The organism is Streptomyces sp. HNM0645 (assembly GCF_030056615.1).
Taxonomy (GTDB): domain Bacteria; phylum Actinomycetota; class Actinomycetes; order Streptomycetales; family Streptomycetaceae; genus Streptomyces; species Streptomyces marianii.
Genome location: NZ_JASHLT010000015.1, coordinates 1 through 230,686, shown reverse-complemented (window position 1 = coordinate 230,686; position 230,686 = coordinate 1). Strand labels below are relative to the sequence as shown.

201 protein-coding genes, 5 tRNA genes, 5 pseudogenes and 1 riboswitch are annotated in these 230,686 nt (G+C 71.6%); of the genes and pseudogenes, 84 read left to right on the top strand and 127 right to left on the bottom strand.

What is annotated here, in order from left to right; all coding sequences use genetic code 11:
• Positions 1 to 121: 121 nt before the first annotated feature.
• The 28 genes from QMZ92_RS13210 (at position 122) to QMZ92_RS13075 (ending at position 23,235) form a co-directional block, all read left to right on the top strand.
• The gene (locus QMZ92_RS13210) at positions 122 to 679 is read left to right on the top strand and encodes a helix-turn-helix domain-containing protein (protein ID WP_283297557.1); all 558 of its coding nucleotides are present in this window, start codon (positions 122 to 124) and stop codon (positions 677 to 679) included.
• A complete protein-coding gene (locus QMZ92_RS13205) occupies positions 669 to 1,964 on the top strand; it encodes a PBSX family phage terminase large subunit (RefSeq protein ID WP_283297556.1) in 1,296 nt (431 codons plus the stop codon). The genes QMZ92_RS13210 and QMZ92_RS13205 overlap by 11 nt, the downstream gene beginning before the upstream one ends.
• Complete coding sequence (locus tag QMZ92_RS13200) at positions 1,951 to 3,513, top strand: phage portal protein (protein ID WP_283297555.1); 1,563 nt, start codon at positions 1,951 to 1,953, stop codon at positions 3,511 to 3,513. The genes QMZ92_RS13205 and QMZ92_RS13200 overlap by 14 nt, the downstream gene beginning before the upstream one ends.
• Before the next feature lie 3 nt (positions 3,514 to 3,516).
• Positions 3,517 to 4,656 (top strand): phage minor capsid protein, encoded by a 1,140-nt coding sequence (locus QMZ92_RS13195; protein WP_283297554.1) that lies wholly within the window; start codon positions 3,517 to 3,519, stop codon positions 4,654 to 4,656.
• Positions 4,657 to 4,673: 17 nt separating this feature from the next.
• Complete coding sequence (locus QMZ92_RS13190; protein ID WP_283297553.1) at positions 4,674 to 5,741, top strand: hypothetical protein; 1,068 nt, start codon at positions 4,674 to 4,676, stop codon at positions 5,739 to 5,741.
• A 13-nt stretch (positions 5,742 to 5,754) separates the two neighbouring features.
• Entirely contained in the window at positions 5,755 to 5,913 is a 159-nt protein-coding gene (locus tag QMZ92_RS13185) for an Rmf/CrpP fold protein (protein ID WP_283297552.1), read from the top strand.
• A gap of 71 nt (positions 5,914 to 5,984) precedes the next feature.
• Positions 5,985 to 6,695, top strand: a complete 711-nt coding sequence (locus tag QMZ92_RS13180; RefSeq protein ID WP_283297551.1) for a hypothetical protein — start codon at positions 5,985 to 5,987, stop codon at positions 6,693 to 6,695.
• Between the two features lie 65 nt (positions 6,696 to 6,760).
• Positions 6,761 to 7,558, top strand: coding sequence for a hypothetical protein (locus QMZ92_RS13175; protein WP_283297550.1), 798 nt, complete (start codon positions 6,761 to 6,763; stop codon positions 7,556 to 7,558).
• A 16-nt stretch (positions 7,559 to 7,574) separates the two neighbouring features.
• Complete coding sequence (locus QMZ92_RS13170) at positions 7,575 to 8,639, top strand: major capsid protein (RefSeq protein ID WP_283297549.1); 1,065 nt, start codon at positions 7,575 to 7,577, stop codon at positions 8,637 to 8,639.
• 2 nt (positions 8,640 to 8,641) lie between these two features.
• Positions 8,642 to 8,866: a hypothetical protein gene (locus QMZ92_RS13165; protein ID WP_283297548.1), complete on the top strand. Its 225-nt coding sequence runs from the start codon at positions 8,642 to 8,644 to the stop codon at positions 8,864 to 8,866.
• Entirely contained in the window at positions 8,863 to 9,450 is a 588-nt protein-coding gene (locus QMZ92_RS13160; protein WP_283297547.1) for a hypothetical protein, read from the top strand. The genes QMZ92_RS13165 and QMZ92_RS13160 overlap by 4 nt, the downstream gene beginning before the upstream one ends.
• Before the next feature lie 10 nt (positions 9,451 to 9,460).
• Positions 9,461 to 9,970 (top strand): hypothetical protein, encoded by a 510-nt coding sequence (locus QMZ92_RS13155; protein ID WP_283297546.1) that lies wholly within the window; start codon positions 9,461 to 9,463, stop codon positions 9,968 to 9,970.
• Positions 9,971 to 9,984: 14 nt separating this feature from the next.
• Positions 9,985 to 10,389 (top strand): hypothetical protein, encoded by a 405-nt coding sequence (locus tag QMZ92_RS13150; protein WP_138052903.1) that lies wholly within the window; start codon positions 9,985 to 9,987, stop codon positions 10,387 to 10,389.
• On the top strand, positions 10,386 to 10,700 hold the full coding sequence (locus QMZ92_RS13145) for a hypothetical protein (RefSeq protein WP_283297545.1): 315 nt from the start codon (positions 10,386 to 10,388) through the stop codon (positions 10,698 to 10,700). Before QMZ92_RS13150 ends, QMZ92_RS13145 begins: the two co-directional genes overlap by 4 nt.
• Positions 10,697 to 11,047 carry a hypothetical protein gene (locus QMZ92_RS13140; RefSeq protein WP_283297544.1) on the top strand — a complete coding sequence of 117 codons (351 nt, stop codon included), beginning with the start codon at positions 10,697 to 10,699 and terminating at the stop codon, positions 11,045 to 11,047. Before QMZ92_RS13145 ends, QMZ92_RS13140 begins: the two co-directional genes overlap by 4 nt.
• Before the next feature lie 29 nt (positions 11,048 to 11,076).
• A complete protein-coding gene (locus QMZ92_RS13135) occupies positions 11,077 to 11,511 on the top strand; it encodes a minor capsid protein (protein WP_283297543.1) in 435 nt (144 codons plus the stop codon).
• A gap of 9 nt (positions 11,512 to 11,520) precedes the next feature.
• On the top strand, positions 11,521 to 11,991 hold the full coding sequence (locus tag QMZ92_RS13130) for a phage tail tube protein (RefSeq protein WP_283297542.1): 471 nt from the start codon (positions 11,521 to 11,523) through the stop codon (positions 11,989 to 11,991).
• Positions 11,991 to 12,488 carry a DUF7426 family protein gene (locus QMZ92_RS13125; protein ID WP_283297541.1) on the top strand — a complete coding sequence of 166 codons (498 nt, stop codon included), beginning with the start codon at positions 11,991 to 11,993 and terminating at the stop codon, positions 12,486 to 12,488. The genes QMZ92_RS13130 and QMZ92_RS13125 overlap by 1 nt, the downstream gene beginning before the upstream one ends.
• 212 nt (positions 12,489 to 12,700) lie before the next feature.
• Positions 12,701 to 14,968 carry a phage tail protein gene (locus QMZ92_RS13120; RefSeq protein ID WP_283297540.1) on the top strand — a complete coding sequence of 756 codons (2,268 nt, stop codon included), beginning with the start codon at positions 12,701 to 12,703 and terminating at the stop codon, positions 14,966 to 14,968.
• Positions 14,969 to 14,971: 3 nt separating this feature from the next.
• Positions 14,972 to 18,334, top strand: coding sequence for a hypothetical protein (locus QMZ92_RS13115; RefSeq protein ID WP_283297539.1), 3,363 nt, complete (start codon positions 14,972 to 14,974; stop codon positions 18,332 to 18,334).
• Between the two features lie 12 nt (positions 18,335 to 18,346).
• Positions 18,347 to 18,796, top strand: coding sequence for a hypothetical protein (locus QMZ92_RS13110; RefSeq protein ID WP_283297538.1), 450 nt, complete (start codon positions 18,347 to 18,349; stop codon positions 18,794 to 18,796).
• On the top strand, positions 18,796 to 19,065 hold the full coding sequence (locus QMZ92_RS13105; protein WP_283297537.1) for a hypothetical protein: 270 nt from the start codon (positions 18,796 to 18,798) through the stop codon (positions 19,063 to 19,065). Before QMZ92_RS13110 ends, QMZ92_RS13105 begins: the two co-directional genes overlap by 1 nt.
• Positions 19,066 to 19,136: 71 nt before the next feature.
• A complete protein-coding gene (locus QMZ92_RS13100; protein WP_283297536.1) occupies positions 19,137 to 20,249 on the top strand; it encodes an N-acetylmuramoyl-L-alanine amidase in 1,113 nt (370 codons plus the stop codon).
• A gap of 12 nt (positions 20,250 to 20,261) precedes the next feature.
• On the top strand, positions 20,262 to 20,618 hold the full coding sequence (locus tag QMZ92_RS13095; protein WP_283297535.1) for a hypothetical protein: 357 nt from the start codon (positions 20,262 to 20,264) through the stop codon (positions 20,616 to 20,618).
• Positions 20,615 to 20,869, top strand: a complete 255-nt coding sequence (locus QMZ92_RS13090; RefSeq protein WP_502962043.1) for a hypothetical protein — start codon at positions 20,615 to 20,617, stop codon at positions 20,867 to 20,869. The genes QMZ92_RS13095 and QMZ92_RS13090 overlap by 4 nt, the downstream gene beginning before the upstream one ends.
• Positions 20,870 to 20,991: 122 nt before the next feature.
• Complete coding sequence (locus QMZ92_RS13085) at positions 20,992 to 22,224, top strand: helix-turn-helix domain-containing protein (RefSeq protein ID WP_283297534.1); 1,233 nt, start codon at positions 20,992 to 20,994, stop codon at positions 22,222 to 22,224.
• A gap of 174 nt (positions 22,225 to 22,398) precedes the next feature.
• The gene (locus QMZ92_RS13080; RefSeq protein WP_283297533.1) at positions 22,399 to 22,548 is read left to right on the top strand and encodes a hypothetical protein; all 150 of its coding nucleotides are present in this window, start codon (positions 22,399 to 22,401) and stop codon (positions 22,546 to 22,548) included.
• 348 nt (positions 22,549 to 22,896) lie between these two features.
• Positions 22,897 to 23,235 (top strand): DUF397 domain-containing protein, encoded by a 339-nt coding sequence (locus QMZ92_RS13075; protein ID WP_283297532.1) that lies wholly within the window; start codon positions 22,897 to 22,899, stop codon positions 23,233 to 23,235.
• A 403-nt stretch (positions 23,236 to 23,638) separates the two neighbouring features.
• On the opposite strand, the gene QMZ92_RS13070 is transcribed toward QMZ92_RS13075, so the two are convergent.
• The 16 genes and pseudogenes from QMZ92_RS13070 to QMZ92_RS12995 form a co-directional block, all read right to left on the bottom strand.
• Entirely contained in the window at positions 23,639 to 25,045 is a 1,407-nt protein-coding gene (locus tag QMZ92_RS13070) for a recombinase family protein (RefSeq protein WP_283297531.1), read from the bottom strand.
• 40 nt (positions 25,046 to 25,085) lie between these two features.
• Positions 25,086 to 25,337 (bottom strand): annotated as a pseudogene (locus QMZ92_RS13065) (magnesium chelatase domain-containing protein); the annotation flags it as partial.
• Complete coding sequence (locus QMZ92_RS13060; protein ID WP_283297530.1) at positions 25,337 to 25,717, bottom strand: YraN family protein; 381 nt, start codon at positions 25,715 to 25,717, stop codon at positions 25,337 to 25,339. The pseudogene QMZ92_RS13065 and the gene QMZ92_RS13060, both read right to left, overlap by 1 nt.
• 107 nt (positions 25,718 to 25,824) lie before the next feature.
• On the bottom strand, positions 25,825 to 26,133 hold the full coding sequence (locus QMZ92_RS13055; protein WP_017947641.1) for a DUF2469 domain-containing protein: 309 nt from the start codon (positions 26,131 to 26,133) through the stop codon (positions 25,825 to 25,827).
• Positions 26,134 to 26,188: 55 nt separating this feature from the next.
• Positions 26,189 to 26,755, bottom strand: coding sequence for an NUDIX hydrolase (locus QMZ92_RS13050; protein WP_283297529.1), 567 nt, complete (start codon positions 26,753 to 26,755; stop codon positions 26,189 to 26,191).
• Entirely contained in the window at positions 26,748 to 27,497 is a 750-nt protein-coding gene (lepB, locus tag QMZ92_RS13045) for a signal peptidase I (RefSeq protein WP_283297528.1), read from the bottom strand. Before lepB (QMZ92_RS13045) ends, QMZ92_RS13050 begins: the two co-directional genes overlap by 8 nt.
• A gap of 51 nt (positions 27,498 to 27,548) precedes the next feature.
• A complete protein-coding gene (gene lepB, locus QMZ92_RS13040) occupies positions 27,549 to 28,433 on the bottom strand; it encodes a signal peptidase I (RefSeq protein WP_283297527.1) in 885 nt (294 codons plus the stop codon).
• Positions 28,360 to 29,466 (bottom strand): signal peptidase I, encoded by a 1,107-nt coding sequence (gene lepB, locus QMZ92_RS13035; protein WP_283297526.1) that lies wholly within the window; start codon positions 29,464 to 29,466, stop codon positions 28,360 to 28,362. Before lepB (QMZ92_RS13035) ends, lepB (QMZ92_RS13040) begins: the two co-directional genes overlap by 74 nt.
• Positions 29,459 to 30,226: a signal peptidase I gene (gene lepB, locus QMZ92_RS13030; RefSeq protein ID WP_283297525.1), complete on the bottom strand. Its 768-nt coding sequence runs from the start codon at positions 30,224 to 30,226 to the stop codon at positions 29,459 to 29,461. The genes lepB (QMZ92_RS13035) and lepB (QMZ92_RS13030) overlap by 8 nt, the downstream gene beginning before the upstream one ends.
• A gap of 72 nt (positions 30,227 to 30,298) precedes the next feature.
• On the bottom strand, positions 30,299 to 30,649 hold the full coding sequence (rplS, locus tag QMZ92_RS13025) for a 50S ribosomal protein L19 (protein ID WP_017947635.1): 351 nt from the start codon (positions 30,647 to 30,649) through the stop codon (positions 30,299 to 30,301).
• 132 nt (positions 30,650 to 30,781) lie between these two features.
• Entirely contained in the window at positions 30,782 to 31,603 is an 822-nt protein-coding gene (gene trmD / locus QMZ92_RS13020) for a tRNA (guanosine(37)-N1)-methyltransferase TrmD (RefSeq protein WP_283297524.1), read from the bottom strand.
• Entirely contained in the window at positions 31,603 to 32,160 is a 558-nt protein-coding gene (gene rimM, locus QMZ92_RS13015) for a ribosome maturation factor RimM (RefSeq protein WP_283297523.1), read from the bottom strand. Before rimM ends, trmD begins: the two co-directional genes overlap by 1 nt.
• Before the next feature lie 78 nt (positions 32,161 to 32,238).
• Positions 32,239 to 32,478 carry an RNA-binding protein gene (locus QMZ92_RS13010; RefSeq protein WP_017947632.1) on the bottom strand — a complete coding sequence of 80 codons (240 nt, stop codon included), beginning with the start codon at positions 32,476 to 32,478 and terminating at the stop codon, positions 32,239 to 32,241.
• A 2-nt stretch (positions 32,479 to 32,480) separates the two neighbouring features.
• Positions 32,481 to 32,921, bottom strand: coding sequence for a 30S ribosomal protein S16 (gene rpsP / locus QMZ92_RS13005; RefSeq protein ID WP_018891857.1), 441 nt, complete (start codon positions 32,919 to 32,921; stop codon positions 32,481 to 32,483).
• A gap of 233 nt (positions 32,922 to 33,154) precedes the next feature.
• Complete coding sequence (locus QMZ92_RS13000; protein WP_138052927.1) at positions 33,155 to 33,748, bottom strand: hypothetical protein; 594 nt, start codon at positions 33,746 to 33,748, stop codon at positions 33,155 to 33,157.
• A gap of 329 nt (positions 33,749 to 34,077) precedes the next feature.
• Positions 34,078 to 34,314 carry a hypothetical protein gene (locus tag QMZ92_RS12995; protein WP_283297522.1) on the bottom strand — a complete coding sequence of 79 codons (237 nt, stop codon included), beginning with the start codon at positions 34,312 to 34,314 and terminating at the stop codon, positions 34,078 to 34,080.
• Positions 34,315 to 34,633: 319 nt separating this feature from the next.
• On the opposite strand from QMZ92_RS12995, the gene QMZ92_RS12990 reads away from it, so the two are divergent.
• Positions 34,634 to 35,491 (top strand): methyltransferase domain-containing protein, encoded by an 858-nt coding sequence (locus QMZ92_RS12990; protein ID WP_283297521.1) that lies wholly within the window; start codon positions 34,634 to 34,636, stop codon positions 35,489 to 35,491.
• Between the two features lie 219 nt (positions 35,492 to 35,710).
• Here the strand turns inward: QMZ92_RS12990 and ftsH are convergent, their stop codons facing one another.
• From ftsH to nsdA, 6 genes are all read right to left on the bottom strand, one after another.
• Positions 35,711 to 37,630 (bottom strand): ATP-dependent zinc metalloprotease FtsH, encoded by a 1,920-nt coding sequence (gene ftsH / locus QMZ92_RS12985; RefSeq protein ID WP_283297520.1) that lies wholly within the window; start codon positions 37,628 to 37,630, stop codon positions 35,711 to 35,713.
• Positions 37,631 to 37,836: 206 nt separating this feature from the next.
• Entirely contained in the window at positions 37,837 to 39,387 is a 1,551-nt protein-coding gene (gene ffh / locus QMZ92_RS12980) for a signal recognition particle protein (RefSeq protein WP_283297519.1), read from the bottom strand.
• A gap of 128 nt (positions 39,388 to 39,515) precedes the next feature.
• Entirely contained in the window at positions 39,516 to 41,972 is a 2,457-nt protein-coding gene (locus QMZ92_RS12975) for a [protein-PII] uridylyltransferase (RefSeq protein WP_283297518.1), read from the bottom strand.
• Between the two features lie 13 nt (positions 41,973 to 41,985).
• Positions 41,986 to 42,324, bottom strand: coding sequence for a P-II family nitrogen regulator (locus tag QMZ92_RS12970; protein WP_093653550.1), 339 nt, complete (start codon positions 42,322 to 42,324; stop codon positions 41,986 to 41,988).
• Entirely contained in the window at positions 42,321 to 43,676 is a 1,356-nt protein-coding gene (locus tag QMZ92_RS12965) for an ammonium transporter (RefSeq protein ID WP_283297517.1), read from the bottom strand. The genes QMZ92_RS12970 and QMZ92_RS12965 overlap by 4 nt, the downstream gene beginning before the upstream one ends.
• 337 nt (positions 43,677 to 44,013) lie before the next feature.
• Positions 44,014 to 45,498 carry a transcriptional repressor NsdA gene (nsdA, locus tag QMZ92_RS12960; RefSeq protein ID WP_283297516.1) on the bottom strand — a complete coding sequence of 495 codons (1,485 nt, stop codon included), beginning with the start codon at positions 45,496 to 45,498 and terminating at the stop codon, positions 44,014 to 44,016.
• A 461-nt stretch (positions 45,499 to 45,959) separates the two neighbouring features.
• Here nsdA and QMZ92_RS12955 point away from each other — a divergent pair, with 461 nt between their 5' ends.
• Positions 45,960 to 46,622, top strand: coding sequence for a bifunctional DNA primase/polymerase (locus QMZ92_RS12955; RefSeq protein WP_283297515.1), 663 nt, complete (start codon positions 45,960 to 45,962; stop codon positions 46,620 to 46,622).
• Between the two features lie 233 nt (positions 46,623 to 46,855).
• Here QMZ92_RS12955 and ftsY read toward each other — a convergent pair whose 3' ends face one another.
• Positions 46,856 to 48,079 (bottom strand): signal recognition particle-docking protein FtsY, encoded by a 1,224-nt coding sequence (gene ftsY, locus QMZ92_RS12950; RefSeq protein WP_283297514.1) that lies wholly within the window; start codon positions 48,077 to 48,079, stop codon positions 46,856 to 46,858.
• Between the two features lie 231 nt (positions 48,080 to 48,310).
• On the opposite strand from ftsY, the gene QMZ92_RS12945 reads away from it, so the two are divergent.
• Positions 48,311 to 48,559, top strand: a complete 249-nt coding sequence (locus tag QMZ92_RS12945) for a hypothetical protein (RefSeq protein WP_283297605.1) — start codon at positions 48,311 to 48,313, stop codon at positions 48,557 to 48,559.
• A 62-nt stretch (positions 48,560 to 48,621) separates the two neighbouring features.
• Entirely contained in the window at positions 48,622 to 49,593 is a 972-nt protein-coding gene (locus tag QMZ92_RS12940; protein ID WP_283297513.1) for an LLM class flavin-dependent oxidoreductase, read from the top strand.
• Positions 49,594 to 49,644: 51 nt separating this feature from the next.
• Here the strand turns inward: QMZ92_RS12940 and QMZ92_RS12935 are convergent, their stop codons facing one another.
• The 4 genes from QMZ92_RS12935 to QMZ92_RS12920 form a co-directional block, all read right to left on the bottom strand.
• Positions 49,645 to 51,072: a sugar porter family MFS transporter gene (locus QMZ92_RS12935; protein ID WP_283297512.1), complete on the bottom strand. Its 1,428-nt coding sequence runs from the start codon at positions 51,070 to 51,072 to the stop codon at positions 49,645 to 49,647.
• Positions 51,073 to 51,364: 292 nt separating this feature from the next.
• Positions 51,365 to 55,081, bottom strand: a complete 3,717-nt coding sequence (locus tag QMZ92_RS12930) for an SMC hinge domain-related protein (RefSeq protein WP_283297511.1) — start codon at positions 55,079 to 55,081, stop codon at positions 51,365 to 51,367.
• 229 nt (positions 55,082 to 55,310) lie between these two features.
• Positions 55,311 to 55,529, bottom strand: a complete 219-nt coding sequence (locus tag QMZ92_RS12925) for a hypothetical protein (RefSeq protein ID WP_138052936.1) — start codon at positions 55,527 to 55,529, stop codon at positions 55,311 to 55,313.
• A gap of 381 nt (positions 55,530 to 55,910) precedes the next feature.
• Positions 55,911 to 56,192, bottom strand: a complete 282-nt coding sequence (locus tag QMZ92_RS12920) for an acylphosphatase (RefSeq protein ID WP_283297510.1) — start codon at positions 56,190 to 56,192, stop codon at positions 55,911 to 55,913.
• A 153-nt stretch (positions 56,193 to 56,345) separates the two neighbouring features.
• Here QMZ92_RS12920 and QMZ92_RS12915 point away from each other — a divergent pair, with 153 nt between their 5' ends.
• A complete protein-coding gene (locus tag QMZ92_RS12915) occupies positions 56,346 to 57,197 on the top strand; it encodes a CAP domain-containing protein (protein WP_283297509.1) in 852 nt (283 codons plus the stop codon).
• 191 nt (positions 57,198 to 57,388) lie between these two features.
• Positions 57,389 to 57,787 carry a winged helix-turn-helix transcriptional regulator gene (locus tag QMZ92_RS12910; RefSeq protein WP_283297508.1) on the top strand — a complete coding sequence of 133 codons (399 nt, stop codon included), beginning with the start codon at positions 57,389 to 57,391 and terminating at the stop codon, positions 57,785 to 57,787.
• On the opposite strand, the gene mutM is transcribed toward QMZ92_RS12910, so the two are convergent.
• From mutM to QMZ92_RS12865, 9 genes are all read right to left on the bottom strand, one after another.
• Positions 57,739 to 58,620: a bifunctional DNA-formamidopyrimidine glycosylase/DNA-(apurinic or apyrimidinic site) lyase gene (gene mutM, locus QMZ92_RS12905; protein WP_283297507.1), complete on the bottom strand. Its 882-nt coding sequence runs from the start codon at positions 58,618 to 58,620 to the stop codon at positions 57,739 to 57,741. The genes QMZ92_RS12910 and mutM overlap by 49 nt on opposite strands.
• A 167-nt stretch (positions 58,621 to 58,787) precedes the next feature.
• Entirely contained in the window at positions 58,788 to 59,576 is a 789-nt protein-coding gene (gene rnc / locus QMZ92_RS12900; RefSeq protein ID WP_283297506.1) for a ribonuclease III, read from the bottom strand.
• 19 nt (positions 59,577 to 59,595) lie between these two features.
• Entirely contained in the window at positions 59,596 to 59,769 is a 174-nt protein-coding gene (gene rpmF, locus QMZ92_RS12895; RefSeq protein ID WP_026165248.1) for a 50S ribosomal protein L32, read from the bottom strand.
• A gap of 2 nt (positions 59,770 to 59,771) precedes the next feature.
• A complete protein-coding gene (locus QMZ92_RS12890; protein WP_283297505.1) occupies positions 59,772 to 60,395 on the bottom strand; it encodes a YceD family protein in 624 nt (207 codons plus the stop codon).
• A 160-nt stretch (positions 60,396 to 60,555) separates the two neighbouring features.
• On the bottom strand, positions 60,556 to 61,626 hold the full coding sequence (locus QMZ92_RS12885) for a F0F1 ATP synthase subunit B (RefSeq protein WP_283297603.1): 1,071 nt from the start codon (positions 61,624 to 61,626) through the stop codon (positions 60,556 to 60,558).
• 132 nt (positions 61,627 to 61,758) lie between these two features.
• On the bottom strand, positions 61,759 to 62,268 hold the full coding sequence (gene coaD, locus QMZ92_RS12880) for a pantetheine-phosphate adenylyltransferase (RefSeq protein WP_283297504.1): 510 nt from the start codon (positions 62,266 to 62,268) through the stop codon (positions 61,759 to 61,761).
• Entirely contained in the window at positions 62,265 to 62,849 is a 585-nt protein-coding gene (gene rsmD / locus QMZ92_RS12875) for a 16S rRNA (guanine(966)-N(2))-methyltransferase RsmD (RefSeq protein ID WP_283297503.1), read from the bottom strand. The genes coaD and rsmD overlap by 4 nt, the downstream gene beginning before the upstream one ends.
• A gap of 223 nt (positions 62,850 to 63,072) precedes the next feature.
• On the bottom strand, positions 63,073 to 65,259 hold the full coding sequence (gene recG, locus QMZ92_RS12870) for an ATP-dependent DNA helicase RecG (protein ID WP_283297502.1): 2,187 nt from the start codon (positions 65,257 to 65,259) through the stop codon (positions 63,073 to 63,075).
• Between the two features lie 168 nt (positions 65,260 to 65,427).
• Complete coding sequence (locus QMZ92_RS12865) at positions 65,428 to 67,020, bottom strand: DAK2 domain-containing protein (protein ID WP_283297501.1); 1,593 nt, start codon at positions 67,018 to 67,020, stop codon at positions 65,428 to 65,430.
• 269 nt (positions 67,021 to 67,289) lie between these two features.
• On the opposite strand from QMZ92_RS12865, the gene rpmB reads away from it, so the two are divergent.
• The gene (gene rpmB, locus QMZ92_RS12860; protein WP_003957616.1) at positions 67,290 to 67,475 is read left to right on the top strand and encodes a 50S ribosomal protein L28; all 186 of its coding nucleotides are present in this window, start codon (positions 67,290 to 67,292) and stop codon (positions 67,473 to 67,475) included.
• Between the two features lie 156 nt (positions 67,476 to 67,631).
• Here the strand turns inward: rpmB and thiD are convergent, their stop codons facing one another.
• Positions 67,632 to 68,438, bottom strand: a complete 807-nt coding sequence (gene thiD / locus QMZ92_RS12855) for a bifunctional hydroxymethylpyrimidine kinase/phosphomethylpyrimidine kinase (protein WP_283297491.1) — start codon at positions 68,436 to 68,438, stop codon at positions 67,632 to 67,634.
• Positions 68,435 to 69,397: a thiamine-phosphate kinase gene (locus QMZ92_RS12850; protein WP_283297489.1), complete on the bottom strand. Its 963-nt coding sequence runs from the start codon at positions 69,395 to 69,397 to the stop codon at positions 68,435 to 68,437. The genes thiD and QMZ92_RS12850 overlap by 4 nt, the downstream gene beginning before the upstream one ends.
• A 242-nt stretch (positions 69,398 to 69,639) precedes the next feature.
• Here QMZ92_RS12850 and QMZ92_RS12845 point away from each other — a divergent pair, with 242 nt between their 5' ends.
• Both QMZ92_RS12845 and QMZ92_RS12840 read left to right on the top strand, forming a co-directional pair.
• Positions 69,640 to 69,873 (top strand): Lrp/AsnC family transcriptional regulator, encoded by a 234-nt coding sequence (locus QMZ92_RS12845; RefSeq protein WP_017947604.1) that lies wholly within the window; start codon positions 69,640 to 69,642, stop codon positions 69,871 to 69,873.
• Positions 69,874 to 69,896: 23 nt separating this feature from the next.
• Positions 69,897 to 70,370, top strand: coding sequence for a DUF3515 domain-containing protein (locus QMZ92_RS12840; RefSeq protein ID WP_283297602.1), 474 nt, complete (start codon positions 69,897 to 69,899; stop codon positions 70,368 to 70,370).
• Positions 70,371 to 70,424: 54 nt separating this feature from the next.
• Here QMZ92_RS12840 and QMZ92_RS12835 read toward each other — a convergent pair whose 3' ends face one another.
• The 3 genes from QMZ92_RS12835 to QMZ92_RS12825 form a co-directional block, all read right to left on the bottom strand.
• Positions 70,425 to 71,597 carry a D-alanine--D-alanine ligase family protein gene (locus QMZ92_RS12835; RefSeq protein ID WP_283297486.1) on the bottom strand — a complete coding sequence of 391 codons (1,173 nt, stop codon included), beginning with the start codon at positions 71,595 to 71,597 and terminating at the stop codon, positions 70,425 to 70,427.
• An 85-nt stretch (positions 71,598 to 71,682) separates the two neighbouring features.
• A complete protein-coding gene (locus QMZ92_RS12830) occupies positions 71,683 to 72,720 on the bottom strand; it encodes an NAD(P)H-dependent glycerol-3-phosphate dehydrogenase (protein ID WP_283297484.1) in 1,038 nt (345 codons plus the stop codon).
• Entirely contained in the window at positions 72,717 to 73,469 is a 753-nt protein-coding gene (locus QMZ92_RS12825; protein ID WP_283297482.1) for a lysophospholipid acyltransferase family protein, read from the bottom strand. The genes QMZ92_RS12830 and QMZ92_RS12825 overlap by 4 nt, the downstream gene beginning before the upstream one ends.
• Positions 73,470 to 73,628: 159 nt before the next feature.
• Between QMZ92_RS12825 and cofC the strand changes: the two genes are divergently transcribed.
• Both cofC and QMZ92_RS12815 read left to right on the top strand, forming a co-directional pair.
• Positions 73,629 to 74,270, top strand: a complete 642-nt coding sequence (cofC, locus tag QMZ92_RS12820) for a 2-phospho-L-lactate guanylyltransferase (RefSeq protein ID WP_349307723.1) — start codon at positions 73,629 to 73,631, stop codon at positions 74,268 to 74,270.
• Between the two features lie 97 nt (positions 74,271 to 74,367).
• A complete protein-coding gene (locus tag QMZ92_RS12815) occupies positions 74,368 to 74,571 on the top strand; it encodes a hypothetical protein (RefSeq protein ID WP_283297478.1) in 204 nt (67 codons plus the stop codon).
• An 89-nt stretch (positions 74,572 to 74,660) separates the two neighbouring features.
• Here the strand turns inward: QMZ92_RS12815 and QMZ92_RS12810 are convergent, their stop codons facing one another.
• From QMZ92_RS12810 to leuC, 4 genes are all read right to left on the bottom strand, one after another.
• Entirely contained in the window at positions 74,661 to 75,272 is a 612-nt protein-coding gene (locus tag QMZ92_RS12810; RefSeq protein WP_283297476.1) for an HU family DNA-binding protein, read from the bottom strand.
• 171 nt (positions 75,273 to 75,443) lie between these two features.
• Positions 75,444 to 75,671: an SCO5555 family protein gene (locus tag QMZ92_RS12805; RefSeq protein ID WP_093653521.1), complete on the bottom strand. Its 228-nt coding sequence runs from the start codon at positions 75,669 to 75,671 to the stop codon at positions 75,444 to 75,446.
• 104 nt (positions 75,672 to 75,775) lie between these two features.
• A complete protein-coding gene (gene leuD / locus QMZ92_RS12800) occupies positions 75,776 to 76,369 on the bottom strand; it encodes a 3-isopropylmalate dehydratase small subunit (RefSeq protein ID WP_283297474.1) in 594 nt (197 codons plus the stop codon).
• A 5-nt stretch (positions 76,370 to 76,374) separates the two neighbouring features.
• A complete protein-coding gene (gene leuC, locus QMZ92_RS12795; protein WP_283297472.1) occupies positions 76,375 to 77,808 on the bottom strand; it encodes a 3-isopropylmalate dehydratase large subunit in 1,434 nt (477 codons plus the stop codon).
• 176 nt (positions 77,809 to 77,984) lie between these two features.
• On the opposite strand from leuC, the gene ndgR reads away from it, so the two are divergent.
• Complete coding sequence (ndgR, locus tag QMZ92_RS12790; RefSeq protein ID WP_138052959.1) at positions 77,985 to 78,698, top strand: IclR family transcriptional regulator NdgR; 714 nt, start codon at positions 77,985 to 77,987, stop codon at positions 78,696 to 78,698.
• A gap of 146 nt (positions 78,699 to 78,844) precedes the next feature.
• Here the strand turns inward: ndgR and QMZ92_RS12785 are convergent, their stop codons facing one another.
• Positions 78,845 to 79,330 carry a DUF4188 domain-containing protein gene (locus tag QMZ92_RS12785; protein WP_283297471.1) on the bottom strand — a complete coding sequence of 162 codons (486 nt, stop codon included), beginning with the start codon at positions 79,328 to 79,330 and terminating at the stop codon, positions 78,845 to 78,847.
• An 83-nt stretch (positions 79,331 to 79,413) separates the two neighbouring features.
• On the opposite strand from QMZ92_RS12785, the gene QMZ92_RS12780 reads away from it, so the two are divergent.
• Positions 79,414 to 80,052, top strand: coding sequence for a MerR family transcriptional regulator (locus QMZ92_RS12780; RefSeq protein WP_283297601.1), 639 nt, complete (start codon positions 79,414 to 79,416; stop codon positions 80,050 to 80,052).
• 70 nt (positions 80,053 to 80,122) lie between these two features.
• On the opposite strand, the gene QMZ92_RS12775 is transcribed toward QMZ92_RS12780, so the two are convergent.
• From QMZ92_RS12775 to QMZ92_RS12735, 9 genes are all read right to left on the bottom strand, one after another.
• Positions 80,123 to 80,195, bottom strand: a tRNA-Glu gene (locus QMZ92_RS12775).
• A 28-nt stretch (positions 80,196 to 80,223) separates the two neighbouring features.
• A tRNA-Gln gene (locus QMZ92_RS12770) sits at positions 80,224 to 80,295 on the bottom strand.
• An 18-nt stretch (positions 80,296 to 80,313) separates the two neighbouring features.
• A tRNA-Glu gene (locus tag QMZ92_RS12765) sits at positions 80,314 to 80,389 on the bottom strand.
• Positions 80,390 to 80,477: 88 nt separating this feature from the next.
• Positions 80,478 to 80,550: transfer RNA gene (locus QMZ92_RS12760), tRNA-Glu, on the bottom strand.
• A 21-nt stretch (positions 80,551 to 80,571) separates the two neighbouring features.
• Positions 80,572 to 80,643, bottom strand: a tRNA-Gln gene (locus QMZ92_RS12755).
• 90 nt (positions 80,644 to 80,733) lie between these two features.
• Positions 80,734 to 81,456, bottom strand: a complete 723-nt coding sequence (locus QMZ92_RS12750; RefSeq protein WP_283297469.1) for an HAD family hydrolase — start codon at positions 81,454 to 81,456, stop codon at positions 80,734 to 80,736.
• Between the two features lie 206 nt (positions 81,457 to 81,662).
• On the bottom strand, positions 81,663 to 83,177 hold the full coding sequence (gltX, locus tag QMZ92_RS12745; RefSeq protein ID WP_283297467.1) for a glutamate--tRNA ligase: 1,515 nt from the start codon (positions 83,175 to 83,177) through the stop codon (positions 81,663 to 81,665).
• On the bottom strand, positions 83,170 to 83,964 hold the full coding sequence (locus QMZ92_RS12740) for a fumarylacetoacetate hydrolase family protein (protein WP_283297465.1): 795 nt from the start codon (positions 83,962 to 83,964) through the stop codon (positions 83,170 to 83,172). The genes gltX and QMZ92_RS12740 overlap by 8 nt, the downstream gene beginning before the upstream one ends.
• A gap of 80 nt (positions 83,965 to 84,044) precedes the next feature.
• Positions 84,045 to 84,221 (bottom strand): hypothetical protein, encoded by a 177-nt coding sequence (locus QMZ92_RS12735; RefSeq protein ID WP_283297464.1) that lies wholly within the window; start codon positions 84,219 to 84,221, stop codon positions 84,045 to 84,047.
• Between the two features lie 562 nt (positions 84,222 to 84,783).
• Here QMZ92_RS12735 and QMZ92_RS12730 point away from each other — a divergent pair.
• The 9 genes and pseudogenes from QMZ92_RS12730 to QMZ92_RS12690 form a co-directional block, all read left to right on the top strand.
• Complete coding sequence (locus tag QMZ92_RS12730; protein ID WP_283297462.1) at positions 84,784 to 88,209, top strand: sensor histidine kinase; 3,426 nt, start codon at positions 84,784 to 84,786, stop codon at positions 88,207 to 88,209.
• A 9-nt stretch (positions 88,210 to 88,218) separates the two neighbouring features.
• Positions 88,219 to 88,632 carry a roadblock/LC7 domain-containing protein gene (locus QMZ92_RS12725; protein ID WP_138057401.1) on the top strand — a complete coding sequence of 138 codons (414 nt, stop codon included), beginning with the start codon at positions 88,219 to 88,221 and terminating at the stop codon, positions 88,630 to 88,632.
• A gap of 154 nt (positions 88,633 to 88,786) precedes the next feature.
• Entirely contained in the window at positions 88,787 to 89,194 is a 408-nt protein-coding gene (locus tag QMZ92_RS12720) for a DUF742 domain-containing protein (RefSeq protein WP_093653512.1), read from the top strand.
• Positions 89,175 to 89,756, top strand: coding sequence for a GTP-binding protein (locus QMZ92_RS12715; protein ID WP_283297459.1), 582 nt, complete (start codon positions 89,175 to 89,177; stop codon positions 89,754 to 89,756). Before QMZ92_RS12720 ends, QMZ92_RS12715 begins: the two co-directional genes overlap by 20 nt.
• A 338-nt stretch (positions 89,757 to 90,094) precedes the next feature.
• Positions 90,095 to 93,445, top strand: coding sequence for a nitrate- and nitrite sensing domain-containing protein (locus tag QMZ92_RS12710; RefSeq protein WP_283297457.1), 3,351 nt, complete (start codon positions 90,095 to 90,097; stop codon positions 93,443 to 93,445).
• Between the two features lie 10 nt (positions 93,446 to 93,455).
• Positions 93,456 to 93,869, top strand: a complete 414-nt coding sequence (locus QMZ92_RS12705) for a roadblock/LC7 domain-containing protein (protein WP_030980891.1) — start codon at positions 93,456 to 93,458, stop codon at positions 93,867 to 93,869.
• Positions 93,870 to 93,965: 96 nt separating this feature from the next.
• Positions 93,966 to 94,535, top strand: a complete 570-nt coding sequence (locus QMZ92_RS12700; RefSeq protein ID WP_283297456.1) for a DUF742 domain-containing protein — start codon at positions 93,966 to 93,968, stop codon at positions 94,533 to 94,535.
• Positions 94,516 to 95,007 (top strand): annotated as a pseudogene (locus QMZ92_RS12695) (GTP-binding protein); the annotation flags it as partial. The gene QMZ92_RS12700 and the pseudogene QMZ92_RS12695, both read left to right, overlap by 20 nt.
• A gap of 17 nt (positions 95,008 to 95,024) precedes the next feature.
• Positions 95,025 to 95,339, top strand: a pseudogene (locus QMZ92_RS12690) (GTP-binding protein); the annotation flags it as partial.
• 207 nt (positions 95,340 to 95,546) lie between these two features.
• On the opposite strand, the gene QMZ92_RS12685 reads toward QMZ92_RS12690, so the two are convergent.
• From QMZ92_RS12685 to QMZ92_RS12675, 3 genes are all read right to left on the bottom strand, one after another.
• Complete coding sequence (locus QMZ92_RS12685; RefSeq protein ID WP_138052968.1) at positions 95,547 to 95,750, bottom strand: acyl-CoA carboxylase subunit epsilon; 204 nt, start codon at positions 95,748 to 95,750, stop codon at positions 95,547 to 95,549.
• Between the two features lie 21 nt (positions 95,751 to 95,771).
• The gene (locus QMZ92_RS12680) at positions 95,772 to 97,355 is read right to left on the bottom strand and encodes an acyl-CoA carboxylase subunit beta (RefSeq protein WP_283297453.1); all 1,584 of its coding nucleotides are present in this window, start codon (positions 97,353 to 97,355) and stop codon (positions 95,772 to 95,774) included.
• Positions 97,356 to 97,509: 154 nt separating this feature from the next.
• On the bottom strand, positions 97,510 to 98,826 hold the full coding sequence (locus QMZ92_RS12675) for a polysaccharide lyase family 8 super-sandwich domain-containing protein (RefSeq protein WP_283297452.1): 1,317 nt from the start codon (positions 98,824 to 98,826) through the stop codon (positions 97,510 to 97,512).
• A gap of 351 nt (positions 98,827 to 99,177) precedes the next feature.
• Here QMZ92_RS12675 and QMZ92_RS12670 point away from each other — a divergent pair, with 351 nt between their 5' ends.
• The gene (locus tag QMZ92_RS12670) at positions 99,178 to 99,786 is read left to right on the top strand and encodes a YceI family protein (protein WP_283297450.1); all 609 of its coding nucleotides are present in this window, start codon (positions 99,178 to 99,180) and stop codon (positions 99,784 to 99,786) included.
• An 84-nt stretch (positions 99,787 to 99,870) separates the two neighbouring features.
• Here QMZ92_RS12670 and QMZ92_RS36340 read toward each other — a convergent pair whose 3' ends face one another.
• The 5 genes from QMZ92_RS36340 to cimA form a co-directional block, all read right to left on the bottom strand.
• Entirely contained in the window at positions 99,871 to 100,023 is a 153-nt protein-coding gene (locus QMZ92_RS36340) for a DUF2087 domain-containing protein (protein ID WP_502962045.1), read from the bottom strand.
• A gap of 180 nt (positions 100,024 to 100,203) precedes the next feature.
• Positions 100,204 to 100,719: a GNAT family N-acetyltransferase gene (locus QMZ92_RS12660; RefSeq protein ID WP_283297447.1), complete on the bottom strand. Its 516-nt coding sequence runs from the start codon at positions 100,717 to 100,719 to the stop codon at positions 100,204 to 100,206.
• 255 nt (positions 100,720 to 100,974) lie between these two features.
• Complete coding sequence (locus QMZ92_RS12655) at positions 100,975 to 101,247, bottom strand: DUF1876 domain-containing protein (protein ID WP_283297445.1); 273 nt, start codon at positions 101,245 to 101,247, stop codon at positions 100,975 to 100,977.
• Positions 101,247 to 102,575, bottom strand: coding sequence for a hypothetical protein (locus QMZ92_RS12650; protein WP_283297443.1), 1,329 nt, complete (start codon positions 102,573 to 102,575; stop codon positions 101,247 to 101,249). The genes QMZ92_RS12655 and QMZ92_RS12650 overlap by 1 nt, the downstream gene beginning before the upstream one ends.
• An 82-nt stretch (positions 102,576 to 102,657) precedes the next feature.
• A complete protein-coding gene (cimA, locus tag QMZ92_RS12645; RefSeq protein WP_283297441.1) occupies positions 102,658 to 104,283 on the bottom strand; it encodes a citramalate synthase in 1,626 nt (541 codons plus the stop codon).
• Positions 104,284 to 104,822: 539 nt separating this feature from the next.
• Here cimA and QMZ92_RS12640 point away from each other — a divergent pair.
• Positions 104,823 to 105,509 (top strand): hypothetical protein, encoded by a 687-nt coding sequence (locus QMZ92_RS12640; RefSeq protein ID WP_283297439.1) that lies wholly within the window; start codon positions 104,823 to 104,825, stop codon positions 105,507 to 105,509.
• An 84-nt stretch (positions 105,510 to 105,593) separates the two neighbouring features.
• On the opposite strand, the gene QMZ92_RS12635 is transcribed toward QMZ92_RS12640, so the two are convergent.
• From QMZ92_RS12635 to ureA, 4 genes are all read right to left on the bottom strand, one after another.
• On the bottom strand, positions 105,594 to 106,133 hold the full coding sequence (locus QMZ92_RS12635) for a TetR/AcrR family transcriptional regulator (protein ID WP_283297600.1): 540 nt from the start codon (positions 106,131 to 106,133) through the stop codon (positions 105,594 to 105,596).
• 156 nt (positions 106,134 to 106,289) lie between these two features.
• Positions 106,290 to 107,309 (bottom strand): agmatine deiminase family protein, encoded by a 1,020-nt coding sequence (locus QMZ92_RS12630; protein ID WP_283297437.1) that lies wholly within the window; start codon positions 107,307 to 107,309, stop codon positions 106,290 to 106,292.
• A gap of 58 nt (positions 107,310 to 107,367) precedes the next feature.
• Positions 107,368 to 109,059 carry an urease subunit alpha gene (locus QMZ92_RS12625; protein ID WP_283297435.1) on the bottom strand — a complete coding sequence of 564 codons (1,692 nt, stop codon included), beginning with the start codon at positions 109,057 to 109,059 and terminating at the stop codon, positions 107,368 to 107,370.
• Positions 109,056 to 109,796, bottom strand: coding sequence for an urease subunit gamma (gene ureA / locus QMZ92_RS12620; RefSeq protein ID WP_283297433.1), 741 nt, complete (start codon positions 109,794 to 109,796; stop codon positions 109,056 to 109,058). Before ureA ends, QMZ92_RS12625 begins: the two co-directional genes overlap by 4 nt.
• Positions 109,797 to 109,873: 77 nt before the next feature.
• Between ureA and QMZ92_RS36335 the strand changes: the two genes are divergently transcribed.
• A complete protein-coding gene (locus QMZ92_RS36335; protein WP_502962042.1) occupies positions 109,874 to 110,107 on the top strand; it encodes a hypothetical protein in 234 nt (77 codons plus the stop codon).
• Positions 110,108 to 110,750: 643 nt separating this feature from the next.
• On the opposite strand, the gene QMZ92_RS12610 is transcribed toward QMZ92_RS36335, so the two are convergent.
• From QMZ92_RS12610 to QMZ92_RS12580, 7 genes are all read right to left on the bottom strand, one after another.
• A complete protein-coding gene (locus QMZ92_RS12610) occupies positions 110,751 to 111,839 on the bottom strand; it encodes a branched-chain amino acid aminotransferase (RefSeq protein ID WP_283297432.1) in 1,089 nt (362 codons plus the stop codon).
• Positions 111,840 to 112,100: 261 nt separating this feature from the next.
• Positions 112,101 to 113,171 (bottom strand): 3-isopropylmalate dehydrogenase, encoded by a 1,071-nt coding sequence (locus tag QMZ92_RS12605; RefSeq protein WP_283297430.1) that lies wholly within the window; start codon positions 113,169 to 113,171, stop codon positions 112,101 to 112,103.
• A gap of 127 nt (positions 113,172 to 113,298) precedes the next feature.
• Positions 113,299 to 113,445: a hypothetical protein gene (locus QMZ92_RS12600; RefSeq protein WP_171052904.1), complete on the bottom strand. Its 147-nt coding sequence runs from the start codon at positions 113,443 to 113,445 to the stop codon at positions 113,299 to 113,301.
• A 304-nt stretch (positions 113,446 to 113,749) separates the two neighbouring features.
• Positions 113,750 to 114,307, bottom strand: a complete 558-nt coding sequence (locus tag QMZ92_RS12595; RefSeq protein WP_283297427.1) for a GNAT family N-acetyltransferase — start codon at positions 114,305 to 114,307, stop codon at positions 113,750 to 113,752.
• A gap of 287 nt (positions 114,308 to 114,594) precedes the next feature.
• On the bottom strand, positions 114,595 to 114,834 hold the full coding sequence (locus tag QMZ92_RS12590) for a hypothetical protein (protein WP_283297425.1): 240 nt from the start codon (positions 114,832 to 114,834) through the stop codon (positions 114,595 to 114,597).
• A gap of 149 nt (positions 114,835 to 114,983) precedes the next feature.
• Positions 114,984 to 116,615 carry an L-glutamate gamma-semialdehyde dehydrogenase gene (gene pruA, locus QMZ92_RS12585; RefSeq protein WP_283297423.1) on the bottom strand — a complete coding sequence of 544 codons (1,632 nt, stop codon included), beginning with the start codon at positions 116,613 to 116,615 and terminating at the stop codon, positions 114,984 to 114,986.
• A 250-nt stretch (positions 116,616 to 116,865) separates the two neighbouring features.
• Positions 116,866 to 117,792: a proline dehydrogenase family protein gene (locus tag QMZ92_RS12580; RefSeq protein ID WP_283297422.1), complete on the bottom strand. Its 927-nt coding sequence runs from the start codon at positions 117,790 to 117,792 to the stop codon at positions 116,866 to 116,868.
• A gap of 183 nt (positions 117,793 to 117,975) precedes the next feature.
• Between QMZ92_RS12580 and QMZ92_RS12575 the strand changes: the two genes are divergently transcribed.
• Positions 117,976 to 119,271 (top strand): PucR family transcriptional regulator, encoded by a 1,296-nt coding sequence (locus tag QMZ92_RS12575; protein WP_283297420.1) that lies wholly within the window; start codon positions 117,976 to 117,978, stop codon positions 119,269 to 119,271.
• A gap of 150 nt (positions 119,272 to 119,421) precedes the next feature.
• Here QMZ92_RS12575 and QMZ92_RS12570 read toward each other — a convergent pair whose 3' ends face one another.
• Positions 119,422 to 119,940 (bottom strand): hypothetical protein, encoded by a 519-nt coding sequence (locus tag QMZ92_RS12570; RefSeq protein ID WP_349307722.1) that lies wholly within the window; start codon positions 119,938 to 119,940, stop codon positions 119,422 to 119,424.
• A gap of 616 nt (positions 119,941 to 120,556) precedes the next feature.
• On the opposite strand from QMZ92_RS12570, the gene QMZ92_RS12565 reads away from it, so the two are divergent.
• The 4 genes from QMZ92_RS12565 (at position 120,557) to QMZ92_RS12550 (ending at position 123,705) form a co-directional block, all read left to right on the top strand.
• Entirely contained in the window at positions 120,557 to 122,083 is a 1,527-nt protein-coding gene (locus tag QMZ92_RS12565; RefSeq protein WP_283297417.1) for a PH domain-containing protein, read from the top strand.
• A 165-nt stretch (positions 122,084 to 122,248) separates the two neighbouring features.
• Complete coding sequence (locus QMZ92_RS12560; RefSeq protein WP_283297415.1) at positions 122,249 to 122,620, top strand: hypothetical protein; 372 nt, start codon at positions 122,249 to 122,251, stop codon at positions 122,618 to 122,620.
• Positions 122,621 to 122,623: 3 nt separating this feature from the next.
• Complete coding sequence (locus tag QMZ92_RS12555) at positions 122,624 to 123,328, top strand: hypothetical protein (protein WP_283297414.1); 705 nt, start codon at positions 122,624 to 122,626, stop codon at positions 123,326 to 123,328.
• Positions 123,325 to 123,705: a peptidase inhibitor family I36 protein gene (locus QMZ92_RS12550; protein ID WP_283297413.1), complete on the top strand. Its 381-nt coding sequence runs from the start codon at positions 123,325 to 123,327 to the stop codon at positions 123,703 to 123,705. The genes QMZ92_RS12555 and QMZ92_RS12550 overlap by 4 nt, the downstream gene beginning before the upstream one ends.
• A 146-nt stretch (positions 123,706 to 123,851) precedes the next feature.
• Here QMZ92_RS12550 and serA read toward each other — a convergent pair whose 3' ends face one another.
• The 6 genes from serA to QMZ92_RS12520 form a co-directional block, all read right to left on the bottom strand.
• A complete protein-coding gene (gene serA, locus QMZ92_RS12545; RefSeq protein ID WP_283297412.1) occupies positions 123,852 to 125,453 on the bottom strand; it encodes a phosphoglycerate dehydrogenase in 1,602 nt (533 codons plus the stop codon).
• Between the two features lie 289 nt (positions 125,454 to 125,742).
• On the bottom strand, positions 125,743 to 126,744 hold the full coding sequence (ilvC, locus tag QMZ92_RS12540; RefSeq protein ID WP_138052993.1) for a ketol-acid reductoisomerase: 1,002 nt from the start codon (positions 126,742 to 126,744) through the stop codon (positions 125,743 to 125,745).
• Positions 126,745 to 126,860: 116 nt separating this feature from the next.
• Positions 126,861 to 127,385 (bottom strand): acetolactate synthase small subunit, encoded by a 525-nt coding sequence (gene ilvN, locus QMZ92_RS12535; RefSeq protein ID WP_093653483.1) that lies wholly within the window; start codon positions 127,383 to 127,385, stop codon positions 126,861 to 126,863.
• Between the two features lie 23 nt (positions 127,386 to 127,408).
• On the bottom strand, positions 127,409 to 129,295 hold the full coding sequence (locus QMZ92_RS12530; RefSeq protein ID WP_283297409.1) for an acetolactate synthase large subunit: 1,887 nt from the start codon (positions 129,293 to 129,295) through the stop codon (positions 127,409 to 127,411).
• A 202-nt stretch (positions 129,296 to 129,497) separates the two neighbouring features.
• A complete protein-coding gene (locus tag QMZ92_RS12525; RefSeq protein ID WP_283297408.1) occupies positions 129,498 to 132,350 on the bottom strand; it encodes a putative bifunctional diguanylate cyclase/phosphodiesterase in 2,853 nt (950 codons plus the stop codon).
• A gap of 387 nt (positions 132,351 to 132,737) precedes the next feature.
• The gene (locus QMZ92_RS12520) at positions 132,738 to 133,688 is read right to left on the bottom strand and encodes a 2-hydroxyacid dehydrogenase (protein WP_283297407.1); all 951 of its coding nucleotides are present in this window, start codon (positions 133,686 to 133,688) and stop codon (positions 132,738 to 132,740) included.
• A gap of 90 nt (positions 133,689 to 133,778) precedes the next feature.
• Between QMZ92_RS12520 and QMZ92_RS12515 the strand changes: the two genes are divergently transcribed.
• Together QMZ92_RS12515 and QMZ92_RS12510 are read left to right on the top strand one after the other, a co-directional pair.
• Positions 133,779 to 134,780, top strand: coding sequence for an aldo/keto reductase (locus QMZ92_RS12515; RefSeq protein ID WP_138052997.1), 1,002 nt, complete (start codon positions 133,779 to 133,781; stop codon positions 134,778 to 134,780).
• Positions 134,781 to 134,903: 123 nt separating this feature from the next.
• Complete coding sequence (locus QMZ92_RS12510; protein ID WP_502962044.1) at positions 134,904 to 136,064, top strand: PQQ-dependent sugar dehydrogenase; 1,161 nt, start codon at positions 134,904 to 134,906, stop codon at positions 136,062 to 136,064.
• 73 nt (positions 136,065 to 136,137) lie between these two features.
• On the opposite strand, the pseudogene QMZ92_RS12505 reads toward QMZ92_RS12510, so the two are convergent.
• Positions 136,138 to 136,773: pseudogene (locus tag QMZ92_RS12505) on the bottom strand (helix-turn-helix transcriptional regulator); the annotation flags it as partial.
• A 76-nt stretch (positions 136,774 to 136,849) separates the two neighbouring features.
• Positions 136,850 to 137,035 (bottom strand): hypothetical protein, encoded by a 186-nt coding sequence (locus tag QMZ92_RS12500; RefSeq protein ID WP_283297405.1) that lies wholly within the window; start codon positions 137,033 to 137,035, stop codon positions 136,850 to 136,852.
• 458 nt (positions 137,036 to 137,493) lie between these two features.
• Between QMZ92_RS12500 and QMZ92_RS12495 the strand changes: the two are divergent.
• Positions 137,494 to 138,221, top strand: a pseudogene (locus tag QMZ92_RS12495) (phosphotransferase family protein).
• Positions 138,222 to 138,474: 253 nt separating this feature from the next.
• Here QMZ92_RS12495 and QMZ92_RS12490 read toward each other — a convergent pair.
• From QMZ92_RS12490 to QMZ92_RS12480, 3 genes are all read right to left on the bottom strand, one after another.
• The gene (locus QMZ92_RS12490; protein ID WP_283297404.1) at positions 138,475 to 139,038 is read right to left on the bottom strand and encodes a GNAT family N-acetyltransferase; all 564 of its coding nucleotides are present in this window, start codon (positions 139,036 to 139,038) and stop codon (positions 138,475 to 138,477) included.
• Between the two features lie 100 nt (positions 139,039 to 139,138).
• Entirely contained in the window at positions 139,139 to 141,658 is a 2,520-nt protein-coding gene (locus QMZ92_RS12485; RefSeq protein ID WP_283297403.1) for an MMPL family transporter, read from the bottom strand.
• A gap of 257 nt (positions 141,659 to 141,915) precedes the next feature.
• Positions 141,916 to 144,012 carry a phosphocholine-specific phospholipase C gene (locus QMZ92_RS12480; RefSeq protein WP_283297401.1) on the bottom strand — a complete coding sequence of 699 codons (2,097 nt, stop codon included), beginning with the start codon at positions 144,010 to 144,012 and terminating at the stop codon, positions 141,916 to 141,918.
• 192 nt (positions 144,013 to 144,204) lie between these two features.
• On the opposite strand from QMZ92_RS12480, the gene QMZ92_RS12475 reads away from it, so the two are divergent.
• Positions 144,205 to 145,140, top strand: a complete 936-nt coding sequence (locus tag QMZ92_RS12475; protein ID WP_283297400.1) for a hypothetical protein — start codon at positions 144,205 to 144,207, stop codon at positions 145,138 to 145,140.
• Positions 145,141 to 145,618: 478 nt separating this feature from the next.
• Here the strand turns inward: QMZ92_RS12475 and gatB are convergent, their stop codons facing one another.
• Genes gatB through gatC form a run of 4 tightly spaced genes read right to left on the bottom strand, consistent with a single transcriptional unit; the run spans position 145,619 to position 149,187 of the window.
• Complete coding sequence (gatB, locus tag QMZ92_RS12470) at positions 145,619 to 147,133, bottom strand: Asp-tRNA(Asn)/Glu-tRNA(Gln) amidotransferase subunit GatB (protein ID WP_283297399.1); 1,515 nt, start codon at positions 147,131 to 147,133, stop codon at positions 145,619 to 145,621.
• 15 nt (positions 147,134 to 147,148) lie between these two features.
• Entirely contained in the window at positions 147,149 to 147,388 is a 240-nt protein-coding gene (locus QMZ92_RS12465; protein WP_026165109.1) for a hypothetical protein, read from the bottom strand.
• Complete coding sequence (gene gatA / locus QMZ92_RS12460; RefSeq protein ID WP_283297398.1) at positions 147,385 to 148,884, bottom strand: Asp-tRNA(Asn)/Glu-tRNA(Gln) amidotransferase subunit GatA; 1,500 nt, start codon at positions 148,882 to 148,884, stop codon at positions 147,385 to 147,387. Before gatA ends, QMZ92_RS12465 begins: the two co-directional genes overlap by 4 nt.
• 6 nt (positions 148,885 to 148,890) lie before the next feature.
• Positions 148,891 to 149,187, bottom strand: a complete 297-nt coding sequence (gene gatC, locus QMZ92_RS12455; RefSeq protein ID WP_017946771.1) for an Asp-tRNA(Asn)/Glu-tRNA(Gln) amidotransferase subunit GatC — start codon at positions 149,185 to 149,187, stop codon at positions 148,891 to 148,893.
• A 598-nt stretch (positions 149,188 to 149,785) separates the two neighbouring features.
• On the opposite strand from gatC, the gene QMZ92_RS12450 reads away from it, so the two are divergent.
• Positions 149,786 to 151,030: an IS110 family RNA-guided transposase gene (locus tag QMZ92_RS12450; RefSeq protein WP_283297396.1), complete on the top strand. Its 1,245-nt coding sequence runs from the start codon at positions 149,786 to 149,788 to the stop codon at positions 151,028 to 151,030.
• A gap of 10 nt (positions 151,031 to 151,040) precedes the next feature.
• Here the strand turns inward: QMZ92_RS12450 and QMZ92_RS12445 are convergent, their stop codons facing one another.
• The 7 genes from QMZ92_RS12445 to mnmA all read right to left on the bottom strand — a co-directional run bounded on the left by QMZ92_RS12445 (position 151,041) and on the right by mnmA (position 159,946).
• Positions 151,041 to 151,499, bottom strand: a complete 459-nt coding sequence (locus QMZ92_RS12445) for a PH domain-containing protein (RefSeq protein ID WP_283297394.1) — start codon at positions 151,497 to 151,499, stop codon at positions 151,041 to 151,043.
• Positions 151,500 to 151,790: 291 nt separating this feature from the next.
• The gene (locus QMZ92_RS12440) at positions 151,791 to 153,920 is read right to left on the bottom strand and encodes a putative bifunctional diguanylate cyclase/phosphodiesterase (RefSeq protein ID WP_283297393.1); all 2,130 of its coding nucleotides are present in this window, start codon (positions 153,918 to 153,920) and stop codon (positions 151,791 to 151,793) included.
• 241 nt (positions 153,921 to 154,161) lie between these two features.
• Positions 154,162 to 156,345 carry an NAD-dependent DNA ligase LigA gene (ligA, locus tag QMZ92_RS12435; RefSeq protein WP_283297392.1) on the bottom strand — a complete coding sequence of 728 codons (2,184 nt, stop codon included), beginning with the start codon at positions 156,343 to 156,345 and terminating at the stop codon, positions 154,162 to 154,164.
• 35 nt (positions 156,346 to 156,380) lie between these two features.
• Entirely contained in the window at positions 156,381 to 157,376 is a 996-nt protein-coding gene (locus tag QMZ92_RS12430) for a methionine synthase (protein WP_283297391.1), read from the bottom strand.
• Complete coding sequence (locus QMZ92_RS12425) at positions 157,373 to 158,071, bottom strand: SDR family oxidoreductase (protein ID WP_283297598.1); 699 nt, start codon at positions 158,069 to 158,071, stop codon at positions 157,373 to 157,375. The genes QMZ92_RS12430 and QMZ92_RS12425 overlap by 4 nt, the downstream gene beginning before the upstream one ends.
• 7 nt (positions 158,072 to 158,078) lie before the next feature.
• Positions 158,079 to 158,618, bottom strand: coding sequence for an LOG family protein (locus QMZ92_RS12420; RefSeq protein ID WP_283297390.1), 540 nt, complete (start codon positions 158,616 to 158,618; stop codon positions 158,079 to 158,081).
• 200 nt (positions 158,619 to 158,818) lie between these two features.
• Entirely contained in the window at positions 158,819 to 159,946 is a 1,128-nt protein-coding gene (gene mnmA, locus QMZ92_RS12415; RefSeq protein WP_283297389.1) for a tRNA 2-thiouridine(34) synthase MnmA, read from the bottom strand.
• 83 nt (positions 159,947 to 160,029) lie between these two features.
• On the opposite strand from mnmA, the gene QMZ92_RS12410 reads away from it, so the two are divergent.
• Positions 160,030 to 160,749 (top strand): N-acetylmuramoyl-L-alanine amidase, encoded by a 720-nt coding sequence (locus QMZ92_RS12410; RefSeq protein ID WP_283297387.1) that lies wholly within the window; start codon positions 160,030 to 160,032, stop codon positions 160,747 to 160,749.
• A 7-nt stretch (positions 160,750 to 160,756) separates the two neighbouring features.
• Here QMZ92_RS12410 and QMZ92_RS12405 read toward each other — a convergent pair whose 3' ends face one another.
• From QMZ92_RS12405 to QMZ92_RS12395, 3 genes are read right to left on the bottom strand one after another with little or no spacing between them, the layout of a single operon-like run.
• On the bottom strand, positions 160,757 to 161,920 hold the full coding sequence (locus QMZ92_RS12405; RefSeq protein ID WP_283297386.1) for a cysteine desulfurase family protein: 1,164 nt from the start codon (positions 161,918 to 161,920) through the stop codon (positions 160,757 to 160,759).
• 60 nt (positions 161,921 to 161,980) lie between these two features.
• Positions 161,981 to 162,253 carry a DUF4190 domain-containing protein gene (locus tag QMZ92_RS12400; RefSeq protein WP_138053012.1) on the bottom strand — a complete coding sequence of 91 codons (273 nt, stop codon included), beginning with the start codon at positions 162,251 to 162,253 and terminating at the stop codon, positions 161,981 to 161,983.
• Between the two features lie 17 nt (positions 162,254 to 162,270).
• A complete protein-coding gene (locus QMZ92_RS12395) occupies positions 162,271 to 162,429 on the bottom strand; it encodes a hypothetical protein (RefSeq protein ID WP_283297385.1) in 159 nt (52 codons plus the stop codon).
• Between the two features lie 146 nt (positions 162,430 to 162,575).
• Between QMZ92_RS12395 and QMZ92_RS12390 the strand changes: the two genes are divergently transcribed.
• A complete protein-coding gene (locus QMZ92_RS12390) occupies positions 162,576 to 163,235 on the top strand; it encodes a TetR family transcriptional regulator (RefSeq protein ID WP_283297384.1) in 660 nt (219 codons plus the stop codon).
• Between the two features lie 89 nt (positions 163,236 to 163,324).
• Here QMZ92_RS12390 and QMZ92_RS12385 read toward each other — a convergent pair whose 3' ends face one another.
• From QMZ92_RS12385 to QMZ92_RS12335, 11 genes are all read right to left on the bottom strand, one after another.
• The gene (locus QMZ92_RS12385; protein WP_283297379.1) at positions 163,325 to 163,819 is read right to left on the bottom strand and encodes a hypothetical protein; all 495 of its coding nucleotides are present in this window, start codon (positions 163,817 to 163,819) and stop codon (positions 163,325 to 163,327) included.
• A 451-nt stretch (positions 163,820 to 164,270) separates the two neighbouring features.
• Positions 164,271 to 165,134 (bottom strand): thioesterase family protein, encoded by an 864-nt coding sequence (locus tag QMZ92_RS12380; protein ID WP_283297377.1) that lies wholly within the window; start codon positions 165,132 to 165,134, stop codon positions 164,271 to 164,273.
• A 25-nt stretch (positions 165,135 to 165,159) separates the two neighbouring features.
• Positions 165,160 to 165,846 (bottom strand): trimeric intracellular cation channel family protein, encoded by a 687-nt coding sequence (locus tag QMZ92_RS12375; RefSeq protein WP_283297375.1) that lies wholly within the window; start codon positions 165,844 to 165,846, stop codon positions 165,160 to 165,162.
• A gap of 111 nt (positions 165,847 to 165,957) precedes the next feature.
• A complete protein-coding gene (locus QMZ92_RS12370) occupies positions 165,958 to 167,322 on the bottom strand; it encodes an ABC transporter ATP-binding protein (RefSeq protein ID WP_283297373.1) in 1,365 nt (454 codons plus the stop codon).
• Entirely contained in the window at positions 167,319 to 168,311 is a 993-nt protein-coding gene (locus tag QMZ92_RS12365; protein ID WP_138053018.1) for an ABC transporter ATP-binding protein, read from the bottom strand. Before QMZ92_RS12365 ends, QMZ92_RS12370 begins: the two co-directional genes overlap by 4 nt.
• A 4-nt stretch (positions 168,312 to 168,315) precedes the next feature.
• Positions 168,316 to 169,278, bottom strand: coding sequence for an ABC transporter permease (locus QMZ92_RS12360; protein WP_138053019.1), 963 nt, complete (start codon positions 169,276 to 169,278; stop codon positions 168,316 to 168,318).
• A complete protein-coding gene (locus tag QMZ92_RS12355) occupies positions 169,278 to 170,282 on the bottom strand; it encodes an ABC transporter permease (RefSeq protein ID WP_138053020.1) in 1,005 nt (334 codons plus the stop codon). Before QMZ92_RS12355 ends, QMZ92_RS12360 begins: the two co-directional genes overlap by 1 nt.
• Positions 170,283 to 170,387: 105 nt before the next feature.
• Positions 170,388 to 172,058, bottom strand: coding sequence for an ABC transporter substrate-binding protein (locus QMZ92_RS12350; protein ID WP_283297371.1), 1,671 nt, complete (start codon positions 172,056 to 172,058; stop codon positions 170,388 to 170,390).
• Positions 172,059 to 172,270: 212 nt separating this feature from the next.
• Positions 172,271 to 173,053, bottom strand: a complete 783-nt coding sequence (locus tag QMZ92_RS12345; protein ID WP_283297369.1) for an enhanced serine sensitivity protein SseB C-terminal domain-containing protein — start codon at positions 173,051 to 173,053, stop codon at positions 172,271 to 172,273.
• A 114-nt stretch (positions 173,054 to 173,167) separates the two neighbouring features.
• Complete coding sequence (locus QMZ92_RS12340; protein WP_283297368.1) at positions 173,168 to 173,923, bottom strand: enhanced serine sensitivity protein SseB; 756 nt, start codon at positions 173,921 to 173,923, stop codon at positions 173,168 to 173,170.
• A gap of 247 nt (positions 173,924 to 174,170) precedes the next feature.
• Positions 174,171 to 174,872, bottom strand: a complete 702-nt coding sequence (locus QMZ92_RS12335; protein WP_283297366.1) for an AAA family ATPase — start codon at positions 174,870 to 174,872, stop codon at positions 174,171 to 174,173.
• A 132-nt stretch (positions 174,873 to 175,004) separates the two neighbouring features.
• Positions 175,005 to 175,102, top strand: a riboswitch (glycine riboswitch).
• Between the two features lie 159 nt (positions 175,103 to 175,261).
• Between QMZ92_RS12335 and gcvT the strand changes: the two genes are divergently transcribed.
• The 4 genes from gcvT to QMZ92_RS12315 all read left to right on the top strand — a co-directional run bounded on the left by gcvT (position 175,262) and on the right by QMZ92_RS12315 (position 179,650).
• Positions 175,262 to 176,377, top strand: a complete 1,116-nt coding sequence (gcvT, locus tag QMZ92_RS12330) for a glycine cleavage system aminomethyltransferase GcvT (RefSeq protein WP_283297364.1) — start codon at positions 175,262 to 175,264, stop codon at positions 176,375 to 176,377.
• A 54-nt stretch (positions 176,378 to 176,431) separates the two neighbouring features.
• Complete coding sequence (gene gcvH / locus QMZ92_RS12325) at positions 176,432 to 176,806, top strand: glycine cleavage system protein GcvH (protein ID WP_138053026.1); 375 nt, start codon at positions 176,432 to 176,434, stop codon at positions 176,804 to 176,806.
• Between the two features lie 27 nt (positions 176,807 to 176,833).
• Positions 176,834 to 178,093 carry a serine hydroxymethyltransferase gene (gene glyA, locus QMZ92_RS12320; protein WP_283297363.1) on the top strand — a complete coding sequence of 420 codons (1,260 nt, stop codon included), beginning with the start codon at positions 176,834 to 176,836 and terminating at the stop codon, positions 178,091 to 178,093.
• Between the two features lie 186 nt (positions 178,094 to 178,279).
• The gene (locus QMZ92_RS12315; RefSeq protein WP_283297362.1) at positions 178,280 to 179,650 is read left to right on the top strand and encodes an L-serine ammonia-lyase; all 1,371 of its coding nucleotides are present in this window, start codon (positions 178,280 to 178,282) and stop codon (positions 179,648 to 179,650) included.
• Positions 179,651 to 179,812: 162 nt separating this feature from the next.
• Here QMZ92_RS12315 and QMZ92_RS12310 read toward each other — a convergent pair whose 3' ends face one another.
• Positions 179,813 to 180,028 (bottom strand): EF-hand domain-containing protein, encoded by a 216-nt coding sequence (locus QMZ92_RS12310; RefSeq protein ID WP_138053029.1) that lies wholly within the window; start codon positions 180,026 to 180,028, stop codon positions 179,813 to 179,815.
• 94 nt (positions 180,029 to 180,122) lie between these two features.
• Between QMZ92_RS12310 and QMZ92_RS12305 the strand changes: the two genes are divergently transcribed.
• The gene (locus tag QMZ92_RS12305; RefSeq protein WP_283297360.1) at positions 180,123 to 180,761 is read left to right on the top strand and encodes a GNAT family protein; all 639 of its coding nucleotides are present in this window, start codon (positions 180,123 to 180,125) and stop codon (positions 180,759 to 180,761) included.
• Between the two features lie 97 nt (positions 180,762 to 180,858).
• Here QMZ92_RS12305 and QMZ92_RS12300 read toward each other — a convergent pair whose 3' ends face one another.
• The 5 genes from QMZ92_RS12300 to QMZ92_RS12280 all read right to left on the bottom strand — a co-directional run bounded on the left by QMZ92_RS12300 (position 180,859) and on the right by QMZ92_RS12280 (position 186,817).
• Positions 180,859 to 182,031 carry a YncE family protein gene (locus tag QMZ92_RS12300; protein ID WP_283297359.1) on the bottom strand — a complete coding sequence of 391 codons (1,173 nt, stop codon included), beginning with the start codon at positions 182,029 to 182,031 and terminating at the stop codon, positions 180,859 to 180,861.
• Between the two features lie 481 nt (positions 182,032 to 182,512).
• Positions 182,513 to 183,028 (bottom strand): ATP-binding protein, encoded by a 516-nt coding sequence (locus tag QMZ92_RS12295; RefSeq protein ID WP_283297358.1) that lies wholly within the window; start codon positions 183,026 to 183,028, stop codon positions 182,513 to 182,515.
• A gap of 262 nt (positions 183,029 to 183,290) precedes the next feature.
• Positions 183,291 to 184,058, bottom strand: a complete 768-nt coding sequence (locus tag QMZ92_RS12290) for an enoyl-CoA hydratase/isomerase family protein (protein WP_283297357.1) — start codon at positions 184,056 to 184,058, stop codon at positions 183,291 to 183,293.
• A gap of 83 nt (positions 184,059 to 184,141) precedes the next feature.
• Positions 184,142 to 185,389, bottom strand: a complete 1,248-nt coding sequence (locus tag QMZ92_RS12285; protein WP_283297356.1) for a L,D-transpeptidase — start codon at positions 185,387 to 185,389, stop codon at positions 184,142 to 184,144.
• 174 nt (positions 185,390 to 185,563) lie between these two features.
• Positions 185,564 to 186,817 (bottom strand): L,D-transpeptidase, encoded by a 1,254-nt coding sequence (locus QMZ92_RS12280; RefSeq protein WP_283297355.1) that lies wholly within the window; start codon positions 186,815 to 186,817, stop codon positions 185,564 to 185,566.
• 201 nt (positions 186,818 to 187,018) lie between these two features.
• On the opposite strand from QMZ92_RS12280, the gene glgX reads away from it, so the two are divergent.
• From glgX to QMZ92_RS12265, 3 genes are all read left to right on the top strand, one after another.
• Positions 187,019 to 189,289, top strand: a complete 2,271-nt coding sequence (glgX, locus tag QMZ92_RS12275; protein ID WP_283297353.1) for a glycogen debranching protein GlgX — start codon at positions 187,019 to 187,021, stop codon at positions 189,287 to 189,289.
• 263 nt (positions 189,290 to 189,552) lie between these two features.
• Positions 189,553 to 191,415, top strand: coding sequence for an ABC transporter ATP-binding protein (locus QMZ92_RS12270; protein WP_283297351.1), 1,863 nt, complete (start codon positions 189,553 to 189,555; stop codon positions 191,413 to 191,415).
• Positions 191,412 to 193,424: an ABC transporter ATP-binding protein gene (locus tag QMZ92_RS12265; RefSeq protein ID WP_283297350.1), complete on the top strand. Its 2,013-nt coding sequence runs from the start codon at positions 191,412 to 191,414 to the stop codon at positions 193,422 to 193,424. Before QMZ92_RS12270 ends, QMZ92_RS12265 begins: the two co-directional genes overlap by 4 nt.
• Positions 193,425 to 193,727: 303 nt before the next feature.
• Here QMZ92_RS12265 and QMZ92_RS12260 read toward each other — a convergent pair whose 3' ends face one another.
• On the bottom strand, positions 193,728 to 194,366 hold the full coding sequence (locus QMZ92_RS12260) for a TetR/AcrR family transcriptional regulator (protein WP_283297348.1): 639 nt from the start codon (positions 194,364 to 194,366) through the stop codon (positions 193,728 to 193,730).
• Positions 194,367 to 194,515: 149 nt separating this feature from the next.
• On the opposite strand from QMZ92_RS12260, the gene QMZ92_RS12255 reads away from it, so the two are divergent.
• From QMZ92_RS12255 to QMZ92_RS12240, 4 genes are all read left to right on the top strand, one after another.
• Positions 194,516 to 195,157 carry a DsbA family oxidoreductase gene (locus QMZ92_RS12255; protein ID WP_283297347.1) on the top strand — a complete coding sequence of 214 codons (642 nt, stop codon included), beginning with the start codon at positions 194,516 to 194,518 and terminating at the stop codon, positions 195,155 to 195,157.
• A 125-nt stretch (positions 195,158 to 195,282) separates the two neighbouring features.
• On the top strand, positions 195,283 to 196,218 hold the full coding sequence (locus QMZ92_RS12250) for an NADP-dependent oxidoreductase (RefSeq protein ID WP_283297346.1): 936 nt from the start codon (positions 195,283 to 195,285) through the stop codon (positions 196,216 to 196,218).
• A 359-nt stretch (positions 196,219 to 196,577) separates the two neighbouring features.
• Positions 196,578 to 197,849 (top strand): YVTN family beta-propeller repeat protein, encoded by a 1,272-nt coding sequence (locus QMZ92_RS12245; protein ID WP_283297344.1) that lies wholly within the window; start codon positions 196,578 to 196,580, stop codon positions 197,847 to 197,849.
• 566 nt (positions 197,850 to 198,415) lie between these two features.
• Complete coding sequence (locus tag QMZ92_RS12240; RefSeq protein ID WP_283297342.1) at positions 198,416 to 200,443, top strand: M4 family metallopeptidase; 2,028 nt, start codon at positions 198,416 to 198,418, stop codon at positions 200,441 to 200,443.
• Positions 200,444 to 200,592: 149 nt separating this feature from the next.
• Here the strand turns inward: QMZ92_RS12240 and glgP are convergent, their stop codons facing one another.
• The 6 genes from glgP to QMZ92_RS12210 form a co-directional block, all read right to left on the bottom strand.
• Entirely contained in the window at positions 200,593 to 203,169 is a 2,577-nt protein-coding gene (gene glgP / locus QMZ92_RS12235; protein WP_283297340.1) for an alpha-glucan family phosphorylase, read from the bottom strand.
• A gap of 249 nt (positions 203,170 to 203,418) precedes the next feature.
• A complete protein-coding gene (locus tag QMZ92_RS12230) occupies positions 203,419 to 205,389 on the bottom strand; it encodes a serine/threonine-protein kinase (RefSeq protein WP_283297338.1) in 1,971 nt (656 codons plus the stop codon).
• 98 nt (positions 205,390 to 205,487) lie between these two features.
• Positions 205,488 to 207,095, bottom strand: a complete 1,608-nt coding sequence (locus tag QMZ92_RS12225) for a vWA domain-containing protein (RefSeq protein ID WP_283297337.1) — start codon at positions 207,093 to 207,095, stop codon at positions 205,488 to 205,490.
• A 221-nt stretch (positions 207,096 to 207,316) separates the two neighbouring features.
• A complete protein-coding gene (locus QMZ92_RS12220) occupies positions 207,317 to 209,920 on the bottom strand; it encodes a hypothetical protein (RefSeq protein WP_283297336.1) in 2,604 nt (867 codons plus the stop codon).
• A 37-nt stretch (positions 209,921 to 209,957) separates the two neighbouring features.
• Complete coding sequence (locus QMZ92_RS12215) at positions 209,958 to 211,385, bottom strand: hypothetical protein (protein ID WP_283297335.1); 1,428 nt, start codon at positions 211,383 to 211,385, stop codon at positions 209,958 to 209,960.
• A gap of 98 nt (positions 211,386 to 211,483) precedes the next feature.
• Positions 211,484 to 213,361 (bottom strand): hypothetical protein, encoded by a 1,878-nt coding sequence (locus QMZ92_RS12210; protein WP_283297334.1) that lies wholly within the window; start codon positions 213,359 to 213,361, stop codon positions 211,484 to 211,486.
• Between the two features lie 678 nt (positions 213,362 to 214,039).
• Here QMZ92_RS12210 and QMZ92_RS12205 point away from each other — a divergent pair.
• From QMZ92_RS12205 to glgB, 4 genes are all read left to right on the top strand, one after another.
• The gene (locus tag QMZ92_RS12205; protein ID WP_283297597.1) at positions 214,040 to 216,025 is read left to right on the top strand and encodes an alpha-1,4-glucan--maltose-1-phosphate maltosyltransferase; all 1,986 of its coding nucleotides are present in this window, start codon (positions 214,040 to 214,042) and stop codon (positions 216,023 to 216,025) included.
• Positions 216,022 to 217,797, top strand: a complete 1,776-nt coding sequence (treS, locus tag QMZ92_RS12200) for a maltose alpha-D-glucosyltransferase (RefSeq protein WP_283297333.1) — start codon at positions 216,022 to 216,024, stop codon at positions 217,795 to 217,797. Before QMZ92_RS12205 ends, treS begins: the two co-directional genes overlap by 4 nt.
• Before the next feature lie 225 nt (positions 217,798 to 218,022).
• Complete coding sequence (locus QMZ92_RS12195) at positions 218,023 to 219,435, top strand: maltokinase N-terminal cap-like domain-containing protein (protein WP_283297332.1); 1,413 nt, start codon at positions 218,023 to 218,025, stop codon at positions 219,433 to 219,435.
• Between the two features lie 66 nt (positions 219,436 to 219,501).
• Positions 219,502 to 221,712, top strand: coding sequence for a 1,4-alpha-glucan branching enzyme (gene glgB / locus QMZ92_RS12190; protein WP_283297330.1), 2,211 nt, complete (start codon positions 219,502 to 219,504; stop codon positions 221,710 to 221,712).
• Here glgB and QMZ92_RS12185 read toward each other — a convergent pair.
• Positions 221,669 to 223,909 (bottom strand): HelD family protein, encoded by a 2,241-nt coding sequence (locus tag QMZ92_RS12185; protein ID WP_283297596.1) that lies wholly within the window; start codon positions 223,907 to 223,909, stop codon positions 221,669 to 221,671. The genes glgB and QMZ92_RS12185 overlap by 44 nt on opposite strands.
• 523 nt (positions 223,910 to 224,432) lie before the next feature.
• On the opposite strand from QMZ92_RS12185, the gene QMZ92_RS12180 reads away from it, so the two are divergent.
• Both QMZ92_RS12180 and QMZ92_RS12175 read left to right on the top strand, forming a co-directional pair.
• Positions 224,433 to 225,893, top strand: coding sequence for a glycoside hydrolase family 16 protein (locus QMZ92_RS12180; RefSeq protein ID WP_283297329.1), 1,461 nt, complete (start codon positions 224,433 to 224,435; stop codon positions 225,891 to 225,893).
• Positions 225,894 to 225,905: 12 nt separating this feature from the next.
• Positions 225,906 to 226,850, top strand: a complete 945-nt coding sequence (locus QMZ92_RS12175) for a DUF1996 domain-containing protein (RefSeq protein ID WP_283297328.1) — start codon at positions 225,906 to 225,908, stop codon at positions 226,848 to 226,850.
• 99 nt (positions 226,851 to 226,949) lie between these two features.
• On the opposite strand, the gene QMZ92_RS12170 is transcribed toward QMZ92_RS12175, so the two are convergent.
• The gene (locus QMZ92_RS12170) at positions 226,950 to 227,270 is read right to left on the bottom strand and encodes a GYD domain-containing protein (protein ID WP_283297326.1); all 321 of its coding nucleotides are present in this window, start codon (positions 227,268 to 227,270) and stop codon (positions 226,950 to 226,952) included.
• Positions 227,271 to 227,577: 307 nt separating this feature from the next.
• The gene (locus QMZ92_RS12165) at positions 227,578 to 228,954 is read right to left on the bottom strand and encodes a cation:dicarboxylate symporter family transporter (RefSeq protein ID WP_283297325.1); all 1,377 of its coding nucleotides are present in this window, start codon (positions 228,952 to 228,954) and stop codon (positions 227,578 to 227,580) included.
• Between the two features lie 128 nt (positions 228,955 to 229,082).
• Between QMZ92_RS12165 and QMZ92_RS12160 the strand changes: the two genes are divergently transcribed.
• Positions 229,083 to 230,686 (top strand): sensor histidine kinase (locus tag QMZ92_RS12160; protein WP_283297324.1); only part of this gene is annotated, 1,604 nt, incomplete at its 3' end.

Here is a 230,686-nt window from a genome sequence, read left to right as displayed (position 1 = left end):
CACTACGCCTGTAGTTGCATCCCGCGTGATCGTGCCCCATCATGGGCGGCAGATCCGGCATGCCCGGACACAAACTCAGGCCCCGCCCACGCGGGGCCTTTCGCATGCCCGGAGGTGACCCGTGGGCGGCAACCAGCACACCAACCCAGTCACCGACGAGACCCGCGCCGACGTTCGCCGGCTCCACGCCGAAGGACACGGCCGGAACGAGATCGCCCGCCGGCTGGTGCGCTCCCCGCGCACGATCAGCGTCCTCGCCGCCGAGATGGGTCTGACATTCGACCGCACCGCGACCGAGGAGGCCACCCGGGCACGGGTCGCCGACCTCGCCGAGAAGCGGGCCATCCTCGCCGACGCCCTCACCGACGACGCGTTGCGCCTGTCCGCTCAGGTGTGGGAGCCGGCCACGGTCTTCAACTTCGGAGGCAAGGACAACACCTACGAGCACCGGCAGGTGCCCGAGCCGCCCGCCCTGGATAAGAAGGCGCTCATGGCCGCAGCGACCGCCGCAGCCGCTCAGTCTCTCCGGCTCGTGCCGCCGCAGGACGACGCCGGCAACGAAGCCGCACAGTCCCTGGTCGGCCAGCTCATGACCGGACTCGCCGCCGTCTACCGGCAGCAGCAGGCCGCCGAGCAGGCGCCACCCGCCGACGACGAGGGGGACGGTGATGCTCCGTGACGTGCCCCTCCCCCTGTCGCCCCGGCAGGTAGCGAGCATCGTTGAGGCGCAGGACGCGCCGATCGCCCTCTGGTCCGGGGCCGTGTCGTCCGGCAAGACCATCGCGTCCCTGATCGCGTTCCTGATCCGGCTCACGCTCGCCCCCGACCACGGCCTGGTCGTGATCGTCGGCCGAACGCTCCAGACCATCGAGCGGAACATCCTCGACCCGCTGTCCAGCACGCACCTGTTCGGGCCCCTCGCGCGGCACGTGCAGCACACCAACGGCTCCACCACCGCCGTGATCCTCGGCCGGACCGTGCACCTGATCGGCGCGTCCGACGCCCGCGCGGAGGGCCGGATCCGCGGCTCCACGATCGCCCTCGCCTACGTGGACGAGGCCACCCTCGTACCGCACCCGTTCTGGATGATGCTCCTCTCGCGGCTCCGTGTGGGCAGCGAGTCACGGCTCCTCGCCACGACCAACCCCGACGGGCCATTCCACTGGCTCCGGAAGGAGTTCATCCTCCGCGCCGCCGAGGTCGGGCTGACGAACTGGCACTTCACCCTGGACGACAATCCCAGCTTGGACCCGGGGTTCGTCCGCCGGCTGAAAGCCCAGTACATCGGCCTGTGGTACCGGCGGTTCATCCTCGGTGAGTGGTGCCTCGCCTCCGGCGCGGTGTACGACATGTTCGATGAGGCCCGCAACGTCGTGGACCTCATGCCCTACATGCGCCGCTGGACGGCCGTCGGAGTCGACTACGGCACCGTCAACCCCTTCAGCGCGGTGCTCATCGGGCACGGCGAGGACGACCACCTGTACGCCGTCTCCGAGTACCGGCACGACTCGGTGGCCGCGCACAGGCAGTTGACCGACGCGGAGTACAGCCTGAACGTCCGGCGGTGGCTCGCGGACGTACGCCGCCCCGGGGAGCAGGGCGCAGCGCGCGGCGTCCGACCGGAATGGATCTTCGTGGACCCGTCGGCCGCGAGCTTCATGAACCAGCTGTGGACCGAACGCGTCCCCGGCATCGCGCCCGCGATCAACGACGTGCTCGACGGCATCCGGTCCGTCGGGGTCGCCCTCGGCTCGGGACTGCTCCGCATCCACCGCTCCTGCGAGGGCCTGCTTGGGGAGCTCCCCGGCTACGCGTGGGACGAGAAAGCGGCGGAGCGCGGCGAGGACAAGCCGTTGAAGGTGGACGACCACTCCGCGGACGCCCTCAGGTATGCGCTCCACTCCACGGCGCACGAGTGGCGCCCCCTGATCGACTACGAGGAGGTGTCCGGTGCCGCTGCCTGAGAACAACACGGCATGGCCGCCGCCCCAGTACGCCGCGGAACTCCAGGACATGCGCATCGATGACGCCTGGTACTCCGGCGACCGCACCAAGCTGCGCACCGTCTACGCCCTCCAGGGCTACGACCACGCCGCCGCGTCCAACGGCATCCGTGACGACCGCGGCCGGCCCTGGCGGTTCTGGGAGCGGCCCCGCCCGGTCGGCGCGCGGGACGGACGGCTCCATGTGCCCCTCGCGGAGGACATCGCCGCCACGTCCGCGGCGCTGCTGTTCTCCGAGCCACCCACGTTCACGTTCGACTCCACCGAGACGCAGGACCGGTGGCAGCAGATCACCGACGAGAGCGGGTTGAACAACATCCTCCGCGAGGCCGCGGAGGTGTCGGCCGCGCTCGGTGGCGTGTGCCTGCGCACGACGTGGAACAAGGACCTCGCGAAGCGGCCCCTGCCGACCGCCGTGCACGCCGACGGCGTCCTCCCGGAGTATGCCTTCGGGGTGCTGACGGGGATCACCCTGTGGCGTGAGGTGCAGCGCAACGGCGGCACCGTGCTGCGGCACCTGGAGCGCCACGAACCAGGCGTCGTCCTGCACGGCCTGTACGAGGGCACCCTCGACAACCTCGGGCGCAAGATCCCGCTCACCGAGGACGCAGCGACGGAGGCGATCGCCGCCGAGCTGGACCCGAACGGCCCCGGCGACACGATCACCACCGGCGTGAAGGGCCTCGCCTGCGTCTACATCCCGAACATCCGCCCCAACCGGAAGTACCGGGCCAGCGCGCTCGGGCGCTCCGACTGGCAGTCCGACGGCATCCGGGACCACTTCATGTCCCTGGACGAGGTCTATACGTCGTGGATGCGGGACATTCGTCTCGCGAAGTCCCGGATCATCGTCCCGGACGGGATGCTCCAGTCTGAAGGGCCCGGCAAGGGCGTCTCCTTCGATGAGGACCGCGAGGTGTGGACGGGGGTCAACGCATCGCCGACGTCCGGCGTGGGTATCACCGAGAACCAGTTCACGATCCGCGTGGAGGAGCACGAGCGGTCGTGGAACGCGCTCACCCGGCAGGCCGTCCAGGCCGCCGGCTACTCGGCTCAGTCCTTCGGGCTCGGGGATTCCACCGCGGTCACGGCCACTGAGGTGGTCGCCCGGGAGCGGAAGAGCATGATCCTGCGGGACCAGAAGGCCGGGTACTGGCTGCCGGAGCTGGGGACGTTCGCGGAGGCACTGCTCCAGATGGACACGGCTTTCAGGTTCTCGTCGGTGGCCGTGGAGCGCCCGCGGATCCAGTTCGGCGACTCGGTGTCGGAGGACCCGAAGAGCGTCGCGGAGACGATCGAGCTGTACGCCCGCGCGCAGGCGATCTCCACGGAGACGAAGGTCCGTATGCGGAACCCGGACCTGGACGACACCGCGGTCCGCGAGGAGACGGAGCGGATCCTCCGCGAGACGGGACAGCTGGTGAACGACCCGACCAACACGGGTGCCGAGGGGCCCGGCACGCCCGCCTTCGGCCGCCAGGCAGGCGGGGAGCAGCCGAAGGGGGCGTGACCGATGCCCGTCTCCCCCGCCATGGCGGAAGACCTCGCGCACGCGGTCGCGAAGCTCTACGAGGACGCGGAGCTCGCCATCCTCGAGAAGCTCCGCGCCGCGCTACTGGACGGGATCGACTCCCCGTTGTGGGCGGAGATCAAGCTCCGCTCCATCGGCGACCTACGGCAAGCGGTGGAGGAGGTCACCGACGCGCTCCAGCAGGACGCCAACGGCGCCGTCGGACGGGCCCTCGCGGAGGCATACGGGCGCGGCAGGCAGGCCGCCGTAGCCGAACTGGGGGCCCTGGACATCGGCCGCGAGCTCCAGGCCCGCCGGGTCCTCCCGAACGCCCCGGCCGTAGACCGACTCGCCGCCTCGTACGCGGAGGACACCCGCCCGCTGTACGTGCGCATCACCCGCGCCGTGCTGGACGTGTATCGGTCCATCGTCACCCGGGCGTCATCGTCGGTGCTGCTCGGCGGCCTCACCCGCCGACAGGCGTCGCAGCGCGCGCTCGACCAGTTCGCGCAGCGCGGCGTCACCGGGTTCGTGGACCGGGCGGGCCGGTCGTGGGAGCTCGCCGCCTATGCGGAGATGGCCGTCCGCTCGGTCACCGCGCGGGCCGCGATCGAGGGCCACGTTGACGCCCTCGCGGAGATCCGTGTGGGGCTCGTCATCGTCTCCGATGCGCCGCTGGAATGCCCGCTGTGCCGGCCGTGGGAGGGCGAGATCCTCACCCTCGGTGCGCAGGCGGGGCCTCACACGATCCGCGCGGAGCATGCGGTCCAGCCCACGGGCCTACTCGCCCGGCGCCGTACGGTCGCCGTGCACGTCGCCGGGAGCCTCGTGGAGGCCCGCGCGGCGGGCCTGTTCCACCCCAACTGCCGCCACTCCCTCGCGGCGTACCTGCCCGGGGTGACAACGCGGCCGCCGCACCACCCCACCCCGGGGACGACGTACGAGGACACGCAGCGGCAACGCGAGATCGAGCGGCACATCCGCCGCTGGAAACGCGTCCAGGCCGCCGCTATGGACAACGCCGCGCGCCGTCGCGCCGGGGCGTACGTCCGCAAGTGGCAGGCCGCCATGCGCGAGCACATCGACGCACACGAGCACCTGCGCCGCAAGCCAGCCCGGGAGCAGATCAACGCCGCACGCTGACCGGAGGGGAGACGGGCATGGGACGGGCGTTCGTGGCCAAACTCGCCCGGCAGGGCGCCCGCGATCCGCAGGCCCTCGCCGCGTGGATCGGCCGCCGCAAGCACGGGCGGGCAGCGTTCCAGCGGCTTGCCAAGGCAGGACGGGACGACGCCGATGCGCAGCGGGAGCTCATGGGCCGCGTGCGGCCGGGTGGCAGCCTGTCGCGGGACCTCACCGGGTTCTCCGACACCGAGTTGGGCCGCGCCCTGAGTGAGCTGACCCCGGGCCAAGCGCAGCGCGTCGCGGGCGAGATGGACCGCCGCGACACCGCCGCCCGCTTGCCCGGCGCCCGGCCCGACCTGATCGGCCTGTCTGATGCCGAGTTGGGACGCCGAGCCGGCACGGCCACGGGGCCGGAGCTCGCCGCCATCGCAGACGAGGCAGACCGGCGGCAGAAGGTCGCGCAGGTCTTCCCCGGCGGCAGCCTCGCCGAGGACCTGTCAAGGATGGACGAGAACACCCTCGGATGGTCCCTGGCCTACGCGCGGCCCGACGAGGCCGAGCGGATCGCCGCGGAGATGGACCGCCGACACCCGCCCGCACCCGTCCCGGCCGCATCCGGCGCGGACACCGTAGATGGGCAGCTCGCCGACCGGGCTACGGTCGATGAGTTGTTGGGATCCAGCCCGGACGGGTGGGCGCACCTTGCCGACGACCGGCCGGACCCGCGCGAGGGCATGTCGTCAACGGAACGATGGCTCGCTGACCGGGAGCAGGAGCAGGAGTCGGCGCGGGGTGCGTACTCGCGCGCGCAGGTGCAGGAGATGTACCGCGAGCACGTATACGCCCAGTACCTGGCCGCCGAGGACGAGCTCCGCGGCGTGCTGCTGTCCCGCGACGCGGACCGGCAGGGCATCGACCCCATGTCGCTCTTCACAGGCCCGTCACATGTCGCCTACGCCCGCGCATCGGAGGAGCTGAAGCGCTGGTGGCAGGCCAACCCGCGCACTACTCTCGCCGAGTATCAGGAGCAGGTGACCGGGCAGCGCACTGCGGCCGGCGACACGGCCCGCAAGTCGCGCGGCGACCAGCAGAACCGACTGTGAGCAGGGGGCCAGGATGGGACCGCGTGAGCAGGTGGTGAAGGCGCTCAACGAGGGAGCCGAGGCCGGTCGCCGCGGCGACCGGCCGAACGCCTGCCCCTACCCGGCAGGAGACCTCCGCCGCTCCGTATGGCTGCGCGGCTACGCGAAGAACAGGCCGCTCCCGGGCGAGTAGACCCCGACCGCGTCACCCCGTGGGCCCGCCATCGTGCGGGCCCTTTCGCATGCCCGACGGGAGGGAGACCCATGGGTAAGGCGTTCGTGGCCAAGCTCGCGAAGGAGGGGGCCCGCGACCCGGAGGCCCTCGCCGCGTGGATCGGCCGCAAGAAGCACGGCAAGGCGTTCGGGAAGCTCGCCGTGGCCGGCAGAAAAGCCAAGAGCGACAAACTCGCCCGCTCGAAGCGCGACCCGATGACACGCGCCGAGCGTGCGCAGGTCAACCGCATGGCCCGCGACATGTGGAGCGAGGAGGTATTCAACCGTGCCGACGCATCCACCCCGCAGGAGTCGGACGCGAAGACACGCGAGGACGTACTCAAACGCCGCGCGATCGAGCAGGCCAAGAGCCGCGGCGTGGTAAGGGGCGATGTTTCCAGCGTGGTGGCAGCAGAGATGGGCCGGCGCAAGCCGAGTTCCCGCTTTGATGCCCCGGTCGGGCAGCTAGTCCGCCCGACCACGCAGGACGAAAGGACGCGGAACAAGGCCGACATGCGGCGAATCGTTGACGACTTCCGCGCCAGCCAGGAACACGAACGTGCGGCGCTTGTCGCTCCGCCGACGGCGACCGAACAGAAGAACATCGACCGCGCCGCGGCGGGACTGGTCAGTCGACCGGAGTTGTTTCGGCAGATGGACACTCAGCTTCCCCAGGAAGCAGAAGCAGTGACCCGGCAGCAGGTGACCCAACGGCGCGCAGTAGACAAGGCGCGCCAACTACTCGCCTCGAAGCGCCGCTAAGCGACACCACGCCACCCATCACGGCCCGCCAGGAGCGGGCCTTTCTCATGCCCCAGGAGGGCACCATGCACCGCAGCACCCTCGCCCGCACGCGCCTGGACGGCGCCGGATGGGCCCACCCCTACTCGACTGGCCCTTTCGACCCGTGGCTGTACGCCGACGGAGGGGACGGCGCAGGCTCCGGATCCGGCAGCGGAGGCGCCGGTGACGGCACCGGCGACGGAGGCTCCGGCCAGGGCGGACAGGGATCCGGACCGTCCGGATCGCAGTCCGGACAGGGCGGAGCCGTCACGGACCCGTGGGCCGGATACCAGTGGGACGGGAAGGTCGACAGCCTGCCCGAGCCGGTCGCCAAGGCCATCCGGGACGCACGCGCGGAGGCTGGCAAGGAGCGCACGACCGCGAAGGCCAACGCCGCGAACGAGGCCCGCAACGAGCTCCTCGGCACGATCAGCAAGGCCCTCGGCCTGGAGGGCGACCAGCCGCCGACCGCGGAGCAGCTCACGCAGCAGCTCACTGAGTCACACGGGAAGCTGACCGCCGCGGAGGAGCGGGCCGCGTCCGCGGCCCTCGAACTCCACGTCTACAAAACGGCCGCGCGGCTCGGGGCGAACGCTGACGCGCTCCTCGACTCCCGCGCGTTCTGCGACACGATCGACAACATCGACCCCTCGGACATGACGCCCGAGGCGTTCAACACCGCGGTAGAGACGGCCATCAACGAGGCCCTCGGCCGCAATCCACAGCTCCGCGCTGGCCAGGCGCCGCGGCGGGGCGGGGGCGAGTTCCCCGGCGGGCCCGGGACCACAGGTCGCCCCACCTCCCTCGGACAAGCCGTTGCCGGCGCGCTGAACGCCGGCTGACCATCAAGGAGCCCTCATGCCTGTGACTCTGGCTCAGGCCCAGCTCAACACGGCGGTCGACGTCGACTACGCCGTGATCGACAACCTGCGCCGCTACTCGTGGCTGCTCGACCGGATCGTGTTCGATGACACCGTGACCCCGGGCACCGGCGGCGGCACTCTCACGTACGGCTACACGCGGCTGAAGACCGTGCGCACCGCGGCGTTCCGCGCGTACAACACCGAGTACAGCCCCAGCGAGGCGGAGCGCGAGCGGGTCACCGTCGAGCTCCACCCGCACGGTGGCGCGTTCAACGTGGACCGTGTCCTGTCCCGGCTCGGCCCGGGTACGTCGAACGAGATCACGTTCCAGATGCAGCAGCTCCTGACCGCCACGCAGCAGAAGTGGCAGGAGGAGCTCATCAATGGGGACACCGCCGTCGACAGCAACGGGTTCGACGGGCTCGACAAGTCCCTGACCGGGACGGCGACGGAGTACGACCCGCTCGACAACGGCACCACCGCCGGATACCTCGACTGGCGGGCGGCGACCGTCATCACCCAGCCGCTGGCCATGGCCGCGCTGGACCAGTTGGACGAGTTCCTGTCCCTGATCACCCCGTCGAAGACCGGCGGCGGTGACGCGGGCTCTCCGGGCGCGCTGCCCCCGGGTGAGCGGGCGATCCTCGGTAACCGCAAGAGCATCACTCGTATCCGCGCCCTGGCGCGGTGGGCCGGGCTGTTCACCGCGGACAAGGATTCCCTTGGCCGTCGGATCGAACGGTACGGAGACTGGGCCCTCGTGGACATCGGCGACGGGCAGGCCGGCGCCAACCCGATCATTCCGATCTACTCGGAGGACGCCGACGAGGGCGGCGGCGGCAGCACCATCACGGGCCTGACGGACATCTACGCCGTCACGTTCGGTCTGGACGCTCTCCACGGCGCGTCGGTGGCGGGTATCCCGCTGGTCCAGACGTGGATGCCGGATTTCATGCGCGCGGGTGCGGTCAAGTCCGGCGAGATCGAGATGGGCCCGTCCGCGATGGTGCTGAAGAACACCAAGGCGTGCGGCGTGCTGCGGAAGGTCAAGGTGCAGTGACCATGGCTGAGATCCGAGTGACCGCTCCGCAGCCCGTGACCGGCGACATCGCCGGGGTGTCGTTCCAGAAGGGGGAGGCGACCGCCGACAGCGTCCGCGACCGGCGGGCGCTGTCCTACTTCCGCCGCCACGGCTACACCGTGGAGGCCGCCGACGCCGACGAGCAGCAGGAGCCCAAGACCACGTCCAGGGGCCGCAAGCCCGCACAGAAGGGAGACGCGTCGTGACGCAGCTCGGCCGATACACCGGCAACGTGCGGGACGAGCTCTCGTACGCCTCGGACCACTACCGGCAGGCGTCGGCAGGCGGCTCGACCGCGACCCGCTCGAACATGCGCCGCCTCGATGCGGTCGCCGACACCGGGGCGCTGACCACGCAGGTCATGACCAGCGTGGCGCTGTACCTCCGGAAGGGCGACGTCGTCACCAGCCTGACGTTCCGGTCCGGGGCGACCGCCGCGGGCACGCCCACGAACTACTGGTTCGCGCTCTACTCGTCCGCGTCGACTCCGGCGCTACTGGCGCAGACCGCGGACCAGCTCACCGCAGCGTGGGCGGCGACCACGAACAAGACCCTCGCCCTGTCGTCCCCGGTGACGATCACCGAGGACGGCGTCTACTGGGCAGCGGTGATGGTGAAGGCCACCACCCCGCCCAGCCTGGTCGGCGTCTCCACGACCGCCTCCGCCGGGATCATCAGCGGGGAGAAGCCGCTGGCGCAGACGTCGGGCAGCTCGCTGACGACGACTGCCCCGGCGACCATCGCGAGCCCGACGACCGTGGCCACCGTGCCGCTGGTCGTCGCGACGTGAGGGGGCGGCTGTGGGGCTCGTCTCCTCTCTGTCGGTAGCCGCTACGGCGGACCTGACGAGCGCGCTGGACCTGGCGACCGGCACGGTGCCGCTCCAGGTCCGGCACGCCGTCAACCTCTCCTCCGGCACCGGCGCCGGGCAGGCCGACAAGGTGTTCTCCGACCGGCGCACCCTCGCTGCGTCGGCGACGGAGGATCTCGACCTCGCGGGCGTCCTCACCGACGCCTTCGGGGCCGCGATCACCTTCGCCCGCATCAAGGGCCTGATCATCAAGGCCGCCGTCGGGAACACGAACAACGTCGTCATCGGCGCCGCGGCCACGAACACGTGGGCCACGCTCCTCGGAGCCACCCACACGATCACGCTGCGCCCCGGCGCCGCCCTGTGCGTCATGGCCGACGCCACGGACGCCACCGGCTACGCCGTGACCGCCGGCTCCGGTGACCTGCTGAAGGTCGCCAACTCGGGTGCCGGCACGTCGGTGACGTACGACATCGTCCTCATCGGCGCGAGCGCGTAAGGGGGTGCTGCCTGGTGGGCAGGGTCTACGCCACCACAGAGCAGTACGAGGCGTTCACCGGGCAGCCCGCCCCCGCGAACATCGCCCGGCTACTCGCCCGCGCTTCGCGGCTCGTGGATCGGGAGATGATCGCCGCGATCTACGACACGGACTCGGCCGGGTTCCCGTCCGACACGGACGTCCGGGACGCGTTCCGGGACGCGGTGTCGGCGCAGGCGGGCGAGTGGGCGAAGCGGGACGCGGCGGCCGCCGGGGACAGTGACGACCCGACGGCCAGCCCGTGGACGTCGGTCAGCGCCGGGGGGCTGTCGTTCTCGCGGCAGTCCGCGCCGGTGGCGACCGCCGACGACACCGACCTGACCCCGGAGGCGAGGGAGATCCTCGAATCCCTCGCGCTGGAGGGGGTGATCCTGTCGTGACCCTCCCGGGGTTCCTGCGGCAGCACACGGTCACGGTGGAGCCGCTCCTCGGCACCGGCCCCACGGGCACCGTGTACGGGGCGCCGGTGGAGGTCCGCGGACTGCTGCGGCAGTCCACGCGCCTGGTACGGAACCCGGCGGGCGAAGAGGTCACGTCCTCCAGCACGTTCTACGCGCCGCTGGACACGGTGGCACCGGCCCGCTCACGGGTGACCCTGCCCGGGGGCCGGACTACCACAGTGATCGCGTCGGTGCCGCAGGACGGCGGGAAACTTCCCGTCCCGTCGCATCTGGAGGTGCAGCTCCAGTGACGCAGTACGCGCGCATGTCGTGGCAGGGGCAGCGGCTGTGGACCGGGCGGGGCCGGCGCGCGGCATCGCGCGGGCTTCAACGGGCGCTGGAGCACTGCCTGACCATTTCGAACCAGCGTGTGCCGCTCGATGAGGGCACCCTCGAACGCTCCGGCCGGGTCAACGTGGACGGCCTGAGCGGGGCGATCTCGTACGACACGGTGTACGCCGTCCGGCAACACGAAGAGCTGACGTGGAAGCACCTGCCGGGCCGGCAGGCGAAGTACCTGGAGAGCGCCGTCAACTCCGAGCGGGCCGTGATGCTCCGGCTCATGCACGTATCGCTACGGGACTGGCTCCGCGGCTGACCCCACCAAATGCCCGATTGGGGGTGACCGTGGCTCACACGCGCGCCCTTCTAGAGGGCCTGGCCGGACTCCTCGCGGACGCCGGGCTTGGGGTGTACCGGCCGGGCCCCGGAGAGGTATACGCGGCCGATGAGACCGCGCTCGGGTTCGGCGCGATGCCGGACTCCCCGGACCGGGTGATCTGGCTCAACCCGTACCCGGTGACCGACACGGACCTGACCGACGCCGTGACGGGCGTCCAGTTCCGCATGCGCGCCGCCGACCCGATGGCCCTGCTCGACCTCGCCGACGCCGTGTTCGGCGAGCTCCACAACAGGCAGGCCCTCACCTTCGGCGCGTTCCGTCTGGCGCTGATCTGGCGCCAGTCACAGGCCCTGCTCGGGCAGGACGCGACCGGCCGCGAGGAACTGACCGCGAACTACTACGCCCGGTCGACGCGGCCGGCGCCGTACCTGAACGAATAGGAGGACGTCATGTCGACGCCGACTGAGACCGCGCTGGCCCGCCGCTGGCGGATGGACGTCAACATGGGCACGTCCGGATCCCCGGACTGGCAACTGTGCCCGGCGATCACCGAGTTCCAGTGGACCGCCGACCCGAACCACGAAGACGACACCACGTACGACTCCGACGGGTGGAAAACGAACGTCAAGACGGCGCAGGAATGGGAGGTCGAAGCGACGTTCAACCGCAAGGCGTCGCCGGACTCCACCACCTACAGCCCGGTGCACGAGAAGCTGCGCGCGGCGTTCCTCGCCTACGGGGAGGACTCCCGCGTCGGGATCCGTTTCTACGACCGCAACGGCCTGCCGGAGGCGTACTCGGGTGACGTCCTCGTGACGTGGGAGCCGCAGGGCGGCGAGTACACCGACCTGGACCAGGTGCAGGTGACGCTCACCGGCACGGGTCCGCTCACGTCGATCACGAACCCGGTGACGCCCTGATGGCCGGTTTCAAGGTTCTGGACGAGTTCCTCGGGGACTCGCTGGACCTCCCCGTCCGATGCAAGGACGGCGAGGTCCGCGTCTTCCACATCCCCGCGCCTCCCGCCGAGGACGGGCTCCGCGTCCAGAACGTGATGGAGGCCGGGATCCGTATGGCCGCCGAGGGCGCCGAACCGGACACCGAAGTCCTGGACGACGCCCGGGAGATGGACCTGTACCGGACCGCGCTCGGCACCGCCTACGACGACGCCCTGAAGCACCTGGAGTGGCCACGGTTCCGGCACATGGCGCTGACCGCCGTTCTGTGGATCACGCAGGGCCTGGACACCGCCGAAGCGTTCTGGAACTCGGACGGCGTCCCTTCTCAGGCAGCCCCGAACCGGGAGCAGCGCCGCGCCTCATCCCGTGCGGCGAAATCGACCCGGTCACGGGGCTCGCAGAGTGGTACGAGTACCCCGCCGGCTACCGGCCGCGCCCGAAAGGCCGCACAGACCTGACGTGGGGGCTCCTCCTCGATGAGTGGGCGCTCATCGAGGCGGACCTCCACGAGGTGTACGGCATCGACCTGTCTACGCCGGGACTGCTCCAGACGCGGTCGTGGCGGTGGCTGCGGATCCGCATCCTCGGACTGCTGTCCACCGAGTGCCGCCTGTCGCGGCACTTCGCTCCCCCCGAACCGAAGCAACCACGGAAGGGGGGCCGGTAGCCCATGGCGCTCAACATCGGCGACCTGTTCGCCACCATCCGCGCGGACGACCGCGGGTTCCGGAGCGGCCTGAACGAGGCGCAGCTCCGGCTCGCGGGGTTCACGCGCATGGCAGACGGCCGACTCCGCGACATGCACGGCCGGTTCGTGTCGCAGTCGGACGCCATGGCCCGCACGATCGGCGCCCGGTTCGCTGCGGCGGCCCGGACGGCGGGCAGCGCGCTCCTCACCGCGGGGAAGGCCGCGGGCCAGTTCGGTGCCGCGCTCGGGGCCGGGGTGCCGGCTGCGGCGGCGATGCTGACGGCGCTCGGGGGACTGGCCGCGGGCGCGGTCGCCGCCGGGATCGCGTTCGGCGCGTTCAAGGCCGCAGTGCAGCCGCAACTCGAATCGGTCACGGAGGCGACTCAGGCCGCGGAGAAGGCCGACGACGCGCACGAAAAGGTGCTGCTGAAGAAGCAACTCGCCGCGAAGCTCGCGGCGAAGGGCGGCGACGAGTACAAACGCGCCCTCCAGGACGTGGAGTCGGCGCAGCGGGCGGCGACGGAGGCCGACGCCGCGGCGAAGGCGGCGATGGAGGGGCTCCCTCCCGCGACGCAACAGACGGCGAAGGCATTCGCGGGGCTGAAGTCGGATTACAAGTCCTGGTCCGACTCGCTGTCGTCCACGACGATGCCGGTCCTCACCAAGGGAATCGGCATCCTGCGGGACTTGCTGCCGCAGCTCACCCCGTTCGTGAGGGCGGCCGCGTCGGCGTTTTCCGACATGCTCGACAAGATCGCCGTAGGTGTGAAGTCCGCCGGGTTCAAGGAGTGGGCCGCGGACATGGCGGCTGCGGCCGGCCCGGCGCTCCGCAACTTCCTGACCACGATCGGCAACTTCGCCCGCGGCTTCGGCTCCCTGATGCAGGCGTTCCTGCCCCAGTCGGCGGCCGTCACCGGCGGGCTGGTGTCCATGTCGGCGGCGTTCGCGGACTGGGCCGGGTCGCTGAAGGGCTCGGAGGGGTTCGAGGAGTTCGTGGCACTCGCGCGCGAGGGCGGGTCGACGCTGGGTCTCCTCGGCTCCGCTGCGGTGGATCTGCTGGTGGCGCTGGCGCCGCTGATCGGTACCACGGCGATGATCGCGAAGGCCCTCGCGCAGGTCATCAACAACACCCCGACGCCCGTGCTTACCGTGCTCGCCACGGTCATCGCGAGCGTCGCCATCGGCATGAAGGCCTACGCGGCGGGCGCGGCGGTGGTGGCCGTGGCGAACCGGGTCATGGCCTCGTCGGCGTGGACGGCGGTGGCCGGGTGGATGCGGATGATGGCCGTCGGCCTCATGGCGTATGTGCGGATCGGCGCGGCTGCGGTCGCGTCGGCGGCGACGACGGCGGCGGCGTGGGTGGGGTCGGCGCTGGTGTCGATCGGTACGTGGGTCGCGGCCGTTGTCCGGGCTGCGGTCGTCGCGGTGGGGCAGTTCGCGCTCATGGCCGCGCGGGCGGTTGTGTGGGCGGCGACGATGGCCGCCCAGTGGCTGATCGCGATGGGCCCGATCGGCTGGATCATCGCTACGGTGATCGGCCTGACGGCGCTGATCATCGCTAACTGGGACAAGATCAAGGAGTGGACCGGTAAGGCGTGGGACTGGGTCTGGTCGAAGATCAAGTCCGTCGGTTCGATGATCCTCGGGTTCATCACGAACCTGCCGATCGTCAGGTTCTTCATCCAGCACTGGGACCGCATCAAAGCGGGCGTGGTCAGCCGCACGATGGGCCTGATCTCCTATGTTCGCTCTCTGCCAGGGAGGATCACCGGTGCGCTCGGCAACCTGGGCTCGCTGCTGGTGAGCAAGGGCCGCGACGTCATCCGCGGTCTGTGGAACGGCATCAAGTCCATGGGCGGCTGGCTGAAGTCGGCCCTGATCGGGTTCGCCAAGTCGATGATTCCGGGGCCGATCGCGTCCGCGCTCGGGATCAGCAGTCCCTCCAAGCTCATGGCGAAGGAAGTGGGCCGCTGGATCCCGCCCGGCATCGCGATGGGTGCCGAGGACAACGTCGGCGTGCTGGACCGCACCATGGCCAACCTCGTCACCCCGCCCCATGTCGGGGCGATGGCGGGCGGGGCCTCGCTCCGCGCGGGCATGACGGGCGGCGGCCGAGCCGCACGACAGCAGGTCATCGTCATCCGCGGCGACGGCAGCGCGCGTGCGGACTTCATCCTCGGTGAGCTCGCGCACGCCGTGAACAAGCGCGGCGGGGACGTACAGCTGGCCGTGACCGGCCGAAGGGGGTAACCGGTGGCGATTCCTGACAGCCCGCTCGGGACGCGGGTGGAGCTCCAGATCGGCGGCACGATGGAGAACGTCACCGCTGACGCTCTCACCCGCGACCCGATCACCATCAGCCGCGGCCGCCGCGACGGGAACTCCCGCTGCGACGCGTCGCGGGCGACGGCGTCGTTCAAGAACACCGACGGGAAATACTCGCCGCGGAACCCGCGCGGGCCGTGGTACGGGCGGTTCGGCCGCAACACCGAGATGCGCGTCTCGGTGCAGGGCCCGGAGTCCTACCTCGCGCTGACCGGCGCCGTCGCGGACATCGCCTCCACCCCGGACGCCGGGGCGTTGGACATCACCGGCGACATTGACGTCCGTGTGGAGGCCACCGCCGATTGGTGGGCCTCGACACCCCAAGTGCTGATCGGGAAATGGGCTGCGGACGGTGACCGCTCGTGGATGATGCGCGTGTTCAACGGGCAGTTGGGGTGGTTCCACACCCCGGACGGCACCACCGCGTCCCAGCGGTTCGCGACCTGGGCCCTGCCCGGCCTGCCGCGCCGTGCTGCTCTGCGGGTCACCGTGGACGTCAACAACGGCTCCGGAGGCTGGTCGCCGTCCCTGTACTGGGCGGAGAGCCTCGACGGGCCGTGGACGCTCGTCGCCGCCCTCGTCGGATCCGCGCCGACCACCTCGATCCACAACAGCACCGCGCCGCTGTCGCTGGCGCCGGAGGACCCGACGACCACCCCGCCGCGGGTGCCGCTGCGGGGCCGCGTACACCGCGCGGAGGTCCGCAACGGGATCAGCGGCACGATCGCCGCCAACCCCGACTTCCGCAACAAGGCCGAGGGCACCACGTCGTTCGCCGACGGCGCGGGCCGTACGTGGACCCTGGCAGGTGCGGCGGAGGTGTCCGACCGGGAGTACCGGCTGGTGGGCGAGGTCCCCACGTGGGAACCGAAGTGGGGCCCCTCCGGGCGGGACGTGTGGACGCCCGTGGAGGCGTCCGGGATCCAGCGCCGGTTGGGGCAGGGGCAGAAGCCCCTCGCCTCCACGCTGCGCCGCCGGGTACCGGCGGGCGAACCGCTCGCGTACTGGCCGATGGAAGAGGGCCGCGACGCCACGCAGGCGTACAGCGCCGTCCCCGACGTGCCCGCGCTGGTCCTGACCGGGTTCGACTTCGAGGGGGACGACTCCCTCGGCGGCTCCGCAGCGCTCCCGAAGCTCCGCAACTCCGCCTCCATGCGGGGCGCGGTGCCGAGGAGCAGCGCGGCCGGCTGGCACGCCGAAATGGTGTACTTCCTGCCGACGATGCCCGCCTCCCAGACCGAGATCCTGCGGGTGGACGTGGCCGGGTCCACGATGAGCACGGCCGTCGTCTACGCCTCCACTGCGGGCATCCGCATCGAAGCCCGCTCGGGCGGAGATGTTCTCGCGTTCTTCCTGCACACCAACCCGGGCGCGATCGCTGATTTCGCCGGGGTGTGGAACCGGCTGCAGCTGTACGTCAGCGACGCCGGGGGCGGACAAACCAACGTATGCGCGCGGTGGCTGGACACCAGCGCCGGGGGCGGGAGCTGGACCGCGGCGACGCTCATCACCGGCGCGCGGGGCGCGGCGGTCGGCGTCGCCGGGACGTGGGGCGCCGCAACGGAGGGCATGGCGCTCGGGCATCTGGCTGTGTTCGACGTGGGAGGCTCGGGCCTCACCCCAGGGGTGTCGATCTACGACGGCGCCGACGACGGGTTCAACGGGGAACTTGCCCTGGACCGCCTGAACAGGCTGTCCAACGAGGAGGCGTCCGCGCTCGACCTGACGTGGGTCGACGGCGACCCGGCGAGCCCGAGTGAGGCGATGGGCCCGCAGCGCCCGGTGGAGCTGCTGGATCTGCTGTACCAGTGCGCGGAGACCGACGGCGGGATCCTGTACGAGCGGCGGGACCGGATCGGCATGGCTTACCGGGACCGCACCAGCCTCTACAACCAGCCGGCTGCGCTCACCCTCGACTACGCGGCCGGGGAGGTCGCGCCGCCGCTGGAGCCGGTGGAGGACGACCAGGATCTCCGAAACGACGTCACCCGCACGCGTGAGGGCGGGAGCTCGGCGCGGGTGGTGCTGGAGTCCGGGCCGCTGTCGGTGCAGCCGCCGCCGGCCGGTGTCGGCGTGTACGACGATGCCCAGTCCCGTTCGCTGGCGCTGGACTCACAGGCCATTCAGATCGCCGGGTGGGATCTGCACGTGGGCACGTGGGACGAGGCCCGCTACCGGGCGGTGACGGTGCGCCTGCACAAGGCCCCGCATCTGATCCCGGACGTGTTGGCGTTGGACATCGGCGACAAGCTCGTGATCACCAACCCTCCGGAGTGGCTGCCGCCCGGGCCGATCGAACTCATCGTCCAGGGCACGACGGAGGTACTGGGGCTGCGGACGTGGACCATCACGTTCCTGTGCACCCCGGCCGGACCGTGGAACGTCGCGGTCCTTGAAGACCCGGTGTTGGGGCGACTGGACACGGACGGATCGGAGCTGACGGCCGCCGTCAGCTCGTCAGACACGGTGTGGACGGTGCTGGCGACAGATGGGCCGACGTGGACCCGAGACCCGGCCGAAACGCCGTTCGCCGTCGTGGCCGGAGGTGAACTGGTCACGGTCACCGCGATCACCGGCGCGGCGGAAGACGACTTCAGCGCGGCCCAGACCGACTCGTGGGGCACCGCGGACGTGGGCGGTACGTGGGGGCTTGGCGGGGGCACGGTGCCCGGGGACTATGACGTCGTCTCCGGGAGGGGCACGCACACCCTCGGCAGCGTCAACGTCAGCCGCAGATCGTTCCTCACGCAGACGGTCACCGACACGGACGCACAGGTCGATATGCAGACGTCGGCTCTGGCGACCGGGGCGGGGATCACGGGCAGCATCGTGACCCGCTACCTCGATTCGGACAATCTGTATGCGGCCCGGTTGGCGTTCAACACGGACCAGACGATCACGCTCAGTCTGCGGAAGCGCGTGGGCGGGACGGAGACCCAGTTGACCGCGGTCACGGTCCCGCTGACACACGCCGCGAACACCGATGTGCGGCTGCGTTTCCGGGTGTTCGGGTCGCTTCTCCAAGCGAAGGCATGGTCCCCGTCGGCGCCGGAGCCTGCGTCCTGGCAGGCCACGGCGACGGATACGGACATCTCCACGTCGGCGCTGATCGGCCTGCGGTCGATCCTGATCAGCGGCAACACCAACAGCAGTCCCCTGGTCCGTTACGACAATTTCGTACTGCTCAACCCCACCAGGTGGACGGTGACCCGCTCCGTCACCGGGGTCTTCAAATCTCATGCCAGCGGAACCCCTGTGTCCCTGGCTCAGCCGATGCGCCTCGCACTCTGAGAGGGGGACGCCGTGCCGTTCTACGCAGGGCAGACCGTGACCGCAGGGCAGATGGACCGTGTCCAGCCCACGCCATACGAGGGGGCAGCCAGTGGCGCGCTGACGTCGACGACCACCACCTATGCAGACATCCCCGGGGCCACCGTGACGCTGACGACGAAGGCCGCGAACGCCACCTACGTCGCGGAGGCGACGCTCGACGCGAACGTGGTCGGGACGTCACCGACGATTCTGATGGTGGGCCGGCTGGTGGTGGACGGAGTCGCCGATACCGGCTTGGCCATCAAGGGGATGGTCGTCGCGGACCGGGCCACGATCTCCGGCCGCTGGAAGGGCACTCTCGCGGCTGCGGGCAGCCACACGCTGAAGTTGCAGGGGGCACTCACGTCGGCGCTGGCGGGCGGCGGGGTGTGGCAGCAGACCGACACGAAACTACAGGTCACGATCTCGGAGGTTGTCTGATGGCGCTGGTCATGCCGCGCGTGGAGTCGACGGTGTACGACGGTACGAACGGCCAGGCGCTGGCCTCGGAGTGGCTGGAGGACGCGGCGCTTGTGAGTGACGACGGCGAGACGCTCGTCATCGACACGTCGGGCTGGCCGGACCCGGTACGCCGGGAGATCCCCCGCGGCTCTCACGTGCTGAGGCACTACGGGCGGATCTTCAAAGAGGCGCTGGAGCCCGAGGAGTACGCCAAGCGGTGGGCTGAGGTCCCGGACCCTGCGCCCTGACCCCTGCCCGCCCTCCCCTCTCGCCCCGCGCCGCCACGGCCGGGGCCTTTCTCATGTCTGGAGGCCCCACGATGGCCAACCCGATGCCAGCACAGACGCTGGCGGACATCCTGCGCACCGAGGGCCTGACCGTGGTGGAGGTCGGCACCTGGCGCACCCACAACCGCAACCACAAGGGACCGTGGGGGCCCGTGCACGGGGTGATGATCCACCACACCGTGACGTCCGGCACGCAGCGGACCGTGGACATCTGCCGGACCGGCTACAGCGGTCTGCCCGGTCCGCTGTGCCACGGCGTCATCGCGAAGGACGGCACGGTCTACCTGGTCGGGTACGGCCGGGCGAACCACGCCGGTTCCGGCGATGACGACGTCCTGCGCGCCGTGATTGCCGAGACCCCGGCGCTGCCGTCCGACAACGAGGCGAACACCGACGGGAACCGGCACTTCTACGGATTCGAGTGCGAGAACCTCGGCGACGGCAAGGACCCCTGGCCGGACGTCCAGCTGGAGGCGATCGAGCGAGCGTCAGCCGCGATTTGCCGCTGGCACCGGTGGGGCCCCCGGTCCGTGATCCGGCACCTGGACTGGCAGCCGGGGAAGGTGGACCCGCGGGGTGTCGACTGGGATGCGATGCAGGACCGGATCGCTGACCGGCTCGCCGTAGACCCGGAGCCCGAGCAGCCGCCGAAGACACCCCCGGTGCAGGGTGGCTCGTACACGGTGGAGAAGGGCGACACCCTCTCCGCGATCGGCCGGGAACTCGGGGTGCCGTGGGCGGACATCGCCAAGGCCAACAGCATCAAGGCCCCGTACACGATCCGTCCGGGGCAGAAGCTGAAGATCCCCAGCAAGACGGGGGCCGCGAGGCCGCCCGCCGCGCCGAAGCCCCCGGCCCGGCCGGTGGTGGACCTGTCCCGGCTCGTCGCCGCCGCGAAGGCCGACCCGCCGAAGCGCGGCACCCCTGTCAGCTACTACGGCGTGAAGACCGTGGAGCAGGCCCTCGTGCGTGAGGGGCTCCTCGCCCCGAGCCTCGCTGACGGGCACTTCGGCACCGCCACCCGCACCGCGTACGCCTCGTGGCAGCGCCGCTGCGGCTACTCCGGCAAGGACGCCGACGGCATCCCCGGAGCCACGTCCCTGAAGAAGCTGGCCGCCCGACGCGGCTTCACTGTCACCGCCTGATCGGAGTCACTCATGAATCTGCTCGCATCCATCCTCCGCACGTTGGTGCCGCTTGTCGTCGGCTGGGTCGTCACCATTACCGGCGCGATCGGCATCGAGGTGGATTCCACGGCGGTCGCCGGGGGCGTCACAGCCGCCGTGACCGCCGTCTATTACCTGCTGCTCCGGCTCGCCGAGCAGGCCGCCGAGCGCCTCCAGTGGGAGCCACTGCGGCTCGTGGCTGGTGTGCTGCTCGGCTGGGCCCGGCCGCCGCAGTACAAGCAGCCTTCCCCTGCCGGCACTGTGCAGGTGCACCTCGACGCGGAGGCTTTTGGCCAGGATCTGCACGAGATCATTCGGCGAAACATCCGCCTTGGTGGTAGCCGGTGACGCCGCCGGAGACGACGCAGATCGCGTTGGAGCTGGCCGAACTGCGCCGGACGATGGAGGTGGGGTTTGCCGAGCAGCGCGGACAGCTTGCCCTCCTCGTACAGCGCGGCGACCAGACGGATCAGAAACTCGCCGACCACGAGGCGCGCCTGGACAGCCTGGAAAAGGCCCGTTGGCCGCTACCGTCCCTGGCCGCGCTGGTGTCCTTCAGCGCGCTCGGAGCCACCCTGTACCAGCTCGCTGCCCGCTGAATCGGCCGTGCCCCCTCTCGCGCCACGTGCGCGGGAGGGGGCCCTTTCTGCATCCTGTCCCCATACCGCGCTCTCGGCCGCGCCCGTACGCTGACCGAAACGGCACAGAGAAGGGGCACACTGTGGATATCCCCGAGGACCTGACGACCGGTGAGCGCGTCCGGCTGCTGCGCGAGTCGCGCGGCATGTCGCGCGAGATGCTCGCGAACATGTGCGGCCGTGGCCCCGACTGGCTGAAGAAAATCGAGAGCGGGGAGCGCGAGCTCCGGCAGCACTCGCTCGTCATGAAGCTCGCCGCCGCACTGCAGCTGTCCGACGCCACATTGATCACGGGCCGCAGGGACGACCGGCCGCCCGTGCCCGTCGGCCGCCTGCAGCATCCTGCCATGTCCGCCGTCTGGGATGCGGTCATGAACAGGCGCCTTGCTCCAGTCGCTCCCGCCGCCCCGGTCGACGTCGCCGAACTGCAGGGCCGCATTGACCAGACCTGGCGCCTGTGGCACACCTCCGGCCACAACCGCAGCGAGGTCATGCGCCTGCTGCCCGACCTGATCCGCAGCGCCGAGACCGCGACCCGGACTCTCGATGGCGCCGAACGCCGCGCGGCGCTGGTCGCCGCTTCCGACGTCTACCGGCTGACCGGGCAAGCCACCGCATATGTCGCGCCGGCCGAGCTCGCGTGGGTCGTGGCGGACCGGGCGCTCGCCGCGGCGCAGGACGCCGACCAGCCGGCCGCCATAGCAGCCGCGGCGTGGAACATGGGCAACATCCTGCGCGAAACCTCGTACCCCGAAGAGGCTCTGCGCGTGGTGAACGAGGCCGCCGAACTCATCCGCCCCCATCTGACCGGGGCGCCTGAGGACTGGCGCGGTATCTACGGCGCGCTGCAACTGCACGCCGCGGTGACGTACGCGCGGGACGGCCGCTCAGGCGAGGCGTGGCGCTCGTGGGATGCGGGCGACCAGGTGGCGAAGAGCCTGCCCGCGTCGTACGTCCATCCGTCCACTGTGTTCGGCAGGGCGAACGTGGACTTCCACGCTGTGTCCGTGGCTACGGACCTCCGCACCTCCCGCAAGGCCCTGGACCTCGCGGACGACATCGACCCGGACGCGATGCCCTCGGTGGAGCGCCGGGCCCGGCTGTGGGTGGAGGTTGCCCGCGGGCACCTGCAGCGCGGCGACCGCACGGCGGCGCTGCACGTGATGCAGATGGCGCACCAGATCGGCGCGGAGACTGTGGAGTACACCCCGTCGGCCCGGGGCGCGGTGGCGGAGCTCTGGCGGGACGCCCCGCGGGCTCTGCGTCCGCAGGCTGCTCAGCTCGCGGAGCGGATCGGCCTGCGGGACGTGAGCTAGGGGGACGGACTGGGATACGGGGACACTCTGTCCCCGTTACCGGGCAGTAGTGCTCGTACGGTGACGGTCCGTCATTGACCGTCATCCGAGGGGGACTCGATGCAAACGCCCTCGCACGCCTCGCTCTGTCCGGGCATCCCGGTTACCTGCGACCGGGACACGGGAGAAGTCCGCGTGCCCCTGCAACTGTTCGCCCTTGACCGCCCGGTCGGCACTATCGAGCTGGTGCTGCCGCGCCTGGAAGCCGAGCAGCTGCACGCCGGCATGACGTTCCAGATGGCTCGCGCCGACAGCCCGGCCATGCTGCGCACGGCGGCTATCTGATGCCCGAAACCGAGCTCGTCGCCCCAGCTACGCCATCCGACTGGTGCTACTGGCACAACGGTCCGTCCGGCACCGCACGTCTGGTCGACGCCCTTGAGCGGCAATCCGGGCCGCCAACGGCGTTGTACGCCTGCGCCCCGTGCCGCGAGCGGCACCGGCTCCCGACCCGGCTGGAGGCTGCACCTTGACGATTTCAGGACACCCGTCGCCCCACCGCACCCCGTGACTCCGGTCGCCGCCGGCTAATGGGCGGCGACCGGCACCAGGCGCCCGCCCCCTGTCCCCTTCCTGGACAGATCGAGTGCAGGGGGCGGGCCTCCACCGCACGAATACCAGAAAGGCACACCCGTGGGAACCATCACCAACGGCAAGACGACGAAGACCTACGAGAACGAGCAGGCCCCGGGCCTGGACTGGCGCAAGGCCAGCCGGACCGACCTCGACCCGATCCTGAAGGACTGCGTCATCCTCGCTGCGGCCCCGGACGCCCAAGGCCACCCGCACCCCCACGTTCCGGACGGCACCCGCATGGTCGCGCTCTCCGACGACAAGGACCCGGACAGCCCCGTCCTGCACTTCACCCGCGCCGAGATCCGGAAGTTCCTCGAGGGCGCGAAGGCCGGCGAGTTCGACGACCTGATGGCCACCGATGCGGAGCTGCAGCAGGCCGCCGCGGTGGCGGCCTGACGATGGACGCCCAGCAGGTGACCGGTGCCTTCGCCGCGGTACGACAGCGGTACGCCCGGATGCCGTGCCGGGACTGTCGTAGTCGTGAGACAGACGCGCTGATCGCCTACGGCAAAGTCCTCGTCTCCTGCAGCAACTGCGGCTCGGCCACCAGCAAGGGGCCAGCGCAGAGCGCGCTCGTGGCCCGGTGAGACCGCCCCGGTCAGCCTTCCCCCGTCCGTCGCGAAGGCTGGCCGGGGCCTCTCTTCCAGCCCGGTGCGACGGACGAGCGACCCTGGCACGTAGAGCAGATGGAGGGCCGCTCGCCCACCCCGTGTACGGCCCTCGCGGAACCACCTCCCCCAGGCGGACTGCGAGGTGCCCGCGACGCCCCCGCCTCGGCGGGGGCGTCGCTGCGTTCCCGCTACTTCCAGTCGATTCGCACCGCGTCCGGATCCCAGTAGCCGCCTCCCGGGATCCGCCCCTTCCGAGCAGGGAGCACGGTCACCGTCATCAGGTAGGCGATCACGGCCCGCTGCCGGGACAGATCAAGCCCTTTCCAGGCCGCTTCCGGATCCTCAGCTCCCACCAGGCCCACTACTGGATTCACCTTCACCGCGTGAGACATCGTCTTTTCCGCCGACTCCAGGCGCGCCCTGGCCGCCGCGGAGGCAACCGTCCATGAGCGCATGTCCAGCTCGCCCCGGCCCAGCCCTTTCGCGAGTTCATCGAGCGTGGCCCTTGCCTCCCGCAACTCGGCCTGAGCGGCCCGCACATCCACCGGGTCCTCGCGCTCCGCCAACAGGTCCAAGGCGTCTGGCCGGGACAGTCGCTCCAGAATGGCCAGTTGGACCCAGTCGTCCAGCAGGTCACGTCTGCGTGTGACGTGCCTCCCGGTGCGGCACCGGTAGGCAGGCCAGTGCTTCTTTCCGGGTCCGGTGCCCGCAGTCGACGCCCGCACCGTGGCACCGCACATACCGCACAGGTACAGGTTGCTACCGAGGTACTTTCGCTCGTTCCCGGGCGTGACCCGGCGAGATGGGTCGTTGAGGACCGCTACCAGGCTTCGCCACTTGGGCTCAGGGATCGCTGGCTCCCACGCTCCGGGGCCGACCTCTTGGCCGCGGTGCACGCGGATGCCTGCGTTGCGGGCGCGACGGAGCATGCTGCCCAGCTCCGGCCCTGTCCACTCTGCTCCGGTGCTGGTCGTGATGTCTCTCGCGTTCCAGCCCGCGGCGATTGATCGCAGGGACGCGCCGGCCAGCACCGCGTCAGCGGCCTCGGCAATCAGGCTGCGCTCGAATTCGTTCGTGGTCACACCGTCGGCTTCCCAGCCGAACGGGCGACGCCCGCCGAAGTGCTTCCCTTTCTGCGCCATCTGATCCCGGGCTCGTCGCTGCCGCTCCACCATGCGCTCCACCTCGTAGCGGGCCTGGACGCCGAGCTGGCGAGCGATCATGCGCCCCGTGGCCGTGGAGAGGTCAAGGTGGCCTGCCTTGACCGTGCGAGTGTCGATCCTGCGGGGCTCGCATACGTCGATGTACTGCTCCAGCTCCGCGGGAGAACGGTGAAGGCGGTCGGTATGCCAGGCCAGGACGATGTCTGCGCGGCCCGCTCGCAGGTCGTCGAGGAGTTGCCGGTACCCGGGGCGGGGCTTGCCGCTGTAGGCGCTGAGGTCGTTGTCCTCGTGGATGCCGACGACGGTCAGGCCGAGGCTCTCGGCCAGGGCGGTGCAGTCTTCGAGCTGGCGTTGAATGCCGAGGCCAGCTCCTTCCCGGTCGCGGCTGATGCGGCAGTAGATGAGCGCTCGGGCGCCGTCGGTGGGTGCCATGGTTCATCCTGGCACGGAAGGACTGTCTTTGGCTCAGATTCGCTAGGTCGAAGCCGCTGCCGCTCTTGGGCACGGAGGCCGGGCTGAGCCCGACGGTGAGCTTCTTCTGCGGCCACTCGGCATCGGAGTTGACGACGGCGGCCCGGACCCGGTCCCGGCTCTCCACCAGGCTCTTGTCCGGGAGCCCCACCAGAGTGAAGGCCGCGACTCCCGGTTCCAGGTCCGCCTGGACCTCCACGACCACGCCCTCGACCCCCACCAGCGCCACCGAGCAGGTGCGCGCGAAACCCATCAGGCCACCCCCGCCACATGCTCGACCTGGGGCGCACCCCGCCGGGGCAGTACCACCCCGACGACATCGATCCGCACCCCGCCCGGGGGCGGTGGTCCCCCGTGCCGCTCCAGCCAGCAGGCGGCCAGGTGCCTCAGCCGGTCCGCCTTGGCGGATGTGATCGCGGCCATCGGATGCTCGAAGGGCATCCGCCCGTCCGGGCCGCCCCTGCGGGTCTTCACCTCGCAGACGACCATCGTGTCGCCGTCCCGGGCGACGATGTCGATCTCTCCGGCCCGTCCGCACCGCCAGTTCCTGGCGAGTACGGCCATCCCTGCGTCCACCAGCAGCCGGGCGGCCAGTTCCTCCCCGTACCGCCCCAGCGCCCTCGTCGCGCTCATCCCGGCACCACCTCCGGCACCGACTCTGACGTCTGCGGTCCCAGCGAGTGGATCTTGGTGGAGAACCGGCCCGGTGTGGAAAACCTCGCCACCCCTTCGGGTGGAGGTCAGCCCTGGGGAAGCTCCAGATCGCTCTTGTTCAGCTCCTCGATGTTCACGTCCTTGAACGTGAGCACCCGGACCTGCTTGACGAACCTGGCCGGCCGGTACATGTCCCACACCCAGGCATCTGCCATGGAGACCTCGAAGAAGACCTCGCCCTGCACCGAGTGGACCTGCATCTCGTAGTCATTGGTGAGGTAGAAGCGGCGCTCCGTCTCGATCACGTATTTGAACAGACCGACGACGTCGCGGTACTCCCGGTAGAGCTTCAGCTCCATCTCGGTCTCGTACTTCTCGAGGTCCTCGGCGCTCATGGCATGTTCCCCTTCAGCCGTGCGTCCCCCTATTGTGCGCCAGCCCCCTGCGTCCCTAGACGATTTCCCGGGCCAGGACCACAGGCGCACTCGGAGGCCCCTCGTCGAGCAGCGTGCGCAGCAGCTCGGCGAGCCTGGTCGGATACACCGTCTCACGCGCCGACGACAGTTCGGCGGAGGTCCACCACCTCAGCCCCGCGACACTGCGCTGCTCCAGCCGGGTCAGGCCGGTCAGGCTGGTCGCCGTCTGCCGGGTACGGGCCAGGTAGTACCACTCGTCCTGGTCCCAGCGCCGTCCGTCGAACGGGAAGGAGCACTCCCGCTGCCAGATCACCGGGCCCAGCTCGACGTCTGTGATTCCCGTCTCCTCGGCCAGCTCGCGCAGCGCGGCCTCCTCCCGGGACTCCGTGCCCTCGACCCCGCCGCCCGGTGTGAACCACCAGTCGTCGTCCGGATCGTCCGGCTCGAAGCCGTGCAACAGCAGGACGCGGTCGTCGGGATCGAGCAGGATCACCCGGGAGACCCGGCGCAGGGCGCGCCCGGCCCCCTCCGCGGCCGTCCCCGGCGCCGGACCGCCCGCAGGCGTCCCCCGGCCCGATCCGGCCGACGGCCCCTCAGACATCCGCGGTCGCCCCGCTGCGTTCGGCGGGCCGCTTCCGCCGTCCCGCGAGCTTCGCGAGCGGTCCGTAGGCGGCCCCGCCCAGGATCAGCACGGCGCCGAGCGCCACCGCCGCGAGGACCGGCCGGACGGGCCCCGGCTCGGAGATCCCGCCGGGCAGGGCGGCGAAGCTCCGCGGCCGTTCCAGCATCCCGCCCACCGGCCAGGCGACGGCGTCGAGCCGGGCACTCACCGCGCCGATCGGCACGGTGCCCTCGCCGGCCTCCTGGAGGTGCGAACGCGAGTCCACGGAGGTCCTGCGCTCGTCACCGAGGAGGAAGAGTTTCCCTTCGGGCACGGACACGGTGAAGCCCAACGGTGACGCGGGCTCCTCACCGCGCAGATACGGTTCCTCGACGGCCTTGCCGTTGACGGTCATCCGGCCGTCGGCTTCGCAGCAGGCGACCTTGTCGCCGCCCACCCCGACCACGCGCTTCACCATCGGGGCGTCGGCCCACACCTTGTCGGTGAAGACGACGATGTCCCCGCGCCGGACCTCCGAGCCGTCGATCCGCTGCGCCAGCACCCGGTCACCCGGCTCCACGGTCGGTGACATCGAGTCCGTCGGCACCGTGTACGGCTGGTAGAGCAGCGCCCCCCAGACGAAACCGCCGAGGAAGAGCACACAGCCGACGGCCACGGCGAGCCCCGACAGCACACTGCCGAGGCGGCCGTGGCCGCTGCCCGTACGTCCCGTTCCGCTCATCGCAGCGCTCCCTGCCTCCCAGGACCGACGATCGCTGGCCCGAGCGGCACCCTACCCGTCGGTTCGCCCGCGGGTCAGCCTCCTCCGGCGGACGAGCACGATCGGCAACGCGCCGGCCACCGCGAGTGCGCCCGGTGCGACGGTTCCGCCGATCACGGCCGCCGACTTCAGCCCGGGCTGGTCGAAGGTGTCCGGGACGGGCAGCGTGGACCAGCGGTTGAACGGCCAGGCCACCACGACGGCCCTCCCGACGACGTCCTCGTTGCTGACCGTGCCGTTGTAGGGCAGTTCCTGGTGGTAGCGCGAGTCCAGGGAGTTGTCGCGGTTGTCGCCCATCACCCAGATCCGGCCCTCGGGCACCCTGATCGGACCGAACGGCTTGTCGTCGCAGGGCGTGCTGCCGGGTCGGATGTACGACGTCTCGTCCAGGGCCTTGCCGTTGACCATGACCTTGCCTCCCTTCTTGCAGGAGACGGTGTCACCGCCGACCGCGATGACGCGCTTGATCAGGTCCTTCTCCTCCGACGAGGGCATCAGGCCGATGAAGCTCAGGAACTGCTGCACCACGTTGGGCTCGGGAGTCTGGGTGTCGTCCAGCCAGCCGCCCGGGTCGTGGAAGACGACGACCTCGCCGCGCTCGGGCTCGGAGCCGAACCAGGGCGTCAGCTTGTCGACCAGCACCCGGTCGCCCCGCTGCAGCGTGTTCATCATCGAGTCCGACGGGATCGAGAACGCCTGCACCAGGAACGTCTTGATCAACAGTGCCAGGACCAGCGCGATTCCGACGAGGAGCGGCAGCTCCTTCCAGAAGGACCGCTGCTTCCTCGCTCCGGTACCGGACGAGCCGTCGCCGTCCGCCGGGTCACCGTCTCCCGAACCGCCGTCGCCCTGCGGGGGAAGGCCGCCGGAACCGCTGGAACCGGGGGAAGGCTTCACGTACCGCTCGGGCCGCTCCTCGGGCTCCTCGTGTCCGGATCGTGCGCCCACCGCCAAATCCCCCACATCCACTCCTCACTCCGCGCGACCGCCCGCGCCCGAGACGGCGCAGGCCCACTACTCCCATAACGAGCGGGAGTTCCGCAGGGCTCGGGAGCAGGACCAGTCCTTTGTGGTCCCGGGAGGACACACTATGCGACGCTCCGTGTGCGGTGGCCGTCCCGGCACGCGCATCGGGGACCGAGGCGTACGTTCCCCTCTCCTCCAGTTTGCTCCAGTGGTCGAACGGCCATGCGATGACCACGGCGCGCCCGACGACCTCCTCCTCCGAGACGGTGCCGCTGTACTCCTCGTCGAGGTGGAATCGGGAGTCGGCCGAGTTCGACCGGTGGTCGCCCATCACGAACAGCCGGCCGTCGGGGACCTGCACGTCGAACCTCAGTTTCGAGGGGGCGTTGCCGGGGTGCAGATACGGCTCGTCCAGCGGCACCCCGTTGACCGTGACCTTGCCCTCCCGGTCGCAGCACTTGACCGAGTCACCGCCGACGGCGACGACCCGCTTGATCAGATCCTGCTCGTCCTCGGACGGCAGCAGGCCGATGAAGGTCAGCACGTCCTTGACCTGCTTGATGACGACCGGGTCGTCCCTGCGCGGCGTCTGCTCCTCCTGGAGCCAGCCGCCGGGGTCCTTGAAGACGACGACGTCGCCGCGCTCGGGCTTGGAGCCGAACCAGGGCGTCAGCTTGTCGACCAGCACCCGGTCGTCGATCCGGATCGTCTGCTCCATCGAACCCGAGGGGATGACGAACGCCTGCACCAGGAAGGTCTTGAGGACGAGCGCGATCATCAGCGCCACCGTGATGAGGAGGGGGATCTCCTTGACTGCGGAGCGCTGGCGCCGTCTCTTCACCTTCTTGGCGAGCCTGCGCCGCTCGGCGCGCCCGGGCAGCGTCCGACCGCCGTCGGTGGGCCGGGTGCCGGTGGGCAGCCGGGTGTCGGCCCGGTGGCTCGCCCGCCGCCCGCGGCTACCCATGGGCACCGTCCGGCGCGGTCACGCGGTCGAAGGCGCCCGTCGAAGGCAGCGCGGACCAGCGGCCGAGCGGCCAGCCGATCCAGTCCGCGCGCCCGACCACCCGGTCGACGGGAACCGTGCCCCCGCCGGGTTCGCCCAAGTGGTCGCGGGAATCACGCGACTTGCTGCGGTGGTCGCCCATGACCCACAGGGTGCCCCGCGGCACGACGATGTCGAAGGGCACACGGGACGGGGCGTCACCGGCGTACAGATAGCCCTCGTCGACCGGTACGCCGTTCACCTGGAGCCTTCCCCCCTTGTCGCAGCAGACCACGCGGTCGCCGCCCACGCCCACCACACGTTTGACGAAATCGGTGTCGGACGGTTCCGTGAGCCCGAGGGAGGCGAGTCCCTCCCGGGCCGCCGCACTGACCGGGTTCTCCTCCACCCCCTCCGGCACGAAGGATCCGGTGCCGTCGAACACGATCACGTCGCCGCGCCGCGGCTCGGACCCGAAACGGTACGCGAGCTTGTTCACCAGCACGCGGTCGCCGACCTCGAGGGTCGGCTGCATGGAGGTGCTGGGGATCAGGAACGGCTGCATCACGAAGTGGCTGAGGAGCAGCAGGAACACGGCGCAGACGCCGCCCAGCACGCCGGCTCGCCGCCAGGACAGCAGCCGGTAGACGCGCACGGAGCGCGACCGCTCTCCGGTGCCGGACCCATCGGTCTCGGGGGCGGAAGAGCGGTCGCGCTCCGTGTGCAGTGCTTCGGTGTCCATCGGGGCCAGATGCTATCCGGCCGCCGTAAGAACCGTATGAGGCCTCAGCAGGGCGCGGGTGTGAGCCGTGGCTCAGTTCTCGCGCTTCTCCTTGATCTTCGCGGCCTTGCCGCGCAGCTCACGCAGGTAGTAGAGCTTGGCGCGGCGGACGTCACCGCGGGTGACGAGCTCGATCTTCTCGAAGATCGGGCTGTGCACCGGGAAGGTGCGCTCGACGCCGACGGAGAAGGAGACCTTGCGGACCGTGAAGGTCTCGCTGACGCCCGAACCCTGGCGGCGGATGACGACGCCCTTGAACTGCTGGATACGGGAGCGGTTGCCCTCGATGACGCGAACGTGGACGTTCACGGTGTCACCGGGGCGGAAGGCGGGGAGGTCGGTCCGCAGCGAGGCGGCATTGACGGCGTCGAGCACGTGCGACATGTTTCGTCTGCTTTCTTCGCCGATGCCACAGGTCATCGACGGTATCCGGAGTGATGTTCGAGGAGCCGCGGCGTCGGGGCGGGCGTCGTGTCCCCCTGTGGCAGGGGCGCACGCCGGACGTACGGCAGCGGCCTATTCTTCCACGGCCTGAGGCCTGCGCCAAAATCGCCCGTCGGGCGACGGCGTCCAGCCCAGGATGGAGAGGATCTCCCGGTCCTTCCTGTCGAACGCGGAAGGGTCGCAGCGTTCGATCAGGTCGGGCCGGTGCAGGGCGGTCCGGCGGAACGCCTCGTCCCGCCGCCAGCGGGCGATCCTGCCGTGGTGCCCGCTGAGCAGCACGTCCGGGACACCGCGGCCGCGCCAGAGCGGCGGCTTGGTGTAGACGGGCCCCTCCAGGAGGTCGGCCATGGCGCCGGGCGCGAAGGAGTCGTCGCGGTGCGACTCGGCGTTGCCGAGGACTCCGGGCAGCAGCCGTGCGACGGCCTCCGTCATGACGAGGACGGCGGCCTCGCCGCCGGCCAGCACGTAATCGCCGATGGAGACCTCGTGCACGGGTATGCGGGTCGCGTACTCGTCGATGACGCGGCGGTCGATGCCCTCGTACCGGGCCGGGGTGAAGATCAGCCACGGCCGCTCGGACAACTCGACGGCGAGCTCCTGGGTGAACGGCCGGCCGCTGGGGGTCGGCACCACCAGCGCCGGTGCGTGGGCGCCCGCCTCGTAGCCGGAGGCGAGGACCTCGTCCAGCGCGTCGCCCCAGGGCTCGGTCTTCATGACCATGCCCGGTCCGCCGCCGTACGGCGTGTCGTCGACGGTGCTGTGCCGGTCGTACGTCCAGTCCCGAAGGTCGTGGACGTGGACGCCGAGCTGCCCGCGCGCCCGGGCCTTGCCGACGAGCGAGACGTTCAGCGGCTCCAGGTACTCGGGGAAGATCGTGACGACGTCGAGCCGCATCAGGACCCGTCCTCGGTGTCCGCGTCCCGCTGCGAGGCGATCTCCGCGCGGTCGTCGACGAGGCCGGGGGGCGGGTCGATGACGGCCCGCTGCCCGGCGAGGTCGATCTCCGTGACGATCTCCTCGACGAACGGGATCATGACCTCGCTGCCGTCGGGCCGCTCGACGATGAAGAGGTCCTGCGACGGCAGATGGGAGATCTCCGTGATCCGGCCGATCCCCGTGCCGTCCGCGAGCACCACGTCCAGGTCCATGAGCTGGTGGTCGTAGTACTCGTCGGGCTCCTCCGGCACCGCGTCCGGATCGACCTCGGCGATCAGCAGGGTGTTGCGCAGCGCCTCGGCACCGTTGCGGTCTCGAACGCCCTCGAAGCGCAGCAGCAACCGGCCGCTGTGCACCCGGCCCGTCTCGATGGTCAGCGGGCCCGCGGAGGCCGGTTCGGTGGCCAGTACGGCTCCGGGGGCGAGCCGCAGTTCCGGCTCGTCCGTACGTACCTCGACGGTGACCTCGCCCTTGATGCCGTGGGCGCGGCCGATCCGTGCGACTACCAACTGCACGCTCAAAGCTCCTGTCGTACGACGACGGGCCGGGGCGGGCCGGTAGGCCCTCCCCGGCCCGCGCCGGTGATCAACTGCTCAGCGGACCTGGTCCACGTCGACGAGGTCGACACGGATACCACGGCCGCCGATGGCGCCCACGACGGTGCGCAGGGCGCGCGCGGTGCGGCCGTTGCGGCCGATCACCTTACCGAGATCGTCGGGGTGCACCCGGACCTCGAGCACCCGGCCGCGACGCAGATTGCGTGAGGCGACCTGCACGTCCTCGGGGTTGTCGACGATGCCCTTCACGAGGTGCTCGAGAGCCTCCTCGAGCATGCTCAGGCCTCGGTGGACTCGGCGGGAGCCTCAGCCTCGTCCGCCTTCTTCTCGGTCTTCTTCGACTTCTGGGTGATGGCCTCACCCTTGCCCTCTTCGCCCTCGAGAGCCTTGGCGAACTCGTCGAAGGAGCGGCGCTTCTCTTCCTTCGTGGCCGGGGCGAGGAGCGGCTTCTCCGGGGCGGGCAGGCCCTTGTGCTTCTGCCAGTCGCCGGTGAGCTTCAGGATCGCCAGGACCGGCTCGGTCGGCTGGGCGCCGACGGACAGCCAGTACTGGGCACGCTCCGAGTCGACCTCGATGCGCGACGGGTTGTACGTCGGGTGGTACAGACCGATCTCCTCGATGGCCCGGCCGTCACGGCGGGTACGGGAGTCGGCGACGACGATGCGGTAGTGAGGCGAACGGATCTTGCCCAGACGCTTCAGCTTGATCTTGACTGCCACGGGAGTGGGATCTCCTGGTTTTGACGTGGTTGGGCACAACGAGATGCCGCGTGGGGTTGCGGTACCCGATGGCCCGATGGACGCGTCAGCCGGAGGAGAGAGGGGTCCTGTGCGACTGTCGAGTACAGCTAGACATTGTGCCACACGGATCCCGGCCGACTGACCCGAGGCCTTGGGGCCCCGGGCCGGGCCGGCCGGTCGCTCCCGGCGTGCGGTCGCGTGCGGTGCCCCGCTCAGCTCGCCGCCGCCACCGGTTCGGGGATGCGGAACGGCTTGCCGCAGCCGCCGCAGACGATCGGAGCCTGGGCGAGGACCGACGGGACGACCCGGACGTTTCTCCCGCAGTCACAGACGGCCTTGACCCGGACGCCGCCCCCGGACGAGCCGTGGCGGGCCGCCGGGCCGCGGAAGGTCCGCTTGGTGTCGGATGCCGTGGCGACCGTGTGCGCGGCGAGGGCGCGCTGCAGCCGCTCGATGGTCGGCCGGTACCTCCGCTTCGCCTCGGGGGTGAGGACGACCAGCGAGAAGCCGCTGCTGGGGTGCGGCTCCTCCGGGTGGTCCAGACCCATCTCCTCGGCGATCGCCAGGAACCGGCGGTTGTGGTAGCGGCCGGCGCGCGAGGTGTCGCGGACACCCCGGGCGGCGGCGATGCCGTGGACTGCCTCGTGGAGCAGTCGCTCGAAGGAGAGCTCGTGCCCGCAGGCCGACGACGACTCTCCGATCAGTGACTCTGGCGCGGCAAGATCGGGCAGCTCGGGGTGGTGCCGCTGAATGTCGGCCCACGCCTGTGCCAGCTCTGCGGCGAGAACAGGTGGTGTCGTGCTCACGTCGTGACAACGAGCCGGATGCCCCGCGGGTTCCATTCCGGGGCATCCCAAATAATTTGCACGTACCCGTCAGTTGCCGTTGATGCGTCCTGACGAGGGCGGGTGCGCCGATCTGCGGAGAAGCCTCGCAGCTCACAACAAGCTGGTACGTAGTCACGCGTCCATGCGGCAGTGCCGACACCGGGCGAGCCGATGCGCGGTCCCGCGCCGCGCGCCGGGGAGGTGCGCTGGAGCGAGTGCGCCCGGAGGGGGCGCGGCGCCACCCGAGGGCGCCGGGCAGGCCTCCGCACGGTCCGCGGCGTTCCCGACGGGCTCGGACACCGGGCCCTTCAGTAGGCGCGTCCGACGAAGGCGAGCGTACCGGGAGCGGCTTCGGCCCCGGGCACCGACCCGTCCCCGGCAGGCCGGTACCGCACGGACACCGGCCGGTCCGCGGGTGCGGCCCCGGCCGCCCGCGTCGGTACGGACTGCGGGACGAAGACGGCGAGCACGCGCTGGACGGCCGCGTTGGTCCGGGCGTCCGGCTCCTGCTGCGTCCGCTCCCGGAGCCCGCGGGGGCGGGTCACCGTCTGCCGCGCACGGGCCGTTGTCCGCAGCCTCGGCCTCGCGGGTCTGGCCCCGCGAACCGGCCGGGGAAGTCCTCGGCCCGCGGTGGCAGGACCGGCGTGTTCTGCCATGGCGGGAATCACAGGGGGGCTGCACTCTGGATGCGGAACGGTTCCGGGCGCGGGGGCGCACGACCGGGACGTCCGAGACATTGCGGTGCGACCTCTGGACGTACCGAGCGAAGCGCAGTTCCCTGGCATACGGGGGGCGCGAGCGATACGACACGGGGGCTGTCCAGCAGGGCAAGGCTGACCTCTTGGCGGATTGGGGCGCTTTTCGATGACACCTACGCTCGTCCCGCACCACCCCCGTACGTCCTCGGCGCTCCCGGCGGACGCCGGGACGCGCGCCCGCGACTGGGCCGAGATCCAGGAACGGATGCTGGTGCCGCTCTACGAGGCGGTGTACGAGCACCTGGAGGTCGGGGCCGGCACCCGTGTACTGGGCCTCGGCTGCGGCTCGGGCCTGGCCCTGCTGATGGCCTCGACGCGCGGCGCGAGCGTCACCGGCGTCGACACGGACCGGGCGAGGATGGCGCTGGCGCGCGAGCGGCTCGCTCCCGAGCCCGAGCGCGGCGGGTCCGGCGAGGCACTCGGGGCCCGGCTGGTCGAGGGCGGACCGGAGGAGGCCGCCGATCCCCGGCGCCCCCGGTTCAACATGATCACGGTTTTTCAGCCGATCGGGTGTACGGCCGGCGACTCCGACGGTTTGGTCCCGGCACTGGAAGCAGCAGTTCCACTCGCCGAGCACGGCAGCCCCGTGGTGCTGGCGGGCTGGGGCCCGCCCGAGCGGTGCGCCACCTCGACGGTACTGCGGGTGGCGAGCAGGCTCACCGAGCGGCTGCGTGCGGACGGCGGCTGGCGGCAGACGCTCCGGGACGACCTGGAGGACGTGGCGACCAGGGCGGGGATACGCCCGGACGGCTCGGGCCGGGTGTCGTGCCCCTTCGGCTACGCGGACCTGGACAGCGCCGTGCGCGGCCTGATGTCGACCGGCCTGTTCGACGCGGCGGTAAGGGCGACGGACCCGGCTCAGGTGGAGAAGGAGGTCGAGGAGGCGCTCCATCCGCATGTGCGGGCCGACGGGACGGTGTGGATGCCGAACGTCTTCCGGTACCTGATAGCGCGTACCCCGTGAGGTGACGACCGGCTCCGCGGGGCACCCGGGCTCGTGCCCTGCCCACTTCCGCGCCGGGCACGGGCGCGGGCCTTCTTTCGCCGTGAGCGTGCGGGGCGTCCGTCCCGGGACCGCGCCTCCGCCCACGGTCCCCGGCCGCACCTGCTGAGAGGACCGCCGGAACCCAGGCGCCCGGAGCCCCCGGCGGGACCCGGGCGCCTCCGCTCGCGCCCCGGCGGCTCAGTGGCCGTTCGCGTCCTTCTTGAGCCGGGGGATGCCGGCGGCCCGGTACGCCTCCTCCTCGTCCAGCGTCTCGCTGGCGAGCAGCGCCTCGGCCAGCGCGTCCAGCCGGTCGCGGTTCTCGCGGAGCTGACGGCAGGCACTCTCGTAGCACTCCTCGGCGATCCGGCGCATCTCGTGGTCGACCGCGTCCAGCGTCGCCGGGGCGGCGGTGAGCCCGTACGGCTCCTGCCCGTCTCCCGACACGGCGGTGAAGCGTCCGACGCGCTCGCTCATCCCCCAGCGTCCGACCATGCCCCTGACCAGCCGGGTGACCTGCTCCAGGTCGTTCTCCGACCCGGTGGTGATGATCCCGAAGACGACGTGCTCCGCCGCCATGCCGCCGAGCGCCCCGATGATCCTTCCTCGCAGGTACTCCTCGGTGTACGCGTACTTGTCGGCGTCGGGGGTGGAGAGCGTGACGCCCAGCGCCCGGCCCCGCGGGACGATCGTGACCTTGCGTACGGGGTCGGCACCCGGCTGGAGCATGCCGAGCAGCGCGTGACCGCTCTCGTGGTACGCCGTCCTGCGGCGCTCGCCCTCGGGCATCACGAGCGCGCGCTCCGCTCCGAGCTGGACCTTCTCCAGCGCGTCGGAGAGGTCGCGCTGGGTCACCTGGCCCTGCCGCCGTTTGACCGCGAGCAGCGCGGCCTCGTTGGCGAGGTTGGCCAGTTCGGCACCGGTCATGCCCGGCGTCGTACGGGCCACCTGGACCAGGTCGACGCTCGGCGCGAGCGGGATGTCCCGGGTGTGGATCCTGAGGATCGCCTCCCGGCCCGCCCGGTCTGGCGGGCTGACGTGCACGATCCGGTCGAAGCGACCGGGCCGGGTGAGGGCCGGGTCGAGGACGTCGGCACGGTTGGTGGCGGCGATGACCACGACGCCCTCGGAGCCGGTGAAACCGTCCATCTCGGTCAGGATCTGGTTCAGGGTCTGCTCGCGCTCGTCGTGGCCGCCGATGCTCGCGCCGCCGCCGCGCACCCGACCGATGGTGTCGATCTCGTCGATGAAGACGATGGCCGGGGCGACCTTGCGGGCCTCGGCGAAGAGCTCGCGGACCCGGGAGGCCCCGACGCCCACGATCATCTCGATGAACTCCGACGCGGACGCGGAGAAGAACGGCACCCCGGCCTCGCCCGCCACGGCCCGCGCGAGCAGCGTCTTGCCCGTTCCCGGCGGACCGGCGAGCAGGACGCCGCCGGGCATCCGTGCGCCCATGGCCCGGTAGACCTGGGGGTTCTTGAGGAAGTCGACGACGTCGTCGAGTTCGCCCTGGACCTCGTCGATCCCCGCCACATCGGCGAAGGTGGTGCGTCTGTGGGGTTCCAGCTCCACGGGGCGGGGTGGCGCCTTGCGGCCCAAGGGGCCGCCGAGGCGTGGCCCCAGGCGTCTCGCAAGGGCGACCCAGAGCAGCACGAGGATCACGATCGGCGCGAGGGAGAGCAGCAGGTTGGTCAGCAGACTGCGCTGGAGGACGACCGGTTCGGCCGTGACGGTCACGCCCTTCTGGCTCAGCTGCTGCCAGAGGTCGTCTTCCGCGAACTCCGGCCGCTGGGTCCGGAAGGTGGTGTAGTCGCCCCCGCCGCCGGGGATCGGCTGCCCGGTCCTCAGCTCGCCCTCGATGGTGTCGCCCTTGGCGTAGATCTTGGTGACGTTACCGGCCTCGACCTGCCTGCTGAACTCGGTGTACGAGATCGTCGGCTCGTCGCCCTTGGTGAAGTACGACAGGATCCCGTAGGCGACGAGGAAGAGGACCACGGCGGTCGCGACAAGCCCGATCCAGCCACCTGGGGGCTTCTTGCGCGGCGGCGTGGGTGGCGGTGCCCCCTCCGATCGCCAGGGCTGGTCGGTGCGATCGCGCGGGGGTACGGAATTGGCCACGGCCTGCCCTCCGGTCCCTCGGCTGCTCCGATCTCTGCCCATGACCGCACAGAACGGGCCGCACTGCCACCCGGGGCGGAGTCCGCGCGGCACGAGCGGCCCGGCCGCCGAAGGGCCCGGCAGGGGCGAGGGCCCCGCGATCGGGTGATCGCGGGGCCCTCGCCGGTGCTCGTGGCGGACCCGCCGGTCCATGGACTTCCCGGACGTCAGCCCATGAACTTCTTGAACTCGTCGGGGAGCTCGAAGTCCTGGGCGCCCTGGCCGCCCGCCGGCAGCCCGAACGGGCTCCCCTGGCCGGCCTGCTCGCGGCGGGCCTGGGCGGCCTGCTCCTCGGCCTTGCGCTTCATCGGGTTGCCGGAGCGCTGCTTGCCCTTGGCCTGCTTCTGCTTCTTCTTCTGACGGCCCGGTCCGCCGCCCATGCCGGGGATGCCGGGCATCCCGGGCATGCCGCCACCCTGGGCCATGCGCGACATCATCTTGCGGGCCTCGAAGAACCGCTCCACCAGGTTCTTCACGGCGCTGACGTCGACACCGGAACCCCGCGCGATACGGGCCCGGCGCGAGCCGTTGATGATCGTCGGGTCGGTCCGCTCGCCGGGCGTCATCGACTTGATGATCGCCGCCGTACGGTCGACGTCACGCTCGTCGATGTTGTTGATCTGGTCCTTGATCTGGCCCATGCCCGGGAGCATCCCGAGCAGCTTGGAGATGGAGCCCATCTTCCTGACCTGCTCCATCTGCGCCAGGAAGTCGTCGAGCGTGAACTCCTTGGGACCCTTCGCCAGCTTGGCCGCCATCTTCTCGGCCTCGGCCTGGCTGAAGGTCTGCTCGGCCTTCTCGATCAGCGAGAGCATGTCGCCCATGCCGAGGATGCGGGACGCCATGCGGTCCGGGTGGAACGCGTCGAACTCGTCCAGCTTCTCGCCGTTCGAGGCGAACATGATCTGCTTGCCGGTGACGTGTGCGATGGAGAGCGCGGCGCCGCCGCGGGCGTCGCCGTCCAGCTTGGACAGCACCACGCCATCGAAGCCGACGCCGTCGCGGAAGGCCTCCGCGGTGTTGACCGCGTCCTGACCGATCATCGCGTCGACGACGAAGAGGACCTCGTCGGGGCCGACCGCGTCCCGGATGTCCGCGGCCTGCTGCATCATCTCCTGGTCGATGCCGAGCCGGCCGGCGGTGTCGACGATGACGATGTCGTGGACCTTCGACTTCGCGTACTCGATCGACTCCTTGGCCACCTGGACCGGGTCGCCCACACCGTTGCCCGGCTGGGGCGCGAAGACCCCGACGCCGGCGCGCTCGGCGACGACGGCCAGCTGGTTCACGGCGTTGGGGCGCTGGAGGTCACAGGCGACGAGCAGCGGGGAGTGGCCCTGGCCCTTGAGCCAGAGACCGAGCTTTCCGGCCAGGGTGGTCTTACCGGCACCCTGGAGACCCGCCAGCATGATCACGGTGGGCGGCTGCTTGGCGAAGCGCAGCCGGCGGGTCTCGCCACCGAGGATGCCGATGAGCTCCTCGTTGACGATCTTGATGACCTGCTGGGCGGGGTTGAGCGCCTGGGACACCTCGGCGCCGAGGGCGCGCTCCTTGACCTGCTTGATGAAGGCGCGCACGACGGGCAGCGCCACATCGGCCTCGAGCAGCGCGATGCGGATCTCACGTGCCGTGGCGTCGATGTCGGCCTCGGACAGGCGGCCCTTGCCCCGGAGGTTCTTGAATGTCGCTGCAAGGCGGTCGGAGAGGGTGTCGAACACGGTGGTCGCGGATCCTCAGGTCTCGGGGGCGGGCGGACAGATGTCACCCAAGGGTATCCGGCCGCGTGGGATGGGGTCTGCCCCCTGCGCACGCGGCCGGACGGATCCCTCGCCCGGGTCCGGGGCGTTCACGCGGTCCGCAGCGCGGCCTCCAGCGTCCGCGCCACGTCCACGGCCTCCTCGGGCGGCAGCGGGGCTCCCCCGGGACCTGTGACGTAGAACGCGTCCACGGCGTTCGCGCCGAGGGTCGAGACCCGGGCGCTGCGCACGCTGACCGCCGCCGACTCCAGGGCGTGGCCGATCCGGTGCAGCAGCCCCGGGGCGTCCTGGGCGCGCACCTCGATGACCGTGGCCAGCCGGGAGGCCGCCGGGGCGACGGTGACCCTCGGCGGCGGGGCCTTCACCCCGCGCCGGCGCGGATACGCCGCGTCCCGCTCGGCGAGCCGGGCGGCCACGTCCAGGGATCCGTCGAGGGCCCGTACGAGATCGGAACGCAGCCGGGCGGCCTGCGGGAGCGATCCGTAGGCCGCGGCGACCCGCCAGTTCAGCACCAGGACGGTCCCGGAGCCCACCTCGTGGGGGAGCTCGACGGCGCGAAGGTCCGCTGCGCGGACGGTGAGCCGGTGCAGGGCGAGCACGCCGGCGACGGCGGGCAGCACCGCGGGCTGGTCGGGCACTGCGATGAGGAGCTCCACACCGACGGGCTCGGGCTCGCCGTCCGGCTGCCGGGTCTCGGCCTGGGCGGCGTGCAGGGCCAGGACCGGTCCGCCGGTGCGCAGCGCCTCGACGGCGAGCCGCTCCTGCTCGGTGCTCGGAGCAACCGGCTCCGGTTCCTCGGGGCTCTCCCCCGCGAGTACGCCCGCGACCCGTTTGACCAGGTCGGCGACGAGTGATCCCCGCCAGGCCGACCAGGCCGCCGGCCCGGTCGCGAGGGCGTCGGCCTCGGTGAGGGCGTGCAGCAGCTCCAGTGTGCCGGGCGAGCCGACGACGTCCGCGACCGCCCGCACGGTCGCCGGGTCCTCCAGATCGCGGCGGGTGGCGGTCTCGATGAGCAGCAGATGGTGGCGCACCAGGGTGGCGATCACGGCCACGTCCTGCTTGTCGAAGCCGATGCGGGTGGCGACGTCGCGCGCGATGGTCTCGCCGGCCACCGAGTGGTCGCCGGGCCAGCCCTTGCCGATGTCGTGGAGCAGGGCCGCGACGAGGAGCAGGTCGGGGCGGCCGACGCGGCGGGTGAGCGCGGAGGCGCGGACGGCGGCCTCGACGAGGTGGCGGTCGACGGTCCAGGTGTGGACGGGGTTGCGCTGGGGCCTGCAGCGGACCCGCTCCCAGTCGGGCAGCAGCCGGGTGATCAGGCCCTCGGCCTCCAGCGCCTCCCACACGGCGACGGTCGGTTCGCCCGCACCGAGCAGGGTGACGAGTTCCTCCCGTGCCTCGGCGGGCCAGGGCACGGGGAGCGGCTTGGTGGCGGCGGCCAGGTGCCGTACGGCGTGGAGGGAGAGCGGCACACCGGACTGGGCCGCTGCCGCCGCCGCGCGCAGGGGCAGCACCGGGTCCCGCTCCGGCCTGGCGGAGCGGGCGATGACGGCCTCGCCGTCCATCTCGACGACGCCCTCGGCCAGAGGGGTGCGCTCGGTCTCGGGGCGGCGACCGCCCCAGATGCTCCGCAGCCGGGGGCGCGCGGACCGGGCCTTGAGCACCCGGTGGACCTCGCGCCAGGTGACGTCGGCGGCGTAGGAGACGGTCCGCGCGGCCTCGTACACCTGGCGCAGCAACGCGTCGGCGTCCAGCAGCCCGAGCGCCTCCGCCACCTGCTCCTGCTCCTGGAGGGCGAGCCGGTCGGTGGCCCGTCCGGTGGTGAGATGGAGTGCGTCGCGGGTGTCGAGGAGGGTACGGCGGGCCTCGGCCAGGCCCTCGCGAGGGGCGTCGGCCAGCCAGGACGCGGCGACGGCGCGGAGGGCGGTGGCGTCGCGCAGTCCGCCCCTGGCCTCCTTGAGGTCGGGCTCCAGCAGGAACTGCAGCTCGCCCTGGCGTTCGGCGCGTTCGCGGCAGAGCTCGCCGAGTTCGGGAAGGCGCCTCGGCGCCTGGTTGCGCCAGTCGGCGAGGACGGCCGTGCGCAGCCCGGCGACCATCCCCAGGTCGCCGGCGACGGCGCGGGCGTCGAGCAGCCCCAGCTGCACCTTGATGTCCTCGCCCGCGGTGCGGCGGGCCTCGGCCGGGGTCCGGACCGAGTGGTCGAGCGCCAGCCCGAGATCCCACACCGGATACCAGATCCGGTCGGCGAGCGAGGCGAGCGCGCCCGGTTCGGCGCCGCCGTCGTGCAGCAGGAGGAGGTCGAGGTCGCTCCGCGGCGAGAGCTCGCCGCGCCCGTAGCCGCCGACGGCGACGAGGGCGGCCCCGCGCACCCCGGTGTCTTCCTTGGCGGCGGCGAACAGCGCCGCGAGCCAGTCGTCGGTGAGCCGGGCCAGCGCGGCACGGCGCGACGGCCCGGGCCGCGTCTTCTCCTGGAGAAGACGCAGCCGGGCCGCCGCATAGCCGCTGGGTCCCGAGCCCTCGGTTTCCGTGGTCAGATCGATGCTCGTCACCCAGAACTCCCGTCTACAGCGCGTCCGGGCCGCGTTCGCCGGTCCGGACGCGGACCGCGGTGTCGACCGGTACGCTCCACACCTTGCCGTCACCGATCTTCCCGGTGCGGGCGGCCTTCACGACCACGTCGATGAGCTGCTCGGCGTCGTCGTCCTCGGCCAGGACCTCGATCCGGATCTTGGGGACGAGGTCGACCGTGTACTCGGCACCCCGGTAGACCTCGGTGTGGCCGCGCTGCCGTCCGTAGCCGCTCGCCTCGGTGACCGTGAGCCCCTGGACACCGAAGGCCTGCAGGGCCTCCTTGATCTCGTCCAGCCGGTGCGGCTTCACGACTGCGGTGATGAGCTTCATGCGTCCACCTTCTTGTTCTGCGGTCCGGCCGCCACGGTCTCGGCGGGGGCGGGGGCGGTCTTGCGGGAGCCGGCGCCACCGCCCGCCCCGCTGAAGTCGTACGCGGTCTCGGCGTGCTCGACCTGGTCGATGCCCGAGATCTCGTCGTCCTCGCTGACCCTCATGCCGATCGTCTTGTCGAGGACGAAGGCGAGGACCGCGGAGACGATCAGAGAGTAGGCCAGGACCGCGAAGACACCGACGGCCTGCTTGCCGAGCTGCTCGAACCCGCCGCCGTAGAAGAGGCCCTTGGCGTCGGACTGGACGCCGCCGGTGGCGAAGAAGCCGACGAGCAGCGAGCCGACGACACCGCCGACGAGGTGGACGCCGACGACGTCCAGGGAGTCGTCGTAGCCGAACTTGTACTTCAGGCCGACGGCCATGGCGCAGAGCAGACCGGCGACGGCACCGATGGCGATGGCTCCGAGCGGGGAGCAGGAGCCGCCGGAGGGGGTGATGGCGACGAGGCCCGCGACCGCGCCGGAGGCGGCACCGAGGGTGGTGAAGGAGCCGTGGCGGATCTTCTCGTAGCCGAGCCAGGCGAGCATCGCGGCGGCCGTGGCGACCTGGGTGTTGACGAACATGACCGCGCCCACGCCGTCGTCGTTGCCGAGCCACGAGCCGGCGTTGAAGCCGAACCAGCCGAACCACAGCAGGGCGGCGCCCAGCATGACCAGGGGCAGGCTGTGCGGCCGCATCGGGTCCTTCTTGAAGCCGACGCGCTTGCCGATGACGAGGATCACGCCGAGGGCCGCGGCGCCGGCGTTGATGTGGACCGCGGTACCGCCGGCGAAGTCGATGACGCCCAGCTCGAACAACCAGCCGCCGGCGCCCCAGACCCAGTGCGCGACCGGGAAGTAGACGACGGTGGCCCACAGGGCGATGAACAGGGCCCAGGCGGTGAACTTGACCCGGTCGGCGAGGGCGCCGCTGATCAGGGCGGGCGTGATGATCGCGAACATCAGCTGGAAGACGGCGAAGACGTACACCGGGATGGTGTAGCCGTCCCAGAGCTGGTTGACCCCGATGCCGCTCAGGCCGACGAAGTCGGAGGACCAGCCGATGAAGGAGCCGGAGTCGGTGCCGAAGGCGAGACTGAAGCCGTAGAGCACCCACAGGATGGTGACGATGCCGAGGCTGATGAAGCTCATCATCAGCATGTTCAGCGTGCTCTTGACGCGGACCATGCCTCCGTAGAAGAAGGCCAGGCCGGGCGTCATCAGCATCACCAGTGCGGAGCAGATGAGCATGAAACCGGTGTTGGCGGCAGACAGCTCGGGGGCGTCTGCGGCAAGTGTGATGCCTGGGGGCATCGGCGTCTCCTCGTCGTCGTGCGGCCTGTGCGGGGCGGGAGCCCGGGCCTCCGGCGGCCGGTCCGGCTGGATCCGGTACGGCTGCCTGTGGAGTCGGCCCGTTATGGGGCATGAGGTTGGCGCGCCGCGGTTTCCGCCGATGCCGCACGATGTTTCACCGCAGTGACGAAGAGGTCGGGCGTGTTACACGCCCATGAACTGAAGGGTCACGGGAACGTCACGGGCGTACCCTCCCCGAACGGCAGGACCGGCGCGACGGCCACCCGGTTGACCTGGCGTGGGGAGCCGTGTCGGGCAGTAGGGGCGGCCGTCGCGCCGGAGTTCTGTGACGTGCTGCTCAGACCGCTTCGGCGGTCTCCGGCAGCTGTGCGGTGATGAGGTCCGTGAGGTGGGCGACCTCGGGGACGTCGCCGAAGTCCCTGGCCGCCGTGTCGACGGTCTTGCGCAGCCGGGTGTTGACCCGCTCCGAGCGCACCCTCCTGGCGATGTGCAGTGCCTGCTCGGCGAGTCTGGTGGACTGCTCGGGCTCCCGCTTCAGCAGGTGCACCGTCGCCATGCCGACGAGGTTGAGTGCATACGAGCGCTGGTGCTCGGCGTCGTCGCCGAAGAGCTCCACTGCGCGCTCCATGACGGGCTCGGCGAGCGAGGCGTACATGGGGCTGCGGCCCGCGACGTAGGCGAGGTCCCGGTAAGAGTGGGCGTTCTCGCCGTTGAGCTCGGCCTCGGAGAAGAAGCGGATCCAGTCCGGCTCGGGCTCGGGGGCCTCGATCGCGTCGGCGAAGGTGTCCTCGGCCATCCGGACGGCCCGCTTGGTCTTGCTGGGCTGGCCCATGTTGGCGTAGGCGCGGGCTTCCATCGCATACAGCATGGCCTGTGTGCGCGGGGTCGCGCAGTCACGGCTGCCGTACTGCGCGAGGTGGATCAGCTCCAGCGCGTCCTCGGGCCGGCCCAGGTGGATCATCTGGCGGCTCATTGAGGAGAGGATGTAGGAGCCGAGGGGCTTGTCCCCCGCCTCCTTGGCGGCGTGGAGGGCGAGCACGAAGTACTTCTGGGCGGTGGGCTGCAGCCCGACGTCGTAGCTCATCCAGCCGGCCAACTCGGCCAGCTCGGCAGCGCAGGTGAACAGCCTCCTGGAGGTGGCCGCGGGCTGCGGCTCCTGGAGCAGTTCCGTCACCTCGTGCAACTGGCCGACGACGGCCTTGCGGCGCAGCCCGCCGCCGCACTGGGCATCCCACTGGCGGAACATCGCGGTCGTGGACTCGAGGAGGTCCAGCTCCGGCTTGGAGAGCCGGGCGGGACGCCGGACGCCCGCGGAGTCCGCCGGCCCGGGGCCGGAGGGCGGGGTGGGCACCAGCCAGCGCTGCATCGGCTCGACGAGGGCAGGCCCGGCGGAGAGCGCGAGTGACGTCCCCAGGAATCCGCGGCGGGCCAGCATCAGGTCGCTGCGGGAGAACTCGCCGAGGAGCGCGACGGTCTGCGGGCCGGCCCAGGGGAGGTCGACACCGGACACCGAGGGTGACTGGTGCGCGGTGCGGAGACCCAGGTCCTCGATGGCGACGACGGTGCCGAACCGCTCCGAGAACAGTTCGCTGAGGATGCGCGGGATGGGCTCGCGCGGCTGCTCGCCGTCGAGCCACCTGCGGACGCGTGAGGTGTCGGTGCTGATGTGGTGCGCACCGATCTGCCGGGCCCGGCGGTTGACCTGGCGGGCGAGCTCGCCCTTCGACCAGCCGCTGCGCACGAACCACGAGCCCAGCTGCTCGTTCGGGCGCTTCCCGCCACCCGTGCCGTCCGCGCCGCCGCCCACAGGTAACGCCCCCATCCGCATGATGTCCTTGCCTGTCGTGCCGAGTGGTCCCGCCGGAATGCCCTGCCCGGCGGAGCGGTGTCCGAACCCCTAGCAGAATGCCGTGATTCACGGCTCTGCGTCCGGCGGTCGCCCCCCTTCGAACAGGAAATCGACTTGCCTCCGGCATACCCGCGGAAGCACCGCACCCCCGGGGTCGTGCACCGAAAGTAATCCTACGATCACCGGTCCCGCCATGGCGATTCCAGAAACGCCACCATTCGCCACCCCTTCGAATGAACTCGCCTGCGGCCAGGCGCGATTCACTTGACACACGACAGTCAGGAACGGGCGGAGCGTTGCGCGCCGGGGCGCGTGGGGCCGGACGCGCCCCCCCGAGCGACACTTCGCACCGGCGCGCCGAGGCGACGGCAACGCAGTGTCACCGCGAGACTCCTGGTCGTAACCACCGGCGAGTTCGACCCGTTGGAGGGGGCATGGGCTTTACGATCGGCGGCTCCCGGGTCCGGGAGATCCGGCCCGGCTCACGGCGCCGCGGCCGCGCGACGGAATGCACGGCTGCAGCCGAGTGCACAGGACTGTGGGGCTGGGACGTGGCCCCGGGCGCACGGGCAGCGGCGGGCCGCTGCTCCTGTGGGGATCCCGGCTGCCCGGCCCCGGGGGCACACCCCCTGGACTTCGTGCCCGAGGTGCCGGCCGGTGCGACCCTCGACGAGGTGGCGAAGGCGTGGGCGGAGGTGCCCGGCGCCTCGGTCCTGCTCCCCGTGGGGCGCACGTTCGACGTCCTGGAGGTCTCCGAGGCGGCCGGCCGCCGCGCCCTGGTGAGGCTCGAGCGGATGGGCGTGCCCCTGGGGCCCGTGTCCGCGACGCCGACGGGCCGCGCCCAGTTCTTCGTGGCCCCGGGCGCCGCCCCCGAACTACCCCATCTGCTGTACCGGATGGGCTGGGACGACGCGGGCCTGGACCTGCACTGCCTCGGCGCGGGCCACCATGTGACGGCCCCGCCCTCCGACCACGCCGGCCTCGGCCCGTCCCGCTGGCTCCGGCCGCCGACCCTCGGCTCCTCCGAGGCTCCGCCGCAGGCACGGCTGCTCCTGGGGACGCTCGCCTACATCTGCCACCGCTCGACGGCCCTCTGAGCACCGCGGGGCCCGGCCGCTCACGCCCGCCCCCGCGCGTTAGCCGCGCAGGCCCCCTCTTCTCCCCGCACCCGGCGCCGCTGCCCCCTGCGAAAAAGGCCGCACGGAACGCGTCCGCCGCGCCGCGGAGTACGCGGCGCGGCGGAGGGCCGGACGGAGGGATCCCGGGATCCGCTGGTGCCGCGTCGGGCAGGTTGCCCGTCGGGACGTGGCGAACGTGGCCCGATGCGGAACTATTCGCCGATCAGGGCGTCGACGAATGCCTCGGGTTCGAAGGGGGCCAGGTCGTCCGGGCCCTCACCGAGGCCGACCAGCTTGACCGGCACACCGAGCTCGCGCTGCACGGAGATGACGATGCCGCCCTTGGCCGTGCCGTCGAGTTTGGTGAGGACGATGCCGGTGATGTCGACGACCTCGGCGAAGACGCGGGCCTGGACCAGACCGTTCTGCCCCGTCGTGGCGTCGAGCACGAGCAGCACCTCGTCCAGCGGGCCGTGCTTCTCGACCACGCGCTTGACCTTGCCGAGCTCGTCCATGAGCCCGGTCTTGGTGTGCAGCCGGCCCGCCGTGTCGATGAGGACGACATCGGCGCCCTCGGCGATGCCCTCCTTGACCGCGTCGTAGGCGATGGAGGCCGGGTCCCCGCCCTCGGGCCCGCGCACGGTGCGGGCGCCGACGCGCTCGCCCCAGGTCTGCAGTTGGTCGGCGGCCGCGGCGCGGAACGTGTCCGCCGCACCCAGGACGACGCTGCGCCCGTCGGCGACGAGCACCCGGGCCAGCTTGCCCGTGGTCGTGGTCTTGCCGGTGCCGTTCACACCCACGACCATCACGACGCCGGGAGTGTCCAGTCCGCTCTCGGTCTGGACCGCGCGGTCCGCGTCCGTACCGATGAGCAGCAGCAGTTCCTCGCGCAGCAGCCCCCGGAGCTCGTCCGGGGTGCGGGTGCCGAGGACCTTCACCCGCTCGCGCAGGTGGTCGACCAGCTCCTGCGTGGCCCCGACGCCGACGTCGGCGGTGAGGAGGGTGTCCTCGATCTCCTCCCACGTCTCCTCGTCGAGGTGTTCGCGGGACAGCAGGGTGAGCAGCCCCTTGCCCAGGGTGTTCTGGGAGCGGGCCAGGCGGGCGCGCAGCCGTACGAGGCGACCGGCGGTCGGTTCCGGAATCTCGATCGCGGGAGCCTCGGGCTCGGCGACGACCGGATCCTCGACCGCGGGGGGCTCGGCGACGGCCTCCTCCGCGGTCGGGAGGTCGACCTCCTCGATGGTGCGGCGGGGTTCTTCCCGCGGCGTCTCCGCCTCCTCGCCGACGTGCGGCTCGGCTGGCGGAGCGGTGATGGTCGGCGTGCTCGACGGCGCCGAGGGCGGCAGCTGCTTCTTCCTGCGGCTGCTGACCACGAGCCCGCTGATCGCGCCGACCGCGACCAGGGCGATGACTACAGCAAGGATGACGATGTCCATAACGCCACCCAGTATCGGCCAAGGGCACCGGGTACCGGTCTCCTCGGAGGTTCGCACGAGCGAGAGCGTCCTTTTTTGGACCTTTTGCCGGAGACGTCACGACGTTCGTTCCGGCCCGACGACACCCCCTGCGGCCCGGTCGCGGTCGGCGCTCACCCCGGGGCCCGCACCCCCGAACCCCCCGTCATCCCGTCATCCCGTCACCCCGTCACCCCGTACGGAGCCTTCCTCATGCCGCACGCCTCCGAATCCGAAGGCGCGATGGAGACCCGTGGCCTCGAACCCGTCCCCGACAGCGAACGCACCGGCCATGTCCGCGAACTCTTCCCGACCTGGGTCGCCGCGAAGGGCTGGGCGGTGACCGTCGTCGTGGCGGGCGCGCTGTACGCGGTGCTCCGGCGCACGGCCGGTCCGGTGACCGCCGACGGGCGGGTCGGGGCCGCGGAGGAAGAGCCGGCGCGCACTGCCGTTTCCATCTGACGTAGCGTCAGCTAACGTCCCCCTTCGCCACTCCCACACCCCGGCGGAGGGGGACGTTCGTCATGGCCTTCACAGTCGTACGCTTCAACCTCGTCGATCCCGAGGCGACACCCGACTCCCTCATGGCGCGCTACCGCGCCGCCCTCGACCTGGCGGCGTACGCGGACGAGCACGGGGTCGACACGGTCCAGACCGAGGAGCACCACGGCGCCCCCGACAACTGGCTGTCCTCGCCTCTCACGTTCGCCGGGGCCGTGTTCGGCGCGACGCGCCGGATCGCGGTGACCGTCTCGGCGGTGATCGGCCCGCTGCACGATCCGCTGCGGCTGGCCGAGGACATCGCCGTGCTGGACCTGCTGAGCGGGGGGCGGCTGGTCACCGTGGTGGGCATCGGCTACCGGCCGGAGGAGTACGCCGCCCACGGTGTGGACTGGCACCGGCGCGGGGCCCTCCAGGACGAACTGCTGGAGACCCTGCTGGCGGCGTGGAGCGGCGAGGAGTTCACCCATCGCGGCCGCCGGGTGCGGGTCACCCCCCGGCCGTACACGCGGCCGCATCCGCTGCTGCTCGTGGGCGGCTCGTCGAAAGCGGCCGCCCGGCGTGCCGCCCGCTTCGGGCTGCCGTTCTTCCCGAGCGCCCATCTGCCCGGGCTGGAGGTGTACTACCACCGGATGCGCGAGGAGTACGGGTCCGAGGGGTTCTGCATGATGCCGGCGGCCGAGACGCCGCTGCTGCACGTCTCCGAGGACCCGGACCGGACGTGGGCCGAGTACGGCGGGCACTTCCTGCACGAGGCCCGGACGTACGCCTCGTGGCAGTCCTCCGGCATCCGCTCCGCGGTGCGGTCGTCGGCGACGACGGTGGACGGCCTGCGGGCGGAGGGCGTCTACCGGGTGCTGACCCCGGACGAGTGCGTGGGGCTAGGAGCCGAGAACCTGGTGCTCCACCCGCTCTGCGGCGGGATGCCTCCGGAGGAGGGTCGGCGGAGCGTCGAGCTGTTCTGCGAACGGGTACTGCCCCGGCTCAAGGACTGAGCCGGGGCAGTGCCATGGCCATGGGGCCGAGAGGAGAGGGGCAGCGGGGTCTTAGCCCATCTCCTCCAACGCCTTGCCCTTCGTCTCCGGCACCCATTTGAGGATGAACGGGATCGAGAGCACGGCGAAGACCGTGTAGATGACGTACGCGCCCGAGAGGTTCCAGTCCGAGAGGGTCGGGAACGTCACGGTGATCAGCCAGTTGGCGATCCACTGGGCCGAGGCGGCGACACCCAGCGCGGCGGCGCGGATCCTGCCGGGGAACATCTCGCCGAGCAGCACCCACACCACCACGCCCCACGACAGGGCGAAGAAGAGCACGAAGAAGTTGGCGGCGAAGAGGGCGACGGTGCCCTGCAGGGCGGGCAGCGAGACCTCGCCGCCGACCTCGCTCTTGTACGAGAACGCCCAGGCGGCCAGTCCCAGCGAGATCGCCATTCCGGCGGAGCCGATGAGCGCGAGCGGCTTCCGGCCGATCCGGTCGACGAAGATCATCGCGATCACCGTGCCGACGATGTTCACGATCGACGTCTCGAAGGAGTAGAAGAACGAGCTCTCGGGGTTGACGCCGACCGACTGCCACAACGAGGAGCTGTAGTAGAAGATCACGTTGATGCCGACGAGCTGCTGGAAGAGGGACAGGCCGATACCGATCCAGACGATCGGCAGGAAGAGGAACTTGCCGCCGAGCAGGTCCTTGAACGAGGGCTTGCGCTCGTGGCGCATGTTCTCCTCGATCTCTGCGACCCGCTTGTCCAGGTCCACGGCCTTGCCCTCGACGTCGCGGAGCACCCCGCGTGCCTGGCCGTGGCGGCCGACGGAGATCAGATACCGGGGCGACTCGGGGATCACGAGGGACAGCAGCCCGTAGAGCGCGGCCGGGACGACCATGATGCCGAGCATCCACTGCCATGCCTCGAGGCCGCCGATGCTGCCGCGCTGGTCGCCGCCCGCGAGGTTGAGGACGCCCAGGTTGACGAGCTGCGAAACGGCGATACCGGTGACGATGGCGGCCTGCTGGAAGGAGGCGAGCCGGCCGCGGTAGGCGGACGGGGACACCTCGGCGATGTACGCGGGGGCGATGACGGAGGCCATGCCGATGGCGACACCGCCGATGACGCGCCACAGCGCCAGATCCCAGAGGGCGAACGGCAGCGCGGAGCCGATCGCGCTGGCGGTGAACAGTACGGCGGCGATCTGCATGACCCGGATGCGGCCGATGCGGTCGGCGATCCGGCCCGCGGTTGCCGCACCGACCGCACAGCCGATGAGAGCGGCTGCGATGACCTGGGCGAGCACTTCGGGGCCCACGCCGAATCGGTCGCGGATGGCCACGACGGCTCCGTTGATCACCGCGCTGTCGTAGCCGAAGAGGAAGCCTCCCATCGCGGCCGACGCCGCGATGAAGATGACATGGCTGAGGTGCTCCGGCCTGGCCTTGCGGCCTTCGGGCGCCTGCGCCTGCGGTGTGCTGGTCACGTGTACTCCTGGGGCCACCCGGCGACGGCGCCGGGGGTGGGGGGGACGAGCCCTTCCAGTGGCGCACAACATAACGCCGCCCACCACTTGAAGGTAAAAGCAACGTTGCAGAGACTATGCGTTCAAGTTTCGAAGTCAAGAGTCGCCCCTGAGGTCACAGAACCCCCACGACTGGCACATTTATGTAAAAGTTTTGAAGATCGGAGAGCCGGTCAGTGTCGGCAAGAGGGTCGATCACCGGCAAGGGGGACGATGCCGGAGGCCACGTCTCCTCCCGGTGAGCGGCAGGGGCTCAGCGGAGCCGCTGGCTGATGACCTTCGACACGCCGTCACCCTGCATGGAGACGCCGTAGAGCGCGTCCGCGACCTCCATGGTCCGCTTCTGATGGGTGATCACGATCAGCTGAGAACTCTCCTGGAGCTCCTGCATGATGCGGATCAGGCGCTGCAGGTTGGTGTCGTCCAGCGCGGCCTCGACCTCGTCCATGACGTAGAAAGGGCTGGGCCGGGCCTTGAAGATGGACACGAGCATCGCCACGGCGGTCAGCGAGCGCTCGCCGCCGGAGAGCAGCGACAACCGCTTGACCTTCTTGCCCGGGGGCCGGGCCTCCACGTCCACGCCCGTGGTGAGCATGTTGTCGGGATCGGTCAGGATGAGCCGGCCCTCACCGCCCGGGAAGAGCCGCGAGAACACACCCTCGAACTCACGCGCCGTGTCCCGGTACGCCTCCGTGAACACCTGCTCGACGCGCTCGTCGACCTCCTTCACGACCTGGAGCAGGTCGGCACGGGTCTTCTTCAGGTCTTCGAGCTGTTCGGACAGGAACTTGTGCCGCTCCTCCAGGGCCGCGAACTCCTCCAGGGCGAGCGGATTCACCTTTCCGAGTTGCTGGTACGCCCGTTCGGCGGACTTGAGCCGCTTCTCCTGCTCGGCGCGGACGAAGGGCCGCGGCTGGTTGCGCGGGTGCCCGGGGTCCTCGGGGAGCTCCTCCCCCTCGGCAGGCGGCGACGGCGGCACGGGCTGGTCCGGACCGTACTCGGAGACCAGCCCGGCCGGTTCGACTCCCAGCTCCTCCAGCGCCCTGGTCTCCAGCTGCTCGATGCGCAGCCGTTTCTCGGCCCCGAGGACCTCGCCGCGGTGCACCGAATCGGTGAGCTTGTCGAGCTCGCTCTTGAGGTCCCGGCCCTTCGCGCGGGCGGCGGTGAGCTCACGCTCGCGCTCCGTCTTGGCCGCCTCGGCGGCGGCACGCTCCCGCTCGGCCCTGACGACGGACACCTCGACATGGGCCAGGAGCAGGCGGGCACCCCTCGCCACCGCCTCGGCGACGGCGGCCTCGTGGCGGAGCCTGGCCCGGCGCCGCTCGGCACGCGCCCTGGCCTCGCGCTCGGCACGTGCGCCGCGGTCGAGCGCGTCGGCCCGCCCGGCCAGCCCCTTCACCCGCTCCTCGTGCGTGCGCACCTGGAGCCGGGCCTCCATCTCGGTCTGCCGGGCATTGGCGCCGTCGGCGGCCAGGCGGTCGCGCGCCGACGTGTCCGGCTCCTCCTCGACAGGGGTCTCCTCCGCGACGGCCAGCCTCTCCGCCAGCTCCTCGGCCTCGTACAGCGCCTTCTCGAGCGCCTCCTGAGCCCGCTCGGCCGCCGCCGCCGTGCGCTCGGCCTCCCCCGCGGCACCGCGGGCCTGCCCGGCGAGCCGTCCCAGTTGCTGGGCGACGCCGGCCTTCTCCCGCTCGGCCGCCCGTCTCCGCTCGCCCAACTCCTCGACGAGGGATGCGCACGCCGTGCGCCGCTCGCCGGCCTCGCGCTGCCCCGCGGCGAGTTCGTCGCACCGTACGGCCAGTTCCTCCAGCTCGGCAGCGGCCTCGTCGACCGATGCCTGCACCTCCAGGAGACTGGGCGCGCCCGCGGAACCCCCGTGCGCGAAGTGGGCGCCGAGGACGTCGCCCTCGGCGGTGACGGCGACCAGTCCCGGATCCGCACGGACCAGGTCCTCGGCGTCCTCCAGGGTCCCGACGACCACCATGTCCCGTACGAGCCTCGCCACGGCGGGCATGAGCTCCTCCGGCCCGCGCACCAGGTCGAGGACCCGGGGCGGCCGCGTCCCCCCTTCACCGCCGGCGGCCGGGGAGGGGGCCGCCCCGGGATGCGTGTGTGCGGCCGCACCGGCCTCGACCGCGGGCGGCACGGGCGTGCGCGCGGCGCCCCCGGACGTCGAGACGCTCTCGGCGGACGGCCGGGTGGGGGCGGGGATCCCGGCCGTGGGCGGTCCCTCCGCGGGAGCGCCCGCCTGTCCCAGCACGGAAAGCAGCAGGGACGCACGGCCCGCGTCCTGCTTGCGGAGCAGCCGGATGGCCTCGGCCGCCGTGGAGGGATCCGTGACCGCGACGGCGTCGGCCGCCGCCCCGAGCGCCGCCGCGACCGGGAGTTCGTGACCGGGAGCGACCGTCAGCAGCTCGGCGGCGGGGCCCAGCAGACCGGAGAGCCGGTCCCGGGCGGACAGCAGTGCCCCGGTGCCGTCCTTGCGGCGCAGTCCCTGTGCGAGGGCCTCGTGGCGCGCGGCGACGGCGGCCCGCTTGCGTTCGGCGGCCGTCGCCGCTTCCCGGGCTGCGGACAGGGCCGCCTCCGCCTCGGACAGTTCACGCCTCGCCGCGTCGTGCCGGTCCGCGAGCGCGCTGTCGTCCGCCTCCAGCCCGTCGACCTCCGCCTTCAGCTGCTCGTACTCCTCCTGGGCCGCGGCTGCCCGCTCGCCCGCCTCGTCACGGGCGGCCGCCAGGCGGTCGATCTCCGCCTGGGCCGAAGCGGCGCGGGAACGGGCTGCGTTGACCTGCCCGTTCAACCGGGCGAGCCCTTCGCGGCGGTCGGCGATCGCCCTGGCGACGTCCTTCAGCCGGCGTTCCTCGACCGCCAGTTCGCGCTCCAGTTCGGCGCGGTGGGCGACCGTGTCCTCCAGCGCGCGCTGCGCCGCCTCCAGCGCGGCCTCCAGCTCCGCCTCCTGTTCGCGGATCCGCGCGGCCTCCCGCTCCATGTCCTCGGGGTCACGGCCGCGCCGTTCCTCCGCGGGCACCGAGGTGGCGCTCTTCACCCGGGCCTCGGCCAGTGACACCGTGCCGCGCACCCGCTCGGCCAGCTGCGAGAGTTCGTACCAGGTCTGCTGAGCCCGCTGCAGCCGCGGCGCCAGCCGGCGCACCTCGTCCTCCAGGTCGGCCTCCCGGGCCAGTGCCGCCTTGAGCTCCGCCTCCGTGCCCTCCTTGCGCTCCTTGAGCGCGGCCTCGTCGGCGACCTCGGTCCTGAGCGCCTCGCGCATGCGCACCAGGTCGTCGGCGAGGAGGCGGAGGCGCGCGTCGCGCAGGTCGGCCTGGATGACCGCGGCCCGCCGCGCCACGGCGGCCTGCCGCCCCAGCGGCTTGAGCTGCCGCCGCAGTTCGTCGGTGAGGTCCTGGACACGGGCGAGGTTGGCCTGCATCGCGTCGAGCTTCCGCAGCGCCTTCTCCTTGCGCTTGCGGTGCTTGAGGACACCCGCGGCCTCCTCGATGAACGCGCGGCGTCCCATCGGGTCGGCGTGCAGGACGGAGTCGAGCTGGCCCTGCCCGACGATGACGTGCATCTCCCGCCCGATACCCGAGTCGGAGAGCAGTTCCTGGATGTCCAGCAGCCGGCAGGTGTCCCCGTTGATCTGGTATTCGCTGCCGCCGTTGCGGAACATGATCCGCGTGATCGTGACTTCGGCGTATTCGATGGGCAGTGCGCCGTCGGAATTGTCGATCGTGAGCGAGACCTCAGCGCGGCCGAGCGGCGGCCGCCCGGTCGTCCCGGCGAAAATGACGTCCTCCATCTTCCCGCCGCGCAGGGATTTCGCCCCCTGTTCACCCATGACCCAGGACAGCGCGTCCACGACATTGGACTTGCCGGAGCCGTTCGGCCCTACGACGCACGTGATGCCGGGCTCGAAGCGCAGCGTCGTCGCCGAGGCGAAGGATTTGAACCCGCGGAGGGTCAGGGCCTTGAGGTGCACGCCGCCGGACTCTACCTCCCGGTGCCCGGAGATCGCCGCCGGCGCAGGGCTCCGGGCTCGCCACGACGTGAGCGCGCCGCGGTTTCATCCCTGAATATGCAGGGCACATCAGACGGTAAGCAGTGCACTACAGAGGGGGAAACAAAGAAAGAAGGGACGCCGAAGCGTCCCTTGCATACATACCTGCCGTGCGAGAGAGTTTCTCACCGGATCCCCACAGGATCTGGGATCAGGTGAGCGCCGGCTCGCCCTTGGGTACGTCGATGTCGATGCCTTCGAGCAACGAATCGCCACGGTGCTGTGCGGCGGCAGCGCTCAGCGCGTCGTTCTCGGACTGGATCCGTACGAGCTCGGACTCCAGATCCTGGACGCGCTGCTGAAGCCGTCGCATCTCGGCGAGGAGTCGCGGGTCGGAACCGCCGACGTAACCGAGAAGCGCCTTTGCCATGATGGATGGTCCTCCACACTGAGTGACCGACCGATGCGGTGTGGGTCGTGAGGGATTTCGCACCCGCGGTGCTCGGCAGCGCTTGTACTCACTGCGGTTCTTGCTGCCAAACAGCTAGGGTGCGCGGGGCTTCCAGCGTCTCACCAAAAAGTTTGACGGTCAACACGATCACGCCCCGTATCGGGGGCAAGCCGCGGGCTCGCGGCCGCGGCACGCGCGGCGGCGGCTCTCCTGCGGGCCCCGGGGGCTCGGAGATCATCGTTACTGGCGCAGCCTGGCACGGCGGGACCGTTATTGGCAACCACCAGCACGTTTCTTTCGAACACACATGCTGTGGGCAGTCAGATGAACACATCGTGTGCCCGTGCCGCGGTCTTCCGATCAGCGGATCGCGAATCCGTCGTACCCCCCGCGCGGATCGCCCCAGATTTCGGTGACACCGGCGACGGCGCCGGGCGTGTCGGACGACCGCAACCACTCCAGAAGACGGTGGCAATTCTCACGCGGACCTTCCGCCACGATCTGCACCCTGCCGTCGTCGAGATTGAGCGCGAAGCCGTGGAGCCCGCCGATCCCCAGAGCGTTTTCCCTGGTGAACCAGCGGAAGCCCACTCCCTGTACCCGGCCGCGTACCCATGCGGTCATCCGTGCGTGCTCATGCATGCGCGAAACCTACACGGACGCGTACCGGTCAATGCCACTCGGGTCACATCGCCCACTCCAGACATCGCGTACAGTCGCGACGCAACGGACTTCGCCCGTTCGGGCGAGTCCTTCCACTGATCCAGCTGAAGTCGAGACCGGAAGGGCGAGCGGATGGGACGCCACCGCCGGAAGAAGCGGGTTCCCGGGCCCGTACGCACCGGACTGCTCGGGATCGCCGCCGCGGCAGCGGTCGGCACCGTCGCCGTCGCGGCCGGGCTGGTACCGGGCGGCGACGTGTTCACCACGGGAAGCCAGAAGACCGCCGCGCAGCACGTGCGCGAGGCGGCCACCGGTGATCTCGAGGCCCAGGGTGGCTCCGCCGCGACCCCGTCGCAGCGCGCCTCGGCCGGGGCGGCGGCCCGCCCGTCGAAGGGCATGTCCTCGACGGCGGGGAAGACCCAGAAGGGCTCCCCGTCGGCGACCGCGGCCAAGCCGAAGCCGCCCGTGACGAAGAAGGCACCCCCGGCGAAGCCGTCGGCCGCGCCTGGGAGCGCCGAGGCTCCCGGCAACAAGGCCGCGGAGCGGAAGGCGGCCCCGGAGCGCCGGGCCGTCCCCGCCAAGCCGCGACCCGCGGCACCGTCCGGCGAGACCGCGGCGGAGGCCGAGGTGCTGGCCCTGGTCAACAAGGAGCGTGCCAAGGTGGGCTGCGCCCCGGTGCGGGCGGACGCCTCGCTGAACCGCCTCGCGGGCCGGTTCAGCTCCGACATGGCCGCGCGCGGCTTCTTCGACCACACCGACCCCGAGGGCGACGGACCCTGGGACCGTGCCGCCCAGGCCGGCGTCGGCGGACTGGGGGCCGAGAACATCGCCCGCGGCCAGGCCGACGCCCGAACCGTCATGAACGCCTGGATGAACAGCGACGGACACCGCGCGAACATCCTGAACTGCGAGTACCGGACGCTGGGCGTGGGGGTCTCCTTCGCCCAGGGCGGCCCCTGGTGGACCCAGGACTTCGGCTTCTGAGAAGGTCACAGCTACGCGACCCGCGTTCTTCCCCGGGCCGCCCCGAGGCCGTCATCGGCCACCGGGGCGGCCCGGACCGCGTCCACGGCGCCGCGGGTACGGGTCCGGCCCGACCGTGTGGAGTCCGTCCGCCGCTTTCTGAACCGGAGCGCTCCCTCCGAGTGAGCGCTTCCCGGCGTAAGGTGTCGCGCATGGACGACTCCATCGTCTTCGACGTGTTCGACCGGCGGTGCCCGTCGCGCGGCACCTTGGAGCATGTGACCGGGCGGTGGGGCAGCCTGACCCTGGGCGCGCTGTACGACAGCGGGTCCCGCTTCAACGAACTGCGGCGGCGCGTCGACGGCGTCAGCGAGAAGATGCTCTCGCAGACGCTGCACGCGCTGGAACGGGACGGGCTCGTCCACCGCGACGCGCAGCCCACCAATCCGCCGCGGGTCGACTACGAACTGACCCCGCTCGGACGGGAGGTCGCGGGGCAGCTGCTCGGCCTGATCCGGCTCGTGGAGGGGCGGATGCCCGAGGTGCTGGCCGCGCGCGGACGCTACGACGCGACGCGCGGCAGCGAGCGGGCCGGCCGCGGCGGGCGCTGACAGCGCGGGCAGTAGTAGCTGGAGCGGTTCATCCAGGGGCGGCGGCGCATCGCCGTACCGCAGCGGCGGCAGGGCTCGTCCTCGCGCCCGTACGCGTCGAGCGACCGGTCGAAGTACCCGGATTCGCCGTTCACGTTGACGTAGAGGCTGTCGAAACTGGTGCCGCCGACGGCGAGGGCGGCGTTCATCACGTCCCGTACGTGGCCGAGGAGTTCGGCGGAGCGGGGCCGGGTCAGAGCGGCCGTGGGCCGGTCGTAGTGGAGTCTGGCCCGCCACAGGGCCTCGTCGGCGTAGATGTTTCCGACACCGCTGATCAGGGACTGGTCGAGGAGGGCGCGCTTGATCGTCGTACGGCGCAGTCGGAGCGCCGCGTGGAAGGCCGCGTCGTCGAACTCGGGATCGAGGGGGTCCCGGGCGATGTGCGCGATCGCGTCCGGCAGACCGTCCGGGGTTGTGTCGTGGAGGGACAGTCCACCGAAGGTGCGCTGGTCGACGAAGCGGAGTTCGGTGCCGAGGCCGTCCTCGAAACGGATCCGGATCCGCAGGTGCTTCTCGTCCGCGGCCGCCTCCGGCTGCACGAGCAGCTGACCGCTCATGCCGAGGTGTCCGAGGACGGCGCTGCCGCTGCCTTCCAGCGGCAGCCAGAGGTACTTGCCGCGCCGCCGGGCGGCTCCGATCCGCTGCCCGCGGAGCCTCGCCGCGAAGTCGCCCCCGCCGCCGAGGTGCCGGCGCACGGCCCGCGGGTGCAGGACCTGGACGCCGCCCACGGTCCGCCCGGAGACCCACTGCTCGAGTCCCCGCCGCACGACTTCCACCTCGGGCAACTCGGGCACGTATCTCCTCCGGAGCTCGACCGACTCGACGCCCGCAGCGTACCTCCGCTTCGCGTCCCGACGAGGCGCGGGCCCTGGCGCCCCCTTCGGCCGGTCGTGGTGGGAGGAACGCCTGCGGGAAAGCGAGGACCCCGCCGCGCGGGCGCGGCGGGGTCCGGAAGCGAAGCTCAGGCGGTGGCGCGGGGTGAAGGGGTGTCGGCGACCCCTTCGGCCTCCGCGGCTTTGGCGGCCTTCGCCGCCTCCGCGCGTTCGTCAGCGGCGGCGCGGATCGCACGCCACGCGGACTCCGCCGCCTGCTGTTCCGCTTCCTTCTTGCTGCGGCCGGTGCCGGTGCCGTACGAGACACCACCGACGCGGGCGGCAGCAGTGAAGGTCTTCTCGTGGTCCGGACCCGTCTCGGAGACCAGGTACTCGGGCACTCCGAGCCCCTCGGCGGCCGTCAGCTCCTGGAGACTGGTCTTCCAGTCCAGGCCGGCACCGAGGTTGGAGGACTTCTCGATCAACGGATCGAAGAGCCGGTGCACCAGCTCGGACGCCGCGTCAAGGCCCTGGTCGAGATAGACCGCGCCGATCACCGCTTCCAGGGTGTCGGCGAGGATGGATGCCTTGTCCCGCCCGCCCGTGCCCTCTTCGCCCCGGCCGAGGCGGATGAAGGACCCGAGATCGAGGCCACGGCCGACCTCCGCCAGCGCACGCGAATTGACCACCGCGGCCCGCAGTTTGGCCAGCTGGCCCTCGGGCAGGTCGGGGTGGGTGCGGTACAGCGTGTCCGTGACCACCAGTCCGAGCACCGAGTCCCCGAGGAACTCCAGCCGCTCGTTGGTGGGCAGACCGCCGTTCTCGTACGCGTACGAGCGATGGGTCAGCGCGCGCACCAGAAGGGCGGACTCGAGCTGATACCCGAGCCGCCCTTCCAGAAGCGTGTGGGACGAGGCCGAACTGATGCTGTCAGACATCGCGCCTCTCACCAGCCGCTCAGACCTCGAGGACCTGGCGCTTGTTGTAGGTGCCGCAGCTCGGGCACGCGATGTGCTGCTGCTTCGGCTCCTGGCAGCGCTCACACGAAACCAGGGTGGGGACCGCAGCCTTCCACTGCGACCGGCGGTGGCGCGTGTTGCTGCGCGACATCTTCCGCTTCGGAACAGCCACGGCTACTTCTCCTGCTTCTCGTCGACGCGTGCTGATCGAGGCGCGTCGCCGCTCTTCTTGTCCTTCTCACCGGTTCCGAGTGAATCGGCGAGTCCCTGCAGTGCCGCCCAACGGATGTCGACGGCGTCGTGGTGGTGGTCCGGATCGGCGTTCAGGTCGGCCCCGCAGTCGGAGCACAGCCCTGCACAGTCCTCCCGGCACACCGGCTGCATCGGCAGTGCGAGCACCACCGCGTCACGCAGCACGGGCTCGAGGTCGAACAGTCCGTCCTCGAGGAAGATCACGTCCTCGTCCTCGGCGTCGTCGCCGGGCCCCGGCTCCTTGGCACGGCCCCGGTCGTCGGCGTCGGGGTACGAGAACATCTCCTGGAAGTCCGCCACGACCTCATGGCGCAGCGGCTCCAGACACCTTACGCACTCCCCCTCGGCCGCGGCACGGGCGGTGCCCGTGACGAGCACCCCTTCCATGACGGACTCGAGGCGGAGCTCCAGCTCCACGGGCGCGCCCTCGGGCACGCCGATGACCCCTTCGACGCCGAGGACCGCCGGCGCCGCGGGCGCCGGAACGGTACGGGAGAGCCGCTGGAGCGCACCGGGCCGCCGGCCAAGCTCGTGCGTGTCGAACACGAGGGGGTTGCGGTGGTCGAGGCGGGCGTTCAGAGCTCTTCCTGCTTTCGGATCGAGTGTGGGAGGCCACGAGTCCAGCGCAGCATCAATCCACGCTCGCGCGACCGAAGAGCCAGGATACTGGACCGTTCGCTCCAGGCCCAATCCGGTCCCTACGGGATCAGCGGCCCTGCTCGTAGCGCCGCAACTGCTCCATGTCGATCATGCTGGTGTCGAAGAAGCTCGTCTCGTCCAGCGAGGCGGGCTGGGCGTGGCCCTGATGGGCCTGCTGCGGCTGCTGCTGGGCGCTGTAGCCTCCGCCGTACGGGTCCTGACCGTGACCGTACCCCTGGGCGTACGCCGGGTCGTAGCCCTGCTGCTGTCCGTAGCCCACCGCGTACGGGTCCTGCTGGTACCCGTACATGTCCTGGGGCTGGGCCTGGGCCGCCGCGGGCTGGTAGCCGTACGGGTCGGCCTGCGCCGGGATCTGGGGCTGCGGGGCCTGCGGCTCCGGGTCCGCCAGCTCCGCGAGCCCGGCGAGGTAGTCGGCGTCACTGGTGTGCTGCACGCTGCCAGCGACCTCCTGCGCGGCCATGTGCGCGCCGAGCTCGTCCGTCGCGATCCGGCCGTGCAGCTTCTGCCGGCCCCGGCCGACCGCCTCCAGCGTCTTGGAGAGCACCGCCTCGAAGGCACCCAGCTTGGCGTCGACATAGTCGTCCGCGCTCCGGATCAGCGTCTGCGGGTCCGCGCTGTACTCGGGGGCGTCGTCGTCGGCGGGGTCCGCATGGCCCTGGTCGCCCGCGCCGTGGCCGCGGCCGAGCAGTTTCTCGCGCCCGCGGTCGACGGAGCCGATGGTCTTGTTGAGGACGACCTCGAAGTTGGCGAGCTTGGAGTCGACGTAGTCGTCCGCCTCGGCGCGGATCTCCTCGGCCTCCCTCCGGGCCTCGGCGAGGATCCGGTCGGCCTCCTCCTGGGACTGCCGGGCGATGTGGGTGCCGGAGACCAGCGAGCCGCGCTCGGAATGGGCGGCCTGGATGATCCGCTCGGCCTCCTGGCGGGCCTGCTCGACCATCTGCTCCCGGTCGCCGATCAGCTCCTGGGCCTGGGCGAGCGAGCCGGGCAGTGCCTGCCGCACCTCTTCGAGCATCGCGAGCAGTTCGGCGCGGTTGACCACGCAGGAGGCCGACATGGGCATGGACCGGGCGTTCCCGACCGCCTCGACGATCTCGTCGAGCTTCTTCTGCACGTCCACCGTGTGCTCGCCACTCTCTACAGTCACTACAGCCGTTTTGGAGCCGGACGCAACGACTGTACGGCCAGTCGGCGCCGGTCCGACACCGGGTGACGGCACGTCAGGAAACGGTCGTCCTCGCCGTCCCCCGTGTCACTTCTTCGGGAGCCGTTCGGTCAGCGCCTGCAGCACGGCCGGCGGCACCAGGTGGGAGACGTCGCCGCCCCAGGCCGCGACTTCCTTGACCAGCGAGGACGACAGGAAGCTGTAGGTGGGACTGGTCGGCACGAAGAGCGTCTCGACGCCCGACAGGCCGTTGTTCATCTGGGCCATCTGCAGCTCGTAGTCGAAGTCGCTGACCGCCCGCAGGCCCTTGACGATGGCGGGGATGTCCCGCTCCTTGCAGTAGTCGACGAGCAGGCCGTGGTAGGCCTCGACCTCGACGTTGCCGTACTCGGCGGTGACCTCGCGGATCAGCTCGATCCGCTCGTCGACGGTGAACAGTCCCTGCTTGGACTGGTTGATCATCACCACGACGTGCACGACGTCGTACAGCTTGGAGGCGCGGGCGATGATGTCGAGGTGTCCATTGGTGATGGGGTCGAACGACCCCGGACAGACGGCGCGGCGCAACTGAAGTCCCTCGCTCTCCGGTCCGGTCATGGTGCGTCTTCGCACGTAGAGGCGGCGCGACCGTACCAAAGCGTCCCCTCGCCGTAGCGACGGGCCCGCAACGGTTCGATCCCGTCGGGCCAGGCGAACTCACCGCCCCTGGTGCTGCGCTCCACGGTGACGAGGGCGCCCTCCGCGAGCCAGCCTCCCGCGCGGAGTGTGAGGAGAATCTCCCGAAGATCGTCGTCGGTGACGGCGTACGGCGGATCGAGGAACACCACGTCGTACGGGTCCGCCGGCGGCTGTCCCTGCACGACGTGCTCGGCGCGGCCGGCGCGGACCTCGGCTCCCGGCAGGGCCAGGGTCCGGACGTTCTCCCTGACCGTGCGGGCGGCGCGGGTGTCGGCCTCGACGAGCAGGGCGTGGGACGCACCGCGGGACAGCGCCTCCAGACCGACGGCACCCGAGCCCGCGTAGAGATCCGCCACGCGCAGCCCCTGGAAGCCGCCGAGCAGCGACTCCCAGGTGGAGAACAGGCCCTCGCGCGCCCGGTCGGAGGTGGGGCGGGTGCCGTTGCCCGGCGGCACGGCCAGGCGGCGTCCGCCGGCCGTGCCGGCGATCACGCGGGTCATCTGGGTCCTTCGCGGAAGAAGGTGCTCGATCGGCTCGACCGGCCTGGTCATGGCCGTCGGACCGATCCGGTCACCTCCACGATATGGGCTCCGCGCGGCCGCGAGCCCCGCCCGCCCCCTCACGGGGCCCGGTGCGGAAGGAGCGCTGCGGGCCGGCACTGCGCGGCCGACCTTCCCCGGGCCCGGCGGCACGGGAGGAGCGCGCCCGGGTCCGGGCCGTGGCTCAGCCCTTGTCCAGGTACTGCTCGCGGTCCTTGTCGAGCAGGGCGTCCAACGCCGTCCGCAGCTCAGGAAATCCCTCCAGCTCCGGGTCGGCGCCGACGACGGACACCGCCTCGTCGCGGGCCGCGGCGATGATCTCCTCGTCCTCGATGACCGCGAGGACCCGCAATGAGGAGCGCACTCCCGACTGGGCCTGGCCCAGCACATCCCCCTCGCGCCGCTGTTCGAGGTCGATACGGGAGAGCTCGAAACCGTCCAGGGTGGCGGCGACCGCACCGAGTCGGGCGCGTGCGGGGCTCGCCTCGGGCATCTCCGTGACGAGCAGGCAGAGCCCGGGGGCCGAGCCGCGGCCGACCCGGCCGCGCAGCTGGTGGAGCTGGGAGACACCGAAACGGTCGGCGTCCATGATCACCATCGCGGTGGCGTTCGGTACGTTCACGCCGACCTCGATGACGGTCGTGGCGACGAGCACGTCCACCTCGCCCGCGGCGAATCGGCGCATCACGCCGTCCTTGTCGTCGGGCGCCATGCGGCCGTGCAGCACTTCCACGCGCAGGCCCTTCAACGGACCGGCCGACAACTGCCCGGCCACGTCCAGCACGGCCAGCGGCGGCCGCTTCTCTGCCTCGTCCTCCGGCGACTTCCGCCGGGCCTCGGCGGAAGTGTCGAGGTCGTCGCCGATGCGCGGGCAGACGACGTACGCCTGGTGACCGTTCTCGACCTCCTCGCGCACCCGCTCCCAGGCCCGGGCCAGGAAGTGCGGCTTGTCCGCGGCGGGGACCACGTGCGAGGCGATCGGCGAGCGCCCCGCGGGCAGCTGGTCCAGCACGGACGTCTCCAGGTCGCCGAAGACCGTCATGGCGACCGTGCGGGGGATCGGGGTGGCGGTCATGACCAGCAGGTGCGGCGGCTGTCTGCCCTTGCCGCGCAGGGCGTCGCGCTGTTCGACGCCGAATCGGTGCTGCTCGTCCACGACGACCAGGCCCAGGTCGTGGAACTGGACCTTGTCCTCGATCAGGGCGTGCGTGCCGATCACGATGCCCGCCTCGCCGGTGGCGAGGTCGAGCAGGGCACGGCGGCGGGCGGCCGCGCCCATCGATCCGGTGAGCAGCACGACCTTGGTGGCGCGCTCGGCACCGCCGAGCATCCCGCCCTCCGCGAGGTCGCCCATCATCTCGACGACGGACCGGTGGTGCTGCTGGGCGAGGACCTCGGTGGGCGCGAGCATCGCCGCCTGCCCTCCCGCGTCGACAACGGCGAGCATGGCGCGCAGGGCGACCATGGTCTTCCCGCTGCCGACCTCGCCCTGCAGCAGCCGGTGCATCGGATGCTCCGTGGCCAGATCGCCGAAGATCTCGGCGGAGACCTTCCGCTGCCCCTCGGTGAGGGTGAACGGCAGCCGTGCGTCGAAGGCGTCGAGCAGTGCGTCCGGCACGGGCCGGCGGGCGACGGCGGGGAGCTGCCCGTCCGCGTACCGCCGCCGGGCGAGGGCGACTTGGAGGACGAATGCCTCGTCCCACTTCAGCCGCTGTCGCGCGTCCTCCACGTCGGCCTTGGTCTGCGGACGGTGGATCTTGAGCAGGGCCTGTGGGAGGGGGACGAAGCCACGGCCGTCGCGCAGCGTGGCCGGCAGCGGGTCCACGGCCTCCGTCGCGTGCGGGAGGACGGCGTCCACGGCCTTGGCGATCTTCCAGGACTCCAGGCCCTTGCAGGCCGGGTAGATCGGGATGAGCTTTCCGGCGAAGGCGCTGACCGCTCCCTCGCCGCTCTCGGCGTCGAGCCGTTCGTACGTGGGGTGGGCGAGCTGCAGCCTGCGGTTGAACACGGAGACCTTGCCCGCGAACATGGCACGGGTGCCGGGCAGCAGGTCCTTGTGGGGCCGGTGGACACCGCGCCCGAAGAACACCAGCTGGAGACGTCCACTGCCGTCGGTGATGGTGACCTCCAGCCGCTGGCCCCGCCCGCCGTTGAACGTGAGCACGCGGGCGTCGGCGACCTGGGCGACGACGGTCACGTGCTCGTCCAGCGGCAGCTCGGCGAGCCGGGTCAGCTGACCGCGCTCCTCGTACCGGCGCGGATAGTGGTGCAGCAGATCACCGACGGTTCGCAGGTCGAGGTTCTCGGCCATGACCTTGGCGGTCGCGGGGCCGAGCGTCTTGGTCAGCGGTTCGTCCAGCACGCCGTCCATTGCACACCACCGCACCGACAACCGTCGCGCGCCCGCGGGAACGGCGCGTTCCGCAGCGCGTGCGGCACGCACGGAAGCTGCCGGGGAGGTGCGGCGGCCCCGCCGTCGGAGCCCGGCCCCGCGAACCGTGTCGGGACGGCGACGGGGCCACCGTCCGTGGGCGACCGGTCACTCCACGCCGACGAGGAGCGGGGCTCCCGCGCCTCCGTGGTAGATCACCGTGTCCACCGCCAGGTGTCCCGCGCGCACGTACGCCTCCAGCCGCTCGCCGAGCTCCGGCGGGGCGTCCTCGGGGAGGACCAGGGTGACGAGTTCGCCACCGGCCGAGAGCATGCGGTCCAGAACCGTTTCGGCGGTGGTCGCGAGGTCCGCGCCGATCACTGCCACATCGCCCTCGATGAGCCCCAGCACGTCCCCCGCCTGGCAGACGCCGGCGGACGTGAAGGACTGCCGTTCGGCGACGGCCAGTTCGCCGTAGCGCGTCGCGCCCGCCGCCGAGGTCATGGCGACGACGTCCTCGTCGAAGCGCCGCCCGGGCTCGTGGACGGCGAGCGCGGCGATGCCCTGGACCGCCGAGCGGGTCGGGATCAGGGCGACCCGGACGCCCTCGGTACGGGCCTGTTCGGCCGCGGCGGCCGCGGTGTGCCGCAGCTCGGCGTCGTTCGGGAGGAGCACGACCTCGCGGGCGTGCGCCCGCCGGATCGCGTCGACGAGTTCACCGCTGGCGGGCGGTTCGCCGGGCCGCGCGAGCACCGTGGTCGCGCCGGCGTCCGTGCACAGCCCGGCCAGCCCCTCCCCGGGCACCACGGCGACGACGGCCCGCTGGACCCGCTCCCGCGGCTCGGGGTGCCCGGCCGCCGCGAAGTGGGTGATCCGGATCCGGTACGGCCGGCCCGCCTCCACTCCGGCCTCCACCGCCGCCCCCGCGTCGTCGACGTGCACATGGACGTTCCACAGCCCGTCTCCGCCGACCACGACCAGCGAGTCGCCGAGCGCGTCGAGCCGGGACCTCAGCCGGGCCACGGCGGTGTCGTCGGCCTCCAGGAGGTAGATCACCTCGAAGGCGGGACCTCCGTCGGCGCACGGTTCGACGGCCGTCGCCGGTGACGGGTGGGCGCGCACGGCGGGCCGTACGGACGCCTCCCCCGTCACCGCCTCGGCCAGCGCGCCCAGCACCGCCACCAGGCCCTGTCCTCCCGCGTCCACGACGCCGGCCCGGCCCAGCACCTCGAGCTGTCCCGGTGTCTCCGCCAGAGCCCGGCGCGCGCCCGAGTAGGCGGCCGCGACCGCCGCCGCGTCGTCGCCGTGCGCCGTGCCGTGTGCGGCCTGCGCGGCGGCGGAGGCGACGCTCAGGATCGTGCCCTCCACGGGGTGCGCCACCGCCTCGCGGGCGGACTCCGCGGCCCGCCGGAGCGCCTCGGCGGCCCCGCCGCCCCGCTCCCCGAACACCTCGGCCATGCCGCGCAGCAACTGGGCCAGGATCGTCCCCGAGTTGCCCCTCGCCCCGATCAGCGCCCCGTGCGCCATGGCCCGCACGGTGTCGGCGAGCGCGGGGGCGGCCGAACCGGTCTCGTACGCCGCGAACACCGCCTCCACGGCGGTGGCCGCGGACTCGACGGTCAGATAGAGATTGGTGCCGGTGTCACCGTCCGCGACCGGATAGACGTTGATCGCGTCGATCTCCTCGCGCTCCCGGCCCAGTGCGTCCAGAGCGAGCGAGCACCAGGTGCGGACCGCCAGGGCATCGAGGGGCTGGGGCAACGAGGTCCTCCTTCGGCGGTCCCTCCACGCCGCGGTGGCGGGCGTGGGCGGGGAGGCTGGGCTGCACCGCAGGGTAGACCCGGTCCGGGCCCGGAACCGGGGTGGGGGCGTGAGTGCCCGTGGTAGTTTCGTTCTACGGGCGCAGCCGTTGTATGCTGCTCCGGTTGCCCGATGAGAATCGGGCCATTCCCCCGGCAAGCCACTTCAGACCACTGATTCCGGCACGCCGGATTTCACCGTAAGTGCATCTGAAGTCTTTGGAGTGACCCGTGGCTGCCAACTGCGACGTCTGCGGCAAGGGGCCGGGCTTCGGCAACAACATCTCCCACTCGCACCGCCGTACGTCCCGTCGCTGGAACCCGAACATCCAGCGCGTGCGTGCCGTGGTCGGTCGGACGCCGAAGCGGCTCAACGTCTGCACCTCGTGCATCAAGGCCGGCAAGGTCTCGCGCTAAGTGATGCTCCCCGCGTTCGTGCGGGGATGATCCCGCCGACGTCTCGTCGTAGCGCAGCCCTCCGGTTGCCTTGAAGGCCGGTCCACCTCTCGGTGGGCCGGCTTTTCGCCGTTCGCGCCGGGGCCCGGGGGCGGCGCGCGCCGCCCCCGGGCTCCGTCAACGGCCAGGCCGGTGCCGTTCCCAGGCGTGGTCGACGGGCCCGATCCCGCCACCGAGCGCGAATCCCGCGGCGATCGCGCCCGTCACATACGCCTTGGCGGCCGAGACGGCCCCGGGGACGTCCCGCCCCTTCGCGAGTTCCGCCGCGACGGCCGAGGCGAGGGTGCAGCCGGTGCCGTGGGTGTGCCGGTTGTCGTGCCGCGGGGCACGCAGCCAGTGGGTCTCGGTGCCGTCGGTGAGCAGGTCCACCGCGTCCCCGGCGAGATGGCCGCCCTTGATCAGCGCCCAGCGCGGCCCTAGGTCGAGCAGCGCGTCCGCCGCACGGCTCAGATCGGTCTCGCTCTCCACGCGCACGCCGGTGAGCTGGACGACCTCGTCGAGGTTCGGGGTCGCGACCGTGGCCGTCGGCAGCAGCTTCCCACGGACGGATTCGAGTGCGGAGGCGGCGAGCAGGGAGTCGCCGTGCTTGGAGACGCCGACCGGGTCGACGACCACGGGGGCGTCCGTGCCGGCCAGCAGGTCCGCGACGGCCTCGACGAGTTCCGCCGATGCGAGCATCCCGGTCTTCACCGCCTGGACCCCGATGTCGTCCACGACGCTCCGGTACTGGGCCTGCACCGCCTCGACCGGCAGCTCCCAGGCTCCCTGCACCCCGAGGGAGTTCTGCGCGGTCACCGCCGTGACGACGCTCATCCCGTGCACGCCGAGGGCGAGCATGGCCTTGAGATCCGCCTGGATCCCGGCGCCGCCACCGGAGTCGGACCCGGCGACGGTGAGCACCCGCGGGGGTGCCTGGCGCGTCACGTACCCTCCCCGAAGTGGTCCCAGCCGCCCTTGCTGGTCCAGGGTGCCCCGTCGACGGTCACCTGGGGCAGCGCCGACGGGTTGAGCACCTCGCCGATCACCTTCCAGCGGGCGGGGAGCTTCGCGTCCGGCGGGAAGGTGGCGACGATCGCGTGGTCCTCGCCGCCGCTGAGCACCCACTGGAGGGGGTCGACGCCGACGGCCTGGCCGATGTCGTTCATCTGCGAGGGGATGTCGATGAGTCCGGAGCGCAGGTCGATGCGGACCTTGCTGGCCTCTGCGATGTGACCGAGGTCGGCGACGAGACCGTCGCTGACATCGGTCATCGCCGTGGCGCCGAGGCCCGCGGCGGCCGGTCCCGCGTGGTACGGCGGTTCGGGGCGCCGGTGCGCCTCGACGAACGCGCGCGGCGAGCGGAACCCGCGGGAGAGGACCGCGTGTCCGGCCGCGGACCAGCCCAACCAGCCCGTGTACGCGACGACATCGCCGGGCTGCGCCCCGGCCCTGGTCACCGGGTCGTGGTTGCGCAGATCGCCGAGTGCGGTGATCGCGAGGGTGATCGTCTCGCCGCGGACTACGTCGCCGCCGACGACCGCCGCGCCGGCGACCTGGCACTCGTCGCGGATGCCGTCCATCAGCTCGGTGGCCCAGGTGACCGGGAGGTCGGCGGGGACCACGAGGCCGAGCAGCAGAGCGGTCGGCACGGCGCCCATGGCGGCGATGTCGGCGAGGTTCTGTGCGGCGGCCTTGCGGCCCACGTCGTAGGCGGTGGACCAGTCGCGCCGGAAGTGGCGTCCCTCCAGCAGGAGGTCGGTGCTGGCCACGACCCTGCGGTCGGGTGCGGACACGACCGCGGCGTCGTCGCCGGGTCCGAGCCGTACCGCGGGGGTGGAGGTGAGCCTGGAGGTGAGCTCCCTGATGAGCCCGAACTCCCCCAGCTCGCCCACAGTGCCCTTCATCTCGTCATGCCCTTCGTCGCCGCGGTGCCGCCGGACGGCCCGGCCCACCTGTTCGTCGTGCGGTCGCGAGCCGTCACCGCTGTCGGTACCGTCGAGTAGGCCCCGTCGGCCGTCAACTTCTGTGCCCGGTACGCCACGCTGCGCACGCCCCGGAACGCGCGGGTCTCCCCGCGGCCCGCGGCGACGCGATACCGTGGCGTCCCTTCTCCCCACATGATCCTCGTGGCCGCCCTGGAGGTTCCGTGGTACAGGCGTACATCCTCATTCAGACCGAGGTGGGCAAGGCGTCGACGGTCGCCGACACCATCTCCAAGATCCCGGGAGTGATCCAGGCCGAGGACGTGACGGGCCCCTACGACGTGATCGTGCGCGCCCAGGCCGACACCGTCGACGAGCTGGGCCGCATGGTGGTCGCCAAGGTCCAGCAAGTGGACGGCATCACCCGTACGCTCACCTGCCCCGTCGTGCACCTGTAGCCCCCGTCTACGCTTGGCCGGTGATGACTCACCGCCGGCTCCCGTTCCTGCCCATCGCCGCCGTGCTGCTGGCTGCCGCGGGCTGCTCCTCCACGGACGCCGCCCCGTCGGTCACGGTTCCCGCTCCCCCCGCCGAGGAGAAGGCCCTCTGCCTGGCGCTGCACGAGGCGTTGCCGGATTCGGTGGCCGGTGAGAGCCGCCGGGATCCCGAGCCCCGTTCCGTGCTGACCGCCGGGTGGGGGGACGCCGCGATCGTACTGCGCTGCGGGGTTCCGCGCCCCGCGGGGCTGGAGAGTGAGCAGGCGGACGGGGTGGAGGTGAACGGTGTGGACTGGTACTCCGAGGAGCTGGAGGACGGCGCCCGGTTCACCACCACGTACCGCAGGACGTATGTCGAGGTGACGCTGTCGGACCGGTTCACGGACATGGGACCGCTGACGGATCTGGCGGGACCGGTCGCCCGGACCGTCCCGCCTCGCTTCACCCGGAACCCGTAGGTCCCCCGCCGAACCGGCGTTACCGCACCCGTCACCGGGTGCGGTAACGCCGCTTCAGCGCAGGCCGGTGGAGCGGCGCAGTGCGGCCCGGATCAGAAGGTCGACGAGCTCCGCGTAGTCGACCCCGGACTCCTGCCACATGCGCGGGTACATCGAGATGGGCGTGAAGCCCGGCATGGTGTTGATCTCGTTGATCACGAACTCGCCGGCCTCGGTGAGGAAGAAGTCCGCCCGGACCAGTCCCTCGCAGGACGCGGCCTCGAACGCCTCGACGGCGAGCCGCTGCACCTCGGCGGTCTCCTCGTCCGTGAGCGGCGCGGGCACGAGTCCGGTGGCCGAGTCGATGTACTTGGCCTCGAAGTCGTAGAAGTCGTGCGAGGACACGGGCGGGATCTCGGCCGGCACACTGGCGCGGGGGCCGTCCTCGAACTCCAGCACACCGCACTCGATCTCGCGACCGCGCAGCAGCGCCTCAACGATGATCTTCGGGTCGTGGCGCCGGGCCTCCTCGACGGCCTCGTCCAGACCCGAGAGGTCGTCGACCTTGGTGATGCCGATCGACGAACCGGCGCGGGCGGGCTTCACGAACAGCGGCCACCCGTGCTCGCCGGCGAAGTCGACGATCTTCTTGCGGGCGGCGGAAGGATCCTGCTCCCACTCCCGGGGCCTGATCACCGCGTACGGGCCGACCGGCAGCCCGAAGGAGACGAAGACCCGCTTCATGTACTCCTTGTCCTGGCCGACGGCCGAGGCGAGGACACCGGCTCCCACGTACGGGACACCGGCGAGTTCGAGCAGGCCCTGGAGCGTTCCGTCCTCGCCGTACGGGCCGTGCAGCACGGGGAAGACGACGTCGACCTCGCCGAGTGCCTTGGGCACGGAGCCGGGCTCGCTGTAGACGACCTCGCGGTTGGCCGGGTCCACGGACAGGACGACGCCGCCCTCGGCCGATTCGGCGAGATCTGCGACGGACGGCAGCCGCCGGTCCGCGATGGCCATCCGGTCGGGCTCGTCGGCCGTCAGCGCCCAGCGGCCGTCCGCGGTGATGCCGATGGGCAGGACGTCGTACGCGGTGCGGTCGATGGCACGCAGTACGGCGCCGGCCGTCACGACGGAGATCGCGTGCTCGGAGCTTCGGCCGCCGAAGACGACCGCGACACGCGGCTTGCGGAGCGCCTCACCGCTGGTGGGGGCAAGGCCGGTGCTCTGGGACTGGTTCTCGCTCATATCGCGACGAGCGTACCCTGCGCCTCCGCCGGGCCGAAGGGGCGCGCGGCCACCGAACGGAAGAGTGCCTTCCGGTGGTCTTCCCTCAGTGGCGCTCGGGCTTGGCGCTGCGGGACATCAGCTCCTTGAGCGCGACGACCGGCGGCTTGCCCTCGTGGACGATCGACACGACCGTCTCGGTGATGGGCATGTCGACGCCGTGCCGGCGGGCGAGATCGAGAACCGACTCGCAGGACTTGACGCCCTCGGCCGTCTGCTTGGTCGCCGCGATGGTCTCCTGGAGCGTCATCCCCCGGCCGAGGTTGGTGCCGAACGTGTGGTTCCGGGAGAGCGGCGAGGAGCAGGTGGCCACGAGGTCGCCGAGGCCGGCGAGGCCGGCGAACGTCATCGGGTCGGCGCCCATGGCGAGGCCGAGGCGGGTCGTCTCGGCGAGCCCCCGGGTGATGAGGGTGGCCTTGGAGTTGTCGCCGAGGCCCATGCCGTCCGCGATGCCGACGGCCAGTCCGATGACGTTCTTGACCGCACCGCCGAGTTCGCAGCCGACGACGTCGGTGTTGGTGTAGGCGCGGAAGTACGCGGTCATGCAGGCGGACTGGAGGCGCCGGGCGACGCCCTCGTCGGCGCACGCGACGACCGCGGCCGCGGGCTGGCGGTCGGCGATCTCCTTGGCCAGGTTGGGCCCGGTGAGGACGGCGACCCTCCCCCGGACCTCGTCCGGGGTGCCCCCGGCGGGCGCCTTGGCGACCACTTCCTCGATGACCTCGCTCATCCGCTTGGCAGTACCGAGTTCGACGCCCTTCATCAGGGAGACGAGCACGGTGCCGGGGGCCAGCAGCGGCGCCCATTCCGTGAGGTTGGCGCGCAGGGTCTGGGAGGGGACGACGAGGACGGTGAAGTCGGCGTCGCGGGCGGCCTCGGCGGGGTCGGTGGTGGCCCGGACCGCCTCGGGTAGCTGGACCCCCGGCAGGTAGTCGGGGTTGGTGCGGGTGCCGTTCACGGCGTCGACGAGCTCGGCGCGGCGGCCCCACATGGTCACCTCGCAGCCGGCGTCGGCGAGGACCATCGAGAAGGCCGTGCCCCAGGAGCCGGTACCGAAGACGGCTGCCTTGACGGAACGAGTCACTTGGTCCCCTCCCCGGCGGCCCTGCGCCGCTGTTCGGCCCGCGCCTGGCGGTGGTCGTACGGCGTCGCCGGCGCCTTCTCGCCGCGGATCTCCTCCAGCTGCGCGGTGATCGCGGCCATGATGACCTCGGTGGCCTCGCGCAGGACGTCGGGGGTGGGCTCCATGCCGTGGAACCGGTCGAGGTCCACGGGCGGCCCCGCCTGCACGATCAGGGTCTTCCGGGGGAGGAGACGCAGCTTGTTCTCCTTGGCGTAGGGCGGCATCGCCATGTTGGCGCCCCACTGGGCCACGGGAATGACCGGCGCCTTGGTGAGGAGCGCGACGCGCGCGGCACCGGTCTTGCCCGCCATCGGCCACATCTCGGGGTCCCGGGTCAGCGTGCCCTCGGGGTAGAACGCGACGCACTCGCCGCGCTCGATGGCGTCGACGGCGGCGCGGAAGGCGTCGAGGGCGTTCGTCGTCTCCCGGTAGACGGGGATCTGGCCGGTGCCGCGCAGTATCGTGCCCACGAAGGAGCCCTTGAAGAGGCCGGCCTTCGCCAGGAAGCGCGGGACGCGTCCGGTGTTGTACTGGTAGTGGGCGTAGGAGAGCGGATCCAGGTAGGAGTTGTGATTCACCGCTGTGATGAATCCTCCGTCGGCCGGAATGTGCTCCATTCCCCGCCAGTCCCGCTTGAACAGAACCACCAGCGGCGGTTTCGCGATGACCGCAGCAAGGCGGTACCAGAAGCCGATTCTGCGGCGGGACACTCGGACACCTTCCTCGTTTGGACCTGACTGCCGCCCGGCTGGCGCCCGGCTGCTGGGGGTCAAGTGTCGCCCCAGGCCCCTGGTCTGTCGAGAACACCGTACGCCCCGCCTGCGACGCCGGGTCGCCGGACGTTCGTGATCGCGGGTGACAATGGGCCCGTGCACTGGTCACTGGTCGTCCCCCTGAAACCGCTCGCACTGGCCAAGAGCAGGTTGTCGGAGGCCACGGGTGGTGCGATGCGGCCGCGGTTCGCGCTCGCCTTCGCACAGGACACGGTCTCCCGGGCGCTGTCCTGCCGCACGGTGCGGGATGTGGTGGTCGTCACTGACGATCCGCTGGCGGCGGCCGAGCTGGCGGACCTGGGCGCGCGTGTCGTCCCGGACTCGCCGGGCGCGGGGCTCAACGCGGCGCTGGCCCACGGGGCCGCCGAGGTCCGCGCGCTCCGGCCGGCCGCGGCCGTGGGCGCGCTCAACGCGGACCTCCCGGCGCTGCGCCCCGACGAATTGGAACGGGTGCTCGCCAGCGCCCGGAAATTTCCCCGGGCTTTCCTGGCGGATGCCGCCGGAATTGGCACGACATTCCTGTCGGCGGCGCCCGGCACGGAATTGCGTCCGGCATTCGGCGGGCACTCACGGCAGCGGCATTTGACCTCGGGGGCCGTGGAAATCGAATTGGACGGGGTGGAGTCGATACGCCGCGACGTGGACACGGGTGGCGATCTGCGGGCCGCTCTCGCGCTGGGCGTCGGCCCGCGAACGGCGGCCCGGTGCGCTACGGCACCCCTCGCCTGGAGTTCCTGAAGCCCGGCGGCCGGCGCCCGCCGAGGGCCGCCGGCTGCGCTGGACCCGGGCGGGCCCGGACGGAACGCCCGTCACGGGCGCCGGATAGGCTCGGGGCATGCAGGCGACCGCGTACACGTACGACCCAGTGACCCGCAGCGGGAGCGTGCTGCTCGACGACGGGACTCCGGTGGACTTCGGCACCGCGGCGTTCGACGCCGGAGGGCTGCGGCTGCTGCGCCCGGGCCAGCGGGTGCGCATCGAGACCGAGGGCGAGGGCGACACCCTCCGGATCACGCTGGTGACCCTGCAGACGTTGTGACCGCCGCCCCGCCGGGGGGAACGCCGCGGGCCGGGCTCCCCCAGGGGAGTCCGGCCCGTCGCGTGAGTGGCCCTGAACTGGTGCGCCGCTTACTTCTTGCGGGCAGTGGTCTTCTTGGCGGTGGTCTTGCGCGCGGTGGCCTTCTTCGCCGGCGCCTTCTTGGCCGTCGCCTTCTTGGCGGGAGCGGTCTTCTTCGCCGCCGCCGTCTTCTTGGCGGTGGTCTTCTTCGCCGCCGCGGTGGTCTTCTTGGCCGTGGTCTTCTTGGCCGTGGTCTTCTTCGCCGCCGCCTTCTTGGCCGTGGTCTTCTTCGCCGCCGCCTTCTTCGCGGTGGCCTTCTTCGCCGCCGCCTTCTTCGCGGCGGCGCCCATCTGCAGGCTGCCCTTCGGAGCCTTCTTGACGGACACTTCGCCACCCCTGGGGAGCTTCTTCGTGCCGCTCACCAGGTCCTTGAAGCCCTGGCCCGCGCGGAACCGCGGCACCGAGGTCTTCTTGACCCGTACGCGCTCGCCCGTCTGCGGGTTGCGGGCGTAGCGGGCCGGGCGGTCCACCTTCTCGAACGAGCCGAAGCCGGTGACCGAAACCCGGTCGCCGCCGACAACCGCGCGGACGATCGCGTCGAGGACCGCGTCGACAGCTTCGGCGGCCTGCTGCCGGCCGCCCATCTTGTCGGCAATCGCTTCTACGAGCTGCGCCTTGTTCACGTCTTCCCCTTCGGAGACATCGCCGGAACGAAACTGTTCAAGCTATTTCGCACGTTAGGCAGATATATACCGCAAATCAAACACGAAACGGGCTAATCACCCTAGTGCCGCAACGAAGTCGACCGTCGCGGCCACACGACCGCGCCGCATATCGACCCAGTCGCCGGGCGGTCAGTCACCTTGGGGGAATCGACCTTCATCGAGGTCCTTCATCAACCGGTCCAGGCGCCTTGCGGCGTCTGCGAGATCGTGCTTCGCCACGGCCGTCACTGCCAGCAGCTTCCGGGACAGCGCCATCCGCACGCCCTCCGGAACTTGCAGTTCGCGCACCCTTGTGTGTGCTTCCTTCAGTCGGGCCGCGACCGCCTCGTAGAGCTCGAGTTGGCTGTCGCGTTCCATGCACCGATTGTGCCATCTGGGGCGAGTTGTCGCCCCACAGGGCCTCAACATGCGACTGCGCCCTCCACCGGGCGGTGGAGGGCGCAGTCGGGGAAAACCGCTGCTCAGACCTCAATGGTACGAGGCTTGAAGGCCGGCCTGGAGACTTCGTAGGCCGCGATGTCCGCTTCGTTCTGAAGGGTGAGGCTGATGTCGTCGAGGCCGTTGAGCAGCCTCCATCGGGCGTTCTCGTCGAGTTCGAAGTCGGCGGTGACGCCTGGGGCGCGGACCTGGCGTCGTTCCAGGTCGACGGTGATGTCCACGTCCGGATCGGCCTCGGTCAGTTCCCACAGCCGGTCGACGGTCTCCTGCGGGAGAACCACGGTCAGCAGGCCGTTCTTGAGGGAGTTGCCGCGGAAGATGTCGGCGAAGCGGGAGGAGATGACGGTCCTGAACCCGTAGTTCTGCAGGGCCCAGACGGCGTGCTCGCGGGAGGAGCCGGTGCCGAAGTCGGGGCCGGCGACCAGTACCGTCGCGCCCTGCCGCTCGGGCTGGTTGAGGACGAAGTCGTCGTTCTTGCGCCATGCCTCGAAGAGGCCGTCCTCGAACCCGTCGCGGGTGACCTTCTTCAGCCAGTGGGCGGGGATGATCTGGTCGGTGTCGACGTTGCTGCGGCGCAGCGGCACGGCCCGGCCGGTGTGGGTGGTGAAAGCTTCCATGGTGGTCAGACTCCGGCGGGCGTGGGGGTGGCGGACACGTCGGTCAGGTCGGCGGGCGAGGCCAGATGGCCGAGGACCGCGGTGGCGGCGGCGACCTGCGGCGAGACCAGATGGGTCCGTCCGCCTTTGCCCTGGCGGCCTTCGAAGTTGCGGTTGGAGGTGGAGGCGGAGCGTTCGCCGGGGGCGAGCTGGTCGGGGTTCATGCCCAGGCACATCGAGCAGCCCGCGTGCCGCCACTCGGCGCCGGCCTCCTTGAAGACCTTGTCCAGCCCCTCCTCGACGGCCTGCAGCGCGACCCGGACCGATCCGGGGACGACCAGCATCCGTACGCCGTCGGTGACTTTGCGGCCCTCCAGGACCGACGCCGCCGAGCGCAGGTCCTCGATACGACCGTTGGTGCAGGAGCCTACGAAGACGGTGTCCACCTGGATGTCACGCAGCGCCTGTCCGGCGGTCAACCCCATGTATTCCAGGGCCTTTTCCGCGGCGAAACGCTCCGATGCGTCCTCGTACGATGCGGGGTCGGGGACGTGTCCGGACAGCGGTGCGCCCTGGCCGGGGTTGGTGCCCCAGGTGACGAACGGGGCCAGTTCGGCGGCGTCGATGAACACCTCGGCGTCGAAGACCGCGTCGTCGTCGGTGCGCAGGGTCTTCCAGTACGCGACGGCCGCGTCCCAGTCCTCGCCCGTCGGGGCGTGGTCGCGTCCCTTCAGGTAGTCGAACGTGGTCTGGTCGGGGGCGATCATGCCCGCGCGGGCGCCGGCCTCGATGGACATGTTGCAGATGGTCATCCGGGCCTCCATCGAGAGCTTCTCGATGGCCGGGCCGCGGTATTCCAGGACGTAGCCCTGGCCGCCGCCGGTGCCGATCCTGGCGATGATGGCCAGGATCAGGTCCTTGGCGGTGACCCCGTCGGGCAGTTCCCCGTCGACGGTGATCGCCATGGTCCTGGGGCGGGCCATGGGCAGGGTCTGGGTGGCCAGTACGTGCTCGACCTGGGAGGTGCCGATACCGAACGCCAGAGCGCCGAAGGCGCCGTGGGTGGAGGTGTGGGAGTCGCCGCAGACCACGGTGGTGCCCGGCTGGGTCAGACCCAGCTGCGGCCCCACGACATGGACGACGCCCTGCTCGACGTCACCCAGCGGATGCAGCCGGACGCCGAACTCGGCGCAGTTCTTGCGCAGGGTCTCCAGCTGGGCGCGGGAGACCGGGTCGGCGATGGGCTTGTCGATGTCGAGGGTGGGAGTGTTGTGGTCCTCGGTCGCGATGGTGAGGTCGAGCCGCCGCACCCGGCGCCCGTTCTGGCGGAGACCGTCGAACGCCTGCGGACTCGTCACCTCGTGCAGGAGGTGGAGATCGATGAAGAGGAGGTCGGGCTCGCCCTCGACGCGCCGGACGACATGATCGTCCCAGACCTTCTCCGCGAGTGTCCTACCCATCGCTTTCCCTCCGGCCCGGCAGCGTCGCCGGGCACCAACTAGAGATCGATTGCGCCGCCGTCCGCATGCCGGGCCGGGCGGGGAGCGCGGGCCCTTGTGCGGCCGCACATCCAGAGTCGCAACTTCTCGGAGAATTTGAACTTGCGTTTCACAGAGTGAGACGTGAGTATCGTTGCATGGACAACTCTAGCGGCGTCGGCGTTCTCGACAAGGCAGCTCTGGTACTGAGCGCCCTGGAGTCCGGTCCGGCCACCCTCGCCGGGCTGGTCGCGGCGACAGGGCTCGCACGGCCCACGGCGCATCGCCTCGCCGTGGCACTGGAACACCACCGGATGGTGGCGAGGGACATGCAGGGCCGGTTCATCCTGGGCCCGCGCCTGGCGGAGCTCGCAGCCGCGGCCGGCGAGGACCGGCTGCTGGCCACGGCCGGGCCGGTGCTGACACACCTGCGCGATGTGACGGGCGAGAGCGCGCAGCTCTACCGCCGGCAGGGAGACATGCGCATCTGTGTGGCGGCCGCCGAGCGGCTGTCCGGACTGCGGGACACGGTACCCGTCGGCTCCACGCTCACGATGAAGGCCGGCTCCTCGGCCCAGATCCTGATGGCCTGGGAGGAGCCGGAGCGGCTGCACCGCGGTCTGCAGGGGGCGCGCTTCACGGCGACTGCGCTGTCCGGCGTACGGCGCCGGGGCTGGGCGCAGTCGATCGGCGAGCGGGAGCCCGGCGTCGCGTCCGTCTCGGCACCGGTACGCGGACCCTCGAACCGGGTCGTCGCCGCCGTCTCGGTCTCCGGACCGATCGAGCGCCTCACCCGGCACCCCGGCCGGATGCACGCGCAGGCCGTCATCGACGCGGCGGCACGCCTCTCCGACGCCCTCCGCCGCGGCTGACCCGGCCGGGCCCCGGACCCGCCCCGCCCACCGGCGCCGCGCGGGGCGGGTGCGGGGCCCGGGAGTCCGAGCAGGCCGGCCCGAGGCGCCGGAGGGCTCCACGGGAGCCCCTCCCGCGGCGCCCCCTGAGACCCGGCGCCCCGCGATCACGCCGAGCGCAGGCGCTCCGCGGCCCGTTCCCCGCGCCGGGCGACCGGGACGACGCCGCTCGCCGCACCCAGACCGAACGCGGGCATGTTCACGTAGACGTTCTCGTACGAGCCCGCCGGCACGATGTACGTCTCGTGCCAGAAGCCGACCCTCCCCCTGCCCTCGCGCATCCGCCTGTTGAACGCCACCCAGGCCGGGCGGTGCTCCTTGTCCTGGGCCGATGCGTAGGCGAACAGCTTCTCCTCGGTGTCCCAGTACTGGACGATGCAGAGGACGCGCGGACCCCCCAGCAGCAACTGGTAGCCGAGCAGTCCGCTGCCCTCGTCCTTCGACAACTCCTTCAGCATCCGCGGCATGGCCCGGAACACCGGCCACCAACTCCGCACCGAACGGAAGCTGTTGATGCGCATGCCGATGAGGAAGACGACCACGTCGCCCTGCGCGTCGGCGGTCATGCGGCCCTGGATCGGTGTGCTGCCCATCGCGTTTCCTCCTTGAGCACCGATTGGATAGTTACGCTATCCATGATTGGATAGTGACACTCTCCAAGGGAAGGCGCAAGGGCATGAGACTCGCGGAACTCAGCGAACGCAGCGGAGTGCCGATACCGACGGTCAAGTACTACCTGCGCGAGCGGCTGCTGCCGCCGGGCCATCGGATCAGCGCCACCCAGGCCGAGTACGACGAGGGGCATCTGCGCCGGCTCCGTCTCGTCCGTGCGCTGATCCAGGTCGGCCGGATACCGGTGGCGACCGCACGCGAGGTACTGGCGGCCGTCACCGACGACGGCCTCGACCCCCACATGAGGCTCGGCGCCGCCGTCTGGGCCATCCCGCACGGCGCGGAGCCCGACGAGGACGACCCGGCCGCGGAGACGGCCCGCCGCACCGCGGACGCACTGCTGGAACAACTGGGCTGGACCTTCGGCCGGGAGGTCGGCGCACAGTCACCCGCCTACCGGATGGTGGTCTCCGGCATCGCCACGATGGTGCGCCTCGGATATCCCTGCGGCACGGGGCAGCTGCTGCCGTACGCCCGAACCGCGGCCGAACTGGCCGTCGCCGACCTGGACTTGGTGGAACGGTACGAGCCCGGGGAGGAGCAGGTGGAGGCGGCGGTGGCGCTGACCGTGCTCTACGAGCCGGTACTGCTCGGACTGCGCAGGCTGGCCCAGGCCGAGGAGTCCCACCGGCGCTTCGGCTGACCGCGGCGGTAGACGGCTCGCCGGAAACGCGAGGAGGCCCTCCCCAGCTGGGGAGGGCCTCCTCGTCACGTACCCCCGACCGGATTCGAACCGGCGCTACCGCCTTGAGAGGGCGGCGTGCTAGGCCGCTACACAACGGGGGCAAGATCTTGATCCATCGAAACGGATCAGCTGGCCTACCTGGACTCGAACCAAGACTAACTGAACCAGAATCAGTCGTGCTGCCAATTACACCATAGGCCACTGGTGGTTTAGACCAGTTGGTACCCCCGACCGGATTCGAACCGGCGCTACCGCCTTGAGAGGGCGGCGTGCTAGGCCGCTACACAACGGGGGCCCTGGGCGATCCCCATCCGACGGAAGCCGGATGTTTGTCACTGCGAGGCCACCGGGAGCGACCCTGGTGATCTCGCGGGAAGGATCTGTACCCCCGACCGGATTCGAACCGGCGCTACTGCCTTGAGAGGGCAGCGTGCTAGGCCGCTACACAACGGGGGCTTTGCAGATGAGCTCTGCGAGCTGGCCTACCAGGACTCGAACCTAGACTAACTGAACCAGAATCAGTCGTGCTGCCAATTACACCATAGGCCACCAAAACTCAACCCCCCTGCGGGGGTCTTGTCAGGTTGTGCGCTTCCGGGTCCGGCCTTTCGGCTTGCTCCCCTCGGCGCAGGAAGAACATTACCTGAAGGAGGACGGCGCTCCAAAACGGGTATCCGCCCGCAGCAGGGCGGGCAGCTCCCCCAGGCCGGTGATCCGGATCAGTTCCGGCCTGCCGCCCAGTCCGGCGCGGTCCAGCCAGATACCGGTCAGCCCCGCGGCGACGGCCCCCACCGCGTCGATGTCCGGGTGGTCGCCGACATACGCCACCTCCCCCGGGGGCAGCCCTAGGGCGTCGCACGCGGCGTGGAAGGCGGCGGCCCGGGGTTTGGCGACGCCCAGCTCGGCCGCGCACACGACCGCCTCGAAGCGATCGCGCACGCCCAGCACGGTGAGCTTGCGGTGCTGGTTGCGGATGGAGGAGTTCGAGAGCACACCGTGCCGGAAGCCGGCCGCCAGGGTGTCCAGGGCGGGCACGGCGTCGGGGAACAGCTGCCAGGCGGCCTCGTAGTGGGTGACGTAGCGGGCGAACCACTCGTCCGCCCGGGCGTCGCCCATACCCGGCGCCCCGAGGAAGTCCCGGACCCGGTCCCGCCGCTGGGCCTCGAAGTCCACTCCTCCGCCCTCGAAGCGCCGCCAGTGGATCCGGGTGAGCTCCTTCCAGCGCGTGAGGGCCTCGTCTACGGACTCGTACGCCTCGTCAAGGCCCTCGGCCCGGAGATGGCGCTCCATGCCGACGCGGTCGGCTCCGGCGTAGTCGAAGATCGTGTCGTCGACGTCCCACAGTACGGCTCGGATCGGCATGGTCCGAGGCTACGCCGAAGGGGTGACTCCCTCCCCAGGGCAAGCGGAGAGGACGCCGTTTGCAGGTGGTTCGCGGAGGGATGCGGCTCCTCCGCCGGAGGTGCCGGTCGCCGGGGGCAGGGGCGGGGCGGGGCGTCGAGAGGACGCCCCGTCGCCGGACGCGCCCGGAGGGGCGGTAGCCCCTCCGGGCGCGTCCGGCGACGGCGTTACGCTCCGAGCTTCGCCAGCGCCGCGTCGATGCGCGCCAGCGACTTCTCGCGGCCCAGGATCTGCAGCGACTCGAAGAGCGGCAGGCCCACCGTGCGGCCGGTGACCGCGACGCGGACCGGCGCCTGGGCCTTGCCGAGCTTGAGGCCGTGTTCCTCACCCGCCGCCAGGACCGCGTCCTTCAACGCCTCCGGGCCGGACCAGTCGGCGGCCGCCAGCTTCGCCCGCGCCGTGCGCAGCAGGGCGTCGGAGCCCTCCTTCATCGCCTTCTGCCAGGACGCCTCGTCCTCGACCGGCTCCGTGCGGAAGAGGAAGTCGACGTTGGCGGTGATGTCGGAGAGGACGGTCAGCCGGGTCTGGGCGTAAGGGGCGATCGCCTCCCAGGCGGCCTGGTCGAAGTCCGCGGGCTCCCAGTTGGCGTGGGGCGCGCGCAGCCAGGGCTCGCATGCCTCGGCGAACGCCTTCACGTCCAGTCGGCGGATGTGGTCCGCGTTGATCGCCTCGGCCTTCTTGAGATCGAAGCGGGCCGGGTTGGCGTTGACGTCCGCGATGTCGAACTTCCCGACCATCTCGGCGAGGGAGAAGACGTCCTGGTCCGCGGAGAACGACCAGCCGAGCAGGGAGAGGTAGTTGAGCAGGCCCTCCGGCAGGAAGCCGCGCTCCCGGTACAGGTTGAGGGATGCCTGCGGGTCGCGCTTGGACAGCTTCTTGTTGCCCTCGCCCATGACGTACGGCAGGTGGCCGAAGGCCGGGATCCGGTGGGCGACGCCGAGCTCGATCAGCGCCTTGTAGAGCGCGATCTGGCGCGGGGTGGAGGACAGCAGGTCCTCGCCGCGCAACACGTGGGTGATGTCCATCAGCGCGTCGTCGACCGGGTTGACCAGTGTGTAGAGGGGCGCGCCGTTGGCCCGGACGATGCCGTAGTCAGGCACGTTGTCCGGGGTGAAGGTGAGCTCGCCGCGGACCAGGTCGGTGAAGGTGATCGGCTCGTCGGGCATCCGGAAGCGGACGATCGACTCGCGGCCCTCGCGCTCGTACGCGGCCTTCCGCTCGTCGGACAGGTCACGGCAGTGCCCGTCGTAGCCGGAGGGCCTGCCGGCGGCGCGGGCGGCCTCGCGGCGCTCGTCGAGCTCGGTGACGGTGCAGTAGCAGCGGTAGGCGTACCCGCCGGCCAGGAGCTTCTCGGCGACGTCCCGGTAGATGTCCATGCGCTGGGACTGGCGGTACGGCTCGTGCGGGCCGCCGGTCTCGGGGCCCTCGTCCCAGTCGAGCCCGAGCCAGCGCAGTGAGTCGAGGAGCTGGTCGTACGACTCCTCGGAGTCGCGTGCCGCGTCCGTGTCCTCGATCCGGAAGACCATGGTGCCCCGGTTGTGCCGCGCGAACGCCCAGTTGAACAGGGCGGTGCGGACCAGGCCCACGTGGGGGTTGCCGGTCGGCGAGGGACAGAATCGTACGCGAGGGGGTACCCCCTGCTCGAGCGGAGCCGAGAGCTTGGGGGAGGGTCCGTTAGCCACGCTTGATCACCTTGTTGGTGAGAGTGCCGATGCCTTCGATGGTGACGGCGACCTCGTCGCCGACGTTGAGGGGGCCGACCCCGGCGGGGGTGCCGGTGAGGATGACGTCTCCGGGAAGGAGCGTCATGGCCTCGGTGATGTGGACGACCAGGTCCTCGATGGAGCGGATCATGTCGCTCGTGCGACCCAGCTGGCGTTGCTCGCCGTTGACCGTGCACTGGATGGTGAGGTCGCCGGCACGGGCCAGGTCGATGCCGGTCTCCACCCAGGGGCCCAGCGGGCAGGACGTGTCGAAGCCCTTGGCCCGGGCCCACTGCTTCTCGCGCTTCTGGGCGTCGCGGGCGGTGACGTCGTTGGCGCAGGTGTAGCCGAGGATGACGTCCTTGACCCGGGCGCGCGGGACGTCACGGCACAACCGGCCGATCACGACGGCGAGCTCTGCCTCGTAGTGCACGTCGTCGGAGAACGAGGGGTACTCGATCGCGTCGCCGGTGCCGATCACCGAGGTGGTGGGCTTGAAGAAGGCCACCGGTGCCTCCGGGACCTCGTTGCCGAGTTCCGCGGCGTGCTCCGCGTAGTTGCGGCCGATGGCCACGACCTTGTTCGGGAGGACGGGCGGCAGCAGCCGGACCTTGCTCAGGGGGATCTTCGTGCCCGAGAGCTCGAAGTCGCCGTAGGGAATGCCTTTGATGACGTCGAGCACGAGGCCGGCCGGATCGCCGGTCCCCTCGCCCTCGACCGCGCCGAAAGCGACATTGCCGTCGATGGAGAATCTGGCGATCCGCACGGGTGCCTCGCGCCCCTCTGTTCCGCTGGCTGGAGTCTGACGCTCCAGGCTAACGCGCGAGAGGGGCCCGACCTGCCGTATTACAGCGCCGCGGGGGCGTTCACCAGCGTCGTGCGGCGGGGGTTGGCCGTCTGGGCGGGGAGCACGGCGGACGGTTCCGGCTGAGCCTCCGGCTGCAGCTCACCGGCGTCCTCGAGGTGCGCCAGGGTCGTGCGGCGGGGGTTGGCTATGTTACGGAACAGCATCGTCGTCTTCATCGCTCGCCTAGTCAGTGTGCCGGTGCTTGTAAAGCGTCAGGCTAAGCAGCGATTTCCCTGCGAATGGACGGAAGAGCCAACGATCTACGTGTGAGTTTGCTCACGACCTGAAGAGCAATTCCGTCATTCCGGTCAACCAAACCACCACTCAGAAACGGACATTGCGCACCTGAATGAGCCATTCCGCTCCTGATCATCGCGACTGGGACACCCCCCACCCGTAAGCGACTCGTGAATAAACGCCCGATTTCTCCGCGATCACTTTCTACGTCTCGTGACGTCTCGCTCACAACGTGTCACTCAGGTCACAGGCCGATACACGGCCCTTGTTGGAGATCCGGCACTGTGCTGGAATTCCACGCACCGCCGCAGGTCTCCGACCGGCGCGCAGGGGGCGCAACGCAGCGCCGAGTGGCGGCGGGAAGGGGGAGAGCGCCGGTCCACGACCACCTGGGGGCGCCTCCACCGCCCCTACGACGCCGACACCGTCCTTCCGTACCGCGGGGGGACGCCTGGTCCAGAGGTTGCGACGCTAGTGCAGGGACGTTTCAAGAGGGATGGCATGGGGCGTCCCCAGGCCCGCCAGGGCCAAGGGGAAGCTGCCGCTGAACAGGAGCCGCGCGGCGCGAGCGACCGCGGGCCCTCGCCCCAGCACACCCAGAACCAGGGTCCGGCGGGCGACAGCGGCGACCGCGGAGCGCGCCCCGGCGCCGACTCGGCCACCGCGGAGCCGGCGGACCGGCCCAAGGGCAAGGGCAAGGGCCCGACCGACACGGGCTCCCGTATCGCCCTGCGCAACTGGCGCATCAGTACCCGGCTCGTCTCCCTGCTCGCGCTCCCCGTGGTCGCCGCGACCACCCTGGGCGGTCTGCGCATCAACGAGTCGATGAGCGACATCGAGCAGCTGGACCACATGCAGCTGCTCACCAAGCTCACCAAGGAGGCCACGGCCCTCGCCGAGGCGCTCCAGGAGGAGCGCGACCACGCCGCCGGCCCGCTGTCGAACGGCGGCAGCGCCGAGGCCTTCGAGGTCAGCCAGTCCCGCACGGAGACGGACCGCCACCGGCAGTCCTTCCTGGCCGCGACCGTCGACATCGGCGACACCTCGGGCGACGAGGCGCTGGAGAGCATCCACGCGAACGTCAGCCAGATCGCCCAGCAGGTCACGACGATCGCCAAGATCCGGGGCACTGCCTTCGACGGCGAGGACTCGACCACGCAGACGGTCAACCGGTACAACCGGCTGATCACGTCGCTGCTCACCCTGTCCCAGGACATGGCCCAGGCGACCAACAACCCCGAGATGATCAAGCGCACCCGCGCCCTGGCGGCCTTCTCCGCCGCCAAGGAGTACGCGTCGATCCAGCGCGCGATCATCGCGGCCGCGCTCCCGGCCAACTCCAAGACCGCCGGCGACATGAGCGAGAACGACCGCCTCACCGGCGACGACGCGGGCGAGAACGAGAAGCAGGCCCTCGCCTCGTTCAAGCGCCTCTACGCCTCCCTCGGCGGCAACGCCGAGGAGCTGACCGCCCCCCTCGTGGACGGCAACTCCGAGATCGAGGAGGCGAACGACTACGCCATCCGCGTGCTCAGCCGGCCCAGTGGGCTCGCGAGCGCCGAACGCCGCGGCTACAAGGACTGGACCGACCAGGCCGACACCAAGATCGACGCGATGAACACCATCGAGAAGACGCTTCTCGGTGAGATGGAGAGCAAGGCCCGCGAGCTCAAGCAGGAGTCGCAGCAGGACGCCATCATCAACGGTGCGCTCATCCTGCTGGTGCTCGGTGTGTCGCTCATCGGCGCCTTCGTCGTCGCCCGCTCCATGATCCGCTCGCTGCGCCGGCTGCAGGACACCGCCACCAAGGTCGCCCAGGAACGCCTGCCCGAGCTGGTCAAGGAGCTGTCCGAGGCCGACCCGCAGGACGTGGACACCACGGTGGAGTCCGTGGGTGTGCACTCCCGGGACGAGATCGGAAAGGTGGCCGCGGCCTTCGACGACGTGCACCGCGAGGCGGTCCGCCTCGCCGCCGAACAGGCGCTCCTGCGAGGCAACGTCAACGCCATGTTCACCAACCTGTCGCGCCGTTCGCAGGGTCTCATCCAGCGTCAGCTGTCGCTCATCTCCGAGCTGGAGTCCCGCGAGGCCGACCCGGACCAGCTGTCCTCCCTGTTCAAGCTGGACCACCTCGCGACCCGTATGCGCCGTAACGGCGAGAACCTCCTCGTCCTCGCGGGCGAGGAGCCGGGCCGCCGCTGGACCCGGCCCGTCCCGCTGGTCGACGTGCTCCGTGCCGCCGCCTCCGAGGTGGAGCAGTACGAGCGCATCGAGCTGGCCGCCGTGCCGGCGACCGAGGTCGCGGGCCGCGTCGTCAACGACCTCGTGCACCTCCTCGCAGAGCTGCTGGAGAACGCGACGTCGTTCTCCTCGCCGCAGACCAAGGTGCGCGTGACCGGTCACGCCCTGCCCGACGGCCGGGTGCTCGTCGAGATCCACGACACCGGCATCGGCCTCTCCCCCGAGGACCTCGCCGCGATCAACGAGCGGCTGGCGTCGCCACCCACCGTGGACGTCTCGGTCTCCCGCCGCATGGGTCTGTTCGTGGTCGGCCGCCTGTCCCTGCGGCACGGCATCCGGATCCAGCTCCGCCCCTCCGACTCCGGTGGCACGACCGCGCTGGTCATGCTCCCCGTCGATGTCGCCCACGGCGGCAAGAAGGCACCGGGCAAGCCCGGTGCGGGCGGGCAGAACGGCGCACCGCAGGCTCCGGCCGGCGGTGGCGGTGGTCGGGGTCTGACCGGCGGGCCCGGTGCGGCCGGCGGCGGACGTCCGGGCCTCGGCGGACAGCGCGGGCAGGTCGGCACGGGACCGGCCGCGCGTGCGGCGCTTCCCGGCCGCGACGGCGGTCCGTTCCAGAGCGGCCCGCAGCAGGGCGGCCCGGGTCAGGATCCCGCTCAGCAGGACTTCTCCCGCCAGGGCGGCGCTGCCGCGAGCGCGTTCGGCGCCGATGCCGGGCGCGGCCGACCGGCCGGACCGGGTGCGCAGGACCGCGGCCAGGGCGACCGGGGCCGCAACTCCGGCCGCCCGGCGCAGCCCGGCAACAGCGGCCCGAGTGCCGAACTGCCCGGCAACGGCGGCCGGCAGCAGCGCCCCCAGCCCGCGGGCTGGGGTGGCGAGCAGCCGCGTTCCGCCCAGGACACGCCGCGCGGCCACGAGGACCCCGAGTCCACCGGCCAGTACGCACGACCCGGTGCCCACCACGACGACGGCCACGGAGGCCGTCCGCAGGCCCAGGACCCCGCGGCCACCGAGCAGTTCGCGCGTCCCGACTTCAACGCCCCGCGTCCGCCCGCGGCGGGCCAGGGCCGGCCCGGAGCACCGCGTCCGCGCCAGGGCGGTGCCGACTTCGGCGCGCCGCGTCCGGCCGTGGGCAGTCTGCCCGCGCAGCCGCAGCCCGAGGCGCTGCCGCCGGCGTCCGGTCCCGGCGACGGCCGTACACCGCTGTACGACACGCTGGAAACGAACTGGTTCCACCAGAACCAGGGCGGCGGTGCCGACGGCGCCGCGCAGTCCCCGGCCGCACCGCAGCAGCCGGCCGGGCGCCCCGCTCCGTCGGGCCCGCCGCGCCGCCCCGCGGCCGGCCAGGGCCAGCCGGGTCAGGGCGGCCAGCACAACGCGGGTGCCGCCTCCTGGCGGACCTCGCCCAACGACGAGCTGGTGCGCCAGGCCGAGCGGGTACGCAAGCCCGCGGCCGGCGGTGTCACCACCTCGGGTCTGCCCCGACGGGTCCCGCGAGCCAACCTCGTGCCGGGAACCGCGCAGGATCAGACCCACCACACCGGTCCGCAGGTGTCCCGTGCGCCGGACGACGTACGGGGCCGGCTGACCAATCTCCGTCGGGGCATCCAGCAGGGGCGTCAGGCGGGCGGCTCCGGAAACACCGGCAGCTTCAACGTCGGCCCCACTCACCAGCAGGAGCGTTAGTTGAGCCCGATGAGCCAGGCCGCGCAGAATCTGAACTGGTTGATCACCAACTTCGTGGACAACACCCCCGGGGTGTCCCACACCGTGGTGGTCTCCGCCGACGGACTCCTGCTGGCGATGTCCGAAGGGTTTCCGCGTGACCGAGCCGACCAGCTGGCGGCGGTCGCGTCGGGTCTGACCTCGCTGACCGCGGGGGCTTCCCGGATCTTCGAAGGCGGCCCGGTCAATCAGACGGTGGTCGAGATGGAGCGTGGCTTCCTCTTCATCATGTCCATCTCGGACGGCTCCTCGCTGGCCGTGCTCGCCCACCCGGACGCCGACATCGGCCTCGTGGGCTACGAGATGGCCCTCCTGGTCGACCGTGCCGGCACCGTCCTCACCCCGGACCTGCGGGCCGAACTCCAAGGGAGCCTTCTCCACTAGGAACATCAAGAAAGCCCGCCGTTCGAGGGTGTGCGCCCCAGGCACACCCCGGTGATCCGTCGCCCGTCCACTCACCGTCCGGCCGCCCATCCGGCCCCCCACCGGCCCAGTCAGACGGCACAGCCGACCACTTGCTGTCACGCCCGGAGGATTCATGACCCCGCCCCCCGCCTCTCACGATCCGTACGGTGTCCCCGTCGACACCGACTACGGTCATGAGGGCGACCAGCCGCTGGTGCGTCCTTACGCGATGACCGGCGGCCGGACCCGGCCGCGCTACCAGCTCGCCATCGAGGCTCTGGTCAGTACCACTGCCGACCCGGCGCACCTGTCGACGCTCCTGCCCGAGCATCAGCGGATCTGCCACCTCTGCCGGGAGGTCAAGTCCGTGGCCGAGGTCTCGGCGCTGCTGTCGATGCCGCTGGGTGTGGCGCGGATCCTGGTGGCGGACCTGGCGGAGGCCGGCATGGTGGCGATCCACCAGCCGGGCAACGGAGAGGCCGGCGGAACGCCGGATGTGACACTGCTCGAAAGGGTGCTCAGTGGACTTCGCAAGCTCTAGCGGCGGTGCGGCCCGGTCGACCACCAGCGCGAAGATCGTGGTGGCGGGCGGATTCGGCGTGGGCAAGACCACGTTCGTCGGCGCCGTCTCGGAGATCAACCCGCTGCGTACCGAGGCGGTCATGACGTCCGCGTCGGCCGGCATCGACGACCTCACCCACACCGGGGGCAAGACCACCACCACGGTGGCCATGGACTTCGGCCGTATCACCCTCGACCAGGACCTGATCCTCTACCTGTTCGGCACCCCCGGACAGGACCGCTTCTGGTTCATGTGGGACGACCTCGTCCGCGGCGCCATCGGCGCCGTCGTCCTCGTCGACACCCGCAGACTCGCCGACTGCTTCCCCGCGGTCGACTACTTCGAGAACAGCGGCCTCCCGTTCGTGGTGGCTCTGAACGGCTTCGAGGGACACCAGCCGTACACGCCGGAGGAGGTGCGCGAAGCACTCCAGATCGGCCCCGACGCCCCGATCATCACCACCGACGCATGCCACCGCGCCGACGCCAAGAGCGCCCTCATCACCCTCGTGGAACATGCACTCATGGCACGTCTCAAGTAGAAGTGGGCGTACGGAAGTTGTCGTAGACCTTTCATGGGCGGGCCGTGTCTCTTTGACACGGTCCGCCTCCATGTTCATAACGTTTCGACAGAGAATTCTCGGGGTTCGGACACCCGATGCATCCGGCTGGTATCGCTGTGCTCACGCAGGACCCCCTTTTTGCCGGGGGTAGCTCTTTATGCCCGTTATATCTCCGGTTCGGAGAGTGCGGATCTGCCGGTTCCCGCTGTTTGGAGCCGACCCCCTTGGCGTGCTGAAATCAACGAACTCATGAGTAGTACGGCCCTGAACAATAATCGGCACAACCTAGGTGCCGATGCCGAGAGGTTGTTGGTCGAGTGAGGCGAAGCAAGACGAGCTCCGCGGAACAGCAGTCGCGGGGCAACTTCACCCCGCCCCCGCGCGCAGCGGCGTCGCCTGCGGATGCGCAGCAGCCCGTGGAGCCCCCCACCACCGGTGGCAGTTCCAGCAGGCTGTCGCCGCGCAACTGGCGTGTGCCGACCCGGCTGAACGCGATCCTCCTCATACCCGTGCTGGTCGGCCTCGTCATGGGCGGATTCCAGGTGAAGGGGTCGATCGACACCTGGAACGAGGCCCAGGACGCCGAGAAGACGGCGCTCATCGTGCGCGCCGCCTCGGAGTACGGCCAGGCCCTCCTCAACGAGCGGGACCTCACGGCGGAGCCCCTGCTGAAGGGCGACAGTCAGAACAGGGTCGTCACGGAGGCCAGGGCCGCCACGGACGCGGCCAAGGCCAAGTTCGACGAGGCCGTCAAGGACATGCCGCAGAAGGAGGGCCTCGAGCGGCGCCTGAACCTCTTCCGCGCCGCGGAGCCGGCCCTCGAGAAGCTTCGCGAGGTCGCCTACACCGTCCCGTTCGAGACGCCCACCAAGTCGGAGGGCGACGACCCGGACGACCCGAGTGACGACGAGCGGGGCCCCGTCGCCACTCAGGAGAGCTACGTCGGCGTTCAGCACTACCTGATGGAGTTCGCCAACGAGCTCGGCCTCGGCACGGGCAACGTCACGAGCTACGGCCGGATGGTGTACGCCATCCAGCTGGCCAAGGCCGCCGAGTCGCTGCAGCGCTCCATCGGTACCGAGCTGCTCATCCGCCCGAGCGAGAAGAAGGACATCAGGGCCGGCCAGACCATCGCCTTCACCTCCTACGCCTACCTGGAGGGCATCGCCCTCGGCGAGTACCAGTCCGGTGGCACCCAGGCCGACGTGGACCGGCTGAAGGAGGTCATGGCCAGGAAGACGGAGGAGGGCCAGAAGGCACTGGCCGCCAAGGTGGCCGAGGCCGCCGCCGCCGGCCAGGACATCCAGCCTCCGCCGAAGGACGAGGACGGCTCTGTCCTCGGCGGCATGGTCGGTGCGATCAGCACCGGTGCCGACCCCGACGAACTCGCGGAGCAGGGCGTCACCCAGCCGATCTGGATGGCCGCCGCCACCGCCAAGTTCGAGGGTTACAGCGAGGTCGAGAGGGAGCTCGTCGACAAGGCCGTGTCCGAGGCCGCCCAGATCTCCGACGACGCCAAGGCCGACGCCGTCGTCAACGGCCTGATCGTCGTCATCGCCCTGCTCGCCGCGTTCATCCTGGCCGGCATGGTGGCCCGCCAGATGAGCCGCTCGATGCGTCAGCTGCGCACCGCCGCCTTCGGCATCGCCGAGCAGCGCCTGCCGATGCTCGTCGACCAGCTCTCGCGTACCGAGCCCGGCCGGATCGACACCCGTGTGCAGCCGATCCCGATCGACAGCAAGGACGAGATCGGCGAGGTCGCCCGAGCCTTCGACCAGGTGCACCGCGAGGCCGTACGGCTCGCCGCCGAGCAGGCCCTGCTCCGCGGCAACGTCAACGCGATCTTCACCAACCTGTCGCGCCGCAACCAGTCGCTGATCGAGGGCCAGCTGACCCTGATCACCGACCTGGAGAACAACGAGGCCGACCCGGACCAGCTGGAGAACCTCTTCAAGCTGGACCACCTGGCGACCCGTATGCGCCGCAACGGCGAGAACCTCCTCGTCCTCGCCGGCGAGGAGCCCGGCCGCCGCTGGAACCAGCCGGTGCCGCTGGTCGACGTGCTCCGCGCCGCCTCCTCCGAGGTGGAGTCCTACGAGCGCATCGAACTGACCGGCGTGCCGGAGACCGAGATCCACGGCCAGGCCGTGACCGACCTCGTGCACCTACTCGCCGAGCTGCTGGAGAACGCGACGTCGTTCTCCTCGCCGCAGACCAAGGTCCGGGTCACCGCGACCCGGCTGCCCGACGGCCGGGTCATGATCGAGATTCACGACAAGGGCATCGGCCTGACCGCCGAGGACTTCGCCGACATCAACCACAAGCTGGCCAACCCGCCGACCGTGGACGCCGCCGTCTCGCAGCGCATGGGCCTCTTCGTGGTCGGCCGTCTCTCCGACCGGCACGGCATCCGTGTCCAGCTCCGCCCCTCGGGCGAGCAGGCCGGCACGACGTCGCTGGTCATGCTCCCGGACGCGATCACCCACGGTGGCGGCGGCGAGGCGCTCCCCGAGGACGACTTCACCGTCTCCCAGATGATCCCGACTCAGCAGTCCTTCGAGGCGGCGCCGATGCGCACCGCTGCGGAACTCGGCTTCGACGACTCCCGCTACGAGGACCAGCCCGCCGAGCCCCGGCAGCTGGACCCGGTCAACCGCTCGCTGATGCGCGAGGAGCGCCGTGCGGCGCTGGAGGCGCAGACAGGCGACGACCGCCCGATGTTCCGCGACGAGCCCGATCAGCCCTACGCCGATCAGGGGAGCTACGCCGAGGAGCAGTACGAGCAGGGCTACGCACAGGAGCCGCAGCCCGCGTACGACCAGAACGGGTACGACCGGAACGGGTACGACCAGAACGGCTACGACCAGAACGGGTACGAGACCGGCGGCTTCCAGGAGAACGGCTACGAAGCCAACGGGTACGACAGCACCGGCGAGTTTCAGGTTTCCGGCGGTTACCCGGAGCACCAGGAGCAGGCCTATGCGGAAGCCTCGTACGATGGCTCGCAGGACTCCGCACCGCAGTACGACAACGGGTACGCCTCCCAGCCCGACCAGGGAGAGTGGGCGGACCAGAACACCTACCAGGGTGCGTACGAGCCGGAGTACCGAGCGGATACGGAATCTGCTCCCTCCGCTCCCGCGAACGGCGCCGACCGCGTAGGCTTCGAACGTCCGGATCCGGCCAACGGCTCCGGCCACCAGCTGACCGACGCCGGTCTGCCGCGTCGCGGCAGCGGTCAGCCGGGACAGCCGCAGCAGGGACAGTCGCAGTGGCAGTCCTCCAGCGGCGGCGGCCGGACGTCGGGACAGGCCAAGCAGGCCCCCCAGGCGCCCCAGGCCGCCCAGGGCGGGGACACGGAGACGGACGGCTCCGGCGAGTGGCGTTCGAAGAACGACGAGCGCTGGCAGCGGGCCGAGAAGCTCCGCAAGCCCGCGGCCGGCGGAGTCACCTCGTCCGGGCTGCCCCGCCGGGTCCCCAAGGCCAATCTGATCGAGGGTACGGCCGAGCAGACCCCGCAGAACGGCCCTCAGGTGTCCCGCGCCCCTGAGGATGTGCGCGGCAGGTTGAGCAACCTGCGGCGCGGTGTCCAGCAGGGACGCAGCGCGGGAACGGACACGAACGGATCGGGCTTCGGCCCGGGCAGTACCTACAACCAGGAGCGTTAGTGTGAGCCCGATGAGCCAGGCGGCGCAGAATCTGAACTGGTTGATCACCAACTTCGTGGACAACACCCCCGGGGTGTCCCACACCGTGGTGGTCTCCGCCGACGGACTCCTGCTGGCGATGTCCGAAGGGTTTCCGCGTGACCGAGCCGACCAGCTGGCGGCGGTCGCGTCGGGTCTGACCTCGCTGACCGCGGGGGCTTCCCGGATCTTCGAAGGCGGCGCGGTCAATCAGACCGTCGTGGAGATGGAGCGTGGCTTCCTCTTCATCATGTCCATCTCGGACGGCTCCTCGCTGGCCGTGCTCGCCCACCCGGACGCCGACATCGGCCTCGTGGGCTACGAGATGGCCCTCCTGGTCGACCGTGCCGGCACCGTCCTCACCCCGGACCTGCGGGCCGAACTCCAGGGAAGTCTTCTCAACTAGCTGAACGGCAGTGCGTTTGCCGCCACCGCACCATAGGGTGCGGTGGCGCGGCTCCACAGGGACACGGACCGGCGTACGGCACTCGGAGGAGGAATCGTGGCAACACCCCCAAGCGGACACCCATACGACGGGGCTCGGCAGTCTCCGGGTGAGCACGCTCAGAACCGCTTCAACTTCCCCTCTACACCGAGCAGAGGCGGCGGTCCCCAGCCCTACCAGCGGCCGCAGCAGCCGTACGACCCGTCGTACAACCAGCCGCAGGGCCCCCGGAGCCAGCCGGTGGCTCCCCGCCGGGCCCCGGAGCCGGCGCCCGCGTCGGGCAGCAACAATCCGTTGGTGCGTCCGTACGCGATGACCGGCGGCCGGACCCGGCCCCGCTACCAGCTCGCCATCGAGGCGCTGGTCAGCACCACGGCCGATCCCGCGCGGCTGCAAGGGCAGTTGCCCGAGCACCAGCGGATCTGCCGGCTGTGCTTCGAGATCAAATCGGTGGCCGAGATCTCGGCACTTCTCTCCATCCCCCTCGGCGTCGCCCGGATCCTCGTAGCCGACCTGGCCGAGGCCGGACTCGTCGCCATCCACCAGCCCGGCGGCGACGAGTCCGCCGGCGGCCAGCCAGACGTGACACTGCTCGAAAGGGTGCTCAGTGGACTTCGCAAGCTCTAGCGGCGGTGCAGCCCGCTCAACCACCAGCGCGAAGATCGTGGTGGCGGGCGGATTCGGCGTGGGCAAGACCACGTTCGTCGGCGCCGTCTCGGAGATCAACCCGCTGCGTACCGAGGCNACCACCAGCGCGAAGATCGTGGTGGCGGGCGGATTCGGCGTGGGCAAGACCACGTTCGTCGGCGCCGTCTCGGAGATCAACCCGCTGCGTACCGAGGCCGTGATGACGTCCGCGTCGGCCGGCATCGACGACCTCACCCACACCGGGGACAAGACCACCACCACGGTGGCCATGGACTTCGGCCGTATCACCCTCGACCAGGACCTGATCCTCTACCTGTTCGGCACCCCCGGACAGGACCGCTTCTGGTTCATGTGGGACGACCTCGTCCGCGGCGCCATCGGCGCCGTCGTCCTCGTCGACACCCGCAGACTCGCCGACTGCTTCCCCGCGGTCGACTACTTCGAGAACAGCGGCCTCCCGTTCGTNCCCCCGGACAGGACCGCTTCTGGTTCATGTGGGACGACCTCGTCCGCGGCGCCATCGGCGCCGTCGTCCTCGTCGACACCCGCAGACTCGCCGACTGCTTCCCCGCGGTCGACTACTTCGAGAACAGCGGCCTCCCGTTCGTCATCGCCCTCAACGGCTTCGACGGGCACCAGCCCTACACTCCCGACGAAGTCCGCGAAGCACTCCAGATCGGCCCCGACGCCCCGATCATCACCACCGACGCACGCCACCGCGCCGACGCCAAGAGCGCCCTCATCACCCTCGTCGAGCACGCACTCATGGCACGCCTGCGGTAGGCGCGCCCGGCCGTACCGCCCGTCCCGTCCCCGGGAAGGCCCCGTACACCGTCACGTGTGACGGTGTACGGGGCCTTCCCGTGCCGCCGCCCGGGGTCTTTCCTCCCATCGGGCCCCCGGCGGGGGCGGAGAAGGGCGGGACGGAGAAAGGCGAAGGCCCCGTCCGTTCCCGGGGGAACGGACGGGGCCTCGGAATCCGAGCGGGCGTCAGCCCTGCCAGGAGTGCGGAGCGCGGAAGCCGGACTGGCGCTCCAGACGGCGCCACCCGGCGGTGCTACGGCCGCGGTGGGCCGGGACGGCCTGCGGCTGCGAGGCGGCGCGGGCGAGGAGCACGGCCGTGATGGCGGCGAGTTCCTCGGGATCGGCGTGCCCCTTCTCGACGCGGAGCAGGGACTCTGCGGGCGTGGTCATGTGCAGCGTTCTCCTCGTGGGTTACTGCGGGGGGTTGCCGTGCTTGCGGGACGGCAGGTCGGCGTGCTTGGTACGGAGCATGGCGAGGGAGCGGATCAGCACCTCGCGGGTCTCGGCCGGGTCGATGACGTCGTCGACCAGTCCGCGCTCCGCGGCGTAGTAGGGGTGCATCAGCTCGGCCTTGTACTCCTTGACCATGCGGGCACGCATGGCGTCGGGGTCCTCGGCGTCGGCGATCTGGCGGCGGAAGATGACGTTGGCCGCACCCTCCGCCCCCATCACGGCGATCTCGTTCGTGGGCCAGGCGTAGGTGAGGTCGGCACCGATGGACTGGGAGTCCATGACGATGTACGCGCCGCCGTAGGCCTTGCGCAGGATCAGCGAGATGCGGGGCACGGTCGCGTTGCAGTATGCGTACAGGAGCTTCGCACCGTGGCGGATGATCCCGCCGTGCTCCTGGTCGACTCCGGGCAGGAAGCCCGGCACGTCCAGCAGCGTGATGATGGGGATGTTGAAGGCGTCGCACATCTGCACGAAGCGTGCGGCCTTCTCGCTCGCCTCGATGTCGAGCACGCCGGCCAGCGACTGCGGCTGGTTGGCGACGATGCCGACGACCTGGCCGTCGAGGCGGCCCAGGGCACAGATGATGTTGCGCGCCCAGCGCTCGTGGATCTCCAGGTAGTCGCCGTCGTCGACGATCTCCTCGATGACCTTGCGCATGTCGTACGGACGGTTGCCGTCGGCCGGTACCAGGTCCAGCAGGACGTCCGAGCGGCGGTCCGACGGGTCCTCGCTCTGCGCGTGCGGCGGGTTCTCCCGGTTGTTCTGCGGGAGCATCGACAGCAGGTACCGGACCTCCGCGATGCACGTCTCCTCGTCGTCGTAGGCGAAGTGGGCCACACCGCTGGTCTCGGCGTGGACGTCCGCGCCGCCGAGGCCGTTCTGGGTGATCTCCTCGCCGGTGACCGCCTTGACGACATCCGGGCCGGTGATGAACATCTGCGAGGTCTCGCGGACCATGAACACGAAGTCGGTCAGCGCCGGCGAGTAGGCGGCGCCGCCCGCACACGGGCCGAGCATCACGCTGATCTGCGGGATGACACCCGAGGCCCTGGTGTTGCGCTGGAAGATGCCGCCGTAGCCCGCGAGCGCCGAGACGCCTTCCTGGATGCGGGCACCGGCGCCGTCGTTGAGCGACACCAGAGGCGCGCCGGCGGCGATCGCCATGTCCATGATCTTGTGGATCTTCGTGGCGTGCGCCTCGCCGAGGGCACCGCCGAAGATCCGGAAGTCGTGCGCGTAGACAAAGACCGTACGGCCGTCGACCGTGCCCCACCCCGTGATCACACCATCGGTGTAGGGCTTCTTCGACTCCAGCCCGAAGCCGGAGGCGCGGTGCCGCCGGAGCTGCTCGACCTCACGGAACGACCCCGCGTCCAGCAGCAGCTCGATGCGCTCGCGCGCGGTCAGCTTGCCCTTGGCGTGCTGCGCCTCGGTCGCCCGGTCGCTGGGTCCGCGCCGCGCCTGCTCGCGAAGGGCGTGCAGCTCGGCCACACGCCCCCGTGCGTCGGTCGGCTCGCCTGCGGTCTCGTCCAAAACGGTCATGTACGAACCCTACGGAGCCGACCAAGAAAATCCTGCCGTTGACTCCGTACAGTCTCGCGGCCCATCTGCTGTCAGCCCCGCACAGAACCATTCCGCACCACAAGCGAAGTGCCAGTTGAGCGGCCTGCCGTTTTGTCGCGGTCCGACAATGACGTCAACTGGTGGCCACCTCGCAGCCATGTACGGCACCTGCCGTACCCGGAGTGACGCGCAACCGCAGGCGGCGGCCGGTGTCCAGCACCTCGACCGACGGAGCGGCGCACAGGACCCGGCCCACCGGGCAGTCCCAGACGAGCTCCAACGGCTGCCCGGAGCGCATGGGTTCGCTGATGTGGAGCGTAGCGGTCCGGCCGCGCCTCCGTACCACCACGCTCGCCGGCGACGTGACGGTGAGGGCACCCACGGCGGCGGCCCGCCAGAAGTTCGCCGCGGTCAGTCCGAGCGAGCAGACGGCGACCGACTGACAGATGTCCGAATTGTCGAGGATCTCCAGCCAGGCCCGGTCGGCCGCACTGTCCGCGACCTCCCGCCGGGAGGCCCCGGGCATCAGGATGTACCCGTACGACGAGTTCACCGGATCGGTCCCGTGGTCGAGCCACACGGTCTGGTAGTGACGGGACCGCCGTTCGGGAGTGCTGGTGGTGTTGATGTCCCGCCATGCCCCGGTCCGTGCCTCGCGCAGGGTGCGCAGCCCCGACCCGCCGGGCCGCTCCGTACGGTCGACACCGGCCGGGCCGTCCGGAAGGAGGACCCAGCCGCCGTGTCCGCCCAGATGGGCCCAGCGGCCGTCACGCCCGGTGGTGAGGGGCGCGGCCGGGCGCTCGCCGCGGTTCCTGTGGTCGACGGCTGCGCAGGCGGCGTGGCGCCGCTCGTCGGTGAGCTCGTCGTGGAGCGCCGTGACGGTGTCCGTCAGCAGGCGCGGGCTCCCGATCCGCCACTCCCACCGGTTGCCGTAGCGGGTGGTGGAGGGGTTGTGGATCCGCTCGGAGAGGTGGTCGGGGCCGGGGACGACGCCGGCGAGCATCGTCGTGTCTCCGGTCCAGCCGGTGCCCGGCTGGAGGAAGGCCTGTGTCATGGTCCACAACCCGCGGTAACTGGCCGTGATGCCGGACGGCGGGTCGAAGCGGCGGCCAGGGAAGAGGGAGGAGTCCCCGGCCGGCGCCATGGAGTCGCGGAGCGTCCGGGCGAGCCGGCCGGTCCCGGCGAGCCGGGGGGCGTCCGGTTCCGCGGCCGGGTCGTAGCCGGTGCCGAGCTGGAGGTCCAGCCAGCGGCGGCGCAGTGCGGCGTACGCGGCGTCGGCCCGGTCACCCGCTCCGGCCGGGTTGCCGGACGCGGACTCGGGGGTGGGCAGGGCCAGGGAGAGCGCACCCGAGGTGGAGGCGAGCAGAAGGGCGCGGATGGACCAGACGGGCGGGACGGGCGACGGGGCCTCCCGGGGACGAAGCGACGTGGTCCGGTCGGCAGTTGGCACGGCACCCGGGAGCATCGGCCACAAACGCCTCGATCCGGCCGCTGCCGGGGCGACGGGCGCGGCGGTGACGGCGGCGACCGCACTGCGGTGCGGGGCCTTCTGCTGGGTGACGACGGTGTCGGTACGGGGCCCTCGGAGTACGCCCCCCGCGGGTCCGACGACGACGCTCACCCAGCCGGGTGGCGCGGGCCGGCGGACCGGGGCGTCCGGAAACGGGCACGGTGCTCGGAGGGTGTGAAGATCCCCGAAGAAAAGTTGAAATTTGAACGGGAATGCTTCTATGGTGGGGATCGTTGAAGATTAAACGAATGGCGGGGAGGCCACCGCCCCGCCCGTCCCCGAGGAGCAATCATGGGCCTGTTCAACCGCAAGACCAACGACACCGCACCCACCGCCCCCCGTGCGGCGGACTCCGCACTGGCGGCCCTGACCGGCGAGTACGCCATCGACCCGGCCCACAGCAGCATCGGCTTCACGGTCCGCCACGCCATGGTCACCAATGTGCGCGGCACATTCAGCGACCACGAGGGCACACTCCACCTGGACGGCGCCGACCCGTCCCGCTCCGCCGCCGTCATCGATGTCAAGATCGCCAGCATCGACACCGGCATCGGCGACCGCGACGGCCACCTGCGCAGCGGTGACTTCTTCGACGCCGAGACCTTCCCGGTGATGTCCTTCCGCTCGACCGCGGCCGAGCAGCTCGGCGGCGAGAAGTACCGCATCAGTGGCGACCTCACCATCAAGGACGTCACCCGCCCACTCTCCATCGACCTGGAGTTCAACGGCGCGGCGACCGACGTCTACGGCAACGAGCGCGTCGGCTTCGAGGGCAGCGCCGAGATCCTGCGCTCCGACTGGGGTCTGACCTGGAACGCCGCACTGGAGACCGGCGGCGTGATGGTCAGCGACAAGGTGAAGCTGAGCTTCGACATCTCGGCGATCAAGCAGGCTGCCTGACGGCACGGCCGGGCTCGGCCGGCGAACCCCCGTCCCCGCGGACGGGGGTTCGGCACGGCCCCACCCCCGCACCCCCGGGTCCCGTCACGCGGCTCGCCGGTAGGCGCTGCCGCCCCTGGCGCGGGTCAGCAGCCGGGCCTCGACCAGATGGCGGCGCAGCGCCGAGCAGCCGTCGTGGACCGTGCGGATGGCGTCGTCGACCTCGCGCTCGGTGTGATGCCGGCCCTTCTCGAACAGGGTCCGCGCGAGATGGTCGAGCGGTTGCCGGCCGGCGGGCCGCCTTTCCCGCGACCGCCGTCAGCCGGCCCCGGGAGAAGAGTGCGGACACGTCCCGTGAGCCGCCGGGTTCGCCGGAGGACATGCGCCGAAGCCCGGTGCAGCCGCCCGGGCGGCACAACGCGATTTCACCACCCCGCACTACAGCGGTATCTCGATGTCGACGACCGGGCCGGTGGCCCGGGCGGGCGGCACGTCCAGGGTCTCCAGGACGTGGAGCATCGGCACGTTGGCCACGGCCACCGCCGCGGTCAGGGTGTGGTGCCCGTCCCGCCGGGCGACGTCGGCGGCATGGGCGGTGAGCGCCGTACCCAGCCCCTTGGACTGCCAGGCGTCCTCGATCAGCACCGCGAACTCGCCGACGCCCTGCCGTGTGGTGCGCATGACGTTGGTCATGGCGATGATGCGGTCCGTCCGCTGGGCGGTGGTGGTGACCAGGGTGGTGCCGCGCTCCGGATCGCACAGCAGCCGCCAGCCTGCCGCCGACAGTCCGGGCGTGCCCGCGTGGTAGCGCATGGCACGGCTGCCGGGCGAGCAGCGGTGGTGCAGCGCCTGGACCGGGCCGAGGTCGGCGGGGGTCGCCTCACGCGTCCGGGTGGGCGTGCCGTCGGCAAGGGTGATCGGGTGTCCGGTGCGGCGCGTGCCGGTTTCGGGCATAGGGGGGGCCTCCTCGTGGCCGGTACGAGCGGAGTGCCGCAGACCCCCGTCGGGCGGACACCCGCCTCGGCACAGGACAAAGTCTTTTGCGATCGCAAGGCCGGCTCAAGAGGGGTTCGCGCCATCCTGGCTACGCTTCGCACAGGAAGCGTCACCGAACGGAGCTGGTCGGGAGTGGCGCGAAACCGGCCGGTGCAGGGGGAGCACCGCGCGCCGGACGGCGGTCGGCGCCCGGACGTTCCCGGCGCCGGCGGCTCACCCCTCGCGAAGGCGGTGCACCTGCTCGCCGGTGCGGGACTCGATCTCCGTGGCCACCTCGTGGAGCAGGGAGTGGCTCACCCCGTTCAGGGCCCGCGCCACCGCCAGTTCATCGCCGATGTGGGGGACGTCCCGGTCCGACCGGTTGCGGTGGGCCGTGCCCTCACCGACGTACAGCTCGGCGTTCTGCCCCCGCAGGCGCGCCTCCGCCTGGGTGGTGCGGTCGCTCTCGGTGATGACGATCTCGACGTTCCATTTCTTGGTGCGCATCAGAAGCCACCGCCTCCGTCGAAGCCGCCTCCGCCACCCCAGTCCCCGCCGAAGCCGCCGCCGAAGTCGGAGGAGTTGAAGTCGGCGCCGGAGAAGTCACCGCCGCCGAAGTCGCCGCCGCCGTACTCGGAGGCGTACGCCGGGGTGGACAGGGCACTGCCCAGCAGGGTGCCGGCGAGCAGGCCCGGCAGCAGTCCGCCGCCGAAGTAGCCGCCCGCCCAGGGCCCGTAGGCCGGCCCCGCCTCCCAGTACGGGCGGCGGCCGGACTCGGTCTCCACGGTGCGGGCCATGGGGTCGTCGCCGTCCTGGAGACGCGCCGCGTCGGCGGCGCACACGGGCACCTCACGGGGGGCGCCGGCGGCCGGGGTCCAGGTCATGTCGGTCGCGGAAGGGCCGTGGCGGGGGTCGAAGAAGCACGGGGCGCGGCGCTCCGGGAGCGGGGTGCCCTCCCTGCGCGCGGCGAGCACCGCGAGCGCGTAGCGGCCCTCCTCCAGCGCCTCGGTGACGACCCGGACGTCGTGCGGGTGCTCGGCGGCCGCCATGGCGGACTTGGCCTCCTCGTAGGAGTCCAGGGCGCGTTCGTAGTCCGCGCGCATCGAGTCGTCCGCGCCGGGCTCGGACGGGCGGAAGTCGAGCCGGTCCAGTTCCTCGCCGTAAGCGGTGATGTCCTCGTCGACGACCACCCGCAGCTTCTCGAGCGCGGCCCGCTCCTCCTCGGCCTTGCGGCGGCGGCTGCGGCGGACCACGGCGTAGGCACCGGCCGTGCCCGCGGCGAGGACGGCGCCGATGGCGATCAGCGAACCGGTGCCGGCGCCGGTGGGGCCGGAGCCCTCGCTCCAGGAGGCCGGTGCGCTGCCGCGCACGGCCGGGAGCGCCTGGTCGACGAAGTTGCCGAGTTGCGTGGCGGCGTCGGCGCCCGGCGTGTTCACACCTGCGACGAGGTTCCGAACGGCGTTCCGCGGGAGGACGCCGCCGTCGGCGCCCGCGTCGAAGCGGTCGCCGAGCCGGATGCCGTACAGCCCGGTGACTCCGGTGGCCGTGCGCAGATCGCGCAGCACGCTGTCAGCGGGGAACTGGGGGCTCTCGGGCAGCACTGCGACGAACACGGGCTTGTCCGCGTTCAGGATCCTCTGCTCGATGGCCTTCTCGTCGGCCGGGGAGAGCTGGGAACGGGCGGCGGGATCGACGTAGACCGGGTCCTGCTTCAGTGCGGCGGCCGCGTCGGAGATGCCCGTGGTCCCGGCAGCCGCGCCGGGAACCAGGGCCAGCAGCAGTAGGAGTGTCAGCCCGGCGAGGGCAGACAGCAGGGAAAGCGGCCTGGTCCTCATAGCATCGAAGCTACCCGAACAGCGCGGAATAGGACATAGCCCCCGGTGGGGCCGCCGGGGGCGTGACCTCGTGACGGGCCTGCTACTCCGCGGGCTCGACGCCCGCGCGCAGCAGTCCGTACGTGTACGCGTCCTCGATGGCCTGCCAGGACGCGGCGATGATGTTGTCGCCGACGCCGACCGTGGACCACTCGCCGGTGCCGTCGCCGGTGGTGACCAGCACCCGGGTGGTCGATCCCGTGCCGTGCCGGCCCTCGAGGATGCGGACGCGGTAGTCGACCAGCTCCAGCTTGGCCAGCTGGGGGTAGATCCGCTCCAGACCCACCCGCATCGCCCGGTCCAGCGCGTTGACGGGGCCGTTCCCCTCGGCGGTGGCGACGATGCGCTCGCCCTTGGCCCACAGCTTCACCGTGGCCTCGTTGGCGTGGCTCCCGTCGGGCCGGTCCTCGACGATCACCCGCCAGGACTCGGCGCGGAAGTAGGTGGGCGCACGGCCTTCCGCCTCCGCGCGCAGCAGCAGTTCGAAGGACGCGTCGGCGGCCTCGTACGTGTAGCCGCGCAGCTCGCGCTCCTTGACCCGCTCGACGACACGGCCGACGAGTTCACGGTCGCCGCCGAGATCGATGCCGAGTTCCCGGCCCTTGAGCTCGACGGAGGCGCGGCCGGCCATGTCGGAGACGAGCATCCGCATGGTGTTGCCGACCTGCTCGGGGTCGATGTGCTGGTAGAGGTCGGGGTCGACCTTGATCGCGGAGGCGTGCAGTCCGGCCTTGTGGGCGAAGGCGGAGACACCCACATAGGGCTGGTGGGTGGACGGCGTGAGATTGACGACCTCGGCGATGGCGTGCGAGATCCGGGTCATCTCCCTGAGGGCGCCCGGCGGCAGCACCTGCTTGCCGTACTTCAGCTCCAGCGCGGCGACGACCGGGAAGAGGTTGGCGTTGCCGACGCGCTCGCCGTAGCCGTTGGCGGTGCACTGGACGTGCGTGGCACCGGCGTCGACGGCGGCGAGCGTGCTCGCCACGGCGCAGCCGGTGTCGTCCTGTGCATGGATACCGAGGCGCGCGCCGGTGTCGGCGAGGACGGTGGCGACGACCGCTTGGACCTGGGCGGGCAGCATGCCGCCGTTGGTGTCGCAGAGGATGACGACGTCGGCGCCCGCCTCGTGGGCGGTGCGGACGACCGCCTTCGCGTAGTCGGGGTTGGCCCGGTAGCCGTCGAAGAAGTGCTCGCAGTCGACGAAGACGCGTCTGCCCTGCGCGCGCAGATGGGAGACGGTGTCGCGGACCATGTCCAGGTTCTCGTCGAGGGTCGTGCGCAGCGCGAGTTCCACATGGCGGTCGTGGGACTTGGCCACCAGTGTGATCACCGGGGCCCCGGAGTCCAGGAGCGCCTTGACCTGCGGGTCCTCGGCAGCGGTCGCACCCGCGCGGCGGGTGGCGCCGAAGGCGACCAGCCGGGCGTGCTTGAAGTCGATCTCCTGGCGGGCCCGGGCGAAGAACTCCGTGTCCCGGGGGTTGGCGCCCGGCCATCCGCCCTCGATGAAGCCCACGCCGAACTCGTCGAGGTGCCGGGCGATGGTCAGCTTGTCCGCGACGGTGAGGTTGATGCCCTCGCGCTGCGCTCCGTCGCGCAGCGTGGTGTCGAAGACATGGAAGCCGTCGTCGAGGACCGTGTACCTATCGGTGTCCGTGGCCTCTGTGGTCATGGCTGTTGTGACTCCTGTCGAATGAGTGGCTCCGGAAGTTCTGGCTCCACTTGCCCCCGTCTTCGTGCGCCTCGGTCTCCGGCCGGGGTGGGGGCCGCAAAACGAAAAAACCCCTCGCGGGTGCGAGAGGTCTGCGCGCGGGTCTGGGGCACGGTGCCGCTGCCGCGGGGGGTTGCTGTCCACGGGTCAGCGGTCACTGCGGACCGGCGCGCTGCTGCCGATAATCATGGCGAATGCGAGCACAGTCGCAGTCTGCCACATATGCGCGCCAGCATGGACAGCGGTCTCAGTATGCGGGCGGCGTCCCGGCCGCAGTCGGTACCCGGCCGGGCCCCCGGCACCCGATCGGCGGGCGGGGGGCCGCCCGGCCGAGTGGTAGGGGAATCCCCATGAGCTCACAACCCCCCACGGGGCCGCCCTCAGGACCCGTCCCCCGGCCTTCCGGTCCGGCCCCCGGGCCCCCGCCTTCGGGCGGCGGGACGCCCCGCGGAGGCTCGCGGCGCAAGCGGGGACTGATCGCCGGGGGCGCCGCGGCTGCGGTGCTGGCACTCGTCGTCGTGCTGGTGGTGACGCTCGGCGGAGACGGGGACGGCGGCGGGAGCGCGGCCTCGCCCGCGCCCACCGACACGAAGGCCGCCGAGGCCGCGGCGCACGCCGTCGCGACGCGGGTGGCGCTCGCGCCCCCGGACTGGGGACCCGGGTTCACCCGGCACAAACCGTACGAGGTGGATCCCGCACCGGAATCCCTGGTTCGGGAGAACTGCGAGTTCGCCAGCCGCCCCAGCCGCATCGGCACGCTGGCCTCGCTGCAGCGCAACGTGACGGAGGAATCGTCCGGCATCGCGGGGACGTCCGAGGTCAAGGTGTTCGCCGACGAGGCCACGGCGAAGCAGTACCTCGCCGATGCCCGCGACAACATCCACCGCTGCCCGGACCAGTTCCGCGGCAAGGAGCGCTGGAACGGTGTGCGCGAGGCGAGCCCGCCTCAGCTGTCCGGCTTCGACGAGCTGGTCTCCGAGGAGGGCCGCCAGGTCGTCGCGGCGGACGGGGCCAAGGTGAACGACCTCTACGTCATCGCCACCGGCCGGGACGGCCGGAACATCCTCAGCGCCTACGTGGTCGGCAAGGCCGACCTGGACGCGCGGATCCAGAAGTACGCCACCGACTCCCTGCAGAAGATGCACCAGCGCCTCGAACAGCAGCCGGAGGCCGCGGCGGGGCGGTGACGAGCCTCCGCGCCACCCCGTGCGCACCCCGGCACCGCGCGGAGCCGACGCGACCGCGGGCGGTGTGGGCGGCCCGGGCGGCGGTCACGGGAGCAGCGAGTCGGCGATGAACTCCTGGACGTGGGTCAGGACCTGGGCCCGGCCGGTACCCGGTAGCCCGACGGCCACGTGCACGCTGAAGCCGTCCAGCAGCGCGCGCAGCCGGGCGGCGTAGCGGTCGGGGTCGACGGCGCGGAACTCGCCCCGCGAGATGCCTTCGGCGAGCAGAGCGACGAGATCGCGGTGCCAGGCGCCCTCGATGGCGGCCTGCCGGGCCCTGGCGTCCTCGTCGGCGTTCTGCGAGCGGTTCCAGACCTCCAGCCACAGCGTCCAGTGCGGGTCTCGGTGGCCGTCCGGGAGGTACAGGTCCACATACGCGGCGAGCCGTTCGCGGGCGGCGCCCGGCCGGGACAGCAGCGCGCTCCGCTCTGCACCGAGCCTGCCCTCGCTCCACTCCAGGGTCCGCAGCAGGAGCTCGTCCTTGGTGCGGAAGTAGTAGAGCAGGTGGCCGCTGCTCATCCCGACCTCGCGGCCGAGCCCGGCCATGGTGAGCCCGTCGAGCCCGTGCTCGGCGATCGTCGCCATCGCCGCGGCGAGCACCTCCTCGCGGGGTGGTGCGGTGTTGCGGCGTCGGGGGGCCGGTGGAACGTTCACCCGTACGTTCTACCCGATCCCCCGACCGCCCCGTGGCGGCCCCCCGGGCGTATCCGCGGGCCGCCGCTCCCGAGGCCGGGCACGAGGTCAGACCCGCGGCTGCTGCTGGGTGATGCAGTGGATCCCCCCGCCGCCCGCGAAGATCGTGCGGGCGTCGACGAGGGTCACCGTCCGCTCCGGGAAGAGGCGGCGGAAGACGCCTGCCGCGATCTCGTCGTTGGGGTCGTCGAAGGAGCACAGGACCACTCCCCCGTTGCAGAGGTAGTGGTTGATGTAGGAGTAGTCGACCCACTCCCCGTTCTCGTCCTTCAGCACGGTCGGCGCCGGGATCTCCACGACCTCCAGGGTGCGGCCGCGGGCGTCCGTTCTGCCGCGCAGGATCTCCGCATAGGTCCTCGAACGCTCGTGGTCCGGGTGGGCCGGGTCCTTCTGGCTGTGGACGAGCACCACACCCGGCCGGGCGAACGCCGCGACGATGTCGACGTGGCCCTGCGTGCCGTACCTGCCGTAGTCGCCGGCCAGGCCGTGCGGCAGCCAGATCGCCTTGCTCGTGCCGAGCCTGGAGTGGATCTCCGCCTCGACCCGCTCTCGCGTCCAGTCGGGGTTCCGCCCGGCGCCGAGCTGGACGGTTTCGGTCAGCAGGACCGTGCCCTCGCCGTCGACGTGGATGGCGCCGCCCTCGTTGACGAGGGGCGAGGAGAGGACAGGGGCGCCCGCCAGGTCGGCCACATGTCGGGCGATCTTGGAGTCGTGCTCCCAGCGGGCCCAGTCCTGGGCGCCCCAGCCGTTGAACACCCAGTCCACGGCGGCCAGCCCGCCCTCGCCGTCGGTGACGAACGTCGGGCCGATGTCCCGCATCCACGCGTCGTCCAACTCGCGCTCCACGATCTCGACGTCCGCGCCGAGCAGTTCGCGCGCGCCCTCCGTCTGCCCCGGCCCCACCACCATGGTGACCGGCTCGTAGCGGCGTACGGCGCGGGCGACGGAGGCCCAGGCGGCACGCGCCCGGGCGAGCTCCCCGTCGTCGCTGAAGGTCGGGTTGGGGCCGGGCCAGGCCATCCAGGTGCGCTCGTGCGGGGCCCACTCGGGCGGCATACGGAACGTCATCACAGGTCCTTGTGGAGAGGGTTCGGAGCGAACTCGGGGACTCGGGCGGCTCGACGGCTCAGAGGAAGTACAGGCGGTTCAGGGACATCGACTCGACCGGATCGGAGCGCAGGGGATCCCCGTCGAGTGTGACGAGCCCGCTGCGCGCGTCCACGGCCACCTCGCCGACACGGGAGTTGAGGAGCAGGTCGCGGGGGCCGATGCCCCGGGTGCCGCGTACCCCGACCCGCCGCCTGCGGGTGGGCAGGTTGTCTCCGCCGAGGGCGGCCGCGGCCTGGGACACGAATGCCACGGAGATCTCGGCGGGGGTCGCGCCGTGGGCCCCGAACTGCGGTCCGAGGACGAGCGGTTCACAGGTGTCGGTCGCGGCGTTCGGGTCGCCGGTCACCCCGTAGGCCGGAAAGCCCGCCTTCAGCACCAGTTGCGGCTTCGCGCCGAAGAACTGCGGCTTCCACAGCACGATGTCGGCGAGCTTGCCCGGCTCGATCGAGCCGACCTCGTGCGCAAGGCCGTGGGCGATCGCGGGGTTGACGGTCAGTTTGGCCAGGTAGCGCAGGACGCGCGCGTTGTCGTCGTGCGCACCGTCGCCCTCCATGGGGCCCAGTTCCGACTTCATCTTCCCGGCCAGGGCGAAGGTGCGCCGCACGGTCTCGCCCGCACGGCCCATGCCCTGGGCGTCGGAGGAGGTGATGCCGATCGCGCCGAGGTCGTGCAGCACGTCCTCGGCCCCCATCGTCCCGGCGCGGATCCGGTCCCGGGCCATGGCCGCGTCGCCGGGCAGGTCGGTCTTGAGGTCGTGTACGGAGACGATCATCCCGTAGTGCTCGGCGACCGCGTCCCGGCCGAAGGGCAGGGTGGGGTTGGTGGAGGAGCCGATGACGTTCTGCACGCCCGCCATCCTGAGCACGTTCGGTACGTGTCCCCCGCCGCAGCCCTCGATGTGGAAGGCGTGGACGGTCCGGCCCTCCAGCACCTTCAGCGTGTCCTCGACGGAGAGGCATTCGTTGAGGCCGTCGCTGTGCAGCGCGACCTGGACGTCGTACTCCTCGGCCACCCGCAGCGCCGTGTCGAGCGCGCGGGTGTGGGCGCCCATGTCCTCGTGGACCTTGAAGCCCGAGGCGCCGCCCTCGGCGAGGGCCTCGACGAGCGGGGCCTCCCCGGAGGACGAGCCGCGCGCCAGGAAACCGATGTTGACGGGCCAGGCGTCGAAGGCGCCGAAGGCGTGCCCGAGCGCCCAGGGGGAGTTGACGCCGACGCCCCAGACCGGGCCGAACTCCTGCCCGACGATCGTCGTGACACCGGAGGCGAGTGACGCCTCCATCACCCGCGGGGAGAGCAGATGGACATGGGTGTCCACGGCACCGGCGGTGGCGATGAGCCCTTCGCCGGACACGATCGTCGTTCCGGTGCCGACGACGACGTCCACTCCGTCGAGGGTGTCCGGGTTCCCGGCCCGGCCGATGCCGGCGATGCGGCCCTCGCGGATGCCGATGGACACCTTGCGGATGCCCTGGACGGCGTCGATGACGAGCACGTTGCTGATGACGATGTCGCAGGTGTCACGGACGGCGGCCGCCTTGAGGTGGAGTCCGTCACGGGCGGTCTTGCCGAAGCCCGCGAGGAACTCGTCCCCCGCCTGCTGCGAGTCGGACTCGACGCGGACGACCAGGCCGGAGTCGCCGAGGACCACCCGGTCCCCGGCGCGCGGGCCGTGCACGCTCGCGTACTCGAGCGGGTCGATGCCGGTCACCGGTCCTCCTCCGGCCGGCAGGGCGCCTGCTGCCGGGACTCCCGTGGTGCGGGGTGCCGGTGGGCCCCGAGATAGCCGCAGGCGGCGGCCCGGTGCAGGGCCTTCGCCTTCGCTCCCGGAGCATCCAGCGGGCCGTCGACCAGGCCCGCGAAGCCGATCGCGACGCGGTCGCCGCCGATCGGCACGAGCCCGACCCGGACCTCGTCGCCGGGGCCGAAGCGGACGGACGAGCCCGCGGGGACACAGAGCCGCATGCCGTAGGCCGCCGCCCGGTCGAAGTCGAGTCGCGGATTGGCCTCGAAGAAGTGGAAGTGGGAGGTGACGCTGACCGGCACGGCCGCCGTGTTGCGCACCGTGAGCCGCACCGCGGGCTCCGGCTCGGGGCCCGCGGGGCCGGGCAGCAATGCACCGGGCGCGGAGTCGCCGAGGCTGCCGCCGCCGATCGGGTCGTAGACGACGGCCAGCCGCGATCCGTCGTCGAAGACGGCCTCGACGTGGACCTCGGTGACGACGTCGGTGACACCGGGGAGCACGTCCTCGGGGCCGAGTACGGAACGGGCCGCCTCGACGGCCTCGGCGAGCCGACGGCCGTCCCGCGCCGCCTCGCAGACCGTGTCGGCGATCAGCGCGGTCGCCTCGGGGACATTGAGCTTGAGCCCTCGGGCACGCCGGGCCCGGGCCAGTTCGGCCGCGCCGAACAGCAGCAGCCGGTCCCGCTCGGTCGGGGTCAGTCGCACGTCACCACGCCTCCCTGGAGCCACGCCGGGCTCTCCTGCCGGATGCACCGCTCCGGAATCTTTCCATCCGATTCCAGATGTTCGAACGTCACTCTAACCCCGAGTTCCTCACGCAGGAAGCATTGACAAGGAGAGACACCCGGTTCACATTGAGCAGCACTCAATTCATTCCCGACAGAACGGGAGAGCCGATGCCGATCGAACAACGCGGAGTCGACGCCCCCGAAGCGAAGCGGACGAGCGGCCACCGCGATCCAGTGGCGATCCTGCCGGGCTCCGGCCTCCGCCTCGGCGTGATCGTCTTCGGCTGACGGCCGGTGCCCTTCGGCCTGGGACTCCGGGCAGGCACCCTCGGTCGTCGCGGGCACCGTCACCGATGCGGCCCTGACGGCACCGCTCGCACTCGTGTCGCGGCGCACGGCGGCCCGGCCGCGCTCGTCCAGCGGCGCGCTTCCTCGGTGTGCGGGGCGGCGTGTACCGGTTCCGCGCCGGCTGGGAGCCCCGGGCGACGGCGGCGCGGGCACTCGGCGCGGCCGTCGGGCTCCTCGCCCTCTCGCCCCCGTTCCACGGGGGCCCGCAGCTCGGTCCGACCGTGGGTGCGGACTTCGGCCTCGTACCGCCGGGCCTGGCGGGTGGGCTCACGTACGGGGTGTCGCGGCCCCGCCGGGACCGAAACGGCGCCGGTGGTGCGCCCGGGCCGAGCGGGCGGCGGCCGGGGCGCCCTGAAGCCGCCGCGAGAGCGGGTCGACCGGGGCGGCGGGGGCGTACGGATCGGGAGACCGGAACGGCGGCCGGGCCCCCACACAGATCCGGAGACCGGCGGGGTGGCGCCCCGGCGGGACCACCGTCGCGAAGCGGGAACCGCGCGGCCCGGACCGGGCGGCGCGGTTCCCGCGGTCGGACCGGGCGGCGCGGGGCGCTTCCCGCACCGCCGGGCCCGGTCGGGCCGACGGCTCAGCCGAGCTCGTGCATCCAGCCGTGCTCGTCCGCGGCCGTGCCGGTCTGGATGTCCAGGAGGGCCTTGCGCAGCTCCATCGTGACCTTGCCCGGCTCACCGTTCGACTGGGTCCACTCACCGCCGGCGGACTTGACCGTGCCGACGGGCGTGATGACGGCGGCGGTGCCGCACGCGAAGACCTCGGTGAGGGTGCCGTTCTCGGTGTCGCGCCTCCACTGGTCGGTGGTGATCCTGCCCTCCTCGGACTCGTAGCCGAGGTCGCGGGCGAGCGTGAGAAGGGAGTCGCGCGTGATGCCGGCGAGCAGCGATCCGGTGAGCTCGGGCGTGACGATCCTGTCCCCGTACACGAAGTACAGGTTCATGCCGCCCATCTCCTCGACGGTCCGGTGCTCCAGCGCGTCGAGCCAGACGACCTGGTCGCAGCCCTTGGCCGCCGCCTCGGCCTGCGCGAGGAGGGAGGCGGCGTAGTTGCCGCCGGTCTTGGCGAAGCCGATGCCGCCCGGGACGGCGCGGACGTAGTTCTCCGACAGCCAGACGGAGACGGGCTTGACGCCGCCGGGGAAGTACGGGCCGGCCGGCGAGGCGATGACGATGAACAGGTACTCGTTGGCCGGACGGACGCCCAGGCCGACCTCGTTGGCGAACATGAACGGACGCAGGTAGAGGGATGCCTCCCCGCCGTGCTCCGGGACCCATGCCTTGTCCTGCTGGACCAGGGCGTCACAGGCCTCGATGAACGTCTCGACCGGCAGCTCCGGCATGGCCAGGCGGCGGGCGGAGAGCTGGAAGCGCCGGGCGTTCGCGTCGGGCCGGAAGGTGGCGACCGAGCCGTCGGGCCTGCGGTAGGCCTTCAGCCCCTCGAAGATCTCCTGCGCGTAGTGCAGGGTCATGTTGGCCGGGTCGATCGACAGCGGGGCGTACGGGGTGAGCTGGGCGTCGTGCCAGCCGCGACCCTCCGTCCACTTGATCGTCACCATGTGATCGGTGAAGTGGCGGCCGAATCCCGGATTGGCCAGGATCGCCTCGCGCTCCGCGTCGGACAGTGGGGTCGAGGAGGGCTTGAGCTCGATCGAGGGCGTCGTCATGTCTGCGTGTCCTTCACCGTTTGGTTGTGACGGACCGCGCTCACGTCTGTACGTCTGCTCGCCCTGCGTACGGCTGTACTAGGACGTCCGAGCTTCTCCGCATGGTGCGGCCCCACGTTCGATTATCGCAGTGCGTGGGGGCCGGAACGGAACAGCGTGGGCTGCGGCCCATGGGTTGATGGTGGCACCCGGAGGCCGCAGAGGAGAAGCCGCCGGGTGCGAGTGCGACCCGGCGGCTTCGAGGTTTCGAGAGTCGAGGGGTCAGCCCGCCACCCGTACGGCGAGCGCGTCGCCGATCTCGTCGGTGGTGCGGGGGCTGCCTCCCCCTGAGCCCGAGCCGGGGCGGGGCCCCCGTCGGTCCGCCAGGTCGGCGGCGACGGCGTCCTCGATACGGACGGCCTCGGCCTCGTGACCGAGGTGGCGCAGGAGGAGGGCGACGGACAGGATCGTGGCCGTGGGGTCGGCCTTTCCGGTGCCGGCGATGTCGGGCGCGGAGCCGTGGACGGGCTCGAACATCGACGGGAATTCACCCGTCGGATTGATGTTCCCGGAGGCGGCCAGGCCGATACCGCCGGTCACGGCGGCGGCGAGGTCCGTGAGGATGTCACCGAAAAGGTTGTCGGTGACGATGACGTCGAAGCGCTCGGGCTGGGTGACGAAGAAGATCGTCGCGGCGTCGACATGCAGATAGTCGGTGGTGACCGCGGGGTACTCCCGGGCGACCTCGTCGAAGATCTTCTTCCACATGTGGCCCGCGTGGACGAGGACGTTGTTCTTGTGGACCAGCGTCAGCTTCCTGCGGGGGCGGGCGTCGGCCCGCGCGAACGCGTCCCTGACGACCCGCTCGACGCCGTACGCCGTGTTGACGCTGACCTCGGTGGCGACCTCAGCCGGCGTGCCCGTGCGCAGGGATCCGCCGTTGCCGGTGTAGGGGCCCTCGGTGCCTTCGCGGACGACCACGAAGTCGATCTCGGGGCGGCCGGCCAGCGGGGTCGCGGTGTTCGGGAAGAGCTTGGAGGGACGCAGGTTGACGTAGTGGTCGAAGGCGAACCGCAGCTTGAGCAGCAGCCCCCGCTCCAGGACGCCGGACGGCACGGACGGGTCGCCGATCGCTCCCAGGAGGATCGCGTCGTGCCGCCTGAGGGAGTCCAGCTCCGCGTCCGGGAGGGTCTCGCCGGTGCGGTGCCAGCGCTTGGCGCCGAGGTCGTACTCCTGGGTCTCCAGCTTCACGTCCTGAGGGAGCACGGCCGAGAGGACCTTGAGGCCCTGGGCCACGACCTCCTGGCCGATGCCGTCGCCGGGGATCACTGCGAGATTGAGGCTGCGAGACATATCCGCACCGTACTCCCCGTCCCATCGGATGACACTCGATGTCCATCATGCGGACGCGTCGCGCGGCCTGCCCGGCACCCGGTCCGGTGGGGCCGGTGACCCCCGGGCGCCACCGGCCGGTCTCCGGTCAGTGGCCGGTCTCGCCGCCGTTGTCCCTGCGGTCGAGGGCGCGCTGCAGGGCGGCGGCGGCGTTCGCGGCGGCGCTCCTGCGGTCGGACTCGCTCACCCGGGGCGCGTGACGGACGCGGCGGCGGAGAAGGGTCTGCTCGGACATGGTCGACTCCTTGAGATCGGGAACGATCGAAGGCGCCGGAAGGGGCGGGGAGCGGGCCGCAGGGGTTGCCTGCCTCGGGGCTCCGGCTCGGCCGCCATTCGCTGGATCGAGCGAGACGTTCGGCTCCTACAAAGCTAAGGGAGCGGGGCCTCACTGTCTCCACAATTAGTCGGACTTCCTACTATCTGAGACGCGATCTTGAAGAACCGCTGGTGGGGAGGGCGCATCCGGAAGCGTCCCGGCAGCTCCGGCGAACGGACGACGGGGAGGGTCAACTGGGCCCGCGCCCCCGGCGACTGACGGGTCAGAGCACGTCGCCGTCCCGCCAGTCGAAGAGCAAGGAGGCCGCATCGGGCTCCGGGAAGGGCCGTCCGGACGGCTGCCGGAGAAAGGTGGAGCCCTCCTCGTCCGGGAGAGGGACGACGCCGTCGGGGCCGAGGGTCCCGATCCGGCCGCGCCACAGCCGCCAGCCGCGGGAGCGGTACAGCTCCGCACCGTCGTCGGAAGCCGAGAGCGCGCCGAGTTCGTACGCTCCGTCGATCACCCTCTCCAGGGCGCCCATCACCCGCCCGCCCAGCCCGTGGCGCCGGCGGTCGGCCCGGACGGCGACCGCCTCGACATAGCCGACGCGGTACGAGCGTCCGCCGTGCACCACCCGGCGCATGATCACACTGCCATGGGCGGCGAGGCCGTCCCGGTCGCGGATGAAGGCGTGGACACCGCCGAGGCCGTGGGACCAGTCGTCGTCGTCGAAGTCGCCGTCGAAGGCGGCGTCGAGCAGGGCGCGGATCTCACCGAGGGCGGCTTCGGACAGCTGGTAGGTGTGGGCCGTGCGCAGCGACCCGGTCGTGTTGTCCGTCATGCGGGCAACTCTGTCAGTCCCGGGCGGCCCCACTCCTTCCGAGGCCCGTCCCGGAGTCGGTAATCCGCCACCTCCGGGGGCGGGTCGGGCCCACCGCTGCCGCGCTCCCAGCCGCCGCACGCGACGAGCCGCCCGGCCTGCACAGGGACGCCCCGGCCGATCCGGACCCCGCGCGAACGGCCCGGTCCGCCGCCGTGCGTGCGAACCGGCCGCCGGCCGGACCCGGGCCGGGTCCTGGGCCCCTGACCGGGCCCCGCTCCGCGCGGCGCGCGCCCCGACGCCGCGTCCTACCGGGAAGTGGCCTTCTCCAGCTCGCGGGCGACCCGCCCGACCCAGCCGGTGAACTCCTCGCGGTGGTGCGCCTCACCGCCGCACAGCGCGGCGACCTGCGGATCCGTGATCCGGTCAGGTCCCGCCGCCTCCAGGAGCCGGTGCAGCTCCTTCATCACGGAAGCGAGTCGCTGCGCATCGGAGTGCTCGATGGCGTCGACCCCGTGACCGGGACCGAGGGTGGTGGAACCAGGCATGGCGTGCCTCCTCGCGCGGAACCCCTCCCCAGCAGCCTAAGCCCGCTCCCGGCCGGTCGCCGGACGTGAGCCGCCCCCGGCCGGTCTGTGGGGGACCGGCGGGGGGCGGTGTTCACGGAGCCGGGCCGTGCGGCCCGGCACGCGGGGCGTCAGCCCATGTGCGGGTAGCCGTACTCGGTCGGCGGGACCAGCGTCTCCTTGATCGCGCGGGTCAGCGTCCAGCGCATCAGGTTCTGCGGAGCGCCCGCCTTGTCGTTGGTGCCGGAGGCACGGCCGCCGCCGAAGGGCTGCTGGCCGACGACGGCGCCGGTCGACTTGTCGTTGATGTAGAAGTTGCCCGCGGCGTAGCGGAGCTTGTCCATCGTGTACGCCGTCGCCGCACGGTCACCGGAGATGACCGAGCCGGTCAGCGCGTACGCCGACACCGACTCCATCTGCTCCAGCATCTCCTCGTACCTGTCGTCCTCGTAGACGTGCACCGCGAGGAACGGGCCGAAGTACTCGGTGGTGAAGACCTCGCTCGAAGGGTCCGTGCACTCGACGACCGTGGGACGGACGAACCAGCCCTCGGAGTCGTCGTACGTGCCTCCGGCGACGATCGTGCAGTTCGGGTCTTCCTTCGCACGGTCGATCGCGGCCTTGTTCTTGGCGAAGGCGCGCTCGTCGATGACGGCGCCGATGAAGTTCGTCAGGTCGGTGACGTCACCCATCCTGATGCCGTCGACCTCGGTCGCGAACTCCTCCTTGAAGCCCGAGTTCCAGATGGAGGCCGGGATGTACGCACGCGATGTCGCGGAGCACTTCTGGCCCTGGAACTCGAAGGCGCCGCGGGTCAGCGCGGTCTTCAGGATCGCGCGGTCGGCGCTCGGGTGCGCGACCACGAAGTCCTTGCCGCCGGTCTCGCCGACGATGCGCGGGTAGGAGCGGTACTTCTCGATGTTGTTGCCGACCGTCTTCCACAGGTGCTGGAAGGTCCGGGTCGAGCCGGTGAAGTGGATACCGGCCAGGTCGGGGTGGTTCAGCGCGACCTCGGAGACGGCGATGCCGTCGCCCGTGACCAGGTTGATGACGCCCTTGGGCAGCCCGGCCTCCTCCAGCAGCTCCATGAGGAGCACGGCGGCGTGGGTCTGGGTCGGGGACGGCTTCCAGAGCACCACGTTGCCCATCAGGGCCGGGGCGGTGGGCAGGTTGCCGGCGATGGCCGTGAAGTTGAACGGCGTGATCGCGTAGACGAAGCCCTCCAGCGGGCGGTGGTCCAGCCGGTTCCACACACCCGGCGAGTTGGCCGGCGGCTGCTCGGCCAGGATCTGGCGGGCGTAGGCGACGTTGAACCGCCAGAAGTCGATGAGCTCGCAGGGAGTGTCGATCTCGGCCTGCTGCGCGGTCTTCGACTGGCCCAGCATCGTGGAGGCGGCCAGGGTCTCGCGCCAGGGACCGGCCAGCAGCTCGGCGGCGCGCAGGATGATCGCGGCGCGGTCGTCGAACGACATCGCGCGCCACGCCGGGGCGGCGGCGAGGGCCGCGTCGATCGCGTCCTGCGCGTCCTGCCGGGTGGCGCCCCGGAAGGTGCCGATGACGGCCTGGTGGTTGTGCGGCTGGACGACCTTGAACTCCTCCCCGCCGCCCATGCGCTTCTCGCCGCCGATGGTCATCGGGAGGTCGATGGGGTTCTCGGCCAGCTCCTTGAGCTTGGCCTCCAGCCGGGCGCGCTCGGCCGAACCGGGAGCGTAGCCGTGCACCGGCTCGTTGACGGGGGTGGGGACCTGGGTCACAGCGTCCATGGCTACCTCTTCCGAGTGAATGGATGACTCCAGCCGGGAGGAGCTGAAGCGGTGGCATGTGTCGAGTCGCGGTCAGGGCTTGACCACCACGCGCTCGCTGCGGCGGGCGAGTGGGAAGACCCTCGGGGCGGAGTCACGAGTTCCGTGACTCCCCTGCGCGGAAAGGGGTCCGGCTCGGTCGGCCGAAAGGCGGCGGCTGTCACCATCCGGCAGGCGTCTGGGTGGTGGCAGTCGAGGCTCCCTCTCCGCATCAGTTCTTGGTGATCATCGAGCGGACGAAGAACAACAGGTTGGCCGGCTTCTCGGCGAGGCGGCGCATGAAGTAGCCGTACCAGTCGGTCCCGTACGCGGTGTACACCCGCATCCGGTGGCCCCCGGCCGCCAACCGCAGGTGCTCGTCGCTCCGGATCCCGTACAGCATCTGGAACTCGTACTCGTCCAGTTTGCGCCCGGCGCGGCGCGCGAGCTCCTGGCTGACGGAGATGAGTCGCGGGTCGTGGGACCCGATCATCGGGTATCCCGTGCCCTCCATGAGGATCTTCAGGATACGGACGTACGCCTTGTCGACCTCGGCCTTGTCCTGGTAGGCGACGGGGGCCGGCTCCTTGTACGCGCCTTTGACGATACGCACGCGGCTGCCGTTGGCGGCGAGGCGGCGGGCGTCCTCCTCCGTGCGGAAGAGATAGGCCTGGATCACGCAACCGGTCTGCGGGAAGTCCCTCCGCAGCTCCTCGTGGATGGCGAACATCGAGTCCAGGGTGGTGTGGTCCTCGGCGTCCAGGGTGACCGTGGTGCCGATCGCGGCGGCGGCCTCGACGACCGGGCGGACGTTCTCGAGCGCCAGCTCGTGGCCGCCCTCCAGGGACTGGCCGAACATCGAGAGCTTGACCGACATCTCGGCCCTGGTGCCCAGGCCCAGGGGCTCGAGGTGCTCGACCAGCCGTAGATAGGCGTCGCGCGCGGCGGTCGCCTGCTCACGGTTGGTGATGTCCTCGCCCACCACGTCCAGGGTGACCTCGAGGCCCGTGGCGGTGAGGTCGGCGACGATCGGGATGACCTGATCGACCGTCTCTCCGGGGATGAAGCGGTCGACGACCTGCTTCGTCATCGGCGCGGCCGAGACGAGACGACGCATCCTGTCGCTGCGTGACGCGGCGAGGATCACGGGACCCAGCACGGGCACCTCCACGGAACACGGGTAGCAGGGGGCCGGAACCGACTGCGCGGTGTACGGCACGGATAACCACCGTGAAACCTAAATATCGCTCCGACGGCGGGCCATCGACACCTGTCACGCATCCAGCCGCACCTCTTCAGACATTTGTCTGAAGAGGTGTCCCTCCGATGGGAGAATGTCCGGGTGAAGGGCGATTACCAGGAACTGGTGGACGAGATATCGGGGCTGCTGGGCGCCCCGGCGACCCTGGAGAACCGGGATTTCGGACTGATCGCCTTCGGCGCGCACGACGGCGACGACGACAGCGCCATGGACCCCGTGCGCACCCGCTCGATCCTCACCAGGAAGTCCACCCCCGCGGTGCGCTCCTGGTTCGAGGGCTTCGGCATCACCCGGGCGACCGGCCCGGTGCGGATCCCGGCCGCCCCTGAGGCCGGAGTCTTCCGGGACCGGATCTGCCTCCCCGTCCGCCATCGTGGGATCGTCCTCGGCTACGTGTGGCTGCTCGACTCCCGGCCCGGGCCGACGGCCGGGCAGCTGACCTCGGCCATGCAGGTGACCGACCGGATCGGCGCCCTGCTCGCCGACGAGGAACGGGCGGGCACGGATCTGTCCCGGGAGTTCCGCGCCGTGCTCACCGCCGAGCGCGGCTGGCAGTACGACATGGCCCTCGCGGCCCTCCGCACAGCGCTCGGGCCTGCCGCCGAAGGGCTCCACACCGTGGTGTGCATGGCCCCGTGGTCCTCCGGGGACGCCCCGTCGGCCCGTGCCGTCGCCGGGGCGTCGGCCCTGTGCACGGTGCCCTGGCCCGCCGGCTCCGCCGGGCCCCAGGCGGAAGACGGTGCCCCCGCCGGCCCCGGCGAGCCGGGCCACGGTGCCACGGCCTCGCCGGGAAGGACCAGGAAGGGCGGACGCGGCGGACCGAAGCCGGACGAGGGGTCCCGTGTCGCGGACCCGGCCGGCGGCGGTGCGGACGGGCATGCCCTCGCCGTCCTGGTGCGCCTGCGCGCCGCCGATGTGCTCGCACCCGCTCTCACCGCGGCCGGCCGGCTCTCGGAGGACGCCGCATCGGTCGCCGCGGGCATCGCCCTCCCGCGCCGGGGCATGGACGACCTCGCCGCCTCCTGGCGGGAGGCCGCCTCGGCCGCACGCGCCGTCCTCGCCGAGCCCGGGCTCGGTCCGGTCGCCGACTGGTCTTCGATCGGCCCGTACCGACTGCTGACCGCGCTGCCCCCGGGCCGGTCCCGCGACCCCTCGGCCGCGGCGCTGCTCAAGCCTGCGCATGCCGAACTCGCCCGTACCGCCGAGCTGTTCCTGGACTGCGCCGGTCAGGCGGGCCGTGCGGCCTCCGCTCTCGGCATCCACCGCCAGACCCTCTACTACCGCCTGTCCCGGGTCGAGCAGCTCACCGGGCTCGATCTCGACGACGGCGAGGACCGGCTGCTGCTGCACATGGCGCTGAAGGCCGCCCGGCTGTGACCCGTTTCCAGGATCCGCGACTTCGTCAGCAGCGATGGCAGTTCGTTGGCAGTGGACTATCGAATCCGCGGTCCCGTTGGCAATGACTACATCCAGCAGGGATCTTCGTTGGGGCTCTTCCCCAACTTCTCCAGGTGCACGTGGTCGGGGTCATACCTGGCCCTGAGCCCGGTGCCGCTTCGTGTACGACCAGGTCACGGCCGTCATCAATGCCGGGATGGCGAACAGCGGGGCGAAGGCGAAGCCCCAGACGGTCTGTGCCGTACCACTTGACATGTACGTCTGGCTCTCGACGGTGAAGGCAGCCACGAGTTGCCCCAGTGCCACCAGGACCAAGACGGCCGAGGCGGTCCAGGCCAGCGCGGCGAGTGTTCGGGGGCGCAGTGGCCGCCACCGGTCGCTCACAAGTAGCAGCGGGAACAGGGCGGCCACCTCGGCGACGACGGAGAGCCCGACGACGTACGCGATACCCCATCCCGGGATGTCGAAGACGTCGCGCAGGACCTCGTCGCTGTAGCCGACGTAGACACCGGATGCCATGGCGATGCGCCAGAGACCGGACGGGACGGCGCAGAGGGCGATGGCGTGGGCGGCGCGGCGGGCCCAGACGGGCGCGGGGGCGGTAGAGACGGCGGGGAGCGGAGCGGGCGCTGTCGTCATGACCTCCATGCTGGCCGTGGACGTGGCAGCCGCGCATCGTCCACTACGGCGGGTCGTCTCCACCGTGCGGCGGAGGGCGCACCCTGCTCAGGTCGTAGCTCAGCAGGGTGCGCCCTCCGCCAAAACCGGCGATCAGCCAGACCATGGAGCCTCACTCGCTGTCACGGGCACGACCGAGGAGGTACCACTGATTGTCAGTGAGCGACCGACTTCAGCACGGTCAACTGCGCGCGGATTCCGCGTTTCGGCAGGAACCTCTGCCATCGGAGTCGTGGACCCTACACCGTTTGCAGGATCCGCGACTCCGTCGGCAAGGAAGGCGGCTCGTGAGCAGTGGACCGGAGGATCCGCGATCCCGTTGACGACGACTACGTCTGGGGACCCGCCAGAAGCTCTTTCGATCTTCGTTCAGCCCGCGTCGCTCGTCCTCCGTGCGGTTCCGACATGGCGGTACGCACGGCGGGGCAGCGCCCGCCGTGCCCCCGGCCCCGGGTGCGACGGAGCCCCTCCCGCAGCACCCGGCGAACTGGACCTCACGTCGTATCAAGTCGGCAGCGCTGCGGGCCGGAGAGTTGCCGCACCCCGCACAAGCAAGTGCAGCCCGGCCGATGACACGATTCCGCGCATGACCGATGCCCGGGAAGTGATCTGCCGTCCCCACCCGAACCGCGGCCTGTGGTTCATCCTCGGACTCGGGGCGGCCGGGGCGATCCTGGCCGCGGTGCGCGTGGCGTACCTGGGCAGGCTCGTGGACCCGTGGGCATACGGGGGCCTGCTTGTCGCGTCGGTGGGGTTCGCGTGCCTCCACGGGGCCACCGCCCGGGTGAGCGCCGACGCGTACGGCCTGCACTCCCGGACGCTGCTGCGCCGCCGGAGCCTGCCCTGGCACGACGTCGCCGACCTGCGCGTGTACCTCCAGCACGGACGCCACCAGGACATCCGTCGCGTCAGCGTGGTGCTGCGAAACGGACGCAGTCGGCGCCTGCCGCTGCCGTGGAGCGGGTCCATCGACGTCCGCTCGGACTTCGACGCGGAGCTGGACGCGCTCCGCGCGGTGCACCGCCGATACGGCGCCCCGGAGTCAAGCCACGTCCCCGTCATCTCGTACCGCACCGCCGGGCGCGGCTCGGCCGTGTGGCTGGTTCTGTGCGCGCTGCTGCTCGCGGGCGCCGGGCTGGCCGCCTGGTTCGTGCCGATCGCCGAGTCGGGGAAGCCGGCGTGGCGGTCGGCCACCCCGTGCACCACGGAGACGGCGGAGCCCGGCGAGTGCCTGACCACCGTGCCGGCCGTGATCGCGCGGACGGAGGTCGGCACCGGGAAGGAGCGCAGCTGGCTGTACTTCGCCGACGGCCGGCCGTTGAGGCGGCTCGCGGTCTCGCAGGAAGGCGCCCAGGGGTTCCAGCCCGGCGACAGCGTCGAACTGGCCATCTGGCGCAGCCAGGTGAGGGAGGTCGCCGGAGAGCACCACGTGTGGCGCGAGCACTTCACCGGCGCCGGAGAACTGGCCGTCATCGCGGCCGCGTGCGCCCTCGCCGCGGGCTATCCCGGCGCCCGGGTGCTGCTGCGTCTGCGCGGGCGCCGGCTGCCCGACGACGAGGTCCTTCCGTCGGCCCTTCCCTTCGCGGGTGCGCTCGTCGGTACGTCCCTGTGGCTGCTACCGCTCTGCTACCTCCACCCCGCGTCCCTCCTCGCCTCGCCCGTAGCGATCACGTGGGCGGCCGCGGGCTCGCTTGCCTCGCTGGGCCTCTTCACCTGGGCCTGGCGAGCCACCCGCGTCCTTACTCCCGAGGAGGCCGCAGCAGCCGAAGTGACCCGAGAGTCCCCCGAGGAGGTGTTCCTGGCCGCTCGCTTCCTGGAGCACACCGACTACAACCCGAACGGCTTCGGCACCCACATCGTCCTCGGAGACGGCCCGCCCGCGGTGACACCCCACCCTGGCCCGGACCGGTTCGCGGCGAAACGGATCCCGGTGGAGCGGCTCACCGTCAAGGAGGTGCGGCGCGCCCGGGGCGGCGACGGCGACACCGTCCCCAGAAGCTGGCACATCGCCGAACTCGACGACGCGGGCAGGCCGGTCCGCCTCGCGGCCGCCCCGGCCGACCTGACCCGCATCATCCGCAAGCTGGGCGCTGCGGGCGGAGCGGCGGGGTGAGGCCACCGCGTCCCCGACAGAGGCACTGACCTGCAGAAACGCTACTTCCGGGGAGTCCCGTCCCCCTTCGGGTGAACGGCGCATGACGGTGATCGGGGCAGGGCAGCTTGATCGCGTCCTCCCGTCGCCAGGGACGGGGTCCGTCACCGCACTCCGGGAACCGCCATGCTCCACAGGTCCGCCCTGCCCGCCGCCGCACTCGCCGCCGCCCTCTCCCCCGCACTGCTCTCCGCCCCGGCGGGCGCGGTCCCCGTCGCGCCCGCCGCCCCCGGCCAGGTCTGCTTCTGGACCGGGGCCGGACAGCACGGCACCGGATGGTGCTACAGCCCACCGGGCTACCGGGACGTCCCCGGCTTCCTGCACGACAACGCCGCCTCCTTCCGTTCCGACGTCAACCGCGACGTGTACGCGATCGACTGGGCCCGCGGCACCTGCTACGCCCGGCTGATCCGCCCCTACGACCACAGCGACAACTGGTCCTGGGGAACCCGGATCGACGGCGTCGCCGACACCGATCAAGGCTGCGAGGCCGGCTGAGCCGTGCGTGCCCTGCGAACCGCGTGCGCCGCCGTCGCGGCCCTCGTCCTCGCCGGATGCGCGGCCGGGGCCGCCCGGTCCGCCCCGGACCCGCCGGCGAACGGACGGGAACGGGCCGCACTGATCCGGTACGCGCAGAAGGTCCTGGTGGACCGGTGTCTCGCCGAACGGGGCCTCACCACAACGGGCAAGCCCTCGTCGCCGGAGGAGAGCGGGCGGCTCCAGGCCGCGCTCTTCGGCGCGGGTCCCACGGAGCTGTCCCTCACCCTGCCCACCGGCCACACCGTCCGCGCCCACACGGACGGCTGTCTGGCCGCTGCCCGGCACACCCTCTACGGCGACCAGCGCCGCTGGTTCCGTGCGGAGGTGACCGTCAACAACCTGGGCGCCGAGGCCGCCGCGCGGATGCGCGCCGATCCGGCCCACCGTGCGGCCCGGGCCCGGTACATCCGCTGCCTGGACTCGGCCGGTGAGTTGCGGACCGGCGCTCGGGACAGGGCCGTTGAGCAGGGGTGCCGTCGCGGGAGCGGCCTGGCGTCGGTGGAGGCCCGGCTCGAGTCGGCCGAGCTCGCCCAGGTCCGTTCCCTCCGGCGCGACCAGCTGACCGTCCATGAGCGGCTGCGCACCAGCGCACTGCACCGCGCGGCGGAGATCTCCGCCGCGCACCACCACGGGAACACCCCAGAGAAAGGTTCTTCATCGCCATGACCGTGAAGCGCACCCTCGCCTCCGCGGCGACCGCCGTCCTCCTGCTGACCGGCGGGCTCGCCGCGGCCGCCGCACCGGCCGGCGCCGCCGACTGCCCGAGCGGTGAGTTCTGCGTCTGGGAGAACGCCGACTTCGCCGGCCAGCGCGCCAACTGGTCGGGGGACGACCACTGGTGGGAGAGCTGGATCGCCGACGAGGACTCGTCATGGGCGAACCACGGCATCTCCGGGCCCGGCATCAAGGACCACGTCAAGGTGTACTCGAGCGCCCACCTGGGCGGGCACATGACGATCTGCCTGGCACCCGGGCAGGAGGTCGGCTACAACGGCGCGGCCAACGACGACGGTGACTCCCACACCTGGGCGATGAGCTGCTGACCGACTCCCGCTGGTGTCCCCGCGCCGGGCGCGGGGACACCAGCGCTCGGATCCGCCAGGGCGGGAACGCGGCGCACCCGCCCCCGCGGACGCCCGTGCGGGACGAGCGTCGCGGAGACGGGTGCGGACCGCCTGCGGAGCCGGCCTCAGGCCGTGAGGTTCACCGAACGGGCCGAGGTGGCGCCGATCTCCTCGGCGATCTCGTTGAGCACGTTCTGCGGCACGGTGTCGTCGACGGTGAGCACGACCAGCGCCTCGCCGCCCTCCTCCTGACGCGAGACCTGCATTCCGGCGATGTTGAGCCCGGCCTCGCCGAGGATGCGGCCGACGGTGCCGACGACGCCCGGACGGTCCTCGTAGCGCGCGACGACCATGTGGTCCGCCAGCGCCAGGTCGATGTCGTAGTCGCCGACGGCCACGATCTTCTGCAGGTGCTTGGGTCCGGCCAGGGTGCCGGAGACGGCGACCTCCTCACCGCCCGACAGCGTGCCGCGCACCGTCACCACGTTCCGGTGGTCCGGGGACTCCGAGCTGGTGGTGAGCCGGACCTCGACGCCGCGCTCCTGCGCGAACAGCGGGGCGTTCACATACGACACGGTCTCGTCGATGACGTCCTCGAACACGCCCTTCAGCGCGGAGAGTTCGAGCACCTTCACATCGTGCTGGGTGATCTCGCCGTACACCTCGACGTCGAGCCGGACCGCGACCTCGCCCGCCAGCGCGGTGAAGATCCGGCCGAGCTTCTCGGCGAGCGGCAGACCGGGGCGGACGTCCTCGGCGATGACGCCGCCCTGGACGTTGACCGCGTCCGGTACCAGCTCGCCGGCGAGGGCGAGACGGACGGACTTGGCGACCGCGATACCCGCCTTCTCCTGGGCCTCGTCCGTGGACGCGCCGAGGTGCGGAGTGCAGACGACCTGGTCGAACTGGAACAGCGGGGAGTCCGTGCACGGCTCCTTCGCGTACACGTCCAGGCCCGCGCCCGCGACCCGGCCCTCCTTGAGCGCGCTGGCCAGCGCCTCCTCGTCGACGATCCCGCCGCGCGCGGCGTTGACGATACGGACGGTCGGCTTCACCCGGTGCAGCGCCTCGTCGCCGATGAGGCCCAGCGTCTCGGGGGTCTTGGGAAGGTGGACGGTGATGAAGTCCGAGACTTCGAGCAGTTCGTCCAGCGAGAGCAGCTTGACGCCCATCTGCGCGGCGCGTGCGGGCTGTACGTAGGGGTCGTACGCGACGATCTTCATGCCGAAGGCGGACATCCGCTGGGCTACCAGCACGCCGATGCGGCCGAGGCCGACGACGCCGAGGATCTTCTCGCTGAGCTCCACGCCCGTGTACTTCGAGCGCTTCCACTCGCCGTTCTTCAGCGCGGTGTTGGCCTGCGGGATGTTGCGCGCGGTGGCGACGATCAGACCGCAGGCGAGCTCGGCGGCGGTCACGATGTTGGACGTCGGTGCGTTGACGACCATGACACCGGCCTTGGTGGCCGCGGAGACGTCCACGTTGTCCAGGCCGACTCCGGCTCGGGCCACCACCCTGAGCTTCCTGGCGGCGGCGATGGCCTCGGCGTCGACCTTGGTGGCGGACCGCACCAGCACGGCGTCGACATCGGCGATGGCGGGGATCAGCTCGGCGCGGTCCGCGCCGTTGCAGTGCCGGATCTCGAAGTCCGGACCGAGCGCGTCCACGGTGGCGGGCGACAGCTCTTCGGCAATGAGTACAACGGGTTTACGGGGCGCAGTGCTCACGTGAGTCCTCACTGGTCCAATGCGGACGGCCGTCCCGACGGCCGCTGGCGGTGGAGGGGCTAGCCGCGTGGAAGACGCACGACGCTGTGGGCCTGACCTGACGCGTATGTACTGACCACTCTAGTGGTGCGGGAGGGCGTCTTTTCCGCCTTCGCGGAAGGATCACCCATCCGGGTTGGACTTGCTGTCCAACGGTGGTCCCGGGATGCGGCGCGAGGAGCTCAGGGAAACCGCCGCGGAACCCTGGACGACGTGCGGCGGGCCCCCGGAGGGCCCGCCGCACCGAGGCTCACGCCTCCTCGTTGTCCACCCAGCTCATGAGCTTGCGCAGCTCCTTGCCGGTGGTCTCCAGCAGGTGGTTCTCGTCCTGCTTCTTGTACTCGTTGTACTTCTTCAGACCGCCGTGGTACTCGTCCATCCAGTTCTTGGCGAAGGTGCCGTCCTGGATCTCGCCGAGGACCTTCTTCATCTCGGCCTTGGTCTGGTCGGTGATGATGCGGGGACCGGTCACGTAGTCGCCCCACTCGGCGGTCTCGGAAACGGACCAGCGCATCTTCTCCAGGCCGCCCTCGTACATGAGGTCCACGATCAGCTTCAGCTCGTGGAGGCACTCGAAGTAGGCGATCTCCGGCTGGTAGCCGGCCTCGACCAGGGTCTCGAAGCCCGCCTTGACCAGCGCGGCGGTGCCGCCGCAGAGCACGGCCTGCTCACCGAACAGGTCGGTCTCGGTCTCCTCGGTGAAGGTGGTCTTGATGACGCCGGCGCGGGTGCCGCCGATGCCCTTGGCGTACGAGAGCGCCAGCGCGAAGGCGTTGCCGGTCGCGTCCTGCTCGACACCGGCGATGCACGGAACACCGCGGCCCTCCTCGTACTGGCGGCGCACCAGGTGGCCGGGGCCCTTGGGGGCGACGAGCGCGACGTCCACGCCGGCCGGCGGCTTGATGAAGCCGTACCGGATGTTGAGGCCGTGGCCGAAGAAGAGCGCGTCGCCGTCCTTCAGGTTGTCCTTGACGGACTCCTCGTACACCTGGGCCTGGATCGGGTCCGGGACCAGGATCATGATGACGTCGGCCTCGGCGGCGGCCTCCGACGGCGTCACCACGCGCAGGCCCTGCTCCTCGGCCTTGGCCTTGGACTTGGACCCCTCGTGCAGACCGACGCGGACGTCCACACCGGAGTCACGGAGCGACAGCGCGTGGGCGTGGCCCTGGCTGCCGTAGCCGATGACCGCGACCTTGCGGCCCTGGATGATGGACAGGTCGGCGTCGTCGTCGTAGAACAGCTCGGCCACTGGGTTTCTCCTTGGGTGTTCCGGTGTTGCGTCCCACCGTACGGCGGGGAGCGATGAGGGGGTCTGGGGGTCTCGCCATCCGGGCGGCCCGCCCGGATGGCGGCCGGGTCCGTGTGTCAGGCGCTGCGCTCGAGGGCTCGCAGGCTGCGGTCCGTGATGGACCGGGCGCCGCGCCCTATGGCGATCGTGCCGGACTGGACGAGTTCCTTGATGCCGAACTGCTCCAGCATCTTCAGCATGGCCTCGAGCTTGTCACTCGAACCGGTGGCCTCGATCGTGACGGCCTCGGGCGAGACGTCCACGGTCTTGGCGCGGAACAGCTGGACGATCTCCACGATCTGGGAGCGGGTCTCGTTGTCCGCGCGGACCTTCACCAGGACGAGTTCGCGCTGGATCGCGGCGCTGGGCTCCAGCTCGACGATCTTCAGCACGTTGACCAGCTTGTTCAGCTGCTTGGTCACCTGTTCCAGCGGCAGGTCCTCGACATTGACCACGATGGTGATCCGGGAGATGTCGGGGTGCTCGGTGACCCCGACGGCGAGCGAGTCGATGTTGAAGCCGCGGCGGGAGAAGAGCGCCGCGATCCTGGCGAGGATGCCGGGAGTGTTCTCCACCAGGACGGAGAGCGTGTGCTTGGACATGGTCGTCGTGTCTCTCTCTTCGCTCAGTCGTCTTCGTTGTCGCCGAAGTCGGGGCGGACGCCCCGCGCGGCCATGACCTCGTCGTTGGAGGTGCCGGCGGCGACCATCGGCCACACCATGGCGTCCTCGTGGACGATGAAGTCGATCACGACGGGGCGGTCGTTGATGGCGTTGGCCTCGGCGATGACCTTGTCCAGCTCGGCCGGGTCCTCGCAGCGCAGGGCGACGCAGCCCATGGCCTCGGAGAGTTTCACGAAGTCCGGGATGCGGGTGCCCTTGCGGGGGGTCTGGCTGGCGCCGACCTGCGAGCCGATCGTGCGGTGCCCGGTCTCGTCGGAGTGCAGGACGGTGCTGGAGTAGCGCTCGTTGTAGAACAGGGTCTGCCACTGGCGGACCATGCCCAGCGCACCGTTGTTGATGATCGCGACCTTGATCGGGATCCCGTTCAGGGCGCAGGTGACCAGCTCCTGGTTGGTCATCTGGAAGCAGCCGTCGCCGTCGATCGCCCACACGGCGCGGTCCGGCATGCCCGCCTTGGCGCCCATGGCGGCCGGAACGGCGTAGCCCATGGTCCCGGCGCCGCCGGAGTTGAGCCAGGTGGCCGGCTTCTCGTAGTCGATGAAGTGCGCGGCCCACATCTGGTGCTGGCCGACGCCGGCGGCGAAGATCGTGTTCTCCGGCGCGAGCCGACCGATCCGCTGGATGACCTGCTGCGGCGAGAGGCTGCCGTCCTCGGGCAGGTCGTAGCCCAGCGGGTAGGTCTCGCGCCAGCGGTTGAGGTCCTGCCACCAGGCGGTGTAGTCGCCGGTGTTGCCCTCGCCGTACTCGGCCTGGACAGCCTGGACCAGATCGGCGATGACCTCGCGGGCGTCACCCACGATCGGGACGTCCGCAGCCCGGTTCTTGCCGATCTCGGCCGGGTCGATGTCGGCATGGACGATCTTGGCGAACGGGGCGAAGCTGTCCAGTTTTCCGGTGACGCGGTCGTCGAAGCGGGCACCGAGGGCGACGATCAGGTCGGCCTTCTGCAGCGCGGTGACGGCGGTGACCGAACCGTGCATGCCCGGCATCCCCACGTGCAGCGGGTGGCTGTCGGGGAACGCGCCCAGCGCCATCAGGGTGGTGGTGACGGGGGCCTTGGTGAGCTCCGCGAGGACCTTCAGCTCGGCGGTGGCGCGGGCCTTGAGGACCCCGCCGCCGACGTAGAGGACGGGGCGCTTCGCCTGGGTGATCAGCTTGGCGGCCTCGCGGATCTGCTTGGCGTGCGGCTTGGTGACCGGCCGGTAGCCGGGCAGATCCGCCTGCGGCGGCCAGCTGAAGGTGGTCCGCGCCTGGAGGGCGTCCTTGGCGATGTCGACCAGGACGGGGCCGGGGCGGCCGGTGGAGGCGATGTGGAAGGCCTCGGCGATCGTCCGCGGGATGTCCTCGGGCTTGGTGACCAGGAAGTTGTGCTTGGTGATCGGCATCGTGATGCCGACGATGTCCGCCTCCTGGAAGGCGTCCGTACCGATGGCCTTGCTGGCCACCTGACCGGTGATCGCGACGAGCGGCACGGAGTCCATGTGCGCGTCGGCGATCGGCGTGACCAGGTTGGTGGCCCCCGGGCCCGAGGTGGCCATGCACACGCCGACCTTTCCGGTGGCCTGCGCGTACCCCGTGGCCGCGTGTCCGGCGCCCTGCTCGTGCCGGACCAGGATGTGGCGCACCCTGGACGAGTCCATCAGCGGGTCGTACGCCGGGAGGATGGCCCCGCCGGGAATGCCGAACACCGTCTCGGCCCCGACCTCCTCGAGAGAACGAATGAGGGACTGCGCGCCCGTGACGTGCTCAACGGTGGCGGAGGGCTGTCCGCCGGTGCGGGCCCGCGGCTGCGGATGGTGGGCCCCGGAGGCCTGCTCGGTCATCGGCATTCTCTTCTCGAAGCTGAGGGTTTTGCGGGGGTTTGGTACTACCAGTGCAACAAAAAACCCCTCGTGCCGGGAGGCAAGCGAGGGGAGCGCGTCGGTGCGGTGTGCAGAGCCCGTGCAGGGCCGTGCTTCAGCCGACGCGCTTTCCAAGTACGAGAATTCGGGTGCGCATGGCACTGACCCTCTCCCCGGCGCACCATGACTGTCAAGTGGGTGGGACAGGCGTCTCATTATTTGAGCGCATCGGGGGACGGCCGACGATCTCGGACGTGGCCGGGGAGCGCCGGGCCGGCAGCGCCCGACCGGAGAGCACCGGCAGAGCGGACCCGGCGGGCACCGGGAACTCGCCGCGCGCCAGCACACGGCGCAGCCGGTGCTCGTCGAGCGGCCCGGAGAAGGCCATTCCCTGGCCGTGGGTGCATCCCATGGCACGCAGGGCCAGTACCTGTTCGGGAACGTCCACACCGTCCGCCACGGACTTCATGCCGAGGTCCCGGGCGATCCGCAGCAGACCTGCGGTGATCTTGTGCAGTCTGGCCGACTCCACCACGCCCTCGACCAGACCGCGGTCGAGCTTGAGCACGTCGATGGGGAGACGGCGCAGGGCGATGATCGCCGCGTAGCCGCTGCCGAAGCCGTCAAGGGCGATCCGCACGCCGAGTCTGCGCAGTGCCACCAGACGGTGCTCCAGTTCGTCGAAGGAGATCCGCGGGTCGCTGTCGGCCAACTCGATCACCAGGGAGCCCGAGGGCAGCCCGTGGCGGGTGAGCAGGCTCTCGATGGAGCCGAGCGGGGTGGACCGGTCCAGCAGCCGGCGCGCGGGGATCCGCACCGACACGGGGATGCGGTGACCGAGCCGGACGCGTTCCGCCGCCTGCTCGACGGCCTCCTCCAGCAGCCGGTGGCCGAACCCGGCGGTCGGGTCGCCGTCCTCGGCGACCCGACGCAGCTCGTCGGGCGTGAACAGGATGCCCTGGGACGATCGCCAGCGCGCCTGCGCCGCCACGGCCGCGATCCGGCCGTCGACGAGGCCGACCACGGGCTGGTGGAGCAGGGTGAACTCGCCGTCCTGGAGCGCGCTCCGCGCCCGCGCGGACCGGTCCGTGAGCAGGGCGGCGTCAGCCTGCATCTGGGGCGCGTACAGTTCGACCCGGTCCTTGCCGCCCGCCTTGGCCCGGTACATGGCCAGGTCGGCGTTGCGCAGCAGGTCGCCGGCGCTGATGCCGGGCTCGGCGAAGGCGACGCCGATGGACGCGGCGACCCTGAGCTCATGGCCCTCCACCCGGTACGGCTGGGAGAGCATGAGCCTCAGCCGGTCGGCGATCTCCCGCACCCGGTGCTCCCGGGCGGCGTGGTCGCGGGAGCCGTCGCCGAGGATGAGCGCGGCGAACTCGTCGCCCCCGAGCCGGGCGGCGGTGTCCCCCGCCCGCACGGATTCATGGAGGCGGCGGGCGGCCTGGATCAGCAGCTCGTCGCCCGCCTGGTGGCCATGGCGGTCGTTCACCCCCTTGAAGCCGTCGAGATCGATGAAGAGCACGGCCGTGCCCGCGTCCCCGGCCCGCCGGCCACCGAGCGCCTGCCGCACCCGCTCGGTGAACAGGGCGCGGTTGGGCAGGTCGGTCAGCGGGTCGTGCTCGGCGTTGTGCTGCAACTGGGCCTGCAGACGCACCCGTTCGGTGACGTCCCTGCTGTTGAAGATCAGCCCGCCCTGGTGGCGCTTGACCGTGGACTCGACGTTCAGCCACTGGCCGGTGCCGGACCTGAAGCGGCACTCGATCCGGGTCGTGGGCTCCTCGGCGGGCGGGGCCGCCAGGAATCTGCGCACCTCGTGGACGACGCGCCCGAGGTCCTCGGGATGGATGAGCGACGACAGCTCGGAGCCGATGAGCTCGTCCGCGTCGCGGCCGTAGACGCCGGCGGCGGCCGGGCTGACGTAGCGGAGTATGCCCGTCGGGGCGGCGATCATGATCACATCGCTGGAGCCCTGCACCAGGGAGCGGAAGTGGTTCTCCTTCTGGGCGAGTTCATGGGTGAGGGCGATGTTGTCGAGCAGCATGATGCCCTGCCGCACGACCAGGGCGAGGACGACCGCGCACCCGGTGAACACCACCACCCTGTCCACGCGGCGGCCCTCGATGACGTTGTAGAGGATGCCGAGCGTGCAGACGGCGGCGGCCAGGTAGGGGGTGAGCGCGGCGAGCGAGCCCGTGATGGGCCGGGCGGTCGGGCGGGGACCGCGGACCGGCGCGACGGGCGGCTCCGGCCGGCGCACCCCCCAGGGCGCGTACGCGAGCAGCAGCGAGGCGGCGAACCAGCCCGCGTCCAGCAGTTGGCCCGAGCGGTAGCTCTCCCGCAGCAGCGGCGAGGTGAACAGCGCGTCGCACAGCACGGTCAGGGCGAGTGCGGCGATCGCCGTGTTGATGCCGGACCTGTTGGCATGCGACCGCCGGAAGTGCAGGGCCAGGACCATGCTGACGAGGACGATGTCGAGCAGCGGATAGGCCAGCGAAAGCGCCGCTTCGGACACGCTTTCCCCCTCGAAGTGCGCGGTGTGCGCGAGGGCGAGGCTCCAGGAGAGCGTGAGCAGGGAGCCGCCGATGAGCCAGGCGTCCAGCCCCAGGCACACCCAGCCCGCCCGGGTGACGGGCCGTTTGGCGAGGACGAGCAGTCCGACGATGGCGGGCGGGGCGAAGCAGAGGAAGAACAGATCGGCCGGGGACGGACTCGGGACCGGTCGGCCGAGGACCACCTCGTACCAGCCCCAGACCGCGTTTCCGCAGGCGGCCATGGCGGAGGAGACGGAGAACAGCATCCAGGCGGGCCGGAAGCGGCTGCCCCGCGCACGCGCGTAGAGGAAGCAGGAGACCGCGGCGAGTCCGGCGGCGAAGCTCAACCCGAAGTCGCCCATGATCAGGGCCAGTTGCTCGGAGCCCCAGCCGAACGCCGCGCCGATGGCGTAGCCACCGCTCGCGAGGACCAGCAGGACCTGGGGCAGCAGCCCCGTGCCGCCGCCTTCCCGGGCCCGGCGGCGGGCGAGGAGCGCCGCGGGGGCGATCACCGTACTGCCCCTGACAGCGTTTTCATCCGGCTCCGCCTGCGGGGCCGGCCGTGCGGGCCGCCACGGAAGCGCCTGCGGGGCAGGTCCTGCCGACCGGGCCGGGAGGGGCCCGGTCCCCGCATCGGAGTGCGCGAGGGTGGTCGGCGCCGCTCCCGCCGCGTCGGATGGTTTGTCCACTGGCCGTGCATCGCCCGTCGACCCCCCTCGAAGTCTGGTCGCTCCGCAGCGTCGTTCCCGAACCCGACGCAGCCCCCAAGTCGGGACGATACACCAGAGTCGTCACTCAGGGACATAGGTCATCTACGCTCAGTGACGGCAAGGCTGTTTGTCGACACGGCATGCATTCGAACGACTCCGCAGGGTGTCCGGCGCGTACCAGTGTGGCGTCTACCCGGTCGTGAGGACCACGTTTCGCAGGGGCTCGCCCGCCGCGTAGCGGGTCAGCTGTGCGGCCAGCAGTCGCTTGGCCCGGGGCAGGAACGCCGATGTGGAGCCGCCGACATGGGGGCTGACGAGGACGCCGGGAGCGTGCCAGAGGGGGTGTCCGGCGGGCAGCGGCTCGGGGTCGGTGACATCGAGCGCCGCGGTGATCCGGCCGGTTGCGACCTCCTTGAGCAGCGCTTCGGTGTCGACGACCGGTCCGCGCGCCACGTTCACCAGCAGGGCGCCGTCCTTCATCCGGGAGAGGAATCCGGTGTCGGCGAGATGACGCGTGGCCGGCGTGAGCGGGGTCGAGAGGATCACCACGTCGGCTTCCGGAAGCAGCGCCGGCAGATCGGTGAGTGCGTGCACTTCACCGCGCTCGGTGGTACGGGCGGAGCGCGCGACGCGCGCCACCCGCGCGCATTCGAACGGCACGAGCCGGTCCTCGATGGCCGCGCCGATCGAGCCGTAGCCGACGATCAGCACGGACTTGTCGGCGAGCGCCGGGTAGAAGCCCGCGTGCCATTCCTCCCGCCGCCGGCCCTCCACGAAGCGGGGGATGCCGCGCAGGGAGGCGAGGACCAGGGCGAGGGTGAGCTCGGCCGTGCTCGCCTCGTGGACTCCCCGGGCGTTGCACAGCCGCACGCCCGGCGGCAGCGAGCCGAGGCCCGGCTCGACGTGGTCGATACCCGCCGAGAGGGTCTGCACGACCCGCACGTGCGTCATCGCGGCGAGCGGCCGCACCGCGACGTCCGTGCCCTTCATGTACGGGACGACGTAGAAGGCGCACTCCGCGGGGTCCGCGGGGAAATCCCGTCCACCGTCCCAGAAGCGGTAGTTCAGCCCCGACGCCGAGGGAGCGGGGAGCCCTTCGATCTCGTCGGCCGGAATCGGCAGCCACACGTCAGCAGTCATGGTCAGGAGGCTAACCGCCTGGAGGCTGGGCGCGGCACGGCGGGAGGCGGACGTTAGTTTGGGGGGCGGCACGAGGAGGGGTACGGGCAGGTGGACCGCAGGACAATCGGCGCGGGCGCGCTCGGTGTGGGCGCGATCGGCCTCGGGTGCATGCCGATGAGCTGGGGGTACACCGGCTCGCAGCAGCGCGGTGACCGTTCGCTGCGGACCGTGCACGCGGCGCTGGACGCTGGGGTGACACTGCTCGACACGGCCGACATGTACGGCCCCTTCACCAACGAACTCCTGCTCGGCCGGGTACTGAAGGAGCGGCGGGCGGACGTCTTCGTCTCGACGAAGGTCGGGCTGCTCGTCGGTGACCAGCACATCGTCGCGAACGGCCGGCCCGGCTACGTGCGGCGGGCCTGTGACGCGTCGCTGCGCCGGCTCGGGACGGACTCCATCGACCTGTACCAGCTCCACAGGGCGGACCCGGAAGTCCCCGTGGAGGAGACCTGGGGCGCCATGGCGGAGCTGGTGTCGGCCGGGAAGGTCCGGGCGCTCGGCCTGTGTGCCGTGGGGGCGCGCGCGTCACGCAGACTCGGCGCGGGGCGCCATGACGGAACGATCCGGCAGCTGGAGCGGGTGCAGCAGGTCTTCCCGGTAAGCGCGGTGCAGGCGGAACTGTCGGTGTGGTCGCCCGAGGCGCTCGGATCGCTGCTGCCCTGGTGCGAGGCCCGCGGTGTGGGCTTCATGGCCGCGATGCCGCTGGGCAGCGGCTTCCTCACCGGCACGCTGACGCCCGGGGAGGGTTTCGAGCCTGATGACCTCCGGGCCCGCCATCCGCGGTTCACGGCGGACATGATGGCCGCGAACCAGCCGCTGGTGGCGGGGCTGCGGCGAGTCGCCCAGCGGCACGGCCCCGGCACGACGCCCGCCCAGGTGGCGCTGGCCTGGGTACTGGGGCAGGGTCGGCATGTCGTACCGGTTCCGGGTGCGAAGCGGGAGCGGTGGGCCGTGGAGAACGCGGCGGCGGCTCGGCTGGAGCTGACACCGCGGGACGCCGCCGAGATCGCGGCGCTGCCGCCCGCCCTGGGATCCTGGGACCAGTAGGTTCGTGAGGATCGGGAACCCCGGGCCGTGCCGCGGTGTGAGAACGGTGGGCGTGCGGCTCCCGCGGTTCGCGCGCCGCCCCGTTCACCGGCGAAGGGAAGCAGGACCGTGCAACGTTCAGTGGTGACGGCCGTACTGGCAGCTGCCGCGCTGATGCTCTCCACCGGGTGCTCGTCCGACGGTGGGGCAGGCGCACCGGCCGGCCGTGACGGCGCTCCCTCCCGCCCGGCATCGTCGTCGGCGACGGCCGGCGGCGCCTCCGCGACGGCACCGCCGGCGAAGGGGTCGGTGAAGGTGGCGGCCACACTGACCCGGGACCTGGAGTCGCCCTGGGGCCTCGCGGCCCTTCCCGGCGGCGATCTGCTGGTGTCCTCACGGGACGAGGGCACGATCACGCGCGTCGACGCCGAGTCCGGGAAGCAGACGGTGCTCGGCTCGGTGCCGGGTGTGGCGCCGGCGGGCGAGGGCGGGCTGATGGGGCTTGCCGTCTCCCCCGACTTCGCGTCGGACAACCTGGTGTACGCGTACTTCACCACCGCTTCGGACAACCGCATCGCCCGCATGCTGTACGACGAGCGCAAGCCGGCGGGGCAGCAGCTCGGCGCGCCCGACACGATCCTGCGGGGTATCCCGAAGGGTCGCATCCACAACGGCGGACGGATCGCCTTCGGCCCGGACAGGATGCTGTACGCGGGCACCGGCGAGACCGGTGAGACGGGTCTGGCCCAGGACAAGGACTCCCTGGGCGGCAAGATCCTCCGCATGACCCCCGACGGCCGGCCCGTGCACGGCAATCCGTCGGCCGACTCCGTGGTCTATTCGTACGGCCACCGCAATGTGCAGGGTCTCGCCTGGGACTCCCGGAAGCGGCTGTGGGCGTCGGAGTTCGGGCAGAACACCTGGGACGAGCTGAACCTCATCGAGCCGGGGAAGAACTACGGCTGGCCCGAGGCCGAGGGCAGGGCCGGCAGGTCCGGCTTCGTGGACCCGGTGGCGCAGTGGCGCACGGAGGAGGCGTCGCCGAGCGGCATCGCCTATGCCGCGGGATCCATCTGGATGGCGGGGCTGAGGGGCGAGCGCCTGTGGCGGATCCCGCTCGCCGGCACCGAACCGGCCGCGGAACCGCAGGCGTTCCTCGAGGAGGAGTACGGCCGGCTGCGCACGGTCCTGCCGGTCGAGGGGACCGCGGACGGCCGGGACCTCTGGCTGGTCACCAGCGAGACGGACAACAGAGGTACCCCTGCGGCCGGGGACGACAGGATCCTGCGGCTGAGGGTCGAGTGACCCGCGCTCTTCCCTCGCGGTCGGCGGACGCCGGGCCCCCCGGAGGTGCGGGCGGCGGAGTCGGGCGGGAGGGTCAGGCGGACGCGGGGAAGAGACGGAGACGATGCGCGAGCGCCGCCGCCTCGCCCCGGCCGGTGACGCCGAGCTTGGCGAGGATGTTGGAGACGTGGACGCTCGCGGTCTTGGGCGAGATGAAGAGCTCCTCGGCGATCTGCCGGTTCGTGCGCCCGGCGGCGACCAGGCGCAGCACGTCCTGTTCCCGGGGAGTCAGCCCGAGGTTCTCCCTGGGAGCCGGTGCCGGCCCGGACGCGGGCTCCGGCGCGGTCAGCCGCAGACGTGCGCGCCGGGCGAGGAGTTCGATGTCCTCGGCCAGGCGGCGCGCTCCGAGCGCGCGGGCGGTGGCGTGGGCGCCGCGGAGCAACTCGACCGCCTCGTCACGGTGTCCGCCCTCGGTGAGCAGGGCGTCGGCCGTGCGGTGCCGGACGAGGGCGAGTTCGTAGGGGCGGTCCAGGGACGCGAAGGCGGCCGCCGTCTCCCGCCGGCGGCCGGTGCTCTCCCGGCCCTCGGCGCTGAGGAGTTCGGCTCCGGCGCAAAGGGCGTGGGCCCGCCAGAGCGCCACCGGTGTGGCGAGCTGCCTGGCGGTGGCGCCGATCGTCCGGAGGGCTTCGGCCCGCCCCTCCTCGGCCGCCGGGAGCCCCCGTGCGTCGGCTCCACGCCGCCGAGCATCGCACAGGCATCCGGCCCGGCGGCGTGGTAGTTCGGGACGACGGTCATGAGCCGTCCCGTCAGGCGGTGCGGGTGGAACCGGGCCCACCGCCTGCGCGCCGCTCCACGGAACCCTTCACCCGCCCCTCGGCGACGCGTCGGGGTGCGGCGCGCCGCGCGGCCCGGACGTCACGGGCCAGCCGCTCGCCCTCGGCCCGGCGCAGCAGCTCGGCCTGCCTGATGGTGTGGAGCTGGTACTCGAACACGATGTACTCCCTCGGTGACGGGTGCGAGGCCGCCGGTCGCCCTCGCTGTCGTTGATGCCTCGACTGTCGTCCCCCAGGGGGTGGTGCCGCATCGGGAAAGTTCCGCATCCTCGGGCGTCCGGAGCCTTGGCCCGGGTTCATCGAGGCCGTAACCGGTCTCGTCTCCGGCGGAGTTCGCCCGGAGTGCCCGGGAACCACCTGAGGCCCCCGCGGAGTTCCCCTCACCCTTTTCGTGGCTCCGCCACGGGGACTCCGGTCTTGGGGTCCGGCACGGCTTCCCCCTTGTTGCCCATGGTCCCGGGGACGGTGTCACCGGGTCAGGAGGCGTCGGCGGAGCGATGAGGGGCTTGAGCACCTGCTTCGCCCAGGACCGGAAGAGCTCTCCGCAACGTGGATGCGGGCACCGTGCTCCCGAAGGGGGGCCGGGCCGGGCCCGTCCGGAGGTCCAGCCTGACCGGATGGTCTCGACTGAGAACCCGGGGCCCCCGGAGCGCCCATCGGTGAGGACTCGACCGCGACCGGCACCCTGGGTGGCGAAGAACCTCGCCGAGGGCGAGCGCGTCACCGGCGCCGAACGGCTGCGCGGAGGGTGGACGGCCGAGATGTGTCGTCTGTCCGTGAGGGGACCGGCCGGCGAGCGGACCCTGGTACTGCGCTCGTTCGTCAAGCCCTTCTTCGTCCGCCACGGACCGGGCCTGCTGACACGCGAGGCGGAGGTCCTCCGGCTCCTCGCCCCCACCTGCGTCCCGGCGGCGTCCTTCATCGCCGTCGACGCCACGGCCGAGCACTGCGACCATCCCTCTCTGCACCGCGACTTCCACCCGGGCAACGTGCTCTTCACCGGCGCCGGGGACGCCCTGCGGATCAGCGGGGTCGTCGACTGGGTGGAGACCTCCTGGGGACCGGCCGATCTCGACGTGGCGCACTGCTCCAGCGCGCTGGCCCTCCTGCACGGCGTCACCGCGGGCATGCGGTTCGCCGACCTGTACACGGCTGCCGGGGAACGCTCGACGGCGACCCGGCGGCCCATCTGTACTGGCGGCTGCTGGACGCACTGGCGTTCGCGCCCGACGCCGCGAAGCTCGCCGGGCCGTGGCGCGAGCTGGGCCGTACCGACCTGACGCCCGACGTGCTCACCGGCAGGCTGGAGGACTACGTCCAAGCCCTCCTCGACCGGTATGCCTGAGGGCTTCGGCCGGAGGGCCGACGACGTTCCCGTCCCCGGCCGCGGGGGCGCACCGCACCGGGTGACCCTGGCTCCGGGGCCGGCGGGACGACTCGGCGGACCGCGGGGAGCGGGGTGATCCACCGGCCGCGGACGACGGCGTACCCGCTCGGCCCGGTACGGGTCACCGCGGTGGCGGAGGGCCGGCGGCGCACCCGGCAGCGGGTCGTCGCGCCGCAGGAGGGCGAGCAGGCATCCGGCCCGCGGGGGTCGCTCAGCGACGCCCGGCGGAGCGGCGCGCCCGCCACTCGGGGGCGAGGACGGACCAGACCTCCATGTCGTGCCGGACGCCCTGCCACGGGAAGCTCTCGCGCAGCACTCCGTCCCGGCTCATTCCGAGCCGCTTCGCGACGCCGATGGAGCGGTGGTTGGCGGAGGATGCGAGCCATTCGACGCGGTGCATCCCCCGCTCCTCGACGGCCCAGTCGATGAGCCGTTCCACGGCGCGGCTGATCAGTCCCCGTCCGGCGGCGGACGGCTCCAGCCAGACGCCGACCTCGCAGGACTCGTTCGCGGTGTCGAAGATCCGGAAGAGCACCCCCCCGACGAGCGTGCCGTCGAGCCGGACGGCCCAGAGGCGGCCGGTGTCAGCAGCCTGCTTGTCGGCGTAGTTCTGGAGCACGGCACGGGCGGATCCGACGTCCTTCACGTTCACCGTCAGCGGCACCCAGGGCCCGGCGTACTCCCGGGCGCGTTCGATGTGCTCCAGGAACTCCTCGGCCTGCCAGGGTTCGATGGGCCGCAGTTCCGCGCCGTCCCCCAGGGATATCGCGAACATCCCGCTCCTTGCGCCTCGTGGCGTGCCGCGCATGACGGCGCCGCCTCGTGATCCTCGTACCGGACGCCGCTCCTCGACGGGCGAACCCCGCCACGCGGCACTAGCGCGAGAGCGTGCCGTCCTCGCTCACACGCGTCCCGGCGATCTTCGCACGGGCGGGCGGAGGGCTCTCGGGAGTTTCGATGCTGATGCGCGGAAGCAGGCGGTCCAGCCAGCGCGGCAGCCACCAGTTGGCGCTGCCCAGCATGTGCATGAGCGCCGGCACCAGCAGGGTGCGCAGGACGAACGCGTCCAGCGCGACCGCGGCGGCGAGGCCGATGCCGAACATCGCGATGACCCGGTCCCCGCTGAGGACGAACGCGAGGAAGACGGAGATCATGATGATCGCGGCCGAGTTGATGACCCTGCCCGTCTCGGCGAGGCCGACCCGTACGGCACGCCGGTTGTCCCGCGTCTCCAGCCACTCCTCGTACATCCGGCTGACCAGGAACACCTGGTAGTCCATCGAGAGCCCGAAGAGCACCGAGACCATGATCACGGGGAGGAAGGGCTCGATCGGGCCGGCACTGCCGAGCCCCAGCGGTTCGGAGCCCCAGCCCCACTGGAAGATGGCGACGACGACGCCGAACGCGGAGGCGACCGCGGCCACGTTCATCAGTGCGGCCTTGAGCGGGATGCCGATCGAGCGGAACGCGAGCAGCAGCAGCGCACAGCCCAGCGCGATGACCACACCGACGAACAGCGGCAGCTTCCCGACGATCACGTCGGCGAAGTCGTCGTAGCTCGCGGTCACTCCGCCGACGCGGACCTCGAGCGAGGTCCCGCTCTCCGCCGCGGGCAGCACATCGGCGCGCAGCCGGTCGACGAGTTCGCTGGTCCGCTGCGATTGGGGAGCGGATTCGGGGACGACCGTGACCACGGCGGTGTCGGCCCGGCTGTTGAACGTCACGGGGCTGACGGAGGCGACCCCCTCGGTGGCCCGGAGGGCGGCGGGCAGCTGCTGCATCGCCAGGCGGTCGTCGGCGCCGTCGAGGGCGGCGACGAGCGTGAGCGGTCCGTTGGCGCCGGGCCCGAACCCCTCGGCGACCAGGTCGTACGCCTTCCGGGTGGTGCTGGAGGCGGGGGCGTTGCCCTGGTCGGAGGTGCCGAGGTGGAGCGAGAACGTGGGCAGCGCGAGGACGGCCATCACCACGGTGGCGACCAGCCCCAGCAGCTTCGGGCGGCGCTCGACGAAGGCGGACCAGCGGGCCGCGAAGCCGGTCTGGAGCTCGGGCCGCGGGCCGCGCCGGGCGATCCGTCTGCGCTCCGGGCGGCCCAGTGCACGCATCCCGATGAAGGACAGCAGCGCCGGCAGCAGGGTGACGGAGGCGGCGACGGTCAGGAGGACGGTCAGCGAGGCCGCGATCGCCACTCCGTTGAGGAAGGAGAGCTGCAGGATCAGCATGCCGAGCAGCGCCATGCAGACGGTGAGGCCGGCGAAGACGACCGCACGCCCCGTCGTCGCCACGGCGTTCTCGGCGGCGTCGGCGACGGTCAGCCCGCGCCGCAGGCCCTTGCGGTGCCGGGTGACGATGAACAGGGCGTAGTCGATCCCGACGCCGAGCCCGATGAGCAGCCCGAGCACGGGCGCGAAGTCCGCGACGTCCATGACGTGGCCGAGGAGCACGATGCCCGCGTATGCGGCGCCGACGCCGACCAGCGCGGTGGCGATGGGCAGCAGGCTGGCGGCCAGCGAGCCGAAGGCGAGGAAGAGGACCACGGCTGCCACGGCGACGCCGACGATCTCCGCGAGATGCGAGGTGGGAGTCTCGGCGAGCGCGGTGGCGCTGCCGCCGAGCTCGACCCGGAGTCCGTCGTGTGCGGCGGCCTTGGCCGTGTCGACGACCGCTCGGGCCTGGGCCTCGGGGACGTCTCCCGGCTTCGCCTCGAAGACGACGGTCGCGTAGGCGGTACGGCCGTCCTCGCTGATCCGGGCGGCGCCGTCCGGTCCGCTTCCGGCGTCGCCCGCCGCGGCCGCGGCACCGTCGCGGGCTTTGCCGGCGGAGCCGGACGCGGCCGAGGCCGTGCCGGCCGAGGTCCCTTCGGCGGAGGCTTCCTTCTCGATCGAGGTCTTGCCGGCCGAGGTCCTCCCCGATGCGGTGCCCGAGCCCTTCCCGTCCGACCGCTCCTCGGTGTCCTTCTTCGCGTCCGCCCTGCCCGCCTTGCCCGCTTTGTCCGTCTCGTCTGCCTCGTCTGCCTCGTCCGGCGTCCCGGCGAACGCACCCGAGGCCCTCCCGGACGGCGACTGCGGGGAAGCGGCATACGGACCGGTGACCGAGGCGACGCCGTCCAGCCGTTCGACCTTCTTCAGCATCGCCGTCACCCGCTGTTCGACGGCGGCCGACCGGACACCGCCCTGCGCGCTGTGCCAGACGATGGTGTCCCCGCCGTCGAACCTCCCGTGGAAGCCGTCCCGGAGGAGTTCGGCGGCCCGACCGGACTCGGTGCCGGGTACGTCGTAGTCGTTCGAGTACGCCGCACCCGCGAAGACGGCGGCGACCGAGACGCCGCAGAGGGCCGACAGCCAGAGCAGGACGGCGACAAGTCGGTGCCTGATGCACCACCGAGCGATGGCGGCCAACGGACGAGCTCCCTGGTGGTTCGTGGATCTTCACTGGGAACTGCCCGTAAAGAACACATGACCTGCGGGGCAACACTCTCTCAGGAGAAAGTGATCGTTAGGGCACCTTCGCCCGATTCGTGGCAATACTCACAGGTGCGGGAGGAGTTCGGGGGCGGCCGCTCCCGAACTCCCCGCCCTCGTCGTCGTCCAGAACGTCCGCCGTCCGCGGACGGCGGACGCCACGGACGCCACGGACGCCACGGACGCCTCCGACGTCACCCGGAGACGCTGGGCCGCCCGTTCTCGATGTGCCCCATGAGGCGCCTGCGGAAGCCGCTCCCGTCACCCGTCGTCACTTCGACGTCGTACCAGCCGTGGGCGTCGGCGGCGGAGTGGACGAGGCTCCTGCTGCGGCCGGGCTTCACCGTGATCTCCCGGGCCCAGTCCCCCAGGTCCTCGTCGTCGACGTACCCGAGCGGGCGGAGGGTGAAGGTGACGGCGCGGTCACCGCCGTTGCGGAACGTGAGGTGCAGATCACGGTCGTGGTGGTCGACGCGCGAGGTGACCTCGGCTCCCGACCCCGTGGCCGGTCCCGCGAACTCCCGACGGAATCCGTTTGGCCCGGTGATCGTGAAGCGGTAGGAGTCCCCGGCAAGGGGCACGCTCCACCGAGCCGCGCCCCTCACGTCCCTGTGCTGCGGGACGGGGAACTCACCGGCGTACGGGTAGAGCGCGAAATGCGCGCTCGCGCGCCCCGTGTTGCAGAGCACGACCGTGACCTTCCCGCCACCGACCCTCGCCCAGGCGTCCGGCTGGTACGGCAGCGGACGTGCCGGCCGGGTGCCCGGCTCCTGCACGGGCATGCGCTGGGCCGCCGGCGGCTGCGGCCGCCAGCGGCCCGTGAAGGGCGGGATGGCGGCCGGCCGCTCCACCTCGGGAAGCGGCCCGCCGTGCCGGAAGTCGAACGCGGAGGTGAGGTCACCGGTGGCGGTGCGCCGCCAGGCGGTGATGTTGGGCTCCTCGATCCCCGTCCACTTCTCCAGGAACCGGATCACGGAGGTGTGGTCGAAGGTCTCGGAGCAGACCCAGCCGCCGACGGTCCACGGGGAGACGACGAGCAGAGGGACCCGGATGCCGAGGCCGGTGGGCCTGCCCTGCCAGCGCTCGTCGGTGTCGCCGTCGGGCGGGACCGGCGGCGGCACATGGTCGAAGAAGCCGTCGTTCTCGTCGTAGTTGATCAGGACGACGGTGTGCCGCCAGACGTCGGGGTGGGAGCCGAGGGCGTCCAGCACCTTGTAGACGAGGGTCGCGGACGCGATCGGCGAGGAGGAGCCCGGGTGCTCGGAGTCGATGGCGCTCGGCACCAGGTAGGAGACCTCGGGGAGGGTGCCGGCCGCCACGTCGGCGCGGAACCGCTCGGCGAGGGTGCCGGTCCCGCCGCGCCGCAGGCCCCGCTCGAAGAGGGACCGCTCGTTCGCCGTCAGCGTCGCGACGCCCTCCTCCAGCGCGGCGAGCAGTCGCCCCCGCTCCGCCGGGTCGGCGGTGTCCCTGACCTTCGCGTAGAAGGCCTCCATGTACGTGAAGTCGCCGGCCTTGGCGAGCGTCTTCCGCGCGATCCTCTTGAAGGTGGTGAAGAACTCGATGTTGTTGTCGGTGAAGTTCTCCCACTCCTGGTACGTCTTCCAGCTGCGGCCGGCCTTCTCCAGCCGCTCGGCGTACGTCGGCCACGGGTAGCCCGGGTGGGTGTCCTCGGCGTACGCGGCGTTCGTCACCGCACGGCTGCCGTCGGCCTCGTAACCGGTCCAGCCGCTCCACAGATGGTTGCGGTTGGGGCTCGTCGAGGTGTGGACCGAGGAGTGGTAGGCGTCGCAGACCGTGAACGTGTCGGCGAGCTCGTAGTGCAGGGGGATGTCGCGGCGGTCGTAGTGGGCCATGGTCGCGGAGGTCTTCGCGGGGATCCAGCCGTCCATCCAGCCGTCGCGCCACGCCCTGGCCCCGCCGTCCCACGAGTGGTCGAGGTCGCCGATGTACTGCAGGTCCTTCTTCTGGGCCTCGGCGGCGCCACGCACCGGGAACGGCAGCACGGTGCCGAGCGGGCCGGGCTGCTCGAAGACGGACGTGCCCGAGGGGAGTTCGACGGCGTTGCGGTCGCCGAAGCCGCGCACTCCGCGCAGGGCGCCGAAGTAGTGGTCGAAGGACCGGTTCTCCTGCATCATGACCACCACGTGCCGGATCGCGCGCAGACCGCCCGCGGGGGGCTCGGCGGCGAGAGCCGCCTGCAGGGAGGGCGGCAGCAGGGACCCGGCAGCGGCGGCGCCGAGGGCGCCTCCGCCGAGTGCGAACAGCCGTCGCCGTGAGATGTCGGTGGCCAAGTGATCCTCCTGAGTCCCTCGTTACCGTCCGGAAGCTAGTGAGGCCGGATGGCGGAGGAAAGGCCCGCGGACGGCCACGGGATGAACGTCCAAGAGGCCGTCGGGCGAGTCCAGTCGAGATCCCGCCAGTGGCCGACCGGCCGTGGGGTCGAATTCGGTGGCGATGTCGGTGCGGACTGTCACCATGGGTTCATGACCAGTCGGGGGGAATCGCAGACCGTCATCGCCGGAACGACCGCCTCGGTGGGCTCGGCCGCCGAATCAGCAGTGATAGCCGAGATAGCCGAGCACCTGCACGGGTCGCCCCGTGAGTATCTGGGCGGTCCGCCCGTTGCGATCGTGCACCACCGGCCCGAAGCGACACGCCTGGAGCGGCGGGAGGCGTTCCGTGAGGTCTACGGGCCGATCGTGGCCACGATCGGGGAGCCGACGCTGTACGGCGGGTCGGCGTGGGGTCCCAGTGTCCGGTGGCGCGACGAGGGGCGACTGGTGCTGCTGTCGGGGGACCGGTTCCGTGTGACGCTGTCGGTGCACCGGCCCGAGGAGCTGGAGCGGGGCGAGCACCACTGCTTCACCTGGGGCGGCGCCCGGTCGGCCGGCGAGCCGCACGACTTCGACCTCCTGCCGTACAGCTGGCAGTTGTACCGCGGCGGCCCGGGCGAGTGGCCCGGCGAGCGCCCGGACCACCGACTCGCGGGCGACTGGGAGCAGTGGGAGAGCGCCCTGGAGCTGCTGCTCGCCGCCTGGGCGGAGCAGCTTCCCGTGCAGGTACCGGGCGACTGGGCCGGTATCACGGTCGTGGCGGACCGGGACCCCGGCCGCGATCTCGTCGTCTCGTACAGCCCGGGCGAGGGCCTGGAGGTCGCGGTCGACGACCGGGACGCGCCGCAGGGCCCCGAGCGGGAGCGGTTGATGCGGGAATGCGGCTGGCACGGCCACGACCGCGGCTGGTGGCACTCGGCCTTCCCGGAGGCCGATGAGCGCTCCGCGGCCGCCGCGGCGCGGCTGGCCGTCTCGGAACTCCGCTCCCGCGGCGCGGCAGGCCCGCAGGAACTGGCGGCCCGGGAGGCCGGCGTCGACGACCGCGGCGAGCTGTGGCTGCCGGGCCTGGGGATACGGACCTGCTGAGGCCCGCCGATGACGCCGGGCGGGCACGCCGGGCAGCGACAGCCCGTGCGGGCCGCCCGGATCCCTGCTCCCCGTGCNCAGCGACAGCCCGTGCGGGCCGCCCGGATCCCTGCTCCCCGTGCCCGCCGTTCCCTTGACCGCCGTTCCCTTGACCGCCGTTCCCTTGACCGCCGTTCCCTTGACCGCCGGGCCGGAACGGCCCGCCTTCCGCGTACCGCGCCCGGCTGAGCCGCTGCCGGGCCTCCTCGGCGACCCGCGCGGCCCCGGCGCGGGCGGCGGCGCGGCCTGTTCGGCCTCGGCGGGCGACCGGACCGGCGTCCACGCCACCCGGCCCGTCGCCGTGTCCGCCCGGGACGGCACCGGCCGGCCGAGCCCGACGGGCCCCTCGGTTGCGCCCACCGGCACGACCCCGGCCCGGAACGTGTGAGGGCGGGACACCGGCCCGGTGTCCCGCCCCACTTGTCCGTCAGGCCGGTGTTCAGCCGCCTGTCACGCCGAGCCTCTCCAGGATCAGCTCCTTGACGCGGGCCGCGTCGGCCTGGCCGCGGGTGGCCTTCATGACCGCGCCGACCAGGGCACCGACCGCGGCGACCTTGCCGCCCCGGATCTTGTCGGCGATGGCGGCGTTGCCGGCGATCGCCTCGTCGACGGCCGCGCCCAGCGCACCCTCGTCGGAGACGACCTTCAGACCGCGCTTCTCGACGACCGCGTCCGGGTCGCCCTCGCCGGCCAGCACGCCCTCGATGACCTGACGGGCCAGCTTGTCGTTGAGCGAGCCGTCCGCGACCAGGGCGGTCACCCGGGCGACCTGCTCCGGCGTGATCGGCAACTCCTCGAGCGACCGGCCGGACTCGTTGGCGTTACGGGCCAGCTCGCCCATCCACCACTTGCGGGCGGAGACCGGGTCCGCGCCGGACGCGATCGTGGCCACGATCGGGTCGATCGCGCCCGCGTTCAGGATCGACTGCATGTCGTGCTCGGAGACGCCCCACTCCTCGCGGAGGCGGTTGCGGCGCACCCGCGGCAGTTCCGGCAGCCCGGCGCGCAGCTCCTCGACCCAGTCACGGGACGGGGCGACCGGGACGAGGTCGGGCTCCGGGAAGTACCGGTAGTCCTCCGCCTCCTCCTTGACCCGGCCGGACGTCGTCGTGCCGTCGTCCTCGTGGAAGTGACGGGTCTCCTGGACGATCGTGCCGCCGTCCCCCAGCACCGCGGCGTGACGCTGGATCTCGAAGCGGACCGCGCGCTCCACGCTGCGCAGCGAGTTGACGTTCTTGGTCTCGCTGCGCGTGCCGAACGTCTCCGAACCCTTCGGCATCAGCGAGAGGTTCACGTCGCAGCGCATCTGGCCCATCTCCATCCGGGCCTCCGACACGGCGAGAGCCCGGATGAGCTCGCGCAGTTCGGCGACGTACGCCTTGGCGACCTCGGGGGCACGGTCACCGGCGCCCACGATGGGCTTGGTGACGATCTCGATGAGCGGGATGCCGGCCCGGTTGTAGTCGAGCAGGGAGTGGGACGCGCCGTGGATACGGCCGGTGGCGCCGCCGACGTGGGTCGACTTGCCCGTGTCCTCCTCCATGTGGGCGCGCTCGATCTCCACGCGGAAGATCTCGCCGTCCTCCAGCTGGACGTCCAGATAGCCGTTGAAGGCGATCGGCTCGTCGTACTGCGAGGTCTGGAAGTTCTTCGGCATGTCCGGATAGAAGTAGTTCTTCCGGGCGAAGCGGCACCATTCGGCGATCTCGCAGTGCAGCGCGAGGCCGATCTTGACGGCGGACTCGACGCCGACCGCGTTGACCACCGGCAGCGAGCCGGGAAGGCCCAGGCAGGTGGGGCAGGTCTGCGAGTTGGGCTCCGCACCCAGCTCGGTCGAGCAGCCGCAGAACATCTTGGTCCTGGTGCCGAGTTCGACATGGACCTCCAGGCCCATGACGGGGTCGTACGACGCGAGTGCGTCCTCGTACGACACCAGGTCAGTCGTGACGGTCACGGTGAAACTTCCCTCTCAGCCCAGCAGGACGTCGTCGTCGCCCAGGCGCTTCAGCTCCCGGTAGAGGATCGCGAGTCCGGTGACGATGGCGGCGGCGGACACTGCGGCGTCGATCAGCCGGAGCGTGTCGTGCTCCAGACGGGCCTTCCTGGCCTGCTTCGCGACGCCGATGGCTCCGAACGCGGTGGCGGCCATGGACACGTACGTACCGGTCCGGGACTTCGTGAATCCCTTGGCCTTCTGCAAGCTACTCACAGTGACGGTGCCTCCTCCAGCAGCGGGTGGCCCCAGCGTGCCACGAAGGCCGCCTCGACGGCCGCACCCACCTTGTAGAGCCGTTCGTCCTTCATGGCGGGGGCGATGATCTGCAGACCGACCGGGAGGTTGTCCTCCGGGGCGAGGCCGCAGGGCAGCGACATCGCGGCGTTGCCTGCCAGGTTCGTCGGGATGGTGCACAGGTCGGCGAGGTACATGGCCATCGGGTCGTCGGCACGCTCCCCGATCGGGAAGGCCGTGGTCGGGGTCGTCGGGGAGACGATCACGTCGACCTGCTCGAATGCCTTCTCGAAGTCCTGTGTGATGAGCGTGCGCACCTTCTGGGCGCTGCCGTAGTAGGCGTCGTAGTAACCGGACGACAGGGCGTACGTGCCCAGCATGATCCGGCGCTTGACCTCGTCGCCGAAGCCCTCCTCGCGCGTCAGCGAGGTGACGTCCTCCGCCGAGCGCGTGCCGTCGTCGCCGACGCGCAGACCGTAGCGCAGACCGTCGAACCGGGCGAGGTTCGAGGAGCACTCGGACGGCGCGATCAGGTAGTACGCGGAGAGCGCCAGGTCGAAGGAGGGGCAGTCGAGCTCGACGATCTCGGCGCCCAGTTCCTTCAGCAGCTGCACGGACTCGTCGAACCGCTGCACGACGCCGGCCTGGTAGCCCTCGCCGCGGAACTGCTTGACGACACCGACGCGCATGCCCTCGACCGAACCGTTGCGCGCGGCCTCGACGACCGGCGGGACCGGGGCGTCGATGGAGGTCGAGTCGAGCGGGTCGTGCCCGGCGATGACCTCGTGGAGCAGCGCCGCGTCCAGGACTGTACGGGCACAGGGGCCGCCCTGGTCGAGGGACGAGGAGAAGGCGACCATGCCGTAGCGGGAGACGGCGCCGTAGGTGGGCTTCACGCCGACCGTGCCGGTGACGGCGGCGGGCTGACGGATGGAGCCGCCGGTGTCCGTGCCGATGGCGAGCGGGGCCTCGTACGAGGCGAGGGCGGCGGACGAGCCGCCGCCGGAGCCGCCGGGGATGCGGGTCAGGTCCCAGGGGTTGCCGGTCGGGCCGTACGCGCTGTTCTCGGTGGAGGACCCCATGGCGAACTCGTCCATGTTGGTCTTGCCGAGGATGACGACGTCGGCCTCCCTGAGCCTGCGCGTCAGGGTGGCGTCGTACGGCGGGATCCAGCCCTCGAGGATCTTGGAGCCGACCGTGGTCGGGATGCCCTCGGTGGTGAAGATGTCCTTCAGCGCCAGCGGCACGCCGGCCAGCGGGCCGAGCTTCTCGCCGCGCTCGCGCTTCTCGTCGACGGCGCGGGCCTGCGCGAGGGCGCCGTCACGGTCGATGTGCAGGAACGCGTGGACCTTCTCGTCCACGGCCTCGATCCGGGCGAGGTGCGCCTCGGCGACCTCGACGGCGGTGAGCTCGCCGGAGGCGATCCTCGCGGCGATCTCGGCCGCGGTGAGCTTGATGATGGGGCTGTCCGTCATCGCTGGTCAGTCCTCCCCCAGGATCTGCGGCACCTTGAAACGCTGCTGCTCCTGTGCCGGGGCGCAGGAGAGCGCCTGCTCGGGGGTGAGCGAAGGACGGACCTCGTCCGCGCGCATGACGTTCGTCAGCGGCAGCGGGTGGGAGGTCGGCGGTACGTCTCGGTCGGCGACCTCGGCGACGCGGGCGACCGCGCCGATGATGTCGTCGAGCTGTCCGGCGAAGTGGTCGAGCTCTTCGGCCTTCAGCTCCAGACGCGCCAGCCGGGCGAGGTGGGCGACCTCCTCGCGCGTGATGCCAGGCATGCAGCGATCCTCAGGGGTGAGTGTGATGGTTTTGGCCCAATCCTAATCCCCACGTACGGACGGTCCCTAGAAACCGCCCAGAAGCACCCGGGCCGTTCGAACAGCAGGGTCCGTCATGCCTTTCCCAATCCAGGCTGGCACGCCTTCCCATAGAGCGGCAGGCGGCCCTGATCTTGATGGCGGTCGCGTGGGCGGTGGGCAGATGACTACTCACTCCCAGGCCTCGATGCCTATCCGTAGAGCGAGCACTGCTCAACGCCTGCGTGACCGCTACCTGGATGTTGGTGCCCGTCGGCGCCGGCCGGATGCCTGACGATCGCTGGGCCTTGACGCCTCCACGCAGAGCGAGCGACGTCCGGCGCCGTCGAGCGTCAACACCAGGACCGAGATCACTCGTTGGTGTTGGTGGTGCGAGCCCGCCGCATGGTGACCTCTCATGAAGCCCGAGCCGTCCGAGCTCCCGCGTTAGACCGAGGCCCGTGGGGTGAGCTGGTGCCACGAACAGCTACTGAGGTGGCGGACCGGCCAACGCGGCCGAGTCCTGGGATTAGGTCGCTGCGTGGTTCCGCACGAGCTCGTGACCTGCACAAACAGCACCATGGGGAGGAACATCTTGATCTACTGCGGCATCGACTGGGCCGAGCGCACGCACGACGTCGCCCTGGTCGACGACAGCGGCCAGCTCCTGGCCAAGCGGCACATCACCGACGACGCCACGGGCTACAAGATCCTCCTGGATCTGCTCGTCGAGTACGGCGACAGCGAGGACAACCCGATCCCGGTCGCGATCGAGACCTCCCGCGGCCTGCTCGTCGCCGTGCTGCGGACCGGCAAACGGCAGGTCTTCGCGATCAACCCGATGGCCGCCGCCCGCTACCGCGACCGGCACTCCGTCTCCCGCAAGAAGTCCGACCCCGGCGACGCCCTGGTCCTGGCGAACATCCTCCGCACCGACATGCACGCCCACCGGCCACTGCCCAACGACAGCGACCTCGGGCGGGCCATCGCCGTCCTGGCCCGGGCCCAGCAGGACTCTCTTTGGAACCGGCAGCAGCTGTCCAACCAGCTCCGGTCCCTCCTGCGGGAGTACTACCCGGCCGCGCTGGCGGCCTTCGAGCCGTGGCGGAACGGCCTGTGCCGGCCCGAGGCCCGGGAGCTTCTGAAGGCGGCCCCGACACCGAGCCGGGCCGCGCGGTTGACCCGCACGCAGCTGGAGGCCGCTCTCAAGCGGGCCGGCCGCAAGCGAGGCATCACGGCCGAGGCCGAGCGGCTCCGTGAGGTCTTCCGCGCCGACTACGCGCACCAGCCGCCGCTGGTCGAGGACGCGCTGGGCAAGCAGATGCTCGCCCTCCTGGTCCAGCTGGAGGCCGCCTGCACCGCCACCGACGACCTCGCCGAGTCGGTCGAAGAGGCTTTCCCTCAGCACCCGGACGCTGAGATCATCCTCAGCTTCCCCGGCCTCGGCACCCAGCTCGGCGCCCGGGTGCTCGCCGAGATCGGAGACGACAAGACCCGCTTCGCCGACGCCTGCGGCCTGAAGGCATACGCCGGCGCCTCGCCCATCACCAGGGCCTCCGGCAAGAAGTCCAGCATCACCCGCAGGTGGGTCAAGAACGACCGGCTCAACGCAGCCGGCTACCTCTGGGCCTTCGCCTCAATCACCGCCTCGCCGGGCGCCAAGGCCCACTACCGGCGCCGCCGCGAGCACGGGGACTGGCACGCGGCCGCCCAGCGCAACCTCTTCAACCGCATGATCGGCCAGCTCTACTACTGCCTCCAACACGGGGCCCGCTTCGACGAAACAGTCGCCTTCCCCACGGCAACCGAGGCTCTCGCGGCATGAGCCCCGTCCGTCAGGCGCCGACTGCGCGGGACCAACGCTCGTGGATGACGCCCAGCTTCTGCTCGAACTCCGCGTCCCGCATCCGGCTGGTGAAGACCCCAGGGATCGTGAGCGAACGCCCACGGACCCGGACGGCCCGCACGTCCCACCAGAATCCACCACGCGTCTGGTGCCGCCGCTTCTCGATCCGCGTGATCTCACTCCACGGAATCGAGCGACGACTGACGAACGTGCGGAACTCCATCCCGCTCGCAGTGAGGCGCGTTCGACCATAGCCACGGTTGATCATGTAAAAGAGCGAGACCAGCCAGGCAACCGCCACACCGCCACCCAACCACCATCGGTTCGACGTCGGCGCGGTCAAGGTCACTGCCACCGCCGTCCCGGCGCACACGAGCGTCAGGAAGCCGGTCCACCACCAGTTCTTCCGCCGAGCAGCAGCGCTGAGACCGATCCACACATCGGGCATGTCCATGATGTTACCGACACGCACTCGAACAACGACCGCCCCAGCTTGACGAGTTACCCGCCTGAGGTGTCTATGGGCCCGGCCCGGGTGCCCGCGAAACCCCTTTGCCCACGGGGTGGACCCGGCCCCGCTACGGCGGGCGTCCGAGGGGCGGTTCCGGCGGCCGGCCACGGCCCCGTGCGCCGCGGACCGGGGCCCGGCGAGGGCGCGGTCCGGCTCCGGCCGATGCCCCGTGCCCGTGCACCGGTGCCGTCCTGGCCGGGCACCCGGGTCCGGTCGAGCCGAGGGGCACTAGTTCACGAGGCCCGACGGGCGGTCCACCTCCGACGGGGCGGCGGCGGGGAGCTCGCCCACGGGGCGGCGCCAGCCGTGCTCGCCGCGGGCCAACAGCCAGGCCGTGGTCTCCTGCGGCGGCATGGCCGCCGCTACCAGCCAGCCCTGCACCGCGTCGCAGCCCAGGTCGCGCAGCCGCTCCCAGGTCTCGTCGTCCTCGACGCCCTCGGCGACCACGAGCAGTCCGAGGGAGTGGGCGAGGTCGACGGTGCAGCGGACGATCTCCGCATCCTCCGCGTCGATCGCCAGCCGGGCGACGAACGACCGGTCGATCTTGAGCTCGCTCACGGGCAGCCGGCGCAGATGGACCAGGGAGGAGTAGCCCGTACCGAAGTCGTCCAGCGACATCTTCACCCCGTGGCCCGTGAGCGCCGCGAGGGTGTCCCCGGCCCGCTGCGGGTCCTCCAGCAGCACATGCTCCGTGATCTCCAGCTGCAGCGCGCCCGCCGGGACGCCGTGCCGGGCGAGCCGGGCGGCGACGGAACCGGCGAAGCCCGGTGTGTGGACGTCGCGCGGCGACACGTTGACTGCCACCGGCACCTCGAGGCCCTGGGATCGCCACTCGGCGACCTGGCCCAGCGCGGACTCCAGCACGTACTCGGTCAGATGCGGCATCAGCCCGGACGACTCGGCGATGGCGATGAACTCGTCGGGAGGGACCCGTCCGCGATCCGGATGCACCCAGCGCACCAGCGCCTCCAAGCCGGCGACATGCCCGTCGAAGCGCACCTTCGGCTGGTAGTGGAGCTCCACCTCGCCCGCGTCCAGGGCTCGGCGCAGATCGCCGAGCAGCCCGAGCCGGTCCGGGGTGTTCGAATCGCGCTTGGACTCGTACACCTCGACGCCGGTTCGGTCGCGCTTCGCCTGGTACATGGCCACGTCCGCGCGCCGGAGCAGCCCTTCGGCGTCCAGGGCGTGGTCGGGGAAGACGGCGAGGCCGGCACTGGCCTCCAGGACCAGGGTGAGCCCGTCGAGGTCGAGGGGCGAGGACAGCTGGCCCACGAGGTGGCGGGCCACCCGCTGGGCGCTGGTGGTGGAGTCGGTGGTGGGCAGCAGCACGGCGAACTCGTCGCCGCCCAGCCGTGCGGCCTCCGCTCCGCGCGGCAGCGCGAGCTTCAGCCGCTCGGCGATCTGGAGCAGCAGTCGGTCGCCCGCGAGATGACCGAGGGTGTCGTTGACCGAGCGGAACCGGTCGAGGTCGATCAGGACGAGGGCCGAGCGCGCTCCGACCCCCTCGGCCTCCTCCAGCGCGGTCCAGGTGCGCTCCAGCAGCCACTGGCGGTTGGGGAGTTTGGTGAGCGGGTCGCGCAGTTGCTCCTCGGCGCGGGCTCGGGCGATCCACAGCGTGGAGTCGAGGGCGATCAGCGGCACGGCGAACAGCGGCAGCACGATGGGCAGGGCCGTCGCGACGACGCAGATCAGCGGGGCGATGCCGAGCAGGGCGACCGCGACGAGACCCTGCCGCAGCAGGGCGGTCCGGGCGACGGTGGGCAGTCCGCTGCTCTGGGGTGCCAGGGCGTACCAGAGCAGCACCCTGGTGGCCGCGAGGTACGCGGCTGCGGCGAGCACCACTTCGGGGATCGCGTCCGGTCCCCACTGCAGGGGCTGCCAAGGCTGTTCGACGGTGGGTGTCTCACCGAACGCGGCGAGGACGAGTGCGGCCGCGCCGATGCCCAGGATGTCCACCGCGCCGTGCAGGACGCCCTGCCTCCAGCGGTGCCGCCGCGCGGCACCGACCAGCGCCACCAAGACGAGGCTGACCATGCAGGCCGGCACCCAGCCGTACAGCAGCAGCACCGCGAGGGTCAGCGCGGCACCGGAGCCGGTGCCGCCCCACCAGCGGTCGCGCCCGAGGGCGACCAGGTGGCCGACGATGAGGGCGGTCAGGGCGGCGAGGGACCAGCCCTCGGTGCCTCCGGGAAAGAGCCCGTGCCCTTCCCTGAGAGCGCCGAAGAGCCCGGTCGCCAGGGTGAGTAAGGCGAGTCCGACGACGACGAACGGCAGCGTCGAGGCGATGCCCCCGACGAACGCGAGTCCAGCGAAACCACGCGGCCGTGAGACCGGGGCGGCGCTCTCGGTCGGTTTCATTCCCGTCCCTCTCACAGCCGGCGGTGCCGATGCCACGTGGTGGCTTCCGTGTCGTGCGACCACGGCCGGAACCTCACCACGCGGCCGTGCACGACAGGCGCATGCCTCAACAGTAGGCCGCCGAGGGCTCTGACGGGCAGCGCTCTACTGCTCTTGCCCGAATGCGACCCGGCCACCCTTATCCAGCTGATATGCGCCGAACGAGTGATCCTGGCGGGGAGTTGACGCCCGCACAGCCGTACTATTCCTCGACCGGCGCGGACGCCTCGCGGGCCGCTTCCGGCCCCTGTTCGAGAAGGACCGCGAAGCCGTCCTCGTCCAGTACGGGCACCTTCAGCTGCATGGCCTTGTCGTACTTCGATCCGGGGTTGTCACCCACGACAACGAACGAGGTCTTCTTCGAAACGGAACCCGTCACTTTCGCTCCACGGCTCTGGAGCGCATCCTTTGCGCCATCTCTCGTGTAGCTCTCGAGTGTTCCGGTGACGACGACCGTGAGGCCTTCGAGCGGACGCGGCCCCTCGTCCTCACCGGAGCCCTCCTCCTCCATCCGGACGCCCGCGGCACGCCACTTGCGGAGGATCTCGCGGTGCCAGTCCTCCTCGAACCACTGCTTCACCGAGGCGGCGATGGTCGGCCCGACACCCTCGACGGCCGCCAGTTCCTCCTGTGACGCCTGCTCGATCCGCTCGATCGAACGGAACTCACGGGCCAGCTCCTCGGCGGCGACGGGGCCCACATGGCGAATGGAGAGGCCGGTGAGGATGCGAGCCAGCGGGCGCCCCTTGGCGGCCGCGATGTTCTCCAGCATGGCCAACGTGTTCTTCTTCGGCTCGCCCTGCTGATTGGCGAAGACCGTGACGATCTTCTCCTCGCCGGTCTTCGGGTCGCGCTTGGGCAGTCCGCTGTCCTGGTCCAGCACATACGCCTTGATGGGCAACAACTGTTCGACCGTCAGGTCGAACAGGTCGCCCTCGTCGGCCAGGGGCGGCTCGGCGGGCTCCAGCGGCTTCGTCAGGGCCGCCGCCGCCACATAGCCGAACGCCTCGACGTCCAGCGACTTGCGGCCGGCGAGATAGAACAGTCGTTCGCGCAACTGAGCCGGGCAGCTACGGGCGTTGGGGCAGCGCAGATCGACGTCACCCTCCTTCATCGGCCGCAGGGGCGTGCCGCACTCGGGGCACTCGGACGGCATCACGAACTCGCGCTCGGTGCCGTCCCGCAGGTCGACGACCGGACCGAGGATCTCCGGGATGACGTCGCCCGCCTTGCGCAGCACGACGGTGTCGCCGATCAGAACGCCCTTGGCCTTCACCACGTCCTGGTTGTGCAGCGTCGCGAACTCGACCTCGGAACCCGCGACCGTCACCGGCTCCACCTGGGCGTACGGGGTGACCCGGCCGGTTCGGCCCACACCGACGCGGATGTCGACCAGCTTGGTGTTGACCTCCTCCGGCGGGTACTTCCAGGCGATCGCCCAGCGGGGCGCCCGCGACGTCGAGCCCAGCCGCCCCTGGAGCGGGATCTCGTCCAGCTTGACGACCACTCCGTCGATCTCGTGCTCCACGGAGTGGCGGTGCTCGCCGTAGTACGCGACGAACTCCCGGACCTCTTCGAGGGAGCCCACCACCTTGTAGTGCCGGGCGGTCGGCAGGCCCCACTCGTGCAGCAGCTCGTACGCCTCCGAGAGCCGGCCGATCTCCAGGCCCTCACGCGCGCCGATGCCGTGCACCACCATGTGGAGCGGCAGGGTCGCCGTGACCTTGGGGTCCTTCTGGCGCAGCGAACCCGAAGCCGAGTTGCGGGGGTTGGCGTAGGGCTGCTCACCGGCCGCGACCCGGCGGGCGTTGAGCTCCTCGAAGGCCTCCATCGGGAAGTAGACCTCGCCCCGGATCTCCACCAGATCGGGTACGCGCTCACCCTTCAGGCGGACCGGAATGTCCCCGATCGTCCGGACGTTGGGGGTGATGTCCTCGCCGGTGCGGCCGTCACCCCGGGTCGCGGCCCGGACCAGCCGGCCCTTCTCGTACGTCAGGTTGACGGCCAGGCCGTCGACCTTGAGCTCGCACAGGAAGTGGTGCGCGGAGGTACCGACCTCCCTGGCGACCCGGTCCGCCCAGGCGGCGAGCTCCGCCTCGTCGAAGGCGTTGTCGAGGGAGAGCATCCGCTCGCGGTGCTCGACCGCCGTGAACTCCGTCTCGTACGCCACCGAGACCTTCTGGGTCGGCGAGTCGGGCGTGCGCAGCTCCGGGTACCGCTCCTCCAGCACCTCCAGCGACCGCATCAGCCGGTCGAACTCGGCGTCGCTGACGACCGGCTGGTCCTTCACGTAGTACCGGAAGCGGTGCTCCTCGATCTGCTCGGCCAGCCGGGCATGCTCGTCCCGCGCCTCCGCCGGCACCGGCCCCTGCTGTTCGACAGCCACCGTCACGTCCTCCCGTTACCTCAGCCCTCAGTCCATCACTCAGGGTTGTCCGCGAGCGATCTCGCCGCCCGGACGCTGTGCGCCAGAGCGGCACGGGCATAGCCGGGCGAAGCGCCCGCGAGCCCGCACGACGGGGTGACCACGACGGACTCGGCGAGAGTCCCCGGATTCAGCCCCAGCCTGCGCCACAGCGTCCTGACACCCATGACGCTACCGGCAGGGTCGGACAATGGGCCGTCGGTCGGGGGCACGACTCCCGCGAAGAGCTTCGTGCCGCTCTCGACGGCCTCCCCGATCGACTCCTCGTCACGTTCGGTGAGCAGCGCGAAATCGAACGAGATCCCGGCGGCTCCGGCCCGGCGCAGCAGGGCGAACGGCACCTCCGGAGCGCAGGAGTGCACGACCACCGGCACACCTGCCGCGTCGACGACCTCCCGCAGCGTGCTCTCGGCGAGCTGCCGGTCCACGGCGCGATGGGTCCGGTATCCGCTGGCGGTCCTCACCAGGCCGCGCAACACGGCCGTGAGGGACGGCTCGTCGAGCTGCAGCACCGGCCGGGCGCCGGGCACGCGTCGCCGCACCTCGGCGAGATGACCGCGGATGCCTTCGGCGAGCGAGTCCGCGAGATCCCGGCAGGCGCCGGGGTCGGCGAGGGCCGCCTCACCGTTCCTGAGCTCCAGCGCGGCCGCGAGCGTCCAGGGTCCGACGGCCTGGACCTTGAGCGGGCCCTCGTAGCCCTGGGTGAACTCCTCCAGCGCGTCCAGGTCCTCACCGAGCCACGACCTGGCCCGCCGGGTGTCCCGGCCGGGCCGGTCGCTCATCCGCCAGCCGCTCGGCTCCACGTGCGCGTACAACTCCACGAGGAGTCCCGCGGTCCGGCCGATCATGTCGGCGCCGGGGCCGCGGGCGGGCAGTTCGGGCAGATGCGGAAAGTCCTCGAAGGATCCGGTCACGGTCTTCGCGGCCTCGCGCGCGTCCCCGCCGGGCAGGGAGCCGACCCCGGTGGCGGGGCCCCACACGACGTCGCTCATCGCCCCGGCCGGACGGTGAGGTCGTGGATGTCGGCGTCGCGCGGGAGATCGAGGGCGGCGAGGATCGTCGTCGCGACCGACTCGGGGTCGATCCACCGCGACGGGTCGTACTCCTTGCCCTCCTGCTGGTGCACCTTCGCCTGCATGGGGCTCGCGGTGCGGCCGGGGTACACCGACGTGACCCGGACGCCGTGTTCCCGCTCCTCGTGGCGCAGCGCGTCGGCCAGCGCCTTGAGACCGTGCTTGGAGGCGGCGTACGCGCCCCACTCCGCGTGGGCGTTGAGCCCGGCGCCCGAGTTGACGAAGATCACCTTGCCCCGGGAGACGCGCAGTTGGGGAAGCATCAGCCGGGTGAGCTCCGCCGGGCTGACCAGGTTCACGTTGAGCTGGGCCTGCCAGGTCTTCGGCGTGAGGTCGGCGACCCGGCCGAGGTCCACGACGCCCGCGATGTGCAGCAGCGAGTCGACGCGCTCGGGCAGCGTCTGGTGCGAGAGGGCCCAGGACAGCCGGTCGGGTGTGGCGAGGTCGCCGACGAGGGTGCGGGAGCCGGGGTAGGCCTGGACCAGTTCCCGGGCGCGACCGGCGTCCCGGGCCAGCAGCACGAGGTCGTCGCCGCGCTCGTGCAGCCGGCGCGCGACGGCCGCGCCGATGCCGGAGCCCGCTCCGGTGATCAGATGTGTAGCCATACCGGCAATGCTCGCATCACTGCACCCCGGCGCCTTCCTCGAGGTGGGCGAGGGCGCCGACCGCGTCCTCGGCGAAGAAGACGAGGTCGGTGAGGGGCACCGGCAGGAAGCCCTCGTCGTCCATGCGCTGGAACTGCTGCTTCAGCCCGTCGTAGAACCCCGCCGTGTTGAGCAGCACCACCGGCTTCGCCGTGTGACCGTGCTTCTTCAGCTCCAGGATCTCCGTCGCCTCGTCCAGCGTGCCCGTGCCTCCCACCATGATCACGACCGCGTCGGACCTGGCCAGGAGCAGCGCCTTCCGCTCGGCGAGGTCCCGTGCGACGAGCATCTCGTCGGCGATCGGCCTGGCCTTGTCCTGCAGGAACTCCACCGAGACCCCGATCAGACGGCCGCCGGCCTCGTGCACCCCGTCCGCGACGACCTTCATCAGACCGACGTCGGAGCCGCCCCACACCAGCGTGTGCCCGCCCTTGCCGAGCAGCTCGGCGAACTCGCGGGCGGGGCCCGTGTAGCGGTCGTCGAGGTCGGCGGCGGAGAGGAAGACGCAGATGTTCATGGGCTCACGGTACGGGCCGCCGCCGGCACCCGGCCCGCGCGGTCGGAGGCCGTGAGGAAACGGCCGGGAACCGCCCTCGTACGACGAGGAGTCCGCGGCGCCGGGCCCTCCGGGTCCTTCGCCGGCGCGGTGCGCGCTCGTCCGTGCCTGTCCCCTCCGGAGCCGGGCCCCGGCGGCCCGGTGCGCCGGACGCGGTGTCCTCAGGCGGTGACGGAGCTCTGCCGACGCGTCGTGGCCGCGATCGTCGCCGATCCGACCACGCGCGTGCCGTCGTACAGCACGATCGCCTGGCCGGGGGCGACCCCGCGCACGGGCTCCGTGAACGCCACCCGCAGCTCGCCGTCCACCAGCTCGGCCGAGACCTCCGTCTCGCCGCCGTGGGCGCGCAGCTGCGCCGTGTACGTGCCGGGGCCGGCGGGCGCCGTGCCGCACCAGCGGGGCTTGACCGCGGTGAGCGCGGAGACCTCCAGGGCCTCGGCCGGGCCGACGGTGACCGTGTTGCTCACCGGCGAGATGTCCAGGACGTAGCGCGGCTTGCCGTCGGGCGCGGGGTGGCCGATGCGCAGGCCCTTGCGCTGGCCGATGGTGAAGCCGTAGGCGCCGTCGTGGGTGCCCAGCTTGGTGCCGGACTCGTCGACGATGTCTCCCTCGGCCCGGCCGAGCCGCCCGGCGAGGAAGCCCTGGGTGTCGCCGTCGGCGATGAAGCAGATGTCGTGGCTGTCGGGCTTCTTGGCCACGGCCAGTCCGCGCCGCTCGGCCTCCGCGCGGATCTCGTCCTTGGTGGTGAGGGTGTCGCCCAGCGGGAACATCGCGTGGGCGAGCTGCCGCTCGTCGAGCACGCCGAGCACATAGGACTGGTCCTTGGCCGTGTCGCTGGCGCGGTGCAGTTCACGGCCGCCGTCCTCGCGCACGACCACGGTCGCGTAATGGCCCGTGCACACGGCGTCGAATCCCAGGGCCAGCGCCTTGTCGAGCAGGGCCGCGAACTTGATCTTCTCGTTGCAGCGCAGGCAGGGGTTGGGGGTGCGGCCCGCCTCGTACTCCGCGACGAAGTCCTCCACCACGTCCTCGCGGAACCGCTCGGCGAGGTCCCAGACGTAGAAGGGGATGCCGATGACGTCCGCGGCGCGGCGGGCGTCGCGGGAGTCCTCAATGGTGCAGCAGCCGCGCGCGCCGGTGCGGAACGACTGCGGGTTCGCCGAGAGCGCCAGATGCACTCCGGTCACGTCGTGGCCCGCTTCGGCGGCCCGTGCGGCGGCGACGGCTGAGTCCACGCCGCCGGACATGGCGGCGAGGACGCGGAGGGGACGCTGGCGTGTCTCAGTCATAGCCCTATCAGGGTACGGGGCGCCGGGAACCGAATGCCCGCGAGTGGACGTTCGGGAGGTGATCGGGTGCGAGGAGGGGTGGCATGGGCGGCAGGAAGGCACAGCGCGGCGTCGCCAGGCGGGCCGTGCTGATCGGTGGCGGGGCCGCGCTGGTCGGGGCGGGCGTGGTGGCCCAGGACGAGCTGAGGCGGCTGTGGTGGCGGCTGCCCGGCATGGAGAAGAAGCGGGTGGAGGGGGAGCTGGACCACGCGGGCGCGGTGTGGACGGCGGCCTCCCGGGCGAACTGGCGTCGGGCCGACCGGCCCGACGACTACACGATCGACCGGGTCGTGATCCACGTCGTCCAGGGCAGCTACCGGACGGCCCTGAGGGTGTTCAAGGACCCCGGGCACGGCGCCGCCGCGCACTACGTGGTGGGCAAGGACGGGCGGGTCGCGCAGATGATCCGCGAGCTCGACGTCGCCTTCCACGCGGGCAACCGGAAGGTGAACGAACGGAGCATCGGCATCGAGCACGAGGGCTACGTTGACCGCCCCGAGGACTTCACGGACGCGATGTACGCCTCGTCGGCACGGCTGACGGCCGGCATATGCGCCCGGTACGGGATCCCCGTGGACCGGGAGCACATCATCGGCCACGTCGAGGTGCCGGGGACCGACCACACGGACCCGGGCCCGCACTGGGACTGGGACCGGTACCTGCCGATGGTGCGGCAGGCACTGGCCGCCCGGCCGTCGCCCGGTACGACGACGGCGGGTGCCGCGTCAGGCGGCGTTCGCCGCGACGGGGCGAACGTCGCCTGACGCGGCACTAGCTGAGCCCCGCCGTGCGGGCACGCTCCACGGCGGGTCCGATCGCCTTGGCGACGGCTTCGACGTCCTCCTCGGTGGAGGTGTGGCCGAGGCTGAAGCGGAGCGTGCCGCGGGCCAGGTCCGGATCGGTGCCGGTGGCGAGGAGGACGTGGCTGGGCTGGGCGACGCCCGCCGTGCAGGCCGAGCCGGTGGAGCACTCGATGCCCTGGGCGTCCAGGAGCAGCAGCAGCGAGTCGCCCTCGCAGCCGGGGAACGTGAAGTGGGCGTTGGCCGGGAGCCGGCCGGCCGGGTCGCCCCCGAGGATCGCGTCGGGCACGGCGTCGAGGACGGCGCCGACGAGCCGGTCGCGCAGGCCGCCGATCTCGCGGGCGAAGTCCTCGCGGCGCTCGGTGGCGATCCGGCCGGCCACCGCGAAGGCGGCGACGGCGGGGACGTCCAGCGTCCCGGAGCGCACGTGGCGTTCCTGGCCGCCGCCGTGCAGCACGGGCACTGGCGTGTGCTCGCGGCCCAGCAGCAGCGCGCCGATGCCGTAGGGGCCGCCGACCTTGTGGCCGCTGACGGTCATCGCGGCCAGGCCGGAGGCGGCGAAGTCGACGTCGAGCTGCCCGACGGCCTGCACCGCGTCGGAGTGCAGCGGCACACCGAACTCGGCGGCGATGTCGGCGAGTCGGCGGACCGGCATGACGGTGCCGATCTCGTTGTTGGCCCACATGACGGTGGCGAGCGCCACGTCCGAGGGTTCACGTTCGAGGGCTTCCCGGAACGCCTCCGGATGCACCCGGCCGTGGCCGTCGACCGGAAGGTATTCGACGTTCGCGCCCTCGTGCTCGGCGAGCCAGTGCACGGCGTCGAGGACGGCGTGGTGCTCGACCGGACTGGCGAGTACGCGGGTGCGGCGCGGGTCGTCGGCGCGGCGGGCCCAGTAGAGGCCCTTGACGGCCAGGTTGTCCGCCTCGGTGCCGCCGGAGGTGAGGACGACCTCGCTGGGGCGCGCCCCGAGCGCCTCGGCGAGGGCCTCGCGGGCCTCCTCGACGGTACGGCGGGCCCTGCGGCCCGCTGCGTGCAACGACGAGGCGTTGCCGGTGACGGCGAGCTGGGCGGTCATCGCCTCGATCGCCTCCGGAAGCATCGGAGTGGTCGCGGCGTGGTCGAGGTAAGCCATGGTGGACACGATTCTACGAGCCGCCCGGAGCCCGCCTCGCGCCCCGGGGGCCCGGACGGGTCAGCCGACCGGACTCCAGACGACGACGCCGTCGCCCACGACGAGCACGGCGAGGACGAAGAGGTCGGCGACGCCGAGCGCCAGCCCCAGCAGGGCCCGTCCGCGCCGGGCGGTTCCGCGCCACAGCGCGAGGCCCGCGAGGACGACGGCGACGGGGCCGAGCACGATGTTCATCACGAGCAGCCCGACCAGTCCGAGGACGAACGACGCGACGGCCATGCCGTCGGCGTCGCGCGTGCCGGTGAACCGGCGGGCGGGTGAGGTGAGTTCCACGGTGGTCCCTCCTCTGATCAGCGGACGGCCCGGCGCGCGTGGCGCTCACGCGCGGCGAACACGAGCAGCCAGACGCCGATGACGGCGGCGGCCGCGGTGGACACGAGCAGCGGGATGTGGGCCACGGCGCCCAGGACGACGCCCAGTAAGGCGACCGCGGCGACGAGGGCGATCATCTTCCTCGACCTTCCTTTCGGTGAAGCACTCTCGGAGTCGCCCCGGAGATCGGCCCGCGGTGCGGCACAGAACTCAGAGTACGACTGTTTACTGACTACCCAGTCTAGACTTTCGCATGCCAGAGAACAGCTGTTTACTGAATGCCATGAGTCACACCGTCGGCATCCGCCGGGCCCAGAAGCTGAAGACCCGTCAGGCACTGCTGGACGCCGCGCTGCGGCTACTGGAGCACCAGAGCCTGAGCAGTCTCGGACTGCGCGAGCTGACACGGGCGGTGGGCGTGGCGCCGACGGCGTTCTACCGGCACTTCGCGGATGTGGCGGAGCTCGGTGTGGCCCTGGTCGAGGAGACACTGGGCAGTCTGCACGGGCTGATCGGGGCGATTCTCGCGGAGACCGGTGACGCCGAGGTGCGGATCGCGCGGACCGTGGACCTCATCGCCCGTCACGTCCAAGAGCAGCCGGCCCACTTCCGCTTCATCGCCCGTGAGCGGCACGGCGGCGTCGGGCCGGTGCGCGCGGCGATCGCCGCCCAACTCGACGCCTTCACCGAGGAGGTGGCGGCGGCGCTCGGGCGCGAGCCGGTGTCGGCGGGCTGGAGCGAGGAGGATCTGCGCATGCTGGCGGGCGTGTACGTGGAGCACATGGTGATGACGGCCTCGGCCTTCCTCGCGGCCCAGGAGGCCGGCGGGTCCGGCACCCCCGAGGGGCCCGGCGAGGAACAGGTCGCCCGCACCGCCCGCGACCGGCTCCGGCTGGTGTCGCTCGGCCGCCTCCACTGGGCGGAACGCGCCACCGGGCGCTGAGACACCGGCCACGGCGCGCCCCTCCGAGCGGTCGCCCCCGCCCGGCCGCGGCGGCGGGGGCCCTCAGCCGGGCTCGCGGCAGGCGCACCCTACTCGTCCTCGGCCGGGCGCCCCTCCCCCACCATGAAGCGCCACACGAGGCCGTGCCCCAGGACCACGAGCAGGATCAGCAGCACCGCCTCCGCCTGGATCGGCGCGAGACCGATCGCACCCGCGCTCTCGGGCACCGTCCCCACCACCGCGATCAGGACGTAGAACAGCGCCGCGGCCCCCATGATCACGGCCAGGAACGGGGACGAGCCGTCCCTGCGCCCGAGGGCGAGGAGCCGGAGCGTGCACACACACCCGATCACGGCGAGCAGGGCGAAGCTCGCACGCCAGATCCCCGGGGTGGCATCTCCGCCGACCTGGGCGAACAGCCCCATCAACGCCGGCAGCAGGAACGAGAGATAGATCCCCCCGACGACGCGGCGCAGCGCCGGCCGGCGCATCCAGTCGCCGTGGCCCTGCACCACGTTCCACCAGAGGCCGACGAGCGTGAAGCAGGTGGCGGCGAACAGGGCGTAGAACGTGCTGACATCCATCCGGCCTCCTGCGAAGGGGCGGCCACACGGTGGCCGGGACCGCGCCGGGACCGCTCCCGGTGCGACCGGAACCGGTTCCGCGGAAGCGGACCGTCCGGTCACGCACCACGCCCCGGCGTGGGCGAGCGTCCCATGCCCGCGGAGCCGTCCCGGAGCACCGACACTCCCCGGCCACCCGCCCGGGTGCGGGAGGCGGCCCCTCGACCGCGCACCTGCGGCCGAGGACGACGGCAGCGGGGCGGGGCGGGACGGCGGGAGCCGGACGAGGACGACGGCCGTGATCGAGAACGGCGGGAGCCGGACGAGGACGACGGCCGTGGTCGGGGACGGCGGGGACGGCGGGGACGGCGGGGACGGCGGGGGCGGCGGGGACGGCGGGGACGGCGGGGACGGCGGGGACGGCGGGGACGGCAGGAGGCCACCCGGCCGGCCCCGGCCGGCGAACGGCGGATCAGCCGTGCGAGAGCGGTGCCTTCGCCAGCTGGCGGGACTGGGCGACCAGCCGGTCCGCGCTGTCCCAGACCTCGGCGTCCTCCTCCAGGAAACCGCCCGCGAGGTTGCGGGTGGTGATGGAGACGCGGAGCGGCCCCGGTGCCGGGCGGCAGCGGATGTGGGTGGTGAGCTCGACGGTCGGCGTCCAGCCCTTGAGGCCCAGCTCGAACGAGGTCGGCGGGAGCGCGTCGACCGTGAGCAGCAGCGAGAGCGGGTCGGCGTCGCGACCGTCGGCGAGTCCGAACCAGCCCCGCATCTCCCCTCTGCCCGAGGGTGCCCCGACCGCCCAACCGACGGTGGCGGGGTCGAGCTTGATGGTCAGCCGCTCGGTGATGGCCGAGGAGCCCGGGATGGCGGGCGCCGGACCGTCGCTCGGGCCGAGGCAGTCCTGGTAGGCCGGGATGGCCGGAGGCTGGGCGGTCGTCCGGACGTCGCCGGGCAGTGCGTCCAGGTCGCCGTAGGTGGCGAGCACGCGGATGCGCTCGACCTCGGTACCGTCCTCCGCGTACTGGAGGAGGGAGGCCTGGCCGGTGGAGAGCGTGCGTCCGGTGCGGATCGTCTCGGTGCGGATCACCGCAGGTCCGGGCGCGGAGGGGCTGAGGTAGTGCGCCGAGACCGTGAACGGGTCGGGGTGCGGGAGGGCCTCCCCGAGGGCGCGCCCGAGCAGCGCCAGCAGATAGCCGCCGTTGACGGCGGTGATGATCATCCAGCCCTCGGAGATCTCCGCGTCGTAGACGCCGGGTACGCCGGAGTCCCGGAGGGTGACAGCGGTGTCGCGGTCGAACTCGCTGTCACCGATGGTTGCCTGTGCCACCTGTGCCATGCCCGAACCGTACAACAGATAACTACTAAGCGGTAGCTTTGCCGAAACCCTCGTTCCCGGGCTCGGTCGCACTCGACCTACGGTTCCAGGCTCGCGGCGCCCGCCAGTGGAACCGCATCGCCAGCAGGCGCATGAGGAAGGCCGTCACGACGGCAAGCCCGCTGGTCAGCCCGTTGAGCATCTCGAAGCGGATGAAGAGGACGACCATCGTGGCGCCCACGATCGCGGGAACGGCGTACAGATCGCGGTCCCAGCGCAGCAGCGACGGCACCTCGTTCGCGAGGACGTCACGCAGTACACCGCCGCCGACCGCCGTCGCGAGCCCGAGCGTCGCGGAGGCGGTCAGGCCGAGGCCGTACTCGTACGCCTTGGTCGTGCCGGTGACGGCGAACAGGCCCAGCCCGGCGGCGTCGAAGACGTTGACCGAGCCCTGGATCCGCTCGACCTCGGGGTGGAGGAAGAAGACCAGCACCGCCGCCACGAGCGGCATCAAGAAGTACCCGAGGTCCGTGAACGCGGCGGGGGGAACGGCGCCGATGACGAGATCGCGGAACAGCCCGCCGCCCAGTGCGGTGACCTCGGCGAGCACCGCGATGCCGAAGACGTCGAAGTTCTTCCGCACGGCGAGCAGGGCGCCGGAGATGGCGAAGACGAAGATGCCGGCGAGGTCGAGGGCGTGTTGGACGGAGGGGGTGAACAGTTCCTGGAGCACCGCCCAATTGTGCCCGCCTCCGAGCGGACGCCCGGACGGGCGCCGGCCCGGGCACCCCGAGAAACGGAACCGGGGCGCGGGCCGACGGCCCGCGCCCCGGTGGACGTGCCGCTACTTGCCCGCGGGAGCCTCCGAGGCCTTCCCTTCGGAAGCCTCGTCCGCCTTGTCGAGCTTGACGGGCCCGTCCTTGTCGAGCTTGCCGGGCCCGCCGTCGGACGCCTCGGCGGCATCGGCGTCGGCCGCACCGGCGGGCGCCTCGGGAACCTCGGCCGCCCCGGACGCCTCCGCGGCGTCGGCGACGGCGTCTGCGTTCTCGCCACGCGGCGAAGGCACGGCGATCTCGCCTGCCTCGGCCGTGTGCGCCGCGTCGGCCGCGTCGTCATGGGCCTCGGCCACCGACCCCGAGGTGGCGACGCCCTCCGGGTCGACGTCCTCGACGCCCTCACGGACCGCCGGGACGACCTCGCCCGAGGTTCGGGCGATCTCGCCCGCCGCGATCTCGGCCGCGAAGTGGCACGCCACCTTGTGGCCGCCCCCGAGGTCCTTGAGCTCGGGCCGCTCGGTGGCGCACAGCGTGTCCTGCTTCCACGGGCAGCGCGTGTGGAAGCGGCAGCCCGCGGGCGGGTTCGCGGGGGACGGCAGGTCCCCCAGCAGCAGAATGCGCTCGCGGCGGTCCTCGACCTCCGGGTCCGGCACCGGCACCGCCGACATCAGCGCCCTGGTGTACGGGTGCTTCGGCTCCTCGTACAGCGCGTCGCTCGGGGCCTCCTCCACCAGTGAACCGAGGTACATGACCCCGATGACGTCGGAGATGTGCCGGACGACGGCGAGGTCGTGGGCGATGACGAGATACGTCAGGCCCATCGACTCCTGGAGCTCCTCCAGCAGGTTGATGACCTGTGCCTGGATGGAGACGTCCAGTGCCGAGACCGGCTCGTCGCAGATGATCACGTCCGGCTCCAGGACGAGGGCCCGTGCGATGCCGATCCGCTGGCGCTGGCCGCCGGAGAACTCGTGCGGGTAGCGGGAGAGGGCGTTGCCCGGGAGACCGACCCTGGCCAGGATCTCCTTGATCTTCTCCCGGCGCTCCTTGTCGTTCGCGCCGATGCCGTGCGCGGCCATGCCCTCCGACAGGATCGACTCGATGTTCTGCCGGGGGTTGAGGCTGCCCAGCGGGTCCTGGAACACCATCTGGAGCCGGCGGCGGAAGCCGCGCAGCTGCTTCTCGGACAGCTTCGCCACGTCCGTGCCGTCGAGGACGACCTTGCCGTCCGTGACGTCGACGAGCCGCAGCACCGCGCGCCCGAGCGTGGTCTTGCCGCAGCCGGACTCGCCGACGAGCCCGTACGTCTGGCCGGCTTCGACGGACAGCGAGATGCCGTCCACGGCGTAGACGTGCCCGACCGTGCGGTCGAAGAGGATGCCCTTCTTGACGGGGAAGTGGACCTTCACTCCGTCGAGTTCGAGCAGGCTCATGCCGGGACCTCCGTCGTGGCCAGGACCGGGTTGACGCAGCGGGCCTCGTGTCCGGCCTCGCGGGGTTCGGTCAGTTGGGGCGTGCCGGTCAGGCAGCCCATCTCGTAGCGGTCGCAGCGGGGCGCGAAGGCGCAGCCGTCGGCCCAGGCGATCTGGTCGTTGATGGACCCGCGGATGGGGTTCAGCGGCTCGCCGCGCGGGGCGTCGAGCCGCGGGATGGAACCGAGCAGCCCGTGGGTGTACGGATGCGTCGGGTGCGCGAACAGCTCCCGCCGCCCCGAGGATTCGACGACCTTGCCCGCGTACAGCACGTTCACCTGGTCGCAGAGCCCGGCGACGACACCCAGGTCATGGGTGATCATCAGCAGGGCGGTGCCCTCCTGGTCGACGAGTTCCTTGAGCAGTTCGAGGATCTGCGCCTGGATGGTGACGTCGAGCGCGGTGGTGGGCTCGTCGGCGATGAGCAGCCGGGGCGCGCACGCCACCGCCATGGCGATCAGCGCGCGCTGCCGCATACCGCCGGAGAGCTGGTGCGGGTACTCCTTCAGCCGCCGGTCCGGGTCGGGGATGCCGACGCGGTCCAGCAGGTGCGCGGCCTCCTTGCGGGCGGCCTCGCCCTTCATGCCGCGGTGGCGCCGGAGGATCTCGGTCACCTGGACGCCGATCGGGATGACCGGGTTCAGGGAGGACAGCGGGTCCTGGAAGATCATCGCAAGCTTGCTGCCGCGCAGGTCCCGGATCCTGCCGGGGCTCATCGTCAGCAGGTCGGCGCCGTCGAAGTCGGCCCGCCCGCCGAGAGTCACGCCCTTGCGCGGGAGGAGGCCCATCAGGGCGAGCGAGGTGACGGACTTTCCGCAGCCCGACTCGCCGACGAGTCCGACGACCTGCCCCTCGTCCACGGAGAAGGAGACCCCGTTGACGGCCTGGACGTCCCTGCGGTCGCGTCCGCCGAAGGTGACGGTGAGTTCGTCCACATCGAGCAGTGGCATGACATCAACCTCGCAGCTTCGGGTCGAGGGCTTCGCGCATGGCCTCGCCGAGCAGGGTGAAGCCGAGGGCGGTGATGATGATGGCGACCGCCGGGTACATCGACATCATCGGAGCGTTGTCGAAGAAGCGCTGCGCCTGCGAGAGCATCACACCCCACTCCGGAACGGCCGGGTCGGGGTTGCCGAGGCCCAGGTACGACAGCGCCGCGGCCTCGATGATGGCGGTGGCGAGGCTCAGGGTCGCCTGGACGATCACCGGGCTCAGCGAGTTGGGCATGATCTGGGTGAGCACGATGCGCCGCTTGCGGATGCCGAGGGACCGCGCGGCCAGCACGTAGTCCTTGCCTCCCTGGGCGAGCATCGAACCGCGCAGCAGCCGGGCGAAGATGGGGATCTGCACCACACCGACGGCGATCATCACCGTGGTCAGCGACTGTCCCATCACGGCGGCGACGGACACGGCGAGCAGCAGCGAAGGCATCGCCAGCATGATGTCGGTGACACGCATGATGACGTCGTCGAGGCGCTGTCCCGCGCGGCCTCCGAGCGTCGCCGCGGCCCCTGACAGCGCGCCTACGAGGGCGCCGACGGTCAGGCCGATGAGCATCGAGACCACGCCGACCAGCAGGGTCTGCCGGGAGCCCACGAGCATGCGGGAGAACAGGTCGCGGCCCAGGTGGTCCAGGCCGAGCCAGTTCTCGCCGCGAGCGCCGACGAACCTGCCCTGGTTGGGGAAGACCTCACCGCGCCAGGTCTGGGCCGTCGGGGTGTACGGGGCGAACCACGGACCCACGACCGCGACCACGACGAACACGGCGATGACGATCGCGCCGATGATCGCCATCTTGCTGGAGCGCAGCCGGCGGAAGGCCTCCCGCCAGAGGCTGGCGCCGCTCGACGTCTCGGTCTTCGCGGTGAGTTCCGCGAGCCGGTCGATCTTCGATGTCTTGGTAGCAGCCAGGCTCATCAGTGCACCCGCACCCTCGGATCGATGACGCTGTACGCCAGGTCCACCAGCAGGTTGATCAGGACGTACACCATCGCGATGAACATGATGAAGCCCACGAGCACCGGGTAGTCACGGGCGTCGATCGCGTTCCGGATGAAGGAGCCGATGCCGCCGAAGGAGAACACCGACTCCGTGAGCACGGCGCCCGACAGCAGGCTTCCGGTGAGCAGACCGACCGTGGTGACCACGGGCAGCAGCGCGTTGCGCAGGATGTGGCGGCCGCGGACGGTCTTCCGCTCCAGGCCCTTGGACTCGGCCGTGCGGACGTAGTCCTCGCCGAGGACCTCCAGCACGCTGGCGCGGGTCATGCGCACGATGACGGCGAGCGGGATGGAGGAGAGGGCGAGCGCGGGCAGCACCAGGTGCATGATCGCGTCCCATGAGGCGTCGAACTCCCCGGTGAGGACGCCGTCGAGGACGGCGAAGCCGGTCACGCTGGTCGCGTCGAGGCCCGTTGCCATCCGGCCGTAGCTCGGGAAGAGACCGAGATTGACGGCGAAGATGCCCTTGAGGATCAGGGCGAGGAAGAAGACCGGGATGCAGATACCTACGAGCGATCCGGAGACGGATGCCACGTCGAGCCAGCCGCCGCGCTTGCGGGCGGCCAGGTAGCCGAGCGGAATGCCGACCGCCACGGCGATCAGCATGGCGGCGACGCCGAGTTCGACCGTCGCCGGGAAGCGGAGGACGAACTCGTCCCACACCGGCTGCCCCGTCTGTGTCGAGGTGCCGAGGTCGAGTTCGAAGATGCGCTTGAGGAAGCGTCCGTACTGGACGTAGAGCGGCTGGTCGAGTCCGAGCGCCCGGTTGATGCGTGCCACTTCGGCTTCGGTCGCCCGCTCGCCCAGGATCGCTGAGGCGGGTCCGCCGGGCAGCCGGTTCAGCCAGATGAAGAGCAGAACCGACAGGCCGAGCAGGGTGGGTACCAGCTGTAGCAGTCGTCGTACGACGAGTCGCAACACCCCGCATGCCCCTTTCTTGCGTGTGTTGTACGAGTGGTACGGGAATGGGATGCGGGTCCGCCCGGCCACGTGTGTTCCGTGGCCGGGCGGACCCCATGCGGTGTGCTACTTGAACGAGACCTCGGCGAAGTTCTCCTGCGTCAGCGGGGAGACGTTCGGCGGGTTGACGTTCTTGCCGAAGGCGATGGCCGGCGGCGAGGACGAGATCGGGAGCCCCGGCAGGTACTCCATGATCGTCTCATTGGCCTTCTTGTACGCGTCCACGCGCTTGGCGGGGTCCGCCTCCTTCGACGCGGCGTTCACGGAGTCGAAGACCTTCGCGTCGTCGAAGCCCCACTGCTTGTCCTTCTTCGCGAACCAGGTCCCGATGAAGTTGAAACCATCGTTGAAGTCACCGGTCCAGCCCAGCATGTGCAGGTCGCAGGAACCGGCCTCGGTGGCGTCCAGGTAGTCCGGGGCCCACTTCATCGGCTTCGGGGTGACGTTGATGCCGGCCTTCCCCAGGTCGGCCTTCATCAGCTCGAAGATGTCCTGCGGAGCAGGCATGTACGGGCGGGTGACCTCGGTCGGGTAGCAGAACTCGACCGAGAGCTTCTCCTCCTTGGCGCCGGCCAGCAGCGACTTGGCCTTCGCCGTGTCGAAGGGGTACTTCTTCACGTTCTCCGAGAAGCCGGCGACCGTGTCCGGCATGAACTGGGTCGCGACCTTGCCGCCCTCGGGGAGCTGGGTCTTGACGATGTTCTCCCGGTCGATGGCGTGCGCGATCGCCTGCCGCACCTCGGGCTTCTTCAGCGCCGGGTTCTTCTCCTGGGTCATGCCGAGGTAGAAGAGGTTGAAGACGTCACGGGTCGGCACCGTGAAACCGGCGCTCTCGAGGGTCTTGATGTCGGCGGGCGCGACCAGGTCGTAGCCGTCGATGTCACCGGCCTGCAGCGCCTGACGCCGGCCGTCCTCGGTGTCGATCGTACGGAAGACCAGGTTCTTCACCTTGGCCTTGTCACCCCAGTAGTCGTCGAAGCGCTCGAGGGAGACTTCCTTGTTGCCCTTGTTCCACTTCGTGATCCTGTACGGGCCGGTTCCGGCGACCGTGCCGGCCTCCTGGCTGTACTTGGGGTAGGTGATGGCGTCACCCTTGGAGGTCGCCTGCTGCTTCTTGTACTCCTCGAGCGCCTTCGGGGAGTGGATCGCGAGGGCCTGGAGGGAGAAGCCACCGGGCAGGTTGGCCGAGGGCTCATTGACCTCGATGACCGCCGTGCTGTCGTCCTTCGCGGTGCAGGACTTGTAGTTCGCCTTCGGAGCCTCGGGGTCCTCGTTCTTCGCGAACCCGCCCATGATCTTCCGCCAGTAGTACGACACGGCGTCCAACTGGTACGTGCCCGTCCAGTTGTACCAGTGGTCGTAGTTGGCGCACACCGCGGCGGCGTTGAACGCCTCGCCGTCGTGGAACTTGACGCCCTTGCGCAGGTTGAACGTCCAGACCGTGCCCTCCGGGTTGCTGGACCACTTCTCGGCGAGACCACCGACGAGTTCACTGCCACCGGACTTGTGCTCGAGCAGCGCCTCGAACGCCTGACGGGTGACGCGGAAGGTCTCGCCGTCGCTCGCGAGGGCCGGGTCCAGGGAGCCCGGGTCTCCCGGGGCACCGAAGACGAAGGTGTCCTTGTCGCCGCCCTTGTCGCCGTCCTTGCCGCGCTCACTCGCACAGCCGGTGGCGACGAGGCCGACCGCGACGGCCGCGGTGATCACTCTCACGGCTCTGGACTTGAATATTGGCATGGTCCACCCCTGGAATCCGCCTGTGGAGGAGGTCTTGACCGGCCGAACACTACAGACGAGTCCCGAACGGGAGAACAGTCCGCATAGCGGTGATGCACAGTCGAGACCCGGACACTCGCCAAACCGGTCCGATCCCGGACATCAGCCCTCGTCCCGTTAACTTCCCGGACACACGGCCCGGTTGGCCGGGGCGGCGCGGCCCCGGCGGGCCCTCAGCGGGGGAACTGGGCGGGAGGGTATCCGTAGCCGGCCGGCCGGGGAGGACCGGCGTGGGCCTCCCGGTCGTAGAACGGGCGGGTGTTGGCCCGGAGCCACATGGCGACCGGGTCGTACTCGTCCGACATGGCGACGGTCGACACCGGAAGGCCGTCCGGAACGGCGGCGATCGACTGCTGCATCATGGCGCGCACCGACTCCACGGACTGCTGGCCCGTGTCGTAGAGGTCCAGGCCGACGGCGAGGTAGGGGGCGCCGAGCGACGGCTGCACCCAGGCCCTGCGCAGGGAGCGGACGGCAGGGGTGCGGTGCGCGTTCTGCGTGAGCAGCGCGTAGAACTGGGGGATCTCGATGGCCGGTTCCGTCAGGCGCAGCGGACCGGCGGGCATCCGGTCGAGGCCGGTGGCGATCCGGCGCAGATCGGGCCAGGGAACGCCGACGCCGCCGCCCGGCGCGTGCGGGTTGAGCCAGATGCCCCAGCGGTCGGGGTAGAGGGCGCGGGCGATGTCGGCGCCGGCGACCATCTCGTGGGCCCTGGTCCAGCCGGAGGCGGAGAGCTCCTGGGCGGAGGTGACGCAGGGCGCGTATCCGAGGCCGTCCACCTCCATGTTCCCGTACTGGGCGTCGGGGGATCCGGCCTGGCCGTGCCAGAGGAGCATCCACACCCGGCCGTCGGCGAGTGCCTGCAGCAGCGCCTCGTACGCGTCGTAGCGCCCGGGCGTCACCTGGCGCAGCATGTGCTCGACCTGCCCGGCCGCCGCGGTGCCTGACGCACTCACTCTGGGTCCCGCCCCTCTTCGATCCGCCGTTCCCTCGGGCCGCCCTGGGCACGCGAGTGCGGCGACCACGTCATCAAACCAGCTTAAGCGGCCGTACCGACACCAACTTGACGGCTACGCGTACTGGCGGGTGTAGAAGGGCCGGACCCGGGTCAGCATCCAGTCGCCCACGGGGTCCTGGGCGATGTCCAGCAGGACCAGGTTGACCGGCCACTGCACGGCGACCCGGCCGAGCGCACGGCCGAGCGCGTCCATGGGGGCGGTCCGGTCGGACCCCTCGAAGGCGGAGAGCTGGACGCCGACGAACAGGACCGGCGGGCCGCCCTCGATGCTGGCCAGGATCCGGCGGGCGGTCTGGACGACGCGGGTCGACTCGAACTCGCCGGCCGCGGCGGCGAGGAAGTCGACCGGCTCCTCCTGCCAGTCGGGCTCGAAGAGCCGGACCCGGCCGCCGCTCGCCGCGCCGGCATGGGAGGCGTCCCCGAGCGGCGTGCGGCCCGCGCGGCACAGCTCGGCGACGGCGGGCGGGGGCAGTGGTACGCCGACGGCGCCGCCCGGGTTCACGGCGATGCCGAGCTGCGGGGGCAGGCCCCGGGCGAACTCGACCGCGGGTGCGACGGTGCCGGACATGTGGTCGCCCGCGCCGAGGCGGAACTGCTCCTGGGAGCTGAAGACTGGGACGTACGGGGCGCCGTCGATGCCGATCGTCGGCAGGTCGAGGTCGGCGCTGTCGGGCCCGCCGCCCTTGGGCAGCGGCACCCACACGGCGCTCCGCCCGAGCACCTCCACGATCCGCCCCCCGGCCGAGGGGTTCCCGACCGAAGCGGCCAGCACCTCTTCGAGCTCATTGGCGGGCCATGTCGTGTCCACTGTGATCCCTGCTTCCCCCGCCGGCCCCTACGGGCCGGCCACGATGTCCTCCGACAGCAGGGTAGCGGGCGGGGTGGGGCGGAGCGCGGGCGCACGGGCCCGGCGCCCCGGCGCACCGTCGAACGCCCCGCTGCGGCCGGCCCGGGGCCCCGGCCCCCGTCGTCGCGGACCGCCCCGAAGCCGGCCGTTCCGGTCCGTCCGGGGCCGGCGAGCCGGCCCCGCCCCCGCCTCGGTCCCGCGTCCGCCCTCAGGACCCGTCGGTGAAGCCGATCCGGGTGAGCGCGGAGGCCGCCGCGCGGTCGAGGAGGGTCGCGGAGGCGCAGCCCGCGGGGAGGTGGCCGCGTTCGGCCACGCGGAGGAGGCGGGAGACCGCTCGGCGGTGGCGGGTGAAGGCGTAGCCGGAGACGCCGCGGCCGCGCTCCCGCTGGCCCGCACGGGCGGTCTCGGGGGTGACGTCCAGCAGCAGCAGATGGAGGTCGCGCCCCCGTCTGCGGGCCTCGCGGGCCAGCCAGCGCCGGACCCACGACTGCGTGCCGCAGTCGTGCACGATCACGCTCTCGCCGGAGCGCAGCGCCCGCCGCAGCCCCGCGTAGTGCGCGAGCCGGACGAGCGGGCGGTAGACGGCGTACGGCAGGGCACCGGGCATCCGCCGGTCCCAGCGGTCCCGGACGTCCTGGGAGTCGATCCCGCCGCCGTCGGCCGCCCGCCGGATGAGCGTGGACTTGCCGCTGCCGGGCAGCCCGGAGATCACGACCACGTCGCCGCGGCGGAACACCAGGGCACGCGGGCCGCGCCCCTCGCGTTCCCGCAGGTCACGCACGACGGGCTGGGCCGTGGTGAGGCCGATCGGCAGGCCGCGCCGGGTGGTCCCGGCGGCTCGCGCGGGGACTCGGGGCCGGGCGGGCACCCCTGCGGTCGCCGGATAGGCGCCGGACTGCTGCAACGTCATCAGCTCACTCTCCCCCTGTCGGGTCTCCGAGACCCTGCCCAAGAAGCTTAAAGAAAAGGTAATGACCGACAAGTGATTTGCCGACGAGGGCGCCCGTGCAATGATGTCCGCGCAAACTGCATACCGGCCGCTTGAATCCGCGCGGGAGAGTCCTGGCCACTGTGTGGGCCGGGCGCCGAAGGAGCAAGTCCCTCCCTTGAATCTCTCAGGCCCCGTACCGCGCGCGACGAGGCAGATCTGAAAAGCGATCCGCAGTCCTGCGGTTCCACCCAAGGTGCAAGTCACGCCCTTCGCGTACGTCCGCTACGTGTGGTCGTGACGAACCTCTCAGGTTTCGATGACAGATGGGGAGGATCGTCCTCGCCAGTCATGCCCTGGGAGCCCCATCCATGAGCAACGCCCCCCGTCTCACCGCCCTCGATGCCCTGCATCGCTCGCTGGGCGCGACCATGACCGATTTCGCCGGCTGGGACATGCCGCTGCGGTACGCGAGTGAGCGCGACGAGCACAACGCCGTCCGTTCGAAGGCCGGTCTCTTCGACCTCTCCCACATGGGCGAGATCACCGTGACCGGGCCGCAGGCCGCCGCCCTGCTGGACTACGCGCTGGTCGGCAACATCGGCGGCGTCGCCACCGGCCGCGCCCGCTACACGATGATCTGCCGGGAGGACGGCGGCATCCTCGACGACCTGATCGTGTACCGCCTCGGCGACACGGAGTACATGGTCGTCGCCAACGCCTCCAACGCGCAGATCGTCCTCGACGCCCTCACGGAGCGTGCCGAGGGCTTCGACGCGGCTGTACGCGACGACCGGGACGCATATGCGCTGATCGCCGTACAGGGCCCCGAGTCGCCCGGCATCCTCAAGTCGCTCACCGATGCCGACCTGGACGGACTGAAGTACTACGCCGGCCTCCCCGGCACCGTCGCCGGCGTCCCGGCGCTGATCGCCCGTACCGGCTACACCGGCGAGGACGGTTTCGAACTGTTCGTCGAGCCGCGGCACGCGGAGACGCTGTGGCGGGCGCTGACCGAGGCCGGCGCCCCGGTCGGTCTCGTGCCGTGCGGCCTGTCCTGCCGTGACACGCTGCGCCTGGAGGCGGGCATGCCCCTGTACGGGCACGAGCTGACCACGTCGCTCACCCCCTTCGACGCCGGTCTCGGCCGGGTCGTGAAGTTCGAGAAGGAGGGCGACTTCGTCGGCCGCAAGGCCCTGGAGGCCGCCGCCGAGCGTGCCGCCACGAACCCGCCGCGCAAGCTGGTCGGCCTGGTCGCCCAGGGCCGCCGGGTGCCGCGGGCCGGGATGGCCGTGGTCGCCGGCGGCCACGTCGTCGGCGAGGTCACCTCCGGCGCTCCGTCGCCGACCCTCGGCAAGCCGCTCGCCATCGCCTACGTGGACGCCGCGCTCGCCACGCCCGGCACCGAGGGCGTCGGCGTGGACATCCGCGGTACCCATGAGCCGTACGAGGTCGTGGCGCTCCCCTTCTACAAGCGCCAGAAGTAGTCCTCCGGCATACCCCATCAGCAGCACTTCCCCGCGTACAGGAGAATTCAGGTCATGAGCAACCCCCAGCAGCTGCGCTACAGCAAGGAGCACGAGTGGCTGTCGGCCGCCGAGGACGGCGTCTCGACGGTCGGCATCACGGAGCATGCGGCGAACGCCCTCGGCGACGTCGTGTACGTCCAGCTCCCGGAGGTCGGTGACACGGTGACCGCGGGCGAGACCTGCGGCGAGCTGGAGTCGACCAAGTCGGTCAGCGATCTGTACTCCCCGGTGACGGGTGAGGTCGTCGAGGCCAACCAGGACGTCGTGGACGACCCGTCGCTGGTGAACTCCGCCCCGTTCGAGGGTGGCTGGCTGTTCAAGGTGCGGGTCGCGGAGGAGCCGGAGGACCTGCTCTCCGCCGCCGAGTACACCGATTTCGCCAGCTGACCAGGACTCGACCCTAGGGATCGCGTGATGTCGCTTCTCAACACCCCTCTCCACGAGCTCGACCCGGACGTCGCCGCCGCCGTCGACGCCGAGCTCCACCGTCAGCAGTCCACCCTGGAAATGATCGCGTCGGAGAACTTCGCTCCGGTCGCGGTCATGGAGGCCCAGGGCTCCGTCCTCACCAACAAGTACGCCGAGGGCTACCCCGGCCGCCGCTACTACGGCGGCTGTGAGCACGTCGACGTCGTCGAGCAGATCGCCATCGACCGCATCAAGGAGCTGTTCGGCGCCGAGCACGCGAACGTGCAGCCGCACTCCGGCGCCCAGGCCAACGCGGCGGCGATGTTCGCCCTGCTGAAGCCGGGCGACACGATCATGGGCCTGAACCTCGCGCACGGCGGGCACCTGACCCACGGCATGAAGATCAACTTCTCCGGCAAGCTCTACAACGTGGTCGCCTACCACGTGGACGACGCCACCGGCCAGGTCGACATGGCCGAGGTCGAGCGGCTCGCCAAGGAGTCCAAGCCGAAGCTGATCGTGGCCGGCTGGTCGGCCTACCCGCGTCAGCTGGACTTCGCCGCTTTCCGCCGGATCGCGGACGAGGTCGGCGCGTACCTGATGGTCGACATGGCCCACTTCGCGGGTCTGGTCGCCGCCGGGCTGCACCCGAACCCGGTGCCGCACGCCCACGTCGTGACCACCACCACCCACAAGACGCTGGGCGGCCCGCGCGGCGGTGTGATCCTCTCCACGGCGGAACTCGCCAAGAAGATCAACTCCGCGGTCTTCCCCGGTCAGCAGGGCGGCCCGCTGGAGCACGTGATCGCCGCCAAGGCGGTGTCCTTCAAGGTCGCGGCCTCGGAGGAGTTCAAGGAGCGCCAGGAGCGCACCCTGGAAGGCGCGAAGATCATCGCGGAGCGCCTGGTGCAGGACGACGTCAGGCAGGCGGGTGTCTCCGTGCTGTCCGGCGGCACGGACGTGCACCTGGTCCTGGTGGACCTGCGGCACTCGGAGCTGGACGGCCAGCAGGCCGAGGACCGGCTCCACGAGGTCGGCATCACCGTCAACCGCAACGCGATCCCGAACGACCCCCGCCCGCCGATGGTCACCTCGGGTCTGCGGATCGGCACGCCGGCGCTGGCCACCCGCGGCTTCCAGGCCGAGGACTTCCGTGAGGTCGCCGACATCATCGCCGAGGTGCTCAAGCCCTCGTACGATGCGGACGCCCTCGGGGGCCGCGTCTCGGCGCTCGCCGCGAAGCACCCGCTTTACCCTGGTCTGTAAACAGACCTTCGCACGACCGACGGGGCACCGCGCACACCGGACGGTGAGTGCGGTGCCCCGCACCGTGCACCCGGCGCACACCCGCGCCTTCCTCCCCCGGCCCGCCGGCCGGGGGTCCGGCCCGCGGCAGAGCCGCACTGGCCGCGTCCCCCGGGAAAGCACAGCCATCCCACAAGGAGTACCCCCGTGGCCATCTCGGTCTTCGACCTGTTCTCGATCGGCATCGGGCCGTCCAGCTCCCACACGGTCGGCCCGATGAGGGCGGCCGCCATGTTCGCCCGCCGGCTCAAGAACGAGGGCCTGCTGGCCCGGACCACGGCGATACGCGCGGAGCTGTACGGCTCGCTCGGCGCCACCGGCCACGGCCACGGCACTCCGAAGGCCGTCCTGCTGGGCCTGGAGGGCAACTCGCCCCGGACGGTCGACGTCGAGACCGCCGACGACGAGGTCGAGCGGATCAAGAGCGACCAGCGCATCAAGCTCCTCGGGGTGCACGAGATCGGCTTCGACTTCGACGAGGACCTGGTCCTGCACCGCCGCAAGGCGCTCCCGTACCACGCGAACGGCATGACCCTGTGGGCGTACGGCGCCGAGGGCGGGACGCTGCTGGAGAAGACCTACTACTCGGTCGGCGGCGGCTTCGTCGTCGACGAGGACGCGGTGGCCGGCGAGAACCCGATCGTGCCGGACGACACCGTGCTGAAGTACCCCTTCCGGACCGGTGACGAACTGCTGCGGCTCTCCCACGAGACGGGGCTGTCGATCTCCTCGCTGATGCTGGAGAACGAGAAGGCCTGGCGGTCCGAGGACGAGATCCGCGAGGGACTGCTGGACATCTGGCGGGTCATGCAGGCCTGCGTCTCGCGCGGCATGTCCCGCGAGGGCATCCTCCCCGGCGGGCTGAAGGTCCGGCGGCGGGCCGCCACCACCGCGCGCAAGCTGCGCTCCGAGGGCGACCCGCAGGCGCTCGCGATGGAGTGGATCACGCTCTACGCGATGGCCGTGAACGAGGAGAACGCGGCGGGCGGCCGGGTCGTGACCGCCCCGACGAACGGTGCGGCCGGCATCATCCCGGCGGTCCTGCACTACTACATGAACTTCGTGCCCGGAGCCGACGAGGAGGGCGTGATCCGCTTCCTCCTCGCGGCCGGCGCGATCGGCATGCTCTTCAAGGAGAACGCCTCGATCTCGGGCGCCGAGGTCGGCTGCCAGGGCGAGGTCGGCTCGGCCTGCTCGATGGCGGCGGGCGCGCTCGCCGAGGTGATGGGCGGCTCCCCGGAACAGGTGGAGAACGCCGCCGAGATCGGCATGGAGCACAACCTGGGGCTGACCTGCGACCCAGTGGGCGGTCTCGTCCAGATCCCGTGCATCGAGCGCAACGGCATGGCCGCGGTGAAGGCCGTCACCGCCGCCCGGATGGCCCTGCGCGGCGACGGCAGCCACAAGGTCTCCCTCGACAAGGTCATCAAGACCATGAAGGACACCGGTGCGGACATGTCCGTCAAGTACAAGGAGACCGCTCGCGGCGGTCTCGCGGTGAACATCATCGAGTGCTGAGGGCGCGCCACCCCGCGCGCCTCGCCGCGCCCGTCGGTACCGCCGGTCTCTCGCCGCTGTGCGGACCCGGCATCCGCGTCGCCGGGTCCCGACACGTCGGCCCCCGGCGCGCGCCGGGGGCCGTTGTCGTGCGCGGGGCGCCGTCGGGCGGCGTACGAGGTGTCAGGCCTGGTTCAGCGCGGCCCAGAACTCGTCGAAGGTCAGCAGGCCGTCGCCGTTGGCGTCCTTGGTCCTGATGACCGCCTCGGCGACCGTCTCGGTCACGTTGAAGTCGCCCAGCTGCGCCATGGCGCTCTTGTACTCGGCGGCCGAGATCAGCCCGTCGCCGTTCAGGTCGAATCGATCGAAGGCCTTGCGTGCCGACTCGATGTCCGCCACAGGTCCACCCCTTCTTGGTGCATTACTGACGCAGGCCAGATTATCGGCGGGGGCGGCGGTCCGGGCGCCGGGGGCCGTCGGGGACGATGAGGGTATGAGCGACGCGGTGGCACGGATTCTGGAAGCGGCGGCACGGGGCGAGTTCCCGCCGCCGGACGGCGGCACGACGGTGGTGCCGCAGCCCAGCGCCCGGGACGCCGGCGTGCTGGCGTTCACCGCCCACTCGGTGGTGTTCACGGACGCGGACCCGGTGTGGGTGCGCGACGCCCTGGCCGCGGCCGCGAGCGATCCGCTCGCCGCGAGCATGAATCCCGGCTTCCTGACCACGCTGATGGCGAGGACCGGCCGTTCGATGAACACCATCGACCTGCTCACGGTCGCCGCCGCCCGGAGCGGCGAGCCCGGGCTGGAGCTGCGGGAGATCGCCGACCCGGACCATCCCCGGGTGGCCCGGGCACTGAAGTTCCGTGACGAGGTGCGGGTGTGGGCCGCGGACGGCGGCGTGCTCGTCCTGGGCCGCGGAGTGGCCGGGCGGTGGGAGGCCGCGATCGAGGTGGACCCGGAGGCGCGCGGTGCCGGGCTCGGGGTGCAACTCGCCGTCGCGGCACGCCATCTGGTGCCGGGTACGCACGTGTGGGCCCAGCAGTCGCCCGGGAACGCCCGCAGCGTACGGACGTTCCAGCAGGCGGGCTACCGGCCGGTGGGCTCGGAGGCCCTGCTCGTGGCCGGGTAGCCGCGGCGATGGCGGGGCCCGCCCGGTTCGCCGGGGCGGCCACCGGCCACCGCGCCACCGCCTGTGGTCGCGCCCGGCGGCGGGCCGTCGCGGCCGGTCAGCGGAACACGCCCGTGTGTCCCAGGGAGTAACGGCCGGGCTGGGGGTAGACGGCCAGGCCGTGGGGGCCGCTGCCGACGGGGATGCGGGCGAGTTGCTCGCCGGTCGTGGTGTCGATCGCGTACACCTCGGAGTGGTAGCGCCCCGACAGCCACAGCACCCTGCCGTCCGCGGAGACACCGCCCATGTCCGGGGAACCCCCGTTCGGCAGCCGCCACTTCTTCGTCAGCCGGTCCTGCGCGAAGTCGAAGACGGAGACGGAGCCCTCGCCGCGGTTGGTCACGTACATCTCCCGGGAGTCGCGGCTGACGTACAGGCCGTGGCAGCCCTTGCCGGTGGGCAGCAGATTCGGTGTGGTGAACCGGTCGCCGTCGAGGACCCACATGCCGTCGGCGACCATGTCGGCGACGTAGAAGGTCCTGCCGTCAGGCGAGAGCTTCACGTCCTGCGGCATGGCTCCGCCGAACGGCAGTTTCTGCTGTCCGATCACCTCCATGCTCTCCGTGTCGACCTTGAGCAGTTCGCCGGAGAACTCGCAGGAGACGATGAAGTACCGGCCGTCCGCCGAGAAGTCCGCGTGGTTGACGCCGTAGCAGGTGACGGGTGTCGTCTTGAGCGTGCGCATGGTGTGCGGGTCCCGGAAGACCAGCTCCCGGTCCATGGAGGCCATGACGACGGCGTAGCGGCCGTTGGGCGTGAAGTAGAGGTTGTACGGGTCGTGGACGTCCACCGGCCGGCCCGCGATCCCGGTGGCCGGGTCGATGGGGGTGAGGGTGTGACCCCGGTTGTTGTTCACCCACAGGGTCTTCAGGTCCCACGAGGGGACGACGTGCTGCGGCTGGACGCCCACCGGGATGGTCTCGACGACCTTGTACGTGGCCGGGTCGATGACCGAGACGGTGTTGGAGTTGGTGTTGGGCACGTACACCCGGGACGGGAAGTTCCGCACGACGGGCGAGAGCCTTCCGGGGCGGTCTGCCGCGTAGACGTCCCTGGGGTCGAGGAGCGGTGGCATGCCGGGGAGCCCCAGGGGTACACCGGCCTCCTGCGTCCGGACCGGCGGCGGGGTCCTTGTCCCCTGCTTCTCCGCGGCAGCCCCGCAGCCGGCGCCGAGGGCCGCGAGCAGGGCGGTCGCGAGGAGCGGCAGGGATCGCTTGGTGAGATGCAGCATCAGTCGGCTCGCTCCGTGGTCGGCACCCCGGGCGATCCGTGGCCGCGCAGTGGGTGCGATGCCGACGAAAACTAGCGACGGGCCTGGTTCACGCCCACGGTCCGACACACGTCAGGCCATCCTATGTTCGAAGATTCACCCGTTCGCATCGATACCCACTCATCATTTGCCAGGCAGGTAACTCAGTTCACCTTTGATTCAATATTACATTGCCAGCATTTAGTAAACTTTGCCCACATTTGCCGCTTTGGCGAATGGCCGGATGTCTGCCATAGTCGCTCCCACGACCCCCATTGACCCGGGCCAGGTCGTCCAGAAGAGCGGCAACGTGGATACACCCCACCCCGTCCACGCCCGCACACACGAAGCCCCCTCGGCGCCGAGACGGCGAAGGGGGCTTTCGTGCGTCCGGACCCCGGCGAGGCGGGCGCCCCGACGCCGGCGGCGAACGCGCTTCGGTGGCGGCGCGGCCGCTCCGGTGTCAGCGGTCCGCGACCCGCATCTCGAACCAGGTCGTCTTGCCGCGCGGCAGCAGATCGACACCCCACCGGTCGGACAGCTTGTCGACCAGGAAGAGCCCACGGCCGCTGGTGTCGAGTTCATGGACCGGCAACAGGCAGGGCAGACCGCGCGAGGGGTCGCGTACCTCGATGCGGATCCAGCCGCGCCGGCGCAGCATCCGGAGCCCGAACACCCGCGCCCCGGTGTGCCGCACCGCGTTTCCGACGAGTTCGGAGACCAACAGGATCGCGTGCTCGGCGGTCTGCGGTGAGAGCGCCCACTGATGGAGCACCCCCCACTGCGTCAACCGGCGCGCGGTGGCGGCGGACTGGGGGCGCGAGGGCAGCTCGACCTCGCCCTCCGTCGGGTCGCCGAACAGCTCGACCGCCTCGAGCGCCCGCCCGTCGTCGACGGCCGGCGCCCACCGCGCGGCGGTCGCACTGCCGCGCGCCCGTGGTTGCTCCACACCCTCCAGCCCCGCCATGCCCCCCATCATGGCCGCCCGAAGAGCCTTCCGTGACCGTTCCGGAGGAATCGGCACCCCGGGAGAGAGGGCCCCGAGGTGCCGGATTGGCATATGACTATGGCATCGAGAGAACCTCCGCAGCCCAACTGACCTGCGGTGACACGCCGCTTACGCGTGATCGCCAAGAGCAGCGACCGATGGGGCCTTAAGGTTCTTTTAAGGTTCGATTAAGGCACTCACCAAGTTGACGCGACGGGCGTCGGTACCCAATCCCTGTCCCCGCGAAGCGAGTTCACACGAACTTGGCCTTGCCCGGGCCCTCCTCGACGAAGCTCCGCATCCCCCGCTCCCGGTCCTCGGTCGCGAACAGGCCCGCGAACCAGTTCCGTTCGATCGCGAGGCCCGTGTCGATGTCCGTCTCGAGCCCGGCGTCCACGGACTCCTTGGCCGCCCGGAGCGCCAGCGCCGGCCCCTGGGCCAGCTTCGCGGCCCAGGCGTGCGCCTGCTCGTGGACCTCGGAGGCCGGTACGACCCGGTCGACCAGTCCGATGGCCAGCGCCTCGTCCGCCTTCACATGGCGGCCGGTGAAGATGAGGTCCTTGGCCTTGGAGGGGCCCACCAGCCGGGCCAGCCGCTGGGTGCCGCCCGCGCCCGGGATCAGACCGAGCAGGATCTCCGGCTGGCCCAGCCGGGCGTTGTCGGCGGCGATCCGGTAGTCGGCACACAGCGCCAGCTCACAGCCGCCCCCCAGGGCGTAGCCGGTCACGGCCGCGACGACGGGCTTGGGGATGCGGGCGACGGCGGTGAAGGAGTCCTGCAGGGCCTTCGACCGCTTCACCATCGCGGCGTGGTCCATCACCTGCATCTCCTTGATGTCCGCGCCTGCCGCGAACACCTTCTCCCCGCCGTAGAGGATCACGGCGCGGACGTCGTCGCGGTCGGTCGCCTCGGCTGCCAGTTCGCGCAGCCGGTCCTGGGTGGCGATGTCCAGGGCGTTCATCGGGGGGCGGTCCAGGCGGATGGTGCCGACGCCTTCGGAGACTTCGAGAGTGACTGTCATACGGGGAGGTTAGCCCCCGTTAACGCCGGGGAGCCCGGTGCCGTCCGTCACAGCGCCGGGCCCCTCGTCCGTTTCGTCGGGGACTACCCGGTCCACTCCGCCCAGGACATGTTCCAGCCGTTCAGGCCGTTGTCGGGGGCGATCTGCTTGTCCTTGGAGTTCTTCACGATCACCACGTCGCCGATGATCGAGTTGTTGTACATCCACGCCGCCGGCGTACCGCTGTCGTAGGCGCCGCGCACATCGCGCAGACCGACGCAGCCGTGGCTGACGTTCGCCGAGCCGAAGGTGCCGCGAGAGGCCCAGTAGTTGCCGTGCATGAAGGTGCCGGACGTCGACAGGCGCATCGCGTGCGGCACGTCCTTGATGTCGTACTCGCCACCGAAGCCCACGGTGGCGCCGTTCATCCGCGTCACCTTGTACTTCTCGCTGATGACCATCTGGCCGTTGTACGTCGTGGTCGACGGGGCACCCGCGGTGATCGGAATGGTCTTGAGGAGCTTGCCGTCGCGCACGACCTTCATCGTGTGGGCGCCGGCGTCGACCGTGGAGACCTGGCTGCGGCCGACGGTGAAGGAGACCGTCTTGGCCTGCTTGCCGTACACACCGGGGCGGCCCTCGACGCCGTCCAGGTTGAGCCGGACCGTCACCTTGGTGCCCGCTGCCCAGTACTTCTCGGGACGGAAGTCCAGGCGGTCGTTGCCGAACCAGTGGCCCTCGATGGGCACCGACGGCTCGGCGGTCACCTTGATGGCCTTCTCCACGGCCTCGGGGTCGGTGATGCCGCGGGTGAAGTTGATGGAGACGGGCATCCCGACGCCGACAGTGGCGCCGTTCTCGGGGGTGTAGTGGCCCACGAAGGTGTTCTTGGGGACGAGCGTGGTGAAGGTCGTGTCCTTCGCGGACTCACGGCCCTCGGCGTCCTCGGCGATCGCGTGCACCTTGTACTTGGTGGCCGAGGCGAGGTGCTGAAGCGGCTCCCAGCTCGCACCGCCGGCGGCGATCTTCCCCTCGACGGCATTGCCCTTGTCGTCCTTGACGGCGACCTCGGTCAGCTTGCCCTTGTCGGCGGTCACCTTGAGCGCGCCGCTCGTGGCGACCGACTCCGCGCCGTCCTTGGGCGCGACGGTGACGACCGCCTGGGAAGCCGAAGTGCCGACCTTGCCCCCGTCCCCGGCGCCCTTGTCGCCGCCGGCCGCGCGGTCGGAGTCGCCGCCGCCGCAGGCGGACACCAGCAGCAATAGCGCACCCATGGCGAGGGCCGGCAGCGCGGTGCGTCCGCGTTGCCGGCCCGGCCGGACCGATGCCCCCGATATCGGCTGCCCGTTCACGATCAGTCGTCTCCCCTCGCACGGCCTGGCCACGCCGAGGCCCGCACCCCCGCGCGCTCGAACGGCGCGCACTGCGTTAGATAACCACACCGCAGGTCGCCGGGGCTTCTCGCACATGTCACCGTTCAGTCGCAAATCTGCCCGGAGGACGTGCCGGTCATGCGGGAGGGCGGCTCACTGCAGGGCGGAGCCGGCCTTCCACTCCTTCCAGCCCATGTTCCAGCCGCTCAGCCCGTTCCACGGGTCGACCATCCGGTCCGGGGAGTTGACCACTTCCACCACGTCCCCGATGAGCGTCCGGTCGAAGAACCAGCCCGCCGGGGAGTCCTGGCTGCCGCCCTTCTCGTCGCGCAGCCCGATGCAGCCGTGGCTGACGTTCCGCATGCCGAAGACCGCCGGATCGGCCCAGTAGTTGCCGTGCAGGAAGGTGCCGGACGTGGTGAGCCGCATCGCGTGCGGCACGTCCTTGATGTCGTACTCGCTCTTGCCGTCGTCGTCGGTGAAGCCGACCGTGGCACCGTTCATGCGGGTGACGTCGTGCATCTCGCTGACGACCATCCTGCCGTTGTACGTCCGGGTCTTCCTGCCCCCGGTGGTGACCGGCAGCGTCGTCAGCAACCGGCCGTCGCGACGCACCTCCATGGTCCGCTCGCGAGCGTCGACCAGGGAGATCTGGGACCTGCCCACGGTGAAGCGGACGGTCTTGCGCTGGATGCCGTACACCCCTGACGCGCCCTCGACGTCGCGCAGCCGCATGTCGACGGTGACCTTGGTGCCCGGCTTCCAGTACTCGCGCGGGCGGAAGTCGAGCCGCTCCGCGTCGAACCAGTGGCCCACGACCTCGACGGGCGGTACGGAGGTGATGCGGATGGCCCGCTCGACGGCCGCCCGGTTCCTGATGCCGCGGTTGAAGTCGAACGAAACGATCATTCCAATGCCCACCGTGGAACGGTTCTCCGGGGTGAAGTAGCCGATGAAGCGGTGGTCGGGCACCACGGTGGTGAAGGTCGTGTGCCGTGCCGAACGGCGGCCGTGGGCGTCCAGGGCCACCGCGTCGACGCTGTACTTGGCCGCCAGCGCGAGCCGGGTGCCCGGCTTCGGACGCCAGCTCAGACCGTCCGGGGACACGGCGCCCGGGACGTCGGCGGGCTGCGCGCTCTCGATCTGGGTGACCTTGACCCGCTCCAGCCGACCGCTCGCCAGGGTCACTTCGAGCCGGCCGTCCGCGGGCACGGCGCCGGCCCCGTCCGCCGGGGTGATCCGGATGGTGTCGCCGGGCGCCTGCGCCCGGGGTTTGTCGCCGCCGGCGCCCGGACCGGCTCCGGCACTGCCGGCTCCGCCGGTGCAGCCGGTCAGCCCGGCCAGCAGTCCCGTCCACAGCACGGCGACGGCCAGCGTGGCCCTCGTCCGCCTCACCGCGTTGCTCACAGAGTCCACCTCGTGGGGTCGCAGAGACACAGCACGTCCCGCCCAACGACGGCCACCCTCCTGGGGAAACGTCGCAGCGGGTCATGTTGGGAGCAGCGCGGCGTCGGGCAGAAATGGTGGGAGGCCCACACGCGGGGAGCCACGGCCGGGACGCCGTGGGCGGGAGCCGCGCGGGCCCGACGAGCCGCGGGAGGCCGACAGGTGTCGAGCGCAGCCGAGCAGGAGGCGGTACGGGAAGGTGAGCGGCCTCGTCCCGCCGCGGGGCCGCGCCCGGCCCTGAACGGACGGCCGAGAGGGGCGGACGGCTTCGGATCCCCGGTCCGGCCGGGGGCGCCGAACCCGCTGGGCGCGCGGTACCGGGTCGGTCCCGACGGTGTCGCGGGCACCAACTTCGCCCTGTGGGCGGGTGGCGCCGAGGCCGTGGATCTCTGCCTCTTCGACGCGTCCGGAGCGGAGGTCCGGCTGCCGCTGACCGAGCTCACCCACGAGATCTGGCACGGTTTCGTGCCCGGCGTCGGGCCGGGGCAGCGGTACGGCTTCCGGGTCCACGGCCGCTGGGACCCGTGGACCGGTGCGCGCTGGAACCCGGCGAAGCTGCTGCTCGACCCGTACGCCCGGGCGGTCGACGGCGAGTACGCGCTGCCGCCCGAGGTGTACGGGCACGTCCGCGACTGGCCGCAGCAGCACGTCGCGGACACCGTGCGCGACGACCGGGACTCGGCCCCGTACGTCCCGAAGGGCGTGGTCGTCCACGACGACGCGCCGGACGACGAATGGGCCGACGACCGGCGGCCGAAGACGCCGTGGGCGGACTCGGTCATCTACGAACTGCACGTGCGCGGTTTCACCAAGCTGCACCCCGGCGTCCCGCCGGAACTGCGGGGCACCTACGCGGGCCTCGCACACCCGGCGGCGGTCGGCCACCTCGTACGGCTCGGGGTGACGGCGGTCGAGTTGCTGCCGGTGCACCAGTTCGCGCACGAGGACCATCTGCTGCGGCGGGGCCTGAGGAACTACTGGGGCTACAACTCGGTCGGCTACTTCGCTCCCCACGCCGGCTACAGCGCCTCCGGGACCGCGGGACAGCAGGTCGGCGAGTTCAAGCGGATGGTGCGCGCCCTGCACGAGGCGGGCATCGAGGTCATCCTCGACGTCGTCTACAACCACACCGCGGAGGCCGGCGAGCTGGGTCCGACTCTCAGCCTCAAGGGCATCGACAACCGCGGCTACTACCGGCTCCAGCACAACGCGCGCCACTACGCCGACTACACCGGCTGCGGCAACACGCTGCACGTGGTCCAGCCCCAGGTGCTGCGGCTCATCACCGACTCACTGCGCTACTGGGTCACGGAGATGGGTGTCGACGGCTTCCGCTTCGACCTCGCGGCGGCCCTCGCCCGCTCGATGCACGACGTCGACATGCTGTCCCCGTTCCTTGCCGTGATCGCACAGGACCCGGTGCTGCGCCGGGTGAAGCTGATCGCCGAACCGTGGGACGTCGGCAACGGCGGCTACCAGGTCGGGGCGTTCCCGCCGCTGTGGACGGAGTGGAACGACCGCTACCGGGACGCGGTGCGGGACTTCTGGCGCGGCGCCCTGCCCGATCTGCGGGACCTGGGCTACCGGGTGTCCGGATCCAGCGACCTGTACGCCTGGGGCGGCCGACGGCCGTACGCCTCGGTCAACTTCGTCACCGCCCACGACGGCTTCACCCTGCGCGACCTGGTCAGCTACGAGCGCAAGCACAACGAGGCGAACGGCGAGGGCAACCGGGACGGCACGAACGACAACCGCGCCTGGAACTGCGGCGCCGAGGGCGAGACGGACGACCCCGACGTCAACGCCCTGCGCCGGCGGCAGATCCGCAATCTGCTCACCACCCTGCTGCTGTCCACGGGCGTCCCGATGCTGGTGTCCGGCGACGAGATGGGCCGTACACAGGGCGGCAACAACAACGCCTACTGCCAGGACAACCAGACCGGCTGGCTCGACTGGTCGCTGCTCGGCCGGCCGGGGCCGGACGGACTGCTGGCCCTGACCTCCCGGCTGCTCGCGCTGCGCGGCGCACATCCGGTGCTGCGGCGCAGGGCGTTCTTCTCCGGCCGGCCGCAGACCCCCGACGGACTGCGGGACCTGGCCTGGTTCACGACGCACGGCGCGGAGATGACCGAGCAGGACTGGTACGCCCCTTCCTCCACCCTGGCGCTGTTCCTGTCCGGCCGGGACATTCCGGGCCGGGACGCCCGGGGCACCCAGGTCATCGACGACAGCTTCCTGATCGTCCTGCACGCCGCCGACCGTCCCACGGCCTTCCGGCTGCCGGGGCCGCCGTGGGCGGAGGAGTACGAACTCGTCGTCGACACCTCGCTGGAGGACCAGTCCGCGGCTCCGGGCACGGTGCACCGGGGCGGGGCACGGACCACGGTACCCGCGCGGTCGGTGCTGCTGCTGCGGGTGCGGGACGGGGGCTGAGGCCGGCGGGCGGCGGCCGGCAGGGCTGCAGGGCGACGACGGGCCGGGCCTGCGCCGTTGCGCGACCGGCGGCGGCGTACAGCGGCCCGCTGCCGCGGCGCGGCACCAGGCGGCCCGGCGCGGCGGAGGGACGGCTGTCCCGACGGCACGGCAGGCGGCGGCGCCCGGGCGAGCACCGCGCCTGGGTCGCGGCGGGGACGCGCGACCGCGCGGCGCAAAAACTCGGTGGGACTTGTCAGTGGTGAACCGTAGGCTCGCTCCTGATGTCCACCACAGCTGAAGAGCCCCGGCCCGACCGGTCCACCGTCCGCTCCCTGCTGCGGCTGTGGCCGTACGTGCGCCCGGTCAGAACCCGGCTGTTCACGGCGGCGTTCGTCGCGGTCGTCGCCTCCTGTCTGAGCCTCGTGATCCCCCTCGTCCTGAAGTGGATGGTGGACGGACCCGTCGCCGGCCGGGACGTGGGCGGGGTGTGGCTCGGGGCGCTCTACCTGCTGCTGCTCGGGGTCGCGGAGGCGGTGCTGTTCGGCTTCCGCCGCTGGCTGGTGGCCCGTCCGCTGGCCGGGGTGGAGGCGGCGATGCGGGCCGATCTCTTCCGGCACCTCCAGCGGCTGCCCGTGGCGTTCCACGACCGGTGGGCGTCGGGGCAGCTGCTGTCGCGCGGAACGACGGATCTGATGCTCGTGCGGATGTTCCTGGCCTTCCCGCTGACGTTCCTGCTCGTCAACGGCGTGACCATCGTCGTCGGCGCGGGCATCCTGCTGGCCCAGCAGTGGACGCTGGGTCTGGTGCTGCTGGCCCCGGTCGCCCCGCTGGTGTTCGTCATCGCCCGGTTCGAGGCGCGCTACTCGTCGGTGGCACGGACGGCACAGGACCAGGTGGGCGATCTGACGACCGTCGTCGAGGAGAGCGTCCTCGGCATCCGCATCATCAAAGGCTTCGGCCGCCACCGCAGCCAGGCGGCGGCCTTCCGGGCGCTGTCCCAGCGGCTGCGCGGGACCGAGCTGGTCAAGGCCCGGCTGCTGGCGGGAATCTTCGGCGTCATCATGACCGTCCCGGAGCTGGCGATCGGCGCCACGCTGGTGCTCGGCACGATGCAGGTCGCGGACGGCGCCCTGTCGGCCGGCACGCTCGTCGCGTTCCTCTCGACGGCGCTCGCGCTGCGCTGGCCGGTGGACGCGATGGGCTTCCTGCTCGCCATGAGCCAGGAGGCGGCGACGGCGACGGACCGCTACTTCGAGGTCCTGGACGCCGAGGAGGAACGGGACGAGGAGCGGGAGACCGTGCGGGGGGAGGCGCGCCGGTACGGGACCGCCCCGCCCGCACGTCCGCCGTCCGTCGCCGCACCCCGGCGGAGACCGGAGCGGGCCGCCTCCGAGGAGGGCGGCCTGCGGTTCGAGGGCGTCCGCTTCCGCTACCCCGACGCGTCCGAGGACGCGGAACCGGTGCTGAGGGACATCGAACTGCACGTCCGGCCCGGTGAGACCATGGCCCTCGTCGGCGGCACGGGCAGCGGCAAGACGACGCTGACCGCTCTCGTGCCCAGGCTGTACGAGGTGACCGCCGGGCGCATCACGCTGGACGGGCGGGACATCGCCGCCATGCCGCGCGAGGAGCTGCGCACCCTGGTGTCGATGGCGTTCGAGGAACCGACCCTCTTCTCGGCGAGCGTCGGGGAGAACGTGCGGATGGGCGCGGAGCACGCCGGTGACGAGGAGGTCCGGCGCGCGCTGGACGTGGCCCAGGCGGGATTCGTGGACACGCTGCCGCAGGGCTCCGGAACCCAGGTCGGCGAGCAGGGCCTCAGCCTCTCGGGTGGCCAGCGGCAGCGGCTCGCTCTCGCCAGGGCGGTCGTCGGGAAGCCGCGGTTCCTCGTGCTCGACGACCCGCTGTCGGCACTCGACGTGCACACGGAGGCACTCGTGGAGGCCGCGCTGCGCCGGGTCCTCGACCACACCACCGCCCTGGTCGTGGCGCACCGCCCGTCCACGGTGCTGCTCGCCGACCGGGTGGCGCTGCTGTCCGAGGGCCGGGTCGCGGCCGTCGGCACCCACCACGAACTGCTGCGGGACAACGTCGAGTACGCCTGGCTGATGTCGGGCACTCATGCCGAGGAGCGAGACCGATGACCCCATCGACGGCCACGACGCCACAGCCGGACGCCGGGGACGCCACGGCCGGCGCCGCTTCGAAGGGCCCAGGGGCATCGGGCCCGGAAGCGCAAGGCACAGGCCCTCGGGACGCGGCCTCCCGGGGCGCGGGTTCGGGCGGTCCTGACGCGGCGGTCCCGGACGAGGAGGGCACGGGCCGGGAAGGCGCCGGCCCCGAGGGCACGGACGCGGGCGGCGACCCCTTCGACCGGGACGCGCTGCCCGCTCCCGAGGGCGCCACCGGCGCACTGCTGCGGTCCCTGCTGGCTCCCCTCCGGGGCCGGGTCGTCGTCGCCGCCGTGCTGCTGCTGCTCCAGCAGGCCGCTGCGCAGGCCGGCCCGCTGCTCGTCGCGTTCGCCATCGACAGGGGGGTGCCCGCGCTGCGGGACGGCGACCATGGTCCGCTGGTCGTGGTCGGCACCGGGTACGCGGTGTGCGCGATCGGGTCGGGCGTGTTCCAGTACGCCTTCATCCGCGCGTCGGCCGGGGTCAACCAGGACGCCCTGCTGGATCTGCGCGGCCGGATCTTCCGGCACGCCCAGGCGCTGAGTCTGGACTTCCACGAGCGCTACACCTCGGGCCGGCTGATCTCCCGTTCCACGACCGACGTCGAGTCGCTCCGCGAACTCCTCAGCGAGGGGCTGCAGGAACTGCTCGCCGTGGTCCTGTCGTTCGTCTACATCTCGGCGATGCTGCTGTGGCTCGACCTCGGCATCGGCGGTCTCGCCGTGCTCAGCTTCGTCCCGCTCTACCTGCTGGTGCGGCTCTACCGGCGCCGCGCCGCGGTGGTGTTCGCCGAGCGGTCCACCGCCATCGCCTCCGTCATCGTGAAGTTCGCGGAGACGATGAACGGCATCCGGCCGGTGCGCGCCTTCCGCCGGGAGCGGGCGAACGACGAGCGCTTCGGCGCGCTGAACGACCGGCACGCACGCAGCAACGGGGACTCGCTGCTGGAGATGGCCCGCTACGTGGTGGGCTCCCGGCTGGTGGCCAACACCGCGGTGGCGGGCATCGTGCTGTGGGGCGCGTACCGGGTGACCGAGGGGACGCTGGCGCTGGGTGTGCTGGCGGCCGCGGTTCTCTACCTGCGGCGGCTGTACGACCCGATCGACCGGCTCGGCATGTTCCTCAACTCGTACGAGTCGGCTGCCGCGTCGCTGCAGAAGATCGCGGGCCTGCTCGCCCAGACGCCTTCCGTGCCGGAGCCCGCCCGTCCTGTGGCGCTGCCGGAGCGAGCCGGTGCCTCCGGTCCCGGCCGCGGGGTGGTCTTCGACGGCGTCCGCTTCGCCTACCGCACCGGCGGAGAGGTACTGCCTCGCTTCGATCTGACGATCCCCGCCGGTCAGACCGTCGCCGTCGTCGGTTCGACCGGCGCGGGGAAGTCCACCCTGGCGAAGTTGCTGGCTCGGTTCTACGACCCGACGGACGGGCGGGTCCTGCTCGACGGGACCGATCTGCGCGATCTGCCGGCGCCCGAACTGCGGCGCGGGGTCGTGATGGTGACCCAGGAGGCGTTCCTGTTCTCCGGCACGGTCGCCGAGAACATCGCCATCGGCCGGCCGGACGCGACGCGCGAGGAGATCGAGCAGGCCGCGAAGGACATCGGCGCACACGACTTCATCAGCGGTCTGCCGGAGGGCTACGACACCGACGTGCGCAAGCGCGGTGGCCGGATCTCGGCGGGCCAGCGCCAGCTCGTCGCCTTCGCCCGGGCGCTGCTGGCCGACCCTGCGGTGCTGATCCTGGACGAGGCGACCAGCTCGCTGGACATCCCCGGCGAGCGCGCGGTGCAGCGGGCCATGGACACGGTGCTGCGCGGGCGTACGGCGATCGTCATCGCCCACCGCCTGTCGACGGTGGAGATCGCCGACCGGGTCCTGGTGATGGAGCACGGCCGCATCGTCGAGGACGGCAGCCCGTCCTCCCTCATCGACGGCACGGGCCGCTTCGCGGGACTGCACCGGGCATGGCGGGAGAGCCTGGTCTGACGGCACGACGGTCCGGGATCCGCGACTTCGTTGGCGATGACAGATGACCGATGACAGCGTTCAGCAGCGATCTCCGTGCGGCCTGTCTCGGCCTTCCCCGGGTGTGCCGCTCCTCGCTCCGCACCGTCTCCGTCATCACGATACGGAGCTCGGGCGGTGCCCGTCGTACGCACGGGGGTCCCAGGGTGTCGATACGGCGCACAGCACCGCCGCCGGCACCGCGCTGCCGATCATCGCCACCGACCGCGGCCACCCCGCCTGCGGAGTCGTGCCGACGACGACGTGACAACACCGCTGGGAGGGCTACGGAACCGTCGAGGCCGTGACCGGGACGCCGCCGGGTGCCGAGGCGGTGTCCAACGGCCGGCGCAGGAGGGCGAAGGCGGAGTCCAGGCAGGCTTCGGAGCGGGCTGGAGCGGGATCGACCTTGCGCATGATCTGCAGCCCCTGGACCAGGTCGAGCAGCAGCCGCGCGCCCTGCCGCGGGCTGACGGCCGGAGCGAGCTCGCCGTCCCGCGCGGCCCGCTCCAGCTGCGCCGTGAAAGCATCCTCGGCGTGCTGGAGGTTGTGCCGGGCCAGCTTCGCGACCTCCTCGTCGTGCGGGAGCAGTTCGGCGATGCTGTTGACGCTGAAGCACCCGGCGCTGCCGGAAGCCGCGTCGGCGGCGAGGAGTCGGCCCAGGACGTCCCGCAGTCGGGAGAGCGCGGGCCCCTGGTCGTCGAGCGCGGTGTCGAGCAGGCGGGTCTGGCGGTCCAGGTAGCGGCCGAGGGCCCGGACGAACAGCTGGTGCTTGTCGCCGAACGCGGCGTAGATCGATCCGCGGCCCAGCCCGAGCTCCGCCACGAGGTCGCTCATCGCGGTCGCCTCGTAGCCCTTGCGCCAGAACAGGATCATCGCCCGGTCCAGGATCGCTTCTTCGTCGAACGTGCGCGGTCTCGCCATGAACCCCACGGTAGCGAAGGGCGGCGGCCGGGGCCGCATGTATTTGACCGCCCGTTCCAAAATGGGCTAGCGTTATGGAACGAGCGGTCCGTAATTCTCGAAGCGGAGCCGCGCCCACCCGTGAGGCAGAAACGTCAGGAGCGAGCGTCGTGAAGGTCGAGATCTATTCGGACCTGGTGTGTCCGTGGTGCTACATCGGCAAGCGCCGCTTCGAGAAGGCCCTGGCCGCCTTCCCGGGGGCGGCGGGCGTCGACGTCGTCTATCGGCCGTTCCAGCTCGACCCTGCGGCCTCCGAGACGGCGGAGCCCTCCGCGAACGTCTACGAGCGCAAGTTCGGTCGCCCCGCTGCGACCATATTCGGCCCGCTGACCAGTGCCGCAGCCGCCGAAGGGATCACGTTCCGGATGACCGAGGCCCTGGCCACCAACACCTTGCAGGCGCACCGGCTGCTCTGGTTCGCGCGGCGGCACGGACGCCAGGCCGAGGTGAAGGAGCGACTGCTGGCGCACTACTTCACCGATGGCGGCGACCTCGGCGACCGGGAGGCTCTCGCGGGCCTCGCCGAGGCGGCCGGCCTCGACCGCGCCGCGGCGCTGGCATTCCTCACCTCGTCCGAGGGAGCCGGCGAAGTCCGCGCCGAGCTTTCCGAAGCCGCCGCGCTCGGCGTCACGGCGGTCCCCACCTTCGTCATCGACGGCACCTTGGTGATCGAGGGCGCCCAGAGCCCCGAGGTCCTGCTCGGAGCCCTGGAGAGGGCCGCGGCCGACGGCAGCTCCGCCGCCGCCTCCTGATCCCACCGCACACCACCTCGGTACACAGCCGCGCGCACCGCGCCGCATGCACACCCCCACCCCCGCCCCTCGTACACAGCCAGGCTGCTCGGCGGCCCGGTACAGACTTGATCAAGGAGCTTCCCATGAAGGCAGCAGTCATCGACCAGTACGGCCAGGTCCGCGACGTCGTGCGGGTCACCGATGTACCCGTCCCCGTCGTCGGCCCCCGCGACGTGCTCATCGAGGTCCGCGCGGCAGGCGTCAACCCGGTGGACCATCTGATCGTCAAGGGTTTCCTGAGCGCGGGTGACCCCACCCGGCCGATGGTCATCGGCAACGAGCTCGCCGGTGTGGTGACCGAGGTCGGCGCCGAGGTCACCCGCTTCGCGGTGGGCGACGAGGTCTTCTCGCGCGTCGACCCCCGCGTGGGCGGCGCCTTCGCCGAGTACGCGGCCGTGGACCAGTCCCTGGTCGCCGCCAAGCCGTCCGCCCTGAGCTTCGAGGAGGCCGCTTCGCTGCCCCTCGTCGCGCTCACCGCGCTGCAGGCCCTGACCGAGCAGGCCGACGTACGGGCCGGGACCCGCGTGCTCGTTCACGGCGCAGCCGGCGGCGTGGGCTCCGCCGCCGTCCAGATCGCCAAGCAGCTCGGTGCCGAGGTCGTGGCCACCGCCGGCGCCGACAGCGCGGAACTGGTCCGCGAGCTTGGCGCCGACCGGGTGATCGACTACCGGGCCGAGGAGTTCGACCAGGTCGTCTCCGACATCGACGTCGTCCTGGACACCATCGGCGGCGAGACCCAGGAGCGGTCGTTCGGCGTGCTCAAGGCCGGCGGCACGCTCGTCTCGATCGTCCCCATCGCGGACGCGGAGGCCAAGAAGGCCCAGTGGAACGTCGAGGCCCGCAGCTTCTTCATGCGCCCGGACGGTGAGCAGCTGGCCCGTCTCGCCGGCCTGGTGGGGTCCGCGCAGCTCCGGCCGATCGTCGAGACGGTCTTCCCGCTCGACGAGGCATCCGAGGCCCTGCAGAAGGTGGAGCGAGGCGGCGCTCGCGGCAAGACCGTCATAGGTGTCCGCGCCTGATACCGCGCGCCCCCTCGCGGAGGCTGCCGAGCGCGGGTGTGCTCGGGCCTCCCCACGGGACCTGATGGCCTGTTCGGCGGACTCCGCCCACGCCACGGGACGAGCCCGGCGCGTGTCCCCGCGGGGGCGCTCCCGACGGGGAATAGCGTGATCGCGGCTCGGTCACGGCGGAACGCACCGGACGCGCGGGAGAGGCCGGCGGGCCGGCCACGCGGCAGCACGGGATGGGTCGTCGGGCCGCGTCCGGGTGACCGGTCCGGGCTCACCCGGCCACCCGGTTCCGGACGCCGCAGCCGTGTACCCGTTCCGGCTCCGCCCCGCCCCTGACGGGGCGTCGGCAGTTCCTGTGGGAGGTCCCCGTGCCAGGTTCCGGACTGCGTGCGGCACTGGTGTCCGTGGTGCTTGCGGGACTGGTGGTGCCCGCCCCGCCGTCCGGTGCCCACGAGGCACCGGCGGAGCGCGCCGGTGCGCTCCGGCCGGATGGCGGGCCACACCACCGAGCCCTCGCCTATGTGGCCGAACTCCACTCCGACTCGGTCTCGGTGATCGACACCCGCACGGGTGGCGTCGTGGACACGGTCCCGGTCGGCAGCGGGCCCGACAGCGTCGCGGTCGCTCCGGACGGTTCACGGGCCTACGTCACCGACTCCGGAGCGGACACGGTGTCCGTGGTCGACACCCGCCGCCGCGAAGTCGTGGACACGGTGCCGGTGGGCGACGAGCCGAGCAGGGTGGCCGTCTCCCCCGACGGCCGCCGCGCCTACGTCGCCAACGTCGCGTCCGACGACGTCTCCGTCATCGACACCCGCCGCAACAGGGTCGTCGACACCGTCGACGTGGGCGACGCCCCGCTGGGTCTCGCGTTCCTGCCGGACGGTTCCCGGCTCTACGTCGCGAGCGCCGGCTCGAACGAGGTGTGGGTCGTCGGCACCCACCGCCACCGGGTCGTCGGCACCGTGCCCGTGGGGGAGGGGCCGACCGCCCTGGCGGTCGCTCCGAGCGGTTCCCGCGTGTACGTCACCAACCTCACCTCCGGCGACGTGTCCGTCGTCGACACCCGTCGGGAGGAGGTCGTCGCCACCGTCGCGGTGGGCGAAGGGCCGGCGGGGGTGACCGTGCTTCCCGACGGCCGCCGCGTGTACGTCGCCAACACGGTCAGCGGCGACGTGTCCGTCATCGACACCCACCGGGACGAGGTCGTGGACACCGTGCCCGTGGGTCGGGAGCCCAACGGGATCGCCGTCACCCCGGACGGCTCGCGGGTGTACGTCACCGACTTCGCGGACGACGAGGTGTCGGTGATCTCCACCCGCCGCGACCGGGTCGTCGGCACCGTCGAGGTCGGCGACGGGCCGACGGGGGTCGCGATCAGCCCGGCGACGAAGGGGACGTTCCGACGGTCCGGACGGAACGCCCCTCCCCCGGGTCGACCGGGCACGGCCTGCCGCGTCACCGGTGTTCCGGGCGGACGGCGGTCGCGCATCCGGTCCACCCGGTCGTCCGGTGGATTCGCCGTCCGTCTCCCGCCGGGACCACGCCCGACTGAGCGACCGTACGGCGCGCCGCCTCCGCCCGCCCCTGACACCGCCGCCCGCAGCCCGTCCGCACGGGGCCGCCCCTGGCGGTCCTGACCGCCGAAGCGCCCACCGGGCGGCTCGCCGACCGCGCGCCCGGCGAACGCACCCACCCAGCGGCCGCTACCGCTCGGCGCATCCCGCTGGGCCGTACAGCTGACGCCTTTTCAGACAATCCCCGAACGGTTCCCGCCCTCGCCGGGGGCACCGGCACGGACGGAGGCGGTCGTGCTGTATGACGCCGCGGACCGGCACCGGACGAGGGGGCGGAACGGTCGCACGGCAGGAAACGAGCCAGGTACGGGTGCCCGCCCGACGGGTGGCACGTACCCTCTGCCCTCCGCCGTCCCTGAATCGGATGTCTTCAGTCCGCTTCCCTGCGGCACCCTCGGGTTCCGCCTGACACAGCCACCGGACGACGCCGGCGGAACGCCTGGCGAAACGTCCGCTTAACGAACACTGCCTTTCACTCAACGGACGCAATCCGGCCATTCTCTTGACGCGCTCCTGACAGGAGACGTCCACTCCTGCGACGCTTCCACCGATCCACGCACTGCATGCTCCTCAGCTCTGCCGGGCGGCCCACCCAGCCGCCCTCGACCCCCCTCGCAGAAGGAGTTCGCGTGAGACCCACGCCCAGCCGTCGCGCGTCCGCGACCGGCGCTCTGCTCGCAGTCGCAGCCCTCCTGGCCGTCGGCGTCCAGTCCGGCTCCGCCGCCGCGGCCCCCGACGCCGCGCCGATCGCCCCGAAGCAGCAGTCCGCCTCCGGGGCCGACCCCGGCGCACTGCCCGCGCAGCTCTCCCCCGCCCAGCGGGCGGAGCTGCTCCGCGAGGCCAACGCCACCAAGGCGGCGACCGCGGCCGAACTCGGCCTCGGTGCTCAGGAGAAGCTCGTCGTGCGCGATGTCGTCCAGGACCGGGACGGCACCACACACACCCGCTACGAGCGCACCTACGCGGGCCTGCCCGTGCTCGGCGGCGACCTGGTGGTCGCCGAGACGAAGGCCGGACGGACCGAGTCCGTCAGCAAGGCGTCAACGGCCGCGCTGAAGAACGTCGACACCAGCGCCGACGTCGCCCCCGCCGCCGCCGAGCGCCAGGCCGTAGCCGCCGCACGCGCCGAGGGCTCGAAGGACACCGCCGCCGACCGCGCCCCGCGCAAGGTGGTCTGGATGGCACAGGGCGAACCGACGCTCGCCTACGAGACCGTCGTCGGCGGTCTGCAGCACGACGGCACCCCCAACGAGCTGCACGTCGTCACCGACGCCACCACCGGTGCGAAGCTGTACGAGTGGCAGGCGGTCCACGAGGGCACGGGCAACACGATGTACAGCGGGCAGGTGACGCTGGGCACCGCGCCGTCATACACCCTGACCGACACCACCCGCGGCAACCACAAGACCAACAACCTCAACCGCGGCACGTCCGGAGCCGGCACCCTGTTCTCCGGCCCCGACGACACCTGGGGCAACGGCACCCCGCAGAACGCCGAGACCGCCGGCGCAGACGCACACTACGGCGCGGCGCTGACCTGGGACTACTACAAGAACGTGCACGGCCGTTCCGGTATCCGGGGCGACGGCGTCGGCGCGTACTCCCGGGTCCACTACGGCAACAACTACATCAACGCGTTCTGGCAGGACAGCTGCTTCTGCATGACCTACGGCGACGGCGCGGGCAACGCCAAGCCTCTGACGTCGATCGACGTGGCCGCGCACGAGATGACGCACGGCGTCACCTCCAACACGGCCAGGCTCATCTACAGCGGCGAGTCCGGCGGCCTCAACGAGGCGACGTCCGACATCTTCGCCGCCGCCGTCGAATTCCACGCCGGCAACGCCCAGGACGTGGGCGACTACCTCGTCGGCGAGAAGATCGACATCAACGGCAACGGCACCCCGCTGCGCTACATGGACAAGCCGAGCAAGGACGGCAGGTCCAAGGACGCCTGGTACTCGGGCATCGGCGGGATCGACGTGCACTACTCCTCGGGCCCGGCGAACCACTGGTACTACCTGCTCTCCGAGGGCAGCGGCGCGAAGACCGTCAACGGCGTGAACTACGACTCCCCGACCTCGGACGGTCTGCCGGTCACCGGCATCGGCCGCGACAAGGCGTCGCTGATCTGGTTCAAGGCGCTCACCACGAAGTTCAACTCGACCACCAACTACGCGGGCGCCCGCACCGGCACGCTCGCGGTCGCCACGGAGCTGTACGGCGCGAACAGCGCCGAGGTCAAGGCCGTGACCGACGCCTGGGCCGGCATCAACGTCGGCTCCCGGCCCGGCGGCGAGCCCGGACCCGGCAAGGTCTTCGAGAACACCGGCGACGTGAACATCCCGGACCTCGGCACGGTCAGCTCCCCGGTCGCGGTCACCGGCATCGCCGGCAACGCCCCGTCGAACCTCAAGGTCGACGTCGACATCAAGCACACCTGGCGCGGTGACCTCGTCATCGACCTGCTGGCACCGGACGGCACCGCGTACCGCCTGAAGAACTCCAGCGGCAGCGACTCCGCGGACAACGTCATCGCCACGTACACCGTGAACGCCTCCAGCGAGGTGGCCAACGGCACCTGGAACCTGCGGGTCCAGGACGTCGCCCGCTACGACACCGGCTACATCAGCAACGTCAAGCTGACGTTCCCGTAAGCACCGGGGGCCCGTCGGGCCCGCGGTCGGCACCGTCCGGACCGCCCGGGGGAGCTCCCGCTCCCCCGGGCGGTCCCGCGCGGGGAAACCGTCGGGCACGGACGGAGACGCGCGCCGGCACCGGTCCGACCGCACGAGCCGCCCCGACTTCAGCGCATCAGCACCCCCGCGCCCTCCCCCGTCACCTCGATCGGCCACGCCACCAGACCGGGATCCGCCCCGTGCGGCAGCAGCGGGTGTGCGGGCAGCACCCGGACCGTGTAGCCGAACGGGCCGGTGCGGTCGAGGGCGAGCGGGCCCTCGTAGATCCACAGCCCGGCCGTGCCGGGACCGCCGGCGGTCGGCTTCAGCGGGAAGGTCTGGGGATCGGCGATCGCGTCGTCCGAGTCGACCCGGCCCGCGACGGCCTGCACCTCGACGTCCTCGGGCCGGAGCGCGCCGAGGGTGACGCACACGCGCAGGGCCAGCGTCGAACCGAGCTCCGCCGCGCCCGTGTCCGCGCCCGCCTCGACGTGGCCGACCGAGACGCCGGGCCAGGCCGCGCGCACCCGAGCCTTCCAGGCGGCCAGTTCGGCGGCCGCGCCGGTGTCCAGGGCGAGCAGCCGGTGGGCCCGGGCGGCGGGGGCGTAGAGCCGGTCCACGTACTCGCGGACCATCCGGTCCGCCAGCACCTTCGGGCCCAGGGCGGTGAGCGTGCGCCGGACCATCTCCGTCCAGCGGGCGGGGACCCCGTCCGCGCCCCGGTCGTAGAACAACGGCGCGATGCGCTCCTCGACCAGCCCGTACAGCGCGGCGGCCTCCAGGTCGTCGCGGCGGTCCTGGTCGTGCGCGGCGGTGCCGTCGGCCGTGGGCACGGCCCAGCCGAAGTCCGGCTCGTACCACTCGTCCCACCAGCCGTCGAGCACCGAAAGATTGAGGCACCCGTTGAGCGCGGCCTTCATCCCGCTGGTGCCGCAGGCCTCCAGCGGCCGAAGCGGATTGTTCAGCCACACGTCGCAGCCCGGCAGCAGCCGCCGTGCCATCGCCATGCCGTAGTCGGGCAGGAAGACGATCCGGTGCCGGACCCGCGGGTCGTCCGCGAACCGCACCAGTTCCTGGATCAGCCGCTTCCCACCGTCGTCGGCGGGGTGCGCCTTGCCGGCGACGACGATCTGCACCGGCCGCTCGGGGTGCAGCAGCAGCTCCGTCAACCGCTCCCGGTCGCGCAACATGAGGGTGAGCCGCTTGTACGCGGGTACCCGGCGGGCGAACCCGATGGTGAGCACGTCCGGGTCCAGCACCCCGTCGATCCAGCCCAGTTCCGCCGTGCCGGAGCCGCGCTGGCGCCAGGATGCGTGCAGCCGCCCACGCACCTCGTGCACGAGTTGCTCCCGGAGCGCCCGGCGCAGCTCCCAGAGATCGGCGTCCGGGGTCGCCGCGACGTCGTCGCCGAGGGCGAGCACCTCCGGGGCCACCCAGGTCGGGGCGTGCACCCCGTTGGTGACCGAGGTGATCGGGACCTCCGACGTGTCGAAGCCCGGCCACAGACCGCGGAACATCTCCCGGCTCACGGCGCCGTGCAGCGTGGAGACGCCGTTGGCGCGCTGCGCGAGGCGCAGCCCCATCACCGCCATGTTGAACACGTCCGGCTCACCGCCCGGGTAGCTCTCCGTGCCCAGCCCCAGCACCCGTCCCGCGTCGACGCCGGGCAGTTCGCCGTCCTCGCCGAAGTGACGGGCCACCAGCTCGCGGTCGAAGCGGTCGATACCGGCCGGGACGGGGGTGTGGGTGGTGAACACCGTCCCGGCCCTGACCGCCTCCAGCGCGGCGTCGAAGTCGAGACCGTACGTCAGCAGCTCCCGGATCCGCTCCAGCCCCTGGAAGCCGGCGTGGCCCTCGTTGGTGTGGAAGACCTCGGGCTCGGGATGTCCGGTGAGCCGGCAGTACGCGCGGACGGCGCGGACCCCGCCGATGCCCAGAAGCACCTCCTGCAGCAGCCGGTGCTCGCTGCCGCCGCCGTACAGCCGGTCGGTGACGTCCCGCTCCCCCGGCGCGTTGTCCTCCACGTCCGAGTCCAGCAGCAGCAGCGGTACGCGGCCCACCTGCGCCTGCCAGATCCGGGCCCGCAGGGAGCGGCCGCCCGGCAGGTCGAGGGACACCTGGGCGGGGCTGCCGGCGGCCTCGCGGAGCAGGGTCAGCGGAAGCTCGTCGGGATCGAGGACGGGGTAGTGCTCCTGCTGCCAGCCGTCGCGGGACAGCGACTGGCGGAAGTAGCCGTGCCGGTAGAGCAGCCCGACGCCGATCAGCGGGACCCCCAGGTCGCTGGCGGCCTTCAGATGGTCGCCGGCGAGTATGCCCAGACCGCCCGAGTACTGCGGCAGCGCCGCGGTGATGCCGAACTCCGGCGAGAAGTAGGCGACGGCGGCGGGCAGGGGCGCGCCGTCGCCGGACTGCTCCTGGTACCACCGCCGCCCGCGCAGATAGGCGTCCAGGTCGCCGGCGGACTCCGAGACGCGGAACAGGAACTCCGGGTCGGTGGCGAGTTCGGCGAGCCGGCTCGCGGTCACCGACCCGAGCAGCCGCACCGGGTCGCCGCCGGACGCCCGCCAGCCGGACGGGTCCGCGCTGCGGAACAGCTCCCGCGTCGGCGCGTGCCACGACCAGCGCAGGTTGCGGGCCAGCTCGCTGAGCGGGGCGAGGGGTTCGGGGAGTACGGGGCGGACGGTGAATCGACGAATGGCCTTCACAGGTCCCACCTTCGAAACGGGGTTCATCCGGGGACGCACGACGCTGTGCGCCCGTCCGACCTCTCGACCGTAACGGCGCGCCGCCCGGCTCAACCACGGCGCGAGGAGGGCGCATCGAGCCGTGCCTCCATCGGCGGATCCCGGGCCGTGCCGCGTCCCGCGCCGCGAACAGGGGTTCGTACGGGACCGGACGGGGCGGTCGCGCCGGCACCGGCCACGGTGCGCGTCCCGGACCGGCGACGGCCGGGGCTACGGCGCGCGGGTTCCGTCCGCCGCGCCGCCGGCGGCCGCCGGGAGCGCGTGCAGACTGCCGTGGGAAGCGGCCGCGTAGACGGTGCGGACGTCCGGGGCGTGGGCGGTGGCCAGGATCTGGCCGCCCAGGTCGAAACTCTGGAGGGAGGAGCCGTCCGCCGCGTCCAGCAGATGCAGCCGGCCGTGCCAGCCGCCCGCGTAGACCGCGGTTCCGTCGGCGCACAGCGAGAAGAACTCCTCGCCGTCCGCGTACTGGGCGCGCCAGACCTCCTCGCCGGTCTTGGTGCTGTGGCAGTGCACGATGCCCGCCGTGTCCCCGACGATCACCGTGTCGGCGGCCCGTACGGGCGGGGCGACCACCGGTGCGCCGAGTCGGGTCTCCCACAGTGTGCCGCCGTCGGCCGCGGCCAGGCAGCGCAGTCCGCCGTCGCCGTCGGCGACCACGACGCCGTCGTCCAGCGCCAGCGGCGCCGCCGGCACGGGCGCGGGGAACCGCACGGCGCGGTCCCAGCACGCGCGTCCCTCCTCGTCGTCGAGCGCGAGCAGTTCGCGGCCTTGCCCGGCCGAGAGGTAGACGTGCCGGGGACCTGCCGCGACGGGCTCCGCCGGGCCGCCGCAGGAGTCCGAGAGCGGTTCGGTACGCCACCAGACCCGGCGGGTGACGGCGTCGAAGTGGTGGATCCGGCCCGTCCCGTCGCCGAGGAACACGCTCTGCCCGCGCAGCACCACCCGCGCGTGCGGAAGGCTCCCGGCGGGGACGGACCACCAGAGGGTGCGGGCTCGGGTGTCCCAGGACTCCAGCCGGCCCGCGGAGTCGCACACCAGCAGCAGGGCGCCCTCGGCGCACAGCTGGACGGGGGGTGCGAAGTCCCGGAGCCGGGCCTGTTCCCGACCGCTCGCCGCGTCGAGCCAGCGCACGTCGCCGCCGCCGTCCGCGGTCACGACACTGCCGTGGCCGGTGGACACGACCTGGTGCGGCCATTCCCCCGCGCCGGCACTCCAGTTGCGCCGGCCGGCGCGGAACGGCACGGTGAGGTCGGCGCCGTTGCCGGCGCCCGTGAGCAGTGCCCTCAGCTCGGACCTGTACTGCGCCAGAGTCCGCGCGACGTCGCCCGGGAGCCTGAGGGTGCCCGGTTCGCCGAAGCCCTCGGCGACCTCGGCGAGGGTCGGGCGGTCGGCCGGGTCCTCCGCCAGACAGGCGCGGATCAGGCGCCCCGCCCGGTCGTCCGGCAGCCCCGACAGATCGGGCGCGGTGCCCGACACCCGACGCAGCAGCATCGCGCGGGCGTCCCGCTCCCCGGTGTACGGCGGATGCCCGGTCAGCCCGTACAGCACGATCGCGCCGATCCCGAAGACGTCGGTCGCGTTCACCGTCTTCGCCAGGCCCATGATCTGCTCGGGCGCGCAGAAGTGCGGATGGCCGATGACGGTGTCCAGGCTCACCGTCACCCGCTGGCCCCGGATGCGGGTCAGCCCGAAGTCGATGACCCAGGGCCCGTCCTGGGTCATCAGCACGTTGCCGGGGTGCAGGTCCCGGTGCAGAAGGCCCTTGCCGTGCGCGGTGCTCAGGGTGTCGACGAGCTCGGCGGCCACGGAGTGCACCGTGTCGCGGGGCAGTGCGCCCCCGTGCGACTCCAGGATGCGGTAGAGCGAGAGGCCGGGGATGAAGCGCGTCGCCAGGGTGGGCTGCCGTCCCGCGCCGAAGTCGAAGACGAGCAACTCGGGGATGCGGGCGCCCTTGCAGCGGTCGAGCGCCTTGCTCTCCTGATGGAAGCGCTGCAGGTGCTGGGCGTCCTCGGTGAATTCGGACTTCAGCAGCTTCACGGCCCCGAGGGTGTCGAGGCCCCGCTCCTCGGCCGACTGACGGCCGAGGTAGACGGTGCCGAACCCGCCCGTGCCCAGTCTGCCGAGCAGCCGGAACCCCGCGGCCTCGGGCGGGTCGACGGCCGGGTCCAGCGGCTTCACCATGACGGGGTCCTCTCCTCGGGCGGTTGGTGCGGGTGGGGGGAACGGCACGGACTCCCGGGAGCACGTCGCGCGGAAGGGCGCCCGGAGCCGCATCCGGATCACTGCGTGACGACGGCCTGGCTCCCGGTCTCGTGCGAGAACCCGATGCCGCACAGCACGGTCGACTTGCCGAGTTCGCACGTACCGCTGTCGCGCAGCCGCTCCCCGCCCGGTCGCGGGGCCTCGCGGTCGCACCGCAGGACGAGCACGAGCCGGCCGCCCTCGTGGCGTCCGCGGACGGTGATCCGGGCCCGTACGTCGCCCGCGTCCGTCTCTTCGCTGACCTCCCGGCCGCGCAGCGCCAACGTCTGGCGGCTACCGGTCCGCAGGTCGGTCACGGTCAGCGCGCCGGACAGCGTGGGACGGCGGCGCTTGTACGCACGCCACCCGGCCGCCCCTCCGAGCAGGGCGACGACCAGCACCAGCGGGTAGAACCAGCCCGGGGCCCGTCCGGGGACGGTCCCGACGAGGTCCACGTCCGTGACGGACGGGCCACCCGTGGCGAACTTCGCGTACCCCAGCGAGCTGCGGACGGCGGGCGTCCACGGCGAGGAGACCTCGGCCCGGAGGTCCAGCCCGGCGCGGAAGTCCCGGGCTCCCGGGATCAGGGCGAACTCCGGGTCCTGGTTCCACGCCAGCGTCAGCTCGACCGTACGGCTCTGCCCCGGAGCCAGGTCCACGGCCCGCCCCGCACCGCTGACGTCCACGTCCGGACCGCCTCGCTCGGCGGCCGCCCGCAGGGCGACCCGCAGCGGGACGTACCGGGCCTCGGACGACAGCGTGACGCGCACGGTCCTGGAGCGGGTGCCCGTACGGTCCCCGGTGGCCAGGGTGATCGCACCGGGCCCGGGCCGGCGCACCCCTTCCCCCTCGACGGAGACGGCCACCCCCTTCCCCTCGTCCGCCCGGAGGACGCTCACGGCCTTCTCCGCGCGCACCTGGTCCTTGGCGACGCCGAGCTGTGTGCCCAGCGCCGCGGGGTCCACGGGCAGGATGCGCGGGGCGCCGAACGCTCCGCCGAGGACCTCGCCGACGCGGGTGCCCTCGGCGAGCGGCACACCGTAGCCGACGATCTTCCGGTTGGTCCCCATCGCCGAGTAGCGCTCCTTGAGGCGCTTCCACGCCGGAGTGCCCTGACGCTCGTACGGGCTGCCCGGCGCGTTGACGGCGCCGTCGGTGAGCAGGAGCACCGCCCCGACCGGGGCCGTGCTGCGGTTGAGCTGCTCGGCGGCGGCCTCCAGCGCGGATCCGTGGTCGCTGGCCGACTCCGTGGCGGTGGCCGGGAGCCCCTTGGCGAAGAGGCCGCCGCCGCCCTTCGCCTTCACCGGGGACATGGGGTGGATGACGCTCGTGGCCCGGCCGAAGGTGACGACCGCGACCTCGTCGGCGGAGGTGAGGGTCCTGAGGAAGGCGTCCAGCCGCCGTTTGACGGTGGCGTAGAGCGGTGCGCCGTCGGGGCCGCGGTCCTGCATGGAGCTGGAGGTGTCGATGAGGACGACGTACGCGGCCGGCACCTCGTCGACCTTCAGCGAACGGTAGATGCCCTCGCGCGGTAGCGGGGTGTCGGCGGCTGGAGCGGCGGCGGCCGCCGGTGCGCCGGACGCGGCCAGCGTGATGCCGAGGGCGAGAGGCAGGGCGCGGCGCGCCGTTGCGTGGACGGTGTGCATGAGGGGTCCCCCTGTGACGTGCGTGGAACGGGCCTCGGAGCCCGGCGTCGCGCCGGGACCGGGAGCGGCCGGTGGGACGGTGGTGGGTACGGCGGGGTGCGCGGTGTTGCGGGCACTGCGTGCCGGCGCGGCGGGTGCTGCGAACCGGTGGGGCGGGGCGTTTTTCGTGCGGGTACGGCGGTTGCCGCGGGCGGGCGGTCGTTGCGGGCGCGGGGCGGGGGTTACGAGCGGGTGGGGAAAGCGGCGGCCGTGGCCCCGAGTTCCCGCAGCCGGGCGATCTCCTGCTCCGTCCTCTGCTGCTTGTGCCGGAGGCCCCGGATCTCCTGCTCGATCCCGGTCCGTTCCGCGGTCAGTTGCCGGATGGCGTGGTCGCGGTAGTGCTGCCAGATCCGGGGATCCCGGCCGCCCCGGGCGAAGGCGAGTTCCAGCTCCTGGGTCTCCTCCAGTGCCCGACCCACGCCGGTGTAGGGCTCCCAGGCCAGGCGGTACGAGGTGAGGATCGCCAGGACGCGGTGGCCGGTGCGTTCCCGTGCGGCCCAGGACTGCAGGGGGGCGCAGAGCTGGTCGGTGCCGGCTCCGGCCCGGCGGGCCGCGTAGAGCTGCGCCGCGAGTTCGTCGAGGTCCTCGGGGCTGTCCTCGGCCCGTAGGGCGGTGCGGTGCACGACGCGGAGCGTCAGGGCCGTCGACAGTTGGGGCAGTCGGCCCGCGAGGCGGTTCAGCCACTGCTCGTCCAGCTCGGTCTCGTGCCAGTCGGGGTCCTCGGTCAGCAGCCGGACGGCGTCCGCGACGACCTGGACGTGCGGGCCGTGCCGGTCGAGCAGACGCGTCGTCAGTTCCCGGCCGGCGCGCCCGGGACCCTCGCCGGTCTGCGGATCGACCTCCAGGACCCACTTCAGCAGCGTCTGGACCACGAGCGTGGCGTTCCTCCGCACGGTGTGCGACTCCAGCTCGGCGCACAGCGTCGAGACATAGCCGTCGAGGCGGGGGCCGAGGCCGCCGGAGCCGGGCTTCTCCGGGGCCTCGGCCAGGGCGAGGAGGGCCAGGGGCGGAAGTCCTGTGAGAGCGCAGAGCACGTCCCAGCGGGCGGCTGTCTCCGGTCGCACGGCCTGCGGGGGGTGGGTCAGCGCCCGGGTGAGCAGGAGGTGGGGCGGCTCCTCGAAGGGGTCGGACGGGGTCTTGAGGAAGGCGCAGTGGACGAGGCGCTGGAAGAACTCCTCCTGGAGCAGGTACTCCGCGCGCCCGCACGCCGCGGCCGCCCCGAGCAGTCGTACGGCGGCCTCCGGGTGCGCGGTGGTCCATTTCCGGGAGGGCGTGCCGTGCCCGGACTCCAGCAGTCCGTACAGCGGGGTGAGTTCGGCGCTGCCCGCGGCCCGGGGCGGGGATCCGTCGCCGAGCCACCGGAGCCAGGCCAGGACGTCCGCTGCGGGGTCGGGTCCGGAGCAGAGGGCGTGGACGAGGCGGCCTGCGAGGCCGGCGGTACCCAGCAGCAGGGACTGGGTGAAGGCCATGGTGCCCTCGGCGAACGGCGCCACGGCGGGCAGGAGTTGTTCCACGACGGGGTCGGGGGCCTCCGACCCCTTCCGGCCCCGCACCTCGCCGATGACGAACGCCAGGACCTGGTCGAGGGGCTCCAGGTCCTCCTTCGTGCCGGAGGTGGCGGCGCGCGCGGTCTCGAACCGGACCCGGGCCCGTTCCGGCTCGTCGTTCAGCAGATCGTCGACGAGCTGGTCGCGGAAGGCCGCCGAGACCTCGTGGTGCTTCAGGTGGCGGGCGAGGGGGGCCATGTCGGTGGAGTGGCCCGCCAGCTTCTGCCCGGAGAGGACGGTGACGGAACGGGGGTCGGCCAGCGGGTGCCGGAGGGCCGCGTCGATGCGGTCGCCCTCCACCTCCCGCCCCGCGCGGACCTCCTGTGCGACGGCGAGCGCCGGGTCGAGGTCGCCGAGCACCCGGAGGGCTTCCCCGTGCGCGTCCAGGCCGTCGATGTCCATCGGTTCGCGGGCGTCCGCCAGATGTCCCAGGACCACCTCGCTCCCGTGCCGGGCCCACGCCTCGATCAGCAGGTCGCGGTAGGAGCGCGCGTCGGCGGACAGTCCGCCGACGTCCGGGAGCTCCCCGCCCCAGGCCAGGCTGACGACGCCCGGAGCCTCGTCGGGGACTCCCCAGTACAGGCGCATGGGGACCTCGGACCCCGAGGAGACCCAGGTGGCGGCCGAGAGGGTGCGGCGCATTCCGAAGGGCAGCATGGCCGCGACGCAGTCGAGGACGTCCAGCAGCACGAGCGGGTCGTACATGCGGCCCCCCGTCACCACCACCTTGCCGTCCAGCAGGTGTCCGGCGGCCGCCGCCAGCCAGTGGACGGCCTCGGTCACGCTGGGCCCGACGTGTGCGGTCACCTGGGTCACGAGCCGCCCGCCCGCCGTGACGGGCAACCGGACCGGTGCGGCGCCCGCCCCCACGAGCCGCGGCGCGGCGTCCAGCGCGGCCCTGGCCAGCCCGCACCAGCCGAGGGCGAGGCCGTCGACCTCGGCCGCGGGTACGGCGAAGTGGCTGATCCGGCAGATCGGACGGTTCGTCCGGTCGACGGCGTCGGTGCCTTCGAGGAGGAAGACGCCCACCGTCGGGGTCCCGTTCGGTGCGGTGCACGGCCCGATGGTGATCCACGGCAGCCGGTCCCCGGGCGCGGGGGTGCCGGGCGACCAGTGGTGGATGTCGCCGTTGAAGTCGGCGCTCCGGTCCGGCGGGCAGGCGGCCAGCACCCTGTAGCCGCTGTTGGTGTGGGGTTCCTTGCCCCACAGGGCCCAGTCGGCCGTCAGTCCCGGTGCCATGGCGGGTTCTCCTCTCGTGCGCTTCTCGGGTGCCGGGTCAGGACTGCTGCGGGCCGACGCCCCGCAGGAAGAGGAAGGGTTCGAGGATGTTGACGGGTTGGGGCGGTGCGACGAAGCGGACGGCGTCGTCCACGGGGTTCACCAGGGAGGGGTTCTCGAAGTCGAAGCCCCGCTCGGGGTCGACCCAGAAGCCGACGGCGGAGCACACGAAGTACCCGACGCGCTCGGGGGCGAAGAACAGCTCGATCTGCTGCTTGATCTCGCGCAGGCTGCCGTGCGGGAATGCCTGGCAGAGCCCGTCGAACAGGCGCTTGGCGTCCACCACCTCGGGCTGGCCGGTGCGCGGGTTGAGCCGGACGTTGCCCTGTTCGCAGGCGAAGCGGAAGACGCGGTCGTCGTCGAACTTCGCCAGGCAGACGGCGATGCTGTGCGGCAGCAGATTGCCCTGTCGTTCGCCGCGCATGTTGACCTCGGTGGCGACCCCGGCGAGGACGTCGGTGAAGAAGTCCGCGTTCTGCCGAGCGTCGTCGCCGACCGGGCCGTCGTCACCGTTGACCTGCCACTCGCGGACCGGGTCCACGACGTAGACCATGGCGCGCGAGGCCCCGAGGTCCTTGACGAGCTTGCCGCCGAGGGCCGCGCCGGTCTGCGAGTGCAGGTCGAACGCCTCCCCGGGCAGGTCGCGGAGGGTGACCTTGAACTCCGTCAGATCGCGGCCGCGGTCGGCGCCGGGCCGCCAGCGCCTGCGGCCGGTGCGGGAGAACCGGGTCCCGGTGAGGTCCCCGGCGAGCGTGAAGCGCACCGGGCGCTGCTCGGTCAGCGTCGCCATCGGGAACGTGCGGTCGCGGTAGAGGATGTGTGCGAGATCGCTGAGGAACTTCTTGGACGCGTGGTCCTCCGGCCACATGCTCCACCTGCCGTACATGGGGTCCTGCACCGCCCGGGACAGCGCCGCCAGCAGAGTGGACTTCCCGCTGCCCATGCCGCCCCAGAGCGTGATGGTCGATTCCGGTGCCGAGGCGGGGCCCTCGGGTTCCCTGCGCTCCTCGTCCCTGGGGACCGCCTTGTCGGCGGCGGCCGTCTTCCGCTCGGGCTTCGCGGGCTTCTCCGGCTTGTCGGTCCTGGTGGGCCTGGCGGACTTGTCGAGGACCTCGGGGCCGCCGAACCTCTCCGCGAAGCTGCCGGGCTCGGCCGGCCCGCCGGCGTCCGCCGGCGGTGCGCCGGGCGTCCGTGCCTTCTCCTCGCGGGTCCCCGGAGGCACGGGGGCGGCCGGGCCCCCGGGCGCGTTGCCGTTCGGCGCTGCGGGCCGGGCAGGCGGGGGTACCGGCGGCAGTGCGGCGCGGCCCCCGACCAGTGTGGACGGGTCCCAGACGGCGAACGGCCCCTCCGCGGCCCGGTCGTCCCTCCTGCGGTCCTGCTTGCCGTCTTTCGGTGTGCTCTCGGGGCGCTTGTCGTCCTCGGGCATGGTGGTGCTCCCCCTGTCGTGGCGGCGGCGAGACGTCCGCCGCACGGTCGTTGTCCGATCCGTGCGCCCGACGGGCGCGCGGTGCGTTGCCGCGGTCCTCAGCCGGCCGCCTCGTGCAGCCACTCCCCGCTCGCGCCGTCGGGGACGACCAGGCGGATGGGGGCGCCGTCCTCGGGGAGGCAGAGCGCCGGTGCCGTCACGGCGGAGGCGACGCGGTGCGGGTCGTGGCCCGCGGTGAACCGGCCGTCGGCGCCGAAGAGGTCCCACGCCCGGTCGGCCCATCGCGCGAGATGGGGTTCACCCTCGAGGTGGTCCATCCACGCGGGCTCGTCCACCACCGCCACGCAGGAGACGCCGTCGTAGTGACGGGCGTCGTACAGCGCGGCCTCCCACTCGACCCGGTCGGGACAGATGCGCACCGCGGCGCTGCGCCGCAGCACCTGCGGGGGTGCGGCGCGCGGGTGCGGCGGCCGGGAGCCGACCACGAGGAGCACCCGGTGGCTGTCCGGCCGCCACAGGTGCCGGCGGGCGGCGAGTTCGTGCGGTACGTGCTCCAGCCCGGTGGCGAAGTCGTGCCGCAGCGCGCTGTGGTGCCAGCCCGCAAGCGCACGCTCGGCGTTCTGTGCGGTGGTCATGCCGAGCCGGTGGACGATGGGGTCGCTGTCGTTCGGGCGGTCGAGCGGGGCGTGGTCGCGGTAGCCGATCAGCCCGACGCGGAGCGTGTCGCCGCCGCCCACGGCGTGCCGTACGGCGGCCACGACCGCCGCCGCTTCCTGCAGGCGTTCCTCGACGGCCGTGCCGCCGCCCGCCTGAGGGCCGGCGACCTCCACGGCGAGTACGAGGTCCACGGGGCGGGGCCGGGAAAGCCTCCGGGGCGTGGTGTGCGCCAGGGCCGCCCAGGGCGCGGTCTCCGGTTCGTGGTGTCCGTCGTACGCGAGGTCGACCCGGTCGGGCCCGCGCAGCCGGTAGTGGAGCGCCGCGCGTGAACCGGGTGGGAGTTCGATGCGGTCGGCCCGCACCGGGCGCCATCGCGCGGGTGGTTCGCCGGGGTCGGCGGAGACGACGACGGCGGCGCTCGCCCCCGTGGTGGCTCCGTCCGGCGGCGCGGCGACCGGGACCCGTACGACGGCTCCGGGGTCGCCGCCGACCGGGTCGCCGGTGCGGCTGCCGGCCGGGAAGAGCGGGCGGCGTACGAGTCCGACCGTGCCCGACGTGCCGTCGATGTCGGCGGCGGCCAGCCAGAGGGCGCGACGCAGCGGGAGCGCGTCGGTGAGGTCGCCGGGGTCGGCGGGCCAGTGCGCGGGCAGGCGCAGCCGCAGGACCGGGGCGGCCTCCGGGCACAGGACGTCGGCCGCCTGCTCGACGGGCCGCCAGCCGGCGGCCCGGACGACGACCAGGAGCGGGTCCGCGCCGAGCGGGGTCCCGCGCACGAAGGTCCGCAGTGCCCTGCCGAGGGAGCCCGTGACGTCCGCGGCGGCGGGGCCCGTTCCTCCGGCGAGGAGGAAGAGCCGGCGCAGCCGTTCGGCGGGCAGGGCCGGGGAGCACGGGTGGTCGGTGGCTCCGGCCGTGAGGTCGCCCCAGGCCGAGTCGGCGAGCGGCCGGGCCGCGGGGCCGCGGCCGTCACCGCCGTAGGCCACCCGGCTCAGCCGCAGCCGCTCGCAGCCGATCTCCAGGACGTCCAGCGCGGCGAACCGCCCGCCGGCGAGGGAGGTGAGCGCCCAGCCGAGGCCCGACCGGGTGGTGCGGGCGCTCTCCCCGGCGAGGACGTCGCGCCAGGCACGCTTCCATGCGCGGGGCGCGGAGGGGGTGTCGGTGCCGGGTACCAGGTGGGCCACTCGGCGGTGGTCCGGGGCCGGCGGTGCCTCGGCGCCCTGACGGCCGGCGCGCGACGCGGGTCCGCCCTCCAGGACGTCGGCGGCGCGGAGCGCGGCGCGGAGTTCGTCGTCGAGGCCGGTTGCCGCGTGGTCCGGGTGCACTGTCCCCCACCCCCCGATGCGGTCGCCGGCGTGTGCTGGGAACGGCCGGCCACCGCGGTGTTTCGCACGTGGTTCAGGCATGGATGTGCCCAGGTGAGGGTGCACGCATGACTGATCGTCGGAACCCGGAGTGCCCACTCCGGATGAGGCTTCACAGTAATCATCCGGTGGAGGGGGACGCAGCTCTTTCCGCAAGCTTTCAACAAAATTCGGCCGGCGCGTTCCGCGATCATTCCGGCGGCCTCTGCGATTGGCCAAAAAGGGCCGTAGGCGATCGATTCTCTATTAGTAATCAGGAATTACCGAACTCAACACGGTAAGAAGATGACCGAAGTTGACTTCAAATGTTCATGACGGCCGCGCACCGCACGACCGGAACCCTTCCGGAAGCGACCGCGCACCGCCCTCCGGACGGCCGCGGCCTTGTGCCGGGACCTACGCCCTAGTAGTTAACGCACCACCGGATTGCCGACCCGAAGCGCGTGGGAAGGCTCCCCCGGTACGCACCGGAACGCACTCGCGACCCTTCCATTCGAGTGAACGCGGACAGGAGCGGCCATGCCCGCAGCCCGCCAGTCGTCAACGGAGCAGTTACAAAGAACACCCGCCCCCCGTGAAGAGGGACCGCCCGTTCGACCCGCCGAGCCCGCACAGCCCCCAGGTGATGCCGTGAACCCGCTGATTGGCCGCATTCCCGTGCTGGACGTACGCCCCCTCGTCGACTGCGGCCGAAGGCCCGCGAAATCGACGGTCGGCGAAACGTTCCAGATCACCGCCACCGTGTTCCGCGAAGGGCACGACGCGGTGGCCGCCAACGTCGTCCTGCGGGATCCCGGCGGCCGGCCGGGCCCCTGGACCCCGATGCGCGAACTCGCCCCCGGCAGCGACCGCTGGGGTGCCGAGGTCACTCCGGACGCCGAGGGGCGGTGGACCTACAGCGTCGAGGCGTGGAGCGATCCGCTGGCCACCTGGCGGCACCACGCCGGAGTCAAGGTTCCGGCCGGGATCGACACGGCCCTGGTCCTCGCCGAGGGCGCGGAACTCTACGAGCGCGCCGCCGCGGGCGTGCCCAAGCGGGCGGGCCGGGAGGCCGTGCTCGCCGCCGCCGACGCCCTGCGCGACAAGGACCGGCCGGACCGCGAGCGGCTGGACGCGGCACTCGCCCCGGACGCGCTCGCCGCACTCGCCCGCCATCCGCTGCGCGAACTGGTCACCGCCTCGGCTCCGTTGCCCCTCCGGGTGGAACGCACCCGCGCGCTGTTCGGCTCCTGGTACGAGTTCTTCCCGCGCTCCGAGGGCGCCCGGGTCGAGCGCGGCCGACTCGTCTCCGGCACCTTCCGGACGGCGGCGCGGCGGCTTCCGGCCGTCGCCGCGATGGGCTTCGACGTCGTGTACCTGCCGCCCGTCCACCCCATCGGCAGCACCTTCCGGAAGGGCCCGAACAACACGCTCGGGGCAGGCCGCCACGACGTCGGGGTGCCCTGGGCGATCGGCTCGGCCGAGGGCGGGCACGACGCGGTCCACCCGGACCTCGGCACGATCGAGGACTTCGACGCGTTCGTGCGCCGCGCCCGGGACCTGCGGATGGAGGTCGCCCTGGACTTCGCGCTGCAGTGCTCTCCCGACCACCCGTGGGTGACCGAGCACCCCGAGTGGTTCCACCACCGGGCGGACGGCAGCATCGCCTACGCGGAGAACCCGCCGAAGAAGTACCAGGACATCTACCCCATCGCCTTCGACCGGGACATGAAGGGGCTGGTCCAGGAGACCGTGCGCGTACTGCGCCACTGGATGGCGCACGGGGTGCGGATCTTCCGCGTCGACAATCCGCACACCAAGCCGGTGGTCTTCTGGGAGAAGGTCATCGGCGAGATCAACCGGACGGACCCGGACGTGGTCTTCCTCGCGGAGGCGTTCACGCGCCCGGCGATGATGCGCACGCTCGGCGCGATCGGCTTCCAGCAGTCGTACACGTACTTCACCTGGCGCAACACCAAGCAGGAGCTGACCGAGTACCTGACGGAGCTGTCGGGCGAGGCGGCGGCCTGCATGCGGCCCAACTTCTTCGTGAACACCCCGGACATCCTGCACGCGTACCTCCAGGAGGGCGGCCGGCCGGCGTTCGAGGTGCGCGCGGTGCTCGCCGCGACCCTGTCCCCCACCTGGGGGATGTACGCGGGGTACGAGCTGTGCGAGAACACCCCGCTGCGGCCGGGCAGCGAGGAGTACCTGAACTCGGAGAAGTACCAACTGCGGCCGCGGGACTGGGAGTCGGCGGAGCGGGAGGGGCGCAGCATCGCCCCGCTGGTGACCACGCTCAACCGGATCAGGCGGCGCCATCCGGCACTGCAGCAGCTTCGGAACCTCCGCTTCCACCACGCCGACAACGACTCCGTGATCGCCTACAGCAAGCGAACGGGTTCGAACACCGTTCTGGTGGTCGTCAATCTCGACCCCCACCACACCCAGGAGGCGACGGTCTCGTTTGACATGCCGGAACTCGGCCTCGACTGGCACGAGACCGTACCGGTGCGCGACGAGCTCACCGGCGAGACCTATCACTGGGGCAGGGCCAACTATGTGCGCCTCGAGCCGGGCGTCACGCCTGCGCACATCGTCGTCCTGCGACCGTCCCCGCCGACCGGAGGGTCACCCACATCATGATCGTCAATGAGCCCGTCCACGACACCTTCGAGGACACCCCCGCCAAGGACCGGGACCCCGACTGGTTCAAACGCGCCGTGTTCTACGAGGTACTCGTCCGCACCTTCCAGGACAGCAACGGCGACGGCATCGGCGACCTCAAGGGCCTCACCGCCAAACTGGACTACCTGCAGTGGCTGGGCGTCGACTGCCTGTGGCTGCCGCCGTTCTTCAAGTCCCCGCTCCGCGACGGTGGTTACGACGTCGCCGACTACACCTCGGTACTTCCGGAGTTCGGCGACCTCGCCGACTTCGTCGAGTTCGTCGACGCCGCCCACCAGCGCGGGATGCGGGTCATCATCGACTTCGTCATGAACCACACGAGCGACCAGCACCCGTGGTTCCAGGAGTCCCGCGGCAACCCGGAGGGACCGTACGGCGACTACTACGTCTGGGCCGACGACGACAAGCAGTTCCAGGACGCCCGGATCATCTTCGTCGACACGGAGACCTCCAACTGGACCTTCGACCCGGTCCGCAAGCAGTACTACTGGCACCGCTTCTTCTCCCACCAGCCGGACCTCAACTACGAGAACCCCGCGGTGCAGGAGGAGATCATCTCCGCGCTGCGCTTCTGGCTGGACCTCGGCATCGACGGCTTCCGGCTCGACGCCGTGCCGTACCTGTACCAGGAGGAGGGCACCAACTGCGAGAACCTCCCGGCCACCCACTCCTTCCTCAAGCGGGTCCGCAAGGAGATCGACGCCCACTACCCGGACACGGTGCTGCTGGCCGAGGCCAACCAGTGGCCCGAGGACGTCGTCGACTACTTCGGGGACTTCCCTGCGGGCGGCGACGAGTGCCACATGGCCTTCCACTTCCCGGTGATGCCGCGCATCTTCATGGCAGTGCGGAGGGAGTCCCGCTACCCGGTCTCCGAGATCCTCGCCAAGACCCCGGCGATCCCGAAGAACTGCCAGTGGGGCATCTTCCTGCGCAACCACGACGAGCTGACCCTGGAGATGGTCACCGACGAGGAGCGCGACTACATGTACGCGGAGTACGCCAAGGACCCGCGGATGCGCGCCAACATCGGCATCCGGCGCCGACTGGCCCCGCTGCTCGACAACGACCGGAACCAGATCGAGCTGTTCACGGCGCTGCTGCTGTCCCTGCCGGGCTCACCCATCCTCTACTACGGCGACGAGATCGGGATGGGCGACAACATCTGGCTGGGCGACCGGGACGCGGTGCGCACGCCGATGCAGTGGACCCCGGACCGCAACGCCGGATTCTCGTCCTGCGATCCCGGCCGGCTCTACCTGCCGACCATCATGGACCCGGTCTACGGCTACCAGGTGACCAACGTCGAGGCGTCCATGGCGTCGCCCTCGTCGCTGCTGCACTGGACCCGTCGGATGATCGAGATCAGGAAGCAGAACCGCGCCTTCGGCCTCGGCACCTTCACCGAACTCCCGTCGTCGAACCCGGCGGTGCTGGCGTACCTGCGTGAGGCCCCCGCGACCGAGGACGGCTCGGACGACCTGGTCCTGTGCGTGAACAACTTCTCCCGGTTCGCCCAGCCGACCGAACTGGACCTGCGCCGGTACAACGGGCGCCATCCGGTGGAGCTGATCGGCGGGGTCCGCTTCCCGGCGATCGGCGAGTGGCCGTACCTGCTGACGCTGGCCGGGCACGGCTTCTACTGGTTCCGGCTGCGCAAGGAGCCGGTGGCCGCGGAGACCGCGGCGCAGGGGGCCGCACGCAAGGCCCGCGCGCCCAAGGGCGTGTGATTCCGGCACATGCCATGTCGTGTGCGGGGCGGTTGGACCGTCCCGCACGGGGCACGATTCCCCCCATATCGAGATCTGGTCCGAGTCCGTACGGACCATCCTCCGCCGACACTCCCCCTGCCTACGGCGGGGGGACCCCCACGCACAGCCCGGACAGCTATTATTTGCCGCAATCCGGGACACTCTTCGCAACCTGTGGTGTGCCCGGGGAAAGGACGCGATGCCATGTCGGAGGCTGCATCCACCCGGACCCCCGTCGCCCTGCTGCCTTCGCTCTCGCCCCTGCTGCGCGAGTGGCTGCCCAGGCAGCGGTGGTTCGCGGGAAAGGGGCGCCCGGTCACCGGCTTCGCGCTGGTGGCGGCGGTCGAACTACTGCCGGTCGACTCGGCCGGCCCCGGACTGCTGCATCTGCTGCTGCGCGTCAGGCAGCCCGACCAGACCATGGGCTCCAGGGCCGCCGCCGGCCGGACCCCGGCCGGGAAGCGCGCCCCCGGGACCGGCGGCGACTGCTACCAGCTGCTGCTCGGCGTACGCACCATGCTGCCGCCCTACCTCGCCCCCGCGATGATCGGCCGCGTGAACGAGGGGCCGCTCGCCGGCCGGACCGTCTACGAAGGGCTGCACGACCCCCGGCTCGCCGGGCTGCTGCTGGAGCGGCTCCGCACGCCCGGCCGGTTCGGCCCGCTCCGTTTCGACCGGGCGGCTCCCGTCCCGGGCGGGCTCCCGGCCCACGTGCTCGACGCCGAGCAGTCCAACTCCTCGCTGGTGTACGGGAATTCGTACATCCTCAAGATCTTCCGCCGGGTGTACCCGGGGATCAACCCCGATCTGGAACTGCCTCTCGCGCTCGCCCGGGCGGGCTGCGACCGGGTGCCCGCGCCCGTCGCCTGGTTCGAGTCGGACACGCCCGAGCCCTGCACCCTGGGCGTCCTCCAGCCGTTCCTGCGCGGCTCCCAGGACGGCTGGCAGCTGGCGCTCAAGGCGCTCGCCGCAGGCGACGACTTCACCGAGGAGGCACAGGCCCTGGGCCGGACCACCGCGGAGGTGCACACCGCGCTCGCCGCGGCACTGCCGACCGTGTCACTGAGCGGGCCCCAGACGGAACACCTGGCGACGGCGATGAACGAGCGCCTGGACGCGGCGCTCCGGGCCGTGCCCGCGCTGCTGCCCTACGTCCGCGGGCTGCGTGCCGCCTTCGACGCGATCGCCGGCGCGACCTTCGACGGCGACGGCAGGGCCCAGCGCATCCACGGAGACCTCCACCTCGGCCAGACCCTGCGCACACCCGACGCGGGCTGGTCCGTCATCGACTTCGAGGGGGAGCCGGCCCGGCCGCTCGACGAACGCCGCCGGGTGCAGCCCCCGGTGCGGGACATCGCCGGGATACTGCGGTCCTTCGACTACGCGGCCCGCTCCCACCGCCCCTGGAACCCGGCCTGGGCGGCGCGCTGCCGTGCCGCCTACTGCGAGGGCTACGCCGACGCGTCCGGCTCCGACCCTCGCGCCGAGGCGGAACTGCTGCGCGCCTACGAGACGGACAAGGCCGTGTACGAGGTCGTGTACGAGGCCCGTCACCGGCCGGACTGGCTGCCCGTCCCCATGTCCGCCATCCAGCGGCTGGCCGGCCCGGCGGGCTGACGCCGCGTCATCCCGCAGCTGAGTCGCCCGCCCCACCATCCCCCTCAGCACAAGGAGGCCGTCCCCGTGACTCCCCGCAATGGCGTACGCCCCGCCAAACCGCTCGACGCATCCGACCGGGAACGGCTGCTCGCCGGCGCACACCACGATCCGCACTCCCTGCTGGGGGCGCACCTGGTCCGCGGCGGGGTGGTCTTCCGGATGCTGCGGCCCTACGCGGAGTCGGTGACGGTCCTGGCCAAGGGGCTGCGCGCCGAGCTGCACGACGACGGCGACGGATTCTTCTCGGCGCTGCTGCCCCTGCGGAAGGTCCCCGAGTACGCGCTCCAGATCGGGTACGAGGACACGGTCGTCGAGTTCGCGGACCCGTACCGCTTCCTCCCCGCGCTGGGCGAGCTCGATCTGCATCTGATCGGCGAGGGACGGCACGAGGAGCTGTGGCACGCCCTCGGTGCCCGGCCGATGACGCACCAGGGCGTCACGGGCACCCGTTTCACGGTCTGGGCGCCGAACGCCCGCGGGGTCAGGGTCGTGGGGGACTTCAACTACTGGGACGGCACGGCCTGTGCCATGCGCTCGCTGGGCGCCTGCGGGGTGTGGGAACTGTTCGTGCCCGGTGTCGGCGAGGGCGCGCTCTACAAGTTCGAGCTCACCCGGCCCGACGGCTCCCGCACGCTCCGGGCCGATCCGATGGCGCGCCGCACCGAGGTGCCGCCCGCGAACGCGTCCGTCGTCACCGAGTCCCACCACGTGTGGCACGACGAGACGTGGATGGCGAACCGCGGCGCCCGGCCGGTCCACGAGGCCCCGTTCTCCGTGTACGAGGTGCATCTGCCCTCCTGGCGCCCGGGACTCACCTACCGCCAGCTGGCCGACCAGCTGCCCGCCTACGTCAAGGACCTGGGCTTCACCCATGTCGAGCTCATGCCGGTGGCGGAGCACCCCTTCGGCGGCTCGTGGGGCTACCAGGTCACCGGTTTCTACGCGCCCACCGCCCGAATGGGGACCCCGGACGACTTCCGCCACCTGGTCGACGCGCTGCACCGCGCCGGCATCGGGGTCGTCATGGACTGGGTGCCGGCACACTTCCCCCGTGACGACTGGGCGCTGGCGGAGTTCGACGGACGCCCGCTGTACGAGCACTCCGACCCGGCCCGCGCCGCACATCCCGACTGGGGCACCCTCGAGTTCGACTACGGGCGCAAGGAGGTGCGCAACTTCCTCGTCGCCAACGCCGTGTACTGGTGCGAGGAGTTCCACATCGACGGACTGCGGGTCGACGCGGTCGCCTCGATGCTGTACCTCGACTACTCGCGCGAGCACGGCGAATGGAGCCCGAACGAGCACGGCGGCCGGGAGAACCTCGACGCCGTCGCCTTCCTCCAGGAGATGAACGCCACCGTCTACCGGCGCTGTCCCGGTGTGGTGACCATCGCCGAGGAGTCCACCGCCTGGGACGGCGTGACCCGGGCCACGCACCACGTCGGGCCGGCGGGCTTCGGCGGGCTCGGCTTCGGGCTGAAGTGGAACATGGGCTGGATGCACGACTCGCTCGGCTATGTCGAGCACGAGCCGGTGCACCGCAAGTTCCACCACAACGAGATGACGTTCTCGATGGTGTACGCGTACAGCGAGAACTACGTGCTGCCGATTTCGCACGACGAGGTCGTGCACGGCAAGCGCGCCCTGGTGTCGAAGATGCCCGGCGACTGGTGGCAGCAGCGCGCCAACCACCGGGCGTACCTCGGCTTCATGTGGGCCCATCCGGGCAAGCAACTGCTATTCATGGGGCAGGAGTTCGCCCAGGGCGCGGAGTGGTCCGAGGGGCACGGGCCGGACTGGTGGCTGCTGGACCCCTCCTACTCGGCCGAGGGCGACCACCGCGGGGTGCGGGACCTGGTGCGCGAGCTGAACAGGGTCTACGCGGCCACTCCGGCGCTGTGGCAGCGGGACACCGTCCCCGAGGGGTTCTCCTGGGTGGACGGCGGGGCCGCCGACGACAACGTCTTCGCGTTCCTGCGCTTCGCCGCCGACGGGGCCCCGCTGCTCGCCGTCTCCAACTTCTCACCCGTGGTACGCCACGAGTACCGGCTCGGTGTACCCCCGTCCGTGCCCGCCTGGACGGAGGTGCTGAACACCGACGCGGCCCGGTACGGCGGCGGGGACGTTCGCAACGACGACCCGGTCAAGCCCGAGTCCGTGGCCGCCCACGGCCACCGCACCAGCGTGCAGCTCACCCTGCCGCCGCTGGCGACGGTGTGGCTGAGGCCGGTGTGACGACCCCGAGCCGCTGGGTGGCCCTCGTCAGCGCCACATAGAGGTCGTTGGGAAGCATCCGCTCGGGCGCGACCACCAGCACCGTGTCGAACTCCAGGCCCTTGGCCTGTCGGGGGTCGAGCAGGACGACGGGCCGGGAGAGGTCGAGCGGCCCGTCGCCCCCGAGGCCGGTGAGCCCGGCGTGCAGCTCACGCGGGGCGATGACCGCGAGCCGGCCCTCCTCCGGCGCCTCGGCGGCGGCGAGGGCCGCCACGTCGGCGAGGTCCAGGGTGCGCTCCCAGGGAGCGGTGCCGGTCGACCGGATGGACCGGGGCGGGGTGAAGTCCGGGTCGGTGCTCCTGCGCCGCTCCGCCGCGTACTCCATGATCTCGGCGGGCGTACGGTAGTTGACGCCCAGTCGGACCAGCTGCCAGCGGTCCTCGACGTACGGGGCGAGGATCCGCCGCCAGAAGCCTCCGCCGTCCCCCACCGCCCCGGGCTTGGGAGGTGCCCCCGGGTCGCCGGTCTGGGCCGGGTCGCCGACGAGGGTCATCGAGCGGGTCGGGCAGCGGCGCATCAGCAGTCGCCAGGCCATGGCCGACAGCTCCTGGGCCTCGTCGACGATGATGTGCCCGAACGCCCAGGTCCGGTCGGCGGCGGCCCGCTCGGCGGCGCTGCGGTGGTCGGCCTCCTCCTGCCGCTCGGCCATCCGCTCGGCGTCGATGACGTCGTGGGCGGCCAATACCTCGGAGGCGTCGGCGTCGACGTCCTCCTTGTCCTCGAACTCGTAGGTGCGGGAGGCGTAGGAGACGTCCAGCACGCCCTGCGCGTAGGCGATCTGGCGGGCACGCTCGGCCTCGGCGGCGGCGCGGGCCGCGGAGTCGTCCTCGCCGAGGAGCTCCGCCGCCTCGTCGAGGAGCGGCACGTCGGCGGGGGTCCACGGTCCGCCGGAACGTCTGATCAGGTCCGCGTCGGCCTCGTCCGGGTGCGTGGGGTCCGCGAGGTAGTCGGCGAGGAACTCCTCGGGGGTGAGCGGCGGCCAGAGCGAGGCGATCGCGGCGTGCACCTCGGCGCTGGCGGCGATGGCCTTGCCGAGCTGGGCGATGTCGTCGGGGCCGAGGAAGTTGGGGCCGCCGTAAGGGTCCTCGCCGATGCGGTCGGCGAGCTGGGTGGTGAGTTCGTCGATGATGCGGAAGGCGAAGTAGGGCCGGGCCAGATTGTGCGGCAGGCCGGTCTCGCGGGCCTTGTGCCGCGCCTCCACGGCGATGTCCCAGTCGAGGACCAGCTCGCCGTCGTCGTGGGCGATGACGATCGGCTCGCCCTTCTCGGGCACCTGCTGCCGGTCCCGTACGGCCTCGGCGAGCACGTCCGCCATGTCCGCGCGGCCCTTCACGGCCGCGGCGGCGGGGCTGTCGGTGCCGGTGGCGCGGACCCCGGGGTACAACTCGCCGACGGTCGACAGCAGGACCCCGGTCTCGCCGAGGGACGGCAGCACCTCGCCGATGTAGCCGAGGAACGCCGGGTTGGGCCCGACGATCAGCACGGCCCGCTTGGCGAGCTGCTCCCGGTGGGCGTACAGGAGGTACGCGGCACGGTGCAGCGCGACCGCGGTCTTCCCGGTGCCGGGACCGCCCTCGACGACGAGCACTCCGCTCTGGGGGGCGCGGATGATGTGGTCCTGTTCGGCCTGGATCGTGGAGACGATGTCCGCCATCCGCCCGGTGCGGGCGCTGTTGAGGGCGGCGAGCAGCACCTCGTCGGCGTCGTGCGACTCGTGGCCGGTGCGGGTCGGATCAGCCAGATCCATGATCTCGTCGTGCAGCGCGGTGACGGTGCGGCCCTCGGTGGTGATGTGCCTGCGTCTGCGCAGCCCGAGCGGCTCGTAACCGGTCGCGAGATAGAAGGGGCGCGCGACGGGCGCCCGCCAGTCGATCAGCAACGGCGTTCGCTCGGTGTCGTCCCTGCGGATTCCCGTTCGCCCGATGTGGTACGTCACTCCGTCGCGCCGGTCGATACGTCCGAAACAGAGTCCGGAGTCGGCGGCATTCAGCGCGGCGATCGAGGCGGAGTGCTCGGCCACCTCGATGTCGCGCTCCACGCGTGCCTGCCGGCCCGTGCTGACCTGCGCCATCGTGGCGCGCACCGCGGCCTCGGCCTCCCCCCGCAGTTGATCGAGCCGCTCATGGGCGAGGGAGACGAATTGTTGTTCCTGCCGCATTTCCTCGGTTGACAATTCAGCTCCTGACGCGCTACAGTACGTTTATTGAAGTTCTCCGTGTTTCATGTCGCACCCGAACACGGAACTATTCAATATACGCGGAGAAATACCCGGACCGTCAAATACGGACCGGGATTTTTTGTTGCCCGGGACACCGTGGCCCGATGCGGCGGACGGTCCCGGGCCGGCCCCGCGGCGCGGCGAGCGGGGTGGACGAACGACCCGAACCGGCGCTCGACCGCCGCGCCACGGGCTGACGGATCCCGTGGTGCTGGAGTGCACCCGGCACGAGTGGCAGAACTCCTGAGCCCCGCCCGATCCCGGGAGCCGGGCCGGTCACGGTCCGTCCGGTCGCCGCGGGGTGCGGCGCGCCCCGCGGCGGCGCGGCAGCGTCCCCAAGTGGTTTGTGCATTAAGGAAGTCAACGCGCGCGAGGCATTGACGACCGCACCGGCTCCATCTACAAAACACCTTGAGAGCGCTCTCAATCACTTCCGGCACCACCCCCCTCCCGGAGGTCTTCCTTGAGCACGAGCCGCATCAGCAGACTCTCCCGTACCCCACTCATCACCGCGCTCACGGCCCTCGCCGTCGCCCTCACCGGACTCCTCGCCCTCGGTCCCGCGGGCCCGGCCAGCGGCGCCGTACCCCCGGCGCCGAACTGGAACCTCCAGTGGAGCGACGACTTCACCGGTCCGAACCGGTCCCTGCCCTCCTCCGCCGACTGGCAGATCGACACCGGTCACGGCTATCCGGGCGGCCCCGCCAACTGGGGCACCGGCGAGATCCAGAACTACACGAACAGCCCGGACAACGTCAGCCTCGACGGCAGCGGCAATCTGCGCATCACCCCGCTGCGCGACGGCGCCGGCAACTGGACGTCCGCACGGATCGAGACCCGCCGCGCCGACTTCAGGGCCCCGGCCGGCGGCACCCTGCGCATCGAGGGCCGGATCCGGATGCCCGACGTCACCGGGGACGCGGCACTGGGGTACTGGCCCGCGTTCTGGGCGCTCGGCGCACCGTACCGGGGCAACTACTGGAACTGGCCCGGCATCGGCGAGTTCGACATCATGGAGAACGTCAACGGCATCAACTCCGTGTGGGGCGTGCTCCACTGCGGGGTGAACCCCGGCGGGCCGTGCAACGAGACCAGCGGCCTCGGCGCCAGCCGCACCTGCCCCGGAGCGAGCTGCCAGTCGGCGTTCCACACCTACCGCTTCGAGTGGGACCGCTCCAACTCGCCCAACGCCCTGCGCTGGTACGTGGACGACCAGCTCTACCACAGCGTGAACCAGAACCAGATGGACGCCGGCACCTGGGCCGACATGACCGAGCACGCCGGCTACTTCATCCTCCTCAACGTCGCGATCGGCGGCGCCTTCCCGGACGCGCTGGCGGGGAGGACCCCGACCGCCGCGACCGTTCCCGGCCACCCGATGCTCGTGGACTACGTCGCCGTGTGGACCCGTGGCGGCGGCACGACCCCGCCGCCGACCGACCCGCCGCCGACGGGCTCCTCCCAGCTGTACCTGCGCGGCGGCGGTGCCGCCGGGGACGCGACCGGGTCCGGCTCCACCGCCACGCTCGCGTCCGCGGGCGGAGCGAACCACGACGGCACCCCGCACAGCCCGCAGGTGTTCACCTCCGGCCCGGTCACCCGGGCGTACAACGGCGGTTCGACGCAGTTCGACCTCTTCGTGGACGCCGGTACGACCGTCGCCAACGGCCAGCAGGTGCGGGTGAGTTACGACCGCACGGGCGACGGGACCTGGGACCGCACCGAGACGTACCACTACTTCGCCACCGATCCCGTCCCGGGTTACGAGCACTACACCCAGGCGCGCGGACTGCGGTCCGCCACCGGCACGCACGGCGATCTGACGAACGGCAGGGTACGGATCGAGGTGTGGAACGCCATCGGCAACGGCGACAGCACCCTGGGCACCGGCAACCAGTCCTCCGTCCGCATCCCCTTCGGCTGAGCGGGGGGGGACATGCTCATCCGCAGAGTCCTGGCGGGCGCGGCGGCCCTGCTCTTCCTCGGCCCGGCCGGCTGCACGGCCGGCGCCGACGGGCGCGGCGACGGCCACGCGCCGGTGAACCACAAGGCCCACGCGTACACCTACACCAAGAACCAGGCGGCGGCGATCGTTGGCCAGGCGGCGGCCCCGCTGCGCGGGAGCGAGTTCCGCGCGGACTGCTTCCCCAGCCACCGGCGCGGCGACGACCCGATCGTGTTCCCCGGCCAGGCGGGCCGCTCGCACATCCACGAGTTCTACGGCAACAGGACGGCGAACGCCTCGTCGACGCTCGAGTCGCTGAGCGCCGGCACCACCAACTGCACACCGAGCACGGACCTTTCGTCCTACTGGACGCCGACCCTCTACCAGAACGGAGTGCCCGTGGCCCCGGAGCGGGTCACCGTCTACTACCAGGGCATCACCGACCGCACCCGTGCCGTCGCCCATCCGCGCGGACTGCGGTACGTCGTCGGGAACGCCCTCGCCACCTCCCCCGACCAGAACCCGGCCGCGCGCTGGTCCTGCGTGGGACGCCCCGAGTCCAGCCGGGACTTCATGGACTGCCCGCCGGGCACGAAACTGGAGAACTACCTGGACTTCCCCACCTGCTGGGACGGGAGGAACCTGGACAGCGCCAACCACCGCGACCACATGGCGTACGCGACGGGACAGACGTGTCCACCGAGCCATCCGGTGGTCGTGCCGCGGCTGGAGCTGCTGATCACCTGGCCGGTGCACGGCGGAGGGCTCACCCTGGCCGGCACCCGGGACGGCGTCAATGTGACCGACGCCCCCGGCCACACCTTCCACGGTGACTTCTTCAACGCCTGGGACCAGTCGGAGCTGGAGCGCCGGGTGCGGGACTGCGTCGTGGCGGGCTACATCTGCGGAACGGACGGACGCCCCATCGAGCAGTGAGCCACGGGTGGCTGCCCGGTGCCGTAGGTGCCGCCGCCGTATCGTACGACGGGTGCCGCCGGTTCCCCCGCCCCGGCGGCACTTCCGTTCCCCGGGGCGTCAGGCTCCCGGCGCTCGGAAGTCGACCTGCTTCCGCGCCGCCGCGTCGATGTCCTCGACGCTGAGCAGGGGCACGGCCCGGGACCTGATCGCCCCCGTGGCACGGACCTTCATGGAGGTCGCGACCATCGAGACGGCGTCGGGCATGTCCAGGACGAGGTACAGGTCGTCGTCGCCGAACGCGAAGTACATCCATTCAAGGGTGCCGCCGCAGGAGCGGAGCACCTGTTCCACGGCCTCCCGGCGGCCCGTGCCGCCCTCGGCGAGCAGGCCCTTGGTGCCCTCGGCGCTGTAGCTGGCCTGGACCAGGTATTTGGGCATCCGTCTCTCCCGTCCGATCGCCTTTGGGTCCACCCTTCGGCACCGGCCGCGATCCGGCCAGCCGGAGGGGGCCGGGCGGGCTTCCGCCCTCGCCCGCACGGCCCGGCCAGGACCCACGGGACGGTCCGGACCCGGGGCATCCGGATGACGTGCGCGCGGGCGGGCCCCGGTCGTACGCGGTGTTCTCCTTCCCGGCCGGCTGAGGGTGCGGGTCGGCCGAGGGGGCGGGCCGGTCGGCCGCGGGGCCGGGAACGCGTGTGGGCCCGGGGCGGTGTGCGCCCCGGGCCGCGCGTTTCCGGCCGTGGTCTCAGACCTTCACGGCCGGCTCCCTGAGAGCCTCGTCCCGCTGTTCCGGCACCTCGGCGGAGGCCGCGGCAGGGGCGTGGTCGTCGACGAAGGTCGACTCGTCGAACGGGATGCGGCCGGCGAGGACCTCGGCGGCCCGCTCCTTGTCGATCTCCTTGGTCCAGGTGCCGACCAGGACGGTGGCTACGGCGTTGCCCGCGAAGTTGGTGAGGGCGCGTGCCTCGCTCATGAAGCGGTCGATACCGACGATCAGTCCGACTCCGTCGACCAGGGCGGGCTTGTGCGACTGGAGTCCGCCCGCGAGGGTCGCGAGACCGGCGCCGGTGACGCCCGCCGCACCCTTCGAGGCGATGATCATGAAGACCAGCAGGGAGATCTGCTCACCGACCGAGAGCGGGGTCCCCATCGCCTCGGCGACGAACAGCGAGCCCATCGTCAGGTAGATGGCGGTGCCGTCCAGATTGAAGGAGTAGCCGGTCGGAACGGTGATGCCGACGACGGGCTTCGAGACGCCCAGGTGCTCCATCTTCGCGATGAGCCGCGGCAGCGCCGACTCGGAGGACGAGGTGGACAGGATCAGCAGGAACTCCCGTCCCAGGTACCTCAGCAGCGAGAACAGGTTGACCCCGGCGACGACCCGCAGCAGGGTGCCGAGGACGAGGACCACGAAAAGCGCGCAGGTGACGTAGAAGCCGATCATGATGACCGCGAGCGACTTCAGTGCGTCGACACCGGTCTCGCCGACGACGGCCGCGATCGCGCCGAAGGCGCCCACCGGGGCCGCCCACATGATCATCGCCAGGATTCGGAAGACCAGCTTCTGGATGTGGCCGATCCCGCGCAGGACCGGCTCCCCCGCGGAGCCCATGGCCTGCAGCGCGAAGCCCGCGAGCAGCGCGACCAGCAGGGTCTGCAGCACCTCGCCCTCGGTGAAGGCGGAGACCAGGGTGGTCGGGATGACGCCGAGGAGGAAGTCCACGGTGCCCTCGCCGCCGCCCTCTGCCTGCTTCTCGCCCGCGGCCCTCGCCGCGTCCGTCAGCTGCAGTCCGTGGCCCGGGTCGAGGAGGTTGCCCACGATCAGGCCGATGGCCAGCGCGACCGTCGACATCACCAGGAAGTAGCCGAGGGCCAGACCCCCGACGGCACCGACCTTGGCCGCCTTGCGGACCGAGCCGACTCCGAGCACGATCGTGCAGAAGATGATCGGGGAGATCATCATCTTGATCAGGTTCACGAACCCGGTGCCGATCGGCTTGAGTTCGACGGCGACGCCGGGGGCGGCGAAGCCCACGATGACGCCGAGGACGACGGCGCCGATGACGGCGAGATACAGATAATGGGTGCGATCCCGCCTTGCGGCTGCTGGAGCGGTTGCCACGGGGATTCCTCCTCGGCCCGATGTTCGTCCACGTCCCGGTGGATGCCCGTGACTATTCAGCACCCTGTGACCCCGGTCACCGTTGCGTGCGTTTCGTTCACACGAAATCGGCCAGGCAGACTTGAGCCATGCGCATCCCCCGCCCACGGAGCCTCGCCGGCCAGCTCTTCGCGATGCAGGTCGTGCTGGTCACCGCCATCGTGGCCGGTTTCGCGCTCTTCTCCTACGTCATGGACCGCGGACAGGCCGAGGAGACCGCGCGCCGGCAGACGACGGCGACCGCAACGGCCGTGGCGGACTTCCCGTCGGTGGTGACGGCGGTCCGGTCCGCCGACCCGACGGCGCGGCTGCAGCCGTACACGGAGCGGCTGCGGAAGGACGCGGGGGTCGACTTCGTGGTGATCATGACCCCGGACGGCAGACGCTGGACCCATCCCGAACCGGGTGAGATAGGACACGTCTATCTGGGCCACATCGACGAGGCGCGGCGGGGCCGCACGGTGTCGGAGACCTACACCGGGACGCTGGGGCCGTCGGTGCGGACGGTGGCACCCGTGCGGGACGACTCCGGCCGGATCGTCGCGCTCGTCAGTGCGGGCATCACCATCGACAAGATCAGCGAGCAGCTCGGCAAGCAGGTCACGGCGCTGCTGGGGATGGCCGGAGCGGCACTGGCACTGGGCGGACTCGGAACGTACGTGATCAACGCCCGGCTGCGGCGGCACACGCACGGAATGAACGCGGCGGAGCTGAGCCGTATGCACGACTACCACGAGGCGACGCTGCACGCGGTGCGCGAGGGACTGCTGATGCTCGACGGGCGTCGGCGCATCGCGCTGATCAACGACGGGGCGCGGGAGTTGCTGGGGCTCGGCGCCGACGTCGTGGGCCGGACCCCCGACGAACTGGGCCTGCCCTCCGGGCTGACGGGGGCTCTGCTGGCGAGCGAGCCGCGCGTCGACGAACTGCACCTGACGGCCGACCGGGTGCTCGTCGTCTCCACCCAGCCGGTGGTCGGCGGTGAGCAGCGCGGCACGGTGGTGACCCTGCGGGACCACACCGAACTCCAGTCGCTGACCGGTGAGCTGGACTCCGAGCGCGGCTTCACCCAGGCGCTGCGCGCCCAGGCCCACGAGGCGGCCAACCGGCTGCACACCGTGGTCTCGCTCATCGAACTGGGCCGCGCGGACGAGGCGGTCGAGTTCGCCACGGCGGAACTCGAACTGGCGCAGGTCCTCACGGACCGCGTGGTGACGGCGGTCGGCGAGCCGGTCCTGGCGGCCCTGCTCCTGGGCAAGGCGGCCCAGGCCAACGAGAGCGGCGTCGAGCTCGTCCTCACCGACGACAGCCGTATCGACGACGGAGTCCTCCCGCCCTGGCTGCCGCCCCGGGACCTGGTCACCGTCCTCGGCAACCTGATCGACAACGCGGTCGAGGCGTCCTCGGCGAAGCGACCGGCCGCACGCGAGGCACGAGCGGACCGGGCCGAGGGCCGCCGCACGGGAGCGTCCGCGGCCGTCACCGCCGGTGCGGCCGCCGGGGCCGCCGCACCCGGCACGTGTCCGCCGGCCGCGCCCGACGCCACCGCCCCCGGAGCCGCCGGACGGCCCACCGCTGTACGGCCCGCCTCCGGGCCGGGCCACGACGAGCCCGGGGCCGCCGTCCCGGGCGCACGGGACGCGCGAGCCGGCGATGGTCGGCCGGCCACCACCCCGGGCGGGCGGGAGAACGC

Bases quoted from the DNA above. Each gene is read 5' to 3' on its own strand.
- QMZ92_RS12570 (WP_349307722.1), bottom strand. From the start codon at position 119,940: ATGGAGGTCATGACGACAGCGCCCGCTCCGCTCCCCGCCGTCTCTACC.
- QMZ92_RS12530 (WP_283297409.1), bottom strand. From the start codon at position 129,295: ATGCCGATGACCGAGCAGGCCTCCGGGGCCCACCATCCGCAGCCGCGG.
- QMZ92_RS12440 (WP_283297393.1), bottom strand. From the start codon at position 153,920: ATGAAACCGACCGAGAGCGCCGCCCCGGTCTCACGGCCGCGTGGTTTC.
- ftsY (WP_283297514.1), bottom strand. From the start codon at position 48,079: ATGGACATCGTCATCCTTGCTGTAGTCATCGCCCTGGTCGCGGTCGGC.
- lepB (WP_283297526.1), bottom strand. From the start codon at position 29,466: ATGGGTAGCCGCGGGCGGCGGGCGAGCCACCGGGCCGACACCCGGCTG.
- QMZ92_RS12430 (WP_283297391.1), bottom strand. From the start codon at position 157,376: ATGAGCGACGTCGTGTGGGGCCCCGCCACCGGGGTCGGCTCCCTGCCC.
- QMZ92_RS12490 (WP_283297404.1), bottom strand. From the start codon at position 139,038: ATGTTCGCGATATCCCTGGGGGACGGCGCGGAACTGCGGCCCATCGAA.
- QMZ92_RS12520 (WP_283297407.1), bottom strand. From the start codon at position 133,688: ATGACTGCTGACGTGTGGCTGCCGATTCCGGCCGACGAGATCGAAGGG.
- treS (WP_283297333.1), top strand. From the start codon at position 216,022: ATGATCGTCAATGAGCCCGTCCACGACACCTTCGAGGACACCCCCGCC.
- QMZ92_RS12725 (WP_138057401.1), top strand. From the start codon at position 88,219: ATGAGCCAGGCCGCGCAGAATCTGAACTGGTTGATCACCAACTTCGTG.
- QMZ92_RS12590 (WP_283297425.1), bottom strand. From the start codon at position 114,834: ATGCCTGGTTCCACCACCCTCGGTCCCGGTCACGGGGTCGACGCCATC.
- QMZ92_RS12600 (WP_171052904.1), bottom strand. From the start codon at position 113,445: ATGTCCGAGCAGACCCTTCTCCGCCGCCGCGTCCGTCACGCGCCCCGG.
- QMZ92_RS12305 (WP_283297360.1), top strand. From the start codon at position 180,123: ATGAGCGACGCGGTGGCACGGATTCTGGAAGCGGCGGCACGGGGCGAG.
- QMZ92_RS13130 (WP_283297542.1), top strand. From the start codon at position 11,521: ATGTCGACGCCGACTGAGACCGCGCTGGCCCGCCGCTGGCGGATGGAC.
- QMZ92_RS12965 (WP_283297517.1), bottom strand. From the start codon at position 43,676: ATGCCCCCAGGCATCACACTTGCCGCAGACGCCCCCGAGCTGTCTGCC.
- QMZ92_RS12230 (WP_283297338.1), bottom strand. From the start codon at position 205,389: ATGGTGAAGCCGCTGGACCCGGCCGTCGACCCGCCCGAGGCCGCGGGG.
- rplS (WP_017947635.1), bottom strand. From the start codon at position 30,649: ATGTCGCACGTGCTCGACGCCGTCAATGCCGCCTCGCTGCGGACCGAC.
- glyA (WP_283297363.1), top strand. From the start codon at position 176,834: ATGTCGCTTCTCAACACCCCTCTCCACGAGCTCGACCCGGACGTCGCC.
- ilvN (WP_093653483.1), bottom strand. From the start codon at position 127,385: ATGTCCAAGCACACGCTCTCCGTCCTGGTGGAGAACACTCCCGGCATC.
- gcvH (WP_138053026.1), top strand. From the start codon at position 176,432: ATGAGCAACCCCCAGCAGCTGCGCTACAGCAAGGAGCACGAGTGGCTG.
- QMZ92_RS12565 (WP_283297417.1), top strand. From the start codon at position 120,557: ATGACCGATGCCCGGGAAGTGATCTGCCGTCCCCACCCGAACCGCGGC.
- QMZ92_RS13205 (WP_283297556.1), top strand. From the start codon at position 669: ATGCTCCGTGACGTGCCCCTCCCCCTGTCGCCCCGGCAGGTAGCGAGC.
- QMZ92_RS12785 (WP_283297471.1), bottom strand. From the start codon at position 79,330: ATGGGCAGCACACCGATCCAGGGCCGCATGACCGCCGACGCGCAGGGC.
- QMZ92_RS12605 (WP_283297430.1), bottom strand. From the start codon at position 113,171: ATGTCTCGCAGCCTCAATCTCGCAGTGATCCCCGGCGACGGCATCGGC.
- QMZ92_RS12850 (WP_283297489.1), bottom strand. From the start codon at position 69,397: ATGAAGGGCACTGTGGGCGAGCTGGGGGAGTTCGGGCTCATCAGGGAG.
- QMZ92_RS12170 (WP_283297326.1), bottom strand. From the start codon at position 227,270: ATGCCCAAATACCTGGTCCAGGCCAGCTACAGCGCCGAGGGCACCAAG.
- QMZ92_RS13050 (WP_283297529.1), bottom strand. From the start codon at position 26,755: ATGTCTGAGGGGCCGTCGGCCGGATCGGGCCGGGGGACGCCTGCGGGC.
- QMZ92_RS12750 (WP_283297469.1), bottom strand. From the start codon at position 81,456: ATGCCGATCCGAGCCGTACTGTGGGACGTCGACGACACGATCTTCGAC.
- QMZ92_RS12735 (WP_283297464.1), bottom strand. From the start codon at position 84,221: ATGAAGACGACGATGCTGTTCCGTAACATAGCCAACCCCCGCCGCACG.
- QMZ92_RS12380 (WP_283297377.1), bottom strand. From the start codon at position 165,134: ATGGCACAGGTGGCACAGGCAACCATCGGTGACAGCGAGTTCGACCGC.
- QMZ92_RS12410 (WP_283297387.1), top strand. From the start codon at position 160,030: ATGGGCGGCAGGAAGGCACAGCGCGGCGTCGCCAGGCGGGCCGTGCTG.
- QMZ92_RS12920 (WP_283297510.1), bottom strand. From the start codon at position 56,192: ATGCATGAGCACGCACGGATGACCGCATGGGTACGCGGCCGGGTACAG.
- QMZ92_RS12390 (WP_283297384.1), top strand. From the start codon at position 162,576: ATGAGTCACACCGTCGGCATCCGCCGGGCCCAGAAGCTGAAGACCCGT.
- QMZ92_RS36335 (WP_502962042.1), top strand. From the start codon at position 109,874: ATGTTCGAACGTCACTCTAACCCCGAGTTCCTCACGCAGGAAGCATTG.
- rsmD (WP_283297503.1), bottom strand. From the start codon at position 62,849: ATGACCCGCGTGATCGCCGGCACGGCCGGCGGACGCCGCCTGGCCGTG.
- leuC (WP_283297472.1), bottom strand. From the start codon at position 77,808: ATGGGTAGGACACTCGCGGAGAAGGTCTGGGACGATCATGTCGTCCGG.
- QMZ92_RS12705 (WP_030980891.1), top strand. From the start codon at position 93,456: ATGAGCCAGGCGGCGCAGAATCTGAACTGGTTGATCACCAACTTCGTG.
- QMZ92_RS12175 (WP_283297328.1), top strand. From the start codon at position 225,906: ATGCTCATCCGCAGAGTCCTGGCGGGCGCGGCGGCCCTGCTCTTCCTC.
- QMZ92_RS12680 (WP_283297453.1), bottom strand. From the start codon at position 97,355: ATGACCGTTTTGGACGAGACCGCAGGCGAGCCGACCGACGCACGGGGG.
- QMZ92_RS12780 (WP_283297601.1), top strand. From the start codon at position 79,414: ATGAGACTCGCGGAACTCAGCGAACGCAGCGGAGTGCCGATACCGACG.
- QMZ92_RS12270 (WP_283297351.1), top strand. From the start codon at position 189,553: ATGTCCACCACAGCTGAAGAGCCCCGGCCCGACCGGTCCACCGTCCGC.
- QMZ92_RS12475 (WP_283297400.1), top strand. From the start codon at position 144,205: ATGACCAGTCGGGGGGAATCGCAGACCGTCATCGCCGGAACGACCGCC.
- QMZ92_RS12370 (WP_283297373.1), bottom strand. From the start codon at position 167,322: ATGAGCCTGCTCGAACTCGACGGAGTGAAGGTCCACTTCCCCGTCAAG.
- QMZ92_RS12265 (WP_283297350.1), top strand. From the start codon at position 191,412: ATGACCCCATCGACGGCCACGACGCCACAGCCGGACGCCGGGGACGCC.
- QMZ92_RS12550 (WP_283297413.1), top strand. From the start codon at position 123,325: ATGACCGTGAAGCGCACCCTCGCCTCCGCGGCGACCGCCGTCCTCCTG.
- QMZ92_RS13185 (WP_283297552.1), top strand. From the start codon at position 5,755: ATGGGACCGCGTGAGCAGGTGGTGAAGGCGCTCAACGAGGGAGCCGAG.
- QMZ92_RS12215 (WP_283297335.1), bottom strand. From the start codon at position 211,385: ATGCCCGAGGACGACAAGCGCCCCGAGAGCACACCGAAAGACGGCAAG.
- pruA (WP_283297423.1), bottom strand. From the start codon at position 116,615: ATGGACGCTGTGACCCAGGTCCCCACCCCCGTCAACGAGCCGGTGCAC.
- QMZ92_RS12195 (WP_283297332.1), top strand. From the start codon at position 218,023: ATGTCGGAGGCTGCATCCACCCGGACCCCCGTCGCCCTGCTGCCTTCG.
- QMZ92_RS13100 (WP_283297536.1), top strand. From the start codon at position 19,137: ATGGCCAACCCGATGCCAGCACAGACGCTGGCGGACATCCTGCGCACC.
- QMZ92_RS12290 (WP_283297357.1), bottom strand. From the start codon at position 184,058: ATGACAGTCACTCTCGAAGTCTCCGAAGGCGTCGGCACCATCCGCCTG.
- QMZ92_RS12350 (WP_283297371.1), bottom strand. From the start codon at position 172,058: ATGCCAATATTCAAGTCCAGAGCCGTGAGAGTGATCACCGCGGCCGTC.
- QMZ92_RS12300 (WP_283297359.1), bottom strand. From the start codon at position 182,031: ATGCTGCATCTCACCAAGCGATCCCTGCCGCTCCTCGCGACCGCCCTG.
- QMZ92_RS12220 (WP_283297336.1), bottom strand. From the start codon at position 209,920: ATGGCACCGGGACTGACGGCCGACTGGGCCCTGTGGGGCAAGGAACCC.
- gatC (WP_017946771.1), bottom strand. From the start codon at position 149,187: ATGCCTGGCATCACGCGCGAGGAGGTCGCCCACCTCGCCCGGCTGGCG.
- QMZ92_RS13060 (WP_283297530.1), bottom strand. From the start codon at position 25,717: ATGAGCGCGACGAGGGCGCTGGGGCGGTACGGGGAGGAACTGGCCGCC.
- leuD (WP_283297474.1), bottom strand. From the start codon at position 76,369: ATGGAAGCTTTCACCACCCACACCGGCCGGGCCGTGCCGCTGCGCCGC.
- QMZ92_RS13190 (WP_283297553.1), top strand. From the start codon at position 4,674: ATGGGACGGGCGTTCGTGGCCAAACTCGCCCGGCAGGGCGCCCGCGAT.
- QMZ92_RS13170 (WP_283297549.1), top strand. From the start codon at position 7,575: ATGCCTGTGACTCTGGCTCAGGCCCAGCTCAACACGGCGGTCGACGTC.
- QMZ92_RS12840 (WP_283297602.1), top strand. From the start codon at position 69,897: ATGACTCACCGCCGGCTCCCGTTCCTGCCCATCGCCGCCGTGCTGCTG.
- QMZ92_RS13010 (WP_017947632.1), bottom strand. From the start codon at position 32,478: ATGCTCGAGGAGGCTCTCGAGCACCTCGTGAAGGGCATCGTCGACAAC.
- QMZ92_RS12250 (WP_283297346.1), top strand. From the start codon at position 195,283: ATGAAGGCAGCAGTCATCGACCAGTACGGCCAGGTCCGCGACGTCGTG.
- QMZ92_RS12560 (WP_283297415.1), top strand. From the start codon at position 122,249: ATGCTCCACAGGTCCGCCCTGCCCGCCGCCGCACTCGCCGCCGCCCTC.
- QMZ92_RS12610 (WP_283297432.1), bottom strand. From the start codon at position 111,839: ATGACGACGCCCTCGATCGAGCTCAAGCCCTCCTCGACCCCACTGTCC.
- QMZ92_RS13175 (WP_283297550.1), top strand. From the start codon at position 6,761: ATGCACCGCAGCACCCTCGCCCGCACGCGCCTGGACGGCGCCGGATGG.
- lepB (WP_283297525.1), bottom strand. From the start codon at position 30,226: ATGGACACCGAAGCACTGCACACGGAGCGCGACCGCTCTTCCGCCCCC.
- QMZ92_RS13105 (WP_283297537.1), top strand. From the start codon at position 18,796: ATGGCGCTGGTCATGCCGCGCGTGGAGTCGACGGTGTACGACGGTACG.
- QMZ92_RS12925 (WP_138052936.1), bottom strand. From the start codon at position 55,529: ATGGCAAAGGCGCTTCTCGGTTACGTCGGCGGTTCCGACCCGCGACTC.
- cimA (WP_283297441.1), bottom strand. From the start codon at position 104,283: ATGACCACAGAGGCCACGGACACCGATAGGTACACGGTCCTCGACGAC.
- QMZ92_RS13055 (WP_017947641.1), bottom strand. From the start codon at position 26,133: ATGAGCGCCGAGGACCTCGAGAAGTACGAGACCGAGATGGAGCTGAAG.
- QMZ92_RS12260 (WP_283297348.1), bottom strand. From the start codon at position 194,366: ATGGCGAGACCGCGCACGTTCGACGAAGAAGCGATCCTGGACCGGGCG.
- gatA (WP_283297398.1), bottom strand. From the start codon at position 148,884: ATGACGGACAGCCCCATCATCAAGCTCACCGCGGCCGAGATCGCCGCG.
- QMZ92_RS12805 (WP_093653521.1), bottom strand. From the start codon at position 75,671: ATGGAACGCGACAGCCAACTCGAGCTCTACGAGGCGGTCGCGGCCCGA.
- QMZ92_RS12835 (WP_283297486.1), bottom strand. From the start codon at position 71,597: ATGAGCGAGAACCAGTCCCAGAGCACCGGCCTTGCCCCCACCAGCGGT.
- QMZ92_RS12650 (WP_283297443.1), bottom strand. From the start codon at position 102,575: ATGAGGACCAGGCCGCTTTCCCTGCTGTCTGCCCTCGCCGGGCTGACA.
- QMZ92_RS12945 (WP_283297605.1), top strand. From the start codon at position 48,311: ATGCCGCACGCCTCCGAATCCGAAGGCGCGATGGAGACCCGTGGCCTC.
- QMZ92_RS13070 (WP_283297531.1), bottom strand. From the start codon at position 25,045: ATGGCACCCACCGACGGCGCCCGAGCGCTCATCTACTGCCGCATCAGC.
- QMZ92_RS12990 (WP_283297521.1), top strand. From the start codon at position 34,634: ATGACACCTACGCTCGTCCCGCACCACCCCCGTACGTCCTCGGCGCTC.
- QMZ92_RS12955 (WP_283297515.1), top strand. From the start codon at position 45,960: ATGGGCTTTACGATCGGCGGCTCCCGGGTCCGGGAGATCCGGCCCGGC.
- QMZ92_RS13120 (WP_283297540.1), top strand. From the start codon at position 12,701: ATGGCGCTCAACATCGGCGACCTGTTCGCCACCATCCGCGCGGACGAC.
- QMZ92_RS12720 (WP_093653512.1), top strand. From the start codon at position 88,787: ATGACCCCGCCCCCCGCCTCTCACGATCCGTACGGTGTCCCCGTCGAC.
- QMZ92_RS12405 (WP_283297386.1), bottom strand. From the start codon at position 161,920: ATGGCTTACCTCGACCACGCCGCGACCACTCCGATGCTTCCGGAGGCG.
- lepB (WP_283297528.1), bottom strand. From the start codon at position 27,497: ATGAGCGGAACGGGACGTACGGGCAGCGGCCACGGCCGCCTCGGCAGT.
- QMZ92_RS12815 (WP_283297478.1), top strand. From the start codon at position 74,368: ATGCAGGCGACCGCGTACACGTACGACCCAGTGACCCGCAGCGGGAGC.
- QMZ92_RS12670 (WP_283297450.1), top strand. From the start codon at position 99,178: ATGGGCCTGTTCAACCGCAAGACCAACGACACCGCACCCACCGCCCCC.
- QMZ92_RS12655 (WP_283297445.1), bottom strand. From the start codon at position 101,247: ATGCGCACCAAGAAATGGAACGTCGAGATCGTCATCACCGAGAGCGAC.
- QMZ92_RS12420 (WP_283297390.1), bottom strand. From the start codon at position 158,618: ATGAACATCTGCGTCTTCCTCTCCGCCGCCGACCTCGACGACCGCTAC.
- QMZ92_RS12595 (WP_283297427.1), bottom strand. From the start codon at position 114,307: ATGACGGACAACACGACCGGGTCGCTGCGCACGGCCCACACCTACCAG.
- QMZ92_RS12685 (WP_138052968.1), bottom strand. From the start codon at position 95,750: ATGACCACGCCCGCAGAGTCCCTGCTCCGCGTCGAGAAGGGGCACGCC.
- recG (WP_283297502.1), bottom strand. From the start codon at position 65,259: ATGGACGGCGTGCTGGACGAACCGCTGACCAAGACGCTCGGCCCCGCG.
- QMZ92_RS12660 (WP_283297447.1), bottom strand. From the start codon at position 100,719: ATGCCCGAAACCGGCACGCGCCGCACCGGACACCCGATCACCCTTGCC.
- gcvT (WP_283297364.1), top strand. From the start codon at position 175,262: ATGAGCAACGCCCCCCGTCTCACCGCCCTCGATGCCCTGCATCGCTCG.
- QMZ92_RS12225 (WP_283297337.1), bottom strand. From the start codon at position 207,095: ATGCACACCGTCCACGCAACGGCGCGCCGCGCCCTGCCTCTCGCCCTC.
- QMZ92_RS13125 (WP_283297541.1), top strand. From the start codon at position 11,991: ATGGCCGGTTTCAAGGTTCTGGACGAGTTCCTCGGGGACTCGCTGGAC.
- QMZ92_RS13180 (WP_283297551.1), top strand. From the start codon at position 5,985: ATGGGTAAGGCGTTCGTGGCCAAGCTCGCGAAGGAGGGGGCCCGCGAC.
- QMZ92_RS12450 (WP_283297396.1), top strand. From the start codon at position 149,786: ATGGGGAGGAACATCTTGATCTACTGCGGCATCGACTGGGCCGAGCGC.
- QMZ92_RS12730 (WP_283297462.1), top strand. From the start codon at position 84,784: ATGGGGCGTCCCCAGGCCCGCCAGGGCCAAGGGGAAGCTGCCGCTGAA.
- rnc (WP_283297506.1), bottom strand. From the start codon at position 59,576: ATGTCTGACAGCATCAGTTCGGCCTCGTCCCACACGCTTCTGGAAGGG.
- QMZ92_RS12630 (WP_283297437.1), bottom strand. From the start codon at position 107,309: ATGACGTTCCGTATGCCGCCCGAGTGGGCCCCGCACGAGCGCACCTGG.
- QMZ92_RS12940 (WP_283297513.1), top strand. From the start codon at position 48,622: ATGGCCTTCACAGTCGTACGCTTCAACCTCGTCGATCCCGAGGCGACA.
- QMZ92_RS12635 (WP_283297600.1), bottom strand. From the start codon at position 106,133: ATGGCGACGATCGCCGAGCACGGGCTCGACGGGCTCACCATGGCCGGG.
- QMZ92_RS12915 (WP_283297509.1), top strand. From the start codon at position 56,346: ATGGGACGCCACCGCCGGAAGAAGCGGGTTCCCGGGCCCGTACGCACC.
- QMZ92_RS12335 (WP_283297366.1), bottom strand. From the start codon at position 174,872: ATGACGTTGCAGCAGTCCGGCGCCTATCCGGCGACCGCAGGGGTGCCC.
- QMZ92_RS12395 (WP_283297385.1), bottom strand. From the start codon at position 162,429: ATGATCGCCCTCGTCGCCGCGGTCGCCTTACTGGGCGTCGTCCTGGGC.
- trmD (WP_283297524.1), bottom strand. From the start codon at position 31,603: ATGCGGCTCGACGTCGTCACGATCTTCCCCGAGTACCTGGAGCCGCTG.
- QMZ92_RS12910 (WP_283297508.1), top strand. From the start codon at position 57,389: ATGGACGACTCCATCGTCTTCGACGTGTTCGACCGGCGGTGCCCGTCG.
- nsdA (WP_283297516.1), bottom strand. From the start codon at position 45,498: ATGGGGGCGTTACCTGTGGGCGGCGGCGCGGACGGCACGGGTGGCGGG.
- ndgR (WP_138052959.1), top strand. From the start codon at position 77,985: ATGGACAACTCTAGCGGCGTCGGCGTTCTCGACAAGGCAGCTCTGGTA.
- QMZ92_RS13095 (WP_283297535.1), top strand. From the start codon at position 20,262: ATGAATCTGCTCGCATCCATCCTCCGCACGTTGGTGCCGCTTGTCGTC.
- QMZ92_RS12385 (WP_283297379.1), bottom strand. From the start codon at position 163,819: ATGGATGTCAGCACGTTCTACGCCCTGTTCGCCGCCACCTGCTTCACG.
- QMZ92_RS12295 (WP_283297358.1), bottom strand. From the start codon at position 183,028: ATGATGGGGGGCATGGCGGGGCTGGAGGGTGTGGAGCAACCACGGGCG.
- QMZ92_RS12445 (WP_283297394.1), bottom strand. From the start codon at position 151,499: ATGCCCGATGTGTGGATCGGTCTCAGCGCTGCTGCTCGGCGGAAGAAC.
- coaD (WP_283297504.1), bottom strand. From the start codon at position 62,268: ATGACCGGACCGGAGAGCGAGGGACTTCAGTTGCGCCGCGCCGTCTGT.
- QMZ92_RS13165 (WP_283297548.1), top strand. From the start codon at position 8,642: ATGGCTGAGATCCGAGTGACCGCTCCGCAGCCCGTGACCGGCGACATC.
- QMZ92_RS12360 (WP_138053019.1), bottom strand. From the start codon at position 169,278: ATGAGCCTGGCTGCTACCAAGACATCGAAGATCGACCGGCTCGCGGAA.
- QMZ92_RS12365 (WP_138053018.1), bottom strand. From the start codon at position 168,311: ATGCCACTGCTCGATGTGGACGAACTCACCGTCACCTTCGGCGGACGC.
- QMZ92_RS12970 (WP_093653550.1), bottom strand. From the start codon at position 42,324: ATGAAGCTCATCACCGCAGTCGTGAAGCCGCACCGGCTGGACGAGATC.
- QMZ92_RS12185 (WP_283297596.1), bottom strand. From the start codon at position 223,909: ATGCGGCAGGAACAACAATTCGTCTCCCTCGCCCATGAGCGGCTCGAT.
- QMZ92_RS13195 (WP_283297554.1), top strand. From the start codon at position 3,517: ATGCCCGTCTCCCCCGCCATGGCGGAAGACCTCGCGCACGCGGTCGCG.
- mnmA (WP_283297389.1), bottom strand. From the start codon at position 159,946: ATGACTGAGACACGCCAGCGTCCCCTCCGCGTCCTCGCCGCCATGTCC.